The sequence below is a fragment of the Paenibacillus monticola genome, from assembly GCF_009664975.1.
Classification (GTDB): domain Bacteria; phylum Bacillota; class Bacilli; order Paenibacillales; family Paenibacillaceae; genus Paenibacillus_AQ; species Paenibacillus_AQ monticola.
In genome coordinates this window covers 1-230,686 of sequence record NZ_WJXB01000011.1, presented here as the reverse complement: position 1 = coordinate 230,686, position 230,686 = coordinate 1, and the positions used below count along the sequence as shown (strand labels likewise).

Sequence of the window (230,686 nt, the reverse complement as noted above, 5' to 3'; positions counted from 1 at the left end):
TATTCGTGGCGGGATTGCGGTGACTGATGATTTTGAAGAGTTCGAGATTCTCAGCTTATCTTCCCCGGATTTACGGAATATGGTACTGTTCCCGGAGAAAATAAACGGCAATTATATGCGATTGGAACGTCCTTTTACCGTGTACAGCAGAGGTGGGCAGGACCGCTTTGACGCCTGGATTGCCGAGTCACCCGACTTGAAATACTGGGGAAATTCAGATCTGTTGTTTGGAGTGGAGCATGTTCCGTTCGCTAATGACAAGGTGGGACCCGCTGCGCCTCCTGTGAAGACGGACAAGGGCTGGCTGACGACCTTCCATGCAGTGGATCTTGATCCGGCCAGAGGCAAACATGGCTGGGAGCCGACTTGGAAGAAACGATATACAGCAGGCATTATGCTGCTTGATCTCCATAATCCAAAAAAGATTATCGGCATGTCCCAAGAACCGTTGATTGCACCGGAAGTAAGCTACGAGATTGATGGCGGCTTCCGCAATAACGTTATTTTTCCGGGTGGGATGATTCTGGAGGATAACGGAGAGGTCAAAATCTATTATGGCTCCGCGGATACGATCGAATGTCTGGCGACTGCGCATGTGGATGATCTGCTATCCCTCTGCCTGAAAGCTGATGAACCTGATGACAAAGATATGGGATAGCCTGCAGAACCCTCCGGTAGATTACCGCTCCGTTCCCTTATGGTCATGGAATGACCGCTTGGAGAAGGAGGAGCTAGAGCGGCAGATTGAGGAGATGCATGCTGCTGGAATTGGCGGATTCTTCATGCATGCAAGGGGCGGGCTGCTTACGCCTTACATGGGTGAGGAGTGGATGGAAGCCATTTGCCTCTCGATTGCGAAGAGTCAGGAACTGGGCATGAATGCCTGGTTCTATGACGAGAACGGCTGGCCCAGCGGCTTCGCCGACGGAAAGGTTCCCGCCAAAGGAATTGCGTATCAGCAGAAGCAGCTTCATATTGAAGCTGCTCCGTTCCAGTCCGAACCGGAACGGAGTCTTGGCTACTATGCAGCTGAGGCTGACGGGCAAGGCTATCGATTGTTATCCGCAGCTGAAGCAGATGCTGCCGACCTTAGAGTTTACTATGAAGTGAATCCTTATTATACAGATACGCTCAGCGAGCTGGCGGTAGGTGAATTTATTGCTACTGCCTATGAGGCCTACTGGGAACAGTTTGGCGAGGAATATGGTGCGCAGCTGCGTGGTGTGTTCACGGACGAACCGCAGTTTGCGCGCGGCGGGCTTCCCTGGTCCTTCGAGCTGGAAGAGATGTTTACCTCACGCCACGGCTATGATGTGTTGACCGTGCTGCCGTCACTTTTCTTTAATAAAGGAAATTATACTAAGGCGCGGTACGATTATTGGGAGTGCGTAACCTTTATGTTCACGCAGGCGTATGCCAAGCAGATCGGTGATTGGTGCGAGAGTAAAGGCTGGTCGGCTACCGGACATGTGGTAGATGAGCAGGAGCTGATGCATCAGGTAACTTCCGTTGGCGATCCAATGGCCTTCTACGAATATTTGCAGATTCCCGGATGCGATTGGCTGGGACGGTTCGTCGGTGAAGAGCCGATTGTTCCCAAGCAGGTCAGCTCGGTGGCCCGCCAGCTGGGTAAGAAGCGGACGATTACCGAAAGCTTCGGCTGCTCTGGCTGGAATGTCAGCTTCGCGGATTTAAAAAGAATCGGCGAGTGGCAGTTTGTGCATGGCATCAACCTGATGTGCCAGCATTTGCAGGGTGATTTCGCCCAGCAGGGTTTCCCGTTTTTTGCAGGCAGCCTCCATCTGCAGCAGACGCTGGAGCTTAACACAGAGGAGCTTTTACAAGCCAAATGACTCTTTCATTCGCCGCCCGATGCTATCGTCAGCAAGCTGTCCATCAATGGAAACGTGGTGAAGAAGTTCCTCTGGGAGCCGTATGAAGCGGATATTACCCCGTTTCTGCAGAGTGGCAGCAACAGGATTGAACTGGTACTTACCAACAGCTGCCGCAATTTACTAGAACCGCATCATCACCTCAAGGGTGAGGTGTAAAAGATAGGTCCAGACAGCTTTAAAGATAAGCCAGGCTGGACGGATAAGGATCTCGACCCGGATACACATGTGTATCAGGCCAGATACGCTTTTGTACGATTTGGCTTGGCAGCTGCACCAGTGATCCACTTAGGGAACATAGAAACAGAGAACAGGAATTGAAGCTGAGAATGACATTAAGGAGTGTTCACCCGTCGATGGCGGGGAACACTCCTTTTTTGAATAATAATCAACGTTCGGTAGACTGATTCAGCGGTTCTGCTTCCGGTACTGCAAGGGCGAGCGCTTGGCGATTTGTTTAAAGACGCGGCCGAAGTGGGCGATGCTGTCAAAGCCGGTATCCTCGGCAATTTGGGTGACCTTGGCGTTTGACTCGCGCAGTTGCTGCTGTGCTTTCTGGATGCGGATATAGTTCAGATATTCGATAATCGTGAAGCCGGTCGTTTGTTTGAATAGACGGCACAGATAAGTACTGCTGATATAAAAGCTTTCCGATAACTGTGCCAGAGTCAACTTATCGTTATAATGCGTCTGTAAATAATCAATGATTTCATAGACCTTCATTTGTTTTTCATTATTCTCGGGAGCAATAGCTTCCCGCTGCAGCTCCTGGATTCTGCCCATTTCAATGCATAACTGAAGCAGCAGCGACTGGAGATACAAGCTGTGCTGTGTCCGGTGCTCCACTTGTTCCTTGAGCATGGAGTAGAGAATATTTTCTATAATGCCCTGTTCATGGGCATCGGGGCGGAGCAGCAAACATTGAGTAGCCATAAAGGGAAAATGGAGAGCAACTTGTGCCCCGATCTTTTGCAGAAAAACATCATCAAAGTTAATTAAGATTCGTTCATGACGTATTGTGTCTTTGACGGAAGTGCGATGCAGTTCGTTCTTGTTGATAAATAAGAGGTCGCCTTTACGCAGGGCGTATACGAGATTGTTGATGTAATAGTTACGCTCGCCGGCCACTAAATAGTAGATTTCATAGGTATCGTGAACATGGTCGGAGTCCATGGTGTATGGTCGCTCCCGTTTGAGTTGTTCAATGAAAAACTGTGAACGGAGTGCATCGGACATGGGGAGGGCTCCTTTTTATAAAATATAAGAATTTGGACGGCAAAGCCGTTTATTCTTGAAAGAGGATAATATATACATAGTTTAGGTGAAAAATACTAATAAATGCTTAGATTTAGATCTATTTTATACTATACACTATAGAAAGAAAACGCAACCAAATCAATAGCTGATGGAGTGATAATTATGAGTAAGAAGAAATACGTGTTTGTAGGTACCGGCGGCCGCGCTGAGTTCTTCTATGGTGAGATCACCACAAACTACCGGGAAACCTCAGAGATCGTGGGCTTATGTGATGTCAACGGAGCAAGAATGGCGCATGCAAACAAGCTATTGCAGGAGACATATGATTATCATGCTGTGCCTGTATATAAAGCGCATGAATTTGATCGCATGATTACCGAAACGAAGCCGGATACAGTGATTGTGACGAGTATTGACCGTACGCATCATCGTTATATTATTCGGGCCATGGAGCTTGGCTGTGATGTGATTTCCGAGAAACCAATGACTATTGATGAAGAGAAATGCCAGGAGATTCTGGACGCTGTGGAACGGACAGGCAAAAAACTGCGGGTCACGTTTAATTATCGCTATGCCCCACATAATACCAAAATCCGTGAGCTGATCATGGACGGGGCCATTGGCGAGGTACTTTCCGTTAACTTTGAATGGCTGTTAAATACACAGCATGGAGCGGATTACTTCCGCAGATGGCACCGCGATAAACGCAACAGTGGTGGACTATTGGTCCACAAATCAACACATCATTTTGACCTGATGAATTTCTGGCTGGGCTCGCGTCCGGAAACGGTATTTGCGATGGGCGATCTACGATTCTACGGCCGAGAAAATGCGGAGAAACGTGGCGTGAGCGAATTCTATCAACGTGTTCATGGGAGTGCGGCGGCGAAGAATGATCCCTTTGCCCTGCATCTGGAAGACAACGAACAGCTGAAGGCGATGTATCTGGATACCGAGCATGAAGATGGATATTTGCGGGATCAGAGTGTGTTCGGGGATAACATCAGCATTGAAGATACAATGGGCGTTATGGTCAAATACAAAAACAAAGCCATCATGAATTATTCATTGAATGCCTATTTACCTTGGGAGGGCTTTATCGTTGTCTTCAACGGGACAAAGGGCCGGATGGAAGTCAAAGTCGTCGAACAATCTTATGTGAATGCCGGTGGCAGCAAGGCTCAAGAGGGCGCAGTGAAAGATAAAACAATCACCGTCTTTCCGCAGTTTGCCGAACCGTATGAGGTGGAAATCGAGGAAGGTGTCGGCGGTCATGGAGGTGGAGATCCGGTGATGCTGCGTGATATTTTTGAACGGCCGATCGATGACCGCTTTAATCGTGCGGCATCTCATGTGGATGGCGCTTGGTCGATCATGACCGGTATTGCCGCCAATCGATCGATGGCTACCGGTTTGCCAGTGAAGGTGGACACGTTGCTTAAATGGTGAGATAACTAATCCTGTTATAGCGCCCCAAAAAACCAGCCAAACACGAGTTTAAAGTGTTTGCTGGTTTTTGGGTTGTGGAACTGTTGTTCATGATTGAAGGGGATATTTAATGTTTATTTTTATTAAATAGTATAAGGAGTAGCTTCTATCAATTCTGCTTTGGCAACAGCTTCTGCTAAGGATAACTCCGTGAAATTCTGAGCGGGCAGGAATCTTCCGCTTTTCTGATCATCCAAGAAAGCACCTACTGCGATTCCGGGTATTACACTTTCAACGGCACTTGTGGCTTGGGGACCCCCCAAATCCGTGCGGCACCAGCCCGGGTCGGTCAAACTAATCATCACATTCGTTCCATCCAGTCTGGAAGCCAAATCCTTGGTGAACTTATCAAGAGCGGCTTTGCTGGCTGCGTAGCCTGCTTGCTCAGGTTCATTCTTAATCCCGCTCGTTGTATTGATAACACGTCCAAAGCCGCGTTCGATCATCTTGGGGATCAGGCGATTACAAATTGTTGCGATTGAAATAAAGTTAATCCGGAAGCTCATTTCAAAGTCTTCAACCGGAGTGTTCCAATCATCCGTTCTGTAGGCAATCTGCACAGCAAGGAGAATTAACCTATAATCAGGTTTCTTTCCTGTTGTATTTGTAAATAATACAGCAGTGAGGGGGACTTCAGATGCAAGCCTATTTGGATGTTGTGATACGGTCCGTATCTGCTATATTACTGCTGCTGTTGATAGCCAAAATACTCGGAAAACAGACGATCTCCAATATGACCTTTCACGATTTTGTGACGGGGATTACCTTAGGGGCGGTAGCTTCAAACCTGGCGTTTAATAAAAACATAAAATCTTCGTATATGATCTTGGCGCTCATCATCATTGCTGGCACTTCCCTTTTGCTATCAGTTATTGCCCTCAAGAACCACAAAATGAGGAAGTGGATATCAGGTTCACCAACGGTCCTTATTGAAGGCGGGAGAATTCTTGAAGGTAATATGCAAAAGGTAAGATTCTCTATGGATTCCTTGGATCAGGCCTTGCGGGGAAATGGGATTTTTAACATTGAAGAGGTTGAATACGCAGTTCTTGAGGATAACGGAATGGTCTCGGTTCTGAAAAAAGAAAAGTATCAATATGTGACCAAAAAGGATATGAAGCTGCATCTCCAACCCCAAAGCTTTCCCCTTGAATTAATTATGGATGGGACCCCTATGGAGAATAATCTGAAGAATAACGGACTAACTGAGGAGTGGCTTGAAGCGGAGCTGAATCGTAAGGGGAAAAAGATATCTGACGTATTCTACGGCGTCAGGGGAACGCAGCAGCAGTTGGTCTTTGATTTCTATGAGGATGGCATCCAAAAACCTGTTGATCAAGAATAATGAATATGACTCATTGCCTATAGTTTAGGTGATGGGTCTTTTTTTTTAGATTGACGAATGGGATTTCAGACGTCTATAATATTCATATAAGTATTAATTAATTAATATTAAGGTTAACTATGAGAGGCGGCAAGAATAATGACTCAACGGGCTGTACTTAACACGGATATCCGCAAAGGAAAGATTAACAGAAATATTTACGGTCACTTCTCCGAACATCTGGGACGTTGTATTTATGAAGGGCTCTGGGTCGGAGAGGACTCTACAATCCCGAACACCAAGGGTATCCGCAACGATGTTGTGGAAGCGCTTAAAGAAATCAAGATCCCTGTACTGCGCTGGCCTGGCGGCTGTTTCGCCGATGAGTACCACTGGAAAGATGGGATTGGCGAGCGGGAAGGCCGGAAACGTATGATTAACACTCACTGGGGCGGTATGGTTGAGAATAACCATTTTGGGACCCATGAATTTATGGAATTATGCGCTATGCTGGCATGCGAGCCTTATATCAATGGGAATGTGGGTAGTGGCACCGTGCAGGAAATGTCAGAATGGGTGGAGTATTTAACCTTCGGCGGCGTATCCCCGATGTCCGAGTTGCGCCAGTCGAATGGCCGGCAGGAACCGTGGGCTGTGACATACTTCGGCGTGGGCAATGAGAACTGGGGCTGCGGAGGCAATATGCGTCCTGAATATTATGCTGATCTGTATCGTCAATATCAGACCTATGTCCGCAATTATGGCGACAATCATATCCACCGTATTGCTTGTGGACCTAATTCAGATGATTACAATTGGATGGAAGTTCTGATGCGTGAAGCAACCCGCTTTATGGACTCGATCACATTGCATTATTATACGGTTCCTGGCCCAACCTGGGACAAAAAAGGAACGGCTACAGGCTTTGAAGTCGCTGAGTGGTTCACTACTCTGGAGAAATCACTTCATATGGAAGAACTAATTACTAAACATAGTGTAATTATGGATAAATATGATCCAGAGAAGCGCGTGGGCTTGATTGTCGATGAATGGGGTACTTGGTATGATGTCGAGCCTGGCACCAATCCGGGATTTCTCTATCAGCAGAATTCGATCCGTGATGCACTGGTGGCGGGAGTGACCCTGAATATTTTCCACAAACACAGTGACCGGGTGCGGATGGCTAACCTTGCGCAGACGATTAATGTATTGCAGGCGGTGATATTGACTGAAGGGGAGAAAATGCTGCTGACCCCTACGTACCATGTGTTTAACATGTACAAGGTGCATCAGGATGCTGAATTGCTGGATTTGACGCTGGAGAGCGGTACTTACAGCTTCGATGGACATGAGATTCCCGAGATATCGGCTTCGGCATCAATTACTGCTGAGGGAGTGATTCATGTCAGCCTGTGCAACCTGAATCACGAAGCAAGCTCCATCGTTCCCGTGGATTTGCGCGGACTTGCTGGACAGATTGTAGAAATAACGGGCACAACACTAGCAGGTCAAACTATCGATGCTCATAATACGTTCAGCCAACCGGAAGCGGTGGCTCCACAGCCATTTAATGCCTATACGCTGGAGGGTGACCGCCTGACCGTTGAACTGGCTCCAATGTCAGTAACTGTGCTGGAAATTAAGCCAAAAGCATAAGGCGGGATGGCCGATGTCAACATCATCAGCATGCAAGGGGTGCCGTGAGGATTACAAAGTTACGGAGGTACAGATTGCCCGTATCTTGTCTTCCTCCATGTTCAATCCCGAGAATTCTGTTTCTGAAGAGGTATACGCTGAACGGCTAACGCTGTGCGGAACTTGCCCGAAGCTGCAGGAAGGTGTTACCTGCCTAGCCTGCGGCTGTATTATCCCGGTTGTAGCCAAGCTTAAGGAACGGGGTTGTCCGCTGCCTGGCGGAGGCTTGTGGGGACCGCTAAATTAAATAACGCCAAATACAACAAGAGCCGCATTCGACTCCCCTATCCGGGAGAAGAATGCGGCTTTATTTGGCAATTAAGGGGGACAAACGAATGAATTGTTTACAAGGTACTTATACAAACTTACGTTGATCTGTCGCTGCGGACTGTAATTCCGCTATTTCAGTTGTTTGGTGCTGTTTGGGAGTGTTCGCGGACTGAGAATCCGTTATTAGGGTTATAGGGCGTCAGAATCAGTAGTTTAACGAAAATAGCGGAATCTGAGTCCGTAAGAACGGATTATATAGTTATTTTCAGCAAATAGGAGCTTCTCAGTCCGGTCAACGGACATCTGTATAGAACAGCTCCACCACAAGATCTTCATTATAGTTGCCGAAACCTTTGCCAAAAAGCGTTAAGCCGCCAATATGCTCCGCATCCTCATCGACGGAGAGCTTGAAGGTCCATTGCTTATCGCGGATGCCTACTTGATCCAGCGTAATTTCAGACAGCTTCAAGCCGTCCATAAAGGTACCATTCTGGGTTATGCGGAGTTGCTTGAGCAAGCCATATTGGTTGGTGAGCGCCGGCCACCAGGCGGGCGTATATTTGCCGCGTCTGTCGCCATAATCGCCGGGGCTGGTCCAAAAGCCAAGCTCCACTCCGTTCAAGGTGAAGGTAATATCCGAAGGCCAATTATTGTTGACTGACGGTGCCTCAGAGGCAATTTCCATGGTGATGACTAGTTCCTCGGGCTGTTGGCTGGTCAGCAGGAAATTAGGAATTTTATATTCAACATAACCTTTGCCGAACCAGAGAATACCAGCGTTCATCCGCTCCAGATCCCAGAAATAGCGTGGATCATCGAAGCTGCCGATAACCTGCTCGGTAGTTGCGAGTCCGCAAGTGGGTTCGATCAGGAAGTCAGAATAATGACCTACAGGTATATCCTTGCGGTAGCTCTTGCGTTCCACATCCGGATGACCCGGAAAGATGATTTCGGCATGATCGGCATCCAGTGTACAGATCTTTTGCAGGCCACTGCGTCCGGGTGCCATATGAGTCCGGATTAAGCCAGCGGTCTCCAGCTTTCGTACATGCATAGTCATAATGGCGCTGCTGAGCTTTACTGCACCAGCCAATTCTTTGACATTCATCGGGTGTTCAGCAAGCAGACGCAGCATATGCAGACGTACAGAGCTGGATAAGGCTTCATACACGGGAAGGGATTCTTCCGTCAGATCAAGTTTCATGGGTTGCCTCCGGATTTCAATTGCGTTTAAGCCTATATAGTTAATAATTATATTACTCAAATGGGCTTTTTACAACCGGGTTCTACAAAGGCAGATCACTCCGTCTGAACAGCTCCATTAATATGACCAGGAGATGTTTCATTATGTTGAGGAGCTGTATGAGCGGGAAATTATGCCGCTGCTCGTTAAGATGGTGGAAGACGGAAAAGCACGGGGAGAGATCTCTAGTAAGGTTTCGACAAAAGCTATTCTGACATTTATGGGCATGTATATGCGCAACTCGGGGGCATTACTGGAGGAGGCAAGCAACCATAATAACATGGATGCCTTCCTGGAGGAAGCCATCCATCTTTTCTTCTACGGTATCTGCGGACGGGAGCCGGAATAAGTACACTTCGTTATGTGGAAAGTGGGTTTCCCTGCATACCTACCCACAGTTCTGTCTGTTCCAGCTGTGCGGCGAGCTGCAGCAGTAAATCCTCGCGGCCTTTGGAGGCCGTCACCTGAACACCCATTGGAAGTCCTGCTGGGGTCATATGCACGGGTACACTCATGGCGGGCTGACCGGTCAGATTGGCGAGCTGGGTGAAGGGCGTATAGGTTAAACTCGGTTCGAACATGGTATAGATTAGCTGCCTTTGCGCATCTTTGGACATTTCGCTAACCTGCAGCAACTTCTCAATTTCCTCAGGACGTTGGGTAAGCTCGCCAACTTTAGGTGCCGAATCGGCGTTGGTCGGCGTCACATATAGATCGTAGCGATTGAATAATGCCGCCATTTGGGCGGCAGCTATATCCCATTCATTCAAGCTGTGAACGAATTCTGCGGCCGAGACTTTTTTGCCAGCTTCGGCAAGAACCCAGGTCACAATATCAACTTCTCCGGCAGTAATGGCACGGCCCTTCATCCGTTCAAGTGAGAGAAACATCGCGGAGACTTCTCCGGCGTTCATCGTATAGTAGTTTTCCATCAGCCTTACGCCATTCACAGGATTCCGCGTTTCCTCGACTTCATGTCCTGCGGCTGCGAGCCAGTGTACGGTTTTCATTACAGCCTGTGCGGCTTCCTCCGTAACTGGCGTTCCAACTGGCGAAGTGATCGTGTAGGCAATTCGCAGCTTCCGATCTGTCGGCTTGTATAGATCGTCCAGATATACGCCAGGATACAGCGGCGTTTGAAAGGCGGCTTCGGGCTGCACAATTTGCAGCAGATCCAGCAGGGCTGCACTATCGCGTACCGAGCGGGTCAGCGCGAAGTCGATGGATGCGCCTTGCCATTGGCGGCCAACTCCGGGTCCTACGGGTGTACGGCCGCGTGTTGGCTTAAGTCCGAACAGGCCGGTGAACGAGGCCGGAATACGGATCGAACCGCCGCCGTCACTTGCTCCCGCCGCCGGAACGATGCCCGCCGCAACTGCGGCAGCAGAGCCGCCACTTGAACCGCCGGGCGAATACTGAGGATTCCAGGGATTGCGAGCAGGTCCATGCAGGACAGACTCGGTAATATTCTTAAGCCCGAATTCGGGCGTATTGGTGTGCCCAAGCGGAATAAAGCCGCCGCTTCGGATACGGGCTACGAAGTTGGAGTCCCGCTTGGCAACATTGTCCTTCAACAGCATTGCGCCTGAGGTTAGAGGTTCGCCCCCAATCGCTTGGGAGATATCCTTCAGCAGAAAAGGAACCCCTGCAAAAGGCCGGGATGAATCACCGACAGGCATTTCATCCGCTTCCTTGAGCGCAGCGATGCGGCGAGTGCGCACAACCGCATTCAAGAGCGGATTCACCTCATCCAGCCGGGCGAATGCGGCTTCCACAAGCTCGCGCGGAGAGACTTCGCGCGCTTTCACAAGCGCTGCAAGCCCTACAGCATCATAATGAGGATAAGAAAAGGACATTTATCGTCAACCTCTTTCGGTTTGATCTATCATAACTAACAGCTCTTCCAATCAACCTCTATGATTATACAAAAATATAAATGGCTTGACGAATTAGGGATTCAACAAATTCTTTTTTGTCCTTATTTGGGCTATAATTATCTCAAATAAGCTTATGAGGTGTAATGATGATAGACGATAAGTACGAAAATATAGATTCTTTAATCGAAGCATTCCAACAATTTTCCAAGATGAATTGGCGAACAACAACGCTATGGGGTTTGAAGCCTAGTGAAATACGGTTATTAGTCTCTATAAAGCTTGGAGTGGAAAGAGAAGGGAAGAAAGCCCAGACTGTATCTGACCTCAGCAAGCTGCTTAAAGTGACCTCACCTACCATTACGCAGATGGTTAATAGTCTGATCACACAAGGATATGTGGTACGCACGACAGATACCCAAGACCGGAGAATCAGTGATATCACCCTGACGGATAAAGGCGAACATCTGGCTGAGATGGCTGTCACCAGGGGCCGTGATACCTTTAAGGGAATGATAGATCATCTGGGAAAAGAGCAAAGCGATACCTTGATGCAACTTCTGAACGAGGTGTACTCCTATTTTGAAGAGGTGAGCCGCCAGCATAATGACTTCTAATCCGCCAGTCCTTACAAAAAAGAGATGTTCCATAGTATTTTCTCTCCTTAGGACTTTTATTTATGTTGAAACAAGCCTATAATCTAGTTAGGTAACCAAACTAATTAAAATAAGGGCGATTTCATGCCTCTGTCCAAACTACATCGGAGGTGCCTAATGGATAATCTGGGTATTCAAGAGAAGAAGCTAATCGTAGCCTTTGAAAATATAAAGCGGCTAACCACCCGAACCCAATCCACAGACTCTGTTCCGCATGGAGAATTCCTCATGATGTTTGTGATTAATAGCGTAATGAAGCAGACCGATCCGGAAATAAGTGCAACCGCTTGTCCAGGGGTGATGATTTCGAAGTTAAGTGACTTGCTGCAAATTAGCAGACCTACAGCCTCACAAATGATAACCACGTTAGAAGAGAAAGGTTATGTAGATCGAATAGCTGGCGCAACAGACCGCCGAATCGTCTATATCTGTCTGACAGAGAAAGGACAGATGGTATTTAGCACAAAGATGGCTCTCTACTCAGGTTTTCTGACTGAGATCATCGAGAAAGTGGGCAGGGAGGAAATTGATCAATTAATTTCTCTCTGTGAGCGTTTCCATTCGGCAGTTTGTGAAGTAAGAGGTCGATAATGATGATCGGCTTCGGATAGCTGCTCCAATTCTGCTATGGATTAGCTATCATTCCATATATCGTGTATGATATGATTTTGTAAAATATACGAATAAGGTGGATCTGGATGACCAAAAATCAATTGAGCCGATACGTGCTGACGGACGAGCTGTATAAATTGCTTAAGGATCAGATTATTTCGCATATCATGTCTGCAGGCGATAAGATTAACATAGACAAACTGACCAGAGAGCTTGGGGTCAGCAATATCCCGATCCGGGAAGCCTTATTCCGGTTGGCTTCTGAAGGTTTCGTTACAAACGTTCCTTTTAAAGGAATGTTCGTGGCGGAGATGAACCTGAAAGATATCGACGATATCTTTGAAATTCGTAATCACCTCGAGGAATTAGCGATCCGGAAAGCTGCCTTGTTGATCCCAAGAGAACGTTTGGAGCAAATTTTGCTGGAGCTAGGCAACCATGAGCAGGAGGGTGCTGTCTGGAACGGTGAAGAAAATCGTCTGCTGAGTATGAATGAAGGGCTGCATGGCACGATTCTTAGCTACACTAGCAATTCTATTTTACAGCAGATGGTTACTTCTTTAATTGAACGAATATATCGTTATTTGAACCTGTATCATTACCAAATCGATCTCGCAGCAGAACGAATTGAGCATGAATCTATAGTGCAGGCTTTACTGGCAGGAGATACTGAACAAGCTGTGGCTTCCATGCGGGTTCATCTTCAAGAGGCACACCGTAGACTGCGGGCTAATGTGAATTAGCCCTATTTGTCTTCTTTACAGTATAAATCGTGTATGATATATTATAAATTATTAACTGATATTGAAAGCGCTTCACGAGAAGGGATGGTGTTCACATTCATGTTGCTGGCAGGAAAGGTTTGTATTATTACCGGGGGAGCTTCTGGTATAGGAGAAATTATGGCAAAACGTTTTGCTGAGGAAGGGGCAATCATCGTAATAGCTGATATTGATGGGCAGGCAGGGCAGCGGGTGGCGCTAGAAATCGGTAGCGCGCAGGGTTCTCAAGTCGCATATTCCTTCCAGTTGGACGTTTCGTCCGAGAGTGAGGTGCAAGCCTTGGTCACAGATATTATGAACCAACATGGGAGACTGGATGTTCTGGTCAATAACGCGGCGACCATTCTTCCCAAGCCGTTGGAAGAGGTGTCAGAACCTGAATGGACGCGCTTGATGAATATCAATTTGAAGAGTGTCTATTTAATGACCAAGCATACGATCGGACTGCTGCGGCAAACGAAAGGAAATATCGTCAATATGGCTTCCCTGAATGGACTGATTGGCCAAAAGCAGAATGCGGCCTACGCAGCGACCAAAGGAGCAATGATTGCGCTGACCAAATCGCTCGCACTCGATTATGCGGTGGACGGGGTCAGGGTCAACTGCATCTGCCCAGCAGGCGTATCCACGCCGCTGCTGGAGAAGTGGATTCAAGAACAGGATGATCCGGTGCGTGCCCGCACAGCGCTTAACGACATGCATCCCCTGGGAAGACCCGCTTTACCGGAAGAGGTAGCGGATGCTGCTTTGTTCATGGCCAGCGGTTTGGCCAGGTTTGTAACGGGCGTGGCTTTGCCGGTAGATGGTGGAGCTTCGCTCGGGTACTAAATAAGAAATATAGAGCGGAGGACAATGAAGATGAGAATTACGAAGGCTAGCAGTTTTATTCTGCACGTTCCCATTACACCGCCAATTACGGATGCCATTAACGTGGCGACACATTGGGGGGTAACGGGTGTGCGTATAGAGACGGATGAAGGCATTACCGGCTACGGCTATACGGGAACTTGCGCTAAGGGCGACGAGATGATTGCCGAGACGATTGACCGGTATTACGCCCCTGCCTTGATCGGCAAGGACCCTTTTATGGTCAAGCAAATCTGGGAAGAACTTCGCTTCGGACCGATGCATTGGATCGGAAGAGCCGGTGTGACGCATATGGCGCTTGCGGCAGTGGATATCGCGCTGTGGGATATCATGTCCAAATCGGTTGGCAAGCCGCTTTGGCAGTATTTGGGCGGCCATAAGCCAGATAAAATAAAAGCGTATAATACGAACGGCGGCTGGTTGAATTGGAGCCAGGAGCGATTGATTGAGGATATGAAGGCCATTATTGACCAAGGGTTCACCGCTGTGAAGATGAAGGTCGGCAAGCCGGACCCGCGTGAGGACTTCGCCCGGGTGGAGGCTGTGCGCCGAGCGATTGGCAGTGATATCGGCTTGATGATTGACGTGAACCAGCAGTGGAATATCACGACGGCTATGACCTGGGGGAAAAAGCTGGAGCAGTTCGATCTGATCTGGCTGGAAGAACCGCTGAATCCGGACGATATTATGAATCACCGCAAGCTGGCAGATGAATTAAACGTACCGATCGCACTGGGTGAACATGTCTACAACAAGTATGCGTTCCGTGATTATATTGCGCAGGGTGCCGTTGAATATGTTCAGGTCGATGTCACACGGGTTGGAGGCGTGACGGAATGGCTGCAGGTCGCCGGTCTAGCCGCTGCTTATGATTTGCCTGTCTGCCCGCATGTTGGCGATATGGGACAAATTCATCAGCACCTTGTTGCAGCCACGCCGGGGGCAATAATGTTGGAGTATATTCCGTGGATTCGCCATATCTTTGAAGAACCGGCCACGGTCAAGGACGGATTTTATATCCTGCCGCAACAGCCTGGTGCGGCAACAACGATTTTACCGCGTTATTTTGAGGAGTATAGGGTGAAGTAAGTCAACGCTAAATAAACGGTTCCAAACGACGGCTGTGTTGTCTCTCAAGAGGGCACAGCCGTCTTTTTTCAATCTTATGGAACTGGTGGAATATGGGCGATACACGGGGTTTTTACCCTATAAATAGGGTAATTTGTACGTAAAACTGCGCAAGTGTACCTATTCAAGAGAGGTAAAAGCCACTAAGATCATCTCGTGTAGAAAGCGCTCTCACACATCACTAGCTCGAAACAGTAGTCAGCTATTCAAGTCCATCTGGCCTATCGCCGCGGTCGATAGCGCTTAGTGGGACAGAAAACCCAAGTCGAGAGCAAGCTGCCTGGGCAGTAGGATCAAGAGGGGAACGCGAGAGTACGATCTGATCTGTCTATAAGGAATTGGAGAATAGGAACGCTTTATACTAATAGCCAGAGGGGGCAGGATTATTTGAAGCGCATGTGGAAGAAAATCGGTTTGAGTCTATTGTTATTGGTTCTAGTTACAGCTCAGTTTGGGTTTATGGGAACAAAGCATAACGTGGCGGAAGCGGCGGACAACGGGCTCGCCCAGAAGCCTTATATGGGTTGGAGCAGTTATAGTATGCAGGTGTATGATGGCCCGCAAGGAAACTGGATATCAGAGCAGAAGATCAAGGCTATGTCTGATGCCATGCATGAAAAATTGCAATCCCACGGCTATGAATACATCAACATTGATGCGGGTTGGAATGGAAGCATGGACGAATATGCTAGACCGATTCCGAGCACAACTCTATATCCAAGTGGCTTTCAAAGTCTTATTGATTACGTGCATCACAACGGACAGAAGATTGGAATTTACTTAATTCCCGGTATGTCCAAAGATGCCTATGCGCAGAACCTGCCGATTTACGGCACAGAATACCACATGCAGGATATTGCAGCATTGCCCTTACGGCAGTCTGATTATTGGGATATCGGTTATAAAATCGACTTCACGAAACCTGGTGCACAGGAATATGTCAATTCGATCGCTGATCTGATTGCCTCCTGGGGTATTGATTTCGTCAAATTTGATAGTGTAACTCCGGGGTCGGGACATAACGATACTTCAATCGATGCTCGTGGTGACGTAGCTGCATGGTCTGCGGCATTGTCCAAACATCATATTTGGTATGAGCTCTCTTGGGCACTGGACCACAATTACGTGGACTTATGGAAGCAATACGCGAACGGCTGGCGTGTAGATTGGGATGTGGAATCCTATGATAAAAACATCGGGCTGACCCAATGGGCCAATATCGCCAGATTGTTCCCCGACGCCGCACTCTGGTGGAGAGACGCTGGCCCTGGGGGCTGGAACGATTTTGACTCTTTGAATGTTGGAAACGGTTCCATGGATGGTCTGACCAAGGACGAACGACAGACGGCCATGACGCTCTGGGCAATGTCTTCGGCTCAGCTCTATACGGGCAACGATTTAACCAATCTGGACAGCTATGGTCTGCAATTGCTAACCAATGACGAAGTCATTGCCGTCAATCAGGCTGGGCATCCAGCCCATCCGGTGTCTATGGATACCCAGCAGCAGGTCTGGTATGCCAATAATGGCGACGGCACCTACAATGTTGGCCTGTTCAATCTGGGCAACCGAAGCGCGGCTGTTAACGTCAAATGGAGCGATATCGGACTGGATGGTCCGGCTACAGTCCGTGATTTATGGAGTCACACGGAGCTAGGAACCTTTGATACCGGCATCAGTGGGGAAGTGCTTGAACCGCATGCTTCGCGGATGTTCAAGGTGACGGCCAAGAGCGGCACCTCCGCCGTCAATGATGACGATACGGGTATTCATTATACCGGTTCATGGCTTCGCAACGGTGGCAAGGAGCAAGTACCGGGGATGCAGGATCTCAGCATGACCATCGGAGATTCTACGGGGGATGTGACAGAACCGGCGCCTGAGGATGGTGATTCTTCTGGCAATCCACCGGATAACAACCCTTCCGTTACCCATTCGGTGTATATCAATGACAGTGACAGCGGCATTGTCTACAGCGGCTCTTGGAATCATTCGACTGGCAGAAGCGTTGGAGATTATAAGGCAGATGTACATTACACCGAGAATAACGGCGATTATGCGGAATACACTTTTACTGGCACAGGCATTGATCTGTTGACGGAAAAGGATTCTTCACAAGGAGACATGCTTGTCTATCTGGATGGTGCAACGAGTCCACAGACCATAAGTACGTTTACAGCTGGCGTAAAAGAAGCACAGCAAACCGTGTACAGTATCTCGGGATTACCTGCCGGGGAGCACACGATAAAGGTGGTCAAAGATTCAGGCCAATATATGCTGCTCGACGCATTTAAGGTCACAACGGATAGTCTAATTACTCCGGACAGTGGCACCTTTGATAAAATGATCGGCAATCAGGCGGATCTGGTCACATCGCTTGTTCTGGGAAGCGGTTCGCTCGTTGAAGTCAGAAACGGTGTGACTCCCTTGATCAAAGACACTGACTATACCGTTGTCGGCAATACAGTTGTTATCAAGAAGGGCTATCTCTTTAATCGGCCGTCCGGGCAGACCGATCTGACCTTCCTTTTTGATGGGGGAAGCACTCAGCTCTTATCCATACAAGTGGGAAGTTCTTCGACGCAGAACAGTTCAATTGATCCGGTTATGAGCAGCTTTGATAAGGCATCAGCGCATCAACAGGATATCACTATTGGGATGACCTTAAATGGCAATACACTGTCTGGAATTGAGAATAATGGAATCTCACTAAGTGTAGAAGACTACACTGTAGACAGTAGCAACGTAACGATTAAGAAGGAATATCTCGCCAAGCAGCCACTAGGGACAACTCGTCTGTCTTTCGTCTTTAGTACGGGTGATCCGCAGACGCTTGATATCCACATCAGCAACTCCGTTACCGTTCGTTATACTGCTATTAACAATGACGATTCGGCCATAACGTACAACGGCTCATGGTCGCGAAGCAGCGGCAGGGGAATGGGCGATTACAAGGATGATGTGCAGTTCACTGAGAAGAATGGTGATTCTTTCTCCTACAACTTTAGAGGAACAGGAATCCAGTTATTCACGGAAATAGATACTTCGCAGGGTGATATGGATATTTTTATCGATGATCAATTCCAAGAAACTGTAAGTGCATATCACAATGGACGCTTGGCACAACAGAATCTGTATAGCATAACAGGTCTGCCTGAGGGGTTGCATACGCTCAAAGCGGTGAAGAAATCGGGAGACTATATGCTTCTGGATATGTTGAAGGTGGAAATCCCGGATTTAATCAATCCGGTTGAGGCCAGCTTCGACAAGAAGATTACGGCCCAGGCGGATGTCCAAGTCACGCTGCTGCAGCAACCCGGAATGTTTGCCGGGATCAGCAACGGATCGTACCAGCTGGTGTCAGGTACGGACTATACTCTCGAGGGAACCCTAGTTACGCTGAATAAAGCATATCTCGCGGCCCAACCGCTGGGCACACTTCATCTGACCTTCAATTTTAAAGGCGATTATCAGAATGACGTGCATTACACGCTGACTGACGGTGACTATTTGGAGTATTCCTTTAAAGGCACTGGAATCAGCCTGATTTCACCTAAGGGTCCGGCACAAGGCGATATGGATATTTATGTGGATGGCGTGCTGAAACAAAGAGTAAATGCCAACAGCAGCAGTCGTCAAATATTACAGAACTTATACAGCATCACCGGGTTATCCGATGGTGTGCATATCCTTAAGGCTGTAAAGGTATCCGGCGAGCTGATGCTTGCCGATCAGTTGAAATTCACCATAGCCGCAAGCGATAGCGGGTCAACGGTACCGTCTAACCCAAGTGGAACTCCGACGGCCGTTTCGACTCCGGCACCCACGGCCGTTGTTGGCACTGTAGCTACTCCTGCTCCTGCTACAGAGGAGAACACTCCGGAGGTTACACAGCATTCGGCTTATATTAATGGCTACCCGGGTGGATTATTTAAGCCGGATAACAAGATTACCCGTGCAGAGATAGCGGCAGTCCTAGCCAGTACTGCTGCCAAGGAGGCAAATGGAACGCTTGCCGTATTCAGCGATGTAGACCCTGATTTCTGGGCGGCTGAAGCCATAACCAAGGTAGCAAAGATGGGGCTGATGAATGGGTACAAGGATGGAACCTTCAAGCCTAACCAGCCGCTTACTCGCGCGGAGATGGCCAGTCTTGTGGCCGCACTCAGCCCGGAATCCTCTTCTATGGGTCGCGGGTTCACGGACATCGCCGGGAACTGGGCTCAAAAGGCTATAATTAAAGCCCAAGGCGCAGGCATCCTGAACGGTTATGCCGATGGTACCTTCCGTCCAGGCAATCAACTGACAAGAGCCGAAGCTGTAGTGGCAATGAACAGAGTTCTGGGCCGGGGTCCGCTCAACGGCCGCTCTGAGTCGCAATGGGCAGATGTTCCAACTTCACACTGGGCATTCAAGGATATCGAAGAGGCTTCATCGGATCATGCCTACAAACTTGGAGCAGAAGGCACCGAGCAATGGGTTGATGTAACGAAAGAAGATTAATCAAGGATAATTGAAGGTTGGTAGCAGAGGAATCTGGAGCGAATCCAGGTTCCTTTAGCCAGCTTTTCATGTCACATTTACTTCTTGCAGAGGTCGGTCTACAATGAATATCTTAATAACAGGCGCAAGTGGATTTATTGGTAAACAATTGGTCAATCGTCTGGCAGGTGTACATCACGTCATTTGTCTATCGCGGCGTACCTTTGTGGCCGATGTCACTTTTGTGCAGGGTTCTTTCGATTCTGTAGAGGATCTGTCAGGTTTGGACGACTATGAGATCGATGTGGTTATTCATCTGGCTGCCGTTACCGGTGGTTGCACGGAAGAGGAAGGGCTTGCTGTCAATGTATTGGGAACGAGAAGGCTTTACAGATATTTGCTTGATCATGGTTGCAAAAGGTTCTTGACGGCCAGCTCGATTGCTGCCGTAGGTGGCTTGGATGATTACTTTATTCCGCTGGAGCTGCCGATACCAGACGATCATCCTTGTCTGGCAACCGATGCCTATGGTCTTAGCAAAGCGATGGTGGAGCAGTTGACCCATTATTTTCATCGCAAACATACGGACACAGATTTCATTAATTTGCGGCTAGGTGCCGTTGCGAATGAGGATTGGCTTCCACCCGTAGTCGAGTTGGAGAGCGGGATGTCTGTTCCATTTATCGTCTTGGGGCATGTGTATGCAAGCGATGTTGTGGAGGGAATGATCAGCGTCTTGGAGGCTCCATTGAAACCGGGGGTAAGAAATTATAATCTGGTAGGGCCGGATATAAGCAGCAATATCCCTGCAGCGGAGGTACTCGTCTCCCTTCTGGGAGACGCCTATAATCTGGTTTATTATCATTTCCCAGGCAATGAATATAAACCTTTGTATGCTATGGATCGTATCCAAACGGACTATGGCTACGTACCCATACGCTCAACTCGACGGTATCAGCATTGAATGAAAAATAGGCGGAATCGGAGTTATTAATAAAAGGCAGTGATATGCAGTATCTATCACTGTTTTTTATTAAATTCTGGTCAGTTATAAGAGTTTTGAATGAGTCAAGGTTTTAGTGCATGGCAAAAGGTTTCAATCTAGTGTTATGATAGCGCTATCAAGGATGGGGGAGGGTCTACCTGTGTTTAAGAATTCTAGTGTATTTCGCAGATTTCTAATCTCCTATGTGATTATTTTAATCATTCCCAGCATTGGTGGTTTCATATCCTATCGCACCTCGATCTCTGTGACGCAATCACTTTCTATTGAGAATAGTGTGACTCAGCTCCAAAAGAGCCAGGAAATATTGGAACGACGAATGGCTGAGGTGGAGGGCTTCACCAGACAGCTCGCGATTAATCAGGAACTAAACGTTCTGATGAACGAAAGTGATAACGTCACGAATGTATACGGTATTTGGAGAGCGATGCGGAATGTTCTGACCTTTGGCCAGACGAATGATTTCTTACAGAACTATTATATATATCTGGCTAATTATAATCTCATTCTGACACCGGGCTCCTCCTATAGACCCGATCATTATTATGAAGCTTCTCATTACAATGGTATGTCGGTGGATGAATGGACTAAGCAGGTATTGAATAAGAGCCATCGCAGTGAGATCAAACCGCTCAGTTCCTTTGTGAATAAAGGGGTGCAAACCTCGGTTATTACCTACATGCAGTCACTCCCGCTGGACAGCTTTTATGATTCCACGCCGGCCGTTGTTGTCGTCATCATCGACGAGAAAATTATTGCCAGCCTGTTATCGGGTCTAACTGAGCGTTATGGGGGTTGGGTGCATATCAGTGATGCTGATGGAAATACGATTGTGTTGCAGGGGAGCAGCGAACCGGACATTAAGAAACTATCTACTGATCCCGCCTTTGACGGGACCAAGGTTAGTCAATTTTATAAGGATGATCTGGTCATAACCACCCGCTCCAGTACCAATGGCTGGGTATATCAAGCGGGTATCCCGCGGCAGGTCCTGATGGAGAACGCCAATAAAATCAAAAATATGTCGTGGCTGATCACCGGGGTAGCACTTTTTATCGGACTGCTGGTCGGACTTGTATTGGCTTACCGGAATAGCGTCCCGATCAATCGGATGATTGGGGTCATGAAGGAGCAATTCGGTAAGGATGAAACGGTGGAGCGCAACGAATTCGACTTTTTAAGTGGGAATATCGCCAATATGATTACCAAGAATAAGCTCCTGGAAAGTGAACTCAACCGCCAACTGCCCCTGATCAGAGATGCCTTTCTTAAACGGCTGATTGCAGGTGAATTTGAGTCGAGGGATGAGATTGTCTCCGCTGCTATGCAAGCGGACATCAATTTGCTGAGGGGAGTTGGCTATACTGGAATTATCCAGATTAACGGGTACTCCGGAATGGACAGCGTCGAAATTCTCAATGAGTTGAATGCAACCCGGCTGCTGCTGAAGCAGGCTTTATCTGAAATGGAAGGGCCTATTCCCATGACGGATATGGGCTCGGATAAGATTGTTATCCTGTTCTTCTTCAGAGAGGAGGAAGCGATCCAAGCGGATGAAGAAAAGAAGATTACTGAAACCCTGGAGAAGTTGGCCCAATACGTCTTTAATGAGTACCGGATCACGATCCAAGCTAGTTTCGGTGATCTTTTCTCTTCAGTGGTTGAGGTTAGCCACTCCTTTGAACAGGCCAAGCAAACGCTGGAATATGCCGTTTATATGAATAAAAAAGGCATAATGTGGAATCATGAGACACAGGTGGAGAATAACACCTATTACTATCCTATGGATACGGAGCAGCGGTTGATCAGTACGATTCGAGCTGGTGAACTGGATGAAGCCAAGCGGATTATCGACTCGATTACTGCACAGAACCTCAACCAGCGGGACCTATCCATCGAGATGAAGCATCAGCTTGTTGGCGAAATGAAAGGAACCTTCCTCAAACTGCTTGATCAAAAAACGTTTATGGAGGCCCCGCTGTTCGAAAGTGTGAAGCGGCGGATTATCGATATCGGGTTCTCAGAACCGCTGGAAACGATTCAAGGTGAATTCCATACCATTATGGAGGAATTATGCGGGTTCATTACCAATAAAAAGAAAGACACGCATATCCAAATCATTAAACAGATGTATCAATATACCTTGGAAATGTACACTGACCCCGAACTTACTTTGTATCGTGTGGCTGAACAGGTGGAGCGGCCTGAGAAATACATTTCCCAGTTGTTCAAGGAAGTTACCGGAGTTAATTATTCCGACCATTTGGTCAAGATCAGAATGGACCAGGCTGCACTGTTGCTAAAGAATAGTGGGGATACGGTTGATGAAATTGCTGCTCGGGTAGGCTACAATAGCTCGCACTCCTTCCGAAGAGCCTTTAAACGGTTAATGGGTATCTCACCAAGCGCATATAGACAATCATGTGATGAATAAAGAGTATCCAGCAAGCGGCTGCGTTGTCCATTCAGGACAACGCAGCCGTTTCTTCTTGCTACATTAGTGACAACCGAGGGGAAAGTGGCCGTCCTAATGAGTTTTGCCCCCCTGAATTAGGGGTATCTGTACGTTAAACTACGCAAGTGTACCTTTCCCGAGGGTGCAAATATCCACTATGATCAAGGCGTAAAGAAAGCGCTATCAACACACATTGCTGGCAGTCACTTAGGGGGGGATTGTTCTGGAAAAAGAAATTGTTATGAGAAGGAAGTTAGCACCCCATAGCAAGGGTCAGGGCTTTTTGAAAGTTGCCTGGAGAAATATTATGAAGCATTGGCAGTTGCATCTGCTTGTCATTCCGCCTTTGTTGTTCTTCATTTTATTTAAGTATTACCCGATGGCGAATGCGGTCCTGGCCTTTAAAGATTATAACGTCATCAAAGGGATATGGGGTAGTGAATGGGTTGGTTTTCGGAATTTCAGCTTATTTTTTGAGAATCCGCTGTTCTGGACATTGCTTAAGAATACGATTTTCTTAAGTGGGTTCCTATTGATCGTCGGATTTCCAATACCTATTCTGCTTGCGTTAATGATCAATGAGATACGCGGTGGAAAGTTCAAGAAATTCGTGCAACTGGTCTCCTTCGCACCGTATTTTATTTCGACAGTGGTCATGGTTTCGATCATAATGATGTTTCTGGCGCCACGCCTTGGATTCGCCAATGTTGCCTTGAATTATTTTGGGCTGGATTCCATTAACTTTCTCGGAGAACCTGGCATGTTCCGCTCTATCTATGTCTGGTCTGATATTTGGCAGACGGCAGGCTACAGCGCCGTGATTTATCTGGCCGCTCTTGCCGGAATAGATCCAACGCTATATGAAGCGGCAAGGGTGGATGGCGCTTCGCGCTTTCAAAAAATCCGCCACGTCGATCTTCCAGGAATTGTGCCAACCATCGTAATCATCCTGATATTGAACGTGGGTAATGTGATGGCCATCGGCTTTGAGAAGGTCTATCTGCTGCAGAATCCACTCAATATTGCCAATTCTGAGATCATTGCGACATATGTCTACCGGATCGGTTTGCTGAATGCCAACTACAGCTTTGCAACCGCGGTCGGCTTGTTTAATTCCTTGATCAATCTTGTATTATTGGTTACAGTAAATGGCCTGGCCAAACGATTCACTAAGAACAGCATCTGGTAGAAAGGAGTTCTTGTATGGCAGCTACGGCAGCAGTTCCCAAAAAGATTAAAGAATCAGCAGGCGACAAAGTGTTTTTGATAACGATCTATATCGTGCTTACCCTTGTATTAGTCGCTGTGCTCTATCCGCTTATTTATATTCTCAGCAGCTCAATCAGCAGCCCGGCAGCCGTTACATCGGGCCGTGTGTGGCTCTGGCCAGTCGATATCTCCTTCAAGGGTTTTAGAGTCTTGTTCAGCACGAAGGAGATTATTACAGGTTATGCCAACTCCCTTTTTTATACAACGGCAGGCACACTTATCAGTGTGACATTGACGGTTATGATCGCCTATCCATTGTCTCGCAGAGCTTTTTTTGGCCGCAATGTGTTAATGATGGTTATTACGTTTACTATGATCTTCAGCGGTGGGTTGATTCCTACTTACATGGTTGTAAGACAGCTTCATTTGATTGACACCCGCTGGGCTTTGCTTATTCCCAATGCGATTTGGGTGTGGCAGGTGATCATTGCCAGATCCTTCTTTCAATCCTCCATACCCGAGGAGTTGCTGGAGGCCAGTGAAATCGACGGCTGCAGCGATATGAGGTTTATCAGAAGCGTGGTTCTTCCATTATCCAAGCCAATTATTGCCGTGCTGGTTCTTATGTACGCAGTGGGTCAATGGAACTCCTATTTCGATGCTCTAATCTATCTGAAATCCGCAGCTTTGTTTCCTTTGCAGCTTGTACTAAGAAGCATTATTATCCAGAACAACAGTTCCGGCGCAATGGATGCCATGAAGATGGTCGAGCGCCAGCAGATGGCCGAGCTATTGAAATATGCCTTGATCGTCGTGGCCACTTTGCCTGTGCTCGTCATTTATCCGTTTGTGCAGCGCTATTTTGTGCAAGGAATGATGGTTGGTTCTGTCAAGGGTTGACCGGTGGATCCTGCCTAATGAAGGGGGGAATGCCTGAGGTTTACAGCAAAAGTCTACCTGTCTAAACTAGAAAAGGGAGTGATTTAATTTTGAAAAAGAGCCTAATAAGTATGTTGATGGTGGTTATGGTGTTTACTATCGTGATTAGTGGCTGTTCAAAAAATGATACGGCAAACTCGCCAAATGCACAGCCAAGTGACGAGGCAGCGGCGGTGGCAAAACCGGTTGATATCAGTGTCTTCGCTGTTCAGGAAGCGGGTATAGATATCCCGACCAATAAATTCACAAAGCTAGTCGAAGATAAATTCAGCATCAAATTTGACTGGCAGATCAACCCATCCGATGGAGCTAAAGAGAAACGCCAAATCTCCCTCGCGAGCGGTGATTATCCCGATGCTTATCTACTCACAGCTTACATCGACCAATTCTCACAGGCGGATGAATTGAAGTATGGCCAGCAAGGCGTGCTTATTCCGTTGAATGACTTGATTGATAAATATGCGCCTGACATTAAAGCGGCATTCGAAAAACATCCAGAGCTAAAGGCGCTTAACACTGCACCTGATGGCAATATCTACGGACTTGGCGCGTACACAGAATGTTTCCACTGTTCGTATCCGAACAAAATGTGGATCAATACCGAATGGCTGAAAAAGCTGAATTTGGAAATGCCAACAACAACGGAAGAATTCAAGAATGTACTGGAAGCCTTCAAGACAAAAGATCCGAACGGAAATGGCAAGGCGGATGAAGTTCCGCTGAGTGGTTCCACTGAAGATTTCGGGGTGCGGGTTATTCCTTTTCTTATGAATGGCTTTGTCTATGATGATGACCGAAATTATCTGAATTTAACGGCTGATGGCAAGGTTGTATCGGCAGCAATTACACCGGAATGGAAAGAAGGTTTGACTTACATCAAATCTCTGTTTGATGGAGGTCTGATCGATCCAGGTGCATTTACACAAAACGCAGATGCTCTCAAGAAAATCGGAGAAAATGCTGGTGCGGAAATTCTGGGCGCCGGTGCGGGGATGCATCCAGCTATCTTCCTCAACATTGACCCAGGTAACTTACACTCGGCGCATTACAATCCGGTGGCTCCGCTTACCGGCCCTGACGGAGCATCGTTTGCTACCCATGATTCAGGAGGGGTTTCTCCAGGCGCCAAGTTTGTCATTACCAACAAAGCAAGTGAAGACGCACAAATTGCTTTAATTAAAATGGTGAATTACATGTTTACTCCGGAAGGAGAAACCAACGGTGCTTCTGGTATGAAAGGCATCGATTGGACTGATCCGGCAGCAGGCGATGTAGCGCTTGGCGATGGCGTAACACCAGTGGTCAAGACGATTCCTATGAAAGAGGGCGAAGCACCACGCAATGCCGGCTGGAGTGGAATGGCTCATTTCTACATGCCAAAAGAGTATCGGGATACTTGGGTTCAGGGAACCGATATCTACGCATCCGATGGTTATGAACGCAGATTGTACAACGCATCGCTTCTGTACCAAGGACATGAACCCAAAGATCTGTTCCCAATGTGGTCCATCTGGATTGATCCGAAAGTCATTGATGAAGCAAGCATGCTGCAAACGAACCTGAAGAACTACATTGAGCAAAGCGAGCTGCAATTCATTACAGGCAACAAGGATTTGAATAAGGATTGGGATGCTTATGTAAAAGGACTGAAAGATTTGAAACTCGACCGCTACCTGGAAATCCTGCAAACAGCGTATGATGCTTCAGTAAAATAAAGCTTATTGATCAGAATTCCTGCAGAACGGCTGCCGGCCTTCCAAAGGCCGGCAGCCGTTTCTATTTGAAATATAAGAATTTATATGTTTCACGCAATAATTTATCCTTATATTTCTCGAAGAAACGGGTGCCGTCCATATATTAGGACGGCGAAGCCGTTTCATCTTGTTTCACAGAGGATTCTTACGCTGTAATGACGGAGGATAAGAATATGTTGGATAAAAAAAGCAATGCAGATTTATTTATCATTGCACGCCGCGGCTTGCCTGCAATCAAGCACAAGCTATTACACAATGTTCCCCTTAATGATTCCATCACCGTAGCCTTTCTAGGTGGATCAATTACGGAGGGCGCGGGTGCAACTGATGCGGAAACAAGCAGTTGGCGGGCCTTGACCGGTTCCTACTTGCAGGGTCGTTATGTGAACCAGAGCTTTCGCTTTATCAATGCAGGAGTTGGCGGGACCGATTCTACCCTGGGCGCCCACCGGTTGCACGAGCATGTTCTAAGAGCAGGCAGGATAGATTTATTATTTGTTGAATTCAGCGTCAACGATGGCAATGACCGAGATGAATCCATTAGAGGCATGGAGGGAATTGTTCGCCAATGCTGGCGCTTATCGCCGGAGACGGATATATGTTTCCTATACACTGCGGCGGAGAAAAACCTGACGGGCAGCAGGCCTTTTAATATTGCAGTCCATGAAGAGGTTGCTGGGCACTATGGTATTCCTTCTGTTAACTTTGCGGCCAGAATTTATACGCAGATACAGGCAGGGGAGCGGGTATGGAAGGAGCTGGCGCCTGATGGGTATCATCCGAATGATGCGGGGCATGCGTTGTATGCCGGATTCCTACAGAAGTATTTGGAAACAGCGCTTGCCTCCGATAGTATGGTTGCCCATAGGCAGGAAGTAAGTTCTACTGCTCCACTAGATAGCCTGAACTATGAATATGGCATGATGCTGGATGGTCACGGCGCCGATTATTCGGAAGCTTTTGAGAACAGGGAATTAAAGCTGGGAGATCCGCTGATGAATTGGCGATTCTCTACAGAGCATATATATTCGGACGACCCAGAAGCCTCCTTCTCGTTTACAGTTACGGGACAAGGCGCAGGCCTAGTGCTGTTAATCGGTCCCGACACCGGGATCTTTGAGTATTCAGTGAATGGAAGCCCTTATACTGCGGTTAATATGTTCGATGACTGGTGTCTGAACGCCTATCGGCCTCTGCCGGCCATGTTCCCTATCCGAGATCAGCGGGAGAAGCTGCACGTTACCGTCCGCAATACCGGAATGAAGGATGAGCGGAGCTTAGGCTCAGGCCTGCGCATTCTAAAGCTGTTATGTAATTAATTATAGGCTCTAACTAAAAATCAGCGGTTGGCTTTACGTGCGAACCAAGCGAAGGGTCGGAGGGATTCTGGAGAAACGGAAGTGTTCGCCTTTAAAGCCCGATTTCAACCTATAATCTACTTCAAATCAAGAAATCGGGCTTTAACAGCGATCGTAAGAACCCTCCGAACCCGTAGCGGCTTGTTCCACAAACGGTCAACCGTTGATTTTGGATTTGAGCCTGATTATATTGATGAAAGGCGGTGTTGATTATCCACTATGCAGATGATACTGTATCGTCACCGACGGTAATCAGTCTGACCGATTATGGAGCACAACCGGATTCACTGGAGGACACTCAAACAGCGATGCAATTGGCAATTGAGGCCGCCGCACGAATTTCCGGTCCGGTTGTACTGGACTGCCCGCCGGGCTGTTATCATTTCTACCCGGAAGTTGCGGTCCGGGCACCCTATTACATCTCTAATACAGCCAGTGAGGTAGAGAACCCGGATGTGACAAGAACGATTGGTATTTTGCTGAAGGGCATACACAATCTGACTCTGGAGGGGAACGGCTCTCTGTTCGTGTTTCATGGCAAGCAGACCTTGCTCCTGCTGGATAGCTGCACGCATGTGGACATTCGTAATTTGCATATGGATTATGCCCAGCCAACGGTTGTGGAGATGACGATTGTGGAGTGCGGTAACGATTACTTTGATGTCAGCGTGCACCCCGATTCCCGTTACGCACTAAGCAACGGCAAGCTGAACTGGATCGGAGAGAATTGGCGTTTCGAGGAAGGTCCGATGCAGGTATATGATCCCATACGAGATACAACCTGGCGGATTGAGAACTGGGTAGAGCAGACATTACATATCGAGGAAATCAGGCCCATGCTGCTCCGCTTCTATTGTGATGTTCACCCAAGCGTGGTGATCGGTAGCATCCTGCAGACACGGGATGGGGTCCGCGATCAAGTGGGGGTGTTCATTGTGGAAAGCTCCGACATTCGCTTTATAGATGTAGGTATGCATTTTATGCATGGGCTGGGCATGGTAGGCCAGTTCAGTCACAATCTCACCTTTCAGCGAGTCGATTTGTCACCACGTTGCGAAACAGGACGATCCGTAGCAGGCTTTGCGGATTTCATCCATCTATCGGGCTGCCGGGGGAAGGTGAGAATTGAAGGTAGCCGATTTATCGGGGCGCAAGATGATGCGATCAATGTCCATGGCACTTATCTGCGCATTGTCGGGCGACCGGCGGCGAATATACTGAAGGTGCGGTTCATGCATGCGCAAACCTATGGCTTACAAGCCTTTTATCCCGGTGACGAGCTTGATTTCATCCGGGGGGGTTCATTAACCGTTTATGGCAGCAACCGGATAAATTCTGTTGAAATATTGAATCCACGCGAGCTTCTGCTAACTCTCGTACATCCGGTGCCGGAAGGAATAGGTGAGCATGATGTTATAGAGAATGTCACCTGGACACCGGAGGTTGAGATCGTAGATAACTATTTTGCACGAATTCCGACCCGCGGCATACTGGTGACGACTCGGCGCAAGGTGTTGATCGCAGACAATATTTTTGAACGGATGACCATGAGTGCTATTCTTATCGCCGTGGATGCAGAGTCTTGGTATGAATCGGGCCAGGTTGAGGATGTAACAATTACCGGCAACCGGTTTATCGAGTGCGGCAGCAGCGAACATCCGGTCATTCGCATTGCACCGGAAAATTCAGTGGTTGACGAGAAGATGCCTGTTCACCGGAATATTACCATCGAGCACAATAGATTTGAGATATCGAATTTGGATGCCATAATTCTCAGTGCCAAGAGTACACGCACACTGGTCTTTAAGCACAATGAGATCATTGCTGCAGACCGTCGAGGTAGTCTTGCTAGCTTGGATGAATCCATCCAGCTGATCGCCTGTAGTGAAGTAGATATCGCAGATAATTCGTATCTCAGAGGACCTATGGCAGGGAGGAATGAATAGACACTATGGCAAATGTTGAACGCGTACACGTTATTTTCAAAACACATCTGGATATTGGTTTCACACATTTGGCTGCTCATGTAACTACTCAATATATGGAGGAATATATTCCGAAGGCTATTGCCTTAGCTGAACAGTTGGAAGCGGAAGGCGGCAATGAGCGTTTTATCTGGACGACGGGTTCGTGGTTGATCCGCCATTATCTTGACCACGCGCCTCAGGATGCGGTTCAGCGTATGGAACAGGCCATCGTCCGTGGACATATCGCCTGGCACGGACTGCCATTCACGACCCATACGGAGCTGATGGATGCCGGGTTGTTCCGCTATGGACTATCCATTGCTCAAGGGTTGGATCAGCAGTTCGGCAAGCAGACTATAGCCGCCAAAATGACCGATGTGCCGGGCCACACGATAGGTATGGTTCCGCTGATGCAAGAGGCTGGCTTACGCTACCTGCATATCGGCGTCAATCCGGCCTCCACACGACCTGACGTGCCCCGGATATTCCGCTGGCAAGCGGAATCCGGCGCGGAGATTGTGGTCAACTATGCCGGGAATTATGGCGAAGCGCTGGAGATCGAAGGCTTGAAGGATGTCTTGTTGTTTGCCCATACCGGGGATAATTGCGGGCCGCCGGATGCGGAGGAAATTCGCCAGCAGTTCCGGGAGATCCAGCAGCGGTATCCGGGTGCAGAGATCAGAGCCTCTACGATGGATGCTTTCGCCCGCAGGCTGGAGGAAGTCCGGGACCATCTGCCTGTTCTGCGTGAGGAACTCGGGGATACCTGGATTCACGGAGCGGCGACCGATCCGCTTAAGCTGGCCAAGCTGCGCGTACTTGAACGTCTCCGCAGCAACTGGCTTGAGCAGGGCCAAATGGCTGAGCGCGGCGCAGAGAATAAGGGGCTGAGTGAAGCTATGCTCCTGGTGGCAGAGCATACATGGGGACTTGACGTGAAGAAATGGCTGCCCGATTTCCGGAATTACGCCAAAGCAGATTTCCAGGCTGCCCGCCAGCAGGATGAGGTTGACCTGCAAAATATCCCTGCCAAGTTTAGCTATATCAGCGCATTCGCTATGGATGAATTCGATCGTCATTCTAGCAGCATGTTCACGGCTGAAGAGAGCATCCGCTCTTATTCAATGTTGGAAAGCTCATGGGAAGAGCAGCGGCGCTACCTGAATCAAGCGGTTGCTGCACTTGAGCCGGAACACGAGAAGGAGGCACTGGCCGCATTCGACCTGCTGAAGCCGCAGCGTATGAATATGAGCGAAGGTGTGGCATGCCAGGCGAATAGTTCTTACAGCAGCGGGGGCTATGAAGTGATTTTTGCTGCGGACGGCTCCATTTCACGACTGAAGGACACCAACGGCAAGGTCTGGGTAGACGAATCGCATCCTTTCGGATCCTACGCTTACGAGACCTTTGGTACAGATAGCTATGACCACTATTTTCGGACCTATATGCGGAATTTGCCTGTGACCCATGCCTGGGCGGATGCTGATTTCAGCAAGCCTGGTTTTGAATTTGTGCAGCCGTTGCCGTGCCAGCAGATCTATCGTCCTTTCGTGGACGATTTCCGGCGTGTGAGCGAAGCCTCCTGCGACCGTTTCCGCTTGCGGATGCGGATGCCAGCCGAGGCCTATGAACGCTACGGGGCGCCCAGAATCATTGAGCTGGAATATGCTTTTCACCACTTAGAGGGCGTCATTGATGTTACTTTGCAATGGTTCGATAAGGATGCCAACCGGCTGCCCGAGGCGTCTTGGTTTGGCTGTGGATTAAAGGTGGATAATCCTAACCTGTGGAAGATGGATAAGCTGGGTAGCTTAGTCTCTCCTCTACACGTTGTCAGGGATGGTAATCGCAATCTGCATGCGATCGGCAGTGGTGTCCATTACTCAGGGGCCGATGGGGTAGCGAGAATCGAGACGCTGGATGCTGCGCTTGCCGCTCCCGGAGAGGGACGGCTGCTCCAGTTCGACAATACATTTGCTCCACTGGATAAGGGCTGGCACTTTAATCTGCATAATAACATTTGGGGGACCAACTTTCCGATGTGGTATGGCGAGGATGCGAAATTCCGCTTTCGCCTGCGATTGGACTCGTTCCGGAAATGAATATAGATTACGGCTTGGGAGAGAAGGGTGAATATGCATAAGAAGAGGCTGGTCATTTTTCTGGACAGCGGGGATACGATAATTGATGAAGGTTCAGAAATTCGGGATGCTAACGGCATTGTGGTCAGTGCAAAGCTCATTCCAGGCGCAGACGAGATGGTCAAGACGCTGTTTGAACGAGGATATACACTCGTGCTGGTCGCCGATGGAGAAGCCCAGTCCTTCAAAAATGTGTATAACCAAAACGGGCTTTATGATTATTTTACCGCCATGATCTATTCGGAGAACGTGAAGGCTGTTAAGCCAAGTCCAAGAATGTTCAAGGCGGCGGCTGGAGCGCTTGAACTGGGTCCGGCGGACTTTTCCCGGATCATGATGGTAGGCAACAATCTGAGCCGAGATATCAGAGGGGCAAATGCGCTGGGTATGATCAGTGTCTGGTTAAGCTGGAGCTCCCGTTATCCGCTAACTCCTGCGGATGAAGATGAGCTTCCAGATTATACGATCAGCGAACCGCTTGAACTATTGGAGTTGGCAGAACGCCTAAATGCGGCATTGTCTGCTGTTCAGTAGCGTTTGACTGTTAGTGAAACAAGCCGCTACGGGTTCGGAGGGTTCTTGCGATCGCTGTTAAAGCCCGATTTCTTTATTGTAAAGGGATTATAGGTTGAAATCATTCTTTAAAGGCGAACACTATCGTTTCTCCAGAATCCCTCCGACCCTTCGCTTACGTTTGCACATAAAATCAACCTCGTCCTAAATAAATAAAGGCGGATTTTCATTCAACTCTGAATGAGAATTCGCCTTTATTTTATGGGCTTTATACTCTTCGTAGTTAAAACTGCTACATAAATCTATAGCCTTAAGTTAAATTAGGAACTGAAAAGCACTATTTTGGCGATTTTGTCTATTGCATTGGAGAAAACCGCAGTGAAGGGGAATAAATTCAAGATGGAATCTCTCTTTTTGCACATATTCATGACCCTGACATTTCGTTAATCTGTGGAAGAGATGCATCTCACCACATTTCCCAAGCGGAGGTCATGTAATGAAAAGATTGTTAACTTCTGTACTGATCCTTATGATGCTAGGCACATCTTTAACAGCCTGTTCTTCCAAAGAAGACAAGGCAGGCAACAACACGAATACGGGTACGGTAAATGATACTGAAACAAGCACGGAGGCAGTCACCTATCCGATCAAGACGGATAAGAAGCTTACCTATTGGGGCGAAATTAACGGCAACCTGATCGGAACGGTATCAACCCATGATGAAGTTCCGTTTTTCCAGGAGTGGCAAAAGAATACAGGGGTGCCGCTCAAATTCACAGCGCCCCCAACCGGACAAACGAAAGAAGCGCTAAACGTCATGCTGGCTTCCGGTGATTTGCCGGACATGATTGAGTATAATTTCTTGGGTGACTTTCCAGGGGGGCCCGAGAAAGCGATCAATGATGGATACATTCTGAAGCTGAATGATCTGATTGATAAACACGCACCAAATTTGAAAAAGTTCCTGCAGGAAAATCCTGAGATCGACAAGATGGTCAAGACAGACAGCGGTAGCTACTATGCGTTCCCTTTCGTTCGGGGAGATGAGTTCCTGCGTGTGTTCCAAGGTCCGGTAATCCGTAAGGATTGGTTGGATGAACTGGGCTTGCCTGTGCCTGAAACGATTGAGGATTGGACAAAGACGTTGACAGCGTTCAAGGAGAAGAAGGGGGCAACCGCACCTTTCACCGTAGTGAGCAAGCCGCGTTTCTTTAATGAGTCTGGCAACGGGGCATTTATTGGGGCATTTGGCGTTACCCGTGGCTTTTATCAGGAGGATGGCGTGGTTAAGTTCGGCCCGTATGAAAGTGGATTTAAGGAATATCTGCAATTATTCCGCCAGTGGTATGCAGACGGTCTGATGGATAAAAACATAGCTACAGCAGATTCCAAGGCCTTGGACGGGAATATGGCTTCAGGAGCTACTGGCGCATCGGTAGGAAATGCTGGTGGAGGTATCGGCAAATGGCAGCCGCTGGTCGAGGGCAATGACCCGAAAGCTGTATTGGTCGCTACACCTTATCCGGTTCTGACTAAAGGAGATAAACCTAAATTTGGACAAAAGAGCCAGGCTTACGCCTCAGAGGGTACCGTGGCCATATCGACATCGGCTAAGGACCCCGTTCTGGCGGTGGAAATGCTGGATTACGGCTACAGCGAGGAAGGCAGAATGTTTTTTAACTTCGGTACGGAGGGTGTCAGCTATAACTTGAAGGATGGATATCCCACCTATACCGATTTACTGCTAAAGAACCCGGACAAGCTGGCGCCTGCGCAGGCCATTTCAATGTATGCCCGGGGCAGCTATAACGGTCCGTTCATTCAGGACAAACGCTACGCCGAGCAATTCTTTGCCCTGCAAACCCAGCGGGATGCGGTAGGCATCTGGAAGAACACGGACGCGGACAAATACAATCTGCCGCCAATTACACCGACTCCAGAGGAAAGCTCGGAGTACGCGACGATTATGAATGATATCAACACACTGGTGGATGAAATGACACTGAAAATCATTTTGGGCCAGGAGCCGGTGGATCAATATGCAAGCTATGTGGACAAAATGAAGTCGCTGCATGTGGATCGGGCAATAGAAATTGAACAGGCCGCTTTGGATCGCTATAACAAAAGATAAGAAAAAAAGGCCAGAAGGAGAGGGTTCAGGCCCTCTCTCTAATTGGATTGAGGTGAAACAGCCATATGGCACATACGCAAACCGTAACGGGAAAGAAAGCTTTGCGATCTAACAAACCCACCAACCGCTTTATCCGTGATTTCAAGATCAATAAATACCTGTATCTAATGATGGTTCCTGTTATGGCGTATTATCTTATTTTCCACTATGCGCCGATGTACGGGGCACTAATTGCCTTTAAAGAATATTCACCGATGAAAGGGATATTGGGGAGCGACTGGGTCGGCTTAAAGCATTTTCATGACTTTTTCAACAGTTATTACTTTTGGCGAATTCTCAAAAATACCCTGGTGATCAGCCTTTATTCACTGATCTTTGAGTTCCCCGCACCGATTATATTGGCGCTGCTGATCAATGAGATCCGCAGCAAATCGTTCAAGCGTGTGGCGCAGACGATTACGTATATGCCCTATTTTATATCGCTGGTAGTCATTTGCGGGATCATTACCGACTTTACGAATGCGGACGGGGTGATCAACGGAATCTTTACATTCTTTGGTTATGATGGCCAAGCGATGTTGCAGAAGCCGGAATTATTCCGCCCCATTTATATATTGTCTGAAATCTGGCAAAGGATTGGCTGGGAGTCGATCATTTATATTGCCGCTTTAATGAGCATTGATGTGGAGCAATATGAGGCTGCGCGCATGGATGGGGCCAGCCGGATCAAGCAAATGTTCTATATTACGCTGCCGGGTATTCTACCAACAATGTCGATTATGCTTATTCTGCGGATGGGGAACCTCCTGAATGTCGGCTTCGAGAAGATTATTCTGCTGTACAACCCGATTACGTACGAGACTGCAGATGTGATTTCGTCCTTCGTCTATCGCAAAGGGCTGCTTGAATTCGGCTGGAGTTATAGTTCTGCTGTGGGTTTGTTTAACTCCGTAATCAATCTGGTGCTGCTGGTTACCGCTAATTATGTAAGCCGCAGAGTGAACAAAAATAGCTTGTGGTGAGGTGAAACAAATGAAGAAACAAAGCAGTATCTTCGATAAGATTTTCGATGGCGGCATCTACGTCTTTCTGATCTTTCTTATCGTCGTTACGCTGTACCCGTTATTGTATGTGCTCTTTGCATCCTTCAGCGACGCCGGACAGTTGGTTGTTCACAAAGGAGTATTGTGGAAGCCCATGGGCTTCAGCTTTGAAGCTTACAAGAGTGTCCTGGCTAACTCCGGTATTTTGACCGGTTACCGTAATACAATGTTTATCGTCGTGGCCGGCTTGGCGGTCAATCTGGTAATGACGGCACTCGGGGCTTATGTATTATCCCGCAGGAATGTGTTGTGGAATGATGTCTTTATGGTGCTTATTATCTTCACGATGTTTTTTAATGGAGGACTTATTCCGTTGTATCTGGTTGTCAAAGGAGTTGGGCTGCTGGACTCATTGTGGTCAACGATCATTCCTTTTTCAATCAGCACCTTCAATCTGATCATCATGCGTACGGCTTTCAAGGGGGTGCCGGAAAGTCTGGAGGAGTCGGCGAAGATCGACGGGGCGAATCATTTTACGATATTGTTCCGCATTATCATTCCGCTCTCCATGCCGGTGATTGCCGTGATGATTCTTTATTATGCTGTGGATAAATGGAATGGCTGGTTCTATGCATCGGTATTTATCAAGAGCAGGGAGCTTTATCCGCTACAGCTGGTGCTCCGGGAAATCCTGATTGCCAATTCGACGGACAGTATGTCGGCAGGGGCCAGCGCAGGCGACCGCCAGCAGATCGGTGAGACGATTAAATACGCGACGATAATGGTTGCTACTGTACCTATCTTATGTGTCTACCCTTTCGTTCAGCGTTTCTTTGTCAAAGGTGTTATGGTGGGTTCCTTGAAAGGGTGAAGCTATGGAAGCTTGGGAAAATAAATTGAATGTCTCTCTGCTCTGGGAGCAGATTGAACGTAAAGTGGAAGTGATGACCGCCTTGATCGGTGATAAATCTCCTCATGTTGCCAAGGCCGACGGCAAATATGATGACCAGCGGATTGATTGGTGGACATCTGGCTTCTGGCCGGGTATCCTGTGGGTGATGTATGACATGACAGGCAAAGTACAATTTAAGGAGGCGGCCTGGAACTGGGATGAACGGCTGGAGCGGCAGATGCTTGCGCCGAATGCCTTCGATCATGACGTGGGCTTTCAATTCCTGCCTACGGCGGTTATAAAATATGAACTGACACAGGATCAGGACGCTGTTCGGCGCGGCTTGTTCGCTGCGAATTTCCTGGCGGGCCGCTTTAACCTTAACGGCCAGTTCATTCGAGCCTGGAACGGCGATAAGCACGGCTGGTCCATTATCGATACGTCCATGAATCTATCCTTGCTGTTCTGGGCGTCGCGGCAATCCGGCGATCCCCGATATGCCCAGGTGGCCCAGGCGCATGCTGATACCGTACTGAAGCATTTCATTCGTGAGGATGGCTCGGTCAATCATATCGTATGTTTTGATCCGGGGTCCGGCGAATGCCTGGAGGTGCTCGGCGGCCAAGGCCAATCGCCGGAATCGGGCTGGAGCAGGGGCACGGCTTGGGCCTTATATGGCATGGCGAATACCTATCGCCATACGGGTGATAGAACTTACCTGCGTGCCGCCCAGCGTGTTGCCCATTTCTTTATGGCTAATTTGCCGGAGGATTATGTTCCCCACTGGGATTTCCGTGCGGATGCAAGTCTGGCTGGCGAGCCGCGGGATACGTCGGCAGGCGCTTGCGCCGCATCGGGATTATTGGAGCTTGCTGAGAGCCTTCCAGTTATCGAAGGACGAGTGTACCGTCAAGCGGCCGAGCGTATTGTGCAATCTCTATATGAACATTACGGAACCTGGGAGGATGAGGGGCATGAGGCTATTCTTCTTCAGGGTACAGGACATAAACCGGCCAAGGACAACGTAGATGTATCTTTAATCTACGGTGATTATTTCTTTGTGGAAGCGGTAGCGAAGCTGGCTGGCTGGAAGCATCGGATCTTTTAGTTCTTTTAGTTATAGAAATAACCTGAATGGTAGTCTACATTCGGGTTATTTTGTCTTTTTATCAATCGATTTTAACTTTTTGAGCATTCCCTCCTCTAAATTGATCGTTATAATAAGGATACGCTGCATTGAAAACATAATCAGATATGAGGGGTCCGTATTGAATTTCAATTATTTGTGGGAGAAACGAAAAAGCATTATTGTCACTTGGCTTGTATCTTACAGTGCCGTATTATTTGTTCCCATGATCGTTAGTTTACTTGTATACAACCAATCAAGCCAAGCGCTGAAGAGCGAGATTCATCGCGCCAACGACACGATGCTGAGACAGGTCCGCTATACCATAGATACGCAGATTGACTTGATGAAGCGGCTGAATATGGAGATAACCTGGAATACCAAGCTTCAGGATTTAATGTATTCCAGCAAATCAGCGGGCGATGCCCAGTTCACCGCTTATCAATTAGTAAAGGAATTGCGGATGTACCAGACCTCTTATGCATCTATTGACGAGTTCTATGTCACTTGGGATCAGGAGGCGGCTGTAATTCGTCCAGGTAATGTGCGTGATTTAGAAACCGCTTTCAATACGATTCATAATACAGGTGTTATGAGCTATGAGCAGTGGATGGATACGATTCATCATTCGGCTAATAACCGTTTCCTGCTGCTTCCTCACCTGGATTCGGCTAAGCCGCAGACTGGAATTGCCTATCTGATCCATCTGCCCAAGGATCTGAACGGGAAAGAAACGGGGACCGTGGTGGTCATCGCTGATATTGGCAGATTCCAGAAGGCTATTGAGAGCATTTCCGGCTTTAGTGGTGGACAGGTACTCATACTCAATGAAGAGAACGAGGTGCTGCTGTCCAATTTACCGGTGTCGATTAATCAGGATAATCTGCTGAAGCATTTGCCGGATGATGGCGGCAGCGATGTGATGAATATGCCAATTAGAGATGGAGATTCGGAGCTTTTTTATATTCAATCTGCCGTATCGAAATTAAAGTATGTATTGGTGATTCCAAGCAGCATCTACTGGGAGAAAGCGGAGTATGTCCGGAGATTCACGTATATCAGCCTATTTATCAGCCTGCTGGGGGCAGCTGTATTAACCTGGTTTTTTATGCGCCGTAATTATTCGCCGATTCAACAGCTCGTCCAGCTGCTGACGGATAAGAATTCCCATGAAGAGCGGACGGATTGGAACGAATTGAGCTTTATTCAAAGATCAATATCGAACACCAAAAGCGAGAAGGACAAGATCGCCCTGCAATTCCAAATCCATCAGAATGTGCTGCGTTCCAATATGCTCAATCGGCTGTTGAAGGGGAAAATGGACACGCTCATCCCCTATGAAGAAGCGTTCAAATCTTTCGATATGAAGCTGTTGTCCGATGACTTCGCTGTCATCTTATTCGTTGTGGAGAACGGGGAGAGTCTGTCCGCCAATTTACCAGGCATCGACATCAATGAGAAGCACAAGCTGATTCAATTTATTATCAGTAATGTGGTGGAAGAGCTGGCTGACCATTATCATCATGTCGGTTATGCAGCCGAAGTGGACGATATGATGGTGTGTCTGGTCAATGGAGGAGAGTCGGAATCCTCTGATCTAAAAGCAGATTTGGAGGCGATAGCCAGCGAAGCGCAGCGTTTTCTGGGCAGCTACCAAATGGACCTGACCCTATCCATCGGCGGGATACATTCTTCGCTGACAGGGATCGCCGAGGCTTACCGTGAGGCCGTGGATGCCATGGCTTATAAGATGGTGTTGGGTAAACGGGAGATTATTACCTATGATGAGATTCGCAGAGATACAACAGATAACCAGCAATTTGGGTACTATTATCCACTGCAGGTAGAGCAGCAGATCATTAATTTAATTAAGGTAGGAGACATTGAGCAGGCTTCCAAATTCATTAATGATGTGACAGACCGAAACTTTAATCAGCCGATTATATCGCTTACCCTGGCCAGATGCCTTGTTTTTAACCTGGTTGGCACCATGGTGAAGGCTATTAACGAACTGGGAGACGGCGACAGCAGCATTTTGGGAGATAATCCCTTATGGATGGATACAATCATTGCCTGCGACACCCTTCTGGAGATGAAGCATGAGCTGCAGACGCTGCTCAACAAAGTGTGCGCCTTCGCCGCCATCAAGCTGGAGAGTAATGTATCCCATGAACGAGCCGAATCACTGCGTGATTTAGTGACAAAAGTAACCACACATATCGAAGAACAGTACAGCAATTCCAATCTGAGCGTCAATCTGATCGGTGAGCATTTCGACCTGAAGGGCAGTTATTTATCGAAGCTGTTTAAGAATCAGACAGGTGAAGGGGTGCTGGATTATATCAATAAATACCGTATCGAGCAGGCCAAGCGAATGATGGGCTCCAAGCAGGACTCCATTTCCGATATTGCCAAGCTCGTAGGCTACAATGAGGCCGCAACCTTCATCCGTGTATTTAAGAAATATGAGGGGATTACTCCGGGGAAATTCAAGGAAATGAATTGATGGATTATTGAGGAAGGGAATCTGTAGATGAGAAAAAAGGAAACGTCCCGATCCGTACTAGGGTTGCTGCTCCTCGCGGTTCTATGCTCCTCCTGTACGGGTTGGAGCCACTCGAAAGAGCAAGAACCTGCCCAGAGTAAATATGTGGAGACACTGACTTATTGGGCAGAGTTGAATGGCAATGCCGGCAGCATCAAGCCAACCTTTCAAGATATTCCTTTCTTTCAGGAATGGCAGCGCCGTACAGGTGTGAAGCTTGATTTCATTCAGCCGCCAGCGAATCAGGCCAAGGATGCGATTAATGTCCTGTTGGCCTCCGGTGAGTTGCCCGATATGCTTGAATACGATTGGGCCAGCTTCCCTGGTGGCCCTGAGAAAGCAATGAGTGACGGATATATCCTGCGTTTGAATGATGCGATTGACAAGTACGCACCGAATTTGAAGAAATACTTGAGTCAACACCCGGAGATTGACAAACAGATCAAGACAGATGACGGCAGCTACTATGTATTCCCGTTCATCCAGGGAGATGAAATGCTGCTTACCTATCAAGGGCCGATTATCCGCAAGGATTGGCTGGATGAGCTGGGTCTTCAGGTGCCGGTCACGATTGAGGATTGGTACACCACCTTGAAGGCGTTCAAGGTGCAGAAAGGCGTCAAAGCACCGCTGAGCTTCCTGGGTGTACCAAACCCGTTATTCGGAATTGAGAGCGGAGCCTTTGTAGGCGCCTACGGAATCAAAAAGGATTTCTATCTAGACCAAGGCGAGGTTAAATATGGACCGATGGAAGCCGGTTACAAATCATTTCTGGCCTTATTCCGCAAGTGGTACGCCGAAGGATTAATTGATCGAAACATTGCTACAGTGGATACGAAGACACTTGATTCCAACATGCTCTCGGGCCGCAGCGGAGCCAGCATATGGAACGCCGGTGCAGGAATCGGCATGTGGCAGCCTGTGATTAAGGATAAGTGGCCGCAGGCGAAGTTCGTTCCGGCCCCTTATCCGGTATTGCATGCCGGAGAGAAACCCAAATTCGGGCAAAGAGTCCATGCGTACATGGGCAGTGGGGGAGTCGCCATTTCCAGCAAGAGCAAACATGTCGAGGAAGCGGTACGGATGCTTGATTATGGCTACAGTCCTGAGGGGCATTTACTCTTTAACTTTGGTATGGAAGGCGTAAGCTATGTGATGGAAAATGGCTACCCTAAATATACAGATCTGATTATGCATAACCCGGACAAGCTTGCACCATCCCAATCGCTGGCGATGTATACCCGTGCCAGCTATTTTGGCCCATTTGTACAGGATGTCCGTTATGTTGAACAATACTACTACCTGCCGGAGCAGAAGGAAGCGGTCAAGATCTGGTCCAATACTGATGCCAAGCTCAATATCCTGCCACAAATCTCCAAGACAGAGAAGGAAAGTACCGAGTTCTCCGCGATCATGCTGGATGTCACGACGCTAGTGGATGAGATGACGTTGAAAATTATTTTTGGCATTGAGCCGCTGGACAGCTTCGACGATTATGTAGCTCAGATCAAGTCATTGAAGATTGATCGGGCGCTTGAGATTCAGAAAGCAGCCCTCGACCGTTTCAACAAACGTTAAATCACAGTATAGATCGGTAGATCGTTGTATAGTAAGCGCTTTATTACATCTTTTATAATGATAGCAGACGTCAAGATGTAATAAAGAGGAGGCAAACGGATGATAAATGGCAGCGAAACTGCCGTACAGGTCAATGTGGAATCGGGGACCCTTATTCGCGTGAAGAATGACCTGGTGGCGCTTGAAATTGATCTCGAAAAGGGTGAAACCGCCTGCATCAGCGGCAATTCTTCCGAGGTGAGAGGCATACTTAGTGCTTATCGCTGGAACGGCCGTGAAGTTCATACCGGAAGCTACGAGCGTCATTATTTGCAGGAACAGCCTGCTATTATTCAGGACGGGTTCGGAACAGGTATCCATCTGATTGTTCTGCATGAGTCGTCCGGTCTTCCGCAGCTGGAGCAGCATTTGTATATGTATGAGCTGTTGCCGTTTCTGTTGATGAGAAGCGTAATTGTAAGTGATATGGAAATCAAGGCGAACCGCATGGCCGTTATTAAGTCCCAATCAGTGTCATTAGGCGGGGCTTCCGGACCGGATGGGTTTAGTGTACTTCGTGTACCTTTTGACAATGACAAATGGGTGCGGTATACCGTGGAGAATCCGCCGCTGGAGACGGAGAGTTACGAGGTGACGGCATTGTTCCAGCCGCATAGCCGCCAAGGGATTATCCTCGGCTCGATCACTCATGACGTTTGGAAGACCGGAATAAGGGTCAAAGGCGAGCATGAAGGGAAGATTGATGAGCTGGAGTTATATGGGGGAGCGACAAGTGAGATGACCCGCGATTCCCAGCCGCACGGCTATATTAAGGGCAAACGAATTGAATCACCGCTTGTTTTCCTGGGCTTCTATGAGGATTACAGAGAGGGTCTTGAAGCTTACGGCTGGGCCAACACCAAGATGGAGGCTCCACTAAAATGGGAAGGCGGCGTCCCGCTCGGCTGGAACAGCTGGTCTGCTGCGATGAGCACGCTGGATTATGAACTGTATACCTCGACCAGCGATTTTCTAAGGAATGAAGTGCAACCGTCCGGATTTCAGAATGAGGACACCTTATATATCAATTTCGACGCTTTCTGGAACAAATTGACACCAGATGAAATGAAGGATGCCCTGAACAGGGTCCGGCAGAATGGGCACAAGCCCGGAACCTATTGGACCCCTTTTGCTTTTTGGGGAAGCCCGGACCAGTTTGGCAGCGCCGTTGAAGGGACTAATGGAAAATACACATATGGCGACATCCTGCTGAGGGATAGTGAAGGAGAGATCCTCCCGGACATTGCCGGCGGACTTGCGATTGACCCCACCCATCCGGGAACACTGGAGAGGATCGATTGGTTTACGGATCAATGCATCGCGGAAGGCTTCGAATATATCAAGCTGGATTTTATGGCGCATGGGTCGCTGGAAGGTCAGCATCATCATCCAGATCTCACTACGGGAATTGGCGCCTATCATTATGGCCTGTCCTATTTGGCCGACAGACTGTCACCGGAAAAGATTGGCAGACCCTTCTTTATCAATTTGTCCATCGCTCCACTTTTCCCCTATTCGTTCGCACACAGCCGCCGTATCTCTTGCGATGTCTTCGGCAAGATAGAGGATACGGAATATTTGCTGAATTCGCTGACGCACGGATGGTGGATGAACGATACCTTGTACCGCTTCAACGATCCGGACCATACGGTGTTGTACAAAAGCTTCAACCAGGAGCCGACGACCCGGCATGAAGGAAGAAGCCGCTTGACCGCTTCTGTGATTTCCGGCACAGTGCTGCTGCTGGGGGATGATTTCAGACATGCAGAAGCGGCCGCACGGGCCAAGGAATGGCTGCAAAACCGGGAGGTCATGGACCTTGCCCGTCTGGGGAAAAGCTTTGTACCCGTTGAAGGGAACTTGGGCAAGCAGGCCTCCGATGTTTTTGTGCTTCATTCCGGGCCGGAGGCTGCCGTCTATCTAGCTGTATTCAATTTCACTTCCGCACCCGCGCATAAATCCGTTTCTTTGGAACGTGCAGGACTGGACGCAGAGGTGTCATACAGCTTAACGGAACTGTGGGAGGGCACACGTGGGGAAGCAGCCGGGGAGCTCACAGTAGAGCTTGAGCCTGCGGAGTCTAAGATCTTTAAGTTAATCCGTAAGGAAACATAGAATGAACAAAAGAAATTAAGAAACGGGGAGAAGGAACGAAGGGGAATTTTGGAACTGTAGGAGCGTAAGCGACCGCCTTTGTCTCCGGATTTCATCCGCTAAAGCGGAATAAATCAAGAAATTTGGAGACAACAGCGGCCGGAAGTCCAAACATTCACTGTAGTGACGAGCGATACCGTATATGAAAATCTTAAGTTCATTCTATATAACAGTAACTAACAGGGGAGTGAAGCTCTTGAATATCCAGCGAATCAGAAAAAAACACCTTGCTGCGTTCATGTCCGTTCTGCTCGTTATCTTATTGTCAGGTACTTCCTGGGCTGCAGCCGATGAACAAACATCCATGGAAGGTCTGGCTGCTCCAAGTTCAGTTGCGTATGAAGCTGAAGCAACTATCAATACGTTGACGGGGAATGCCAGTGTTGTAGATAGCCTGACCTGCTCCGGCGGCAAAAAAGTAGGCAATATCTACGGCGGATCCACGCTGCTATTTAATGGAGTCCAAGCCGAAACAGCCGGCATCTATACACTGTCTGTGTATTACATCTCGGGTGATCCCCGCTCGACATCTATTTCTGTGAATGATGCGGAGCAAGAAAACTTCAGCTTCCCGAAAACAGCAGACTGGAACACGGTGGGACAATCTGACCTCCAGATCTATTTGCAGCAGGGGAGCAATACGATTCTCTTCAGTGATGTTGACGGTTATTCACCTGACTTCGACAAAATTGAACTGAGCTTTGTTTCGCCTGGCGACGGTGGATCGGGAGGTGACGGCAATATTGGGGACATCGGCAAACCTGTCCATGTCACCAAATATGGCGCGGTCACCTTAACGGAATACACCAAAGGCATCAAGGTGTCCAATCCTTCGTATGAACTGGTGTATAACACGCAGACTGGCTTATCCCAGTATAATTGGGGCGGCAAAACGGTAGCCACAGGGATTTACAGCACTATCCAGCTGGATCGGACGGTGGCAAGCAAGGATTACAAACGCCATTCTTTTAGCCAAAAGGAAGTGGCAGCGTTTCATGACGCGACAGGAAAAGGGATTCGCGTCACCGTTCACAACGAGGAAAAGGGACTGCCAACGCTTGATCAAATCTACTATCTATACAATGACGGCCCCTATTTTCTGACGGAAACGGTAGCAACGGATAAGTCAGTGATCTCCACCCATGAGATAACACCGATTGCTCTCGATGCCAAAGGAGCGGTGGATATAGGCAAGTACGGCGACAACCGGGTGGTGGTCACCCCGTTTGACAATGACGCTTGGTCCAGGTACCAATCCAAAACGATCAATACCGCTCTGAATAACGATAACTATGTGAGTTCGGAGCTGACGGCTATTTTCGATAATACAAGCCGGAACGGCCTGGTGCTCGGCTCGGTGACACATGACACTTGGAAGACGGGGATTTACTGGAGCGGTTCGGACAACAAACTGAACAAGCTGCGCGTATTCGGTGGATTTACTTCGCCAACCTCGACACATGACACTATCGGGCATGGGCTAGTTTCGGGCAAAGAGATTGCTTCTCCCAAAATCTTTGTCGGGTTCTATAAGGACTACCGGGATGGCCTTGAAGGCTACGGAAAAGTTAATGCGGCGATTCAGCCGCCACTTGGTTTTGGCAAAGATATTCCCAAGGGAGTTCCCGTAGGCTGGAATAGTTGGGGAGCCTATGAGAGCACTATTAGCTTCGATAAGGCAGTAGCTGCATCCAATTATTTTAAGGAGAAGCTGCAAAACCAGTCGTTCAATAACAACGGAGACCTATACATCAATTTGGATTCCTATTGGGACAACATGACGGATCAGCAACTGTCTGATCTCGTGGACTTAATTCACAGCAATGGGCAAAAAGCAGGTATTTATTATTCTCCATTTGTCTACTGGGGAGATAATCTTAGTCAGCCGGTAGAAGGAACCGATGGGAAGTACACGTACGGAGATCTTGTTCTCCGGGACGGAAACGGGAACATTTTGCCTAAGCTGGATGGGGCGTATGCGGTTGATCCCACACATCCGGGCGTGAAAGAGCGCATGTCCTATTATATGGACCGTTTTAAGAATGAGGGCTTTGAATATATCAAAGTAGATTTTCTCAGCCATGGCGCTTTGGAGGGCAAACATTTTGATTCCAAGGTCCAAACGGGTATTCAGGCGTACAATCAGGGAATGGCCTATCTGGACAAGGCACTGGGAGGTTCCATGTTTATCAGTGCTTCTATCGCTCCGCTGTTTCCGAGCCAATATGCACATAGTCGGCGGATTTCCTGTGATGTGGATGGCAGCATTAGCAGCACGGAATACCAGCTCAATAATCTTACTTATGGCTGGTGGCAGAACGGTACGATCTATCATTATACAGATCCGGATTATATGAAGCTTGTGAAAGGGGGCTCGTTGGAAGGGGCACAATCACGGGTCAATGCGGCGGCTATTTCGGGAACGGTGTATTTGAACTCAGATGATGTGAACAACGAAACGGCCCAGAAGTATATGGAAGCTCTGCTGACAAATCCACGAATAAATGAACTGGCTGTCAAAGGCAAGGCCTTTAGACCGGTAGAGGGCAATACAGGAACAACAGCGGCGGATACCTTCGTGTTATCTGATAAAGGAACGTATTATTTAGCTGTCTTTAACTACTCCAATGCTCCTGCTGAGCGGAGTTTGGACCTGATCCGTGCGGGAATAGGAAGTGGGACGGGGACCTCTTATACAGTTACTGATATGTGGACTAATGAAGCGAAGGTGACGGATGTTGTTTTTGAGGTCACTTTACAAGCAACGGAATCCAAGCTTTTCAAGATTGAGCCACGAACTGGGAATTAAACCTGTAGTACAGTTGCAAAACGCGCTTCCGGCTTAGATAGCGGATAGCGCGTTTTGTTTGCTTTTTCCTCTAATTTTATTTCATTCTAATCCTGCTCTGCGGGTTCAGGCGATATTGGCTCGGATTAATTCCGTAGCAGGCGCTGAAGTGTCTGGAAAAGGGATGAATCGAAGGATAACCCAATCTTTCGGCGATGGAGGTAATACTCAGTTCCGTCTCCAGCAGGAGATTGGCGGCCCGCCGCATGACTAAATTGTGATGATAAGCCCTGGGAGTAACCCCCGTTTCGCGCAGAAAAAGCTCATGGAAATACGTCCGCTTAAGCCCGCAGAATTGTGACCATGTCTCAATGGATTCGCCACGCTCGGGGTGGGCATGCAAATACTCCAGCAGGCGGACAATGCGGTAGTCACTTGGCTGCTGCAGGTAAAGGGCGTTATACCAAGTCAGTATCCAGGCATAGAGAAAGCTGTTGGCTGCTTCATGGCGATAGAACTGTGCATCATGATAGGCCTTGGCCATCATTACAAATCCATCATATAGCTGAGGATGGGCGGCTAGCGGGAAGACGCTGGGAAGCTGGTTTAATTCATTACACAGCGGTTCAGCGGCTGTTGTGTCAAAAACAAATGGTTCAGGCGCATAGATAAACGAGCGGTTACTGGAAACCGGGAGCTGATTCTCCCACAAATCGCAGTAGACATTATAGGAGGCTAGTGGATGAGCAGGCGAGATGTGAAAGGCATGAGACTGGCCTGGGCGCAGGAAAATAAGCGTTCTCCGTTCAATCGGATAATAGCGGCCGTCTATTTCCATCTCTCCGGGCCCGTCCATAAACAGATGAAACGCATATACATTACCTATGCGCAGCTGTTCGTTGGTGCTGCCATCGTATAAGTATGTCATGATGTCCCCGACAAATGGAGTCAGTTCGGACAGCTTCTTCATGCGGGTACCTTCTCTCTTTCATTGTTGGAAAAGACCGTACAAATCGTCAAATCAATGAATGGGTCAACAAAGACAACTTCTTATCCTAATGATACGATTAATCCAATGAATCCGAAACATTTATTATCGGTTTGGCGGATTAATTAACAACCTATATATCTGGATTATCACCAACAGTAGACAGGAGGAAGTTGCATGAATGATTTTAAACTTTGGTATTCCCGTCCTGCGCTAAGCTGGTCACAAGGGCTGCCTATAGGCAACGGAAGAATAGGTGCTGTTGTGATGGCTGCTCCGCAGCGCGAGGTGTGGAGCATGAACGAGGTAACTTATTGGTCGGGGCAAGTGGAGTCTGTCCCCGGTCATGCTGAAGGCAAGGCCAGACTCGCTGACATGCGGCAGCATTTTTTTGGCGGCGATTATACCGCTGGTGATCGGCTGGCCAAGCAGTATCTGCAGCCACAGAAACAAAACTTCGGAACCCATCTCGGGTTGTGCGAGGTCATTGTCAATTTTACCGGACAAGGTGAGCAGCCGTTAAAAGGGGAAAGCTTCAAGCGGGAGTTGGATTTGAACGATGCTCTCCTGCAAACTACTTATCTGGCTGACAGTCATTGGCTGAAAAGGGAAATGTTCGCTTCCCATGCTGATGATGTAGTGTCATCAAGGGTATGGAGCGGGACGCCGGGAGGCGTTTCATTCACCCTTGAACTTCAAGGGCACAGGGAATCCTTCGTATCCGCGAGGGTGGACGAAGCCACGCTGGAATTCCGCGGGCAAGCGACGGAGGATGTACACAGCAATGGAACTTGTGGGGTGTGGAGCCAAGGAAGGGTCAAGATCGTTGCAGCGGGCGGCTCGATCCGTTGTGAAGCGGGACAATTGGTTGTCAGCGGCGCAGACGAGGCCTGGATTTACTTTTCGGTCAGCACCGATTACCGCAGCAAGTCCAAAGATTGGGCGGTGGAGAGCGAACGTAGGCTGGAGCTAGCTCTAGCTAAAGGCTACGTGGCGCTAAGAGCAGATCATCTGGAGGATTATCACCGGCATTACGATAAAGTGAATATCAATCTAGGCCGTTCCGCACAAGCAGCGCTGCCTACGGACGAACGTATTCGTCTGCTGGGCCAAGGTCAGAATGATGATCCGCAATTGTTCGCTCTGTTCCTACAGTATGGGCGCTATTTGATGATCGCCGGATCGCGGGAGGATTCACCGCTGCCGCTGAATTTGCAAGGGATTTGGAACGACGGCGAAGCCTGCCGGATGGGCTGGAGCTGTGACTACCATTTGGATATCAATACGCAAATGAATTATTACCCGGCGGAGATTACGAACCTGGGGGAAAGTCATCTTCCATTAATGCGTTATATTGAAGGTTTGTCCCGGGCGGGCAAGACGACCGCACAGGACTTCTATGGCTGTGAAGGCTGGGTCGCACATGTATTCTCCAATGTATGGGGCTTCACGGTTCCAGGTTGGGATACGTCATGGGGGCTTAATGTAACAGGAGGATTGTGGCTTGCCACGCATATGATCGAGCATTACAGTTACAGCCAGGATCGTGTCTTTTTGGAACAGCAGGCGTATCCTGTGCTTAGAGAAGCTGCGGCTTTCTTCCTGGACTATATGACGGTACATCCGCAGTACGGCTGGCTGGTTACAGGGCCATCGAATTCACCGGAGAATCATTTTTTTCCAGACGGACGAAACAATAGCGCGCAACAGTTGTCCATGGGAACCACTCTGGATCAGGTGCTGGTAAGGGAGCTCTTCGAGTTCTGTCTGAAGGCAGCGGTGCTATTAGACAAGGATACCCCGCTGCAGCATCAGCTGAAGGAAGCCATCGCGCAGCTGCCACCGCTGCAGATTGGCAAGCAAGGACAACTGCAGGAATGGCTTGAGGATTATGAAGAGGCGCAGCCTGAGCACCGTCATTTGTCCCATATGTTCGCGCTGTATCCAGGTAGCCAAGTGACGCCGGACAGAACGCCGGAATTAAGTGCCGCCGCCAGAGTGACCTTGGAAAATCGTATGGTTCAGGATGAGCTGGAGGACGTTGAGTTTACCGCCGCGCTCTTTGGGCTGGATTTTGCCCGGTTGCATGATGGGGAGAAGGCTTATCATCATATTGCTCATTTGATCAGCGGATTGTGCTTTGATAATTTGTTAACCTACTCCAAGTCAGGCATTGCCGGAGCGGAGACCAACATCTTCGTGATCGACGGAAACTTCGGCGGTACCGCTGCTATTGCCGAAATGCTGCTGCAGAGTCATGAGGGTGAAATTCATCTGTTGCCAGCGCTTCCCAAAGCGTGGCCGACTGGATCGGTAGCGGGACTTCGGACAAAAGGCAATGCGGAAGTAGATCTGGAATGGGAGAACGGCCAATTAATCACAGCGACGATTCGCGCCTTCTCTTCTGGTTCCGTGACTATCCATTACGGGAACCATAAGATGTCGCTTGTTATGGAAGCGGGTGGAATCTACCACATCAACAGACAATTGCAGGTGCGTGAAGCATTCAGCACAGGCGTAAGTTTCCGGTAAAATGAAAATCACAAAGAAACCTCTCTTTAGCTAATGGAAGTACCACACTACCATTAATCCTAAGGAAAGGTTTCTTTTCTGCACCTCTATTAACTCTTAATCGCGCCCATCATGATGCCCTTCACAAAATACTTCTGTACGAAAGGATAGACAAGAATAATCGGCAGAGTTGCCACCATGGTTACGGCCATACGGATGCTTTCGCTGGATACTGGAACTTGCTTGGAGCTGTTGGCTAATTGCTGGGCGTCGGACATCATACTGTCGGTCTGGAATTGATTTAATATTTTCACCAGGACAGCTTGCAGCGTCTTTAAACTCGGTTTGTACGTGTACACATAGGAATCATACCAGGCGTTCCATTGGCCAATAGCTAGAAACAAGCCTATCGTCGCCAGCACAGGAACACAAAGCGGAATGATAATCCGAAAGAAAATTTGCAAATCGTTAGCGCCGTCTATTCTGGAGGATTCTTCGATTTCTCCCGGGATCTGTTCCATAAAGGTTCGGACTAGAATCATCAGGAACACACCGATGAGGCCGGGGAAAATGTAGACCCAAAAGGAATCGATCAGCCCCACGGATTTGATCACCATATAGCTTGGAATCAGCCCACCGCCAAAATACATGGTAAAGACGAAGAAAAAGGAGAAGTATTTCCAACCGAGCAAATGACGTTTGCTGAGTGGATAGGCCAGTAGGGAGATGAAAAACAGGGAGAATGAGGTCCCGATCACGGTTCGTAGCACGGTCACTCTGATGGCACTCCAGATTTCCGGATTTTTGAAGATCGTAATATAGCTTTCAAAGGTCAGCGATCTGGGCCAAAAGTAGAGATTCCCACGCAGAGTGTCCGTTGCATTGTTTAAAGAAATAACTAGGATATTCCAAAATGGATAAAACGTAACCAGAAAGATACCGGTTAGAAAAAGGTATAACACGGCATCAAATAAATGCTCGGCACTGAGTTTTTTGCTTGTCATATTGTGTCCCTCCGGGGCTTTAGAATAAAGAATGTCCGTTCAGTTTTTTGGCGAAGGAGTTTACGATAACTACGATGATGAAGGCTACAACCGAACTGAACATACCGACGGCGGAAGCATAAGAGAACATGCCATTCTGAATGCCGTAACGGAAGGAATAGGTGGACAGCACATCTGAATATTCCCGGGTAAGATCATTGCCAAGCAGGAAATGCTGGTCAAATCCGGCATTAAGAATACCACCAAGCGCCAGAATCAGCAGGATCACAATGGTTGGTTTTAGATGAGGCATCGTAATATAGCGGATTTGTTTAAAACGGTTGGCACCGTCAACCTTGGCCGCTTCGTACAGCTCCTGATTGATGGAGGAGATCGCCGCTAGATACATAATGGAGCTGTAACCCATATCCTTCCAGGTATTACCGAAGGCTACGATCCACCAGAAGTATTTTCCATGTTGGAGGAATAGAACACTCTCATTGGTAAGATGTAGAAGCTTTAGAACCCCATTAATGGCCCCATCCGAGGACAGCAGGGTTACAATAATGTTGGCCGCAATTACCCAGGAGATAAAGTAGGGCAGGTAGGATGCAGTTTGCACTGTTTTCTTGAACTTGACACTTTTGACCTCGTTGACAGCCAGGGCGATCAGGATAGGCATTGGGAAGGAGAAGAACAGTGTAATGAGCGTAGAAGCAAGCGTATTGCGCATAATGATCAGAAAATCGCCGTTATCAAAGAAATACCGGAACCATTTCAAGCCTACAAATTCACTGTTGAATAAGGTATGCCAGAACCCGCCCAGTGTCGGCTGATAATTAACGAAGGACATGTACAATCCGACCATAGGTGTATAAGCGAACACGACGGCCCATAGTAACGCAGGCAGCATCATCAGGAACAAGTATTTTTGCTGCTTAACAATCGCCCACAGCTTTTTTTTCGGAATAATCAGTTCTCTTCTCTCCGGCAATACGGTAATGGTTTTCATAGTAGGGCACCTCGCATCTCAAGTTAACTAAAATTATAGGGCCCGCAAAAACGAGGGTCGATAAGACAATGTAACGAACGATGCTTGAAAATAACTTTCATTTGGCTAGAGGATAGTTAGTATTTTAGATAAAGAATATAATAGAACAAGCAACGAATAAGGAGGGGACTTGATGTATAGTATTTTTCTGGTGGATGATGAAGAGCTGGAACTGGAGATGATGAGAGATTATATCCATTGGGAAGAGATGGGCATCTATGTCGCCGGAACGTCTACGAATGGCAGAGATGCCTTGGAGAAAATAGAAGTGATTCAGCCCGATATTGTACTAACTGACGTGCAGATGCCGATGATGAATGGAATCGATTTGGCTCAAAAAATACGTGAGCGTTTCGATTGGATTCAGTTGATCTTCCTGACCGGGCATGATGAATTCAATTACGTGAAATCCGCCCTGAATGTAGGAGCTGTCGGGTATTTGTTGAAACCGCTTGATTTGAGCGAAATTGAAAGCGTTATCGAAAAGGTAAAACTCAGATGCGAAGAGGTGCAGATGAAGAACCGCTCTATTCAAATGACCAAATCTAATATTCTGAAAGAATTGATTTACGAAAAAGATGAAGAGCGTATCGCCGTCTTGACCAGCAGTTTTTGCAAGTTGGCACGCTGCCCGGGATCAAGCCATTATGCACTTGCGTTGTTCAGTATTGATCATAAGGATCTTATGGATAAGATCCTGGAGGATTGTATGACTCAGCTGTCGTCCTTTCTCGACCGGTTTTTTCTGGGGAAGAAACTGGAGGCGACTTTCGTTACGTATAAAGAAGGGGAGCTCGGGGTGTTTATGGATGCCACTCAGCAGCCGGGCCACTATGCCTGGGAAGACATGGCGCAAGCCATGCGTGATTCGCTGGATTTTACTGTGACGGTTGCCATTGGCGGACAGGCTGGAAAGTTGTCTAAGGTACAAGCCTTGTACGAACAGACCAAACATATTTTGAATGAGTACTTCTATATGGGAACGGGCAGGGTCATCTATGCGGAAGACGTCCGGGGGCAGTTTTACAGTGAACAGACCCCTCCCTTCGAGAAGAAGGAATGGTTTGAAGCCATTAACCAACTGGACTTTGAACAGACGGCCCGGCTGCTCCACGAATATTGTGCCAAGCTGATCACGCTCCGCATCAACAAAAAGCAGATTTGCGACTGGGCCATTGACTTGATCGGCGAATTGCTGGAACAGCTGCATGAACCGGTTCCCGACAGCTCGAAGCGGGCAGAACTCTACCATTCGATTTATAATTCTCTGACTGTACAAGAGATTGAAGCCTACATTCTGGGTGCGGCAGCCGAGGCGATAAGCCTGCTAAGTGAACGTTTTATGGACAAGAACTCCAAGCTGGCCCATCGGGTTCGCACGATTATTGATCAAACCTTTCATCAACCCATCACCATCAACAGCTTGTCTGACCAGGTATATCTGTCTCCCAATTATTTGCGTTCTATTTTCAAAGACAAGACGGGGATGACAATCCATGATTACCTAACGAAAATTCGGCTGGACAAGTCGAAGGAATTGCTTGGGGACGGATCACTTAAAGTGCAGGATATCGCCCAGAGAGTCGGCTATGAGAGCACATCTTATTTTATTTCCCTATTCCTGAAGAACCAAGGAGTTACCCCTAATGAGTACCGAAAAAATATTTGAGCGTTCAGGGGTTTGGACCCGACTCTATCACAAGCTGCCTTTTGTCCCGAAGGGAGCCCTTACAAACCTGCGGCTGCGGCATAAATTCTTTTTCATTTTTTTGATAGTTATTATTATTCCGTTCTCCATGTTGATTTACTATTCCTATTCTTCTACCCGAACCACGATTACCGAGCAGACCTATACCAGCTTAGAGGGTACGCTTGCCCAGATTAATACCAATGTGGAAAACCGTTTGGACTATTACAATCAGCTGTCGAACATTCTGTATATGGATGCCCAGCTGCGCAACTATTTGTCCAATGATTATGAACAGGCCTTTTATTATTTGGATGCTTTTGAATATATAAACCGTACTTTGCAAGCTATGATGATCCTCAATTCCAAGATTCAGGGCATTACGATTTATTCGAATAATCAAACCCTGTACACCGATGGAGAGTTCGTGAAGGCTATGGGGGATTTACCGGATTCCATTAAAAGTAAAACGTTGCAAGCTGCGGGCAATACGGTGTATACCCATACGGATGACTACGCGGCAGCCAAGGATTCGCATATCACGATTTCTCGCTCTTTGAGTTATTTCAGCCTACAGCAGCCTTATGGCATCTTAACTTTGGACATTAACGATAGTGAACTATATTCTATGATCCAAATGGAAAATAACAATAAAAGTGTGTATATCATCGATTCTGAGGGTAGGGTCATCAGCTCGGGTGATGAACACTTAAATTCAAAACAACTGTTTGACGTGTTTCCGATTAAAGCTCGAATGGATGCGAATTCAGGCAAGTTCGATGCTCAGATTGGCGGACAGGAACGATTTTTTACGTACAAGAAGCTTAGCAACGGATGGTCAATCGTGATCACGGTCCCATACAACGAGCTGCTCTCCAATACCAACAAAGCGACCAAACAGATCATCTGGGTATCCGGGATTGCCATTGCTGTGGCCATTCTGCTGCTCTATGTGACAACCAAAATATTGACGAAACGGATCGAGCTGCTGCTCCAGCAAATCCGTAGAATGGAGCGGGGAGAATTCTCACCGTCCATCACGTTTATGGGACACGATGAAATCGGACAGCTGTCCTTTGCTTTTAATAAAATGGCGGCCAAAATTCAGTCCTTGATCCATGACGTCTACGTCAAGGGAATCGCGATGAAGGAGTCGGAGCTAAACACACTCCAGGCGCAGATCAATCCTCATTTTTTGTATAATACATTGTCTTCGATCTCTTCACTGGCATTGAAGGAAAGCGCGATGCAGGTCTATCAGATGGTCAACTATTTAGCGAAGTATTACAGGGTATCCTTGAACAAGGGCAAGCGGGTGATCCTGATTGAACAGGAAATCAACTTGGTGAAGAACTATATTGCGATCCAGGAAATACGGTTTCGGAACAAGCTGCGGATGCATTATGACCTCGATCAGGAGCTGTTCGGAAGGACAACAATCAAACTGATTCTCCAGCCCTTTATAGAGAACTGCATCAATCATGCCATTTGGGACGAATCGGGGATCAATATCATCGTCAAGCTGCAGCAGGTCGGTGATGATATTTTGCTGCAGGTCATTGACGATGGGATCGGTATGACCCCCCTGCAATTGGCGCAAGCGCTCAACAAAACCGACAATCTGTCCGGTTACGGCATACACAATGTAGATGAGCGGATCAGGCTGACTTATGGTGAGCGATATGGGATAGAAATGTTCAGCAGACCTGGCATCGGCACATCCGTGTCGATTCGGATACCGCTTCAAGCCTCGTATAGCGATGAATGAAAGACGTTTTCCTTTATGAATAGTAAGATTGCGATATGGATAATTAAACCCCGGCTTTCTACAATTAGACATGTGCTCACAACATAAGAGAAGAGAGGGGTTCAAATTATGAAGGCAATAAAAGGAATGCTGGCAATCGCTTTAGTGGCAACAGTGCTTTCGGGATGCGGGGGAAACCAAAATGCGGCTTCTTCCACCAATGGCAAAGATACGAATACAGACACCACGGCTCCAATTACACTGACATGGTTCGATAAAAATACTGGGGATGCCTTTGATAATCCGGTTGCGAAAGCGATTACGGAAAAAACGGGAGTTAAGGTAGAAGTGCAACAGCCGACAGGCAACCCGATTGAAAAGTTGAATCTGATGCTGGCAAGCAATGATCTGCCCGATGTGGTCATGCTGGATCGTGGAAGCGATATCATGAACAAATATATCGCTTCCGGTGCCGTGGTCCCGCTGAATGATTTGATTGACCAGTATGGTCCGCATATTAAAGAGATGTATGGCGATACGCTTAAAAAGACGAAAAGCGATGACGGGAAAAATTACTATCTGGCCAATTGGTACGGCCTTGAGAAGTATCCTGTGTTTGGATTTTTTATGCGGATGGATATCATGAAGGAGCTTGGCGCAGGAGATAAAGTGAGCAATGGCGAACCGTTCACAGCGGAGGAATTCGAGAATTTACTCGTCAAATTCAAGGAGAAGTACCCAACTATTGATGGCAAAGATAGCATCCCGATGACGCTGAATGGTGAGAATATCGGCAGTGTAACCGGCACGCTCAAGGGCATGTTCGGTATGATGCCTTACTATGAAGTCGGCGGTGAACTGAAAAAGGATATTCGTGATCCTAAATACCTGGAAATGGTCAAGTTCCTGAATTCCTTGTACCGCAAGGGATTGCTGGATAAAGAATGGGCTACGCTGAAAACCAAGCAGTTCGAACAAAAGTTGTCGACCGGCAATGTATTCGCAACGGCAGAAGCACTCTGGAATGTGGGCAATGCCAATACCGTGCTGAGATCGGCAGAGAAGGACCCGGCTAAACAGGAAGAGCACCAATTCTACCAATATAAAGTGCTTGCCCCCGGGGTTGCGGCTGACCAGACTACCTACGGTCCTAAGAGCTCCTTGGGCTGGGACGGCGTAGCGATTACAAGATCGAATAAAGATCCGATTAGAACTATTAAAATGATGGACTATCTGGCTAGTGAGGAAGGGCAATATTTACTGATGTGGGGCATTGAAGGCAAGGATTGGGATATGAAAGATGGCAAGCATGTACCGAAACAGGAAGTGCTGGATGCCTTTAAGAAAAACTGGGATGAAGCAGCCAGAACGACGGGTATCCGCAAATGGACCTGGATGATTAAGAATGGCCCAGGGACGGACGGAACGCCATATGATTTGATTGGCCGCTTTTCAACAGATGCTGTAACCGACCTGGCTATCAAAAACTTGGCGGATACCTCTTATGACACCGCGCCGTATGACAGCTTGGGAACTGCCGGAGGCACGACGGAGGCGATTATGGAAACCAAGGTTAATGACACCGCCAATAAGTATTTTCTGAAGATGGCCCTGGCTCCTTCTGAAGAGCAGGTCACCGAACTGTACAATCAGATGATGAAGGAAGCCGAGTCAGCAGGGCTGTCAAAGATTGAGACCATCTACACCGACAACTATAAGAAACGTCTGGAATTGTGGAACAATTAATTATTCACTGAAGGGATGATCGGCGTGGCAATACAGTACCAGGAGCAGCAGCGTATATTTGCGATTCAGACTGGGGGCAGTTCCTATATCTTTGGAATCAATGAAAAAGACAGGCTGCAGCATCTATACTGGGGCGTACCCGTAAGCATAGAGGATTGTGCCCCATTGCTCCGGGCGGAAGCCCACAGCTCCTTTGATGCGGAAGTAGAAGGCGAAGCGGAAGAGTACAGCTTCTGGGGAGGTGTTTCTTATACGGAACCGTCGCTAAAGGTTCGTATGCCGGATGGCGTCCGCGATCTGTCCGTACGTTATGCCGGACACCGGATTTTTGAGCAGGATGGTAAAGAAACGCTTGTCATTACGCTCAAGGATGAGGTTTATCCGCTAGAGGCTCATTTGTATTATCAGGTCATTCCGGAATACGATTTGGTGGAACGGTTCGTCAAGATTGTGAATACCGGCGAGTCAGAGATCGTTCTGGAAAGTACACAATCTGCCGCCTGGACCCTTCCCTATTTACCAGATTATCGCTTAACTTATGTGACCGGGAAGTGGTCAGGCGAATTTCAGCTGCGGAACACCTTGCTGACCGAAGGCAAAAAGGTATTGGAGTCGAGAAGGGGCTTCACGGACAGCCACGCCAATCCGTGGGTTGCCATCGATGACGGAACCGCAACCGAATCTGGGGGACGTGTATGGTTCGGAGCGCTGGGCTGGAGCGGGAACTGGAAAATTACAGCGGAAAAAACCGCGTTCAATCATGTGAAGGTAACGGGTGGAATCAATGATTTTGACAGCGAGTGGGTACTTGGTGGCGGCGAAACTTTTGAAACGCCCGTGTTTGTCGGCGGGTTCAGCGAAGGTGGCTTTGGAGAGATGAGCCGTCATTTGCACCACTATCAATATGATTATATTCTGCCCAGCAAGAAAACAAGAAAGGTACTCTATAACTCTTGGGAAGCGACCTATTTCAACGTCAATGTCCAAGATCAAATGGCATTGGCCGCAAGAGCTGCCAAGCTGGGCGTCGAGCTGTTTGTGGTGGACGATGGCTGGTTCGGACAACGGACATCAGACCGGGCCGGGCTTGGTGACTGGTCGGTGAATAAGGAGAAATTCCCGCAGGGGCTGGGGGAATTGATCGATAAAGTTCAAGGGCTGGGCATGGAATTCGGAATTTGGGTAGAGCCGGAAGCCGTAAACCCGGATAGCGATCTGTACCGGCAGCATCCGGATTGGGTATACCATTTCCCGACCCGCAAGCGGACGGAGCTGCGCAATCAATTGCTGCTGAACATCTCGAAGCCGGAAGTCAAACAATACATCCTTGATTTCATGACCGATCTTCTTCGTGATCATCCCATCAAATTTATTAAATGGGATATGAACCGGACCGTTACAGAGCCCGGGATGAAGGATCATCCGTTAAACCGCCAAAAGGAGATCTGGATTCGTCATGTTCAGAGTCTGTACGTGATCTGGTCTGAGCTGCGGAGCCGATTTCCACAGGTCGAATTCGAGACCTGTGCGGGCGGAGGCGCAAGAATCGATCTGGGTATTTTCCGGTATGCCGACCAAGCCTGGCCCAGTGACAATACCGATGCTTTTGACCGTCTAAGTATCCAAGAAGGCTTCTCTTATACCTATGCGCCAAGAATGATGACCTGCTGGGTCACGGAATCACCGACAGGTATGAACAAGCGCAATGTTTCACTGAAGTATCGCTTTCACAGTGCGATGCTGGGGACGCTTGGGATTGGTTCGAATCTGAATGAGTGGAGTGACGAGCTTATTGCCCAGTCGGCTGAATATATCCGGCAGTATAAGCAGATTCGCCATCTCGTGCAATTTGGCAGCCAGTACCGCTTATCGGCACTCCGGGACAAGGGAGTCACGGCGGTACAGTATACAGATGCGGAGGGAAGCGACAACGTACTGTTTGCCTTCCTTCATTCGCAACGGCTGGGCGAGCCGCTTCCGCGGCTTCGCTTGCAGGGATTGCAGGCCGACACGCTCTATGGGATAGATGAACTACCGGGAGTTTGGAGCGGCCGGGCCTTGATGAATATTGGCATCGAGCTGCCTCTGCGGGGCGATTTTGACAGCTTGATCTACCGCATTCGGGAACAAGCCTAACGCGGCTTGTGGATAGGATAAGACTATAAAAGCTGTCTCCTAAGTAGAATTTTCTACGAAAGAGACAGCTCTTTTATTACCGCCAAAAACTTGAACAGTCTGCCTTATCCAAAATATTAAACTCGATCAATTGCTCAAGTAAGGAGAAATCAACCGGACTATCCCACTTGATACGTATCAACTGCTTAGTGTGATCATAGCCAGCCAACACAATTTCAGCAGAAAAATGATCAATGCCTGCCTTTTCAGGGGCAACAGCTAAATGAGGTTTGGCTATGCTAAAGCCAATAATATAGGTGCCATGATCGGTAAACATAGGCTGATTCCAAGCGATTTTTGGCATTAAATTTGGGAATTTGTTAGTTACCCACGTCAGAACTTCTTCCGTTCGGGCCCGCTGTTGCGGGTTATCAATCTGCGCTAAATATTCTGCAAAAACGTCCATGTTATTCCCTCCTATAATAAAAATCATTTTAACTTCTTCTTTCATATGAGCATTGCTACTCATTGGAGAAAGCGATTGACATGCGAATTTTTGCGCAGATCAAGGGGAGCCTGATGATAGAACTTTTTGAATTGATGATAGAAATGACTGACATTCTCGAAGCCGGATTCCAAAGCGATTTCAATGACACGCAGCTCGGTGGTAAGCAGCAGATTGCGGGCCGTATTCAGCTTAAGCCGGTTGATATATTCAGTAGGTGTCTGCTGCAGATATTGCCGGAATGCCCGGTTTACGTGTCCGACGCTTCTTCCGGACAGCTTGTATAAGACTGGCAGCCCCCCGTTCAAGTTCTCCTTCGACTGCATTTTGGAGACGGCATACTCCAGCCACAAAGGGATTTCAGGCTGTCGTGCAGTTTCTGAAGTAGAAAAATATTGGGTGAGTATATCGATAAGAATGCCTTTGAGATAAATTCTGGCCCTGGCCCTGTTGGTGCTGGACAGCATTCTGAAGCGATCAAAATGGCGGATGAGCCCATCCATCTCCAACTGGGACAGCATGGCGATCGGAGGAATGGGAGCATTCAATAGTCCATCCGTGTAATCTACTTCATTCAGATAGGCGAAGGCTTCCGTAATGAGGCTGATCCGGCAGGGAATGTTCAGAAAGCAGCAGTCTCCGTCCTCATTCCGCTCATATTTATGAGTATCCTGGGGTCTGATAAATACGAGACAGCCAGGTCCCAGCAACTGGGTCTGCCCGTTCACGATATGCTTGCAGCTGCCCTCGCTTACGATGAAGAACTCATAGAAATCATGGGTGTGTTCCGGAGATACCTTACTTAAGGAATCGATCCAAAAAGGGTCTGCTAGCAATTCAGAATCAATATGGCTGACTTCACTATATTTAATCATGTCCTTGAATCCTCCAAATGACTAGGCTGATGTTAAAATAGCACACTACTCTAGTGAACACAACACAAGAAGTGAAACGCTTTCTTTAGTACAATGGAGTGGAGGCAAAAGGAAATAACTACACTCAGGAGGCACAGAATATGCTGCTTATCGATCTAAACGGACAATGGCAAATGAAACGACTGGATGGTACGGAATGGCTGGAGGCTAGCGTACCGGGCTCTGTCTATAATGATTTATTAAATGCGGGTCAAATGCCGGACCCGTTCTACCGGGAACAGGAATATGACGTTCTGGAATTGTCCAACTATGATTATGAATATGAGCGTACGTTCCAGGTGGATGCCGGGACGCTCGCGCATGAGCGAGTTATTCTCCGCTGCGAAGGGCTTGATACGTTATGCGAGCTGTTCCTGAACGGAGATAACATTCTGAACAGCAGCAATATGCACCGGACGTATGAGGTTGACATCAAGTCACTGTTGACGATTGGTGAGAACAGAATACAGGCGATTTTGCGTTCTCCGGTAGAATACTCCTTGCGTAAACAGAAGGAACTGCCGCTGACGAACTGCGCCGATGCCGTGGAAGGGATCTCCCACTTGCGCAAAGCACACTCCATGTTTGGCTGGGACTGGGGCCCAAAGCTGCCCGATTTGGGCATTTGGCGCAATATTTCCATACAGGGCTACGGACAATCCCGGCTTGACGATGTTTATATTACCCAAATCCATGAACAGAACAAGGTCACTTTGGATATCCGGGTGAGAACGGATGGCTGGCAGGAGGCTGAAAGAGAGCTTAGAGTCAAAATTCTGACTCCGGGCCAAGAGACACTAGAGAGCTGCGTGTCCGAGAAAGCGGGGACCGATCATCATATCTTGGTTGAAATCCTGGAGCCGGAGCTCTGGTGGCCGAACAACCTCGGGGAACAACCTCTGTATACGGTAGAGGTTTCCTTGACCCGGCAGCAGAACGAGCTTGACCGCAAGGAGCTGCGGATCGGACTGCGAACGATTACGGTCAAACAGGAAGCGGATCAGTGGGGAGAGTCCTTTGCGTTTGAGGTGAATGGAACGGCTATCTTCTCCATGGGTGCCGACTATATTTTGGAAGACAATATTCTGGCACGCTGCAACAGAGAGCGCACAGAGTGTCTGCTCCAAAGCTGCGTTGCCGCCAACTTTAATACGATACGCGTCTGGGGAGGCGGCTATTATCCGGAGGATTACTTCTATGATCTTTGTGACGAGTATGGCCTCATTGTCTGGCAGGATCATCTGTATGCCTGCGGCATCTATGCGCTGACCGAAGAGTTCCAGGATAACATTACTCATGAGACGGTTGATAATATGAAACGGCTGCGGCATCATGCTTCCTTGGGGTTATGGTGTGGAAATAATGAGCAGGAATTGGCCTGGGTCGAATGGGACTGGGAACATCTCACTTCCCTACAGCTTAAGGCGGATTATATCAAGCAGTATGAAGTATTGCTGCCTGCACTAGCCAAAGAAATTGACCCGAATACGTTCTATTGGCTAGCCTCGCCGTCCTCCAAGGGCAGCTTCGACAAGCCCAATGATGAGAACTATGGGGATATGCATTATTGGGGTGTATGGCATGGCAAAGAGCCCTTTACGGATTACCGGAAGCTTTATCCACGCTTTATGTCGGAATTCGGCCTCCAGTCCTTCCCGGCTCTGAAGACGATTGAAAGCTTTACTTTGCCGGAGGACCGCAATATTTTCTCCTATGTCATGGAATCCCATCAGAAGAATAACACAGGGAATGAGAAGATTCTCTATTACATCGGTGAGACTTATCAATATCCCAAGGATTTCGCCGCCATTCTATACGCCTCACAGCTTATTCAGGCGGAGGGCTTACGCTGTGGGGTGGAGCATTGGCGCCGGAACAGAGGACGCTGCATGGGAGCCCTGTATTGGCAGCTGAATGATTGCTGGCCTGTAGCCTCTTGGTCCAGTATCGATTATTACGGCAGATGGAAAGCGCTGCACTATGCAGCCAAGCACTTTTTTGCACCAATTCTAGTGTCGGCTCTGGAAGAAGGCACACAGGTTGCCCTTCATGTATCCAATGAGAGCAAGGAGGCCGTTCAGGGAGAACTAAGCTGGAGACTGCTGACCCCAACATCAGAAGTATTGCTTCAAGGTGCCAAACTAGTTGAAATTGCGGCATTCAGCTCTGCAGAGCTTGAACAGCTTGATTTCGAACAAGTGCTGGATACAAAAGCCAAGAAACGGGAGGCCTATCTTGAGTATTCTTTTGTGGCAGGGGAGACGAAGAGTGAAGGAACTGTATTGTTTGTGAAGCCGAAACATTTCAACTTTGCCGATCCCCAACTTGAAGTGAACTTCAAGGAAGAAGCTGACCAATTTAGCGTCACAGTGAAGTCTAGAGCCTTCGCCCGGTTTGTCGAGCTTGACTTCAAGGAGCTGGACGCTGTCTTCAGCGACAACTATTTTGATCTAGCAGCGGGAGTGGAGAGAGTCGTCACCATCACCAAAAAGGATCTTGGCACAGCGTACACCGCTGAAGAATTGCGCGAGCAGCTTACAGTTCGCTCCGTATTTGATATCTGAGTAGGAAGGACGATAAGAGAGCAGAAAGCCGATAGATAGGCACTCTTCAAGAATACCGGAATTACCATCATATGGCCGATGATGAATCGGATGCACAATAACAAAGCGCCACTGATCCTAGCATAGGATCGGAGGCGCTTTTACTGTAGCTTATTCATGTATATCTCGTAGAACCAGCAGAGGCCCTTTCTTACTGCGAAGTGTTTCTAACGATGTAAATAGTTTCTCCTGCAGCTGTCGGCATCACACCGACTTTACCAATGAGCAGCAGCGGTTGTCCGGAAGAGCCAGTGCAGATAGCGCCTTCTGCCCAAGGGATATAAAAAGATAAGCGGGAGCCAGCTTCGCTGACAATCTCCACCCATTGGACCTCCCCCGCCTCTAACGCCGCGCTGACCAGAAATCCACCTGCGGCGCGCAGCGTATGAAACTCTGCCAGTTTGTCTGCGGGCCAGTTCGGAAAGAAACGTAAAGATCCGTTATAGCTCTGTAACAGGCATTCGTTAATGACAGCAGGCAGCGAGAAATTCTCAAACCAGACGCCCATTCGGGACATGAAATCGAAATCTGCTGTGTCTGGGTAACGGCCCCCACTCATCAAGGCTCTGTCGGTGCAGGTGCCGTTCGGCAGGAGGCAATAAGCAATTTGCCGCTTGAACCGCTCCAAATCGAGAATGCCCAGCCGTGCTCCGGCCATATTGTAGAAGACCAGCTCATTCCCACCTTCGTTGCGGTGATTAAGGTAAGAATTAACCGCGATTTGGTAATCTTCCGGGGAGGAGTGAAGCCCATGCTCTTCTCCTGGAAAGACGGTTGTAACCGGAATCGGAACGTTATAGACTACTTCGGGGTCTTCACCCAACACCGATGTAAATACACGTCCATGCGAAGATTCAGCTGTTGGATACAGTGGAAATCTCTGTAGGATATCGTCCACCTCGCCTAGTAATGCTGATTCGGCATCCTCTGTTCCAAGAATAGTACAAGCCTGGATAAAAGCGTGGAAGATGAATTTAGTCAAAGTTAAATCGATCAGACAGTCGCTGTTTTTGGCAAAACCCGGGGCAATCTCGTACAACTCCGGTACGACCGTCGGGAAGATATGATAGCGGTCATCTTCCCAGCGTTCGCCCGAAGCTTCCGGACGTTTCATGTAATCAACCATGAACAGGACCGCTTCTTTAATGGGCTGAAAGGCGCGTTCCCGAAGGAAGACTTCGTTCATGGAGTACAGATAATGCCACCAGAGGCTCTGTACAGTCCATGGCGTTTCACATACTTCCCAGCCCCAGTGCGGGACAGGATAGGGCATCATGGTCATTTCAACGGGATAAGCAGAGTGGGGGAAATAGGCGCCCCGCAGACCATAATAGTCCCGCGCCCACTTGCGGCTAACCGGAAGTACATGTTCAACCATGTCTACATAAGGCAGATGTTTATCCAGATGGTTGCTGGAGAACGCCAGCCAGAAGGGCTGCTGTGTATTGTAATTCATATGATAGTCCCCGTGCCAGTCTGAGCCGATATTGCGGTAGCTCCAATTGGCGAACAGACCCGGACAGGTAACATCAGCCTTTACGGCGCAGTTAAAGAAATACAGGTTCCGGTACCAGGTTCTTTCTAAGAATTCGTCCTCCAGAGCAACGGCTGAACAACTCCAATAGGATCTCCACAATTCTTCTGAATGGGTGCGAGCCAAGCTGTAGCCGGACAGTTCAGGAGGCGCAATTTCAGCTTCCGTCTCTAGGACCGCGGCTGCAGAACCTTCCCATAATTCCACACAGGCGGAGCAACCCTGCATATTAACTTGTTTGTTCTTAGGATCAGATCCACCTGTTGCGGAAACTCTGACCGCTAACCGAAATGCCTTGTCCTGCGCATGTGCCATATATGGTGAAACCGGAGCCTCCAAGTACGGCAGAATTTGCGTGAAGGATTGTACCCCCGTTCCGGCATCACTTCCAACAATAGCTGCGGGAAATTCCTGCGGTGTTTCAGGATCAGGAATTAGCTTTACCTCCGAGAACAGGGGAAGCTCTTCTCCGCTGACAACATCCGTCATGCGCATCCAGAGCCGGTCTTGGTCGGCTTCTACGAAGATTTCGAACAACGCGGGTTTGCCGCCAATAAGGAAATCTACCGTGCAGCGTCCATTGGCAATATGGAGCGTATGTCCCAACACCTCTGCTTCGCGGCGATCAAAGCGGAGCAGCACTGAACCGCAGGGCATCGGTCTAGGATAGGTTTTGCGGTAATTATCCCCCGTCATTTCACAATACTCTTGATACCATGGATTATCGGTCATCTGTGGAAGGCTTGCCGGAAGTGCAGCAAATCTGGCGAATACCTCCTGAAAGGTCATGATTTCATCCGCGTGTTCCTCGGCAATTCGGATATCCCATACATTATTGTGTCCGAAATGGAGCATAACCGCATCGGGCCGGGTAGTGACAACAACGCCCAAGCCCCCATTGCCCAGCAGTGCTCCTTCAAAAAAATCCGTTGCCGGCCCTTTAAAATGGATATCGTGCCGGCTGGCTTGTTCATGGGCATTCACCTGTCGGTTCAATGATATAGAATGTAATTTCTGCACGATTGTTTCCTCCCTCATTAATTGACGTTTACTCTTCTAAATGTATCTAAACAACCAGCGGATGTATTTAGCGAAGGGTCTTATTTTTGCACGATTGTCGGATGAAATGTACCTTTGAAGCAGTGACGTAAGGAGATCACAGGGAGAAACGTACGCTAAACACTCCAAATGTACCTTTACGCTGTACCTGATAGACGCTAACATTTGAATTAGAAAGCGCTACCATTTAGAAACGTACAGAGAATTCTATGAAGCATGGAGGAATGAATGACAATGGCTAATCAGAAAAAGGTGAAATCGGAGTACATCTATGTCTTTTCAGTTATTTTGATCAGTGTGCTGGTGCTTGTAATCTCGCTGGTGTTACTAAAAGATTCTAAAGCATCCTCCGGTTTGAACGGGCTGCCCAATTATACGGAGATCCGCGGAGATTATAATGCAGAAGGCTTGAAATATGAGAAACAACCACATCTAGGGAGCAATACGGCTAAGGTCAAGGTGATTGAATTTTCCGACTTCAAATGCCCATCCTGCAAGCAGTGGGAGCAAACCTATTTTGAACGCTTCAAAAAGGAGTTTGTCGATACCGGCAAGGTGGAGCTTTTCTTTACGAATTTCGCCTTTATTGACCGTGATTCGATCATGGCAGCCAGTGCTGGCGAGGCAATCGCCGCCCAGAATAACGATAAATTCTGGGAATTCATGAGCAAATTATATGATCACCAAGGTGACGAGACGACGATTTGGGCGACTCCACAGTTTATGCTGGATTTCGTCAAGGACAATATCAGCGGGATTGATTATGACCGGTTTGCCAAAGACCTGCAGGATCACACCTACATGCTGCCGGTGAAGGAAGATTTCAAAACGGCCGCCAACTATGGGGTCAACGGGACTCCGTCGTTTATGGTCAATGGCACATTAGTATCAGACGACTCCTATGAGGCATTGGCTGCCGCCATTGAGGCCCAGTTAGCTTCCGCGGACTAATGAATTTCTCTTCCTTGCATCCTTATGTGTATCTCGCCACCCGCTATCCCTTTGCCAAAGGACAGTCCAGTTCAGAGCGGATTTGCTATATGAGCTCTATCTATTTGGTTAGCGAAGGATATGGAACGCTCATCACAGATGGAAGAACCTGCAGCGTGGGTCCCGGCACACTTGCCTATCTTCCAGCAGGCCAAATCCACGAATGGATAGCAGACCCACTTGAGCCTATGGTGCATTTATGCTGCTATTTTGACTGGCAGTTTGTCGAGAGAGAAGCGAACTTTGCGTGGGCCTGCCCCATCTGTTATGAGCCGGAGCAGTTGCAGCAGGCCTTGGTCGGTCCGGCATTCCCCTACCCGATCCCGGAAACGGCTAAGGTGGATTCGCTAAGTGTCTGGACTGATCTCTTTCAGAACTTCTACAAATCCGGAGAATACATCAATGAGCAGACCTTTATGCGGAATCTAACCATTCAGCGGAATTTCCAGACCTTTATGGACTATTTCCTGCATAACATGCTGAAGGATCAACCTATCCCGGACCGCCGGATCATCCAGCTGCTTGAACGCATGGAGCAGGATTTGCTTCACGATACACCCAAGCCCCTGGAAGTTTATTATGAGAGTCTGAATCTGAGTCGGGGACATTTCTTCGATATTTTCAGAAAATCTACCGGCTGTTCCCCCATCCAATACATGAACCGCTTCCGGCTAGGCCGGGCGAAGGAGGATTTGCTCCATACCCATCTAAGCATCACGGAGATTTCTGAAAAATATCATTTCAGTTCGGTGCACTACTTTTCCCGTTTATTCCACCGCCAGATCGGCCAGACTCCACGGGAGTTTCGGTTGCGTTGAACTTTTTATCTTTTTTCAAATATCCATAATCCCAACATCTCTGTTGGGATTATTTTTCGATAGAAGGCAATGAAAAACACCGTGTAACTATTATGCTCTATCTCAAGATCAGGGGTTGACCTAGTCAACCGGACTGAGGTGACCCTATTTGTTCGAAATCAGGTTATTTAAGAATTTGACGGACACTTGAGACGTTATTGACCCAATTTCTTCCCCCAAGGATCGTTTTTTGCTTCAATAGCGTCTTCTGAGTCCGCTTCCTGTTCTCACCCCCCCCAATATGTGAAATAGAGGCTCTACAGTCCGGCAAGTTTGATCTGTAACTATGCATGTTTTGTATTTTTGTCTCGTTGTTCATTCACTCGAATTCGTCAACCGCTGAGCCATTATCATAGGCAAGATAGATAGCGAAAGTAACCATCCTGGAAAGGTGACTGCTGCGAGCTTACTAATTATTTATTGTGTAAACGTTTGTATTTGCGTAAATAGATAGCTGAAAATTTAGAATGATAGCCGAAAAGATGCATTGACCAAAAAAAATTCAGAGCCTATAATCATAAACAAGGAAAATTCATTAGTTATGGAACTATATGGAACTGAATTGTTTCTTTCGGGTTCAATTGTAAACGCATACAATGAATTTTTTTATGTGAAATATGGATGGAGGCGGTTCATAAATCAACTTTCTTGTTATTCGTCTTTTTTTATCATTAATTGCAAACGTTTGCACTACGCAACTCCATTAAAATTTGATCAGGAGGTTGTTTATTTGTTACGGAAAAAAACTAGGAGTTTAGTTTCTTGGGTGATTATTTTTGCGTTATGCTTTAGCTTGTTCGGCTTATCGGGCGGGGCTTCGGCCAGTAATACTGATTATACAGTCACCTATACAAATTCTACTGCGGCAGCTGTGACACTGCATTGGTCCACGAATAATTGGACGAATACTACAGACACGGCTATGTCCAAGAACGGGACCACGTATACGGCGAACATCAACGTCCAGGAAGGTGCCACACTAATTTATTGTTTTCATATTACTTCTCCAACGGATAGCTGGGATAGCAATGGTGGGAAGAACTGGACGGTCATTATTCCTGTTGCCGGGAAATACGAAGCCGAGAGCGCAGCCTTATCAGGCGGTGCAAAAATAAGTTCGAACCACACTGGATATTCGGGAACCGGTTTTGTTGATGGATTCACAGCTACCGGAGCAACAACAACTTTCACCGTTCAGTCTTCCTCCTCAGCTGCGTATAATGCTACTCTCCATTACGCGAATACGACTGGCAGTGCCAAGAAAATTTCCATTTACGTCAATGGAGCAAAGGTAAAACAGATAGCTCTGGCGAACTTGGCAAATTGGGATACATGGGGGGACCAAACAGAAACACTCTCCTTACTGGCGGGGAATAATACAATTGCATACAAATACGACGCGGATGACAGTGGGAATATCAATTTCGACTATGTGACCGTCTTGGCTGGGTCCACTCCAACGGCTACCGCAACACCAAGTGCGACACCTACACCAACAGCTATTGTAACGCCCACTCCAACACCAACACCAACACCAACACCAACACCAACACCAACACCAACACCAACACCAACACCAACACCAACACCAACACCAACACCAACACCAACACCAACACCTATTGTAACGCCCACTCCAACACCAATTTCGGCTGGCTTAACGGTGCACTTTAAGAAACCCGCAAGCTGGAGTTCATCGATCCGAATCCATTACTGGAATCTGAGTCCGACAACTGTTCCTACAAGTGGCACGTGGCCGGGAATTCTAATGAATTCCGACGGAAACGAATGGTACAGCTATACTATTGCCACAGCTACGGGTGCAAGTATTATCTTTAATGACGGAAGTGGCAAACAGACGGCCGACTTGTCCCGCAGTGTGAAAGAAGGCTGGTACTACGCAGATAACGTATGGTATGATGCCAATCCGGACATTCCCAAGCTTCCGGTAATTTCAGTATCACCTGTGCCCAAAACTTACGATTCATCCCAAACAGTGACGCTTTCCAGTACCAACAGCGGCGATAAAATTTACTATACGACTGACGGATCGGCGCCTTCGGTATCATCGACCTTGTATACCTCCCCATTCCAGGTTGCTTCCTCATTGACCGTCAAAGCCTTTGGTATTAACTCCATCGGTCAAACGGGCAGTGTAGCCTCTTTCGCTTATGTGATTGACCTGAATGCGGATCTGCAAGCTCCAACAATCACAGCGAATTTGCCTGTTGGGAATTCTGCATCTTCGGTTACCGTATCTTTCAATCTGAAAGATAACAAGGCGGCAACGACTACTGCTTACTATACGGAAGATGGTAAGGAACCATCCACAAGCTCTAAAGTCTACATCTCTGGCAATGCATTGATTGGCTTGACCGGACCCTCCATTCTTGTCTCCAAGACTACGACTTTGAAATTTCTTGTTATAGACGGCGCCGGCAATCAAACTGCACAGAGCTTTGTCTACAACATTGGAAACTCGGGTGATTTCCGAGAAGACAGCATTTACTTCGTGATCACATCCCGGTTCTATGATGGCGATTCTAGCAACAACGTGCATGCATGGGATGATGCCAAGGCGGGGAATCCGGACTCGGACCCAGCTTGGAGAGGGGACTTTAAGGGGCTGATTCAAAAGCTCGATTACATCAAGGCCCTCGGATTCAGTGCCATCTGGATTACACCTGTTGTGCAGAATGCGAGCGGTTATGATTATCATGGTTACCACGCTATTAATTTTGCCAAAGTAGATCCAAGGTATGAATCGACCGGAGCTTCCTATCAGGAGTTAATCAACGCGGCACATGCCAAAGGGCTGAAGATTATTCAGGATATCGTCGTCAATCATACCGGTAATTTCGGTGAAGAGAATCTGTTTCCTATGTTCAAAAAAGATGCGACTAAGGCAGACACAGTTAGCAACTTGATCAAAATATCAACTCAACTGCCGTCGAACTATAATTCCATGACCCCTGATCAGCAATATCAGGCAAGGCTGACTTTAATGAAGACCGCAGAAACTAATAATAATATCTACCATACCGAAAAGAGCCTTTCCTGGGAGTCTTATACCGTACAGACAGGACAGATTGCCGGAGACTGCGTGGACTTAAACACGGAAAATCCTGTAGTTGATCAATATTTGATTGACACCTATAACCAATACATTGACATGGGTGTGGATGCTTTCCGTGTCGATACGGTGAAGCATGTGAGTCGATATATTTTCAACAAATACTTTGTTCCTGCCTGGAAGACAAGAGGCGGCTCAGACTTCTATGTCTTTGGTGAGGTGGCTACCCGTTACAGAGATGTCTGGAACAGCGGGATTCCGGCGATTTCAACGCCATTCTATACGTGGAAAGATTCGAAATCATATCCGGGTGACGGGAAAAATGATTACGCTTCCAATAAGTTATCCGTTGAACAAGAATGGGCAGATAATGCTACCACAGCAGGACAGCCAACTTCGAACAATGCTTTTTTAAATGGCAATACCTATCATGCACCGGATTATTCGATGAAATCGGGTATGGATGTAATTGACTTTCCAATGCATTGGGCATTCAAGACCGCTCAGGAAGCATTCAGTATGAGAAGTGGTGACCAATATTATAACGATGCTACTTGGAATGTAACCTATGTCGACTCTCATGACTATGCACCCGATCAAGCTCCGGAAAATCAAAGATTTGCAGGTACACAGGATACTTGGGCAGAGAATCTCGATCTGATGTTCACCTTCCGCGGAATACCCGCTATCTTCTATGGAACTGAAATTGAATTCAAAAAAGGGGCGGTCATCGATCCGGGTCCAAACGCACCGCTCAGCTCAACAGGTCGTGCTTACTACGGTGACCACATGGAGGGCAGTGTTACAGTTCAAGATTATGGGAAATATACCAATGCCAGTGGGACACTGGCGGAATCATTGAATTATCCGCTGGCGAAACATATCAGACAACTCAATTTAATCAGAAGAGCGGTTCCGGCTTTGCAAAAAGGCCAGTATTCAACAGAGAATGTAACGGGCAACTTGGCGTTTAAAAGAAGATATACCGACAGTGCCAAAGGCATTGACAGCTTTGCATTGGTTACGATTTCGGGAAACGCTACGTTTACCGGAATTCCTAATGGGACTTACGTGGATGTAGTGACTGGTGATGTCAAAACTGTTACAAACGGCACTATTACACTGACTTGCTCCGGCAAAGGAAACGCAAGGGTATATGTATTGAATGGAAGCGGTGGAATTGGAGAGACGGGAACCTACCTGAAGTAGGCTGTAGTATGTCTTAATTGAAAGAAGCAATCCTATTCCGGTATTCTACTGGACTGAGATTGCTTCTTCATATTACAGTTATAGATGAACGGATGGTTTGGACATGATCTATCCATTTGAAGACCTGTTATTTATTGAAAAGAAGAGCTAGAAAGGAAGGTGTAACAAGTGAAGGTCTACGAATTAAATGTTAGTCTAGAAACTATAAGATTAGCTGCTGTGAAAAGTGAAGTGATGTCAATTCATCCTATAGGATCTGATTTTAATGGAGAATCGAAGATTAAGGGATGGTGGCCCATCCAAGTTGAGACTCTTCACAAAAATACTTATAGCGATTTTCCGTACTATTTAACAGAGATACCGCTGGTATCAGAAAAAGTTAAACGGATTCTTGAGCCATATATAGCAGATGAAGTAGAGTTTTTACCGTTAATCCATGAAGGAAAGAATATATATATGGTAAATGTAATAAATATTTTAGATTGCATAGATTGGCAAAGTTCGGAGGTTGACTGGTTCAAAGAAAAGTATTTTATGGGTTTTATTAAACTGAGATTTAATTTCTCAAAAATACCCAACAATATCTATTTGTTCAAGATAAAGGAAACATCTGGAACGAGAGTATATATCACAGATGCATTCAAAGAATTAATTGAACGCAATCATCTCCAAGGATTGGATTTGTCTGTAGTATACGATTCAGATTTTACAGAAGAAAAGGAACAGGAACAGCAACAAAATTATGAAGCAGCGTTGCAGGCTATTGAGAATAGCAAGGGTCCGGAGTTTTCCTATGAAGAAGCCGAGCTAAGAGTAGATCAGAATAAAGCCGTTGCCAGTGGGAAATGGAGAATGCAGCTGGATGACAAAGGAAACTTTTGGTTAGGGGATTTGACACTTGAGCTAACTTACAGCTGGGTGAGACCGGTATATATTCCGCCAATTCTGTTAGGGTACCAGTGGCATGAGACTGAAAGGTCCAAATTCTAATTCAATCATCCATGGAAGATTGACAGAAATAAGGCCGCTGGCTATACTTGAAATGTTAAAATGAAAATCGGACAAAACGTTGATGAAATGAAGTACGCCAAGATAATGGCTTCCTCAGAGAACAGGTTCCTTTACGAAAGAGTTCGTAATGGCTGCGAGAACCTTGAAGACTGGCTGGCGGAAAGCTGATTTCGGAGTGTGAGGACAAGCTCACCGGGGGTTCCCGTTAACAGCCGCGACAAGGCGATCGTCTGCAATTGTCTCGTAATAATATACGGGTCAAGGCGATAACCAGGGTGGTACCGCGATATTAATCGTCCCTGAATTCTCAGGGGCGTTTTTTTTGTTTTTCGGCGTATGTGCCGCATTAAATATGTAGACGGGGGCTGTACATTATGAAAGCAAGTGAAATCCGTTCTAAATGGCTGCAATTTTTTGAAAGTAAAGGTCACAAGATTGAACCCAGCGCGTCGCTCGTTCCCCATAACGATCCTTCGCTGCTCTGGATTAACGCAGGTATGGCACCGCTGAAGGCCTACTTTGATGGCCGGGAGGTTCCAGAGAATCCGCGGCTGGCCAACTCGCAGAAATGTATTCGTACCAATGATATCGAGAACGTCGGCAAGACGCGCCGCCACCATACTTTTTTTGAAATGTTGGGCAACTTCTCCATCGGCGATTACTTCAAGGAAGAAGCGATTACCTGGGCTTGGGAATTCCTGACGGGCAAAGAGTGGATTGGCTTCGATCCGGAGCGCATTTCTGTGACCGTGTTTCATGAGGATGAAGAAGCCTTTAAGCTGTGGAACGAAAAAGTGGGACTGCCTGCTGAACGTATCATAAAACTGACAGATGATAATTTCTGGGATATCGGTGAAGGCCCTTGCGGGCCCTGCTCGGAAATCTTCTATGACCGTGGCGTTGCCTACGGCAGCGACATGTCGGACCCGGAAATGTACCCTGGTGGAGAAAATGAACGTTGGCTCGAAGTTTGGAACCTAGTATTTTCACAGTTTAACCATAACAAGGACGGCAGCTATACACCGCTTCCTAATAAGAATATTGATACGGGTGCTGGTCTGGAACGCTTTGCTTCCATTTTGCAGGATGTGGATTCCAACTTCGACACGGATCTGTTCCAACCTATTATTCAAAAAACCGCTCAGCTCGCTGGCATAACCTATAAAGACAATCTGGAACAGGATATCGCGCTTAAAGTCATCGCTGACCATGTGCGTACGGTTACTTTTGCTGTCGGTGATGGTGTACTTCCTTCTAATGAAGGACGCGGTTATATCATCCGCCGTTTGCTGCGCCGTGCTGTCCGTTACGGCAAGACGTTGGGACTCGATCGTCCTTTCCTGCATGTGCTTACTGAAACTGTTGGTGAAGTTATGGGCGTTTACTATCCATCTGTAGTGGAGAACCGTGAATATATCGCGAAGATTATCCGTACGGAAGAGGAACGTTTCCATGAGACCTTGTCTGACGGACTGGCTATTCTGGGCGAGATTAGTGCCAAAGCCAAAGCGGATGGACTTCCCACAATCGCGGGTGCCGATGCGTTCAAGCTGTATGATACGTATGGCTTCCCGTTCGATCTGACGGAAGACTTTGCGGCTGAGCAAGGCCTTACGGTAGACCGCGAAGGTTTTGATTCAGCCATGCAGGAGCAACGCGAACGTGCGAGAGCCGCACGCCATGATGGCGGAAGCATGAAGATACAGGGCGGAGTTCTGGGTGAATTGACGGTTAAAAGCGAATTTGTTGGTTATAATGACTCGGTAACAGAGTCGGAAATTATGGCAATCGTGCTTGATGGTGTATTGGTGGATGTGGCTGGCGAAGGTGCAGAGTGCCAAGTTATATTGGGCACAACACCATTCTACGCGGAAAGCGGCGGACAAGTGAGCGATACCGGCGTGCTGACTGGCGGTTCTGTGACCGCTAAGGTGAAAGGGCTGTTCAAAGCTCCACACGGACAGCATGTTCACCTAGTAACCGTGGAAGCTGGAGAGTTAAGAGTGGGTGATACTGTCCGCGCTGAGGTAAATCGTGCACAGCGTGAGGATATCGTGAAGAATCATACCGCGACTCATCTGCTACACAAAGCTTTGAAGGAAGTACTTGGCGGTCATGTGAATCAGGCCGGTTCTTTAGTAGAAGGCGCACGTTTGCGCTTCGACTTCTCGCATTTCGGGGCCATTACCCCAGAAGAATTGAGCGACATTGAGCAGCGTGTGAATGCGCAGATCTGGCGCGGTTTAGATGTAGTTATTGAGAGCAAACCGATTGATGAAGCCAAGGAAATGGGTGCAATGGCGCTCTTCGGCGAAAAATATGGCAACATCGTCCGTGTCGTTCAGGTTGGCGATTACAGCTTGGAATTATGCGGTGGCTGCCATGTCGCAAATACTGCACAGATTGGCATCTTCAAGCTGCTTAGCGAGAGCGGGATCGGCTCCGGTGTGCGCCGGATCGAGGCAGTAACCGGACGTTACGCTTATCAGTTTACAGAAAGCCAGCTTGATCTGCTCAAGCAGTCGGCAGGACTATTGAAATCGTCGCTGAATGATGTTCCGAAACGGATTGAAGCTTTGCACGCTCAAGTTCGTGAGCTTTCGCGTGAGAATGAATCGCTGCAGGCCAAGCTGAGTGTTACCTTTGCAGCTGAACTGACAGGAAGCGTGAAGACTGTAGGCGAGGGGACACAACTACTAGCTGTTTCCGTTCAAGCTGGAAATATGGACGCGCTGCGGACTACCGTGGATGAACTGAAATCCAAGTTGCCTGATGCCGTGCTGGTGATAGGCGCAGCTATGGACGATAAAGTGAATTTTGTCGTAGTTGTACCGCAAGAGCTGGTGAAAAAAGGCTTCCATGCTGGCAAACTGGTGAAGGAAATTGCTGCAGTCTGTGGTGGCGGTGGCGGTGGACGCCCGGATATGGCACAGGCTGGTGGCAAGGATGCTTCCAAGCTGGCTGAGGCACTGACTAAAGCTGAAGAACTTGTGGCCGCGCTGGCGTAGCAGCTTGTCGTATTTTCACGGAAATACGCGGTTGACAATAGCTTGAAAACCAAAAAAATCATTATTTTTGTGGACAAAATGCCAAAAAAAGCGTTATTTTCGGGCAGGATTTCCTCGTTGGACCCTGAATATGTTATGATGAAGGCAGCAAGTAAGCTGTACAGCAGCAACTTTGCGAAGGCGCCTATAAGGGTGATTTTGCAGAAGGAAGGTGTCACAAATGGACTCCATGGACAAAACAGTCAAATTCAATGTGAAGGGCGATGAAAAGGAAGCTTCTCCCCAGGAAATACTGCTCGCCGTATACGATGCACTGGTGGAGAAAGAGTACCATCCGATCAATCAGATCGTGGGGTATCTTCTTTCCGGAGATCCGGCTTACATTCCGCGCCACAACAATGCGAGAAGTTTGGTCCGGAGAAAAGAACGTGATGAGCTGATTGAAGAATTGGTCCGTTTCTATCTTGCCAATCATCGGGTGGATAACACCAAATGATGAAGAAGTTAGGTTTGGATTACGGCGACCGTAGAATCGGAGTCGCCACAAGCGATATTTTCGGTTGGACTGCGCAATCGCTTGAAGTTATTGAGCGGCGTGGTAACGGCAATGAATTTGTACGTATCCGTGAACTCGTCAAGGAGCACGAAATCGGAGAGATTGTAGTGGGTCTGCCGAAGAATATGAACGGTTCTATAGGCTTCCGTGGTGAGATCTGCATAGAGTTTGCTGACAAGCTGCGGGAGGAATTACAATTGCCCGTACACCTTTGGGATGAGCGTCTGACGACGGTATCCGCACAACGGGTACTGATTGAAGGGGACGTCAGCCGGAAGAAACGCAAAGGGCTTGTAGATAAAATGGCTGCAGCCCTGATTTTGCAAAATTTTTTGGATGCTAATAGTAAAAGGTGAGGGGTGCGCGGATATGACAAACGAGCAGATTGGCCAAGAGGAAGAACCAGAGATCATCTATATTCCTGATGAGGAAGGTAATGAAGAGGAATTCGAAGTCATCATGAAATTTGAGGTTGATGGTTCGGATGCCAAATATATGATGGTGGTTCCGCTGGATTCCGAGGACGAGGAAACGGACGAGGTTTACGCGTTCCGTTATGAGGAAGAAGGCGACGATCTGCAGCTGTTTATGATCGATAACGACGAGGAGTGGGCGATCGTCGAAGAGACGTTCAATACACTGGTAGACGAGCTGGATGGAGAAGAGGATAATGACTGATTTTTCTGCTGATCAAGTGGTATGGTCGTCCAAGCTCAAAGAAACTTATGGAGAAACAGTAGAACTGGAAGATGAGCAGGGCGAGTCTTCCGTTTACAATATTATCGCAGAATTTGAGATAGGTGATCGTGGTTATGCGGTACTGGGAAGCCCCGGAAAAGATATAGAAGATGAGATCATGCATATTGTGTTCTCTCCTGATGGTTTGCCGGAGCTCGAAAGTATCGAGGACGATGAAGAGTGGGAAGACATCTCGGAGCTGTACGATGAGCTGACTTTTCCCGGCGATGATGCGTAAATAAGACCACATGTATCTTACATTTAGGGGTAACGCGGAAGAGAGCGGAGATTTCCGCTCTCTTTTTGCTGGGAATATAAGAGCTTATTGGCTTCATTAGAGCCTTCCCATGAAATATATGTTGAATTTAAGACAATTCAATTTTATACTTTAGTTTCGGAAAGTGAGGAGACACACTTGAAATCCGTTATTCGCACTGTGCTAATTCTTATTCTTTTGCTGGTAGCAGCAGGAGGGGGTGGGGCATGGTACATTTGGAATGGAATGCAGCCGGTCGAGCCTGCAGGGCCAGCCGTTACATTTACGATAGAAAAGGGCATGGGAAGCGCGGAAATTGCGGACCTGCTTGAGCATAATGGCATCATTCGTAAGAGTCTTTTTTTTAAAGGTTATTTAAAATGGAGTAAGGAAGGTTCGTTGTTCAAGGCAGGTACTTATACGGCCAGTCCAGGTGACACCTATGACGATCTCATTACCAGGCTGAATCAGGGCGATGTAGTGAAGACGGAAATGGTCAACTTCACGATTCCTGAAGGATTTACGGCTGATCAGGTTGCAGCCAAGCTTGCTACTGCCTGGAATCAGGATGCTACTGTTTTTCTGGGACTCCTCAATTCAGGTGCGGGATTAACAGAAGCTGATGTTCTGGGTATACCGCAGGATCAGAAGCTTCGGCACCGCCTTGAAGGATACTTGTTCCCGGAAACCTATGAATTGGCTAAGGACAGTACTCCGCAGGAGATTGTGGAGGCTATGCTTGAGCAGCTAACGAAGAAGCTGGATACGATTCCAGACTGGCGCCAGAAGCTGAAGGAGCGGGGAATATCTCTGCATAAGCTTTTGACAGTGGCTTCGCTTGTGGAGCGGGAGGTAGTTGTGGACTCGGAGCGCCCGCTTGTAGCAGGTATTATCTATAACAGGCTGGATGAGGGGCAGAAGCTGGAGATTGATGCGACCGTACAGTATTTGTTGGAGAAGCAGAAAGCGAGATTGTACAACAAGGATTTGAAAGTCGACAGCCCTTATAATACGTATAAGTATGCTGGTCTTCCTCCGGGACCTATCAGCAATCCAGGGTTAGCGTCTATACAGGCGGCGTTGGAGCCTAAAGCTTCTGACTATTTCTACTATGTTACTAAAAAGGACGGCACTCAGGGCCATTTGTTCGCCAAGACTTACAAGGAACATTTAGCCAATATTGAAAAAAGCAAACAATCCGCGCAATAAACTATTAAAATAAAGAGTGGTGCTTACAAATGATTAAGAAACCGGAGCTGTTGGCAACGGCAGCTTCCTTGGAAGAAGCGGCTATATTGCTGAATGCTGGAGCGGATGCGCTGCTGATCGGGGATGACCGTTTCGGGATGAGATTAGCTGGACATTTCTCGCTGGACGATACAGCAGCAGTGATAGACATGGCACATGCACGAGGCTGCAAAGTATACTCCAGTCTGGGAGGACTGATGCCTAATCGTCTGCTGGACGAGCTTCCTATCTATGTATTGGCAATTGGAGCTCTTGGGATCGATGGTGCTGAATTCGGTGATCCCGCCGTGCTGGCAGCCGTGAAGCAGGAAGCACCAAGCCTGAAGCTGCATTGGAATGCTGAAATGACCTCCACTAATTATGCCACGGCGAATTATTGGGGCCGTAAGGGAGCTTCGCGGGTCGTACTGGCCCGTGAGCTGAACATGGAGGAAATGACGGAAATGGTGCCATTGCTGGAAGTGGAGGCACAGGTTCAGGTCCACGGCATGACGAATATTTATCATTCCAAGCGCAAGCTTGTACAGAGCTATATGTCTCATCAAGGTCGCCCTAGTGATGGGGGGAGCCTTGGCAAGGAACGTGGTCTCTTTCTGATTGAGGCGGAACGCCAGGATGAGAAATTCCCGATCTATGAGGATGAGAATGGTACACATATTATGAGCTCAGACGATATTTGTATCTTGGAGGATCTTCATATTCTGATGGAGGCTGGTGTACAGAGTCTCAAAATAGAAGGTCTATTGAAGCCGATTGCCTATAATGCGGCGGTTGTAAAGGCGTACCGCAAGGCTATTGACCTTTATGCTGCTGATCCGGAAGGGTATGCTTTCCAGGAGGAGTGGCTTGACGGAATCAAAGGTCTGCAGGACCCGGAGCGGGAGCTTTCGTTCGGATTCTTTTATAAAGAACAAGTATTTTAATTGGAAGGGGAGAACAGGAATGGGAACCATGACAAAGCCGCAGCATAAGGGCAAACGTTACCGTCTGGACAAACCGGAGCTCCTCGCTCCGGCAGGTAATTTGGAGAAGTTGAAATTCGCCGTGCATTATGGCGCGGATGCAGTTTATATCGGGGGGCAGAAATACGGCCTGCGTTCAGGAGCAGATAATTTCAGCTTCGAGGAAATGCGTGAAGGTGTGGAATTTGCCAAGAAATATGGTGCTAAGGTATTTGTCGCAACGAATATTTATGCTCACAATGAAGATATCGCCGGAATTGAAGAATACCTGCGTAACTTATATGAAGTCGGCATCGCTGCTATTATTGTTGCAGACCCTGTTATTGTGGATACAGCGCGTCGCTTGGTACCGGGCTTAGAGGTGCATCTCAGCACCCAACAGTCCACTTTGAACTGGCAGGCTGTGGCCTTCTGGAAGGAAGAAGGTCTGCCACGTGTTGTATTGGGTCGGGAGACCAGCCTGGAAGAAATCGCCGAGATTAAAAAGCATGTCGATATCGAAATCGAAAGCTTTATTCATGGCGCGATGTGTTCCTCTTATTCTGGACGCTGCACGCTGTCCAATCACTTCACAGACCGCGATTCCAATCGCGGTGGCTGCTGTCAATCCTGCCGCTGGAAATATGACCTGTTCGAGGATGCGCGTCCTGAAGGTCCTTGGGTGTCAGAGGAAGAGCAGGCCGAGGCGCAAGAATCTCCAGAGCCTTTGCTGCCGGGTGTGACTCAGCTCCCACTGCATCAACCGGAGGATAATCCTTTTTCGATGGGATCTAAGGATCTGTGTATGCTCGAAAGCATCCCTGAGCTGATTGAAGCAGGTATTGACAGCTTTAAGATTGAGGGCAGAATGAAGTCCATCCACTATGTGGCTACGGTCGTCAATGCCTATCGTAAGGCTATTGATGCCTACATGGCAGACCCTGAGGGCTATGAACTGAAGCAGGAATGGCTGGATGAGCTGAACAAGGCGGCGAACCGTCCGCTGAATACAGGATTTTTCTATGATACACCGGATCATGAGGATCATATTTATGAGCCTGAGGAAAAGGCGACTCCTTTTGATTTTGCAGGATTGGTCTTGGAGTATGATGCAGACAACGGTACAGCACTGATTCAGCAGCGCAATAATTTCAAGCCTGGACAGCAGGTGGAGTTCTTTGGTCCGAATAATACACTGTTCAAACAGACTGTGGGAGAACTGTGGGATGAGGAAGGCAATGTGCTCGATGCTGCCCGCCATCCGTTGCAGCGTGTACGACTGAAAGTGGATCAGCCAGTAGCCTATTTTGATATGATGCGGAAGAGAAAGTCTTCCTGATTATCTTCAGAGAGGTTCCCTATTATTAAGAGAACCTCTCTATTTTCTTGGGGAATTATTAAAAAAAAGCTAAAAGATATAAAAAATCACATAAAATTCTTCGAAAATCTAAGATATAAGAGCTGAGAAGCCGATATATATTCTAGTTAACGCTTACATACATCCTCAAAACTAACTGGCAGGTGATCTTAATGGCGACTCCTAGACAGGAGAGTAAGAAGGAAGATAAGAAAGAAAGAAGGATTAGAGTGGTTAAGAAAAATGAGAAGTCGGCGATAGTACAGGAAGCAGAGACTAACTCTATGGGCGAAGCGCCTACAACAAACAGTGGTAAGTTGAAAAAGGGGTTTCGAAAGATATCACAGCTAGACTATAAGAGTACACTACGGGGCTCGGTAGGGCAGATGAAGAAAGTCAATCCAGTGAAGTCGGTTGGAGTGAAGCTCTTTTTGATCTTTTTATGCTCAATCGTTATTGTAGTGCTGGCGCTTGGCATCTTGTCCTATACCAAAGCAAAGAATACGATCAAGAATAATGTATCAGAGGCTAACCGCCAGACCATTATTCAGACCTCAGAGAAGCTGGACATTATGCTTAAGCAGTATGAGAATCTAGCGCTTCAGATGTTTTTCGATCCACAGACTCAGACTCAACTGTCTGAGTTGAAGGCTGCAGCAAGCAATTACGATAAATTTGTAGCTACGGACGCAATCAGCAAGAAGCTTACCAGCCAGACAACAGCGGACACTAATATAGTTAGCATTACATTAGTACCCGACAACGCTGACATGGATATTATTACAAGTGGCAGCTCAGGCCTTAAACTAGATGGCATAAGAGAGCAGGCCTGGTTTAAACAGGCAGTGGCCAATACGAAAGATTATCAACCTTATTATTCAACGGAATCGAAAAGTGCCCTGAACTACTGGTTCTCGACATCCGTCCAAGGCAATGGCGAGAAAAACGTTGCTATGGCACGCTCGCTCAAGAATCTTGGCGAAAACACAGGTTATGTAGTACTGCTTGAGATGAAGAATAAAGTACTGGAAGACGCCTTCACAAGCGTCAAACTGGGAGATGGATCCCATATTCAACTTGTCACAGCAGAGGGAACTGTAGTAGCCTCTAATTCTCCAGAAGCAGATGGAAAACCATCGGTATATGGTTTTATTAAGGATAGCAAGACCAACAGCAACAGCCAGGAAACAACGGATGCAGATGGGGAAGATCTACTGGCCGTGTTTAATCCGATGCAGAAAGCCGATTGGAAGCTGGCAGGTGTAGTTCCAACGGGTGAACTTGTGAAGGAAGCCCGTCCGATTCTGATGACCACCTTTATTGCCGCTGGTGCAGCGGCGCTGTTGGCTGTTCTGATCGGATTTTGGATGGTTCGCATGATTGCTCGCCCATTGGCCCATCTTAAGGATCTGATGGTTCAGGGTGCAAAGGGTGATCTAAGCGTACGTACGGAATATACATCATCTGATGAAATAGGCCAACTATCCACTTCATTTAACATTATGATGGGACGTATTACAGAGCTTGTATCGCAGACGACAGAAACGGCCCGCGATGTGCTTGAAACCGCAGGCGAACTTGGCGATGCTTCACGCAAAACAGCGATATCTGCGCGGGAAATTGCTTCAGCAACAGAAGAGATTGCCAATGGAGCAGGCAGTTTGGCACTTGAGGCCGAACGTGGCAGCGATCTGACAGATCTGATCGGAACGCAAATGCAAACTGTGATTTCTGCTAACGCAGAGATGGACGAAGCGGCACGCAGTGTTGGAGAAGCCAGTGGACAGGGAGCATCTCAGCTGGAAGTGCTGCTGGATCAGACAGGCCGTACCGGAGAAATGACTGGTGCTCTTGTAGAGCGGGTTAACAATCTGAAAGAAACGGTCTTCTCAGTAATCAAGGTGCTGGATGTTATGAAGAACATCACGCAGCAGACCAATATTTTATCTCTGAATGCGACGATAGAAGCTGCACGAGCAGGCGAAGCAGGACGGGGCTTTATGGTTGTTGCAGGCGAAGTCCGGCAGCTGGCTGATCAGTCCAAGCAATCTATTGCGCTTGTTGCTGGTATTACAGATAAGATAATGGAAGAAATGAATCTTACCGTAGCAGCGTTGTCAGAGGTTGCGCCGCTCTTTAAACAGCAGATGAGCTCTGTGAAGAGTACGAGTGATATCTTTATATCCGTCAAAGGGCAGATGAATGACTTCATTACGAGTCTGGAGTCAGTGACAACAGCGATTAGCAGTCTGAATCATTCGCAGGGTGTATTATCTGAAGCAATGGGCAATGTCAGTGCGGTAGCGCAGCAATCATCGGCGACATCGGAAGAAGTGGCCTCACTCAGCAACGAGCAACAAAGTGTGAGTGATCATCTTGTATCATTGTCCGGCAAGCTGGAGAGTGCTTCTGGCCAATTGAAGGACAAGCTGTCACTGTTCACCATTTAATAAAGCTAACAGGAATTACTGTTAGCTAGTTGTTCCCAATAAACCGCTTCTTCCTCGTGAAGAAGCGGTTTATTGTTGTGTAATGAAGCACTTCCCCGTATAATAATTTTGTTAGGTATTTGTTATGATTTGATAAAAAGTTAGGTAAATTGCCTTGAGGAGAAAGACCCAATGAAAGTTAAACGTAATTTCAGCTGGTGGTCCATTATTGCGGACATGAGCATGGAACGCAAGCTACTCCTCGTGTTTTTAATTATTATTACACTCCCGCTCTCCTTCATCAGTGTAATCACCTACAAGAGTTATTCGGGGTCCATCCAAGGAAACACCATTGCTTATTCGGAGAAATTAATCGATCAAATGATGGATGGAATAGATGATTATATTGAGGATATGAAGCGTATTTCATCAATGCCAGCCTATGTAAATGATATTAAGCAGAATCTGATCCGTTCGAACCGCTATTATGAACAAAAAAATATAATGGGTGGTAGTAGCGGCAGCGCCTCGTTGTCTCCTGGTGATTTCGATTTACTGCTGTCCATCCAGCGAGGGATCGAAGGGAATATCTCCTTTATTAACAATATCAAGAGTGGTGCGAACTCGGTTTACATTTTTGATGGGTATGGCAATGGATATTATTCGGCCAAGGATGGGGGTGTACGCCTTGATCTGAAAGAGAGCTATAAGTTTTGGAGCGAGCAAACCAAAGATTCCAATGGAGAAGCATTGTTGTTCGGTACTCAGGCGTATACGAGTAATCTACAGAGTACACGTTATGCATTTACCGTAGTTCGTAAAATTGTTGATGGACTGTGGAATCCAATTGGGCTGATCGCAGTGGAAGCCAACATTAGCAACATGGAGAACCAGGTTACTGAGCTGGATAATGTAACCCACGGCAAGTCGCTGATTGTTGATGAGAAAGGTACAGTGGTCTATGACAGTGATAAATCGCTGCTCACTACCGATATTTCTCATTCTGAGCTATTTCAGAAGGCCGCAGGCATTGCCGGAAGCTTCTACGATACTGTAGACAACGAAGAACGGCTAAATATATATTCTAGTTCGACCAAAACCAACTGGAAGGTGATCATCTCCATTCCGGTTGATGAACTGACCCGAGATGTGAAGGTAACCCGCAATGTAACGCTTGCTGCTACGTTAAGTATTATTGTATTGGCCCTTATGATCTCGATTATTCTATCCTTTGCCTTGACCAAACCGCTCACGCAAATGATTCAGCTGATGAAAAAAGTGCAGGGTGGCGACCTCGATGTGACGTTTAGAGTGCAACGGCGGGACGAAATCGGCCTGCTAGGGCATCAGTTCAATCGAATGCTGGCCCGCATCAGGCAGCTGATTCAGGATATTTACCAGATTGAAGAGCAGAAGAAGGAAGCGGAGCTGCAGGCGCTGCAGAGTCAGATCAATCCACATTTTATCTATAACACGCTTGAATCGATCCGGATGACTGCTGAACTTAATGATGATATCGAAGCCGCTGATATGATCTCCATCCTAGGCAAGCTGCTCCGATATAGTACAAGCGATGTGACTAGCAGAACAACGATGAAGCAGGAGCTTGGCTATGTACGCAATTATGTGGAACTGCTTAACTGCCGTTACCCTAACCGGTTCCTGCTGCAGATCGATGTTCCGCCGGAGCTCGACAATTACTCTATTATTAAGCTAGTCTTTCAACCCATTATTGAGAATGCCGCATACCATGGTCTGGATGATAGCAAGTCGCAGATGCATCTAAGCATCAAATGTGAGTATACGGAGAACATGTTGCTTTTTCATATCCGAGACGATGGCTGCGGTATGGATGAGGCTACCTTGGACAAGCTTAATACCGCTATGGAGAAGGAAAGCCCACCGAAGAAAAGTATCATCGGGGGTATCGGTATGAAAAATGTGCATCAGCGTGTACGGCTTCATTATGGAGCAGCATACGGCATTAAGGTATACAGTGAGCCTGGAAACGGTACCGATGTTATCCTATCTCTACCACTGTTGGAAGCAGAACCTATGTTGGGATGAAAGAGTCAGTGAATGAGAGGAGATTGTCCGCTTGAAGGGGATGAGAATACGTTGGACTACAGTGCTGCTGCTCTTTCTGCTGGCGACAGGTTGTGAGAGCCAGAACAACAAACAGATAGCATCTACACCGTCTCCAACCGGAGACCAGGGAATATCCAGACTGTCAGGCAATATAGTCATGCTGACGAACCGGATCGATCTGATTGAGAATGGAGCTTTTCAAGGCTATGTGGACCAGTTCAAACAAAAATATCCGCAAGCCAACGTGGAATTTGAAGGCCTCTCCAATTACGCAACGGATATTCTGGTGCGCCTGTCTACAAGGGATGCTGGTGATGTACTGTTGCTTCCCGTTAATCTGCCAGCAAAGGAATTGGATTATTTCTTCGAGCCGTTGGATGAAGCTACATCTGCACATGAACGTTTCACTACATTTGCTACATACGGCGGTAAAAGATACGGACTATCGACAGGAACCACTACTAGTGGCATTGTCTACAACAAACGGGCGTTTGAACAAGCGGGTATTCTCGAAATCCCTAGAACGCTTGATGAATTCTATGCAGCTTGCGCCAAGCTGAAGGAGGCCGGAATAACGCCGCTTTATATGAATTATGGAGCCGTCTGGCCGCTGCGAGAATGGGGCAATAATCTGGTCAACTATATGACCGGGAACGCTGAGTATCTAAATAATATGGTGAGCGAGGATAGTCCATGGCAGCTAAACAATGAATGGGGCAAGTCGTTGTCCATTGCCAGAACAATGATTGCGAAAGGTTATGTGGAGGATCAGCTGTTCTCGAACAATTGGGAAATATCCAAGACCAAGCTGGCCAAGGGCGAGGTGGGTATGTATCTGCTCGGGAACTGGACGATCCGCCAGGAGTTTGACGCGGGGGCTTCACCGGACGATATTGGATTCTTCCCTTTTCCTTATGATAATAGCAGTACACATTATGTCTCACTCAATCCGGATTGGTTCGTCGGTGTCAGCAAGTTCAGTAAGAACAAGGAGCTTTCCATGGCTTGGCTGAATTTTTTTGTGAAAGAGACCTCATATACAGCAGATTGGGGTTTTCTACCCGCAGACAGTTCAGCAGAGCCTTCTTTGCCGCAATATCGTGAGTTCATGTCCTATAAGCCTAAGCTTGTTGAGGCTACTGTGCAGAGTGATGCTTTCATCGAAATGGCAAACCGGGCGAAGCTGTCCTTTTGGTCCGGAGACTATATTCAGGAGCTTATTGCCGCACCGGATTTGCAGAAGTCTTTTGACGAATTGAACGCAAAATGGAAGGAAGCGCGGGCGGAGCTGCAGTAATTATCAATGTCCTGAAATATAGCAATTCAAGAGAATATTGGAGGTAATTACCTATGGCTAAAAAGGTTACGATGCAAAAAATAGCCGATCATCTCGGCGTATCCAAGTTTGTTGTATCCAAATCGCTGTCCGGCAAAGGCGGAGTTAACGAAACTACCAGAGAGCGGGTTATTCAGGCGGCTTCACAGCTAGGTTATTTCACGCAAAAGAACGCGTACGTCCAAAGTATAAAACGTACCGCGCAGGGAGTTGGCAGTGACCGGAACAAGCAATCAGTACTTGTTCTTATGCCTAATATCCGTTCCCAGACCCAGGATTCTCTCTATTGGGGGAAGATTGTGGATGGCATCGCGCTTGCACTGGATAATGAAGGACTCGGCATGGTTATTGTGTCAGAGCACCGTGCGGACAATTTTGTGAATATACTGAATCCAAATGGGATTCTTGGGTTGGTGGGAGTAGGTCAAATTTCTACTTCCTTACTGCTGGAGGTACACCGCATCGGTCTGCCGATGGTACTGATCGATCACGAGGACCCGTTAATCCCGAGCGATACCGTATTTGCTAATAACGTGGATTCCATGTCCAGACTCAGCAATCATCTGATGGGTACCGGCCATACACTGCTGCATTTTATCGGCAATATCCGCTATTCACGCAGCTTCCGTGACCGCTGGATCGGCTTCCGCAGTGCACTTGAGGAGAGCGGGATGAGGCTGCCGATGGAAGATGATGAGATGCTGTTCCTGGAGGGTATGGACGACGGATCATTCCGTGATGAATTTAGGAATTGGATTAATAAAAGAAAAAAAGCAAAGACATTGCCGACAGCTCTAATCTGTGCCAATGATTTCATTGCGCTTACAGTTAGCGAGGTATTAAAGGAAGATGGATTCACACTTCCAGACGATATTTCTGTCACGGGTTTTGATAATATTGAGGATGCCTCACGTGGGGTGCCCCCACTCACAACGGTTCATGTACCCAAAGAAGCGATGGGCCGTGCGGCGGTAGAGAAGCTATTAAGCCGAATCCATAATCCCTCTGCACCTCTGGAAAAGATCCTCATCTCTGCTGATATCGTACACCGTGAATCTGTGATTGAGCCGCGGGGCTAATCATGAAAAAGCTGTACCGTATTAATAATCTGATTTCTGGGTGGGAGATAAACGTGAAGCATGAATTTTCGTTAAAAGAACATTTGCATGAGCTGGAAGAAAGGCTATTGAAGCCAGAAATTCGTACTTCTGTAGAAGAAATTTCAAAATTATTGGCAGACGATTTTTTTGAATATGGAAGTTCTGGTCACGTATGGTACAAAAGCGAGGGGATTGGTGAAGAGGGGATAGGCGTGGTCAGAATGACATTAAGCCATTTTGAGATCCATCCGTTGTCCGAAGAGGCAGTATTAACGACCTACCGAATATTCAATGAGAAATCGTTGCAGCATACTTTGCGAAGTTCAATATGGAAATACAGTCAGAATGGCTGGCAGATGTTCTTCCATCAGGGGACACCTACACGAGCCTGATGTGGTTTCCTAGCTAAGAATATGGTAGATAGAGAGAACAAGGAAAAAGGCGTTCCTCCAGCAGATCGCAGCTGGAGGAATGCCTTTTTATTAAGCAGAATGGAAGGTTAAGTTTGAAATTGAAAGTAGTTTAAAGTGAATGACTTCAGCCTACAGCTGCAAATTCCGGTCAATCAAAGATATCCGCTGCTGCACACAAGCATAAGAACGAAGTGGATCTTCAGGTGTGTTCAGCACATAATCGAGCATTTGGTCAACAGTAGTAGTAGCCACATGAATACGGGTATCAGAGGAAGCGTAGTACACATAGATATCACCGTTGTCACGGGCAATTACACCGTTGCAGAATACAACGTTCGATACGTCGCCGACACGTTCTTCACCATCAGGAGCGATGAAATGTCCACCTGGGGAGTGTGTTATCTTGTTAGGCTCCAATAGATCAGAGAGGAAGGCATAGAGGACATAGCGCAAGCCAGCAGCTGTATTCCGCACGCCATGAGCGATGTGCAGCCAGCCTTGTGCGGTTTTGATTGGAGCAGGTCCTTGACCATTCTTCACTTCTTTGATGGTGTGGTAGTGACGCTCATCCATAATGCTTTCACTTGTAATTAAAGCATCTTCAATGGTGTCAGAAAGTCCCCAGCCGATACCACCGCCTGAACCCGCGTCGATAAAACCGTCCTGTGGGCGGGTGTAGAAGGCATATTTCCCTTCAACAAATTCAGGGTGCAGTACAACATTGCGCTGCTGTGCGGAGCCGGTCTTCAGGTCGGCCAGACGTTCCCAAGTCTTCAAGTCCTTCGTGCGGGTAATTCCGCACTGGGCTACTGCACTGGAGAGATCTCCGTGCGCCGCTACCGGATCTTTGCGCTCTGTGCAGAACAAGCCATAGATCCAGCCATCCTCATGGCTGACCAACCGCATGTCGTAGACGTTAACATCAGGCACATCAGTCTCAGGCAGCACGACTGGGTGATCCCAGAAACGGAAGCCGTCTACACCACTGTCGCTTTCAGCGACTGCGAAGAAGGATTTACGGTCATTACCTTCTACGCGGGCCACGATATAGAATTTGCCGTTTAACTCGATGGCTCCCGGATTAAAGATGCCGTTCACACCGATTCTTTCGGCAAAATACGGATTGCTGTCCGGATTGAAGTCGTAACGCCAGATCAGTGGTGCATGTTCTGCTGTGAGCAGTGGATGCTGGTAACGGTCATAAGTGCCATTGCCGTAAGGTACTTTCTCATTTTTAAGTTCGATCAAAGCCTCATACTTTTCGGTTAATTGCTGTTTGCGCGCTTGAAATACGGAAGTCATTGTCAGTTCCCCTTTGTAATTAATGATAATCGATGAATCATTTCGAAGCAGGCTCGGCTGTTATGGTAAGGACATTTCCAAGCGCTTACTTTGGGCTCGTGCGCCATCGGACGCAGATGCTCGTCCACACCCCAGTTCCATTCACCTAACTTGTGGTCAACCATATAGGTATCAATAAAAGACCAGGCAGCTTTAGCTGCATCTGCGAACTTTGTTTCACCTGTTAGCTGATAGGCATTATAGAAGCCAACAACGGCTTCAGCCTGCGGCCACCAATCCTTCTCCTTGTTGATTAGGCCGTTGTGATCAGCCTCATTCCATATTCCGCCGTCATTAGCTACGCCGTCAGCAAGAACCGCCTCTGCCATCGAGATCGCCACTGTGCGCACCCGCTTAAGCAATTCCTTGTCTCCAAGCGTTTCAGCAGCTTCTACCAACAGCCAGCTACCCTCGATATCATGACCGTAAGAGATGCGGTCAGACTTGATATTCCATTCCTCGTCCAGGAATAGATGAAAGTGTTGTCCTCGTTCATCGATGATATGCTCAAGCATCGTATCAATCAGCTCACCTAGCTTGTCTCGCAATTCTGTGGATTTCCAGACCCGGTAGAGTCCGGTGTAGGCCTCTAGCACATGAAGATGTGTATTCATCGACTTCTTCTCATTCATATCCTTGGTGCTAAGACTGAGGTCGTCCGTCATTTGCCAATCCCGTGAGAGGGCTTCAATATAACCTTTATAAATAGGATCATAGCCGTATTTCTCAATAATATGGAACAGTTGAATCGCTTCTTCCAGAACCTCCGGGCGCTCGGTTGCATGATAGAACTCCGCTAGTGCATATACGGCAAAAGCTTGGCCATAGATCTGCTTCTTAGGTTGGGAAGGTGAACCTGTAGCATCAACCATCCAGAACAACCCGCCGTATTCTTTATCCGCGAAATGCTTCAGCAAATAGGCGTAGGCGCGTTCCGCTATAGTTAGATATTCTGGGAGCTGATATAAACGGTAAGCGCTCGCAAATGTCCACAGAATACGAGCATTAAGGACGAGGCTTTTCTCGGCTCCGGCAATAATGTTCAGCTTGTTATCAATCTCACCGATAAAGCCGCCATGTTCTTCATCTATCGTATGTTTCATCCAGAAGCCAAGAATATTATCCTGCAGTTCCTTCTCTAGCTGGGACAACCATAGTACAGAGGGATTAGTCATTGTGGTTAAGTTCACTCCTTTAGCTTACTTATGGGTCTTGGTGGTAAAGTATTCTTTAATGAGGGTAGCGGCTTGCTTGCCATACATGCAGTAATCGTCATTGTGTGTGGCTTCCTCAATGGGATAGAGACGAGCAGGCCAATCCCAGAGCATAAAGCCCTGAACCCATTCTCTAGCTTCACAACTGCTGAACATTACCTCATAGAAACGATTCTGCTCCTCTTCACTCGGTTCGCCCTTTAAACCCCAGTCATTAGGAATGGCTGCGCTGCCAATGCGGCTCGGACATCCTGCTTCCATGAAAAAGAAAGGTTTATCATGTGATTTCACCACTGCCTCAATGCGGTCAAGCTGGGCTTCCCAGTCTTGTTCCGGATAATAACCGCTAGAGGAAATAACATCGAGTGCATCCCACCATGTTACATTGTCCTCTTGATACTTGTCACAATTGTAGGTAATTGTACCAGAGTAGATTTTGCGGACTTCGGCGATCAACGTGCGCCATTCCTCTGCCCGTCTGTCTGCTTGCACCAGCTCACAGCCGATGCAGAACATCTCGCAGCCGGTTTCTTCTGCGATAGCAGCAAAGTGTAAGATAAAATTAGTATAAGAGCTGAACCACTGGGACCATTTAGGTTCGCAGGGAACATCCTTATCGAAAAAGTTGATATGGGCGCGCCAAGTGCCGTCTGCACAATTTACAATCGGCTTCAGGCATACCTTAAGCTGAAGTGCTTTGGCCTTGCCGATGGCCCACTTTACCTCATCATCGCTAACCGTTGGTTCTTCCCAATAAGGAATTTCCGTAGCTTGCGGAGTAGCCTGAAGGGCACTAAAGGCGATTGCCGTCCAGTTAGCTCCGGTGACCGAGGACATTAACTCCATCGAGCGTTCAGCCTCGTCAGTACTCCATGTTCCACGTCTGCCCATGAAGCCCCAGGTTATGCCGCCGATATATTCATTCTGCAATGACATTGGGAACCCTCACTTTTGATAGATTATTAAAAGACTAATGAAAGATATTTTGTTATATTGTTATTATAATTTTGTTATTTAATAATAACAATACACCTTAGTTATATACTTTTTCGAGTATGATTTCAAGGGGGAAATGCTTAAAGTAAATACAAGACTATAAAAGAGCAATACAGCACATTTGCTAATGAAAGTTTGAAGCCTATAATTAGGGCAATAGCGTATTCATTGGGCGGAATACTACAACTGGGGGTGATTCTCTAATGATCAAAGTCATGATTGCGGACGATGAAGAAGTCATTCGTAGAGGCCTTGCGAAGATTACTTCCAGAATGGATTTGGAAGTTGAAGTCATCGGATCGTATGGAAACGGTCAAGAGGCTTGGGAGCATCTGGCGAAATTAGGTCCAGAAGATATTGATCTGCTGATCACTGACATCAAAATGCCCAGAATGGATGGCTTCAAGCTCATTGAGCAAGTTAGAGGGAGCATGAAGAATGTTTCTATCGCAGTACTTAGCGGTTTTAGCGAATTCGAATATGCGCGGCGGGCGATACGGCATGGTGTGCTTGATTATCTGCTTAAACCGATTGATAAGACTCAATTATACGAACTGCTTAAGAGAGTAGACGAGGAGAAGAAGAAGCCACCGGAGCCAGAGCGTGAACAAATAGTGATCCAGGCTGCAGAAGGCGGAGAACATTATGTTGTCGAGCAGACCAAGATTATATTGGAGAAGGAATACGGGCAGAATTTTGAACTGGAGCGCTTGGCAGACACGGTTGGCATGAACGCGAGCTACATCAGCCGACTATTCAAATTCAAAACCGGCCAGACGATAACGGATTATCTGATTGGAATTCGTATTGCCAAGGCCAAAGAGCTGCTGACAGAGCAGCCTGACTTGAAGAATTATGAAATTGCTGAGAAGGTCGGATATAGTGATCCCGTTTATTTTAACAAGCTATTCAAGAAAATGTGCGGCATGACTCCCAAAGATTATAAGAGCGGTTACAGACTAGCCAAAAATGAAATGAATAGATAGTTTGAATAAAGGCTTAATAATAGGAAGCAGTTTTTAGTAGGAGGGCGGAGAGCTCTCTTTTTTTGTTCTGTCAAATACATATAATAACAAGTATTAAATATAACAAAACAAAAATAACAAATTGAAGACCAGAAAAAACAATTGAAACCATCGTTTTACCTTTAAAATAGATTTATAATGTATTTGTAAGCGATATCATCATACAATTTCAAAATAGTTATACGATTTCAGAAACGCTGAATTATTTTATTTTTGGAGTATGGTGATAACAGTTATTATATTTGTTATTATCTGAACAGGATTTGAACTGATGAGAGGGGTCGTACAAGAAATGAAGAAAAGCAAAACAGCAATGGGATTAATGACACTGACGCTCATGGCTAGTCTGTTTGCAGGTTGTTCCTCGAATAACAATGCAAACAATGAGCCGGCAGCAACTACGGGGAATGCAGGAACATCAACGGAGGCAACTACCGCTCCAGCTGATGCAGCCAAGGATATTAAAGGAGATATTACGGTCATCACCCAAAGAACTGATATTGTTGATACCGTATTCAAAGATTATGCCACGAAGTTCAATGAGAAATACCCGGATGTTAAAGTGAACTTTGAAGCACTTGCCACCTACGAAGATCAAATCAAAATCCGGATGAGCACTAACGATTATGGCGATGTTCTGCTATTGCCTACAAGTGTAGCGATTAAAGACCTGCCAGACTTTTTTGAGCCCCTGGGCAAAATGTCCGATCTAGAGCAGCAATATACGGGTCTTGAAGAACGTACTGTAGACGGTATTTCCTACGGAATTCCGATCACAGTGAACTTCTCTGGTGTTATTTATAACAAACAAGTATTTAAAGATGCTGGTATTACAGAAGTTCCAAGAACCATTGATCAATACATGACTGCACTGCAATCTATTAAAGATAAGACTGAAGCCGTGCCATTGTATACAAACTACGCAGCTGGTTGGACATTGACTCAGTGGGAAGCCGATCTGGCGACTGTAGCTGGCGACCGTGATTATGTGAACATTGGTCAAGTGGCCTCCGATGATAACTTTGTTAAGGGACAACCGCATTATGATCTTTACAAAGTCTTGTTCGATGCCGCACAAAAAGGCCTGATTGAAGAAGATCCTACAACAACAGATTGGGAATCCTCCAAAGCAGACCTGGCTAACGGGAAAATTGGTACTATGATGCTCGGATCTTGGGCTATTGGCCAAATCAAAGCGCTTGCAACGAATCCCGATGACATTGGATTTATGCCGTTCCCAACCAATGCAAGCAAAGTTCTTGTGCCTCTTTCCGATGATTATAACCTGGGTGTAAGTATTCACAGTAAAAATAAAGAAGCGGCAAGAGCATGGGTTGACTGGTTCGTTAATGAATCCGGATATCCAACAACTGAAGGCGGCGGTATGAGCCCGGTTAAGGGTGCTGAGCTTCCAGAAATTCTGAAACAGTTTGACGGAACAGAAGTAACTTTCGATACTCTTGCTCCTGCAAAAGCTGGCGAAGAAGGCTGGGTTGACGCTATTGATAAGGATGCTGAAGTTGGCTTATGGCAGCCTGACTTCAAGAAGGTCATTATTGAAGCAGCCATCGGCAACAGAAAAGAATCCTATGATGATATCATGAAAGACCTGAACGACAAATGGAAGGCCTCAAGTGTGAAGATTAAAGCTCAATAATATTCAATAGAGTACAACCTGAGTTTAAGAAAGGGAAGATGCCAGATGGCATTTTCCCCCTTCATTTTTCAATGAGGTTAATGGAATTATAGGTATGCGTTCTTAGGAGGTTGGAGAGTGTTCAAATTATCCGATATGAGCTATAAAAATCAACGGATTCTTATTATACTGTTATTTTCTTTGGTGCCAATAGTGCTGCTATTCACCTTTGCTTATCTTCCCGTAATCAAGATGTTCCAGTACAGCTTTACGAGTTGGAACGGGCTTAGCAAGACGATGGAGTACGTAGGTTTTGATAACTATAAGACGATCTTTACGAAACCAGAGTATTTTGCTGTTTTTAAAGTCAGCTTGTACTATTTCTTTGCAACCTTTGTCCAAATGGCACTCGCTTTGTATTTTGCCACGATTCTCAGCTTTAATGTTCGTATGAAAAACCTGTTCAAAGGTATTCTCTTCTTTCCCACGCTGCTGAATGGTGTAGCCATTGGCTTTATCTTCCTGTTCTTCTTCAAACCAGATGGAACATTAGATACCATCCTGCAGATGATTGGACTGGAAAGCCTGCAGCAGAAATGGCTGCTGAACCCCAAGCTAATCAACATCTCACTCGCGGGAGCTTCCCTTTGGAGATACATGGGGATGAATTTCATCATTTTTCTCGGAGCCATCTCTTCCATAGGCAAGGATATTTATGAAGCCTCCGATATCGACGGTGCCAACAGATGGCATCAGTTCAAACATATTATTCTACCAAGCATCAGACGCATTCTGCAGCTTAATCTGATCCTCGCGGTTAGTGGTGCGATTGGTGTGTTTGAAATTCCGTATGTGATGACAGGTGGTTCCAACGGAAGCGGTACGTTTGTTATTCAGACCGTAGATTTGGCCTTTAAGTACAGTAAGCTTGGCCTTGCTTCGGCAATGGCTGTAGTTCTGCTGGGTATCGTTCTTATCGTGACCATTCTGCAGCGTGTTCTGATTAAGGAGGAGGCATAAGAATATGCATAATGTAAAATATACCACAGCCAGTGTATTCAAATACCTCACCTTGATTTTGGGAGCGCTAGCGGCTTTGATTCCGATTGTGGTGGTGCTGTTTGCTTCGCTTAAGACTAATGCCGAGTATGCTTCAACAGGACCGTTGACACTGCCGGATAACTGGTTGAACTTCTCGAATTATACCAAGGCATTTGTCGATGGCAAGATGCTGCTTGGCTTTAAGAATACGCTCATTATTCTCGTTATTTCTATCGTGGGTGCGACGCTTACAGGTTCTATGATGGCCTATATCTTGTCCCGTTTTAAATTCAGAGGCAGTGCGTTGTTAATGGGTGCCTTTTTGGTAGCTACACTTATTCCGGCGGTTACTACCCAGGTGGCTACGTTTCAGATTATCAACTCTTTGGATTTGTTTAATACACGCTGGGCGCCCATATTGATGTATCTGGGAACAGATATTATCGCTGTCTATATATTCATGCAATTTCTGGATACCATTTCCGAATCGCTGGATGAATCAGCAATGCTCGATGGGGCCTCGTATTGGACGATTTATTGGAGAATTATTTTGCCGCTGCTGAAGCCGGCTATTGTGACGGTCATCATTGTAAAAGGCGTAAATATCTATAATGATTTCTATACCCCGTTTTTGTACATGCCGAAGAGTGATTTGCAGGTAATCTCCACTGCGCTGTTCAAGTTCAAAGGCCCGTACGGATCACAGTGGGAAGTTATTTGTGCCGCCATTATGATTGCGATTATCCCGACATTGGTTATCTTCACAGCACTGCAAAAGTATATTTATAACGGCTTTTCGCAAGGTTCAGTGAAATAGAGTACTCAACAAACTGCAATAACACTTGGAGGGAGTCTTAACTATGAAAGAAGTACAGTTGATTGGAAATAACTTGCCGAATATGCCTTGGCAGAAGAAACCGGTAGGATACACGAATCCGCTCTGGAGACACAGTGATAACCCGGTTATTAAGAGAAATCCGGCAAAAGGCGTTGCCCGTATATTCAACAGCGCGGTTGCCGCGTATGAAGGAAGCTTTCTCGGAGTATTCCGTGTTGAGGATAATACTACCCGTCCCCATCTGCGAATGGGATATAGTGCAGACGGCCTCGATTGGAAAATTGATGATGAGCCGATTCAATTTGTAGACGAAGAAGGCAATCCTTATATGCCGCGGTATGCTTACGACCCACGGCTGGTTAAGGTGGAAGATACCTTTTATATTATCTGGTGTACAGATTTCTACGGTGCCGCTATCGGCGTAGCCAAAACTCAGGACTTCAAAACATTTGTCAGTCTCGAAAATCCATTCCTGCCGTTTAACCGCAACGGTGTGCTGTTTCCCAAGAAAATCAACGGTAATTTTGTTATGTTGTCCCGTCCGAGCGACAGCGGTCACACTCCCTTCGGTGATGTGTTCTTGAGCGAAAGTCCTGATTTTGTCTACTGGGGCAAACACCGCCATGTAATGACCAAAGGCGGCCAAGGCTGGTGGCAAAGTGTCAAAATCGGTGGTGGACCGGCTCCAATCGAAACCTCCGAAGGCTGGCTGATGTTCTATCATGGCGTTACAGGAACCTGCAACGGCCTCGTCTACAGTATGGGTGCTGTAATTCTAGATATTAATGAGCCTTCCAAAGTGAAATACCGTTCCAAGAACTTTGTGCTGACACCGGAAGAATGGTATGAAGAGAGAGGTTTTGTGAACAACGTTCTCTTCCCGTGCGCAACCCTGCATGATGCTGAAACCGGTCGGATCGCCATCTATTATGGCGCTGCCGACACTTATGTAGGTGTTGCTTACACAACCATCCAAGAAATTGTCAACTACGTCATCGACACCCATGAAGAGGTTGGGGACGATGCTGGCTTGGGTAAAATCTAAGTTGGATCTACTCGCTAATGTTTAATTCAGTGTAAACCTACAGAAACGGAAAACCATGCACGCTGGTTTTCCGTTTCTGCTCTTTCTGCTAAATCCGAGTTATTGGATTTAGTTCATCTTTGCGAAATAAACGGTGCTGTAGTAACGGAGAGGAATTTTGGAGCTGGAGAAGCGTTAGCGTTCGCCTTTGTCCTCAGATTTCAACCGCTGGAGCGGGTATGAATCAAAGAAATCTGAGGACAACAGCGATCGTAAGCCCAACATTCCTCGTAGTTACGCTAATAGCACCAAGCATTTTTTTGCGTGAATTGAACTACCCCCAACCCTAAGGAGGATAAATATTTTGGCCAACGATATGACCTTGCCACAATTAAAAGAGTACAAAGGGAGCAGTGTGAGACCAGAGGGTTTTGACTTGTTCTGGGAGCGGGCTCTGCAGGAACTGGACGCCCAGACACTAGATTACGAGCTGGTGCCAGCTGAATTTGTCAGTGAACTTGCAGAATGTTTTCATCTGTATTTTACAGGCGTAGGTGGTGCGAGAATACACTGTAAATATGTAAGACCAAAGAAGACGGTGACTGAAAAAGGAACCGGCGTAGTCATGTTCCACGGATACTCCTGCGACAGCGGCGACTGGATGGAGAAGGTAACCTATGCAGCGCATGGCATCAGTGTGCTGGCGATGGATTGCCGCGGTCAGGGCGGCTTGTCTGAGGATAATCTTATTGTAAAGGGAACGACCATTCGTGGTCATATTATTCGCGGCATCGATGATCCTAATCCGGACAATCTGTATTATCGCAATGTGTTTCTGGATACAGCGCAGACAGCCAGAATACTAATGTCGATGGAAGAGGTAGATCCGTCACGAGTAGGTGCCTATGGCTTGTCTCAAGGTGGGGCATTGACGGTTGCTTGTGCAGCTCTTGAACCGCGCATAGCGTTAGCTGTGCCAGTCTATCCCTTTCTCTCCGATTACAAGCGGGCTTGGGATCTAGATATTACAACCTCGGCTTATGAGGAAATAAACTATTACTTCCGTTTTTTTGATCCGCATCATTTGCGTGAGGATGAGATTTTTAACCGACTTGGACTTATTGATATTCAGAATCTAGCTGAGCGAATCCAGGCTAAGGTCTTATGGGTAACCGGTTTAGCCGACTCGATCTGCCCACCCTCAACTCAATTTGCAGTATACAACAAAATCACAGCGTCAAAGGAACTTATGGTTTATTATGAATACGGTCATGAGTATCTTCCATATCTTGGTGATAGAGCCCTCCAAGCATTCATGACTTTGTAAACTTGTAACGTTTTAGACAATTACAAGAATAACTGTAGATGATGGCGGGTGGATAATTTGTTGAAGACAAAAGCAAAAAGAGTAAGTGTTCTAAATCGGCTGAACCCCTCCAAATCGTTGGGGTTACGGCTTTTTCTCGTATTTTTTATCGCGACAATGGTGCTTGTGCTTTCACTTGGGTATACGTCTTATTCTGTTGCCAAGCAGACGATCGAGCGCAATGCATTATCCTCGAGTCAGCAGACTGTTGTTCAGACTGCCGAGAAGATTAATGTTGTGATGCAGAGGTTTGAGGATAACTTGGTGCAGGTATTTCATAACAGGGAAATTCAGGCTGCGTTCAATAAAGTTAATCTTGAAGGTGCCAGCAGCCAAGAAATTGCGATAGAGTCCAGCCAGATTGTTATTGAACTAAACGAGGGGCTCTCTGGGGTCAAAGGTGTACAAGCTGTCTATCTTATACCTATGAAGGCGAATTTGCCGATATCTGCTGCCGGAACAAAAGATAAAGCTTTTATTGAAGGCGCAAGGGCTGCGTCTTGGTTCAAACAGATGCAGGACAAGCCGCAAAGTCAATGGCTTACTCAATCCGTGCAAAAAGGAGATACATCTGGAGTAATTCATTATGCAAAATCGATTGAGGGCAGTACCAAAGATACAGGGTACATAGCTGTCAGTGATATCAAGGTCAGTGAACTGGAGAATCAGCTTAGTAAAGTGAATTTGGGAGTGGATTCCTATATTCAGTTGCTAACTAGCAAGGATGAACTTATTGCCTCTTCCCAGCATCAGGGGAGTGACTCCTATCTGAGTTTAGGTGGAACCCTTCTAAAGGGAGTGGGACAGACTTCGGGTTCCATGCCGACAGTTGATGAGCAGGGCAAATCTATACTGGCGGTTTATAGTACATTAGCCAGTTCTGGATGGAGACTTCTGGGCGTAATACCCTCTGAGAATCTATTCAAAGACGCGAATCGCATCCTGCAGACAACTTATATAGCTGTAGCTGCTGCTGCGGTAGTTGCCATTCTGATTGGGCTGTGGATGGTTCGTATGGTCTCTCGACCTTTGACTCGTTTGAAGGATCTGATGTTTGAGGGGGCAGAAGGAAATCTTCGTGTGCGTACTACCGTTACATCTCGCGATGAAATTGGGCAGCTGTCCTCTTCCTTCAATATGATGATGGAGCGTATTACAGAGCTAGTAACGCACACGAACGAGACAGCGCACGAGGTCCTAGTGACGGCAGATGCGCTTAGCCTTGCTTCGCATAAGACTGCTGATTCAGCCAAAGACATTGCTGCTGCAACCGAAGAAATTGCCGGCGGTGCTGGCAGTCTAGCCTTGGAAGCAGATCGGGGCAATGGACTAACAGGGCAGATTTCCGAGCAGATGAATACAGTCCTCACAGCTACCCATGAAATGGATAACATGGCACATAACGTGGGTCAATCTAGTGAGGAAGGCGTCAACAAGCTGCAAGAGTTACTGGTCAGAACGAATCTCACTGGAGATATGACGAATACACTGGTTAGAAAAGTGAATGAACTGAAAGACACTACGTCCTCTGTCATAAGAGTTCTCGATGTAATGAAAAGTATTACACAGCAAACCAATATTTTGTCATTAAACGCTAGCATCGAAGCATCCCGTGCGGGTGAGGCGGGACATGGCTTTAGGGTCGTAGCTAGTGAAATACGCCAGCTTGCGGATCAATCTAAACGCAATATTGCTATTGTGGGGGACATAACAGACCGAATTATGATAGAAATGAATGATACCGTGGCTGCACTGTCGGAGGTAGCACCGCTCTTTAAAGATCAGGTAATCTCGGTGCAGGATACGAGTAATATTTTCGAATCCGTACAGGAGCAGATGAATCACTTCATTGCTCGTCTGGAGTCAGTGACAATGTCGATAGATAGTCTAAACCAATCACAAGGTGTACTGTCGGAAACAATGAGCAATGTAAGTGCAGTAGCTGAACAGTCATCGGCATCTTCCCAGGAAGTAGCCTCGCTCAGTGGAGAGCAGCAAGGCGTAAGCGCCCACCTGGTAGAGCTTTCCGTCAGTCTGGAGAATGCATCGCATAAGCTGAGAGAAGGATTATCGAAGTTCAGGGTCTAAATAGATATTTTTTAAGAGTCATTGATTTTTATTTTTTTGAAAAGCTAGCAAGTTTCCGATTATTGGAGACTTGCTAGCTTTTTTTGGCCTATTGCGGCTTAGAGAATATAGAAACGGTCGCCCAGAACACCTACCTATCCTATTTCGAGGCCAAGAAGTCCTAATATTCCAATGATACAAGGACCGTCTGAGAAATGTGGAGTGGGACATAATAAGGACAATAAAACTCTGGTCAGGAGGCAAGGCGTTGCGCAACTTCAGCCGAAAGCGTATCATCGGCGGATTCTTTATTTTATCTGCCGTACTAGCAGTGTTGATCCTGAGATTGGCTTGGCTCCAATTGGTGATGAAGGATCAGACAGTTCCGGGAGCCAGATATTCGCTGGCTAAAATGGCAGAGATTCAGAGTGAGCGGGAGACCATACTGGATAGCGGGCGGGGGCGCCTCTATGACCGGAATGGTGAGCCATTAGCCGGTGAAACGGTTTGGACTGCGGCCTTTTTTCCGCAGGAGGAAGTTAAGAAGGCGTCGGTTCAGGAGGGGAGTCAGTCCGGTCCGCTGCACCGTCTTGCTGTGATCTTGGGCGTTAGCTACAAGGAATTGCAAGACAGGCGTTCTGCTCTGAAGGAACCTTTGTTATGGCCTTCACAATCTGCAGAGACTCCTATGGCGCTTACACCAGCGCAAGCTGAAGAAGTGACTGCACTAAGAATTGATGGTGTAAGTGTGCTGCCTTTTGCCCGCAGATATGATGGCAAGTCAACGGGGCGGCAATGGCTTGGATATTTATCTGAGGCGGTTGCCCCATCGGGGAGTAAAGCTTCACCTTCAGGCCTTAGAATTCCATTGACAGGCACTGATGGATTGGAGAAAACACTGGAGCCGCTGCTCCGGGGTGTGGGTCATACTGAGGCGTATGCCCAGGTAGATGCGCGTGGCAATCGACTGCCGGGAAGCCCGATTAAGGTAAGGGTACCAGGCAATCCTTATTATCCATTGTCTCTATACACAACGATTGATAAGAAGCTGCAAGAGGGAATTGAGAAACTGGCGGTCAAGTCGGGTATGAAGGAGGGAGCAGTAGTGGTGCTGGATACTCAAACCGGGGACATTGAGGCTATGGTATCTTTGCCCTTCTATAATCCGGAGCAAATCTCTCCGCAGAGTGGCGAGTGGAATAATCGAGCCCTTCAGGCTGCAATACCTGGATCAATCTTCAAAATTGTAACGGCTGCAGCCGCCCTGGAAGCTGGAGTAACAGATCCCGAAGAGAAATTTTATTGCTCGGGTCAGTATGAGAAATATGGCTTGACTTGTCTCAAAGGAATAGGACACGGGCCCCTTACCCTTGCCCAAGGGTTCGCCGTATCCTGTAATACTGTATTTGCTGAGCTGGCGGAACGCCTGAGCGGAGTCCAGCTGCAATCGGCTGCGCTGGCGCTTGGCCTGGGACGAGATATCAGCTGGCAGGCGGAGCAGACGCTGGGCCTGCCGCTACTGAAACCGCTGGCTGGCGAACAGCCGGGAACCATCTTTATGTCTCTGCTTCCCGATGACAGCGGAGCTAGAGTGCAAACGGCGATTGGCCAGCGAGATGTAAAGGTGACACCGCTTCAGGCAGCCAATCTGATCGTGACGCTGCTGCACGGCGGGGAAGTAAGGGCACCGCGTATTCTGCAGAAAGTGAGCTTTGCCAATGGGCAGATTCTGAAGCAGCTGCCAGGTCATCTGGCGCCCTCTTTGGCAGGGAGAATATCGGCGGCTACTGCGCATCAGCTTCTTACATGGATGCGCAAGGTGGTGACCGAAGGAACTGGGAGCCGTCTGCAGCACACCCACTGGCCGGTTGCCGGCAAGTCGGGGACAGCCCAGACCCTGGTTAAGGGAGTGCCACGCAACAACCAGTGGTTTATTGGCTACGGCCCAGTGGATCATCCAAGGTACGCGGTGTCGGTAGCTGTGGAGAATGTGGTTCCAGGAAGTCCTCATACGGCGACGAAGCTGTTCGGTCAGGTACTGGATCTGCTATCCGAGTCCTCCGGTGCATGAGCTTCTTCATGTCCGCGCTCTCTTGCTGAATCAGGTTCGTGAGCCGCGAATGGTGAGACGATAAACTCCTCTTGCGGCAGAAAGATCCAGCGCTGGAGATAACCCTGCTGCAGCAGCTCTTTGATCAGGATAAGCAGAATGGGCGACAGGATTAATCCAGCTACACCAAAAGCCGATGTGGACAAAATGACGAATGAGAGCATGAGAAAAGCTGAGGAGACGCCGATGGAATTGCCGGTAATTTTCGGCTCAAGCAGTTGACGTACAACCAGTACAATTACGAGCAGGATGATCAAGCCGATCGCAAGGGAGGTATTGCCAACGATAAACAGATAGACAATCCAGGGAATTAGAATAGTTGATACTCCCAACAGCGGCAGCACGTCGAAGATGGCACATACCAAAGCCATTGTAATTTCATTACCGCTTCGCAGAATAAACAAGCCGACTAGAACAATGACAAAAGTAATGCTGATTAGAATCAGCTGTGCTTTTAAATAAGAGCCGATCGCCTTAAATACGTTACCTTGCAAAAAGGCAAAGGCGGTCTTGAAGGTCTTTGGCATCTGGTCATGGGCGATTTTCCGCCAGTCCTTAATCTCCATACTGAGAAAAAAGGCCAAAATAATAGCGATTCCGAAATTAGCCATAAAGGAAGAGAACGAGCCGAGAACACCGATCATATATTTGAAGAAAACGATAAGCCAGGCAGAAAGAATATCGGTAGCATCCTTGAAATATCCGTTGACCTTAACGGTGAGATCCGGGGGCAAGGTGTCGATCTTTTGCTGAAGATAGGTTGTGAACTCCATAAAATGCTGTTGGACCACATATGTATACTTTGGAAGATTATCCTGAAAGTGAAGGACCTGTGAAACAATAAGAAGGCCGGCGCCAAACAGCGTTCCGAGCAGCACTATGAGAAAGAGCAGGACGGATATGGCAGAAGCAAAAGGTTTCGCCAGTCCCCTTCGGTTCAATACACGGGCCAGTGGTTCGATGAGCATGAATACAAAGAAGGACAAGAACACGGGGGCGGCTAATTGATACAGCTTGCTGAAGGCGAACATGACCAGATATACAGTGAGCACAATTAGGCCAATATCGAAGAAGGTGCGCCAATATTTTTTGTAGAGAGGCAGCATGAATATAAACGACTCCTTTTCAAATAAGTTGATAGGTAATTAACTTGAATTCATTGTACACGATTTTGCTTGAAAATCGTCTATTTCTTTGATAGCTGTGCTAAAATAGGGGGTAACGTTTTTTTGTGATACACTACATATCCGCAAAAAAGCGGAGTACTATACTCTACTTGGCCGTATAACAGGATCTGCTTGCAGATGTAAGGCGAGCCAAAGTCAACTCTTCGAAAAGCGGGGAATTTCACATGCAGACTTTGTTGCTCTGGTTATTTTATATCTCGTCATTTTATGCTTTTATCCCTGGTCTTATCAGTCGGATTTTTGGTTATCGCGTTTTTCGTAAAGGAACTGGAAGTAAGGAATTCGCGTTGACCTTTGATGACGGGCCGGACCCCAGGTTTACGCCTCAATTGCTCGATTTGCTTCTGCGTTATGAGGCCAAGGCTACCTTTTTTGTGGTTGGTGCCAATGCGGAGCGCTATCCGGATCTAATTCGGCGCATGCATGCTGAGGGACATCTCATCGGGATTCATAACTATGTTCACAAGACGAACTGGCTGATGCGTCCTGCTACTGTGCGGAGACAGATTGAACGGACTGCGGATATTATCTATAATATTACCGGCGAGCGCAGCACCTATTACCGTCCACCCTGGGGAATTGTCAATTTGTTCGATATCTCTAAGCGCCGTCAGGTACAAATCGTACTCTGGTCGGCGATGTTCGGTGATTGGCGTGAGAAGCTTGGTGCAGATCGGCTCACCGAGAAGATGTTAGTCAGATTGAATCCAGGCGAGGTTATGCTTCTGCATGATAGTGGAACGACGCTGGGTGCTGATCAGGATGCACCGGAGCACATGCTTGTTGCTTTGGAGCGAACGCTGGAAGTGGCCCAAAACCGGGCGCTGCGCAGTATTCGAATCGATGAAATGATTAAGATGGCGGAGAATTCACCGGTTCAGAAGCTTTCCTATGGAAAACGTCTGATCGTAGGACTCTGGCTAGCTTGGGAGCAGGTATTTCAATTCCTTTTTCAACTCAGAACCATCTCTCCGGAAGACCCGTTTCTGCACTATCGGTTACGAAAGTATCAAGGCGGGCCCATAAAGATGCAGGGTGGCAGTGTACTGAACAAAGGCGATAAGGTTATTGAGCTGCATATTGATAACCGCCAGCTGTTCGAGCTGGGCATTCATTCCCGTTCTTCTGCGCAGCTAGCGATTCGGATGATCCGGCGGATGGAGAAGGATCTGCCAGTACTCGCGGAGAGAATAGCCAGTGACGAAGGGCTTGCAGAGGCGAAGGCACTTTACGGTGTGAGCATGATTAATCGGGGGCCGGAGAAATTTGGCTTTACGGTACTTGATCTGCCGGACGGCTTGTTCGCTCGATCTACCAAGTTCTATCTAAGTATATTGTTAAGTGTCATTCATCCAGCAGGTGGAGCACGGCTTAAGGAGCGGAGCGAACTGCTTGTGCCGAAGATGATTCTGATGCCGGTCTCGCAACTGCTGGATCAGATGAATCAGCGGGCTTCACATGAGAAGACAGTGAAAAAACGTGAGCGCAAGCAAGAAGAAGAACTGGCACTCAAGGAATCTGTAGTGGAAGCTGAACTGCCGGGTGTTACAGTTGGGCATTGATCTACTGTTAAATAACCGAAAGATAGGCACTTTATAATTAAGTATCGCACAACAAAAAGAGCAGTCTCACCGCTATGAAATCATTGCGGGGAACTGCTCTTTTTATTACGTATTCATCAACTCTTGATTTTAGTGTGTACTAGATCTTCAGGACCGCACCATTACTTGCATTGGTAACCAGCTTGGAATAACGAGCCAGATAGCCAGTAGTAACCTTAGGCTCAAAGCCTTTCCAGTTCGCACGGCGAACAGCCAATATTTCCTCGTCCACAAGCAGTTCGATTGTGCGGTTATTCAGATCCAACTCAATGATATCTCCATCTTCGACAAAAGCGATCGGTCCGCCTTCAGCTGCTTCAGGTGAGATGTGACCGATACTGATTCCGCGGGAAGCACCAGAGAAACGGCCGTCGGTGATTAAGCCGACTTTGGCACCAAGACCCATGCCGACAATTAGCGAGGTAGGAGACAACATTTCTGGCATACCAGGTCCGCCTTTTGGACCTTCATAGCGGATAACGACAACATGTCCTTCTTTGACCTTGCCATTGGCTATACCTTCAAGTGAGCTCTCTTGGGAATCGAAGCAGATCGCTGGACCTTTATGGTAGCCGCCTACGGAAGCATCAACAGCACCGACTTTGATGATAGAACCTTGTGGAGCCAGATTGCCATAAAGAACAGACAAACCGCCAACCTCGGAATAAGGGTTGTCCAGGGTATGGATGACGTTGGTATCCAGAATTTCATGGCCCATTACATTCTCGGCAAGTGTCTTCCCAGTTACGGTCATGCAATCACCAAAGAGGGCACCTGGTTTCTTCAACAGCTCATTCAGTACGGCACTGACGCCGCCTGCACGCTGCACATCTTCGATAAAGTAGTCGGAAGCTGGAGCCAGCTTGGACAGGTACGGTACACGGTTTGCTACTTCATTAATACGTGTAAGTGGATACTCGATACCTGCCTCCTGAGCCAAAGCCAAGGTGTGCAATACGGTATTGGTAGAGCCGCCCATCGCCATGTCCAGTGCAAAAGCGTTATCCAGCGATTCTCTGGTTACAATATCACGTGGTTTAAGATCCAGCTTGATCAGTTCCATCAGTTGTGTTGCGGAATCGCGTACGAATTGCTTACGTTCTTCAGCTACAGCAAGGATTGTACCGTTACCTGGCAATGCCAAACCCAATGCTTCAGCGAGACAGTTCATAGAATTGGCTGTGAACATACCTGAACAAGAACCACAGGTTGGACAACCGAATTGTTCTAATTCCAGCAGCTCAGCATCGTTGATTTTGCCAACAGAATGAGCACCTACGCCTTCGAATACGGAAGTTAGGGATAACTTCTTGCCTTTGCTGTCTACACCGGCTTTCATCGGTCCACCACTTACAAAGATGGTCGGGATGTTGACACGCAGTGCACCCATCATCATACCTGGGGTGATCTTATCGCAGTTAGGGATACAGACCATACCGTCGAACCAATGTGCGGCAACCACAGTTTCTACCGAGTCAGCGATGATATCCCGGCTTGGTAAAGAATAACGCATGCCGATATGTCCCATTGCAATACCATCATCTACGCCGATTGTATTGAATTCAAAAGGTACGCCGCCAGCTTCGCGGATCGCTTCCTTGACAATTTTGCCGAACTCTTGCAGATGCACATGCCCTGGCACAATATCAATATAGGAATTGCAGACCGCAATAAATGGTTTGCCGAAATCTTCCTCTTTAACGCCGGCCGCCCGCAGGAGACTACGGTGTGGAGCTCGGTCGAAGCCTTTTTTAATCATGTCTGAACGCATTTTCTTCACTGCCATGGTAATAATTCCTCCCCAAATAAATTGAAAATAAAATGATAAAATATAGTGTCGCATTAACGCATTACATTGTAAGTAGCTACGGATATGCGGTTTATAGAAATAACGGGGTCCAGCTTCTTAAGGCAGAAGGAGGTCGAAGCCGTTTCTATAAAAAATGAGCTAAAATAAGCATAAATTAGAACAAACGGAAGCCGCCTCAATAAGCGAACCAGCCATTGTTAATAGTGAGTCTATCACAAAAAGCAGCTTTTTTCTACCGGACAATGTGAAGTTTATCCCTCGGCATAGGTTGCTTGCGGCCGAAAAAAAAGCCTGTCCCCATAGGGGAAAGGCTTTGTTGAAAGTGATTTATAATGAACGCCGCAAGGCTGCGCGCTGCAGGGTAACCATCCAACTCACTGACGGCTCTACCAATGGATGGAGCAGGCGTTTGACTGTCGGCTGGGCCAGCAGCACAGTCAGGCTGATCGAAGCGAGCAGAAGCAGAATGGCACCGACGCTGTTACCGATATAAGCGTACAATCCGGATATGGCTGCTAAGCGGACAACAAACCCATGGAGCAAGAAGACATACAAGGTGCGGCGTCCCCAATCGGTCATTCGGCTCACACCGTAGGGAACCCAGCCTAGGAAGGCTAGAGAGGCAGCAAGCTGCAAGCCGTAGATTCCGAGACGATATAACCCTGCGTACCATTCCTGATGTCCAAGCTGCATATAGGTCATACTTCCATATAACCAGCCGAGAGGAAGGTTAGTGCCCCATATCATAAGAATGATAAACAGAAGTATGGAAACAGTGGCAGCGGCGATTTTGGTCCATTGCTGATATATACGGACAAGAGCTGGGAAAGAAAAATGATAGCCAATGACAAAGTAAGGTAAATATATAAAAGTACGACTAATGCTGAACCAGACTCCGTCAAGCTGCAAATAACCGACCAGCACGCCTGCGAATAATGCGAAAGCTATCTGTCCTGCAGGTGCCCATTTGCCCATGCCGAGCATAAGCAAACGCCAGAAAGCGTGACTGGCCAGGAACCAGAGGAGTAGATAAGGAGCAAAGAAGGAATGATGAATACCGTTCACATGAAACAGAGAAGCATCCAACATGGAATATAGGCTTTGAAAAATAATATACTGCAATCCGATCTGCATGAGCATTCTGCGTCCGGCAGCACCAGTCATGCTCTTTCTGGCGAAATAGCCGGTAACAAGTACGAAGAGAGGCATATGAAAGCTGAAAATCCACATATACAGACTATGCAATCCGCTCGATGTTCCAATCAGCGGTTCAATTGCATTGCCGGTAAAAACAGTGACTATAAGCAGAAAGCGCAGATTCAGAAAAAACGTTTCTCCGCGCGCCTCCAGTGAGTTTTCTCCTAACATGTTGGCCCCTCCTTACTGCAAATACTTTAATTTTAAAATACAATTTTATCTGCATAATAATTGTGAATAAAGTCACATTAGAAAGCGCTATCATACTAGCTAAATGTGGCGATGTGTTGAAGGTTGTTTGAATTCGCTGATTCCTCTATAATTTTCTATATGCAATACCCTCCGGGAGTGGACGCTATTGAAGAAAAGAATAACCAGATGGCATATCGCACTACTCATAGTGATCGTACTTGTTACAGCAGGCCTGCTATTGTGGAAATATCTAATTCCTTACGCTCCAGAACAGCATGCTGAGACTGCTTTGATTTCCGGTGGAGGGGTTACGGTCGAGCAGAATGACAATTGGATATCTTTTGAACCTTCGGTCATAGTAGGCGCAGCAGTCATCTTTTATCCAGGCGCATTGGTAAAAGCAGAAGCCTACGCACCTCTGGGCAGAAGCCTTGCTGCAGCGGGACATCCATTCTATATTGCCAAGATGCCACTAAACTTGGCAGTTACGAAAGCGGATGCTGCGGCGGAGATTATCCGCGTGCACCCCAAGCTTAATTTTGTGCTGGGCGGACACTCTCTGGGAGGTGTGATGGCATCGCGGTATGCAGCAGATCATCCAGATCAGGTGGAAGGCGTATTTTTCCTAGCCTCTTATCCGGATGAGCAAGGGAGTCTGAAGGTAACTACTTTATCCGTATTGTCAGTCTTGGGCACCAAAGATCAGGTTATTGACAAGGATAGCTATCGCAAAGGGCGATTTCTTCTGCCAGATAATACGCTATACTATTCAGTTGAAGGTGGAAATCATGCCCAGTTTGGCAGCTATGGTCCGCAGAAGGGTGATGGAGAAGCGACAATTTCTGAGGCAGAGCAGCAGAGCCGCACAGTGCGCGTCATGCTGGATTGGCTCGGAAATCTGCGATAAGGCTGCATAGATAAGGCTGCATAATAGGAGGTGAGGAGCATGCCATGGTTACATGTCAATCATGAGCGTATTCCCTGCAAAGGAATTCTGTTCGACAAGGATGGTACGCTGTTGGATTTGCTAGCTACATGGGGGACCTGGGCGGAACTGGTGCTGCGCGGTATGGAAGACCAGCTGACCTTGCTGGGTGCTGATTTTGTTGGCGATTTCACCCGTCTGCTCGGCACGCAGCATGATGCTGCGGGGAGGTTAACCAGGTATGATCCTGCAGGGCCGCTATCGATGGCTACTATGGATGAGACTTATGGAATTCTTGCTTGGCAGCTGTACGCCGCGGGTATGCCCTGGAACGAAGCTTTGAGCCGTGTAATAAATATTTCCAAGGAAGCGATGAGTGAGTTGCGTATCCGCCGCACGGCGGAACCTCTACCGGGACTGCTCCCTTTCCTGAAGCAGTGTGCAGGCGCATCATTGAAGCTGGGTGTCGTGACTTCGGACGGAGCCAAGACAACCCACGAGCAGCTGGAGTGGCTAGGAATTGCTAATTATTTTGGAGCAGTCGTTACGAGAGACAGAGTGAATAACGGCAAGCCCGCTCCCGAAATGGCAGAATTAGCTTGCCGGGAGCTGGGACTTGCGCCGGAAGAAACTATTATTATTGGAGATAGCAATGCAGATATGCAACTGGGCAAAGGTGCAGGCCTACGTCTGGCAGTCGGAATTGCTGCCGAGGGCGGCGGGTTAGGCCATCTAGTGGATGCAGATATCGTTATTGCCAACTTTAATGAGCTTCGCATCACATTCTAAAATCAAGACCATAGAAAGGATGCGCTACATATTATGAATCAAATAGAGAAATTGGCCTCGTGGATATCAGACAGTGATAATATCGTTTTTTTTGGTGGAGCAGGAACGTCGACGGAGAGCGGAATTCCTGATTTTCGTTCGGCTGCGGGATTATATCAGACTCAGCACCATTCCCCGTTTCCACCTGAAGTGATGCTGAGCCGCACCTTTTTTATGTCCTCACCGGACATTTTTTTTGATTTTTACCGCAGCAAAATGATTCATCCTGAAGCTCGCCCGAATGGTGCTCATCTGCTGCTTGCAGAGCTGGAGCGGCGACAGGGAAAGCTGAAGGCCGTGATTACGCAAAATATTGATGGCCTGCACCAGCTGGCCGGCAGTCACCAAGTACTTGAACTGCATGGTTCCATCCACCGCAACCATTGTATGAATTGCTCACACTATTACGGACTGGAGCAGGTGGTTAATAGTGCTGAGATTGTGCCCCATTGTCCAAAATGCGGAGGCATCATCAAGCCGGATGTGGTCCTCTATGAGGAAGAATTGGATCATACAGTGCTTATGGAGGCAGTGGAAGCGATAGCAGCTGCAGATTTGCTCATCATCGGTGGGACTTCACTTACCGTTCAACCTGCGGCCAGTCTGATCACCTATTTCCAAGGACGGCATACTGTACTGCTGAACGGGGACCCTACTCCTTATGACCATCAGGCCGATCTTATTATTACCGACCGGATCGGTGAAGTAATGAACGGTGTACAGAAGATTTTGAAGCTATAGTTGTGCAGGAATAATGGCTGTTTAGATTACAATGGCTGTCACTGGTTTAAAATAGGGTAAGCAGGATACAGAGTAACGAGAGGCAGTGATGTCAACGATGGTATATGTGGCAAGTGACGAACGGTATGAAGTGATGCGTTATAACCGTTGCGGCAAGTCCGGCCTTAAGCTTCCAGCGATTTCATTGGGTCTATGGCATAACTTCGGTGGAATTGACACTTATGAAAATGGCCGGGACATGATTACCCGCGCATTTGATCTGGGTATTACCCACTTTGATCTCGCCAATAATTATGGCCCGCCTGCCGGTTCGGCAGAAGAACTGTTCGGCAAAATACTTGCCAGAGATCTGACCCCTTACCGTGATGAGATGGTTATTTCAACGAAGGCGGGATATTATATGTGGCCCGGCCCCTATGGGGAATGGGGTTCACGGAAATATGTACTATCAAGCCTAGATCAGAGTCTCAAACGGCTGGGTCTGGAATATGTCGACATTTTCTACTCTCATCGGCCTGACCCCGAAACCCCGCTTGAAGAAACGATGCTGGCACTAGATCATACAGTCCGTTCTGGTAAAGCACTCTATATAGGATTGTCCAGCTATAGTGCCGAGCAGACCACTGAAGCAGTTGCTATATTAAAGGAACTGGGTACACCGCTCTTGATCCATCAGCCAAGTTACTCCATGCTCGACCGCTGGATTGAGGGCGGCCTGCAGGATGTATTGGAAGAGAATGGTATCGGCAGTATTGCTTTTATGCCACTGGCGCAGGGGATGCTGACCAATAAATATTTGAATGGTATTCCCGAGGGTTCAAGAGCAGCCAAACCTGCTACAGCACTTAGTGAGAGCCGGATAACACCGGAGGTGCAGCGCAAGATCAGAGCGCTTAATCAACTCGCGGCTTCACGCGGCCAAAGTCTAGCCCAGCTTTCGCTGGCTTGGACCCTGCGAGGTGGCAAAATCACTTCAGCATTGATTGGGGCCAGTCGAGTTAGCCAGATTGAAGAGAATATAGCTGCACTGACTCATACGGAATTTACACAAGAAGAGCTGGAGCGGATTGAGACAATTCTCAAGACGGAGAATATAGACTAATTTTCTGTTATAGCATATAAGTACAATATGGCAGGCTAAACAGCCCGGTTCCTCAGGTATAGGAAACGGGCTGTTGTTGTACAGTTGTACAGTCGAACAGAAGTAATTCACTAAGTCGCCAATTACTGCACAGTTTTATCCCCATGCCGGGCCGTTGTAATACGGTAAGCTGTTGGTGTTTGGTCACAAAATCGTTTGAACTGGCGTGAGAAATACAAAGCGTCCGTCAGGCCAACGGATGCTGCGACCTGCTCTACAGACAGTTCAGGCCGTTCCCGCAGCAGCTGGCGGGATTTCTCGATACGCAGTTTCAATAGATAGGTTACAGGTGATATGCCGGTCTCCTGCTTGAATATACGGGAGAGGTACGCTCGATTATATCCGAGGCTGCCGCACATTTGTTCAATAGAGACCGGATGGGCATACTGGGCGGCCATATAATGGACCATTTGCTTCACGGTCCGCTTGACCTGCGATTCCGCTCCGGGAAGTCGGGAGAGGGAGGAGAGATGTTCTGCAGCTTCACCGACAATAAGGTACAGATACCCGAGAGAGGTCAGGTCGGAGCTCTCTTTGTGAGCATAGAAGGTTTGCATCATGCCGAAAAGGGCTCCGGGAATGATACTATTCTCTGCAGTGGTCAGGACGGGTTTCTTGGGTGTGAAGCCAGTCTGCAGCACAAGATTGTCAGCATCACTGCCGGTAAATGCTGCCCAGCGATAACGCCAGGGTTCCTTCTTGTCTGAGATATAACTGACCAGCTGGCCTGGATGGATCAGGAAGCAATCTCCTGCACCTAGCTCATACTTACGCTGCTCTGTGCGGAAGATTCCAGACCCGGATTCAATAAAGTGCAGCAAATAATAATCGTAAATTTTGGGCCCAGCCTGATGCACCGGCAGCGTCTGGCTCTCGCCGGCAAATAATACATGCAGATTTTGCTTATCATAATACACAGGATTTGATCCTACGGAATAGGTATGTTCCATCGTTGGACAGCCTTTCTGGAAATATCGATTTCTATATTATACAAAGGAAAGTCACATTTATCCATACATTACACACATGATTGCATTATCAGAGCAAGTCTGATTTTATTATAATGTAATCAAGAAGGCAGCAATACTTAATCCCCCAACAGTGAAAGGATGAAGTGGCATTAATGAGCATACAGGAACTTAACCGTAAATTTATCGAGAAGTATGGAGAAAGCGAACAAGAGGCACAGGTATTTTATGCACCCGGTCGGGTTAATCTCATCGGAGAACATTTGGATTATAACGGAGGGTATGTGCTGCCAGCAGCGCTGGAGTTCGGCACAACGCTGATCGTGCGTCCACGCAGTGACACTAAAATAATTTTTGCAACTACGAATTTCCCTTATGAAGCCACCCTCGATTACAGTGAAATTGGTCAGGCTAAAACGGGGGAGTGGATTGACTATCCAGTGGGTGTAATGGTGGAATTGAAAAAAACGGATCATCCCGTATCAAAGGGCTATGATCTATTATTCCATGGTGATATTCCGAATGGCTCAGGACTTTCCTCCTCTGCTTCGCTTGAGGTTGTTACGGCCTTCGCTTTGTTGACCATGGAAGGCGGAGATACAGATACAGTAGAAATTGCTCTTCTATCTCAGCGTGCAGAGAACCATTATGTGGGTGTGAATTCGGGAATTATGGATCAGTTCGCGGTAGCCAACGGCAAGCGGGATCATGCGATTCTGCTGATGTGCGATACGCTGGAATATGAGCTGGTACCTTTCGTGACTGGTGCCTACAAGCTGGTTATCGGCAACACAAACAAGAAGAGAGGTCTTGTAGACTCCAAGTATAATGAACGCCGCCAGCAGTGTGATGAGGCACTATCTATTCTGCAACAAGAGATTCCTTCACTCTCCTTCCTGGCAGAGCTCAAGCGTGATCAATTTGAAGCGCATCAAGGCAAAATTACGGACGAGACGGTTCGCAACCGCGCGCGTCATGTCGTGGAAGAAAATCAGCGGGTGCTTGATTCTGTAGAAGTGCTGAAGAAGAATGACCTGGTGCAGTTCGGGAAATACATGAACGATTCACATGCTTCACTACGCGATCTGTACGAGGTTAGCTGTGTTGAATTGGATATCATGGTAGAAGAAGCCCAGCGCATTCCGGGAACACTTGGTTCGCGTATGACGGGTGCGGGCTTTGGCGGCTGCACAGTGTCGCTGGTGCATGAGGATGATGTAGAGCGGTTTATCCGCGAAGTAGGAGAGGCTTACACGACAAGATCCGGTCTCGCTGGCGAGTTCTATGTATGCGGCATCGGCAATGGTGTCGAACAACTGAAGGGAGTGAAATAAGATGGCGATTCTAGTAACGGGTGGAGCAGGGTATATTGGTTCCCATACAGTAGCAGAGCTGCTGAAACGGGGCGAGGAAGTGGTGGTCATCGACAATCTGTTGACCGGTCATCGTGAAGCGCTGCTGGGCGGCAAGCTGTACGAAGGCGATCTGCGCGACAAGGAACTGCTGGCCAAGCTGTTCTCCGAGAATGAGATTGATGCAGTGATCCATTTTGCAGCTAGTTCTCTGGTTGGTGAGAGTATGACGGACCCTGTAAAATATTATGACAACAACGTATATGGCACCTTGTGTCTTCTAGAGGCGATTCAAAAGGCTGGTGTAACCAAGATTGTATTCTCCTCCACGGCTGCAACCTACGGCGAACCGGAAAAGGTGCCCATCGAGGAAACAGACCGCACTGAACCTGCGAATGTGTATGGAGAAACCAAGCTGACCATGGAACGCATGATGGCCTGGTTCGATAAAGTACTGGGCATCAAATACGTAGCCCTACGTTACTTTAATGCTGCAGGCGCACATGAAAGCGGCAAAATCGGCGAAGACCACCGTCCCGAGAGTCATCTCATTCCATTAGTGCTGCAAACCGCGCTGAAGCAGCGCACTAACATCGCTATCTTCGGAGAGGACTATCCGACAGAAGACGGAACCTGTGTGCGCGACTACATCCATGTCAGCGATCTGGCTGACGCCCATGTCCGTGCTGTAACCTACCTGCGCAGCGGCAGTGCCAGCAATATTTTCAACCTCGGTAACGGACTTGGCTTCTCGGTTAAACAAGTGATTGAAACGGCCAAGAAGGTAACCGGTCTGGAGATTCCGGTAGTCATTCAGGAGCGCCGCGCTGGAGATCCGGCCGTACTGGTAGCTTCCTCCGACAAAGCCCGTACTATCCTGGGCTGGAACCCGCAGCATGCGGATATTGAGGATATCATTCAAAGCGCCTGGAACTGGCATTCTGCCAATCCACAGGGGTATGGGGAGAATTAAGATGCCTAAAGAGAACGAAACTACGCCCGCCACACAGAAGGCACTATATGCGATTGAACAGCTGGTGTTATTCGCTCTGCATCAGAGTCTTATTGCTCCGGCGGACCTTGACTACAGCCGCAATGAATTGCTGGATCAGTTCGGCTTTAGTGAGCCGTATGCCGAGGTCTTTGATCAAGCGCCACTGGACAGCCCTCAAGCACCCTTGGATGCCTTGATTGATTATGGTTATGAAATCGGACTGATTCCTGAGAACAGTGACACTTACCGTGATCTGCTGGATGCCAAAATTATGGGCTTACTGCTGGCCCGCCCTTCTGAAGTGAATGCTGAATTCTACAGACTGGCGGCTGAGCAGGGGATCTCTGCGGCGACCGACCGCTTTTATAAACTAAGCATAGATTCGAACTATATCCGTATGGACCGCATCTCTAAGAATGTCTACTGGCTGCAGGATTCTCCCTATGGGGACATCGAGATGACGATCAATCTGTCCAAGCCTGAGAAGAGCTCTAAGGAAATCGCCATGGCCCGCCTGCTTCCGCCACCGGTCTATCCGAAATGTCTGCTCTGCCGTGAGAACGTCGGTTATGCCGGAAGGGTTAATCACCCGCCACGCCAGAATTTGCGTATCATTCCGTTGGAGCTGAATCAGGAAAAGTGGTTTTTTCAGTACTCACCTTATGTGTACTACAATGAGCACTGTATCGTGTTCCACCATGATCATGTGCCGATGAAGCTAACTAAGGATTCTCTAAAGCGCCTGCTTGGCTTTGTGGAGTCATTCCCGCATTATTTTATAGGCTCCAATGCTGATTTGCCGATTGTGGGCGGCTCCATTCTGACTCATGATCACTTTCAGGGCGGGCGCCACACGTTCCCGATCCAGAAGGCGCCAAAGGAAGCTACGTTCACTCATGCGGCTTATCCGGGTGTTAGCCTGAGTATAGTGAAATGGCCAATGTCCGTATTGCGCCTGAACGGAGAAGATCCAGCCGTTCTGTTAGAGTGCGGAAATGCGATTTATGAGGCATGGAAGGTTTACAGTGATCCGGAGGCTGAAGTGCTTGCCTTTAGTGAAGTTGATGGTGAGACACAGCCGCATAATACCGTTACGCCTATTGTGCGACGGGGTGATGATGGCAGCTTTGAGATGGATCTTGTGCTGCGCAATAACCGGACCAGCGAGTTATATCCCGAAGGGATTTTTCACCCGCATCGGAAGATGCATCATATCAAGAAAGAAAATATCGGCCTGATTGAGGTCATGGGACTGGCCATCCTGCCGGGACGTCTTAAGGAAGAGCTTGATGCCATTGCCGGTATTCTTGCCGGAGATACTGCTGTGTATGAGGCCGTGAAGAACGAGACGAACCATCCTCTTGCGCAACATGCAGCTTGGGCTCAAGAACTGGTAGAACGGTTTGGTACAGCACTAGCCCGTGAGGAAGCCATCAAAATTGTACAGAATGAGGTAGGCATTAAATTCACACATATCCTTGAACACGCTGGCGTTTATAAGCGGACACCGGAAGGCCAAGCAGCTTTCCGCCGTTTTGTGAAGAGCTTCGGCGTTAATAGCCTATAACCATAGGCTCTATCTCTGATCAAGACCTAGAAATCGCCCTTGTTGAAACGGTGCTTTCCTATGACCCTTTCATTTAGGAGCGGTTTCTTTGTTGTTTGCCTGATGACTATCGTATTTGAAAGCTGCAATCGAGAAGTCTATAATATGAAAGGCATCACATTAATGATTTAACGGAGGCTGCACATATGCGTAAATTTGAATTTTATAATCCGACCAAGCTGATATTCGGACAAGGTACACTGGAAGCATTAAAGCTTGAAGTGCCGAAATTCGGAAAAAATGTACTTCTGATGTACGGCGGCGGCAGTATCAAACGCAGTGGCTTGTACGATAAAGTAATTGCTCAATTAAATGCCATTGGTGCAGTAGTTACCGAGTTGGCCGGAGTAGAACCGAATCCTCGTCTGTCTACCGTACATACCGGTGTAGCGCTGTGTCATGAACATAACATCGATCTTATTCTTGCCGTTGGCGGCGGAAGTGTGCTGGATTGTGCCAAGGCAGTTGCGGTTGGAGCGAAATACGAGGGCGACATGTGGGACTTTGTAGAGCGTAAGGCGGCTCCAAAGGGCGCGTTGCCACTGGGTACAGTGCTTACAATGGCAGCTACCGGTTCTGAAATGAACAATGGCTCTGTGATCACGAACGAAGTCACTCAGGAGAAGATGGGCTGGGGAAGCGTTCATGCGTTCCCGGCATTCTCAATCCTAGATCCCGAGAATACCTTCTCGTTGCCACGTGATCAGACTGTCTATGGAATGGTTGATATCATGTCGCATGTTCTAGAGCATTATTTCCATACCGATGGCAATACTACGGTACAGGATGGCTTCTGCGAGACATTGCTGCGCACAGTCATCGACACTGCACCGAAGTTGATCGAAGATCTGAATAACTACGAGCTGCGCGAGACGATCATGTATTGTGGAACGATGGCGCTTAATGGCATGGTTAGTATGGGTTTTGCCGGAGATTGGGCTACCCACAATATTGAGCATGCAGTATCGGCTGTATACGATATTCCGCATGGTGGAGGTTTGGCTATCCTGTTCCCGCAGTGGATGAAATATAACCTCAACACGAATCCGTCCCGTTTCCGCCAGCTTGCGGTAAATGTGTTCGGTGTTGATCCTTCCGGCAAAACCGACGAAGTGATCGGTCTTGAAGGTATTGAAGCTCTGCGTAGCTTCTGGGATTCAATTGGTGCTCCCAAGGTGTTGGGGGATTACGATATTGATGATAGCGAGATTGGCAATATGGCGGACAAGGCCGTTCGTTTCGGACCGTTCGGTAATTTCCGCAAGCTTGAGCGCGAAGATGTAGTAGAAATTTACAAACTGGCTTTGTAAAGCAAAGAAACTTTAGAAATAAGGAAGCCGCTCCCACATGGAGCGGCTTTTTTTGTTGATTTCCAAAATTTTCTATGGAATAAAACCCAAAGATTGTGAAACCAGGGACGCACTCCAAACGTTTACAGTAGTATGACAGTCCGGAATTAAGACAGGAGGAGAGATTTATGCTAACGCTGTATTTGGGCTGCTTGGCGCTGGGCGTCATTTTTGCTATTGTCAGCGTTTTGGTGGGGGATCTGATCGGAAATGCACTGGGCGGGATTTTTGATCTGCTGTCCTTTGATTTTCTCAATTCTACTGTTCTAGCAGGGGGAGTGACCGTGTTTGGCGGAGTGGGTGTTCTGCTTACCCGCTATAGTGGACTAGAGGCTGGGTCAATCGTTGCCCTTTCCCTGCTGAGTGCCGCCTTTATAGGGGTGCTCCTATACTTTGGAGTTGTGAAGACGATGGACAAAAGCGAGGTGTCTAACGGTTTCTCCATGCAAGATCTGCCCGGTAAGATTGGGGAAATTACGGTTCCTATTCCCTCCAAGGGTTATGGCGAGATTATGGTAAAGTTCGGCGCAGGCAACACTCTGCATACGGCGGCAAGCTTCGAGCATCAATCCATTCCGGTCGGGATGAAGATTGTTGTAGTGGAAGTGCGCGAAGGTGTAGCCCTTGTAACAGAATTCGAAGATAGAAGAGGAGAGGGTTCTTAATGTATTTTGGCATACCTGATTATATGTTTATTCCTGCAGTAGTAGTTGCTGTTCTGTTTGTGCTGGGGTTGGCCTTCTGGGCCCGCTTCAAAACCGTAGGACCGGATGAAGGAATGATTGTTACAGGGGCCTTTTTAGGAAAAAATCATCTTTCAGATGATGGATCAGGCCGTAAAATCAAAATTGTACGCGGCGGTGGGACGTTTATTTTACCCATATTTCAGAAAGCGGAATTTATGTCGCTGCTATCGCACAAACTGGAAATCACTACACCAGAGGTATATACCGAGCAGGGCGTTCCAGTTCTCGCTGACGGCGTCGCTATTATCAAAGTTGGGAGCTCTACTGAGGATATAGCTACGGCGGCGGAACAATTTATGGGTAAGCCTATCGAGTCACTAAAGAGCTCGGCTCAGGAAGTGTTGGAAGGACATCTCAGGGCTATTCTGGGTACGATGACTGTAGAGGAAGTTTATAGTAATCGTGACCGATTCGCACAAGAGGTACAGGGTGTGGCGGCACGGGATCTCAAAAAAATGGGTTTGCAGATTGTTTCTTTTACGATCAAGGATATTCGTGACAAGCATGGTTATCTTGAAGCGCTGGGCAAGCCGCGTATAGCGGCAGTGAAACGGGATGCAGAGATCGCTGAAGCGCAGGCAGTACGTGATTCGCGGATTCAGAAGGCTGCGGCCGAAGAGGAAGGCCAGAAGGCTGAGTTGTTGCGCGATACGAACATTGCCGAAGCCTCCAAGGAGAATCAACTGAAGGTTGCTGCCTTTAAGAGAGATCAGGATACGGCCAAGGCGGAAGCGGATCAGGCCTATTTTATTCAGGAAGCACGCGGTAAGCAGACCGTTGTCGAAGAGCAAATGAAGGTCGAGTTGGTTCGTAAGATGCGGGAAATCGATCTGCAGGATAAGGAGATTTTGATTCGCGAGAAGCAATATGACGCTGAGGTGAAAAAGAAGTCTGAGGCTGACCGTTACGCAGTAGAGCAGGCAGCAGAAGCCGATAAGTCGAAGAGAATGCGTGAAGCAGATGCGCTTCAGTACAGTATTGAGACGCAGGCAAAAGCAACGTCAGCACAGAAACGTCTGGAGGGTCAGGCTGCAGCTGACGCTGAGCTTGCAAAAGGTACGGCGGATGCCGAGGTTATCCGGTTGCGTGGATCAGCGGAAGCAGAAGCAAAGCAAAAGTTGGCCGAGGCGTTCCAGAAATTCGGGGAGGCTGCAATTCTCGATATCGTCTTAAAAATGCTGCCTGAGCTGGCAGGTCAGATTGCCAAACCATTGGCATCCATCGATAAGTTGACTGTAGTCGATACTGGTAATGGTGCAGGCGCAGCAAGGGTAAGCAACTATGTTACTGAATTGATGTCAACCGCACCTGAAATGTTGAAAAGCGTATCCGGTATTGATGTGGAGGAATTAATTCGAAGTCTGACACATAAATCCGCAGGAGTGCTGGCAGGGTCGGCAGCTCTTGCTGTACCAGCAGTACTGGCTAAGCAGGAGATACCAGTATCATCTGCACCACAAGCCGTGACTTCTGTAGCGAAAGAGTTGGAAGAATAGTTGTTTAGATAAAGTGACTCAAGATCTGTCCGGCGAATGATGCCGGGCAGATCTTATTATTAGGCCAAATAAGGATGATCGGACGGTAAAATGCATGGAGCTGATATTAGACAATATCCATAAAGATTTTGATGGGAAGAAGGTTCTTAAGGGGATAGACTTCACCTTTGAAAAAGGGAAAATTTAAGGTCTCTTGGGACGTAATGGTGCTGGCAAAACCTCTCTCTTCAACTGCTTGAGCGGGGAGATCAAGATGGACAGTGGCGCAGCCTTTTTACGCAAAGAGGAGCTAAGCCAGCCGCTTGGCGATGAGGATGTCGGCTATATATTTTCACTTCCTATCTTGCCGGAATTTCTGACCGGGTATGAGTTTTTGAAATTTTATATGGATATCAACCTGGATAAGATTGACCCGACCAAGACTATTGACGACTATTTTGCCATTATTAAGTTCGGTCAGGAAGATCGTCATCGGCTGATTAAAGGCTATTCTCATGGCATGAAGAATAAGATCCAAATGCTCTGTTTTATCATTACCCGACCACCAGTGATCTTGCTTGATGAGCCCTTAACCTCTTTTGATGTTATCGTTGCACTTGAGATTAAGAAGCTGCTGCGCGAGATGAAACAGGATCATATCATTATCTTCTCCACGCATATATTACAGCTTGCTGCCGATCTCTGTGATGAGCTTGTCATCCTGAATCATGGACTGCTTCAGGCAATACCAGCCGACACCTTGCATAGTCCAGCATTTGAAGAGCAGATTATAGGCTTATTAAGTGATGGCAGTGATGATTAGAACATTAAGCAGTATATTGGATATTAGAAGCGCGTCCGGTACTAATCGCTTTATATATTACTTCAAGAGAATTCCTATGCTTGGGAAGTTGTTGAAGGATGATATTTATGCCAATGCTGTGCTCAAACGTACTTTTTCCGTAATTGTATTCATATTGAAGGTACTGTGGGGATTTATGTCCAAATTCGCCTATATAGGAATTCTAATCTATGGGCCTGTTATTCTTACTAGCAGTGAACTTCCCATTAAAGAACAGTATCAGTTGTATCTACATATCGTGCTGTTCTTAAGTTTTATTGTTGCTGCAGTTTCGAATGTTTTTATTATGGAACCAAAGCGGGATAAATACATCTGCGTGAAGCTGATGAGGTTGCCTGCATCTGACTATATGCGTGCTACGTTGACGCTTCAGGGTCTGACTTTTCTGCTGTATTTTCTACCCCCAATGATGGTGTTTGCTTCACTACTGGGTGCTCCAGTCTGGCAGGGAGCCATGCTGGCGTTGTTATTAACGGCTTGGCGTACCATAACCGAGGCCCTTAATCTCTGGCTTTTTGCCAAAAAAGGAATCGTGCTGGCTAAGAAATTGAATTGGGTTTGGTCGGTGATCGGTGTAGGCTTTCTGCTGGCATACCTGCCTCTTTATCTAGAAGAAGCATTAATCAGTACTACCCAATTGTTTAGTGTGCCCTTGACTCTTGTAATTCTGGTGTTAGGAATTGCAGCGGGTATTTATATTGCGCGGTATCCAGACTATCGTGAGGCTGTTGATGCGGTGACGAAGCGAGACGAACCTCTGCTTGATGTGGGACGCATGATGAAAGAATCAAGGGTGAAGAATGTACAGACCATAGAACAGGACTATACTGCAGAACATTTGCGATCAAGTCAATGGGAGGGAAAGAAAGGGTACGCGTACCTGAACGCTATCTTTTTCTCAAGGCATAAACGTTTGATAATACAGCCCATGCAAAGGCGACTAGTAATCGTCCTGGTGTTCTTTCTGATTGGGATCATCACTATTTTGGTATCTCCGGAGACTTCTTCCAAGGGAGTTCCTTATTTAATGAGTAACCTACCGATATTCCTAATCATAATGAATTACACTTCTATAGGGGAGCGGCTCTGCAGGGGATTGTTTAATAATTGTGACCTTAGTCTGCTGCGTTATGGATTTTACCGTAAACGTGCGGCTATCCTGCACAATTTTACAATTCGCCTCTTCAAATTAATCAGACTTAATCTTCTTCTAGCCGCCGCCATAAGCGTAGCAGGAACTTCACTGATACTGCTATCCGGTGCAGATTGGGCCTTAGCAGATGTTATCATCATCTGGATCACCATTCTTTGTTTGTCACTGTTCTTTTCGGTACATCATCTATTTATGTATTATATCTTTCAGCCTTATAGCACAGAACTGGGAGTAAAGAACCCACTCTTCACGATTGTTAACAGCATTGTGTTAGCAATAGGTTTTGTTAGTATCCAATTTCAAAGTACACCAGTCTATTTTGTACTAATTGTGCTGCTGGCCACTTTGGTATATATGATCATTGCATTATTCCTTATCTACAAGTTCTCGGCTACAACGTTCCGGGTGAAATAAATCAGCTGCGCGGGTCGATGTTTGCAATTGAAAATCTCTTTTTAACAGACTCCTTGAAGTTATGGCATTAGCACATGTATAATCTACTCGTGCCGCTTCATTAATTCGGGCTACTGCCGGAAGTCGGGTATTCAGAAATAAAAGAGGTGTCCAAAGTGAGCAGCATAACAGTGGCCAAGGTATTGAATAACAATGTTATTATTGCTGAACATCCCCAATATGCAGAAGTAGTCGTTATCGGTAAGGGCATTGGCTTTAACCGCAAAACGCGCGATCGTATAAACCTGTCCTCCGTGGAGAAGATGTTTATTCTCCGCAGTCAGGAAGAGCAGGAGCAATATAAGCAGCTCGTTCCCCAAGTGGATGAGAAACTGATTGAGGTTGTTCAGGAAATCATTCTTTATATTATGCAAAATAGCAATCAGCAGCTGAATGAGCATATCCATATTGCCCTTACTGATCATATTGCATTTGCCATCCGGCGCCATGGGCAACATATTGATATCCATAACCCCTTTCTCTATGAGACAAAGGAGATTTATCCGGATGAATATAATATGGCGGAATTTGCGATCCGACGCATTAATGAGACTATGGATGTGAATTTGCCTGCTGATGAGATTGGTTTTGTAGCGCTGCATATTGTCAGCGCAATCAGCAATAGACATATCTCTGAGGTGAAGCAGCATTCTTTGCTGATTGGAGATCTCGTTGGATTAGTTGAGAATAATCTGGAATACCATGTCCCACGCGAATCGCTTGATTATTCGCGGCTGGTTACCCATTTGCGATTCGTTCTGGAGAGGTTGCGCCGAGGAGAGACCGTTCGAGAGACCTCCTCTCTGGACGGCCTCATGAAACGTGAATATCCTGAAATGTACATGTTGGCCTGGAAATTGACGAAGGTTATCGAACAACGGGTACATATGCCAGTGTATCCGGCAGAGGTAAGTTATCTAACAATTCACCTCCAGCGACTGGCCCAGAAGAAAGAGGATGAAGTTGATTTAGGGACAAGCGGCGGCGCATAATAAAAATTTATAAAGGTATTGCAACTTCAAATAATCGGTGCTACAATGATCCCTGTTATTAATAAAACAGAATACCAACGTGTAACTGATTCGATCAGGCATGAGTGATTTACAGTATTTTGGTTGTTGTGCCCCATCTCGGGGTAATCTAACTTAGTGTTAGACAACACCAGTGTATACTGTATTGCTCATGCCTTTTTTGGCTTCTGTTTTGAAGAAATTGAATAATATGATTAAGGAAGTGACCTCAATGTTTAAGAAGATGTTCGGCGTTTTGCAAAGAGTGGGTAAAGCGCTAATGCTTCCGGTTGCCATCCTGCCTGCGGCAGGTTTGCTGCTCGGAATAGGTAACATGCTCATTAACCCCGATTTCCTTCAATATGTACCGGTACTGGAGAACGATGTTGTTCAGGCGATTGCCAACGTATTGATGAACTCGGGACAAATCGTATTTAATAATTTGTCACTATTGTTCGCCGTAGGGGTAGCCATCGGGCTGGCCGGCGGAGAAGGCGTTGCTGGACTGGCAGCCATCATCGGTTTCCTCGTAATGAACGTTACGATGGGTACGGTTGTAGGCGTCAATGCATATGTACTTAGTCAAGGGGACTTTGCATACTCCAGTGTATTGGGTATCCCTACTCTGCAGACAGGTGTTTTCGGCGGTATATTAGTCGGGATCTTGGCTGCGGCCATGTACAAACGGTTCTTCCGAATTGAGCTGCCGTCCTATTTGGGCTTCTTCGCAGGTAAACGTTTTGTTCCAATTATGACTGCTGTAACTTCCCTGGTACTCGGTCTTGCTCTGACATTGATCTGGCCACCGATTCAACACGGTCTGAACTATGTATCACAAAGTATGATCGATACGAATTTGACACTTTCTGCTTTTATTTTTGGGATCATTGAACGCTCCCTGATTCCATTCGGTCTGCATCATATCTTCTATTCACCGTTCTGGTATGAATTTGGAAGTTATGTCGACAAAGCAGGCGATCTGGTCCGTGGTGACCAACGGATCTTTATGCAACAGCTTCGTGACGGTGTGCCATTTACAGCGGGTACATTTACTACAGGTAAATATCCGTTCATGATGTTCGGTCTTCCGGCAGCAGCGCTGGCTATCTATCATGAAGCCAGACCTGAGAACAAAAGGGTTGTCGGCAGTTTGATGGTTTCGGCAGCACTGACCTCATTCCTGACAGGGATCACGGAGCCGCTGGAATTCTCATTCTTGTTCGTAGCTCCTCTGTTGTTCGCTGTGCACGCCGTGTTTGCAGGTTTGTCATTTATGACTATGCAAATTCTAAATGTTAAGATCGGGATGACGTTCTCCGGTGGGTTCATAGACTTTGTACTCTTCGGCGTTATTCCGAACCGTACAGATTGGTGGCTTGTCATACCGGTAGGTCTTGTCCTTGCAGTAATTTACTACTTCGGATTCCGTTATGTTATTCGCAAATTCAACCTGAGAACTCCAGGTCGTGAAGATGAGAGTGATGATGATACTGAAGTAAATGCTGAAGCTATATCTACTGCAGGTTATGATCTGCCGCGCAACATTCTGTCCGCTCTGGGTGGCAAGGAGAACATCACGCATCTAGATGCTTGTATTACCCGACTTCGTGTTGAAGTTAAGGACAAGGCTGGCGTAGATAAGAGCCGTCTGAAGAAGCTTGGTGCATCCGGCGTTCTCGAAGTTGGTAATAATGTGCAAGCGATTTTTGGAACACGTTCCGATACGATCAAATCACAAATACAAGATGTTATGAATGGCAAGACACCGGTATCCGCTCCAGTAACGATCGCACCTCAGCCTGATCTGGAGAAGAAGGCTGGAGAAGAAGCTGCTGCGATCATTCCGGAAGATATCGTTTCTCCAGTAAACGGCGAGTTGATGGATATAACCTTGGTTCCAGACCAAGTGTTCTCGCAAAAAATGACAGGTGATGGTTTCGCCTTTCTGTCAGATGATGGTAAGATTGCTTCGCCGGTCTATGGTAAAATCTTTAATGTATTCCCAAGTAAACATGCTATTGGCATCATGTCCGATGGAGGCAAGGAAGTGCTTGTTCATATCGGTGTGAATACGGTTAAGCTTAAAGGTCAAGGCTTTACTATTCTTGTTGAAGAGGGTGACCTTGTAGCAGCAGGCCAGCCAATTATGGAGGTTGATCTGGAGTACGTGAAGGCACATGCGCCTTCTGTGATATCTCCGGTCATTTTCTCCAATCTGCCAGAAGGTTCTACAGTAACCTTGAAGAAGCCGGGCAAAGTAGCCATCGGTGACAAGGATATCATCACCATTCAGTAAAAAGTGCAATGGAGTTGCGCTTCCTTTATAATTGGGGGGAGCGCAGCATTTATCACTATAAAACATCCCATCAATAGAAAGTGAGTTGGATAATATTATGCAAACAACATTCAGAATTATCGACGAAGACGGAATTCATGCACGCCCGGCAACAGCGCTGGTAAATACAGCTACAAAATTTAAGGATACTGAGGCTTATGCCGAAGCTAAAGGCAAAAAAGTAACCTTGAAATCCATTCTTGGCGTATTGTCTCTCGGTCTTGAAGCTGGTGATACCTTGTCTTTGATTACTGAAGGAACTGAAGAAGCTGAAGCTATGAAGGCACTTCAAGAAATTATGATCAAAGAAGGGCTGGGCGAGCTTCATGAGTAAAATTTCAGGAATCGCGGCTTCAGCAGGGATTGCCGTAGCCCGTGCCTTTATCCTGGAACACCCGGATTATACGATTACGAAGACTGCTATCAGTGATATTGATGCAGAAGTCGCTAAACTGAATGATGCGCTCGCCAAATCAAAAGCCGAGTTGCAAGTCATTAAAGAGCGTACTTTGGCGGAGCTTGGAGAGAAGAAAGCAGAGATTTTCGAATCTCATCTGCTCATACTCGAAGATCCTGAACTGATCAGCCCCGTAACTGACAAAATCCGTGAGGAATCGGTTAACGCGGACTATGCATTAAATGTAATAGCCACTCAATTTATTGAAATGTTCGAAAATATGAAAAGCGCATATCTTCAGGAACGCGCTGCTGATATGCGGGACGTGACCAAGCGGGTATTGAACCACTTGCTGGGCATCCATTATGTTAGCCCTGCTGAAATTAGCGAAGAGGTTATTGTCATCGCTCAGGATTTAACTCCATCCGATACAGCACAGCTAAACCGCAAATTCGTTAAAGGGTTTACAACGAATATCGGTGGACGCACGTCCCATTCGGCCATTATGGCCCGTTCTCTGGAGATTCCGGCGGTTGTTGGGACTAAGGATGTTCTTTCCAAAGTGAAAACCGGTGATCTGGTTATCGTGGACGGTCTTAACGGAGATGTTCTGATTAATCCTAGCGAAGCTGAAGTTGCAGAATACATCAGCAAACAGAAGGCCTATGACTTGCAGATCGCAGAGTGGAAGAAACTTCGCGATGAGCCGACAGTTTCGGCTGATGGCAAACATGTAGAACTGGCTGCCAATATTGGTACACCTAATGATGTGAATGGTGTTATTGAAAATGGCGGGGAAGGTGTGGGTCTGTATCGTACAGAATTTCTGTACATGGGCCGCGACAAGCTGCCTTCCGAAGAAATTCAATACAATGCTTATCGCACCGTGCTGGAGAATATGAAGGGCAAACCAGTAGTAGTGCGTACTCTTGATATCGGTGGGGACAAAGAGCTGCCTTATCTTGAGTTGCCAAAGGAAATGAACCCTTTCTTAGGATTCCGCGCTATACGATTGTGTCTGGATCGTCAGGACATCTTCCGCACACAGCTGCGGGCCTTGCTTAGAGCGAGTGTTCACGGAGACCTTCGTATTATGTTCCCGATGATCGCTGTACTTAGCGAGTTCCGGGCAGCGCGTGATTTGCTGTTGGAAGAAAAAGCTAAGCTGAAAGAAGAAGGTATTGAAGTCTCGGACAACATTCAACTGGGCATCATGGTGGAGATTCCATCCACCGCTGTTCTGGCAGACCAGTTTGCCAAGGAAGTTGACTTCTTCAGTATCGGTACAAATGACCTTATCCAGTATACGATGGCTGCTGACCGTATGAATGAACGGGTATCTTACCTGTATCAGCCTTACAATCCAGCTATCCTGCGTTTGGTCAAAATGGTTATAGACGCAGCACATGCGGAGGGCAAGTGGACAGGAATGTGTGGCGAAATGGCTGGAGATACAACAGCTATTCCGTTGCTTCTGGGACTTGGTCTTGATGAATTCAGCATGAGCGCGACTTCAATCCTGCCAGCACGCAGCCAAATTTCCAAATTGTCGGCCGCCGACATGAAGGATTTGGCCGCCAAAGCGCTGCAGTTGGGCACTGCTGAGGAAGTTGCTGTGCTTGTGCAGAGCATCGGCAATTAATTTTTTCCAGGCATTAATCCGTTTGTAGTACACTTTTCCAACTACTATTGCCAGCTTCCACTTGGAGGCTGGCTTTTTTATTTTTTTTGTTCCATAAATCGTCACTGGTCTAGGCTTAAAGGAGAGAGGTATACTTTACTTAGAATAGTTGCTTTCAAATTACAAGCTTATATATGTAAGAGTAAATACCGATAGTATTAATAAGTCGGTAACAAAAAGAGCATATGGAACCCAAACCTGTGAACATACTGTTACATATTATAGTATGAATCAAGAGAGTGAATGTACTACAGCTGCTTGACTTGCAGAGCTGTGCAAGTATTTATTTTATATAATTTGGGAATATATGGACTTAAAAGCAACCTGGTAATTCCAACAGGGAGCAATAGGATGGTGAATCTAATGAGCAGCAATTATATAAATGCAGAGTCTGTGATAGAGACATATGAGGGTAAGGATTTAGGCTTGACATACTCCAAGAACTGCAGTGTATTCAAAGTCTGGGTACCTACAGCCCTAACTGTATCTCTAGTGTTATATGAAACTGGCGGCAACGATGCTGCCGGAATCAAAGATAGCGGACGTATCGTAAATATGCAACTTGAGAATGGCGGAGTGTGGCGGGTTAAGCTGGCAGGTGATTTGAAAGGAAAATATTATATGTACCGTGCTGTATTCGCCGATGGAAAGTTAGTTGAAATAGCTGATCCATATGCGATTGCGGTATCTGCCAACGGCGTTCGGACAGCGATTGTAGATTTGAAGGATACCGATCCACAGCATTGGCAAGAGGATAGTTCACCTCCATTGCTACACCCTTCCGATGCTGTGATATATGAGCTACATGTGCGCGACTTCTCAGCAGACGAGAGTTCAGGAATGCTTTATAAGGGCAAATTCAAAGCTTTTACCGAATCGGGATTATGCGATCCTGAAGGTGGTCCACTCGGTATCGATCATTTGGTCCAACTGGGAATAACACATGTTCATTTATTGCCGGTATTCGATTTTCAAACTGTAGATGAACTAGGCAATACTGATGAAGGTTCTTCGACCTCATATTTTACAGAGTACAACTGGGGCTATGACCCACAGCATTATAATGTGCCGGAAGGCTCTTACAGTACTAATCCTGCTGATCCAGTGGCGCGAATCCGTGAATTTAAGGAAATGGTGCAGGCCTTGCACAGTCATGGTATTTCCGTGATTATGGATGTCGTATATAACCATACGTATTCTGTTGAGAAAGGACCCTTTGAGCCTTTAGTTCCAGATTATTTCTACCGTCGTGACTTTACCGGGCGGTTGTCTAACGGCTCAGGCGTGGGTAACGAGATTGCTACAGAACGTCCAATGGTACGTAAATATATCAAGGAATCTTTATCTTACTGGGCATCGGAGTATCACATTGATGGTTTCCGATTTGATCTCATGGGTTTGATGGATAGTATTACTATGCGTGAGATTACTGAAGAGCTGCGCTTGGAAGTGAATCCTAACCTGCTTCTTTATGGAGAACCATGGACAGGAGGAGATTCTCCGTTGATGACTAAGACTCTGAAGGGTGTACAGCGTGGTAAAGGCTATGCAGTCTTTAATGATAATTTCCGTTCTGCGATTAAAGGCGATAGTGACGGATGGGGAAGAGGTTTCGTTACTGGCGAGTATGATAAGGAAGGTGCCATTGCTGCGGGGATTAAGGGAGCCATTCATGATTTCAGCGAATCACCTGTGGAATCGGTCAACTATGTGAGCGCCCATGACAATTTGAATCTCTGGGATAAGCTACTTACTGCACAGGGACTTCGTCAAGAAGCTAACTTGCCTGATATGGAGAACGGTAAGCTGAAGAATGGCGGGAGTGTGGAAGAGGCTGTTGCACAGGCTGCTCCTTATGTGAGCATCGATATGCATGACATTCTGGGGAATGAAACGGTGCGGCGTTCCCTGCTGGCTAACGGAATTATATTAACCTCACAAGGCATTCCTTTTCTGCAAGCCGGAGATGAACTCTTGCGCACCAAATATGGAGATCATAACAGCTACCGCAGCAGTGACGCCATCAATGCCATACGCTGGGACAACAAGAGTATATTTATGCCTGTGTTCAAGTACTATCAAGGTCTGATTGAGCTGCGGCGCAATCATCCGGCATTCCGCTTGCACGGTCGGCAAGAAATTGAGCGTTCTCTGGAGTTTCTCCGCTGCGAGGGAGGCGTTGTGTCTTATATACTCCGCAATAATGCCGGTAGTGACCCATGGAATAACATAGTAGTGCTATTTAACGCTAATAATGAACAGATCTCCACGCTGCTTCCAAATGTGTCTGATAGTTGGAATGTAGTAGTGGACCACACTGGAGCAGGCACAGAAACGATCCGTAAAGTGGAGGGCAATGAAGTACAGCTTGAAGGTCTATCGATGATGGTGCTCTATGATGCATGTGGTGAGCCAAGCCCTCGAGCCAAAGTCATTGAGATTCACTATGAACGTTCAGATGGTGATTACCGGGGCTGGAATCTTTGGGTCTGGGGAACGGGTATTCAGGATGGACAGGGCGATTTTCGACAAATGGAAAATGGACGCGCGATAGCACGAATTGAAGTTCTGCCGGATACGACTTCTATTGGTTATATTTTACGACTGAATGATTGGGAAGAGAAAGATGGGAACGGAGACCATTTTATCGATTGTTCGAGCAACGAAGCAGTTATTAAAGTGCTGATCCGGGACCGCGAGCAGGAAAGTAGCGAAGCTGCGGATGATGATCTGAAGTTAACTAGCTAATGAGGAATAAATAGGGGGATGTCCAACAACCATGTTAAATGGCTGCTGGACATCCCCTCTTCTGTGATACCAGACTTGATTGGATGAATAGTTGATTTATCGCTTGTTGTTGTTTTACTAGGGTTTCTAATTTCTTCCGCTCGTCTGGTCGGGAACTTCCTCATCCATACGTTTATCATAAAGATTAGCTTCATTGCCACCGTTTTTTTTGGAACGGTACATAGCCAGATCAGCGGCACGCAGTAGCTCATTAATACTGCTACCATGCTGCGGGAACAGAGCCACACCGATACTTGCTGAAGTAATAAAGCTGGAGCCGTTGTTAATGGGCCATGACTTGCTGAAGAGCTGCAGTAGACGACTCAGAATTTCATCCAGAATGCCTGGATTGTTGAAGCGGTGTATGACGACTGCGAACTCGTCACCACCAATTCGAAAGGCTTGTCCTGCACCTTTGACTGTCTGTTGCAGTTCGCGTGAGAGAATTTGCAGGAATTCGTCTCCGGCCAGATGTCCCAGTGTATCGTTTAGCTGCTTAAACCTGTCACAATCCAGTAACGCCAGGGCAATTTCTTGCTGATGTTCCTCTGGCTGGGAAATGAGATTCTCCATATACATTTTGAAATGGGCACGATTGGGAATAGCGGTCAAATGATCATAAAAGGCTAGCTTATGCAGCCGCTCCTCGTATTGCTTCCGCTGTGTGATTTCACGGGATACAAGCATAAATTGCGCCGCGAACGAACGGCTGCCTGTAATCGGGGTTACTTTGGTTTCCAGCCACACCCAATGCCCCTCAGCCCCACGCATGCGCAGCTCAGACATACGTGGAGTTCCCTGGACCACACTCTTCAATTTAGCCCAGGAAATCTCAGGCTCACGAATGTAATTGGAGAGCGGGGTGCCCTTTTTAGGGACATACCCGAGAATGCTCAGGTGTGAAGGGGAGGCATATATAATCAGTCCATTCGGGTCAGTTAAAATAATATAGTCGGACATCGTCTCACCGATCAGCTGATACATGGTTTGCTCTTCCAGCATTTCGCTTTGGAGCTTAATAATTTTGCGTCCCAGATAGATAATTACCAGAATCAGCAAAAACAAAAGCAAGGAATATAGCGCAAAAAGAGAGCTTTTTTTATCCTGAAATACGGTTGTTACTTCTTGTGCGTAGCGGTCGATTAAATCTTCGGAGTTATCCAGTCTGCTACGGATGTCATTCAGCTGTGTATTGGTGAGAACCGCGGAAAAAGAGGCTGGGTCCCAACCCTCTTGAGACCGACGGATAATCAGCGAGCTACCCGTATCTTTCCATTCCCCGAAGGAAGCTTCGAAGGAAGAAAGCTCCCGCTTAAGCTCAGTGAGTTGAAGTTCACCTTTGTGCATTACGTTATAAGGTTTCTCGATAGAGTTGATATTGTATCTAGCTGTATTCACGCGTTCCTCAATCTGGGTATTATTATCTTCAAATAGCTGTGTTAGCTCTTTTAGTTCTGACTCTGTAGTATTTGGATTCATTGCGGTATGAAGTGCGACAGCAGCTTGATAAAGATCACGATCGGCGTTTAGGATGAGCTCAGAGTTCTGGTAGACATCATCGTATAAGGATTCAGATAATTTATTGATCGTATAGTTCAGGTACAATAAGGAGGCAACGCTGATGCCAACCAGCAGAATTGAGATAGCAGCGAACAAAAGGATTAATCTGCGTGTTACTTTGACCTCTGCGAAACCAGTCACTGTTATCCTCTCCCCGCATAAGACGTATGACAATCTCATCGCATATAACTATGAGCATTTGGAATCCATTTATCTGTGGCATTCAAATAGATGGGGAATCCGTACTAAAGTGAGTCATTCCAAGCAGGGATAAGGCAAGGGAGACTACATCAATCATATGTGAGTCTGTGGTTTCTTATTATCAAGTATATAGGACGTCCCATATCTAGAGCAATTACCTGACATATAATAATAATGATATCGTAAAAGGACTAGAAAATGCCACTTTAATCTGGAAAATATGGATATTCGGATGCATTTTTGAACAACTATGTATGTCCTATTGCCTCTATCATATTCAAACCCTTGAGTCCTATTACCCAGTCTTGCCGCAAACGATACACTCTTAGATATATAAAAAAGCTGTCCGTAGTCATAAAGATGACCGGGGACAGCTTTTTGGATTACTGCTGGCTTTTGTTACTTATATTTGCAGGGATTATTCGTTGCGCAAGGCATGAATTGGACGTAACCGCGCGGCTTTGTTAGCTGGCATCATACCGAAGATCACACCGATTAACAAGGAAAAGATGAAAGAGATAACTACCATATTCCAGGCAATGGATACCGTAAGTGGAGAGTACTTTCCGAGTAGCCAACTGCCGCCAACGCCGATCCCGACTCCAATGAATCCGCCTAAGCCGCTGAGCACGATGGACTCGATCATGAACTGGGCGAGAATATCGAATTTTTTGGCGCCGATGGCTTTGCGGATACCGATTTCCCGGGTTCTTTCATTGACGGATACAATCATGATATTCATGATTCCGATGCCGCCAACGAACAAGGAAATGCCTGCGATACCAGCCAAGGCCATAGAAAGTGTGTCCGTAGTGGAATTCACCGTTTCCAACATTTCCTGAGAGTCAAATACGGTAAAGGCATTATCCGCATTATTGAATTTGACATTCAGTAACCTTTCCAGCTTATCCTTGACTGTAGTTACAGTATCCGCAGTAGTTGTAGCAACCGTGATGGAGCGAACTCCTTTGCTCTGTAACTGACGTTCCGCTGTGGAGATAGGGATTAGAATCTTATCATCGTTCGAACCGCCAAGACTGGAACCTTTCGTTTCGAGCAGACCTACTATTTTGTAGCTGATTCCGTTCAACTGCATCTTTTGTCCTACAGGACTATCCGTGCCGAATAAATCTTCCGCCGTGCCTGATCCGATCAGAGCAACCTTCTGCCGGTATTCTGTATCAATATCAAGCAGAAAGCGTCCAGCTTGCACGTGAAAATCCTTAACATCTTCATAAGAGGGAGTAATTCCCTCGACAGAGACACTTACATTATCAGTATCATGCTTGGCTGTAACGTTGCCGGTGATCACAGGGGCTACATTCTCTACACCTTCAATATCCCCGAGCGCTAATGCCTCCTTATAGGTAAGAGAGGTTGTTGCACCACGACCCGTAATGTTCACGGTTAGCTGATTCGTGCCGAGTCCGTTTAACTGCTCTGTGATCTGTGAAGTAGTACCCTGGCCTACAGAAACGAGTATGATGACAGACGACACACCGATAATAATTCCCAGCATCGTTAGAAAAGCTCTTACTTTACTACTGCTGATGCTCTTTAACGCCATCCTCATACTTTGATACAATTTCACCTAGCATTCCTCCGATCCTCAACGAGGTTGCCGTCCTGTATACGAATAATTCGCTTCGCTTGGTTGGCAATTTCTAGGTCATGTGTTATCAGGATGATGGTGTGACCCTGTTTGTTCAATTCTTGAATCATTTGCATGACTTCATGTCCGGTCCGCGTATCGAGTGCCCCAGTAGGTTCATCGGCAAGCAGAATGGGTGGAGAACCCGCCATCGCCCTTGCTATTGCCACACGCTGCTGCTGTCCACCTGAAAGCTCGGAAGGTCGATGGTGCATTCTATCCTCCAGACCTACTTTAACTAGAGCTTCATGTGCCAGTTGTTTTCGCTCCCGGTGGGAAAGACCGCGATAAATGAGCGGTAGCTCCACATTCTCGGCAGCAGATAGCTTGGGCAGCAGGTTAAAGCTTTGGAAGATAAATCCAATTTTCTCATTGCGGATCGCTGCGAGCTTATTGTCGGACAACTTCCGGACCTCTTGTCCGTCCAGAAGATAACTTCCTTCATCAGAAATATCGAGGCAGCCGAGCATGTTCATCAGAGTTGATTTACCGGAACCTGAAGGGCCTATGATAGCTACGAACTCGCCAAAATCAATCGTAAAGCTCAAATCCTTCAGTACCGTCATCGACTCGCCAGCCATTTTGTAACCGTGGGTCATGTTGTTAACTTGGATAAGCGGTTCTGAAGCACTCATCTACCGCCACCTCCGCTAAAACCACCGCCACCGCCGGTACCTCCACTAAAGCCACCGCCGGTACCACCGCTAAACCCGCCGCCAGTACCACCGCTAAACCCGCCGCCAGTACCACCGCTAAACCCGCCCATACCTCCTGGGGTTTGCACTTCAGTGGGTGCTGTGCCAGTGTTGGTAGAGATTACGGTTGGAATAATGACTGAGTCCCCTTCACTGAGTCCACTGACAATTTCAATGCTGCTCTCATCATGAATGCCCACTTCTACAGTGACCATCTGCTGATTAGGAGTGCCACGAGTTCCTCCTGACTGTGAGCTGCTGCCCCCTGCCCATTGGCTCTTGTTGTCTGTGGATGAAGCTGTTCCGCCAGCAGCACCAGGTTCACCGCTAGGAAATGCGCCGCCTGTACCTCGCGTACGTGTCCCACCATAACCTGTTCCACTACCAGTCCCGCGTGTACCTGTTCCACCAGCAGCGCCAGGCGCACCGCTAGGCATTACCCCGCCAGGCGCACCACTAGGCATAACCCCGCCTTCAGCAGCGCCAGGTGCGCCGCTAGGCATAGGTGCCTGACCTTCACCGGTTGCAGCTCCTGCGGCTCCAGTTGTTCCGGTAGCTGCTCCTGCTGCTACTGGTATGGCTACAATGTGTTTGCCGTTTCTTTCTAGAACAGCTTCAATAGGTACGAGCAATACATCTTTTTTCTCAGCTGTTGTGATGGAAACTTCAGCGGACATCCCTACACGGGCACTTTCAGATGTCGTTAAACCCACTGTAACATCGAAAAGGGATACACCGTTTGTGGTGACACCTTCCTCAGCAATATCGGTGACAGTCCCCTTAAATTCATTATCTGGAAGGGCATCCAATGTAATGGTGGCTGGCATACCTTCCTTTACTGTAGGAATGTCCAACTCATCAACCTGCACAATGACGCTAAGGTTGGCGTAATCGGTAATGTCGATCAGCTCAGAGCCATCCATGGCTTTTTCGCCGCTGGCGATATTAACTACAGTTACAGTTCCATCGATCGGAGCGGTCAGCGCATCGGGAGGGACCATATCTTCCTCTACAGAGGCTATTTTTTCGATTTGGGTTGTGATATCTGTTTTTGCTTTTTCAATCGAACGTTTGGCTGTAGATAGATCATCCTCAGAAGCTCCGGCCTGTGCCAGCTTCTTGTAGGAATCCTGCTTATCCTCTAGATCAGTCTGCAGTGATTGAAGGGAGGTTTTCTCTTGTGTAAGATTGTCGCTTAGGTCATCACCTTTGAAGGTGATTAGAGTCTGACCTTTCTTGACGACATCGCCTTGTTCAACAAGAACCTCTGCTACTTTTCCGGAATCCTTCGTTTTAACTTTGCTAGTCTCGATAGCCGTTACGGATCCGGCTCCAGATACACTGACAACAATATCACCTTTCGTAACTGTAGCCGTATTAACGGGTACTTCAGCAGCCTGACTATTTTTATCCGGAAGAAACGTATACACCAGCAGTCCAGCCGTTACAACAGCTACTACCCCAATCGTCCAGAGCAACACTTTTTTCTTCTTCATTTCTATCCTCCACATATCTATCAGATTTCTTGATTATTTTAACAGGGCCTTTTAATTCGTATCGGTATCCGTGCTGGTGTCTGTATCCGTATCTGTGTTGCTGACTGTTGTCTTAGTGGCTGCTTCGTGTGTGAGTACATAAGTTTGGGTGCCCAGCAGAATTCTTTCCCCCTGGAACTCGTCGTACAGATTCAGACGGATAGTACCTCCACCCAGTGTTTTGTAAAGATTGCTGTTAAAAGTTGTTGAATAGGACTTGTAGTTTCCGACAGCCAAATTCGTTCCAAGTACGAGTGTTGTCTCCATGGATTGTCCGAGTGGGTCTAGGAGTTCCATAACAAGCTTGTGCTCGTAAGTGCCGGCTTCGTAAGTATCGTTTTTAGACAGATTGTAGGTGATGACTGTGTTCAAAGTATCTTTGCCTGCAGTGACGGTGGCTACTGCGCTTGTAAAAGAGAGGGTGTAAGGATACAATACTACGCTTAACAGGTTGGTCTGTGGAGTAACCGCTACATTGTTCAATGCCAAGCTTACAGTATTGATATAGCCGGTCGATGTGCCGCCAAGAGCTGTTAATTTGCCTTCGGATACGCCTTCGCCGATATAAAGTACCAGTTGGGAGGTATCCACACCAAGCGGTAGCTTGCTCCAGACGGTCACCAGATTTTTCCCGTTCGGGCTTGTGGATAGAGCCGATTGATTGACCTCAGCCTCATAATACTGATTGTCCGGAGTTTTGTAGTAGGCGACAAGCTGTGCCTGATCCGATTTGCGTGACTCTTCGCTGTCCATTTCCAGTTCTGTATACATGAGATTCGAGCTTGTGCCGTTATAGACTGTCGTCCGGTGTTCCAGAACTACGGCTTTTTTGCCAGCAACATTAATATGGAAGCTGCCACCTACCTCTATTGGCTCAACTCTGTTCTCCAGCTGGGTGGTGCTTAAAGATAAGAAGTCGGTGGTGGCATCATTGGTAGTTTCCTGCAAAACAACCTTTAGTTGATTGAAATCAAAGTCATAAGGGAGATTGGCTTTAACGTACACATCAGTGCTCTCATTCGGACCCAGAATAGTCTGAGTGCCTGCGGTGACGACTTGGGTGGTGCTGCTGAGATTGCTTTCTCCCGCCTTAATAACACCGGTAAGCGCCGGAAGCTGTTCAGTAGTGGAATTCATATTGCGAATGCTGAGTTTGGCCACAATCTGATCTTCGTCTGACCAGGGCAAACGCTGCATCGAATCAAAGGTTACGCCAAATGTTCCATGACTGTTTTCCACGGTGTATTCCGTCGCCAACAAATTGTTCGTCTGCAGTGAGTAAGGAATTTGGTAGTAAGCCGTCGGAAAAATAATCTTGTCGGTAACTGCGGGTTCGGTCAGCTGCAATTGCAGTGTTCCCTGATTCAGCTTTAAGGGGATATCAACACTCAGATTAACGACCTTCTCTTCAAGCGGTTTGAGCGTCAGGCTGGCCAAAGCTTTGGCATCCACCGGAAAGCTGTATCCTTCAACGGCCTTGACCGCAAGTTCATAGGCGGGTAGGGTTACGGATTTATTACCACTGTTTTTTACTCGGAATTGCAGGGTCCATTTGGCCGTATCGCCGTTCGAATATACCTTGGCGCTCTTTAACTGCGTATCAACCGTATTGCTACTGATTGTAAGCTTCTTGATTACATTAGCGGCTACAACGAGGTTAGGACTGGCCGCTGCAGGCAGTTTATAGGTAACGACAGGCAGATCTATTTTTAAGGTGGAATCTTCTTGGGCAAAAAGCAATACCATATTGTCAGTCTTCATATAGGAAGGTATTTCCGTTATATAATAAAGGGTCTTTTTCTCTTGCGGCTGTATTTTGTAACCGCTGCTGGAATCGTCAAGAGTCAGATTAAATACAGAACCCCCAGAAGAAGCAAGATATCCCTTGAGACCGGTATCGTTGAGTACTTTGGTGCCGAGATTTGCGAGACTGACGCCTATTTTGGCGTATACCTTACCGTTAAATTTATAGATTTGCAGACTTTCCGCTTTGGTTGTTATAGGCAGATTGCTCAGGGTTACCTTCTTGCTCTGTCCTCTGGCAACAGCTGATGAATAGGTAGCCGGGACTGCGAAAGTCCCCAGTTTTCTTTGATAATCTGCACTGCTGAAATCCCAGCCGTATAAAGAAATCTTCACTCCGTTCACTTTGGTTGCTTTGCCGACATTTACGTAATAGGTCACAGACTGACTGCTATTTGCTGCTATTATCTTGATGGCCGAACTGGCCGTAATAGGACTTCCTTGAATGACAGTACCGCCTGTTGTAGTCACTTTGGAGAAGAAGTCAATCAGATTTACACTGCTGCTATTGCCGTTGTAATAGGTGAGTGTGTATGTAAGTATGTTGCCGCTATCCTGAGCAAACAGACTCACATCGGTCAGCTTAGTGCTGACGTTGCTCTTAAGTGAAATAGAGCCCAATTTGTCCAGAGTGGATACTGTTGTTGTCGTTGCTGCTTTGACGGCCGAAGTGCCCGCGGTTGCTGCATATGCTCCGTATGATACAGTTTGGCTAAGGACTGCGGTGCTTAGCAGGACTATGGCATACGTCTTTCTTCGTTTATGCATGAATTTCCCTCCCTGTATAAAAACCTTTACTATCCCAAACTGCCTTGTGGGGCATGGATAGTCAGGCCCTCTTAGAAAGGAAAAATATCAAATCTGGCTGAAAGTTTGCTGAAAATTCGTCCAATAAATGGCACTGAACCTTAAAAGAAGCTTAAATAAAGATAAAGATTTGCCCAAATCTGCTTTGCTTGTCAAAACGTTGATTTTTGCATATAATAAATAGACATATCTCCTTAAGCCAAGGAGAGGCCTGAACATTAGAATAAACTACAAAATGCAGTGATGGAGAAGAGTACGCAGTGCCTGCCTTACAGGGAGGAAACGCCAATGACTGAGAGCGTTTCTACGTAACAGAGCTGCAGAATTTCACTCCGGAGCAGTTCCCTTAAATTCCAGACAAGGATTTCTTGTTGGGAGAAGAGTAGGGGAGATCGGCCGCAGACCGTTATTCCTGTGTAAAGTAAGATGGGGTTTTGTTGCCTGTCTAACAAGGGTGGTACCACGGTCTTTTCGTCCCTTACCGGGAGGAAAGGCCTTTTTTTGTTGAACCAGACAATGATTATAAGGGGGCTGTACACAGCCATGAAAGAGAAATTGGAAGCATTGAAGAATGAGGCGTTGGCTAAGCTGCAGGAGGTTACAGATCCGCAGATATTGAATGATCTACGAGTGAAATACCTAGGTAAAAAGGGTGAGCTGACAGAGGTTTTGCGTGGTATGGGAAGTCTTAGTGCCGAGGAACGTCCGGTTATTGGACAAGTAGCGAATCTGGTGCGAAGTGCGATTGAGGAGATTATTGGCGCGAAGCAGGAGGTTTTTCAACAACAGGAGACCTTGAACCGCTTGCAGGCTGAGAAAGTGGATGTTACCCTACCTGGCCGCCAATTGCAGCAAGGTGGGATTCATCCCCTAACCAGAGTCGTGCAGGAGATCGAGGATATCTTTATTGGTATGGGCTATCGAGTTGCTGAAGGTCCTGAGGTGGAGACGGATTATTATAACTTTGAAGCACTGAATCTGCCCAAAAACCATCCGGCCCGTGATATGCAGGATTCCTTTTATTTGACGGAAGATCTGCTCATGCGCACTCAAACCTCTCCTGTACAGATTCGTACCATGCAGGCGATGAATGGGGAAGCACCAGTCAAAATCATCTGCCCGGGTAAAGTATTCCGTCGTGATGATGACGATGCTACCCACTCCTTCCAATTTCATCAAATTGAAGGACTGGTCATCGGCCGTAATATTCGGATGAGTGATCTGAAGGGAACGCTGCTTCAATTCGTTAAGGAGATGTTCGGAGCCAATACGGGCATCCGTCTTCGTCCCAGCTTTTTCCCGTTCACCGAACCAAGCGTTGAAGTGGATGTAAGCTGCTTTAAATGCGGCGGTGACGGCTGCAGACTTTGTAAACAAAGCGGTTGGCTGGAAATCCTCGGCGCCGGTATGGTTCATCCCAATGTACTGGAAATGGGCGGCTATGATCCTGCCGAGTTCAGCGGCTTCGCTTTCGGAATGGGCGTTGAGCGGATCGCGATGCTTAAATACGGCATAGACGACATCCGCCATTTCTATAGTAACGACATGAGTTTTGTAAAGCAGTTCAAGGGCGTTTAGATTTTTGGTGGGTGTGCAAGGCTGGGGGAAAGTTGTGAGGAACATATAATTGGGTTACTGAATCTTTGATTATTTGAAGAACTGTTAAGGAAGGAAAGGAGAGGAATTTTGGAACTGGAGAAACGCCAGTGGTCGCCTGAAAGCTTTCCATAGGAAAGCTCGCTTCGAAAGCATACGCTATCCTCAGATTTCTACCGCGATGAGCGGTTTCAATCAGGAAATCTGAGGATAACAGCGATCGGAAGTCCAAATATTCCTTGTAGTGACCTCTGGACAGGAACTTTTTTAATCAGGGATTGGGAGCCTTGAATGTTCTGATCTTTTTCCGACAGCTACGCAAGACCGGCAAGTAGATAAATACATCTGAAACATAAAGGAAGTGCGGACATGAAAGTATCAACCAGATGGTTGGCTGATTATATATCGCTAGAAGGAGTAACCGCTGAGGAGCTGGCCGAGAAAATTACCACGGCCGGCATCGAGATTGATGGTGTGGAACGCCGTAACAAAGGTATTTCCGGCATCGTAACCGGTTATGTGAAGTCGAAGGAAAAACACCCTGATGCGGACAAGCTGAATATTTGCATCGTTGACGCAGGCCAAGGCGAGGATCTGCAAATCGTCTGCGGTGCCAAGAATGTCGAAGCTGGCCAAATGGTTCCTGTAGCCATCGTAGGCGCCAAGCTGCCAGGTCTGGATATCAAAAAGGCGAAGCTGCGTGGTGTGCTGTCGCAAGGGATGATTTGTTCAGCCAAAGAACTAGGATTGAACGACAAGCTGCTACCCAAAGAATTGCAGGAGGGTATTCTTGTCCTTCCTGAGGGAACAGAAATCGGTCTGGATATTACGAAGGTGCTGGATTTGAACGATGAGGTGCTGGAATTCGACCTCACACCGAACCGTTCCGATTGTCTGAGCATGATCGGTGCTGCCTATGAGGTGAGTGCCATTCTAGCCCGCGATCTTAAACTGCCAAAGCCTGAAACAGAAATAGTTGAAGTAAGCAAAGCTGCTGTTGATTCCATTTCCGTTACAATAGAGAATGAAGAATACTGCGGTCATTATGCAGTGCGTTATATTTCCGGTGTTAAATCTGCGGCTTCACCGCTGTGGATGCAGAACCGCTTGATGGCTGCGGGTGTTCGTCCCATCAACAATATCGTAGATATCACTAATTACGTTATGCTTGAATACGGACAGCCACTGCATGCCTTTGATGCAGATAAAGTCGAAGGTGGTGTGCTTGGCGTTCGTCTTGCACACGCTGGTGAAGTACTGACTACACTAGATGGTCAGGAGCGGAAGCTTGCGCCACAGATGTTAGTAATCGCTGATGGAGTGAAGGCTGTGGGATTGGCCGGTGTCATGGGCGGCTTGGCTACAGAAGTTACGAGTGAGACCGTGAATATCGTGCTGGAGTCTGCCAGATTTGACGGAGGAACGGTCCGCAAGGCATCGCGTCAACTGGGACTTCGCTCTGAAGCATCCTTGCGCTTCGAGAAGGAAGTAGATCCACATGCGGTTATCGCAGCACTGAACCGTGCCGCTGCGCTTATTGCCCGCTATGCCAGCGGTTCTGTGCATGCAGGAATTGTGCAAGCGGGAACTGACGCTGTGAAGGAGAAGGTTCTTACCTTGTCACTGGATAAGCTTAACCGATACCTGGGAACAGAACTGTCTCTGCTCGAAGTGAAGGTATTGTTCAATCGTCTTCATTTCAAATGTGGTGATGCAGGAGAAGGTCTGGTTGAAGTACAGATACCTACCAGACGTGGCGACATCAGCTATGATGTTGATCTCATCGAAGAAATTGCCCGCCTGTATGGGTATGATAATATTCCGACAACTCTTATTGAGGGACCGACAACGCCAGGAGCGCTCACACGTCCGCAAGCGCTACGCCGCGAACTGCGCCGTTTGTTGTCCCATGGAGGATACCAAGAGGTTATGGGTTACTCCTTCATCCAGCCGGAACAAAGCAAGCTGTTCCCCGCACTTTCAAACGGTGGAGTTGCGGTTAAGCTGGCTATGCCAATGAGTGAGGAACGCAGTGTGCTGCGTACGAGTGTTCTGCCACAGCTGCTGGAGATTGCCAGTTATAATACAAACCGCCGGCAAAGTGATCTGGCGTTGTTCGAAATCGGCAATGTGTTCTTCACGGAAGAAGAGCAGCTAACCCGTCAGCCACGTGAACTGCCAATCCTTGGTCTGCTGCTGAGTGGAAGCCGTGCGGTTAAGCAATGGAACGTTGCGCCTGAACAAGTGGATTTCTTCGATTTAAAAGGTGTACTTGAATCTGTACTCGCCCATCTTGGTCTCACTGGCAAAGTAATCTTCGAAGGCGACAGCCCAGAGGGTTATCATCCGGGACGTTCGGCCTCCTTATATTTGCTTCTGGAGGAAGGTCGTGTGTTAATCGGAACAATGGGCCAGATTCATCCCGAGCTGCAGCGTCAGCTTGATCTGGAGGATACTTATACTGCTGAGATTGCCTTGCAGCCTCTGTACGATGCAGCTCAGAACCGCCTGCAATACAGCGAGCTTCCACGTTTCCCTGGAATGGAACGCGATATCGCAGTCGTTGTGGATGCTATTATACCGGCCGGGAAACTGTTGGATTCGATCACTCAAAGTGGAGGAAGTCTGTTGCAGTCGGTTCAGGTATTTGATGTATACACTGGCGGCAAGCTGGACAGTGGGAAGAAGAGTATCGCCATTTCGCTGCTATACCGTCATAGTGATCATACGTTGACTGACGAAGAGGTTGGAGAAGTGCATAACACGGTTATATCTGCACTTCAGCAAACTTTTGGTGCAGAATTAAGAAAGTAGCAGGAATTGTGTAAAGCCGCAGCGAATCCATTTAGAAACCGTGATTCGCAGCGGCTTTTTCTCATAGGGTAGAAGTGCGGAGATTAGCGGTTAAACCTATTGAATTAAGCAGCTTCTTTGCCAAACGTTTACGATTAAAGTTACAATAGAAGCAGGGAAACCAGCTTAGAATCCGCACACACACAAAGGAGGGCACAACTGTGGCTATGGACCGGACACGTGTCGCCGTGGAAATATACGGAACTTCCTATAATCTTGTAGGAAGCAGTACTGAATATATGAAACAAGTTGCCCGTCATGTTGACGATCATATGCGCACGATTTCCAAAGCTCATTCTAGACTAGATACACCGCGTATTGCGGTGCTTACAGCAGTACATATGGCCGAGCAGGCCATTCAGGTTCAGGATATTAAGAATGAGCTTAATATGCTGACAGGAGAACGAAGTGAGCAACGCGTAGAAATATCGCGTCTGTTGGAAGTTCAGGAGGAGCGCCAGGAGGAATACGAGCGCTTCAAAGCTGCAGCCAAAGAAGAAGCAGCCCGGCTGATCGCTGTTGTTGAAGAAGAACGAGCACGGAACCTGGAAACCCGCGAGCAGGAACTGAAGATACATGCCCAGCAGCTTCAGGAGGCTGAACAGGTAGCTGAGGCTGCTCGGCAGCAGTTGGAGGCAGACCTGCTTGCACGCGAGCAGGAGCTAACGGCACTGCGGACAAGTTATACAGAGGAACAGGAAGCTGCTCGGCAGCAGTTGGAGGCAGAGCTGCTGGAACGTGAGCAGGAGTTAGCAGCTCTGCAGGCAAGCTACGAAGAGGAGCAGGCTGCTGACCGGGAGACTCATCGTCAGGAACTGGCGAACGCCGAAGCTGTTCATCTTCAGCAGTTGGAAGAGCTGAAGGCAGCGCATCTGCAGGAGCTGGAGAGTATTCGCGAGTCACTGACCAATGAGCTGGTAGAGACCCGGACTTTATTGAGTCAGGAGCTTGAGAACACCCAGTTGACGCTTAGCAAAGAGCTGAGTGAAGAGCGGGAGGCACTGCAGCGAGAGCTGGCCAAGACGAAAGAGCTACGGCAATCACAGGGTACGCAGGAGCATAGACATAAACAGAATGTTCAAGAACTGGAGAAACAGCTAAGTGAGCTACGCGGAGGAACTGGACAGCTTCAAGCGAGACTGCGTGCCGCAGAAGCCGGACTTAAAGGTGAACGAGATGCCCGGCTGACGCTGCTGACGCAATATGAATTGGTCAGCAAACGCGAGGAACAACTTGGGGAGGAACTCCGTTCTACCACTGAACTGGGAGCATTGCTGAGCGATGAGCTGGAAGGACTGCGCCAACGCTACGAGCTGTCACAAGATGAGGCATCCATGCTGCGGAAGTCGCTGCAGGAAACCAGCGACAGTCTACGCCACGTACAAGCGGAACTTGCCCGAGCGACGGCTGAGGTTTCTACTTGGCAAGAGCTTGCGGATAAACGCATGGAGGATATCAGCGAGCTGGAGATGAAACTTCTGGAGGCAGAAGAGAAAACATTGCAGCTTGAGAATGAGATACAAGCTCTTCATGGTCAAGCAGACGGCTTAGTGCAGAAGCTGGATGATGAAGGTAGACTTCGTACAGAAGCAGAGAACGAGAGCAAAATGCTGCGTGAGCAGGGTAAGCAAGCCCAGAGTGATCTGTCAGCACTTCGTACCCGTTATGAAGAGCTAATCTCCCAATATGATGAGGTTCTGCAGGACGGGGAACAGCTTCAGGAAAGATATCGTTTGCTTGAGGAAGAAGGCGAGCAAGCGGCTCTGCGGCTGGAAGAACTCTCTGAAGCTAGCCGCGAAGCTGCGGCTACAGCAGCGGAACAGCAGGCTGTGTTAAAGGAAGCTAGATCTTACGGAACTTCTTGGAAGCAAAAGTATGAGGAACTTGTAAAGCAGCAGCAGCAGTGGACGGACACTGAAGTGCAGTTGCGCGAGGAAATTGATATTTGGCAACGGGAAGCCAGTGAGGCTGAAGTACAGCGGGAGTCTATGGACCATGAACGCAGTGATGTCCTGGATCAGCTGGGTGAGGTTGGCGAGAATTATGAAATTGTCCAGGGGCAGTTGCGTTTGTTGCAGGCACAGTTTGAGATCCGCCAGAGCGAGCTGGATAAGCTGACAGATGAGCATCGTAAGCTGCAAGCGGAATATGCCAAGTTGCAAACGGAATATAATGAATGGATTCAACTGATCGAACAGGATAGTTGAATGATGTCGGAGTAAGACTAAGGGGCTGTTCCCGGTGGAGTAATCCGCCTTGGGGGCAGCCCCTTTATGTTGATTGGATAATAATCTATATTGCAAACGTTTTCAATGAAAGGTAGGATTAGGTTTGAGGTGGATAAGATGGATAAAAAGTGGCTGGCTGGTATAGCTATTCTATTTGTGTTGCTGAGTTATCTATTTATTGCGTTTGCTCATCATTCCAGCAAAATGGGCAGTATTGTTAAGGAATTGCACGGTCGACCCGCCAGTCCAGGCCACCGTTATCATATCGTACTGATCGAGCAGGAGCGATATCACCCCTATTGGGAAATGGTTGAGAAGGGTGCAGGGAAAGCCGCAAAGGAATATGGAATGAATATTGAATTTACCGGCCCGGTTCGCAACAATATGGAGGAGCAGATTAATCTGCTGGAGAAAGCGATTGCTGCAAGGGTAGATGCGATTATTGTTCAAGGGCTGAACGAGGAGAAATTCACTCCGGTTATCAATAAAGCTGTGAAGCAGGGAATTCCTGTGATAACCATTGATACAGATGCACCCTCGAGTAAGCGTCTGACCTATGTGGGGACTGACAATGTGGCTGCCGGTGAACGCTTGGGTAGGCTTGTAGTACAAACTGCTGGGGAAACGGGAAAAATCGGAGTCATTATCGGCAGCGAAGTGGCCCAGAATCAACTGCAGCGTCTTTATGGGCTAAGAAGCATTGTGAATCAACACAGCGGACTGGAGATTGTAGATGTACGTAGTTCCAATATTTCGCATATGGAAGCGATCCAACAGGCAGCGGACATGCTGCGGCTGCATCCGGAGATTACGATCATGGTTGGCACCAGTTCTACGGACGCATTAGGCGTTCTACAAGCAGCCAAAAGCCTGAAGCGGGATTCGCTTAAGATTATTGGCTTCGATAATCAGGAGGATACGCTTGCCGCTATTGGCCGGGGAGAAATCAAGGCCACCGTAGCCCAACAGCCCTTTTTTATGGGGGAGATGGCAGTAAAGTTATTGAACGAGCATTTTCAGGGGAGAACACTACAGCCTGCCTATTATACAGAGGTAAAAGTACTGGATAAGAGCAACGCTCAGGAAGGGGAGAGCTTGTGAGCATCCGCAAGAAGTTATTGATTTGTATTCCGTTGCTTGTACTGCTAATGAGCTCCGTCTCCTTTTTCTTGTTTGAGAGTGGGAAGAATGTCCAGGAAAGCTATCATTTAATGATGAATCGAATGTTGTTATATAAGGAAGTGTCCTTTGAAGTTGGGGAGAACATGCGGTCCATGAATCGCTTTATCATGCAGGTTGATGCAGACAGTTTTCCAGAAGTGGAGAAACATCTGAACGCTGTGCAGAAGCTGCGGCTGGAACTTGATGGATTGGAGACGATTGGCGGGAACGATCTGCCGCTTGTGAATTACCGCAATATTATCGATACGTTTCTGGATCAGGTGGAGAAGATGATTGCCGAGATTGATTATCAGGATTCCAACACGATGGCCGGAGCTTATATAGAGGCGGAGCAAACTGAACGTTTCATACGGGAGGAAGCCCAGGAACTGGTTGATATTGAACTGGAACAGTATAAGCCGATTTATCAGGAAATCATGTCTACGACGAGCAAATTGAACAAGCTAGGTATACTGCTCGTTGTTACAGTTGCCGGGTTAAGCATTATTATGGCAATATGGCTCTCCAGCAGCATCACTGGGCCGATTCGTCGTCTGGTCGTTACCGCTAAGCTAATCTCGAAGGGGAGAATGGATACGAAGGCACCTGAGAGTGTGAATAATGACGAGATCAGTATCCTGTGCCGCGCCTTTAATGGAATGATCGATAATATCCAGAGTCTAATGGCTGAGAATATCCGTAGTTTGGAGAAGGACCGACTCGTTAAAGAGCTGGAGCTGAAGATGCTGCAGAGTCAGATTAACCCGCATTTTCTGTACAATACACTGAATACGATCGCCAAGCTGGCCTACATTGAAGGAGCAGTTAAGACTAGCGATCTCACCGTTTCGGTTTCACGGCTACTGCGGTATAACCTGCAGAAGTTGGATCAGGCAGTACCGCTGCGCGAAGAAGTTGAACATGTCACGGAATATATTAATATCCAGAAGGCGCGCTTTCGTGACCGGATTTCTTTTGAAATGGAAATAGATGATAGAGCATTGAATGGTTTGATACCCTGTCTGACCCTGCAGCCCATCCTGGAGAATGCGTTCGTCCATGGTGTAGAGCAAATGGAGGAGGGGGCAGTATTAAAGCTCTCAATCAGGTATCGTGATGAAGGTATCGACATTGTAATTAGTGATAACGGTGTAGGAATGAGCAGGGAGACCGTGAAGCGGCTGCTGGAATCCTTTCAGGAGGAAACCTCACGTTATGGCGGGAAGGGTCAATCGACAGGACTTGGCACACATAATGTGTTCAAAAGACTGCATTTGTTCTTCAACGGACAGCAGCGTATCGAGATTGACAGCACGGAGGGGATTGGTACAGCTGTGTTGTTCACTTTGCCTCATCGTTCAGGGGCGCTAATACAGGAATAAGAATGGAGGATACAGATGTTTAGTTTGCTTATCGCAGATGATGAAGCACTGGAGCGGGAAGGGTTGGAGCTTATGATTAGACACCTGCTTCCGGATACCTTCACTTTTTTGCATGCAGAGAATGGACGGAGGGCCATTCAGCTTACGGAGGAGGAGCGGCCGGATATTATTTTTATGGATATTAAGATGCCGGGAATTCAAGGCTTGGAGGCCGTCCGCCAGATTAAAGCCACAAATCCTTTGACTAAAATTGTAATGATAACCGCTCATGATTATTTCTCGTATGCGAAGGAGGGTCTGGTGCTGGGGGTTCGGAATTACCTGCTCAAGCCAGCTAGACGCGAGGAAGTCATGGATGTACTGCAACTGCTGATTGCTGAGAAAGAAGAGGAGCGACGTTTGCGGAATGATCAGCTTGAGCTGCAGGAGAGGCTGTCGCAGTTGCTGCCCCTGGCTGAGAACGAGTTGGCGCTCTTGCTGATGCTGGAATCTGTGCAGGAGGTGGAGCTTGAACAGCTGGCAGGGCTGCTGAACTTGCAGTGGAATAGGGGTTATGCGATGGTGCTGTCCTTCTCCAAGCATTCCCGAAAAGAGTGGGAGGAGTTTCAACTGGCCAAGCGGGGGGTGTATGAGGCCGTTAAACAGTTCGCCAAGCCGAATCTAGCCTGTATTACCGGTCCGATGATCGGATACCAGATGGCGCTGTTTATCCCTTTTTTCCCGGAAAGGTCTGGTTATTCCCAGCGTGTGATCTCACTGGATTGGGGGGAACGTCTGCGGAGTTTTGTAGAAGAACGCTTTAAGCTCTCCCTTTCTGTTGGCATCGGTTCGATTCGTGAGGGCTGGGATGGTATAAGCCGCTCATACCGGGAAGCCGTTCGTGTCTGCGCAGATGATAATGATATCATCTGTGTTCGGCACTATGAAGATATCACACAAAGCTCAGGCCAGAAGATTATTTCGCTGGATGACGAAAAGAAGCTGATGGATGCTTTGCTGCGGCATGATAAGCAAGAAACCGCGGAACGTTTCGGCATGCTGTATGAGCTGCTGGAGCAAAGTGAACCCCGTCCGTTTGCTACCTTGCGCGGCGAGGTGATTGGTTTGCTGCTGTTCCTGTGTCGGGGGATACAATCCGGGGAGGGGGGCGAGCTGGTATCATCGTTGAACGCCTTGGAGGATAGCGTTTCTTTTCGCAGAGGGGCACAAGCCTGGCTCGACTCCCTTATCGATGGGTTGCAGGAAAAACGGGAACGAAGCCGATCACATGTACTGCAGCGGGCGCTTCTCTATATTGGCCAGAACTATAAAGAGGAAATTTCCATGGAACAGACTGCGGAATATGTGAATCTCAGCCCCCACTATTTCAGTAAATTGTTCAAGCAGCACGCAGATGAGAACTTTATTGACTATGTTACCCGGCTGCGCATGAATGAGGCGAAGCTGCTGATTATGGAAGAGCGTCTGAGTCTGAAGGAGATTTGCTACGAAGTCGGCTACAAGGACCCGAATTACTTCAGTCGTGTCTTCAAAAAAGCAACAGGAATTACGCCGAGCGAGTATAGGCAGCAGATGGATAAGCAAAGTCCTTGTTAACCGACAAGGACTTTTTTGTGTTTTATAACCAATTTATCCTGTGAAAGAGGTCTGAATGAGTTTCTTTTCAGGAGGCAGCATTCAAATACAGGGCAGGAGTAAGGAAGTGCAGGCAATGGGCAGACCACGGCGCTTGTACACATGCTAAGATTCATTTGTAAGCGCAATCAATTATTTCAACTGTTGAAAAGGGGCGAAGAAATAGTGAGAAAATACGGAAATGTCTTACGTTCAAGTTTAGTAGCTTTATTGTTGGTTTCCTCACTTGCAGGTTGTGGAGTGGTCTCGAACGGAGATGACAAGAATACGGAGAAAGCAGTGAATGCGAAGGCCGGAGACAAAATTGTTATTGGGATGTCTATGGATACCTTGAAAGAGGAACGCTGGCAAAAAGACCGTGATATTTTCACCGCTAAAATTGAGGAACTTGGAGGCGAAGTGAAGGTACTTGCCGCCAACGGAGATGATGCGACACAGCTGAGCCAAGCGGAGCAATTAATTTCTCAAGGCGTAGATGTACTCGTAGTTATCGCTCACAATGCCGAAGCCACCGCGACGATAGTGGAGAAAGCTCACAAGGAAGGCATTAAGGTCATTGCTTACGACCGTATGATCAATAACGCTGAAGTGGATTATTATATTTCCTTCGATAATGTTCGTGTTGGAGAATTACAGGCCCAGGCCGTGATCGATCAGGCGCCAAAAGGCAATATTGCCTATATCGGCGGGGCTGACACGGATAACAACGCTCATATGTTTAAGGAAGGCGCCATGAATATTCTGAAGCCGCTTGAAGAAAAAGGAGATATCAAGATTGTATATGATCAATTCTCCAAGGACTGGAAACCGGAAGAAGCACTTAAGAATATGGAAAATGCCCTTACTGCAAACAACAATGATATTCAGGGTGTTGTAGCAGCTAATGATGGAACGGCCGGAGGTTCAATTCAGGCGCTAACAGCACAGGGCATGGCCGGTAAAATACCAGTATCGGGACAGGATGCGGATCTGGCTGCTGTACAGCGGATTGCCGAAGGAACGCAGCTGATGACCGTGTATAAACCGATTAATGCGATTGCAACAAAAGCTGCTGAGATGTCGATGGCCGCAGCCAAAGGTGAAGCGATTGCTACTGAGAAAACTGTAAATAATGGGAAAATTGATGTTCCATCCATTCTGCTCGACCCGATTCCCGTAAACAAGGACAATCTGGATGTTTTGTTTAAGGATAATTTCCACAAGCTGGAGGATGTATACAAGAACGTTCCAAAGGACCAATGGCCTAAACAATAAGCCATCCTGTAAAGACAAGTGCGGGACCAAAAGGTCCCGCACTACTGTCCATAAAGGTCAGAAGGGGAGCGGGAAAGATGCATGTATTGGAAATGGTAGACATCAGTAAGGAGTTTCCAGGTGTTAAGGCACTGGATCATGTTAGCTTCAAGGTGCGGCAAGGAGAGATTCACGCGCTGTGCGGTGAGAATGGAGCCGGCAAATCCACTCTGATGAAGGTATTGAGCGGTCTGTATCCTGCAGGTACGCACAGTGGGGATATTGTGATTGGCGGTGAGAAGAAAGAGTTTCATAGAATCACGGACGCTGAGCAAGCAGGTATCGCTATTATTCATCAGGAGCTGGCGCTCGTCAAAGAGATGACGGTGGGCGAGAATATTTTTCTAGGTACTGAACCCTGTAAGCATAAGGTCATTCAGTGGGATGAGCTGTATCACAATGCGTCCCTCTGGCTGAAGAAGGTAGGATTGAACATCTCACCAGAGGTCAAAATCGGCAATCTTGGGATTGGCCAGCAACAACTGGTCGAGATAGCCAAGGCGCTCTCCAAGCATACGAAAATTCTGATTCTGGATGAGCCAACGGCTGCGTTGACTGAAAGTGAAGTGTCCATTCTTATGGGGATTCTGAATCAGTTGCGCAGTGAGGGAGTCTCCTGTGTATACATTTCACATAAGATGCCGGAGGTGTTTGCACTTGCAGATTCAATTACAATATTGCGCGACGGCCGTACGGTAGCCACGCTGGATCGCAAGGATACGAATGATGATGAGGTTGTGTCCCTTATGGTTGGCCGTGAATTGACGGAGCGCTATCCCCGGGTAGAGCATACACCGGGAGACATTGTGCTGAAGGTTAGCAATTATAATGTATGGCATCCGGAACAACGCCAGCAGAGGGTAATCAAGGATATTAATTTTACGCTGCAGAAGGGTGAAATCCTCGGAATTGCCGGACTGATGGGCGCAGGACGAACTGAACTGGTCAGCAGCCTGTTCGGAGCGTATGGAGGCAAAGCGGAAGGTCTTGTGCAAATTGATGGTGAAACGGTGAGGATTCGATCCGTTGCTGAAGCCATTAAGGCAGGAATGGCCCTGGTTAGCGAGGACCGTAAACGCCAGGGACTGGTTATGGGGATGGATGTCAAAAGAAACACAACACTGGCCACTTTGGGCAAGGTCTCGAAGCTGGGTATCATTAACGAGAATGAAGAGATCAAATGGGGACGCCGGTATGTGCAGGATCTTATGACGAAAACAGCTTCGCTGGAAACGTTGGTGGGTACACTTTCAGGAGGAAATCAGCAGAAGGTCGTTATAGGCAAATGGCTGATGTCCGACCCGAAAATCCTGATCATGGACGAACCTACCCGAGGGATCGACGTTGGTGCGAAATATGAAATATATAATCTGATGAATCGGCTGGTGGAGCAGGGTGTGGCCATTATTATGATTTCCTCTGAACTGCCGGAGGTGCTCGGAATGAGTGACAGAATTCTGGTGATGTGTGAAGGGGAGTTCGTCAGAGAATTGGACTGGCGCGAGGCGACACAGGAAAATATTATGGTAGCCGCAACGGGAGGGAAATAAAGATGCAGCTTCAAAAGGAACTTCAAGATAATGGGGACATCCCGGCAGCCCGAGCATCGCTCTGGAGCAGTCTGTTTGGCAAAATGGATGTCCGTGCGTATACAATGGTAGGTGCATTAATTCTAATATGGGTGCTGTTCGGAGTTCTGAGTCCGACCTTTCTGACATCACGCAATTTATCCAATCTATTTACGCAAATGTCTGTCACTTCTATTCTAGCGATTGGCATGGTGCTCGTAATTGTAGCGGGACATATCGATCTTTCGGTAGGCTCTATTGTGGGACTGACCGGAGGGATAGCGGCAATTCTTAGCAACTGGCTGGAGCTGCCAGCGATAGTTGTCATTGTTGGCACATTGGCTGCCGGAGCGGTGCTGGGATTGCTTCAGGGGTGGCTAGTCGCCTATAAAATGATTCCGGCCTTTATCGTCACACTAGGTGGGATGATGGTATTTCGCGGGGTGTTAATGGGTGTAACCGAGTCGAAGACAATTCCAGTATCCGATCCGTTTCTTGCTTTGCTGGGCAATGCCTATTTCGCTCAGGGGTTTGGAATTGTGCTTGGGATATTGGCGGTTGGAATGCTGTTATGGACAGCGTTTAGTAAACGGCGTTCCCGGCAGAAATATGGCTTCGAAGTAGCACCGCTTGGTGTGGATGTGATAAAAGTAGCTGCGCTGTCTCTGTTGGTGGGATCGTTCATAGCGGTTATGAATAATTACAAAGGCATACCTTTTCCAATTATTTTTGTAATTGTTTTGGCAGTAATCTTTTATTTTCTGTCTACGAAGACGACGTTTGGACGTCATGTTTATGCGATTGGTGGGAACATCGAGGCGGCCCGTCTCTCTGGTATTAATATTAAGAAGAAGACCATGTTCATCTTTCTACTCAGTGGATTGCTGGCCTCTATAGCATCCATCGTATTGACTTCCCGTTTGGCATCTGCCACAATCACCGCTGGCAACATGGCGGAAATGGATGCTATTGCTGCCTGCGTGATCGGCGGAACCTCGCTGATGGGCGGTGCCGGAACCGTAATAGGTGCAATAATCGGGGCGCTCGTTATGACTTCACTTGATAACGGCATGTCGCTGATGGGACTGGAATCATTTTGGCAATACGTGGTTAAAGGCTCTATTCTAGTTATCGCCGTCTGGTTGGACATTTCGAACCGCAAGAAGGGTGTAAAATAACACCCGAGAAATAGTAATCAAACCTATAAAAAAGCAAGTCTCCGCACGATTGGAGACTTGCTTTTTTGGCGTTTATCTACTCAACGATCACAGTGGCAATCATCTCGCTATGACCAGAGCCACACATTACAGCGCAGGTCATTTTGTATGTGCCCGCTTCTTCAGGTATGATTACCTCTGAGGAATGCTCACCGTTTAATTGGAGATTGAGCTCGGGCACAAGTATGCCATGACTGCCGCTTTCGTTCTCAAAAATGATTTTGACAGGAACGCCCTTCTTCAAGTGGTATTCCTTCTGGTCGAAGCTGTAATTCGTTGCTTTAATTGTGATTTCTTCCTCTGGAGCAATACTGGTGTTGGACACTCCACCATTGCTGTTTGCAGCCGTTTTATTATTGTTTCCACTGCTACAAGCGGCTAGCAAGAGAACCAATACAATAGACAAAAGAAGTGCAGCCCTCTTGATCATTCTTTATCCTCCTCAAAAAAGTATGGGAAAAGCAGGTTTACCAATTCTGTAGATAGTATAACTTAAGATTAAAGAGAACGCTTTAATAAGCTATTATTAAGTTAGTAAAAGGAGGTTGTCTCCGAACTTTGTCGAAAAATGCAAAAAAATGATGCAAAAATAATTTTAATTAATTATAATGAAAGCTATTATATCACCGCTTAGAAGTAGGGGATTCACATTAATGTAGATGACGATAAGTTGAACACAGAAATATGGCATCGGAGAATATTGAACTGGTATTGGATTGTTGTGATTTTTTTACTGGTTTCGCAAGTTTTTTATGTGTTGGGCGTTGATAGTCTTGCAGTAAAGACAATAGTGTATCTTAAGCAAGGGCATTTATTTGTAACTTCCAATATATTAATTCTAATCTGTATGGTAGCTGCCGAGACCTGGTTGCGCTTAAACCACAATTACCACAAACAGGCTGTCGTTAGCTGTGGATTTATAGTTTCCTATCTTTTGTATTTTGTCATAGAGCCGTTTGTTGATGGTGCGCAGATGACCTTGATGATGCCGATTATGGTAGCCCTCGTATATTTTGACCGTAAACTGCTTCATAGCCTGGGAATATTCAGCATGATTTTCTATGCCGCAGTTTATTTTGGAATGGAACGTATATTTCTACACAAGCCATTGCTTGAATTCTTAATGGTAGAGGGCGTATTTATTGTATTTGTCGTAATGGCCCAGGGTGTAATTATCCGCGCTCACGATGCACGCGATAGCTTGGAGCAATTAGCCAAATCGGAGCAGGGGCTCATGGTGGAGCGGGCGATTTCGGATAAGCTGCTGAAGATGGATGCACTCACCGGTCTGTATAACCATAAAACTTTTCATGAATATCTCGATTCTTTGCTGGAGCAATGTGAAAGTAATGGACTCCGGTTGCAGCTGGCTCTTTTTGATATTGATAATTTCAAACGCGTCAACGATATGTATGGGCATTGGGTAGGAGATCTTGTACTGAAGGAAGTTGCAGCCAAACTTGGCGGAATGATTGGTTTGAACGATTTTGCAGCCAGGTATGGCGGGGAAGAGTTCGCTGTTATTTTCACGGATCAAAGCTTCCCTGAAGCCTATGGCACTGTGGAGGAGATGCGGATCAACATTGCGGGTATGGAGCATACCTATGCGGGGGGCAGACCGATTACGGTTAGCATCGGTTTGTGCGATTACCAACTGGGTGACGGTAAGGAGCTGCTGTTCCGTAAGACAGATCATGCTCTGTATGCTGCCAAAAGAAGCGGGAAGAATGCTGTAGTCACCGCTGTAGTGACAACGGGAGATGACCACTTTTTGTCCTATGCGTAAAGGAATAGACGAACCCCCCTGTACCGGAAGAACCGGAAACAGGGGGGTTCGCTTGCGTACGATGTGCGGCTGAAAAAAACTATTTCGCGGCTTCAAATGGAGTGGATACAGGCAGGAACAAGTCGATGATCCCAATGACCAGCGCGGCCAGAAGTGCGCCGAGTATGGATACACTAACACCGCTTACTACAAACTGCGCGATCCAGATGACCAGAGCGCTGACCAGAAAACCGACGATGCCGCGTCCGAAGGGTGTTGTTTTTTTGCCAAAGATGCCTTCGACAACCCAGCCAAGCAGAGCAATAACCAGCGCGAGGATAAGCGCGCTCCAGAAACCGCCAATCGTAAACTGTGGGACGATCCAGCCAACAACTAACAGTACAATCGCTGCTACGATAAAACGGACTACATGACCTAAAAATCTCACTGAACTAACCTCCTTTGGCTATCGCTTAAGGATATGTGCAGTTGTTATTGTGACCTGGAATTGTTTTTTTTATGCTTTGAAGCAATACCCAAATAGCGAAAATGACCCGTATTCTGTATAATAGAAAGATCTATGAAGGGAGCTGTGACTGTAATTGGACGACAAAATTTTGCATACGCTTGAATATCGCAAGATTTTAAATAAATTAATGCAATATACACAAACCCCGATGGGAAAGCTAACTGCCGAGCAGTTAAAGCCTTCCGGTGATTTTGAAGGGGTGAAGTTGTTGCTGCAAGCGACGGACGAGGCGGCTAATGTCGATCGTCTGAAGGGCATCCCTTCTTTCAGCGGTATTAGCGATATTAAACCGGCATTGAAGCGTGCATCTATAGGAGGAATGCTGGGAACGAGTGAACTGCTCGCCGTAGGCAATACGATTGGTGGCGCACGCAGAGTCAAACGTTTCTTAGCTGCAATGCATGAGGAAGAGAAAATTGTCTCCTTATTTGCCCAAAGCGAGCTGTTGTCGGAGCAGAAACATGTTGAGGATGATATCCGTTCCTGTATTGACGAGAATGCGGATGTGCTCGATACGGCTAGTACGGAGCTAGCCTCGATCCGCCGGGAGCTACGGGTTGGGGAGACAAGAATCCGCGAGAAGCTGGATTCTATGATTCGTTCTTCTTCGGTCGCCAAAATGCTGCAGGATCAGTTGGTGACGATTCGTGGGGATCGGTTCGTCATTCCGGTTAAGGCGGAATACCGTGCTCACTTTGGTGGTATCGTACACGATCAGTCCGGATCAGGAGCAACCTTGTTTATTGAGCCGGAATCCATTGTGGCGATGAACAACAAGCTGCGCGAGACACGACTGCGTGAAGAGCGTGAAATCGAGATTATTCTTTACAGACTGACAGCACTAGTAGGCGATATTGCCGAAGAGATGAGCTATGATGTCGACATTCTGGGCGAGCTTGATTTCATCTTCGCCAAAGCGCGTCTTGCCCGTGACATGAAGGCTACCCAGCCGCGCATGAATGACAGGGGATACCTTAAGCTGCGTAAAGGACGCCATCCGCTGATCGCTGCGGACCATGTAGTTCCACTGGATGTGGAGATCGGGAACCAATATAGTTCGATTATTGTGACCGGCCCGAATACTGGTGGTAAGACGGTTACCCTGAAGACGATCGGTCTGCTGAGTCTGATGTCGATGTCGGGCTTGTTCATTCCTGCGGAGGAAGGCAGCCAGATGTGTGTATTTGATGCTATCTATGCCGATATTGGCGATGAGCAGAGCATTGAACAAAGTCTCAGTACATTCTCCAGCCATATGACCAATATTGTAAATATTCTGCACAAAATGACACCGAAGAGCTTGATACTGCTGGATGAAGTGGGAGCTGGTACAGACCCGGCAGAAGGCTCAGCGCTTGCGATTGCGATTCTGGAGCATATCCATCGTACTGAATGCCGGATGGTGGCAACCACGCATTATAGTGAACTTAAAGCCTATGCTTACGAACGCAAAGGGGTCATCAATGCCAGTATGGAATTTGATGTCCAGAGTCTCAGTCCAACCTATCGTCTGCTGGTCGGTATTCCAGGACGAAGCAATGCCTTTGCTATTGCGGAGCGACTGGGTGTGCCAGGTCCAATTCTCGATCATGCGCGTGGTGAAGTGAAGGAAGAGGATATGCGCGTGGAGCATATGATTGCTTCGCTCGAAGAGAATCGTCTCGCAGCCGAGAAGGAGCATGAAAGAGCAGAGAGCATTCGCCGTGAGGTCGAGGAACTGCGGGAACGGCATCAGCTTGAGCTTGCGAAGCTGGAAAGTCAACGCGATAAACGGCTGGAGAAGGCGGAGAATGACGCCAGCGCGATTCTCGCCAAAGCCCGCAAGGAAGCGGAAGACATCATCACGGATCTGCGCCTTCTGGCCATGGAGGAAGGGGCATCTGTCAAGGAGCATAAGCTGATTGAAGCGCGGCGCCGTCTCGATGATGCAGAGCCAGCGCCGCGCAAGAAGGCAGTCTCCCGTACTGTGGTCAAGTCCCCACGGCAGATTCAGGCTGGAGATGAAGTGAAGATGAGCAGTCTGAATCAAAAGGGCCATGTGGTGGAACTGAGCGGTTCTAAGGAAGCCTTCGTGCAGTTCGGTGTAATGAAGATGAAGGTGCGTCTTGATGATCTGGAGCTGTTATCTGCTCCAAAGGGCGGAACTCCCGCACTCCGCCAAGCAACCATAGTGAAACGAACGCGTGATGAGAATATCCGCAGTGAGCTGGATTTGCGTGGGTCTAATCTGGAGGAAGCGATTATGGAGACAGATCGTTTTATCGATGAGGCCTTTCTGGGTAATCTAGGCCAGATTTCGATTATTCACGGCAAGGGAACCGGAGTCCTGCGAACAGGTATTCAAGAATATTTGCGTAAACATAGATATGTCAAAAGCTACCGGCTCGGGAACTATAATGAAGGCGGTGCAGGTGTGACCGTGGCAGAACTGCAATAGCAGCTGTAGCATGGCGGAAAGAAGGGGAAAGAATGCAAGAAAATGTTGATCTTTTGCTGGATCATCCGCTAGGTGCGCTGCTTGGCTATTTCACTGTAGCCATTTTGGGACTGGTGGTGTTCTTGTCCTTTTTTGAAATGGTGACTAAATATAACTGCTGGGAAGAGATCCGCAAAGGGAATGTCGCAGTAGCGATGGCAACCGGCGGCAAAATATTCGGCATCTGTAACATCCTGCGATTCAGCATCCAAGCGGAAGTGTCAATTTATGAGACGATGAAGTGGTCGGTTGTTGGTTTTTTACTGCTGTTGCTGGCGTATTTCCTCTTTGAATTTCTTACACCCGTGTTCTCGATCGATGATGAAATCGCCGCCGATAACCGTGCAGTTGGACTTATAGCAATGATTATTTCAGTTTCCTTGTCTTATGTTATTGGTGCTTCTATTTTCTAAATACGCTTCTAAGCAAAGCCGTTTCTTCTTGGGAGGGAATTATGAAGATTTTGACCCGGGTATTGTTTGTGGCTGCCATTGCTTTTATAGCGGCCGGTATTATTTACTTAATGATTAATTAAATTTAAAAAGATGCTAGAAGGAGATCATATATATGGAAACGACTGTTTGCCCTTGGTGTCATACGGAGATTGTATGGGATGAAGAATTTGGACCTGAAGAAACCTGTCCTCACTGCAACAATGAACTCAGCGGTTACCGCACGGTCAGTCTGGGTAGAGATGATCTCGAAGATGACCTTGAGGATGATCTGGAAGTGGAAGAAGATACGCAACAACAGGCTAACAACGCTGAGGATTTATGGGGGCCGACGGATGAGGACAGCTCCGTACCCATTATCAACAATTTGGAGCAATTTCGCGACGACTATGACTTGCGGGGTTATGAAAAGAGCACTTCCGACATTTTGGCAACACAGGATGAAGCTCCAGAATGCCCACAGTGCCATGAACTGATGCTTCTTACCGGCACTCAGGTAGTGACGAGTTTCCAGCCGGCAGTACCGTCTACACTCGGTGTACCTATGCTAACGCCTCCCTTCTCCTTGAATCTATATATATGTCCTGCATGTTTCCATGCACAGCACAGCTTGGCTCATGTGGACCGAATTCAGCTCATACGTAATCTTACGATCCAACATAAATAAATTGGTTGATGTTTTTCCCGCTTCTGGACATGTTAAAGAAGATCATGTTCAGAAGGCAGGGAGGTACACCATGAAGGTCTCATCGCAAAATCAGGCGGTACTGCTGCTGGCAGTCAACGGATTATTTCTGCTGGCAAGTGCGCTGTCTGGTACTTTTTTGAACGTATATTTATGGAAAAGCCGTCCGGACTTTCGGATGATCGCCTGGTTCACAGTGGCTCAGCAGCTCGCGGTAGGACTCAGCTTCTGGCTCGCTGGGAAATGGGTAAAAGAACACAACAAGATGAATGCCCTGCGGCTTGGTATCGCCGTTTCGGGCCTTTTTTATCTGTTGGTATTGGGATTAGGCACTACATCAGTATCTTATTTATGGCCGCTTGGGTTGGTGCTGGGGATTGCAACTGGCTTGTTCTGGTTGGCCTATAATATTGTCTATTTCGAAATTACAGATGCCGGGAATCGAGATTTCTTTACGGGCTGGATGGGACTGCTGGGCTCCTTAACGGGTATGACGGCTCCCTGGCTGGCAGGCTGGTTGATCTCCTCCATGCGTAGGGAACGCGGCTATCACCTCATATTTATTCTGTCCCTCTCCATTTACGGTGCAGCAGCAATCTTGAGCTTTTTTCTTAAAAAGCGCAAGAACGAAGGGGAGTATGATTGGAAGAGGCCATGGAATGAGCTGCACCGTGTGGGGAGTCACTGGCGACTGGCTGCGGCCAGCCTGCTTTTTCAAGGCTTAAGGGAGGGTGTGTTCTCATTCCTAATCGGACTGCTGGTGTACATAGCTGCTAAGGAAGAGAGTAAACTGGGGCAATTTACGCTGATCACTTCAGCGGTGTCATTAGTTAGCTACTGGGCGGCGGGCAAATGGTTTAAGCCCAAATTCCGCTCGGCAGGGATGTTCTGCGGTAGTATTTTGCTCGTTGCGGTAATCACACCACTGCTCTGGAAGGTTAGTTACGGGACTTTACTGCTGATGGGGATCGGTACCGCTCTATTTATCCCTCTCTACATGCTGCCGATGATTTCGACTAGCTTTGACCTTATGGGTGAGAGTGCAGAAAGCGCCGAGAACAGGGTGGAGCTTGTTGTGCTGCGCGAGCTAAGTTTGATGACCGGCAGACTGCTCGGAATGTTTGTGTTCATCAGCGTGTTGTCGATAAGTGGAACTCCGCGCATCATCACGCTGCTAATGCTAATTCTTGGAGCAGCGCCGCTTGGAAGCTGGTGGATGCTGCGGCGTTTGCTGCCCAGTAGACAACAGGGAGATTCTGCATAACTTATAAAGTATGAACATGGGAGAGGCCTGTAGTGTTCAAAAGAAAACGGATTTACGGCTTGCGAACTACCGTAACGATTATGGTGTGTGGAGTTATTACGCTTGTATTGCTGGTGTTATATATCATCTTCAGCAACCTGATTATTCCGCAGAAAAGGCAGGCTCTGGAAGACAAGGCGATTACCATTGCCCGTACGATTGCTCTAATCCCGCTGGTAGCTGAGGGCTTGAATGAAGGCAAAAGTAAGGATATTCAGGCCTATACTGCCAAGATCACCCGCCGCAATGATATTTTGTTTGTAGTTGTCACTGATATGAATAGCAAACGTTACTCGCATCCGAATCCCTCATTAATCGGCCTACCCTTTGAAGGTGGCGGGCTGGATCGATCGCTCCGTGGAGAGGAAAGCGTCTCTGAAGGCGAGGGGCAGCTTGGAAAATCGCTTCGAGCATTTGTTCCTGTATATAATGGGCGGGGTCAACAGGTAGGTGTAGTTGTCGTCGGGCTATCTCTGGAGAGAGTCAGAGGAATTGTCCGCCAAAATGAATGGATCATTATTGTGATACTGCTATCAGGTGCTGTGCTAGGGGCGGTAGGAGCCAGTATTTCGGCCAGGAAAATCAAGAAAATGATCTTCGGGATGGAGCCTTCAGAAATATCTAAGCTGCTGGAGGAGCGCAGCGCCATGCTGCAATCCATCCGCGAGGGAATCATAGCCGTTGATGACGAGGCCCGGATTACGCTTATTAATCTGGAAGCAGAGCGGTTGCTTAAGGGAGCGGGTCTTACCGGAGCAGCGCTGGGACAGCCTATTAGCGACTATTGGCCGACTCTACGTTTGGAAGCTGTATTGAAGTCAGGGGAAGTAAAGCCTGATAAAGAAATTGAACTGAATGGTACAACGCTGGTGGCCAACAGCCTGCCTATTTGGGTGAGTGGAACGATTGCCGGGGCGATTGTTACCTTTCGGGACAAGACGGAAATCACCCAACTTGCGCAACAGTTATCCGGTGTCTCTCTGTATGCGGATGCACTGCGGGCGGGTGCTCATGAATTTATGAACAAGCTGCATGTTATTATGGGAATGACTCATATGGGATTATATGACGAGCTGCAACAATATGTCTCAGGTACGGTCATTAACTATCAGAATGAGATCGGTTCGATCACGAGGCAGATCAAGGACCCGGTTATGGCCGGATTTTTGCTGGGTAAGTTAAGCAGAACTCGGGAGGCTGGCATCAATCTGATTCTGGCAGAGGATTGTTATCTACCGGAGTCGGCAGGACCTCATATTACCCATGAATTAATTACAATTGTCGGTAATCTGCTGGATAATGCTATGGATGCGCTGAATGGAATGGAGAATAAAGAAATTCACCTTGCTTTTCGGTACCAGCAGAGCCGATTAATCTGTACAGTGCAAGATAATGGTCCAGGCATTCCGGAACCGATTCGGGAGTTGATGTTTACCCAAGGATTCTCTACCAAGGGTGAGAATCGGGGACTGGGACTATATCTCGTCTTGCGGAGTGTGGATAAACTGAATGGTCGTCTTGAAGTGCTATCCGAGGGAGAGCAGGGGACAACATTTATCGCAGATGTCCTCTACAAAGTAAAGGGTGATGATAACGAATGACGATTAAAGTGCTTATCGTGGAAGATGACCCCATGGTAGCCAAGTTTAACAGGCACTATCTGGAGTCAATTGAGGGCTTTCAATGTGTGGGCTGGGCGGCATCAGGCGATGAAGCCAAAAAACTGCTTGCTGAGCAGGAAGTTGATCTGATTCTGCTGGATATCTATATGTCGCAGACTAACGGGCTGCAGCTGTTGACCCAACTCCGCGAACAGGGAAATACAATGGATGTCATTGTAATTTCAGCGGCAAGTGATAATGTCAGTATTCGTCAAGCGCTGCAATACGGGGCTGTCGATTATCTAATCAAGCCCTTTGAGTTCACCCGCTTTCAAGCAGCACTTACAGGATATCAAAAAGATCATCAATTAATGAAGCGTGTTGAGCATCTCAGTCAAGAACAGCTGGATAAGCTGATGCGCCACCGCCAGGCAAACTCAAAACAGCGTTCTGAAGAGTTGCCTAAGGGGTTGACCGATGCGACTCTTAGCATCATTTGGAATATTATCAATGAATTGAATCAAAGTACATTTTCCACGGAGGATATCACGTCCCATGCAGCTATTTCACGTATCTCGGTACGAAAATATTTAGCTTTTCTGGAAGAGATCGGCGTATTGTCTATGGAGAGCAGTTATGGTTCTATAGGCCGACCTGTATATATGTATACAGTGATGTCCGAGGGACATGAGATCTTAGCTCAATATCTATAATTGAAGATGTAGCATTAATAGTTACTTAAGGGATGTCCTAGCCATGTTGGTTTTGGGCATCCCTTATTGTAATTTATTATTAATGGCTGGGAGTTGAAGGTTTGGGGGTCCTTGTTAGCGAGAACAGATCAAGCTCCGGCCGAGCTTTACCGGCAATCGTATCTGTTAACAGCTCGGCTGCGATCATGCTATAGACGGTGCCGTTCCCACCGTAGCCTTCAATGAAGTAGCAATGCGGAAATTTGGGGTGTGGCCCGATATAGGGCAAGCCGTCTCGTGTGGAGCCAAACACAGCACCCCAAGCATACTCGACTTCCACTCCCTTGATTTCCGGGAACAGTGCTTCAAGCTCCTCCAGCAGCCGTTGGCTCTGGGAAAGCACCCTTACCTCGCGGCGCTCGGGATCGGTCAGCTGTTCATCCTTGCCTCCCGCAATAATGCGGCCATCCCGAGTGGTCCGGAAATACAAATAGGGCCGGGCCGTTTCCCAGATCAGGCTTCGCTCATGCCATTTGGGGAATTCTTGTAATGGACGAGTCATGATAGCATAGGTATTAATCAGCTCGGCACCCCGGTCTTTTTTCATCTCTTGAGTCTCGTAACCCATCGCAAATATAACATTCTTGGCAAAAATTCGCCCGTTCGGCGTATGGCAAATAACTCCGTCAGCTGTGAACTCGTAATTCTGCGCCTCTGTTTGCTCGTATACGCGAACGCCACCCGCAGCAGCCTTGGCAATCAGGCTGTGTACGGTACGGAAAGGGTTGGTCTCCGCATCACCGTGCGAATAAAGAGCCGCTGGCTTGGAGAAGGAATAGACGGAAGCAATTTGGTCAGCTTCCCAGAATTCCGAGTCAAAGCCATGGGCTATCAGGTTCTCATATTCCTGCCGAAGTGCAGGGACATCCTCTGGAACGCTAGCGTATAGTAGACTATCGCGAGGAATAATTTGTGGATCAATGTCCAATCGGCCTGGCAGTTCCAGGATAGAACGGACACCAGCCTGGCACAGCTTATAGAACAGAAGACCCTGCTCCTCGCCAAATGTATGCATACAGGAGGTTAAACTCTTATCGTTGGATATTTGCAGCAGACCTGTGTTAGCACAGGAACTTCCGCTTCCCACCCTTCTTTTATCAATCAGTACTGCATTCGCGCCGCTTACAGATAAGCGGTAAGAAGCCATAGCTCCGCCCATACCGGCCCCAATAACCAGACAATCGCAGTGAATATCCTCTAGTAGTGCCGGATAAATCGGAGGTGTCGGTAAAGTGCTCCTCCAGGGCAGTTGCCCGCTGTTCAAGTGCATAATCTACTCTCTCCTTTTATCATTCCGGTATAGTATTATTAGCAGAATTTAAGCATCTCATTCTCAGACTACAGCAACTGATTGTCTATTTTGGGCTTGCGCAATTTGGCACATAAACGGAGTATCAATGGTCCATACTACATACTGTTTGAAACATCTATTCAAGGAGGGAACACCATTCATGCAATCCATGCAAATGCAGGCTCTCAGCGGAAAAGAACTGGAATACATCGCGGACTCCATTTCCAACGAGGATTTACTCATTAAGCAGCTGGCTGCAACAGCGGGAACTACACAGAACTCGACAGTACACCAAATTTGTATGCAGCATCTACAAAGCCATACCCAACATATGAACTCGCTGACACAGCTGCTTCAGCATCATCAACAATACGCGCCTACACAACCCCAATAATTGCAATTCAATTTAAAAGGAGGTTATTTTGTGAATGCTCAGAATGGATCAGCATTTATGCCGGATGAAGATTTAATGAATACGATTTTGGCTGACTTGAAACGGACGGTACGCGAATATACAACCGCTGCAACGGAGTCGGCTTGTCCAACCGTTCGTCAAACCTTTAACGAGTTGACGATGGATACGTTGCGTCTGCAAGGAGATCTGTATACACATATGTCGCAGATGAATATGTATACAGCACCTTCCAAGGCGCTGCGCCAGGAAGTGGATAAGCAGATTCAGTGCGCCCTGCAAACACAGCAAAAAAGTCAGCAGTTTGTTCAGCAAAAAACAGGTGGCAATGGCTCTTATGGCCAGGCCCACTATCCGCAGCATCAGCCCAATCAGAACCAAAACTCTTATTATATGTAACCCTGCTGTAACTGCGTGAAGCAAGGGCAACAATAGCTAGCACTTTATTGCAGTCTGCTCAACAATTGTTGTTGAATGGCCCGTCCATACCGGATTGATCCGGTGGGCGGGCTTTATTTTTATCTGGAGTGAAAGAAACAAGAAATGATCCATGATGTACATAGCGTGGGGTTATTTAGTTTGCAGAGATATCCTTTTCATGTCATATTAGTATTAAACATTAAACTCTTTTCGCGGGCGACGCGCTAACAGCGTAAAGTCATGGGCGAACAATTCCGGAGGGAAGGCATGAAGGAAATGAATGAACTGAAGAGGAAAGTGCTGGAACTGCTTAAGGAAGACGCGAGAAGCTCCACAGCGTTAATGGCAACACTGCTTGGAGCAGAGGAAGACGACGTGAAGACGGTGATTGAACAAATGGAGAAAGACCATGTCATCGTTAAATATGCTACAGTTGTCAATTGGGATAAGGTGGATGACGAGCGAGTAACCGCACTGATTGAAGTCCAGATTACACCCGAACGGGGACGTGGTTTCGAAGGGATAGCGGAGCGAATCTATCTGTATCCACAAGTGAAATCTGTGTATTTGATGTCCGGTGCTTATGATCTTCTAGTCGAAGTAGAAGGCCGCAATCTGCGGGAAGTCGCCAATTTTGTATCCGAGAAACTATCTCCAATCGACGCAGTACTCTCAACCAAAACGAATTTTACACTTAAAAAATACAAACAGGACGGGATCATCTTCGAGGAGCATGAAGAAGACAATCGTCTAATGATCTCTCCATAAAGGAAGAAACCATATGATTACGAACAAAACGCAGCTAGACGGAGATACTAGCAAGTCGATGAATTCCTATTTGGCTCCACTGGTGCAGCAAATACAGCCATCGGGCATCCGCAAGTTTTTTGATCTGGCGGCAGGCAGCAAGGATATCATTTCTCTGGGAGTTGGGGAGCCAGATTTCAAGACTCCCTGGCATGTCAGAGAAGCTTGCGTTTATTCGCTGGAAAGAGGATTTACTGGATATACCTCCAACGCGGGAATGCCTGAGTTGCGCGAAGGCATTGCCAATTATCTGCACACCCGCTTTGCCGTGGAATATGATCCTGCGAATCAGATTATAGCCACTGTGGGTGGTAGTGAGGCGATTGATCTGGCGTTGCGCGCACTGATCGCGCCGGGCGACGAAATACTCATCCCCGAGCCTTGTTATATATCCTATTCGCCGATTACGGCTATCGGCGGTGGTATTCCTGTGGGCGTGGAGACTTTTGGTGAGAACAACTTTAAGATTACTGCGGAGGCACTCGAGGCCAAGATTACACCCCGCTCCAAAATTCTGATTCTATGTTATCCAAGCAATCCGACCGGTGCCATAATGAGTCGGGAGGACTGGGAACCGATCGCTAAGGTCGTAGTGAAACATGATCTCATCGTAATATCGGATGAAATTTATGCGGAGCTGACTTATGGCAGCAACCATGTAAGCTTTGCATCGCTGCCTGGCATGATTGACCGCACCATTCTGGTCAGTGGGTTCTCCAAGGCTTTTGCGATGACCGGATGGCGGATGGGTTATGCCTGTGGTCACCCGGATCTGATCGCCGCGATGCTCAAGATTCATCAATATACCGTAATGTGTGCTCCTTCCATGGGTCAGGTGGCTGCACTAGAGGCACTGACTAACGGAATGGAAGAGAAGGACCGGATGGCGGATTCCTATAATCAACGGCGGCGATTGATCGTCAAGGGCTTACGTGATGCCGGGCTGGAATGCCATGAGCCGCAGGGCGCATTTTATGCTTTCCCGAGCGTACAGCGTACCGGGTTAACCTCCGACCAATTCGCTCAGCGGCTACTGCTTGAATACAAGGTGGCTGCAGTTCCGGGCAGTGTATTTGGATTAGGTGGCGAAGGCTACTTGCGCTGCTCGTATGCTACCTCAGTTTCCCAATTGAACGAAGCGGTTGATCGTATTGGCACTTTTGTCGCACAATTGGAGCGGGAAAGACTGGAATAGAGAAGTTTGGACTATAGCGAATCTATCAAGCCTATGGTATTATTTTACTTTAGGAGTAACGATCTCCTTTAATTACATTAACAGGACTCGTAACGATGCAGTTTTGAACGAAGTTATTCAAGAAGCTATGCTCACAAAACTTAAGGGTATGCTTACGATGTAGTTTTGAACGAAGTTAACCAAGAAGCTATGCTCACAAAACTTAAGGGTATGCTTACGATGCATTTTTGAACGAAGTTAACCAAAGAAGCTATGCTCACAAAACTTAAGGGTATGCTTACGATGTAGTTTTGAACGAAGTTAACCAAGAAGCTATGCTCACAAAACTTTTAGGAGGGATGATTGTGCTTATTGCCGATTATTACTTACCTTTCTATGGTGGGGAGTGTTTCTCGGGAAACGGGAAACGGCCCTCCAAGAGTGATGCTTCTGAACGCAGGCTCTCTCTGGAAGATGAAATTTGCGAACTCCGCAGCAGAATGGAACAGCTTTTTGTGCAGGAGAAATCCTTTACCTGTGATAATGTCATTGAAATCAGCAGTTTGCTAGATCTAAAGATCAATGAATATATGAGAAGGCGTCCACGCAGGAAGTAACTGCTGAATGCTATTAAGGGGGCTCTCCATGGGGGCCCCCTTCTTCCATTTATGAAGATTCATCCATAATGTGGCTGTAAACTATTTTACATAATTCCTGTCTATACTTTACGTAAGCTGTGATAATCTACATTTTATGTATGATATACTGTCGCGGGATGTAGATATATTTGATAGGGAGGACTAATAATTATATGAGATTTAAGACACGATGGAACAAGCCGATCGCTTCCGTGCTGGCTACTGCAGTACTCTCAGTGCAGGTGTTGAGTGGAGTCGCTCTGGGTACATTTTGGAGTACAGATAAGGCGTCTGCTGAAGCAGTTGCTCCAGCCAAGGTAGATCTGCGATTAATGAGCACGACGGATGTACACACGAACGTCTACGGTTGGGATTACTTCAAGAATGCAGCATCGGTGACTGTTGGACTTGACCGGACGGCAACATTGGTGAAAGATGCCCGAACCGAAGAACCAAATAATCTTTTGCTCGACAACGGGGACCTGATTCAAGGTACTCCACTGGGTACCTACATGGCGAACAAATCCGATCTGGAGAATTCGTCAACCAAAGTTCATCCGATGATTGCAGCCTTGAATGTTATGGGCTACGATGCGGCGACTTTTGGAAATCATGAATTTAACTATGGGCTGGAATTTTTAAAGCGGACAGTAAAAGGAAGCGCAGGTAATGAAGAAGCTACTGATGCGAATTTTCCTTATGTAAATGCAAATATATATAAAGCTGATGGTGAGACCAATGCTTTTACCCCTTATGTCATTCTCGATAAGCAGGTAACAGACAGCAATGGTCAAATACAGACTATTAAAGTCGGTCTGCTGGGTCTCGTAACCCCCCAGATCATGGAGTGGGATAAAGTGAATCTGGAAGGTCAGGTCATGACCAAAGATATCGCTGAAACCGCTGAGAAATTCGTTCCCCTCATGAAAGCTGCTGGTGCGCAGGTTATAGTAGCTATGGCGCACACTGGTTTTGATATAAACGCAGTTAAAGGAGATGGCTCCGAGAATGATATTAATGCCCTAAGTAAGGTTGAGGGGATTGATGCTATTACGTTCTCGCACACGCATAAGGTGTTCCCAACTGGGAATAACGCTACTCTGGATGCTTCCTTTATCGATCCGGGAACAAAGCTGCCTTATGCAAACGATAAAGCAGTTATCGATAATGTGAAAGGTCATATTAATGGGGTTCCAGCTGTACAAGCTGGTTTCGGCGGTGCCAATTTGGGACTGATTGACCTTGTTCTTACACAGGTAAATGGAGTATGGAGTGTGCAGAAGGAAACATCAATAGCATCAACCCGCTCCATTTATAAGACAGAGAACAAACTCAACACTTCCACCGTTGCTCCTGATCCGGCTGTAGATGCTGCTGTCGCAGCGGATCATGAAGCTACCATTGCCTACACCGGCCAGAAGCTGGGGGAAACAACGGCTCCGATGAACAGCTATTTCGCTATGGTCCAGGATGATCCGACTGTCCAGATTGTTACGTATGCCCAGAAGCGGTACGTGCAGAATTACATTGATGCCAATCTTCCGGAATACAAGGATTTGGCCATTCTCAGCGTGGGCGCCCCCTTCAAGGCAGGTCGCAACGGCCCTTCCGAGTATACAAATATTGCTGTTGGGGATCTGACAATTCGTAGCGCCAGTGACTTGTATCTGTATGACAATACGCTGAAAGCCATCAAGATTAAAGGTTCTGTCGTAAAAGAATGGCTGGAAATGAGCGCAGGCGCTTTTAATCGTATCAAGCCGGCCATCTCGACTCCGCAAGCCCTGCTGAACCCAGCATTTGCCGTGTATAACTTCGATGTGATCGACGGCATCCAGTATAAAATCGATGTGACGAAAAATGCGAAGTACAAGCCTGACGGCACGATTAACGACGCTTCAGCAAGCCGTGTTACGGATGTGACGTACAATGATCAGCCTCTGGATTTGAACCAGGATTTCATCGTTGTTACGAATAACTACCGCGCCAGCGGCGGCGGCAACTTCCCGGGTGTTAAAGGCTCCGAGATGGTGATTGATTCCCTGGAAGAAAACCGTCAGGTTCTGATGGACTACATTAGCGAAGCTGGAACGATCGATCCGACCGCTGATGGCAACTGGTCCCTCGCTCCTATTAAGGGGAATGTGAATGTAACATTCACATCATCACCTGAGGCAGCAAAGGTTCTGCCCACGAATATTACTGATACCGGTGAATTCAATAATCTGGGCTTCGGAATCTACAAAATGAATCTCCGTCCGCAAGAAGCTGCTCCTACCCAAGACGTCGAGGTGCATCTCCTCGGTATCAATGATCTCCATGGCCAGCTGGATACGGTCTCTATCTTAAATAACAAGAATGTAGGTACGGTTCCTATTCTCGCGACTTACCTGAAAGACGCCCGTGCAAAATATACCAATTCACTGCTGTTCCATAACGGTGATTCTGTGGGTGCATCAGCTCCTGTATCGTCACTTGAGCGCGATGAACCGACGCATGAATGGATGAACCTGATGAAATTTGACATTGGTTCCTTGGGCAACCATGAGTTTGACCAAGGCGTGGATGCGCTGAAGACACAGCTATATGGTGGAGTTGATCCAAAGAATCAAAATATAATCCATAAGGGTGCAGATTTTGATTACATCAACGCTAATGCTGTAGACAAAGACAGCGCTACGAACAAGCCGATTATCAACCCTTATGTCATCAAAGAAATAGGCGGCGTAAAGATCGGATTTATTGGTCTTGTCACCAAAGCCACACCGAGCAAGGTTTCCCCAGCAGGTACAGCGGGTGTCCGTTTCCTGACTCCTGAAGAAGAAGTTCAGGCTGTTGAGAAGTATGCCTTAGAGCTTCAGGGTAAAGGTGTAGAAGCAATCGTAGTACTCGCACATGATCCGGCAACGACTAAAGCTGATGTGACCACCGGCGAAGCAGCCGATCTGGCTAAGGCGCTTCCCGCGAACTCCCCGGTTGATGTTATTGTTGCCGGTGACAACCATGCCCTGGCTAACGGCCTTGTAAACGGCAAGCTGATTGTCCAAGCCTACTCCTATGGAATGGCATTTGAGGATATCAAGCTGGTGATTAGTCATACAACGGGCGATGTATTGAGCAAATCTGCCGTGGTGACCAACACTGTACAAGATGGAGTTACACCGGATGCAGAATCGGCTGCTCTTGTTAACTACTACTTGAATAAGCATCCGGAACTGACTAAGCCTGTAGGTACAACTGACGGAACCGTTACCCGGACAGATGTATACATTAAAGAGGCTGCCCTGGGCAATCTGATCGCGGATGCTATGCGCGGTGCAGATTTCGGCGACGGTAAAGGTGCTGCGGACTTCTCCTTCATGAATCCGGGCGGCATTCGCGCCGATCTTCCGAAAGGGAATGTCACCTTCGGCGATCTGGCCAAAATCCAGCCGTTTGGCAATACGCTTGTGAAGTTGACGTTGACTGGAGCGCAGATCAAAACCTTGCTTCAGCAGCAATGGTATCTGAAATCCGACGGAACTTATGACATCAAAACTTTGCAGATTTCCGGTCTGAAATACACGGCCAACATGAATCTGCCGGTAGCAGATCGTATCTCCAGCCTCACGACGGCTAACGGAACACCAATTAATCCGACCCAAAACTATACAGCTGTGGTCAACAATTTCATGGCAGCAGGTGGGGATAATTACACCATTCTGACCCAAGCCAGTGCATCTTTAGCGGGACCTATTGATCTGGATGTGTTCTATGATTACATCGTTAAGACATTCAAGGGTGGAGCCATCACAGCCGCCATTGAAGGGCGAATTGATAACAATCCGACTCCGGCAACGAGTTCGCCTTCGGGATCATTCCCGACAGCAACACCAAAACCTAGTCCGACGGCAACACCTAGCGCAACGCCTGCGGTAACAGCATCTGCTACCCCTGTCCCAACCCCAACCCCTTCAGCAGCTCCGGTGTCCGGATTTAAGGATCTGGGTAAAGTGGCCTGGGCTCAGGAAGCCATTGATTTCTTGGCGGCAAAAGGGATCATAAAAGGTCTAAATGGAAATACCTTCGCACCCGTCAAAAACGTATCCCGTGCGGAATTCGTTACTATGCTGGTTCGTGCCTTGAATCTGAGTGATTCTGGAACGGGCACTACATTCACAGACGTCAAACAAGGTGTCTGGTACACGGACACTATCACCATGGCAGTGAATGCCGGTCTTGTAAAAGGTTCCGGGAACGGGAAATTTGAACCGGGTCGTGAAATTACCCGTGAAGAAATGGCAATTATGGTCGCCAACGCCTTGAGAGAACAGCTGCAGCCAATTGACAACAATGCTGCACTCAAACCATTTGCGGACAAGTCACAAATTGCTTCTTACGCCCAGGAATCTATCGCACAGCTGACCCATTTGGGAATTATCAATGGTGTAGGTTCTGAGAAATTCCTGCCGAAGGGCATAGCTAATCGTGCGCAAGCGGCAGTAATTATCTACCGCATGCTGCAGCAGCAAGCGTCTTAATCTTCTAGTAAAACTAATTAGGTATTCCGTTTGTCCCTCTTTGGGGCAAAGGAATACCTTTTTTTATGCAACTGGAACATATTAGACTCACACTAAATTTGCCTTATTTACACTAGAAAGCTTAAACTATTATTATGCGATTTCATGCACCGAGGAGGAAGTACGTTGAGAGGAAAGTGGAAAGGTAGTATTGTCGTGGCGCTGCTGGTAATGATGACCTTAATTTCAGGTTGTGGTGGGGACGACAGCAAGAATTCGGTGACAATCTTCATGATGCCTAATGGGTTGACTCCGGACAGCAAATTTCAAGAGACTGTAAAAGACAAGCTGCAGGATAAGCTGGGTGAAGAGACGAAGGTGGAGTTCAATTCGTCGCCTATCTATAATATCCAAAAGCTGATGGTTGAATATGCGGCTGGGATGAATGACCTTGTCATTTTGTCTAAAGCGGATGTGGAGAATTACGGTAAGAATGGTGCCAATCTGCCGCTGGATGACTATTTCAAGTCTGAGGATTATCCGGAAGGTGTGTTCGAAGGTGGAGTGATGCGGGGTGAGGAAGATGAGCTTGTTCAGGAGAAACACTTATATGCGATTCCCTTGTCGAAGCTGAAAATGTTACAGGATGCTGGATTTGCACCCGACGATGTGTTCGTGACGCTCGCTGTTTCTGCTGATAGTGTGGATAAGAGCATTGCTGCGATTAAGGCGATGATGGAATAAAGGAGGAACAATTGATGGCGATCTATACACGTACGGGAGATCAAGGAGAAACTTCAGTTATCGGCGGCCGCGTGGGCAAGGATGATGTCCGCGTGGAAGCCTATGGAACTATAGATGAACTGAACTGTTTTGTAGGGCAGGCCCGCAGTCTGATGGTAGATGAGAAATTCGCGGATGTGCGCGAGCAACTGCTGGAGATTCAACACGAGCTGTTCGATTGTGGTTCCGATCTGGCTTTTGTGAAGCTCAGCGAGGGGAAGTATAAGGTGAAAAGCGAGATGGCGGAGCGGCTGGAAGGCTGGATTGATACCCTGCAAGCAGAGAATCCGCAGCTGGAACGCTTTATTCTGCCAGGAGGCAGCGAGCTCTCGTCAGTAGTACACGTCTGCCGTACCGTCTGCCGACGGGCCGAACGGCGGGCGGTTACACTAGGACGAAGTGCAGATATAAACCCGCAAGCGGTTATTTATCTGAACCGGCTGTCAGACTACTTCTTTGCATTGGCGCGGACGGCAAATACACGGTCAGGAATTGCTGATGTAGAATATGTCCGCAGTAAAAAGGTGTTCCGTAACTAACATGACTAGCTATTATTCACCCATTACCTATATAATACCGCCCGCTGAGGACGGTATGCTGCTCAAGACCATCCTGCAGAAGCGGATGGATGTATCGCGCAAGCTGCTCTCCCGCATCAAGCTGACAGAGCAGGGCATCACGCTGAACGGAGAACGCGTCTACATTAGCGTTCGTGTGCAGGCAGGAGATACTGTACAGATTCGTATGGCGACGGAGACGTCTGAGGATATCTTGCCGCAGCCGATTCCCTTTGATATTCTTTACGAGGATGAACACCTGCTTATTGTCAACAAGGCAGCAGGCATTATTGTACATCCGACGCATGGACATTATACGGATACACTAGCGAATGGAATCGTCTATTATTGGGCGCAAAAGAACGAGCGCTTCCGCTTCCGTCCGGTCCACCGACTCGATCAGGAAACCTCCGGTGTGCTCGTGATCGCGAAGAATCCTTACAGTCATCAGCATATTTCCGAGCAGATGATTGCTGGAACGGTAGACAAACGCTACGCCGCGTTTGTGCATGGCACTCCAGAGGAGCCGTACGGTGATATCGACGGTCCGATCGACCGTGATCCGGAGGAGCCGCACCGTCGCATAGTGACGCCGGATGGTTATCCTTCCTTGACCCGGTACGAGGTCAAGGCGGTTTACCCCAGCGGCACAAGCGTCGAGCTGAAGCTGGAGAGCGGGCGCACCCACCAGATTCGGGTGCATATGACCTCTATCGGCTGCCCCTTAATCGGTGACGGTATGTACCGTCACGAGCTATATGGCATACCGGAACTCACCGCTGCCCAGGCTGAGCAGCTCGAGGCGGTGGCAGCGCTCGACGTTGCGATGACGCGCCAGGCGCTGCATGCCGTACGGTTGACCTTCCGGCATCCGATACTGCTGCAGGAAATGACCTTCGAAGCCCCAATGCCGCCCGACATGGCGGCATTGGAGGCGCAGTTGCAGCAAGCTGCAGCTGCGAATTGTGATTTATAAATCCGGCGATGAAGTAACGGAGGGGAAGTTTGGAACTGTAGGAGCGACAGCGACCGCCTTTGTCCCCGGATGTTATCCGCAGAAGGCGATAAAATTAAGAACATCTGGGGACAACAGCGGCCGGAAGTCCAAACATTCCCCGCAGTTACGAAATAATCAGCCGGATATGAGGGAGCACACCATGAGTCAATTAAAAGTATATCAATACCCCAAATGCAGCACCTGCCGCAGTGCGGTGAAATGGTTGCAAGGCCAAGGGCATGAACTGGAGCTTCAGCATATCGCAGAGCAGCCGCCGACGGTGGAGGAACTGCGTGAGCTGGTGGCGAACAGCGGCCTGGAACTGAAGAAGTTTTTTAATACAAGCGGTGAGGTTTATAAAGCACAAGGGCTGAAGGATAAGCTGCCCCAGCTTAGTGAGCAAGAGCAACTGGAGCTGCTGGCGGCTAACGGGATGTTGATCAAACGTCCTATCGTCAGCGATGGAAGCAAGGTTACAGTTGGATTCAAGGAAGAACAATATGCGGACGCCTGGACTAACACCTGACTGACAAGATTATAAAAGGAGAGGTTACACATGAGCGCAGAAACAACGGGCCGGGTAATGCTGGTAGATGGAATGGCGCTGCTGTTCCGGGCTTTTTATGCGACCTCTTATGGAGGATATATTCGCAAGACGAAGGCAGGATTACCGACGAATGCGGTATACGGTTTTTTACAGTATTTTTTCGATGCGGTCAGCACCTTTGAGCCTTCGCATGTCGTATGCTGCTGGGATATGGGTAAGGGGACGTTCCGGACGGAGAAATATTCAGGCTATAAATCAAACCGGATCGAGGCACCTCTAGAGTTGATTCCACAATTTGAACTGGTCAAGGAAGTTGTAGCAGAGCTTGGTGTGCCGAATATTGGTCTCGTGGGTTTTGAAGCAGACGATTGCATTGGTACATTAGCTTCTTATTTTAGTGAGGAGTCTGAGGTCTATGTTCTGACCGGAGACCATGATATGCTGCAGCTGGTGAATGATAGCGTGAAGGTAGTTATTATGAAAAAAGGCCGTTCGAACTATAAAGTGTATGACCTTGCCGAGCTGCTGGAGGACAAAGGGCTAACCCCTCTGCAGGTCATCGACCTGAAGGGTTTCATGGGCGATACAAGCGACAATTATCCTGGCGTAAAGGGGATTGGAGAGAAAACTGCACTGAAGCTGCTGACTGAATACAGGACAGTTGAAGGGGTGATCGAGAACCTGCATCTGCTGCCCAAGGGTGTGCGGGCCAAGATCGAAGCCGACCTTGAGATGTTGCATTTGTCGCGGGATCTGGCACAGATCCGCTGCGATGTGCCCATTGCCTGTACACTGGCTGAATGTCTGTGGGAATTGCAGCGGGAGACGGCGGCACGTAAGTTCGAGGAGCTGGAATTCGGTAGCCTGATGCATCTGATTGCCGGAGTAAAGGACGAACGGGGCATTGTGCAGATCGAGCTGGGGGATCTGGGTTAATCCTCTGATTGGATAAGCTATATGAAAAGGGATAAGCAGTGAGTTTGAGCTGCTTATCCCTTTTTTGCATTCTGCTAAGGTATCTTTGAGCGTACCAAGACCATTTGACATTGGTTTGATATCAAACTATAATGTGGTCATGGAAAAAAGAGATGCTATTTCATTAATTTCTAAAATTAAGAATAAAGTCAATCGGTTTATCGTGGCAGAAATGATGAAGCATGGGATAGACGGTATTATCACTTCGCATGGGGATATCATCTATGCGTTATTTAAGAAGCCCAGACTCACTATGGCGGACATTTCTAAAACGATTGGGAAGGATAAATCTACAGTCACAGCACTTGTCGACAAGTTGGTCCGGCTCGGATATGTGACAAAGGAAAGGGACAGAGAGGACACAAGGGTTGTATATGTTACTTTGACTCCTAAGGGGAGTGAACTGGAACCAATCTTTGAAACGATATCTAAAGAAATGTTAGATGTGTTTTACTTAAACATCTCTGAAAAAGAAAAAGAAGACCTGCTTAACATTTTAAAAAAGGTTTATGACAACTTTTAATTTTTCTCAAATAGTTTTATATCAAACTAAATGATGATGAGGAGGAAATAAATCATGAAAGATTTTACGAAACAATTACCCTATCACACGGAGAAATATATTGGGGGGGATGATTTATTTCTAGAGATATTCGAGGGGGAGTATAGCACAGAAGAAACTAAAAAAAGGGCTCCTTTACTGTTTGTACACGGTGCCTACACAGGAAGTTGGATGTGGAGTAAATACATACCTCATTTTATCAGTGAGGGGTGGAAATGCTACGTTATGAATTTGAGGAGTCACTATAAGAGCAGGCTCATGGATATGACTAAGATTACTTTTGAGGATTATTTGGAGGATATTAAAAAAGTTATCGCTGAATGTGATGTTCCACCGATCCTTATCGGATTTAGTATGGGAGGGATTTTGAGCCAGAAGTTGGCTGAAACCGCCGAGATCGAAGGTTTGGTCTTGATCGATTCAAGTATAAGCAAAGAAGTATATGAAGCAATGCCATACAAAGATATAGTCCAGACGACACCTGGTATCATATTGCCTGCCCCAGCCCGTGAAGAGGATTCAAGTTTAGATGAAACGTCAGATGACATTGAATTTCAAAGAAAGTATCTGACAATGGAGTCATCAAAAGCATTTAGCGTTTTTTCTTTTCATTTCGGGGCAAAGGGTATATCCATAGACAGCAGTTCAATATCTTGCCCGTGCTTGGTTATCAGTGCAGTAAACAGTGAGGACGATGACATTCGGGGTAGCTTGTCAGCTGAGCACCTCCATGCTGACTATACAGGACTTTGGGGCACAACTCATACCGGATTGCTCGTAGGGCAGAGATATATGGAATCAGTAGATAGAATCTTGAGTTGGTTAAAAACAATTTAAAATAGATGCCAAAGTAAGATATCATGTTGGGGGATCTGGGTTCAGAGCACAGGAGAAGGGATAAGCAGCGAGTTTGAGCTGCTTATCCCTTTTTCATTCCAACTCATAACTATTCTTGATCTTGAAATCATAATATCGTCCATCATCAACCGCATTTCGTCAATTGGTTCATCCAAGGTTGGGCGTTAGTATAAGGATATGTGATGATCGAAATAGGTGATCTATAATTTGGACGGAGGGGAATTATGATGATATGGCGGAAGGCAGAAATTGAGGGGTATGCCGCTTGGATCGGCGAGACAGATCTGGTGTCCATAGGAATTATTCCGGAGCTCGGCAGTAAGATGATTACACTGCGCAACCGCAAGACAGACCGAGAATGGTTATGGCGTAGCGGGAAACCGTTAGGGAACGGAGGGTATGGTTCCTCCTTCGCAGCGGGGGACGAGAGTGGGTGGGATGAGATGTTTCCTTGTATTGATGCCTGCATGTATCCGCAGCAGCCTTGGCAGGACAGAGCTATTCCTGACCACGGTGAGGTCTGGTCCCTTGGCTGGGAGCATCATTGTACAGGGTCAGCTTTGCATTGCCGTGTGGAAGGGGTACAACTTCCTTATTTGTTGGAGAAGGTGTATTCCTGTGCTACAGAAGGTACAATTCGTATCGACTATACACTGACGAATAAGTCGGATTCTCCATTCTCCTTTCTATGGGCAGCGCATCCATTATTGCAAATCCATGAAGGGATGCAACTGCACATGCCTAGCGAATTAAAGGAAATAGAGGTAGCGTATTCAGAGGGCGGACGTTTAGGAGTATCTCAGGACACACGCTCTTGGCCTTTTGTCCAAACTGCTGCCGGAATAGTTGACCTGAGTACCATGGAGCCAGCGGCAGGCAACTTCGCCGAGAAATACTATTTCACTGGCAAGCTTGGTGATGGTTTCGTCGGGATTAGTGACCCCGTGACTGGTGAAGCCTTATGGTTCACTTTTCCGGCGGAGCAGGTTCCCTATCTGGCAGTATGGGCCAATTATGCCGGCTATGGCGGAAACTATCATGTTGCACTTGAACCGGCAACCGGCAGAATGGACAGTCTCCAGCAGGCTATTCCGCGAAACGAAGCAGCCGTCGTCGAGGGCCAGGGTATATACCGCTGGTTTCTTGAGATAAATATAACCTAGATAGGATTAACTAAAGAATGTAACAAAAGGCAGAAGTAACGGAGGGGGATTTTGGAACTGTAGGAGCGATAGCGACCGCCCGAAAGCTTTCCGTAGGAAAGCTCGCATCGAAAGCATAAGCTGTCTCCGGATTTCATCCGCAAACAGCGGCCGGAAGTCCAAATATTCACCGCAGTTACGATGATGCCGCTTTTACAACAAGGGGGGAACTGGGAATGATCAATTGGCTATTCATGAATCGCAGCATCCGTACCAAAATCGTATGGAGCAACATCCTGATTTCCCTGGTCCCTTTACTTATTTTGTCCTATCTATTTTACCAGTCGAGCACCCGTTCTTTGGAGCAAGCGATGGTCCGCAGTTCTGATCAGAATGCTGAATATTTATCGGATTATCTGGATCAATATTTCCGCAATATTTCAACATCGGCGCTACAGGTATACGGATTTAAGAGTGTGCTCGATTTAATGGAGAATGGCACGAATTATAATGATGCCAATATTATTGACATCAGAGAGTCCTTGGCCAGCTATTATCGGCTGGTGGTGAGCAAGAATACCGATGTCATCAAAATTGTAGTGCTTGGGACGAATAATACGGTTCAGGACACCTGGTCTAGAGCTGACAGTTATAATGCGATTACGCTTAATGAGCAAGTGCCTCACTACAAGGAAATTGCGGATCTGCCGTTTCAGCATTCCCTGATGTTTACCTACAAGGACCCCGCCTTACAGCAGGATCTGTTCGTATATGCCATGACCATTTATGATCCTTTCTACAAAAAGAAATTTGGTTCATTGATTTTTTATGTAAAAGGCAAGGATTTCTCCAAGATGATGGAGACGTATAACCGGACACCCAATGTGATTGTATTGCAGAATGAACATGGCGAAAGATTTTATCAGACGAACGAAACCTATGCCCAGGAAATAGAACCTTTTACGCGTCCTGCCACGTTGATTGATAGTGATGAGCATGAATTACATTTTTCAGAGGGGCGCAATTTGCTCGCCAGTACTTCATTCCTCGACCATTCCAATATTGGACTTAGTATTATTTATCCGAGTACCGAGCTGGCACATAACCGCAAGAACACGTTACGGATCACAATTATGGTGTTTGTGCTTGTGATGCTGGTTATTGCTATCTTCTCTCTACTAGCCCAGCAGTATATCACGAGACCGATACAGTTTCTTGGAAAAGCGATGAGATCTGTCCGCAATGGCAATTTCAATGTCACTTTGAAGCCTAACCGCTGGCATGATGATTTGTCGGAGCTAACGGCTAACTTCAATTTCATGACCGAGAAAATTCAGGATTTGATTGAAAAAGAATACAAAATGCAGCTGCGGAACAAGGAAGCGCAGTTTCTGGCGCTCCAGATGCAGATTAATCCGCATTTCCTATACAACACGCTACAGACCATTGGCGGCAAAGCTGTGCTCATTGGCGATTACGAAATTCATGAAATGTGCCGTGCCTTGGGGGATATGTTCCGCTACAGCTTCTATGAAGGAAATATGGAATCCACGCTTGGCTTGGAGCTGGCCCATCTGAATAATTACTTATACATTCAACAGCTCCGGTTCGAGGATTCGCTGCAGATGGAATTTAATGTCCAATCACAATTAATGGACTGCTCCGTTATCCGGTTTGTGCTGCAGCCGGTGATGGAGAATACGATTGTGCATGCTATGGGTAAAGAGGAGCAGCACAGGCTTCAGGTGTGGGTAGCTGCGGTGAGGTCTGGGGACGATGTGCTGATCACGATTCAAGATAATGGACCCGGCATGGAAGAAGGAAAGCTGACTGCGCTGCAATCTGCACTGGAGTATCCCTCCTCTGAAGTGTTCTCTGGTGTGTCGATTGGACTGCGGAATGTCCATGAGCGGATCAGATTGTTCTATGGACCCTCGTATGGTCTCCGACTGGACAGCAAGTCTGGCGCGGGTATGACCGTAGAAATCAGAATTCCGTATAAGCAATCAGGAGGTCAATAATGTATAAAGTGATGGTTGTGGATGATGAATCTTGGGGACGGAAATCCATCAGCAAAATGATCAGCGAGCTCTCACTGGATGTTGAGGTGATAGCCGAAGCCAAACATGGCGAAGAAGCGCTGAAGTTAATTCAGCTTAACAAGCCTCATATTATCGTAACCGATATGAATATGCCGGTCATGAATGGCCAACTGTTCTTGGAGACCCTGCATGCTATGCATAGCGATATTAAGGTGATCGTGATCAGCGGGTACTCCCAGTTTGAATATTTGAAGGCAGCGATCAGGTACCAAGCCTGTGAATATTTGCTTAAACCGGTATCCATGGTAGATTTGCAGAGTTCGATGGTGAAGGCGACAGAATCCATTCGCAGCTATATGAGCTTGCAACAGCAGCAGAAGGAGACTAGAGATCTCTGGAAGCTGAAGAGAAGCGTATTTTTGCAAAATGTGACCAGTCGGCGGATTACTAATAAATCGGATATCGATCAGCAAACGGAAGAGCTGCGAATTGCTAACACCGTGGGAAGCTATCGGCTGGTTGTCATCATGTTCCGCCAGTTTCATGAAACTGCACGCACCAATTTTCATGGGAATGCGGATTTGCTGATGTATAGTATTGAGAATATTTTACAAGAGCTTATGCCGGACGAGTTGGCTCTTGTATATAAATCGGATGACCGGATGAGAATTTGCCTCATTCTGGATGAAACCTTATCCAATGATGAGACTATCGGCTGGTTAACTGAATTTAATCACGCGGTTCATCGGATGCTGAAGCTGGATATTCTCGTGGGGATCAGTCCGGTGTACGAATCTTTGCTGGAGCTTCCGGAGGCCTTTCGTGCTGCTAATCAGGCTATTGAACAGCAGGGGCTGCATGCTACAGATCTGTTGATTTCCCTGGCAGAAGTTACGGGTGAAGGTAAGGGGGAGCAGATCTTGACCTCCTTTGACAGGCAAGCCATCCGGCAAGCGTTGGCCGCGGGGAATGTGAAGGATAGCCGTACACTGTTGAATGATTATAGACAGAGAGTAAGCGCTAGCACCAACATAACGCTCAGTCAGGTTCATCAGGAGTTGGCCATGATTATGGAGATCGCTAGTTCAGAGCTGAAAGGAATGGCGGTGGCCCTTCCCTCGCTCTTCAATTCGGATGCCCTTACAGGCGTTCTGGATGACCGTGCGCTCAGTTTACTGCTAAATCAGTGGATAGAAGCGATTGATAGATATGGCGCCCATCGTAAAGAGTCGGAATCCGTACAATTGATTCAGGACATTGTGGTTTTTTTAGATAATCATTATTTTGAAGATGTGAGTCTGATTGATGTAGCTACGCGCTTTCATATGGACCCCAGCTATTTGAGCAAGCTCTTCAAAACGGTTACCCAGGAGAACTTCATCGAATATGTGACTCGCAAAAGAATCGAAAAGGCTTGTGAGCTGCTGCATTCGTTCGATCGAAAGATCAGTGATATCTCCGAATTGGTCGGCTATGAGAACCAGCGTTACTTCAGTCAGGTATTCAAAAAAAACACCGGCCAGACCCCCTCCGAATACCGCGAATCGCAGCTGAACCCACAGTGAATACAAAATATTGAACATGAGACTGACCATTTATTACATTACTAGTTCTCCTTGAAATCGGTACGATAGAAGCAGGACGAAGCACAAATCGTTCCTTGCTAAAAAAGATGAAGGGGGAAAAAATTTGAAGAAGCTGATGCCGTTAGGCCTCTGTGTTCTACTATTCAGTCTCGTATTGTCCGCATGTGGAGGCAACAATGAGAAGCCGGCTGCTAACGGGAATACCAATGCAGCAGTTACCAATGCACCTGCCAACACTGCAACTGAAGAACCAGTGACCATTAAGTTTATGCATTTCAAAAGTGACTTTACTGATCAGATCGCTAAAATTGTTGAACAGTTTGAAACTGAAAACCCAAATATCAAGGTAGAGGTACAGCCTGTCAAATATGATGATTATTACACGCTGCTGAAGACCAAATTGGCAGGCGGAGACGTTATTGATGTCTTTACTCTGAATGCCGGATTTAACACTCAATTATTTGCGGACGGCGGTTATTTGGCCGATTTGACCGGCCAGCCCTTTTTGAACAATTTCGATGACAATGTGGTGAAGGGTCAAGCCACCAACGGGAAAAATTACATTATGCCGTTGAATGCAAACCCGATTGCCGTGTTCTACAACAAGAAGATATTCAAGGATCTGGGGCTTGAGGTTCCAAGAACCTATGATGCAATGATTGCAGCCGCAGAAAAGATTAAGGCAGCTGGTAAAACACCATTCGCCTTGGGCTGGAAAGATGGTTGGACACTCACTATGTGGAATACCCGTGATATGCCAAGTATCTCTGCTCTGGTTGATGGCCAACCCGACTTCTTCGAGAAGATCGAGACGGGAGCAGCGAAATTTGCCGATAACCCTGCTGTAAGAACGACAATAGAGCATGCTCAACAAATGTTTGAACTTGGCAATAAGGATCAACTCGGCGTGGATTATAACGGTGTAGTAGACCTGTTCGCCAAGGGCAATGTCGGGATGATGTACATGGGAACCTGGCCGTTGCCAGATATCGAGAAGAAGAATCCTGACTTGTACAATAATGACTTAGGTTACTTCCCGTACCCTTTCAGCAACGATGAGAGTCTGAATAATTTGGACTTTAATGCCGATGCTTCGCTGGCGATTGGCAGCAATACCAAACACAAGGAAGCAGCTATTAAATTTCTGGATTATATGTCTAGCAAAGAGGGCGGAGACGCCTGGGTTGAGAATATCAAATCTTTGAGCTACGTAAAAGGCACTTCAACCGATATCGCTCCGGCCATCAAAGACCTCCAGCCGTATTTCGATAACGGACAAACGTATGATTCCCAGCTTTATTTAGCCAAAACAACGATTGATTGGAGAGCACAATTCGATCAGAACCTGCAAAATCTGTTCTTCAAGAAAACAACACCAGATAAAATCATTGCCGATATGGATGCTTGGTTAAGCAAAAACCATAAATAAGGCTTACTAGATAGAAGGCATGGGTATAGCCTGTGCCTTTTGTCTGTTTGGGAGAGGATGGACCTATGGGAAACTTAAAACAAGCCATGCGGAAAGAAATGTGGTATTTACTCTTTATTTTGCCAGGAATCTGTTTATTTGTAATGGCAGTTGTCATTCCTTTGATTATGGGAGCCAGATATTCGTTCACGAATTGGGATGGAGTTTCGAATACCTTTGCTTCGATTGGTTGGGATAATTACGTGCAGGCGTTTCAAGATCCCGGTTTTTGGGAAGCGTTATGGAACACGTTCAAATATGCATTGATTCTGACGATTCTCGTAAATGTGATCTCGCTGCTGCTAGCCTTGGTATTGGATTCTTTCTTGCCATTTAGAAATATCTTTCGGACGATCTTTTTCCTGCCAAGTGTTATTTCTATTGTGCTGTCGGGATTTATTTGGAGCTACAACTACAGCACGGGTATTCCTACGCTGCTTAGTCATTTAGGGCTTGATGTCACCAGTCCACTGGGCAATCCTGACTATGCCTTATTTGGTCTGATTCTTGTCGCTCTGTGGCAGGGTGTGGGAGCGCCTATGATTATCTATATAGCGGGTCTGCAAGGGATTCCGAATGAATTGCACGAAAGTGCAAAGATCGACGGTGCAGGTTCCGGCAAGGCGTTCTGGTATATTACACTGCCCCTGCTCGCCCCTTCGGTCACTATTAATCTGCTGCTTGTGCTGACAGGCTCGTTAAAGGTATTTGACCTGGTATATGTAACAACAAAAGGAGGACCTGGCTTCTCCACAGAGGTAGTGTCCACCTACATTTACAGAACTTCATTTTCATCCTTTAAGGGTGGTTACGGGATGGCGTTATCCATGATGTTTTTCTTAATTCTAGTAGTTGTAACTGTTGTTCAGATGTCCATCTCCAGAAGACGGGAAGTGGAGATGTAATGAAAAAGAATCAAGTTGCTGTATTCATTGTTGTATTGCTCTTAGCAGTGGTCTTTCTATTTCCTATTTATCTGGCTGTGCTGATGTCAGTTAAGACGGCCAAACAAACCTTTGATTCCTTTTATGCGTTGCCGTCCAGCTTTGATCTCTCCAATTACTGGCATGCCTGGGAAACCTCGAAATTTCCTATAGCCATTACCAATAGTCTGATCATCACCTCACTTTCTGTGATATTGATTGTCCTTGTATCCGCGCTTGCGGGTTATTCGATCGCCAGAAGGAACAAACCTTTTTACAATATCATATTTCTGCTCTTTCTATCAGGGATGATGATTCCTTTTCAGGTTACGATGCTTCCGCTCTACAAACTGGGTAAAAACCTTCATATGCTCGACACCCATTGGGGAATTATTTTAATTTACGGAGGGTTTGGTGTTCAGACAGGTGTGCTCTTTTATACGGCCTTTATCCGCCAGATTTCCAAGGAAATTGAAGAGGCTGCCAAAATAGACGGCTGTTCTACTCCCGGTATTTTTATGCGGATTATTATTCCCTTATTGAAGCCGGTCACGGCAACGGTAGTCGTATTAAACGCCTTATATATTTGGAACGATTTCTTGCTGCCGCTGCTATATTTACAGGATAATTCATATCGGACTATTCCTTTACAGCAGTATTTCTTCTTCGGGCAGTACAGCAGCGATCTGAATCTGGCGTTCGCGTATGCTGTGATGGGGATGATTCCGGTCATCGCGTTCTTCCTGGTCATGCAGAAATTTATTATCAAAGGGATCGCAGCCGGTGCAGTTAAAGGTTAACGAAGAATAGGGGGAGCACACTTGCCAATCTCATATTTGGAAGAGAGTCAAATATTTGAAATCCAGATGAATCATAGCTCTTATATATTTGGAATTAATGAGAAGGGAGCGGTTCAGCACCTGTATTGGGGGAAGCCGGTAGTAGCAGAATGTGCTGATTTATTAAAGATCCGGCACCATAGCTCCTTCGATGCAGATTTGAACCGTACGCTTGGGGAGTATGGCGGATGGGGAGGCAGTCATTACGCTGAGCCTTGCCTGAAGGTGAAATTTAACGACGGCGTCCGCGATCTGAAATTACAATATTCAGGTTATGAGTTGGTCCAGGACAATCAGTTAGTCCTACGGCTGACGGATGTTTATTACCGTCTGCGTGTTGAAGTGTGTTATACCTCCATCGATGCAGATGATTTGCTGGAAAGAGGGGTCAAGATCTATAACGATGAGGCTGCTCCCCTGCAGATCGATCAGGTCATGGCGGCAGCTTGGTCCATTCCAGCTATGCCGTCCTCACGGTTGACGCATGTAGCGGGCCGCTGGGCGGGTGAATATCAACTGAGAACCCAACTGTTGACCGAAGGCAAGAAGGTGCTCGAATCCCGTAGCGGATTCACGGGACCCCATGCCAATCCGTGGTTTGCGATGGATAACGGGAAGGCGGACGAGACTTCGGGTCAGGTCTGGTTCGGTGCACTGGGCTGGAGCGGGAACTGGAAAATAGTCGCGGAGAAGTCGAACTTTGGCCATGTTCATATTGTTGGAGGCATTAACGACTTCGATAGTGCCTTCACGTTGGCCCCAGGCGAGAGTTATACCTCGCCCGTATTTACGGGCGGGTTCGTCTCCGGCGGTTTCGGCGAGATGAGCAGAAATCTGCATCACTATCAAAGCACGGCTATTCTTCCGAGCTCTCGGGTTAAGAAAGTACTTTATAATTCATGGGAAGCGACTGAATTTGCCGTTGAAGTGCAAGGACAGAAGGCTTTGGCTGCGCAGGCAGCCCGACTCGGTGTTGAACGATTTGTAGTCGATGACGGTTGGTTTGGCAGCCGCAGCAGTGATCGGGCCGGTCTCGGTGATTGGCAGGTGAATCCAGAGAAGTTCCCCCAGGGGCTTCAGGAGCTTATCGATGAAGTCAAACGGCTGGGCATGGATTTCGGACTATGGGTAGAACCTGAATCCGTTAATCCGGACAGCGATTTGTACCGCCTACATCCGGATTGGGTCTACCAGTTCCCCACACGCGAAGGCACATTGCTCCGTAATCAATTGCTGCTCAATTTGGGCAAACCTGAGGTTAAGGAATTTGTGCTGGATTTTATGACCGAGCTGCTCAGCACGTATGATATCTCCTTTATTAAATGGGATATGAACAGAACGGTTACGGAACCCGGTGCAGTACCACTGCTTGAGTATGCCGGACAATCCGTATGGATCAAGCATGTAGACCATTTGTACGAGATATGGGCTGAGCTCAGAAGCAGGTTCCCGTATGTGGAGTTCGAGACCTGTGCAGGCGGGGGAGCCAGAATTGATCTGGGCATTCTACGCTTCGCAGATCAAGCCTGGATCAGTGACAATACCGATGCCCGGGATCGTCTGACCATTCAGGAAGGTTTCTCTTATGTATATAATCCTTCCGTCATGATGTGCTGGGTGACAGAATCACCTCATAATATGAACGGCAGGAGTTTGCCGTTATCCTTTCGCTTTCACAGCGCGATGATGGGGGGCTTAGGCATCGGAGCGAATATCGGCCATTGGTCGGATGAAGCAATGGCCGAAGCGCTACGGTATGTCGAGCAGTATAAACAGATCAGGCATGTAATTGCCGAAGGCAGCATGTATCGGCTGGCTTCTTTTCGGGACGGCGATCTGGCAGCCTATCAATATATAAGCCCCGACCAGCAGGAGATTGTGATATTCGCCTTCCAGCAGGCACAGTATTTCGGATACGCTGAGAAAAGATTGGTTCTGCAGGGCTTAGCACATGATGCTCAATATCAGCTGGAACAGCAAAATAACGAGCCAGACGTAGTTTGGCATGGTTCGAATCTGCTGAATATCGGCCTTCCACTGACCTTGTCAGGAGATTATGCCAGCCAGCTTATTCGTTTGAAGCGCGTTCCGTGAACTATGTAAGATGAACTTAAGATTTACCTAAATCGGCTTTAATCGTAACTGCGGTGAATGTTTGGACTTCCGGCCGCTGTTGTCTCCAGATTTCTTGATTTATTCCGCTGTTTGCGGATGAAATCCGGAGACAACCTATGCTTTCGATGCGAGCTTTCCTACGGAAAGCTTTCAGGCGGTCGCTATCGCTCCTACAGTTCCAAAATTCCCCTCCATTACTTTTGCCATTTGCAAAGTTTTCTAGTTCATCTTATATAGTATGGAATTTAAGTAGTTACCATTTTTCCGCCGTTGACATGAATGGTCTGGCCTGTAATGTAAGATCCATCATCGGAAGCAAGCAGCACGTACACGGGAGCAAGCTCATAAGGCTGTCCGGCACGTTTCATCGGGACATCCGTCCCGAAGGTTCGGATAGCCTCCGGCGACTGCGTTGCCGCATTAAGCGGTGTCCAGATGGGTCCGGGAGCGACCGCATTCACCCGTATTCCCTGATCGACAAGATTATTGGCAAGGGCCCGGGTAAAACTCACTACTGCTCCTTTGGTAGCAGTGTAATCGATCTGCTTAGGCGCGCCTACATATGCAGTGACGGAGGTTGTATTCACGATACTGCCACCTGAGCACATATGAGGCAAAGCCGCTGTCGTCATGTGGAAGAAGGAGATGATGTTGGTATCGAACGTATCTCGCAGCTGCGCTTCGCTAATGTCCAGATAGTGCTCCCGAACGAATTGAATTCCGCTATTATTGACCAGAACGTCTATCCGCCCGAAACACTCCATCGTCGATTTTACCGCATGGCAACAGGCCTCTTTACTCCGTAAGTCCCCCGGAATTAACAGACAGCATCGACCTAAACGGTTAATCACGTCTTTGGTCTCCAGCGCATCCCGATGTTCATCCAGGTAAGCAATGGCAACATCAGCACCTTCCTTAGCGAAGGCCACGGCAACAGCCCGGCCGATTCCGCTGTCTCCACCACTTATAATAGCCACCTTGTTCCGTAGCTTGCCGCTGCCGATGTAATTCGGATTATCAAATATAGGACGGGGATTCATTAAGTATTCAAGCCCTGGCTGTCTCGTTTGATTTTGAGGGGGGAAGGCGATAGGCACCTCTTCACATTGAACTTCTTTGCCGATGTATGGATATAGTGGATTCATGGATTTCCTTTCCTAAAGCTGATTTTGGAATTAGTATATTCTGCGCAGATGAAGGGGTGCCCAGAGAATTCATAACGTCCGCTTCCACTTTTATCACAGACACCGTATCCCAAGTCCGCTATGCTGTACAGGATAAATTAGCGATGAAGCAAGGTGCCCTTGGTTTAGTCAAGGGATAATAGGGAATCGGGTGCAACTCCCGAGCGGTCCCGCCACTGTATAGGTTAGTCACTTTTCAACAGGTCACTCGGAGATTACCGGGGAAGACGAAGAGTTGACGTTATCAGCCGAAGCCAGGAGACCTACCTTGTTTCCGCACACCACGACTCTACGCGGATAGGAGCGGTGTACGAATTAGTGAATGAGACATGAGCAGACTTTAGTGACTCCTGCAAAAGACTGAACCTTTCAGCTCTGCTGCTTATGAGGCGACAGGTCTGCTGCTGCGCGTGTGATGGCGTTCTCTTTCATATCTGATGACGTACATACTACTCCCTCCCCCACGGGCGGGAGTTTTTTGCTTTCTGTTTTGCAAAATAAGGAATCAGGGAGGCAAATGTATGAAACCACGCAGCCTATGGAAATTCTCGGCAATGGTGGCTGGATTCACTTTTTATTTACTGTTCAATGAACCGGGAACAGCGCAGGCGATGCACATTATGGAAGGATTTCTGCCTGTAGGTTGGGCCGTATTCTGGTGGCTGGCCTTTGTACCTTTCTTTGTATTCGGTATCCTGAAGCTCAAAAAAATGACCAAGGACAACCCGGAGCTGAAGCTGCTGCTGGGTCTGGCGGGGGCATTTACCTTTGTATTGTCAGCTATGAAGCTGCCCTCTGTAACCGGGAGCAGTTCTCATCCCACAGGGACGGGGCTGGGCGCCGTGATGCTTGGACCCCTGCCCATGAGTGTGATTGGCTCGATTGTATTGCTGTTTCAAGCCCTGTTGCTGGCACACGGCGGGATTACGACACTTGGAGCCAATGCCTTCTCGATGGCAGTGGCAGGTCCTTTTGCCGGATATGCAGTGTATAAGCTGGTGATGAAGCTGACGCCCCGTGAGAAGCTGGCGGTATTTGCTGCGGCCTTCATCGCTGATCTTATGACTTATGTCGTGACTTCCTTTCAGCTTGCGGTGGCTTTTCCAGCAGCAGAGGGCGGGGTGCTTGCGTCTTTTCTGAAGTTTGGCAGTATTTTTGCGGTGACCCAGATTCCGCTGGCGATTAGTGAAGGACTGCTGACCGTGCTGCTCTGGAATTGGCTAAGATCCTATAGTCCTAACGAGCTGTCACTACTCAAACGTGAAACGAAAGGGGTGGAGTCTAAATGACTGCCAGATGGAGAAACGGATTAATGTTGCTGGTTGTTATCCTACTGGTCGTGCTTCCACTGCTGTTTGTGAACGGGGATTTCGGTGGGGCTGATGATGCCGCAGAAGGAGCGATCAGCGAGATTGATCCTGGATATAAGCCTTGGTTCAAGCCGCTGACCGAGTTGCCTGCAGAAACGGAAAGCATGCTGTTCGCCCTGCAGGCTGCTATAGGTGCCGGAGTCATCGGCTATACGATTGGTCTGTTGAAAGGCAGACAAGAGCGGCAAAAGCCTCATGATCAGAAGAATTGATGCCATATCCTATACGAACGCTTTCCGGCACCTGTCACCGATGTGGAAAAGCGCATTCGCGGCAGTAATGTTCATTCTGTCCTATATGCTACATCCGGTTTTACAGCTGGCAATCTCGCTCTGGATGATTCTGTGGTGTATCGGCTATGCCAGAATTCCGCTACGTGCGTATGGGCTGCTGCTTGGCTCGGCGCTGCTGTTTTACTGCATAAGTCTGCCGGCATTATTAATTGAGATTGGCCAACAGGCAGCTCCAGAAGCCGTGATGTCCGTCCATCTTCCGCTATCTTCACTTTCACTCTATATTACGACTGCGGGAATACTGCGTGGAAGCTTGCTGCTCGCGCGGGTAGCGGCCTGCATGACCTGCTTCTTGTTTATCATCTTCACCACGCCATTTGCCGAATTGCTGCAGGTACTTCGTAAGTTGCGTATGCCGCAAATTGTGCTGGAGCTCATGCTTATTATGTATCGCTTTCTGTTTCTGCTGGGGGATACAGCACATGGAATGCTGCTGGCCCGGCGGCTGCGCGGCGGTAGAAGGGGGTTCATGGCCCGGTTAAAAGAGTTCGCAGGGATGGCGGGTGGACTGCTTGCCAAAACCATACATCGCTATCACGGGCTCTCACAAGGACTCTTGACCCGAGGGTTTACCGGCGAAATTTCTTTGCCGCCTTATGTAGCGCGTCCGGTTCCACGCAGGTATATTATCGAGGCCTATGCCGGAATAACAGCGCTGCTGCTGGCCCAGCTGTGGATGATGTGGAGTTCATGACATTTTTAATAAATGAATGAGGAGATTTGGATGCATAAGGAATACGAGGAACATAAGGAACATTGTCTGGTTTTCGAAGAAGTTGTTTATAGATATCCCGATACGGTATTGCCTGCGCTGCAGGGCTTGAGTGTGGCTATTCCTAAAGGCTACCGAACGGCTGTACTTGGCCATAACGGTTCCGGTAAATCGACGATGTTTCTGCAAGCTGTTGGCATCTTGCGTCCACAGAGTGGCGAGGTGATCAGAGCTGGAGCGGAATTATCTTACGCTAAAAAAGACCTAGCCGACCTGCGCCGCAGTGTCGGACTGGTCTTTCAGGACCCAGAGCAGCAACTGATTCTGAATACGCCGCTGGAGGATGTATCATTCGGGCTTCGCAACGCCGGAATGGATGAACAGACGATTAAACAGCGCTGTCATGAGGTATTGGAACAGCTGGATCTGACCTCCTTCAGTGACAAGCCCATCCATCAGCTCAGCTTGGGCCAGAAGAAACGCACGGCACTCGCAGGTGTTATGGCGATGAAGCCAGAGCTTCTTTTGCTGGATGAACCAACCTCCTATCTGGACCCATTATCCGAGACCTTGCTGCTGGAGGGACTTGAGACCATTTATCAGCAAGGCACAACCATCGTGATGGCTACACATGATATGAATTTGGCCTACCGCTGGGCGGACTGGGTGATTGTGCTGGAGGCAGGAAGGTGCTTTGCTGCGGGAACACCCGCTGACATCTTCGCCGAGCGGGAGGCCCTGCAGGCCATAGGGTTGGAGCTGCCGCTGCTGGCTGATTTATGGCAGAGCCTGCCGCCGCGTCTGACCGCAGGCCAGACGGCGCCGCGTAATGCCGGGGATTTCAAAGATATGCTGAGTCTGCTGCTAAAAGAGGATATGAGCTGATCCATTCATCAGCTAATGCTAAGAGTGCCAGAATTTCGGCTCTAAATGCTGGATGAAATCCAGGATTCTTATTCCAATACACTCTACATTACTGAGATGTTGGATCAAATCCAACTTTCAAGCGTCGCAGTGTTCCTAGCGAAAGGCAATCCTGTATTTCATACAACAATCTGACTTTTGCAGGCTATTTATAAAGAATAAGCTGTAAAAAATACATGATTTCACAAGTGGGTTGAACGTTATAGTCTGCACAAAATTGAAATATAAAGTGAACGGGGGAAGCGACATGAAGAAACGAGGCAAGCTGCTTATTATCGGCTTTGGCCCTGGTGCGCTGGAGCATATTACGGGTCGCGCACTGGCTGCGCTTGACGAAAGTGAGGCCGTAATCGGTTATAACACCTATGTGGATCTTATTAAACCGCTGCTTCACCAGCAGGAGATTGTCGGAACGGGCATGACCGAAGAGGTCAGCCGAGCACAGGAGGCAGTGCGCAGAGCAGAAGCTGGGCAGATTATTGCTGTGATTTCCAGCGGAGATGCTGGCGTATATGGCATGGCTGGTTTGGTGTACGAGGTGTTGATCGAGCGAGGCTGGAATCGCGCAGAGGGTGTAGAGGTTGAAGTGATTCCCGGTATTTCGGCGATTCAATCTTGTTCTTCGCTGCTCGGTGCACCGATTATGCATGATGCCTGTACCATTAGTCTAAGTGATCATCTTACGCCTTGGGAGACGATAGCCACACGTGTTGATGCGGCGGGCGCAGCTGATTTTGTAATTGCCTTCTACAATCCACGCAGCGGAAAACGGACGCGCCAGATCGAGGAAGCTCGCAATATTTTGCTGCGTTATCGTGATCCGGCTACACCAGTGGGGATTGTCAAAAGTGCCTACCGGGACAAGCAGCAGTCCATAGTAACGACTCTTCAGGATATGTTGGAGCATGAGATCGGAATGCTGTCCACCGTGGTGGTTGGAAACTCAGCCACGATGGTTTATGAGGGGTTAATGGTGACGCCGCGTGGCTATGAGCGCAAGTACAGCCTGGGAGCGGACACCCAAGACCTGAAGCCGCATGAGCGGCTGCGGACAGCGGCGGAGCCTTGGAGTTTGGCTGCTTCTGCCAAGAGCAGTGTGGATATGAAGGCGAGCTTGGTTGCAGAGAACGCAGTCACAGGCAGCACGGAACGAGAGCAACAACCAAAGACAGTATTACTAGTGGGACATGGCAGCAGAGTCGCGGAGGGTAACGTTGAGCTGAGGGAATTCGCAGATTTGCTTGCAGCCCGGAAGCCCGAGCTAACCTTCGAGACCTGTTTTATAGAATTGGCGCAGCCTTCGATTGCAGAAGGCATTGATAATTGTATCCGAGGCGGGGCCACCACGGTTTATGTGGTGCCGATTATTTTGTTCGCGGCCGGACATTCCAAGCTGGATATTCCAATGGCTATCGACCAGGCCAAACTCAAGTATCCTGCTGTGCAATTTGTGTATGGCCGTCCAATAGGCGTGCAGGACAAAGCGGTGGATATTTTGCTGGACCGGATCAAGGAGGCTCTACCCGTTGTGCAGCCGGAACAAGTGGAGATACATCCGGCAAAGGTTGAGGATAAAGATACGATTATACTCGTAATGGGCCGTGGGGGCAGCGACCCGGATGCGAATAGCGATTTCTACAAAATGACGCGCCTGCTATGGGAAAAAACTAACTATAAGAGTGTCGAGAGCTGCTTCATTGCTATTGCGAAACCTTCCTTGCCGGAGGGTCTGGAGCGTTGTTTGGCTCTGGGCGCGCGTAAAATTGTTGTGTTGCCGTATCTGCTGTTTAGCGGAGTGCTGATGCAGCAATTTACGGAGATGGTGGCCTTATTTGCGGTAGCTCACCCGGAACTTGAAGTTGAAATCGGCAGCTATTTGGGTCTTCATCCTCTGCTTGCCGACTTGATGACCGAGCGGATTGAGGAAACATTAATAGGCCAATCCTTTGCCAACTGTGATAACTGCAGATACCGTGATGAAGCAGCCGAACACCACGATCACAACCACGACCACCACGACCACCACGACCACCACGACCACCACCATCATTATGGCGAAGAGGGACATGGAGAACATGGGGGGTATGAAGAACATTATGATCATACGCACGAACAGGAACTTCAGCACGGACATGGACAAGGCCATGAACATGCTGGGCATACGCATGAATATGAAGTGACAACTCAAGCAACTCCAGTAACCGACTCCGTGGGAAGGTAACCGTTATGATATTTATGTTATGTGGCACTAGTGATGCCAGGGAATTAGCGCTGACTTTGGAGCGTAACGGGCTCTCACTACTGGCATCGGTCGTAACGCAAAGTGCAGCAGATCGGCTGGGCAATACCTCTTTTAAGACTCGGGTTGGCAGGCTGGATAAAGACAGTATGATCACGCTGCTGCAAGAAGGTAATTACCGCGCTGTAGTAGATGCGAGTCATCCCTTTGCGCTTGAGGCTCACGCTAATGCTATAGCGGCCGCGGCTGCAGTTGGTCTGCCCTACCTTCGGTATGAGCGGCGTAGTCTTTCCTATGACAGCCATCCACGGCTGATTATGACCTCTTCCTACGAGGAAGCCGCTCGTCAGGCTAAAGAGCTGAAAGGCGCGGTTATGCTGACAACGGGCGGCAAGACGCTGGAGATTTTTGCGGAGCAACTGCTGGGTGACCCTAATATTCGAATGATAGTCAGGCTGCTGCCCTGCCTGGAGAATATGGAGAAATGTGTGACTCTGGGCATCGAACAGCGGAATATTATAGCGATGCAGGGTCCTTTTTCACGGGAGCTGAACGAGGCGTTATATCGGCAGTACGGTATTCAAGTGATGATTACCAAGGAGAGCGGTGCGCAGGGATCTGTTGATGAGAAGCTGTATGCGGCACTCGAAATGGGTCTTTACGTTATTTTGATAACCCGACCAGTGGCACAGTTAAGCGTGGTCTATGACTCTATTGACGATATTATAGCTGCTTTAGATAGTGTAGGCGGAGAAAGCTTTTACAAGAAATGAGGAGCTTATATGGATTTTGGAACAGAATTTAAGCCGTTGACGGTGCAGCCGCAAGAAATAGAGGGTCTGAGCTTTCAGATGATTACTGCAGAGCTTGGGGTGCATGATTTCACTGCGCAGCAGTATCCGGTGGTGCAACGGATCATTCATGCTTCGGCTGATTTTGAGCTGGGACGCGGTCTCGTGTTTCATCCTCAGGCCATCGAAGCGGGTATTGCAGCTATTTTGGCGGGTAAGCCGATTGTTGCGGATGTGCGCATGATTGAAGCAGGGATCGCCAAGGCGCGCATTCACCAATACGGCGGAGATGTGAGAGTACATATTTCCGATCCGGATGTTATGGAGGAAGCTAAGGCACTTGGGGTTACACGCGCAATTATCGCTATGCGCAAAGCCTGCGCTGAAGCACCGGGTGGAATTTTTGTCATTGGAAATGCGCCTACTGCGCTGTTGGAACTGATCCGTCTGGTAAAAGAAGGCGCCGCCCAGCCCGGGCTCGTGATCGGCATGCCGGTTGGCTTCGTGTCTGCTGCGGAATCGAAGGATGAGCTGCGCAAGCTGGATATTCCCTATATCAGTAATATCGGTCGCAAAGGTGGCAGCACGGTTGTAGTTGCCGCCGTCAATGCCCTCAGCTTGCTCGCCGTCCGCCATGCCGCAGAACAACAATGATAAGTGGTTAGCCAAGCTGTCGGACCCAAAGACCAATTAGCAAAGGGGGATTGCGATGAGTAAGGAACCACTGGAACCTGAGAAGACAGATGTGCCACTACGCCGCGGCTACACCACTGGCGCTTGCGCTACCGCAGCCGCCAAAGGTGCGGCCATCCTGCTGCTCACAGGCAAGGCTCCGGAGACGACAGATGTGTATCTGCCCGCAGGCTTCAGCCATATCTTTCAGTTGGAAGGGTGGCAGTGCAACGGAGGGATTTCGGCAACGTGTGCTACGGTGAAGGATGCCGGAGACGACCCGGATGCAACGCATCAGGCTTGGATAGAAGCCACTGTTAGTTGGCGAGATGAACCTGGCATCGAGATTGACGGAGGCCGAGGGGTCGGACGGGTGACGAAGCCGGGGCTTCCGATACCGGTGGGGGAAGCGGCCATTAATCCTGTGCCGAGACGGATGATTGAAGAGGCCGTGTCTGAGGTGCTGGAGGAGCACGGCTCAGCAAGGGGAGTACGTGTAGTCATCAGCGTGCCGGAAGGTGAAGTCATTGCGCTCAAGACACTTAACGCCAGGCTTGGAATCCTGGGCGGCATCTCTATTCTGGGCACACGCGGCGTAGTGACTCCCTTCTCAACGGAGGCTTACAAAGCAAGTGTTAAGCAGGCGATCTCGGTCGCAGCCGCCTCCGGGAACAAGCAAATTATATTGACGACCGGCGGCAGCAGCGAAAAATATGCGATTGCGATGTACCCAGAGCTTCCGGAGGAAGCTTTTGTGCAGATGGGGGAATATGTTGGCTTCTCACTGGAACATGCCAAAGCCTATGGAATCACCAAGGTTACGCTCGTCGGCATGGCAGGCAAATACTCCAAAGTAGCACAGGGAGCCATGCTGATTCACTCCAAAAACGCTCCGGTCGATTTCAATTTTCTCGCACAGCTGGCCGTAGAGGCAGGAGCAGAGGAAGCAATGGTAGGAGAGGTTGCTGCTGCGAACACTGCTTCGCAGGTAGTTGATCTGATGACAGAGGCTGGAAACAGTGTTTTTTTTGAGCGGATCTGTCACCATGCCTGCAATCATTGCCTGAAGCATATTGGCGGACAAATGATCGTAGAGATGGTATTGATCACAATGAAGGGCCGAGTGCTGGGGAGGGCGGAGATCCGTGGGTAACGTAATTTATATCATCGGTATCGGTGAGGATGGAGCAGGCGGGCTGACACCACAAAGTCTGCGCAAGGTGCTGGAGAGCGAGGTACTGCTTGGCGGCGAGAGGCAGCTGGATTATTTCGGCCAATATGGCGGGGAAAAGATTGCTCTAAAAGGTGGCCTAAATCTCTTCGCGGACAGGCTGGCGGGACTGTGGAAAGAGCGGAAGACCGTTGTGCTGGCGTCTGGAGATCCGTTGTTTTACGGCATAGCCGGATATCTGGTCCGGAAATTCGGGGCGGAGCATGTCGAGGTTATTCCACATTACAGCAGCGTACAGCTGGCTTTTGCCCGGCTGGGGGACAGCTGGCAGGATGCCGAGTTAATAAGCCTGCATGGACGCCCGATGACCGGATTGGCGCAAAAAATTGACGGCAAGCACAAGGTTGCTCTGCTGACCGATGAAGAGAATAGTCCGGCACGTATAGCCGCTTATCTGATTGAGTTCGGGATGACGGAGTACGAGGCTTTTGTCTGTGAACGGCTAGGCGGGCCGGAGGAACGATGCCAGCTCTGGGAGCTGGAGCAACTGGAGCAGGCCGAGTTTGCAGCGCTTAATGTGGTTATTTTGCGGTGGAAGCCGGATGGTGGTCCAGGTTCAGGTTTAGTGAGTTCAAGATTAGGTTTGAGTTCACGGCGAGGGTTCGCCTATCCGGACGAAACATTTCAACAGCGGCGACCGGAAAAAGGCCTCATTACGAAGCGCGAAGTACGCGCCTTCGTATTGTCAGAGCTGAATCTGGCGGAGGACGCAGTCGTCTGGGATATCGGCTCCGGTTCAGGTGCAGTGGCGGCGGAATGTGCGCGGATCGCGCGTCGGGGCAGAGTCTATGCCCTTGAAAAAGGGGCGGAGAACCTGCCCAATATAGAAGCCAACCGGCGCAAATTCCGCGCCGATTTTACAATTATTCATGATAAGGCTCCGCAGGGCTTAGCGGTGTTGCCGGACCCGGACGCCGTATTTATTGGCGGCAGCGGCGGCGAACTGGCGGCGATTATAGCGCTGTGCGCAGCCCGCCTGCGTCCGGAGGGACGAATTGTGGTGGGAGCGATTACCATTGAGACCTTGCATGGAAGTATGGAGGCATTGCGCAACGCAGGGCTTAAGGTAGAAGTGACGATGCTGCAGGCTTCGCGCGGCAAGCCGATCCTGGGGATGACCCGGTTTGAGGGAATGAACCCGGTCTATGTGGTCAGCGGCCGGCGGGAGTAATGCTCTATCTTAGACGCTGCTAAGCTCAGCTGTACTTTGGACAATTTGAGCTTTACCATGGCCCAGGTGACTCCCTGACTCCCGGCATTAACAGGAAAAAATGCCGTTAAATCATATGATTATAGGAGTAATTCCTGTTTAACTATAATTACTGCTGTTATTTTTCTATATTTTCCGGAAATTAGCTTCCAAGAGCCGAATTAGAGGCAGCAAATGATGTTAATTAGTCTCCAAGTGAATTGTAGATCATATTAGCAGCAGTAACTGCCGTTAATTTTTTCTACTTCGACTAGACTTCTATATTACTTTTTTCTACTGTACATTCAGCAATGAGTGAGTATCGCTCCTGTTCGAGAGAATCATTATTTGGCTTTTATATAGATAGTTAATAGTTACTATGAGAATGGGAACGAGAGGGGCGAACTAACGATGAGAGGCAATGAACAGGAACTAGAAACACAATCCATAAACGAAGCAAGCGCTGCCCGAGGGGAGCTGAACGAAGTGGCAGTTCAAGCAGTGAACAGCCTCTATGCTGTTGAAGGAGGACTGCTGCTGGCGGAGGAAGTGCTTGAGCCAACGGTTTACGGTACGTTGTACGGAGTAGGCGTTGGTCCTGGTGATCCGGAACTGATCACGATTAAGGCTTGCCGTCTGCTGCGGGAATGTCCGGTGATTGCCTACCCTGCCACCAAAAAAGGGGGCAAATCCTACGCGCAGGAAATCGTGGACGTTTACGTGAATGCTGAAGAAAAGATTATGCTGGGACTCGTGTTCCCGATGACCAAAGACCCGGTGTTACTGGAGAACAGCTGGAATCGCACGGCAGAACTGTGCTGGAATGAATTGAAGCAGGGTAAGGATGTTGCTTTTGTAACGGAGGGTGATCCTAATCTGTACAGCACCTTTATTCATTTGGCCCGCTTGATGCAGGAGCTGCATCCAGGAGTGCCGATTGTGTCTATTCCCGGGATTTCTTCGGTATTAGGCGCTGCCGCCGCGCTGGAGCAGCCACTTGCGGATGGCAATCAGCGGGTGGGTATTATTCCGGCAACAGACGACCGCGAGGCGCTGAAGGAGGCGCTCTTGCATCACGATACTGTCGTGTTTCTGAAGGTGGCCAAGGTGCTGGATTTGGTGCTGGATGTGCTGGATGAACTGGGTCTCAGTGGAAAAGCGTCCGTCGTCACTAAAGTGACTTCTCCTTACGAAGCCGTTTGGCATGACGCGCGCGAGCTGCGCGGCAAGGAGCTGGAGTATTTGAGCTTGATGGTGGTGAGCAAATGACAAATGAACAAATGATCACTGAGCAACTGAGAACATTGGAATCGAAGGTGTATATTGTCGGTGCGGGTCCAGGTGATCCTGAGCTGATTACGGTAAAAGGCAGCCGCATCTTGCGCTCGGCAGATCTGGTGCTTTATGCGGATTCACTGGTCAGCGAGGAGCTGATCCGCAGTGCGAAACCGGGAGCTGAGGTGCTGCAAAGCTCAGGGTTGGATCTGGAGCGCCAAGTAGAGCTGATGGTAGCGGCAGTGCAAGCTGGCAAAAGCGTAGCCCGTGTCCATACTGGGGACCCCTCCATGTTCGGAGCCATTCTGGAGCAGATGTCACTGCTCAAGCTATGCGGCGTCAGCTACGAGATCGTGCCGGGGGTCAGCTCTGTTTTTGCCGCAGCGGCTGCGCTGGGTGCAGAACTGACCGTGCCGGACCTTACACAGACCGTCATTCTGACGCGTGCGGAAGGTCGTACGCCCGTGCCGGAGCGCGAGCAGCTGCGCCAGCTGGCCGCGCATCATTGCACAGTGGCGCTGTTTCTCAGCGCGTCACTGGCAGGTCACGTGACCGAAGAATTCCTCGCCGCAGGCTGGAATCCTGAGACGCCAGTGGCTGTGGTGAAGCGGGCCACATGGCCGGATCAGCAGATTCTGCGGACAACCGTGCAGAATCTGGAAGCTGACTTGCATCTTGCTGGTATCACGATGCATGCGATGATTCTCGCGGGCTGGGCACTTGATCCGCAGCTGGTTGATCGTGACCAGCATCGTTCGAAGCTCTACGATAAGAGCTTTACCCATGGCTGCAGGGAAGGAGTCGCTCCCCTTGACTAAGAGGTATGCGGCTGTAGCTATTACGAGAAACGGGATACAGCTGGCACGGCAACTGGGTGAGCGACTGGCTGGTACAGACGTATATGGCTACGCCAAATATAGCGAAGGTTTGGTCGAGAGTGAAGGCCAATATTTATTTGCGGAGCCGGTAAAAGAGCTGCTGCCGTCTTTGTTCAGCCGTTACGAGGGTGTAATTCTGTTCTTTTCGCTCGGTGCAGTCGTCCGCTTAATTGCCCCCTTGTTGCAGGATAAAAAAACCGATCCCGCCGTAATCGCCATCGACGAGCGTGGCGAGCATGTGATCAGCGTGTTGTCCGGTCATTTGGGCGGGGCCAATGCGCTATGTTTAACCATTGCCAAGCTACTCTGCAGCCATCCAGTGATTACAACGGCCTCTGATGTGCAAGGAACCTTTGCAGTGGATCTGCTTGGCCAAGCTTTTGCCTGGAGGGCGGACAGCTTTGACAATATGAAAAGCGTCAGCGCCGCTCTGGTGAACGGAGAACCTGTCGCCGTGCTGCAGGAGTGCGGCGAGCGTGGCTGGCTGCCCGTCGGAGCAACATTGCCGGAGCATGTGTGCCTCTGCAGCAGCGTTGCTGAACTGCTAGAGTCGCCTTTCAGCGCGGCGATCATCGTGACCGATCGCTTGCTGGAAGCGCCGGAAGAGTCGACGCTTCTGAGCCGGAGTGTCCTGTACCGCCCGCGCAGTCTGGTGCTCGGTCTAGGTTGCAACCGCGGCACTTCAGAGGCAGAGCTTGAAGCAGTGGTGAGAGACACGCTTAATGAGCTCAAGCTGTCATTGGCAAGTGTACGGAACATCGCTACGGCCCAGATCAAAGGCGATGAAGCCGGATTGCTGACCTTGTGCAGCAAGTACGGTTGGGAGCTTGCCTTGTATACACCTGAGCAGTTGAACACTATCCCCATCGCGAATCCCTCGGACACGGTATTCAGAGCTACTGGAGCCTATGGTGTATGCGAACCTGCGGCCTTGTTGTCCTCGGGAGCGGCAGACTGGTTGCTTCGTAAGAAGAAAAGCGGCAATGTGACGATCGCCGTTGCAAGAGTTCTTTTTGACGGAGTGGAGGAATCACTATGAATGAAGAACAGAAGGTTGAGCCAACCATGAAGCGGCGCAGCCGCTTTGTTGTAGCTGGTACAGGCAGCGGCTCGGGCAAAACTACAGTAACGCTCGGCCTGATGAGAGCTTTTGCACAGCGTGGGCTGAAGGTACAGGGCTTTAAATGCGGACCGGATTATATCGACCCGACCTATCATGCGGCTGTTACGGGATGTCCCTCCCATAACCTGGATTCGTGGATGACTTCCAATGATTATCTGATGGACCACTTTGTGCAGGCGTCAGAGGCGGCGGATTTATCAATTATTGAAGGGGTCATGGGGCTATATGATGGTAAAGAACCGCTGGGGCTTACAGGCTCAACCGCAGAAATCGCGATTCTGACAGATAGCCCTGTGCTGCTGGTCGTAGATGTGCGCAGTATGGGACGCAGCGCGGCGGCGATAGTGCTCGGCTTCCAGCAATTGGAGCCGAGAGTGCGAATTGCCGCAGTGATTGTTAACCGCTGCGGCAGTGCCAGCCACTACGAAACAGTGAAGGCGGCCATTGAGGAATCCTGCGGTATTCCGGTCATTGGCTGGCTACTACGGGATAACAGTCTTAGCATTCCGGAGCGGCATTTGGGCCTGCTACCTGCTATAGAACGGGGGGAGTTGGAGCCTTTATTTAACTACGCTGCTGAACGGGTAGCAGAGGGTACAGATCTGGATAGGCTGATGGCTATCGCTCAAGCTGCGACTCCACTCCAAAACCCGCCGGTAGAGCTAGGTCTGCTAGGTCAATCCATTCCAATCGACACCTCCCCAGTTATAGCCGTAGCCCGTGATGCTGCTTTTAATTTCTACTACACCGACAATCTGGAACTGCTGGTTCGGGCAGGCGCCCGCCTGATTGAGTTCAGCCCGCTTCGCGGCGAAGGTGTGCCGGAGCAAGCGGATGGGCTCTATCTGGGTGGGGGATTTCCAGAGGAATTCGCCTCCGTGATTTCCCGTAATTTGGCCTTTATGGAGGACTTGCGCGCGGCGGCGGACAATGGCATGCCACTTTATGCAGAATGTGGTGGCTACATGGTGCTGGCCCGTTCGCTTACCGATCGTGCTGGAAGGCAGCATGAGATGGCTGGAATCATACCCGCTCATACTGTTATGCTGGAACGCAGAGCGGCTCTAGGGTATAGAGAGGTTACTGCGCGTGAAGATAACCTTTTGCTGAAGCAGGGAGAAGGTTTACGGGGACATGAATTTCATTATTCGGTGATGAATTACGATAATACACAGCGCTCCTATGCTTACGACAGCAAAGGCCGGGGCGGAAGCCAGCCGGAGGGATATGTACGGGGGAACATTATGGCAGCGTATGCTCATATCCATCTCGCTTCTTATTTGCCGGCAGCCTCCCGGTTGGTAGAAGCCTGTCGATTATACCGCGAGCAGAGATTGCAGTGAGCGTCGAAAGACAGCTGCCGGAGCTTTCCGGTCGGGTGTTATATTTTACGGTGGTCTATCCACCCAAAAAATGATATCGTAAAGTAATGATTAAATAGCTTAATTGTCACTACAAAGCATGAATTTGGGAGGGATTGGCGCAATATGAAGCTTCTTGGAGCAATTGAAGCAGGAGGAACAAAGTTTGTCTGTGGTATTGGGAATGAGGACGGTACGATTATCGAGCGGATCAGCTTTCCGACGACGACCCCGGAAGAAACGATGGGGCAGGTACTTGACTATTTTTCCACCAAAAATGTTGAGGCAATTGGCCTAGGCGCCTTCGGACCGATTGATCCGGTTCTCGGCAGTCCTACTTATGGTTATATAACTACCACTCCGAAGCCGCATTGGGGTCAATATAACTTGGTGGGAACCGTTGCGGAGCATTTCAATGTTCCGATCGGGTTTGATACGGATGTCAACGGAGCAGCACTAGGCGAATATAAATGGGGAGCTGCCCAAGGTTTGGACAGCTGTCTGTATATAACGGTTGGCACGGGTATCGGAGCAGGTGCGGTGGTTGGTGGCAAGCTTGTCCATGGACTGTCCCATCCCGAGATGGGACATATTCTTGTGCGCCGTCATCCGGAAGATACATATGAAGGCTTTTGCCCTTATCATGGCGACTGTCTGGAAGGTCTTGCTGCAGGTCCGGCTATCGGCAAACGCTGGGGCACACCAGCCGGGGATCTTCCAATCGATCATCCGGCATGGGAGATGGAAGCGCACTATCTTGCGCACGCGCTGATGAATTATGTCTTAATTCTATCCCCGCAGAAGATCGTCATGGGTGGCGGTGTCATGAAGCAAAGCCAACTGTTTCCACTGATCCGCACCAAGCTGCAGGAGCTGCTTCAAGGCTATGTCCAGCACCCAGCGCTGAACAAAGACATTGATAGCTATGTTGTTCCACCACAGCTTGGAGATAATGCAGGGCTCACCGGAGCACTGGGTCTGGCTAAGCTGGCACTGGATAGAGAGTAGTCCAAAAAGAGATTGACTGTTACGCAATATATGGTATCCTAGGATTTAACAGTATAGCATTTTATGAGGAAGCACCTCTTTCACGTTAAGCGTGAGAGAGGTGCTTTTTTTGCGTTTTGGGTCTTGTCCAGCAATGAAATTCCCGAAGCGAGAGTCTCCCAGCCAAGCTGGCTATTGTGCTCACTGTACGTTGAGAAAGGTAGGGATTAATATGCAAATCGTATTTATGAACCGTTTGTCCAGAATGTCAGGGATAGATCAGGAGGTGTATGCCCAGCTTTGGATTGGTGAAGAAGAGGGGGTATGGAACCTGGGCTGGCGAGAATTCTCAGCAAATGGAGATAGTCCAGACAGTATATGGTATGAAGGCAGTTCATGGAATGAAATGCTCTGTGTATATAGGCATGAACTAGCCGTGAAGATGGGTGACGGCTACCGTCCCTTAATAGAGGGTGTATTTCATGAGGAAGAGAGCCTAACGAATCGTAATCAGGAGCAGCTAAAGCTCCAATATTACAGTGAACAGTATAGGAATGAGGCTGTTTATGAGGAACTGTGTGCCTGGCGTCGGGGGAAAGCTTCCAGTGAGCGCAAAGCACCTTATATTCTCGCGAGCAATCGATTACTGCGCTTGTTAAGCGCTTTTCTTCCGCATACACCGGAGGAACTGCTGCAAATTCCCGGTGTAGGTGAAGCAAAGGCTACACAGTTTGGAATGGATTGGCTGGCTATCCTATCCGCCGCACCGCGTGAACGGAATTTTCCGCTGAATTGGGTACAGGAAGTGATCCAGGAGGACTTATTCTCCTCTTGGCTGTATAAGCAGAAGGAGATTAAATATAAGAAGCAGCTGGAGCGACTGCGGCTGCATCGACTTCTGCTGCAGGGGATTGAAAGTGGATTGGGACTGGAGCAACTTAAAGGGGAGACTCAAGTGGGCCGCCGCGAATTGCTGGAAGCGGTGGAGGAGCTGGAGAAGGATGGTTATTCCGTTGATAAGCTCATTCGGCTTGAGCTGGAAGCCATGCCGCAACCTGAACAGGATGCGGTCTGGAAAGCTTATGGAGAGCTGGGAGATGTATTCCTGAAACCGGTACTGTATAAGGTTTATGGTGAGAATTTCACTGCTGCTGAAGGGCTTGATGGATACTATGAGCGTCTGCGGTTGATTCGCATCCGTTTCCGGCGCGAGCAAATTGCCAAACTAGGTCATGTCACTAATTTTTAACGGCCAATTATCAAGTGTATATTGCTGTCTTTAAGTCGGGGTTAACCTTGTGGCGGTTTAGGAGAAATTGGAACTTTGCGGTAATATATATAATGAGTATTGGATTATATAATCGTTCCAATGACCGCCATACAAAGGAGAGGTAAACATGATTGTAACTCTGACTGTTAATCCTAGTGTTGATGCAAGTACAAGCATTAATCAGGTTGTCCCAGACCATAAATTACGCTGTCGTGAAGCGTCCTATAAGCCGGGCGGAGGTGGAGTTAATGTATCTCGGGCGATCCATCGTTTAGGTGGGGATTCCTTAGCTCTATATACATCGGGGGGATTACATGGACAGCTGCTTCATCATATGCTTGAACAAGAGGGTGTAAATCATCAGTCTATCCCGATTGATGGGCAGACCCGGGAGAATCTGATCGTGCTTGAGGAATCAACTGGCCAGCAGTTCAGGTTTGATATGCCAGGACCGCTCTTTCTAGAGGGGGATTGGATACGTTGTATTGAACAATTAAAGGCGCTGACTTTTACGCCTACATATATCGTGGCAAGCGGCAGTCTGCCTACGGGCTGTCCAACAGATTTCTATGCCCGCGTAGTTGCTGTTGCCAAGCAATGGAATGCCCGGGTGATTGTTGATACTTCAGGGGAGGCGCTGCAGCTGGCTGCAGATGCAGGTGTATATTTATTGAAGCCTAATGCGCGTGAACTTGAAGAACTGAGCGGCCAAGCCATAACCAATGATGAAGAATTGAAAGCGGCGGCATTGAAGCTTATTGATGAAGGACGGACCGAAGTGGTTGTCGTGTCTTTAGGTGGTGAAGGAGCCATGCTGATTTCTAAAGAGGGCTGCGAGCACCTGAAGGCCCCTGATATTTCCGTTGTAAGCGTGGTCGGTGCAGGTGACAGCTTGGTGGGTGGAGTTGTCTATAGTTTGGAATTAGGCAAACCTTTGCGCGAAGCGGTGCAGTTTGGAATCGCCGCCGGAGCTGCGGCAGTCATGAACCCGGAGCGGGAGCTGTGCAAACGGGAAGACACGGAGAGATTATTCAAGAGTATGGTGACTGAAATTAGTAAAGGATAAACCAAAAAGACGAAGGCTTCCTATACCTTGGGGTATCGGGGGCCTTCGTCTTTCTTAAAATATAAGAATTTATATGCTTCACGCAATAATTTATCCTTATATTTCTCGAAGAAACGGGGCCGTCCATATAAAGGACGGCGAAGCCGTTTCATCTTGTTCGTCCGTTATCCTTCATAGCCATTCTTTCTTGCGGAAGACAACAAGCATTCCACAGCCTAACGTCACCATGGCACCAATAACGCCGTAGTAACCATATCTTGTATGAATCTCGGGAATATTTTCAAAGTTCATGCCGTAGATTCCGGTAATCACAGTCAGCGGCATAAATATTGTTGTAATCGCCGTAAATACTCTCATAATTTCATTGGCGCGGTTGGCGATACTGGATTGATAGGCCTCACGTAAGTTGCCCATGAGATCGCGGTAGGTCTCAAAAGTTTCAGATATTTTAACTGCATTCTCATAAATATCGCTGAAATACTTCTGCAACTGGTCATCGATCAGGCGGAGGTCTTTTTTGTTGAGGGTGTTGATAACCTCTTTCTGCGGACCCAGCATCTTCTTCAGCCATAGAATCTCACTTCGTAGGCCGATAATTTCGCTGAGATGCGATTTCTTGGTATGCATGAGAATATCTTCTTCAAGTTTCTCTATCCGGACTTCAATCCGGTCGCCAACAGTGAAATAATTATCAACAACAAGGTCGATCAGCAGATACATGAACCGATCCGGCTCGCTGACCTCCTGTTCCCATAGGATAGGCTTTAGGACGCGCAATTCATTGATTTTTTGTTTGGTCACGGTGATGATGAAATGTCTGCCGAGAAAGATGTTGAGCGCCCGCAGGAAGATTTCTTCATCATCAAAACGGATGCTGTTCACTACAATGAAATAGTGACTTTCATAAATTTCGATCTTCGGACGTTGATCCTCTTCACTGAGGCAATCCTCAACGGCAAGATCATGCAGATTGAATAAGGGCTGAATCAGCATTAAATCCTCTTCGTCTGCATCAATCCAATAGAATCCTTCTGTAGGGGGAGTAATAGTCTGTGTAATATCGTCAATATTCGTAAAAACCCCTGCATTTACCAGCCGGATTTTCATCTGATTCCACTCCTTCTATCCCTGATCTTCTTCAGGGAAATGCTAATTACAGCACAGAGAAAAAATCAGCTTGGCCGGGGTCATTATCTATGCACAAGGCCAAATGACGGTTCGAGAGCATGAAGAAGAGATGCTCCCGCCGCGGGCAAGCTGATCATAATCCTGTCTGGTTGCTCATTCTGTACACTTAACTGCGAACCTGGGTCGCCATCCATCCTTCTTCTCACCTCTTCTTTTCGTCATTTAGGGGATGAAACACTTGTCTAGTATAACGCCGAGGTATGCCTCTTTCAAGGAAAATTCTTGTCATTTTCAGCACCCTTAAGCATTGTATGGACTTGACGAAAAGGAGGTTCATGATTTAAAGTGAATTTTAAGAAATTAATTGAATACAGCTTAATCTTATCAAGAGCAGGTGGAGGGACTAGCCCGATGAAACCCGGCAACCGGCGTGTAAACGCACGGTGCTAATTCTTGCGGAAGCTTTGCTGGCGTTTTCTTCGCCAAAGCAGAGGTTATCTGGCAGATGAGAGAGGCGCATATGACTGTAGCTATATGACCTTTCTCGTCCCGAGAAGGGTCTTTTTTGTATTGTTTTATCCTCAAGCCGCCTAGCGGTAACCAAAAATTCAGCCAAGGAGTGAAACGTCAATGCCGATCAAAATTCCTGACAGCTTACCGGCAAAAGAAATATTATCCGGAGAAAATATTTTTGTGATGGATGAAAGCCTGGCTTATCATCAGGATATACGTCCATTAAGGATTGCCATATTAAATTTAATGCCCACCAAGGAAACTACGGAAACCCAATTGCTGCGCTTAATCGGGAACTCACCGCTTCAGGTGGATGTTATACTGCTGCATCCCAGCTCCCATACCTCGAAGAATACATCGGCAGAGCATCTGAAGAGCTTTTATAAAACCTTTGACGAAATCAGCCATCGCCGCTTGGATGGACTCATCGTTACGGGCGCTCCGGTGGAACAGATGGAGTTCGAGGATGTTACGTATTGGGAAGAACTGAAAGAGATTTTTGAGTGGAGCAAACAGAATGTTACTTCGACCATGCATATCTGTTGGGCTGCACAGGCAGGATTATACCATCACTTTGGAGTGCGCAAGGAAATCCTGCCCGAGAAGTGCTTCGGCGTGTTTCCGCATACCTTGGGTGATAACAACTTTAAGCTGCTCCGCGGCTTTGATGAAGTGTTCCATGTTCCTCATTCAAGACATACCGATGTCTGCCGTGCAGATATTGAAGCAAATCCGAACCTGCAGATTCTGGCCGAGTCGGAGGAAGCTGGTGTTTATCTGGTGGCAACTGCGGATGGAAAGCAAATTTTTGCTACCGGTCACTCCGAGTATGATCCCTTCTCCCTGAAGTGGGAATATGACCGGGACATCGCCAAAGGACTAGAAGTGCCATTACCGAAGCATTACTACCCTAAGGATGATCCAGCCCGAACTCCCCCTGCCATCTGGCGCGCGCATGCTAACTTATTGTTCTCTAATTGGCTGAATTACTATGTATATCAGGAGACCCCTTACGATATTGGTCCGATTATTTGAATTTATTATAGGAGGCTTACAGAATGGACGACAAACTCAGGATTGAAAGCAGACTGGCGCAAATCGGTTCACAGGAAGACCCGGCAACAGGAGCCGTTAATTTCCCCATTTATCAGTCAACGGCATTTCGGCATCCGCGGTTAGGACAAAGTACAGGGTTCGACTATATTCGCACCAAAAATCCAACCCGTTCCGTGCTGGAGAATGCCGCAGCTGAGCTGGAATCTGGCGACGTTGGCTTTGCCTGCAGCTCCGGTATGGCTGCGTTATCGACAGTCTTTTCTTTATTCGGACAAGGCGACCATTTGGTTGTTTCCCTTGATCTGTATGGGGGTACCTACCGGATGCTGGAACGGATATTGTCCAAGTACGGAATCACTGCCTCCTACGTGGATACCAATGATCTGGAGGCGTTAGAAGCTACACGCCGCCCCAATACCAAAGCAGTATTTATCGAAACACCGACGAACCCGTTGATGATGATTACGGATATTCAGGCTGTGTGTACATGGGCCCGCCAGCATCATATGCTCACGATTGTCGACAATACGCTGCTCACTCCATTCTTTCAACGGCCGTTAGAGTTGGGTGCGGACATTGTTGTCCATAGTGCGACTAAATATTTGGGCGGACATAACGATGTGCTGGCAGGGCTTATCGTAACCAAAGGGAGCGAATTATCAACGGAAATGGCAATGCTGCACAATTCCATTGGCGCTGTACTGGGACCTACTGACTGCTATCAGCTCATGAGAGGCATGAAGACACTGGCGCTGCGGATGGAGCGGCATGAGAGCAATGCGCTGGCATTAGCTGACTATCTGCTCCATCACGAGGCAATAGCAGAAGTATTCCATCCGGGACTGCCGGATCACCCCGGCTACGAGATTCAGAATCGCCAGTCTTCGGGCAACACCGGTATTTTCTCCTTTAAGGTAAAAGATGCCAAATACGTTGAGCCGCTGCTTCGCCATATCCGTCTGATTGCCTTCGCCGAGAGCCTTGGCGGTGTGGAATCGCTTATGACCTATCCGGCCGTGCAGACTCATGCTGATATTCCCGTGGAAATTCGCGATGCGGTCGGTGTGGATGATCGCCTGCTGCGCTTCTCCGTCGGCATTGAACATGCCAGCGATTTGATCGCTGATCTTGGAAATGCACTGGAAGCAGCCCGGATCGAGCTTGAGGAAGGTATAACTCTAGGAGGTCAGCAAGGATCTGATCGCTGATCTGGAGCAAGCCTTGGTGGGAGCTTGCGTCAAGTTGTAAATTATTTTTCAAGCCGCCCAGATTGTGATACGATGAAGAACGAACTTGTTCATAAGTTGTACAAATTTAATCAATCTGCCATACAGTTATGGGCTTAGAGGGAGGCTGCAAACGATGAGTGCGATAGACCTTATTCTGGAGAAGACGCTGAAGGGTGAACGTCTGCAATTGGAAGACACTGTCAGACTATTCGAGAGCAATGAAATTGAGAAGATGGGCGCAGCTGCGAATACAATTATGGAGCGCTGGCATCCGGACCCAGTGACTACGTTTGTAATCGGCCGCAATATTAACTATACGAATGTTTGCGATGTGTATTGTCGCTTTTGTGCGTTCTACCGCGCACCAGGATCGGCTGAGGGGTATGTACTTCCGGATGAGACCATTTTTCAGAAAATCTCTGATACGATTGCTGTCAATGGTACGGAAATCCTGATGCAGGGCGGCACCAATCCGAATCTGCCATTTAGCTACTATACGGATTTGCTGCGTGGAATTAAGCAGCGGTTCCCTGAGATTACAATGCATTCCTTCTCTCCTGCCGAGATTATGAAGATGAAGGAAGTATCCGGATTAAGCCTTGAAGAGGTAGTACGGGAGATTCATGCTGCCGGTCTGGATTCTCTGCCGGGAGGTGGTGCGGAAATTCTTGATGACCGGACCCGCCGCAAGATCAGTCGTCTCAAGGGCACTTGGCGTGAGTGGATGGATGTCATGCAAACGGCGCATAAAATAGGGATGAATACGACGGCAACAATGGTAATTGGTTTAGGTGAGAGCATGGAGGAACGAGCGCTGCATTTACTGCGTGTACGCGAGGCGCAGGATGAGTGTATTGCCAATAAATATGACTCCGAAGGCTTTCTGGCCTTCATTTCGTGGACGTTCCAGCCAGATAATACTAACCTGAAACTGGACAGACAAACGCCTGAAGAGTATTTGAAGACCGTTGCGATTAGTCGGCTGGTGTTGGATAACATTAAGAACTTCCAGTCCTCTTGGGTAACGATGGGCCCAGATGTCGGCAAGCTCTCCCTTCAATACGGCTGCAACGATTTCGGCAGCACGATGATTGAAGAGAATGTAGTCTCTTCAGCGGGTGCCGTTTATAAAGTTAACATCGAATCCATTACTCAGTTGATCCGTGAAGCTGGCAAAATCCCGGCACAGCGCAACACGCGCTACGATATTCTGCGGGTATTCGATGATGCCAACGCCAAGATTGATAATGATTTTGTGATGCAGAACTAACTTAGGCATAAATATAACCTTCATAACGGTTGGGAAACCAGTTAATCACATTCTTTTTCGTGTGATTAACTGTTTTTTTTGTTTTCTGTAGATTTAAATGGTTTACATTTTAATCCATAAGTGATATCATAATCATATCAAAACTATATCTTCTTGGGGGAGTATTTTATGAAGGAGAAAACGCTGCATCCGGTTAGTGGTTTCTGGGTCATTGCTTTAATTGCTGTCTGTTTGGCGGGAGGGATTTACGGTGCTGTTCAGGAGTATATTACGGTTCCTGTCATCCTATTCGTATTAGCTGCAGTGCTGTTAACCAGCATAACTGTTGTGCAGCCCAATAAGTCAGTCGTGGTGACTTTTTTTGGCCAATATGTGGGGACGATCGTGAGAAGCGGGCTATTTGCAGTTATTCCATTTAGTATTCGTAAAACAGTCTCACTTAGAGTACGTAACTTTAACAGCGCCATGCTGAAGGTCAACGATGTTGAAGGTAATCCGGTTGAAATTGCTGCAGTTATCGTATTTAAAGTCATTAATTCAGCTAAAGCATTGTTCGATGTAGATAAATATATGGCTTTTGTAGAGATCCAGAGTGAGACAGCACTTCGCCATGTAGCTAGTAAGTATCCATACGATAACTTCAATGAAACAGGTATGTCTCTGCGGGCCAATGCCGATGAAATTGCTAAAGAACTGGCAGGAGAGTTGCAGGAACGGTTGTCGTTATCCGGTGTAGAAGTTATTGAAGCACGGCTCACACATCTGGCCTATGCGACTGAAATCGCCAGCACTATGCTGCAGCGCCAACAGGCATCTGCCATTCTGGCTGCTCGGCAGATTATCGTGGAGGGTGCTGTTGGGATGGTGGATATGGCCATCAAGAAGCTCAAATCAGATGGCATAGTAGAGTTGGACGAAGAACGCAAAGCGGCGATGATCAACAATCTGATGGTAGCTATTGTGTCGGAACGCGGAGCGAGTCCGGTGATCAACGCCGGATCGTTGTACTAAAGGAGGTGCATCATGGCGGCCAAAAAAAGCTTTCCGTTGCGGATCGATCCCGAGCTGCACGAAGCGCTGGAGCGTTGGGCAGGAGATGAATTACGCAGCGTAAACGGACATATTGAGTATTTGCTGCGTGAATCTTTGAAGCGCGCAGGCCGCTTGCCTGAAAGAAAACGTCAGGAAGAGTAGCTTATATCTATAATTTCGACATTTCGGGCTACCTTCCGACTTGACTAAGCAGAGAGTACAGACTTATAATTACCGTAATTCACGTTAATAGCTTCGACAAAGAAATGAGTCGATCGTTCAGGACCGTTCAGAGAGAGGAAACGCAGGCTGTAATTTCCTCCGGTACCGGCTTTTGATTTACCCCTTTGTAGCTGCGGTTATGAAATCCTCAAGTGGGATAGTAAGAACCGCCGGTTCATGGCCGTTATTCCCATGCTTAAGAAGGATTTATCTCTGGTGTTGCTTTTTAGCGGAGCAGAGAGAATCGAATTTGGGTGGAACCACGGGTGCAATCACTCGTCCCTTTGCGGGACGGGTGTTTTTTGTATGTGTGGATATTTCCGTTCCGCAAGCAGTAAGCGGCCGATTGGTATAGGCTAACCAAACTTTGAGGAGTGAAACATAATGACAGTTAGTATTAAGCTTCCGGACGGCTCAGTCCGGGAATACGCAGATGGCAGCAGCATTGATGATGTAGCCGCTTCTATCAGCAGTGGACTCCGCAAGAATGCAGCGGCAGGCAAATTAAACGGGATCGTCGTGGATTTGTCAACTCCACTAGAAGAGGGCGCACTGGTAGAAATCGTGATTTTGGATTCGCCAGAAGGTCTGGAAGTTATGCGTCACAGTACAGCTCATTTGATGGCCCAGGCGGTTAGACGGCTGTTCGGGACCAAAGAGGTTAAGCTCGGCGTGGGTCCGGTGATAGAAGATGGCTTCTTCTACGATATGGATCTGGAGCATCCGCTGAATCCGGAAGATCTGCTGAAGATCGAGAAGGAAATGGAACGTATTGTATCCGAGAATCTACCGATCGTACGTAAAGAAGTTAGCCGCAAGGAAGCTTTGGACATTTTCGGCGAACTGGGAGATCCCTATAAGCTGGAACTAATCGAGGGACTGTCTGAGGAGAGCGTGATCACTATTTATGAGCAGGGTGAGTTCTTTGACCTGTGCCGTGGTCCGCATCTGCCTTCTACTTCCAAGATCAAAGTGTTCAAGCTGATGAGTGTAGCGGGTGCTTACTGGCGCGGCGACAGCAAGAACAAGATGATGCAACGGATATACGGCACTGCCTGGTTCAAAAAAGCACAGTTGGAGGAGCATCTTCGTCTGCTTGAAGAAGCGAAGAAACGCGATCACCGCAAGCTGGGCAAAGAACTGGAAATCTTTACTTTTAATAATCTGGTCGGACAAGGGCTTCCGATTTGGCTGCCAAAGGGTGCTAAAGTGCGTAGTATTCTGGAGCGCTATATCGTCGATCTCGAAGCCAGCCTGGGTTATCAACATGTCTATACTCCGGTGCTTGGAAACGTAGAACTCTATAAGACTTCAGGACACTGGGAGCATTACCAAGAGGATATGTTTCCAAAGATGACCATTGATAATGAGGAGTTTGTGCTTCGTCCGATGAACTGCCCTCATCATATGATGATTTATAAGAGCTCCATGCACAGCTACCGTGATCTGCCGATCCGGATTGCCGAGCTTGGTATTCAACACCGTTATGAAATGTCCGGAGCCTTGACTGGCCTGCACCGTGTCCGCTCCATGACATTGAACGATGCACATATTTTCTGTCGACTGGATCAAATCAAGGGCGAATTCACCCGTGTAATTGAGTTGATCAAGCAGGTCTACAGTGACTTTGGTATTCATGATTACCGCTTCCGTTTATCGTACCGTGATCCTAAGGATACCGAAAAATACTACCAGAACGATGAGATGTGGGAGACTGCACAACGGATGCTGCGTGAGGTTGTAGAGGAAGCCGGTTTACCATTCTATGAGGCTGAAGGCGAAGCAGCCTTCTACGGACCGAAGCTGGATGTACAGATCAAGACTGTACTGGGCAAGGAAGAAACTTTATCTACTGCGCAGATTGACTTCCTGCTGCCAGAACGCTTTGATCTTGAATATGTAGGTGATGACGGTCAAAAACATCGTCCGGTCGTGCTGCATCGCGGTATTCTGGGAACTATGGAACGTTTCGTAGCCTTTTTGCTGGAGAACTTTGCCGGCGCATTACCGCTTTGGTTGTCTCCACAACAGGTCAAGGTTATTCCGGTCTCTACAGCTTTTGATGATTATGCGAATGAAGTTACCGACAAGCTGCGCCGCCGCGGAATTTCTGCTGAAGCGGATCTGCGCAATGAGAAGCTGGGCTACAAGATTCGTGAAGCACAGCTGGAGAAGCTGCCTTACATGTTCGTAATCGGTGAGAACGAGCAAAATGCCGGAACGGTGTCTATCCGCAAGCGCGGTGAAGGTGATCTTGGAGCTAAACCGCTTGATGAAGTCATTGAGTCACTAGCTCTGGAAATTGCCAATCGCGTAATCTCTTAAACTATTTTTAACAGCCTCTGTCTTATACCCATGAAGATTTTTTACTAGTCTTCATGTATAAAATTTTGTGAAATGGGAAACCTTCGCTAGTAGGGGGAGGATTATCACATGAACAAAATGGGTATAAGCCAGAGGTTTTGGTGTCTTATCGTAACATTTGCACTTCTGCTGTCGGTAGCCGGTGTATATCCGGATTCTGAACACAAAGCAGCTGAGGCCAATGGAGCGGGAGACACTTCCAAGCAACTGAGCAATAACATAACGCAATCGGAGTCTTTGCAATATAAACAGGCATTCACAGCTACAGCTTCATTTGGGAATTCTGCACAGAGCAGCGTTCTAGCGACCGGCAAAGTTATTTTACAGTCTCAGCAGTCTCAGCAAACTGCCAAGGGGCAGGAATTTCGCTCAAGGGCAGTGGAGTCAAAGCCCGTGACAACGAAATCGCCACAAGTTACGAAGAAGCCGTCCGTAAGACCCACTGCTACACCTGCACCAGCTTCCGTACCTGTAGCGGCACCAGCACCGGAGCAGATTATCACATCACTGAAGGTAACAGCAACTGGTTACACTGCTGGTTATGAATCTACAGGCAAAACAGCAAAGCATCCACAATACGGAATCACATACTCAGGGGTCAAGGTGCGGAGAGATAAAAATACAGTCTCGACGATAGCCGCAGATCCGAAAATATTACCGCTGGGCAGCGTTCTTTATATACCTGGTTACGGTTACGCTGTTGTAGCAGATACAGGCTCGGCTATTAAGGGCCGAAAGATTGATTTGTATTTTTCCACCACGAAGCAGGTTTATAAGGAATGGGGCAAAAAGACAGTTGTGGTTCAGCTCATCAAGCGTGGCAAAGGTAAGTGTACGGAGGTCATGCTGAAGAGTCTCAGCCAAGCCATTGCAACCTATAACACCGTGCCGCAATCCCTGTTGGAGGAAGTAATTTGAACAGCAGGCAAGCAGGGAATTCAGTAGCTTGAAATTTTTTTCACTAAGGAATGTATAATAGTTGCTTCCGCATCCCATAATACGGACTGGGGCAAAGCAGTAGCCTCTTTCAAGATGTTCTCAGAGTCAGTAGAAGTGTATGCTGCACGAGAGAAAAGGGAGGTGAATTTCCGTGGCCAATACTAAAAAATCAAAGGTTCAAGAAAACTATAAAACACCTAATGAAAAATACAATGCTGAATTTGCTGTTGAGAATGACGGCGCAGCTAAGCAGAGTGGAAATAATGTTGCTAAACCGGTCCAAAAACCGCAGCAGTAGCACTTGTAACACCCATGCAGGCAACTATTAAAAAAAGGATTGTCCGTACATCAGCTGAGTAAGCTGTAATGGACAGTCCTTTTGCTGTTTATACATGCATACATAGGAAGTATAATAGTAAAATAATCCAACCCCCTCCGTCTGGAGACTGAGGAGAGAATCCTTCTCACGCCGCTGTTCCTCGCTGCTTCATTCCTGTAGACTAGGGTCATAAGGTTAAAGAAGAGCGTTCTCAATAACATAAAGGGGAAATGAGATATGAAAAGACGGTTCACAAGCCAGATGCTTGGTGGTTTGATCCTGATCGGTCTTGGTGCGATGTTCCTGCTCAGACAGCTGGGTTACACTGATTTCAGCATAGGTTATCTGGCCTCTAACTACTGGCCGGTCATACTGATCATAATGGGCGTACAGCGTTTGTTGGCAACAGGTGATTACAACAACTCCAAGGGTTCTTCAACAATCGGCGGGTTTTTCTTTTTGGCGATCGGTGTTTTTTTCCTTGGTCGCAATTTGGACTGGTTCGATCTTTCGGCTGGTGAATTCTTCAAAATGTTCATTCCGGTGATGCTGATTGGCGGCGGACTATATGTGATCTTTAAACCACGTAGAACTCCGCCCCCAATACCACCAGCTCCACCAGCTCCTCCAAGCTATTATCCTCCTGGAAAAGGCGCGGCTCCATTAGATGCTGAGCCTCCGAAGCCGCTGGAGTCCACCTTGGACGAACAGTTCGAGCAGAAGTTCGGCAAGCCTTCCGGAGAGCGGGATTGGAATAAATATCTTCATAAGGATGAAGATGAAGAAGACCAGGAGCCGGATTCCTACAAATCCGAAGCCGGCTCCCGCTGGCAGGAGAAGCAGGACCGTCATGAACGCAGACGTCAGGAGCGGCATGAACGGCATGCCCGCAGACATGGGGAGTGGCATGAAGATTCCAATGAGGCAGATGAAGGCAAGGAAACGACACACCGTTCGGCTTTTATCGGAGATGTCCATATGGGCCGCGAGCATTTTCAGCTGAAAAATACGAATATCTCCCAGTTCATAGGTGACACGGTATTGGATCTCACAAACGCGCAAATCGCTTACGGCGAGACGAAGATTAATATTTCTGCTTTTATCGGTGACATCAAAGTATACATCCCGAATGATATGGACTTGGGCATCTCGGTTAACAGCAGCTCTTTTATCGGGGATATGCAAGTACTAGAGCAATCGCGCAGCGGGTTTATGAGCAGTGTTCAATGCAAGACACCGTACTATAAGGAAGCGGGTAAAAAAGTCCGGATCAACGTAAGTGCTTTTATTGGTGATATTAAAGTTAAAACGGTGGGTTGAGATGGGGACAATCTTCAGCAATACCAAATGGATGTTGTCTATCTATTTCCTCCTCAGCGGTGGTGTGACCGCCGGACTGATGTATGCAGGTAGCTGTCTGGGCTATATCGAGGTTGTAGATTACCGGATGTGGGTTTACCTGTGTATCGGGATTGTGTTGTTTTCAGTGATTATCGGTTATATGGCAGGCCAGCGGATTCAACGCCGGATCGATCATCTCGACCTGAACATGCTGCAGGTAGCGAAGGGTAATCTTTCTGTGCGAATGCCGGATAGCGATGACCAATCTTTTGCCAGAGTGTACCACGAGTTCAACAGTATGATGGATACGGTGGAGAACAAAATGCAACTGCTACAGCGATTGGGTGAGCAGGAGGTTATCGAGAAGGAACAGGCAGCGGAGAGCGCGGTACTTGAGGAGCGGAGGCGGATGGCCCGTGATCTACATGATACGGTGAGCCAGCAGCTTTTTGCTATCCACATGTCCGCCTCTTCGCTGCCTAAAGTGCTGGAACGTAATGTTGAGCAAGGCCAAACCGTGATGAATCAGTTAATTACGATGTCCCAAATGGCGCAAAAGCAGATGAGAGCCCTAATTGCGCAGTTGCGTCCGGTAGAGCTGGAAGGTCGAACACTGTTCGAGGCGCTGGAGAAATGGTTTCCGGACTATTGCCGCCAGAATGGTCTGAAAGGCATGAAGGAGCTTGAATTGCAGGGCGAGCTGTCCGAGGCGATTGAGCATCAGTTATTTCTGATTATACAAGAGGCCATGGCGAATATTGTCAAACATGCTATTGCACGGATTGTCAGTTTATCACTTCGTGAAACGCCGAGACAGGTCGTGATGAGCATTAGCGATGACGGGCAAGGTTTCGAGAATGTGCAGCATAAGCAAGGTTCCTATGGACTTACAACGATGCGTGAGCGTGCCGAGAAGCTAGGTGGACAAGTAGAGATTATTAGCCGCCGAGGAGCGGGAACGACGATCCGTGTACATATCCCTAAATTTTTGCAAGAGAGTCATGAACCGGAAGTAACTGGAACGCTTGGTACGGAAGTATAGTTTAAGCGAATAGCTAGGTTCCATAAAACTAGGCATATGCTTACGAAGTAGTTTTGTACGCAGTAATTCAAGGAAGTCTAAGCTCACAAAACTTTTAGGAGGACTAACATGAGTGTCATTAAAGTGTTGATTGTTGATGATCATGACATGGTGAGGATGGGCCTCAAGACTTATCTGATGCTGGAGCCCAAATTCGAAGTTACCGGTGAGGCGGCAAACGGACTGGAAGCACTGGAGATGCTCCGTGCGGGGGGACAGGAAGCTCTGCCAGACCTCGTGCTGATGGATCTAATGATGCCAGTGATGAACGGAGCGGAGACTACCAAGGCGGTGATGTCCGAATTCCCTGGTCTCAAAATAGTGATCCTGACCAGCTTCCTCGAGGATGATCTGGTCGTGGATGCCATTGAAGCGGGAGCTATCAGCTATGTGCTCAAAACCGTGTCGGCAGAGGAACTCATCTATGCGTTGCAGGGAGCCTATCGCGGTATGCCCGTGATGACTGGTGATGTATCGCAGGCGCTGACCCGTGGTATCCGTCAGCGTACAGTGCAGGGCGATTCCTCCGGTTTAACGGAACGTGAGAAGGAAGTCCTGCTGCTCATTGCTGAGGGCAAGAACAACAAGGATATTGGCGAGGAGCTGCATATCAGCATCAAAACAGTGAAGACCCATGTCAGCAACCTATTGATGAAATGCGAGCTGGACGACCGCACCCAACTGGCAATTTACGCCCACCGTAAGGGCTGGGCGCAAGGGTAAAAGGTAGTGTACAGACGTTTATGTTCCGATTCACTCTCCACTGCGATGCTGAAAGAAAGATAGTTGCACTTCATACAGCTAAAGGGAGCCATAAAGACTTCCGGTGGATTTTAATTGTACTTGCTACAACTAAAATTCAGCGAAATGTGGTTTGTTAGCTCATTCTGGAGATTTACCTGCAAGAATACAATTAAACCGCTTTGTGCGGCGAATTAAGCTTTTTTAGTTGTACGAAGTACACTTAACTCTTATATTTGCTCTTTATCTTTATCTTTATCTTTATCTTTATCTTTATCTTAATCTTAATCTAAATCTTTATCTTTATCTTTATCTTGGTTGTGATCTCAGCCCGGCGCGAGGTAGTTAGCGCTCGGGCTTTTTTGTGCTTCTCTGCACAGGGAAGGGGTATCAGAGCGGAAAGTTTACGGCCGCCTTTGAAATCGTGTTCCACCCGCAGGGTAAATTCAGGGAACACGATTTCAACAGCGGTGTAGCCTGATACCCCTTCCCCCCAGCGGTGTAGCCTGATTTCCCCAATTCCCCCCAAATCTTTTATCTCCGCTTAAATTGTTTTTAATGTGACCTTAAGGTTCACAGTACAAAATAAGAACAAGAAAACAAATATACTCCTTGTCAGACAGACAGGGTGCGGGAGGAAAGAAAACATGGACGATAACAAAAATGAGTTTAATCGTGACAATGAGCCGGCACCGGATCGGGAATGGGATAATAATAATGAAAGCAACAAAAACCAGTCTACCGAATCAGGATCATCATACTACTATTCTTACGGACCTTTTAAATCTTTGAATAAAGATGAACTGAATACAGAGGGTGCAGAGCATTACAATCGGCGGGAGCCAGAGCGTGTGGAAATTACACCATCTCAATCGGTTAATCCTCTTCCCTATAGTACTTCACTTCGCACAACAGGATATGACAGCAATGGCGGCGGACGTAACGGAAATGGTGGGAATGGATCGGACGGAGGGGGAGGCTGGCAATACAAAGGCAAACCCAAAAGCTCGGTAAAAACAGTGCTGATTTCTTTTCTGGCTGGCATGATCGTTCTATCCGGTTCTATGTTTATGGCGGACCGAGGGAATTGGTTTACGGATAATTCAGCAACAGCAGTTGCAGTAACGAGTGCATCAGCTAAAGTGACTAACGAGAGTGCAAGTGTTACACCGTCAACTACTACCACTTCGCTGGTTACTGGATCAGGTGATGTATCAAGCGTAGTAGATGGAGTAGGGCCTGCAGTAGTTAAGATTGAGACGCTTGTTAACTCCAGCACCCGTAGCGGTAGTCAAAGCAGTCCGAATTCGACAGATCCATTCTCGCAATTTTTCTTCGGAGATCAGTTCGGTGGAAGCGATTCTCAACAATCTGAACCGGATGCAGGTTCTCAGTCAGAATCGGGCTCAGGCTCGGCCTCGCAACTCGTTCCTTATGGAATTGGCACAGGCTTTATTTATGATAAAGCCGGCTATATTTTGACTAACCAGCACGTCATTGATAAAGCAGATGTGATTCAAGTTACGCTGGAAGGCAACAGCAAACCTTATGAAGCTAAACTGCTTGGCTCCAGTAAAGATCTGGATCTGGCCGTCCTGAAGATTGAAGGAGACAATAACTTCCCTGTAGTGGCACTGGGTAATTCCGAAACGTTAAAGGTTGGCTCGGAAGTAGTAGCTATTGGTAATCCTCAAGGGTTTGATCATACGGTTACAGCCGGTGTGCTCAGCGCCAAAGGACGCAGCATTGATATTAATGAAGAAGATGGTAGCGGAACACGCAATTATAAAGATTTGCTGCAAACCGATGCTTCTATTAACCCTGGTAATTCCGGTGGACCTTTGCTCAATATGAAAGGTGAAGTCATTGGAATGAACGTAGCTGTAAGTACAGATTCTCAAGGAATAGGCTTCGCTATCGCGGTCAATACCATTAAAGAGGTTGTCGACAAGCTGGAAGCGAACCAAGCCATTCCGAAAGAACCCATTCCCTTCATTGGAGCCTCACTAATGACGATTACAGATGAAGTTGCCAAACAGATGGGTACTGAGATTAAAGAAGGCTCTGTGGTAGCCGAGATTATTTATAAATCCCCTGCTTATACTGCAGACTTACGCCCATACGATATTATTACAGGCATAAATGGAACGAAATATGCAACGAGTCAAGATCTGATCACCTTTATTCAAACGTTAAAAGTTGGTGATAAAGCTACATTGAATGTGGTGCGTGATGCAAAAACACTGGATCTACCAGTTACAATCGGCAACAAAAATGATTTTGATACTACCCAAACTAAGCAGCAGTAAATGTTGTAGTGGTGAATTGAAAAGCGGGAGGGGCAACCCTTCCGCTTTTGATGCTAATCCATTCATTCACTGATACAATATAAATAAAAAGAGAATAATGGGGGCTGCTTGATGCGACCGAGTATTTTAATTATTGATGATGACGAGAAGATTATTTCCATGCTGCGCCGGGGCCTGGCCTTTGAAGGATACGATGTAAAGTCAGCAGTAAATGGGGCTGACGGACTGCGTGCCGTACTGGCCAGTGATCCCGATGTAGTTATTCTGGATGTAATGATGCCGCAAGTGGACGGCTTTGAAGTCGTTAGGCGTCTGCGGGAGGGTGGCAGCAGTGTTCCTGTCCTTATGCTTACGGCTAAAGACGAGATAGAACATCGTGTGAAGGGGCTTGATCTGGGTGCAGATGACTATTTGGTAAAGCCGTTTGCACTTGAAGAGTTGCTGGCACGCGTACGCGCACTGCTTCGACGCAAGAGCGAGCAGGGTGGAGGCGGTGAACAGGCAGTCTCCTACGAAGATATTACGCTTGACGTAGATTCACGGGAAGTGATCAGGAACGGCAAACGTCTGGAGTTAACAGCAAAGGAATTTGAGTTGCTGCATCTGTTTATGCAGAATCCGAAGCGGGTACTGTCCCGTGACCTGATTATGGATAAGATTTGGGGCTATGATTATAGTGGTGAATCCAATGTGTTGGAGGTTTATATCGCCATGTTGCGCCAGAAGACGGAAGAGCATGGTGGCAAACGCTTGATTCAGACGATCCGGGGAGCCGGGTACATTCTAAGAGGTGACAATTAATATGTCCATAAGGTTGCGGCTGGCTGCTTGGTATTCAGGGATTCTAGCCGTTATGCTGCTGGCCTTATCAGCCGCAATTTACGGTTTTGTATACATTAATACTTATGGAGATTTAAAGGATCGTGTGCAAAGCCAGGCAGAACAATTGCAGCGTGGTTTCAGCTTCACCATTAATATCAGCGGTGAACTGGATATGAATGCGTACAGCCGGCCGGAGGACTCCAACCTGTATATGCAGATTTTTATTTATGATAGTAACCTATTGAAACAATCGCTTAACATGGCGAATATTGGTATTAAGTTTGATTTTCCAGCGCGAGATAAAATCACGCAGGGATTTCGTAATATTTTTATCGATGGGAATCATTTTCTAATCTTTGAAAGACCTATTTCTTTGGAGAATTATAATAATAATCCTGCTGCCGTTCTGCAAGTTGCTGCCTATGTGGGAGAGCAGGACAAGCTCATGGAACGACTGAAAAACATTCTGCTTGTTGGTTCTTTCGCGACCTTAATCGCGGCCTTTACCTTCGGTCTATTCTTGGCCCGTAAGGCAATGAGTCCGATTGGTAAGGTTATTGATGCCGCTAACGGTATTCAGACAGGTACGGATCTTAGCTCCCGTATTGAATACGATGGACCACCTGATGAGATCGGACGTCTTATTGCAACTGTGAACAGTATGCTCGGGCGGATGGAGGGCTTTTATAAGGAGCTTGAGGATTCTTATGCCGCACAGCGTCGCTTTGTTTCGGATGCGTCACATGAACTGCGTACTCCTCTAACCACGATCCGTGGCAATATTGATCTGCTGCAAAAGGTATGGGCGCTGGAACCGGGGGAAAACCCGGATCTGGACGATGCTTCCATCCGGCAGATGTCTATGGAATCCGTCAGTGATATTGCCGATGAGGCCAAAAGAATGAGCAGACTCGTTGCAGATATGCTCTCTCTGGCCCGTGCCGATACTGGGCGCACCTTCGAAATTGAGCCGGTAGCACTGGAACCGATGATGACTGAGGTGGCCCGCAGAGCCTCTTTCTTGCCCCGCCAAGCGGAGTGGATTACAGGAGACATGTCAGCACTGAATGGAAAATATATTGTCGGCAACAAAGATTACTTGCAGCAAATGCTGTTCATCTTCATTGATAATGCTTTCAAATACACACCTTCTGGCGAGGTTTCGCTGGATACCGTATTCTACCAGAGTCAAGTGGGTATCCGCATCGTTGATACGGGCATTGGGATGGATAAAGATGAGGTGCCGCATATTTTTGATCGTTTTTACCGTGCAGATGAATCTCGTGGGATTACTGAGGGGATTGGTCTCGGTCTGTCGATCGCGAAATGGATCATCGATGAACATGGCGGATCTGTTGAAGTGGTTACTCGTCAGGGTGAGGGGACAACCTTTGTGATCTGGCTGCCGCTTCTCTTTGCTCCACCGCTGGAATAGGGTATAATTAGACCGATCTATTACAGCAGTTAACGATGAGCAGAAAGCTGGTGAAGTTATGGAAGTTATCAAAATTTCTCCCCGGGGCTATTGCTACGGTGTGGTCGATGCCATGGTAATGGCACGACAGGCCGCGCAAAATCTTGATCTTCCCCGGCCGATTTATATATTGGGCATGATTGTTCATAATAGTCATGTTACCAACTCGTTCGAGGACGACGGCATCATCACACTGGATGGACATAATCGTCTTGATATACTGGACAAGGTAGATAGCGGCACCATTATATTCACAGCACATGGGGTCTCTCCTGAGGTTCGCAAGATGGCTCGAGCTAAAGGGCTGACGACTGTAGATGCTACCTGTCCTGATGTAACAAAGACGCATGATCTTATTCAGGAAAAGGTTGATGATGGTTATGAGGTCATCTATATCGGCAAGAAGGGACATCCGGAGCCGGAGGGTGCTGTTGGCATCTCGCCGGAGCATGTGCATCTGATTGAGAAGGAAGAAGAGATCGCAACGTTATCGATTCCTTCCTCCCGAATTGTAATTACGAATCAGACTACAATGAGCCAGTGGGATATTAAGCATATTATGAAGAAACTGCTCGTGACCTTTCCTGGTGCAGAAGTGCATAATGAGATTTGCATGGCTACCCAGGTGCGTCAGGAGGCCGTGGCTGAGCAGGCGGGTCAGACGGATCTGGTTATAGTAGTGGGCGATCCGCGCAGCAACAACTCAAATCGGCTTGCCCAGGTGTCAGAAGAGATTGCCGGCGTGACGGCTTACCGTATATCAGACTTGTCGGAACTTAAGACAGAGTGGCTGCAGGGTGTCAACATCGTGGGAGTAACCTCAGGTGCGTCTACGCCTACACCAATTACGAAGGAAGTCATCAATTATCTGGAGCAGTACGATCCTGCCGTTCCAGAGACGTGGGAAATTAAGCGTACCGTGAATATGGCGAAGCTGCTGCCGCAGGTAAAGACTAAGAGCGCAAGCACGACATAACGCTTATTTCTGACAATGGACTTATACAATTACAATTTGAAAAGAGTACACAAATTCCGCTAGGACGGAGATTGTGTACTCTTTTACTAATGTATGCGCTCGCTACAATAAAGTGTGAAATCTGTGACGTTTAGTGAAAACAGATTGACGAATACTCTTTTTTGAGGTAAAATTACTTTAGCGATTAAAAGCATGAAAGCTTAAAAGCATAAACGCAACATCACAAATGGTTAACTATGAAATTAATCACACAAAAGTACAGTATAGAAGAGGAGCTAATCATTATGATCGTCATTACATCTAATCTAACACCAGAGGAACAGGTTCAGGATATTATTGCTGTGATTGAAAGAGAAGGCTTGCAGGTTCATCTGTCCCGCGGCGCAGATCATACAGTTATTGGTTTGGTAGGAGGCGTTACTCCCAAGCTGGCTGAGCATCTACGGCAAATGAAGGGCGTACAGAATGTTGTCAAGATCTCCAAATCCTATAAACTGGCTAGCCGGGATTTCCATCCGGAGGATACAGTCATTGATATTCGTGGCGTGAAGATCGGCGGGGAGAACCTCGTTATTATGGGTGGCCCTTGTGCCGTTGAATCCCCAGAACAAATTAATGAAATTGCCCGGCTTGTCAAAGCTTCTGGCGCTCAAGTATTGCGTGGAGGAGCCTTTAAACCCCGGACAGGTCCTTATAGCTTCCAAGGAGTCGGTGTTGAAGGTCTGACTATGATGGCAGAAGCCGGAAAACGTCATGGCCTATTGACCATAACTGAAGTTATGACACCGGAGTACGTTGATATCTGCGCTGAGCATGCTGATATTCTGCAAGTGGGTACACGCAATATGCAGAACTTCGATTTGTTGCGCAAGTTGGGAACGTGCGGACGTCCCGTGCTGCTAAAACGCGGCTTCAGTGCAACTTATGATGAGCTGTTGAATGCAGCTGAGTACATTCTTGCAGGAGGAAACCGTGATGTTATGCTCTGCGAGCGTGGTATCCGCACCTTTGAGACCTACACCCGTAATACGCTGGATCTTACTGCGATTCCGGTACTGCAGAGTCTGAGTCACCTGCCTGTTATTTCCGACCCAAGCCATGGTACCGGACGCCGTGAACTGGTTGCTCCGATGTCCAAAGCATCGGTAGCAGCTGGCGCAAATGGTCTCATTATTGAGATTCACACAGATCCTGATAATTCCATGACAGGCGATGGTGTTCAATCCTTATTCCCAGACCAGTTCGACGCTCTGCTGAGAGATCTGGAGAAGATTGCTCCACTCGTTGGACGTAAGTTCTCCAATTCGCCAGAGGCCGTCTCAGTAGTCTAATTCCTGACACCAGTTATGCTTACTAGGTCCCCTTTTCCCGCTCTAGGGCAGGGAAAGGGGGCCTTTTGTGTTATTGTACGAATAAAGGATGATCTAGGGACAATCTAATGAAATAAATTTCACTAAAGCGTCAGAATAACTTACATTGGAATAAGAAATACCTGACATAAGCATTGACGATGTTAGGTTTGAGATTTATAATGACGACAGCAAAAAAATTAAAACAAGAACATTTGCATACTGTGAACGGCCTAATGTTCGGAATTCGGGGAGGAAAAATTCATGTCGGTTGAAAAAGTGTTGCAAACGATTAAAGAGAACAATATCGAGTGGGTTGATTTTCGTTTTGTAGATTTAGGTGGACGTGCTCACCACATTTCCTTGCCTGCTACTGAAGTAGAAGAAGAGACATTTGTAAATGGTGTAGCTTTTGACGGATCTTCCATTACAGGTTTTCGTGGGATTGAAGAATCCGACATGGTTATGATGCCGGATCCAAGTACTACATACATCGATCCTTTTACAGCTCACCCAACACTCAACATCATGTGCGACATTTTCACTCCTGATGGCGAACGTTACGAGCGCGATCCTCGCGGTATCGCAGTAAAAGCCGAAGAGTTCCTGCAAGCTAGCGGAGTGGGAACAGCAGCATTCTTCGCACCTGAGTCTGAGTTCTTTATCTTTGATGATGTGCGTTACGAGAGCGGAATGAATAGTTCTTCATATTTCGTGGATTCTGAAGAAGCTGTATGGAACACTAATCGTAAAGACGAAGGCGGCAACCTGGCATTCAAAGTTGGCGTTAAGGGTGGCTATGTACCTGTAGCACCGGTGGATTCCCAACAGGATATCCGCAGTGAAATGTGCCGTTTGCTTGCTGAAGCGGGACTGCGCATTGAACGTCATCATCATGAAGTCGCAACTGCTGGTCAAGCAGAAATCAACTTCCGGTTTGATACCCTGAAGAAAACAGCAGATAATCTTCTTACTTACAAATACATTGTACAAAACACTGCACGCCAGTACGGCAAAGTAGCAACATTCATGCCAAAACCACTGTTCGGCGATAACGGTAGTGGAATGCATGTGCATCAATCGATCTTTAATGGTGATGAGCCTTTGTTCTATGAAAAAGGCGCTTATGCTAACCTGAGTGAGATGGCTTTGCATTACATCGGCGGTATTCTATATCATGCACCAGCATTGATTGCCTTGACTAACCCAAGTACCAACTCATTCAAACGTTTGGTTCCTGGTTATGAAGCACCGGTTAACTTGGTTTACTCCAAAGGTAACCGTTCCGCTGCAGTTCGTATCCCGGTTGCAGCTGTGACACCTAAAGGTTGTCGTATCGAATTCCGTACACCTGACTCCACAGCTAACCCTTACCTGGCATTCTCAGCAATGCTGATGGCTGGCCTGGATGGTATCAAGAACAAGATGAACCCTGAAGCATTGGGTTATGGTCCTTATGACAAGAACATTTATGAATTGTCTGATGCAGACAAAGAGAAGATCCGCAGCGTTCCAGGAACTTTGGACGAAGCTCTTGACTCTTTGGAAGCTGACCACGGTTTCCTATTAGAAGGCGGCGTGTTCACTGAAGACTTTATCGCTAACTATGTTGCGCTGAAACGTTCCGAAGCCCAAGAGGTTGCCATTCGTGTTCATCCACATGAATACTCCCTGTATTTTGATGTATAAGATTGCTGCCTAAATAAATTTATCTTAATATGTAGCCCTCGGGATTAATCCGAGGCCACTGAAAAACATGGCCTTCTCGGAAGATTGGAAACAAACATATCCAAAAGACGACATTCATTCGGACCTAGCGAATGAATGTCGTCTTTTTAAGGTGTATTGTTGCCTGGGCTAAGCCCTT

General features: G+C 47.7%; 176 protein-coding genes, 1 pseudogene, 2 riboswitches and 1 other annotated feature (1 of these 180 cut by a window edge). Of the genes and pseudogenes, 149 read left to right on the top strand and 28 right to left on the bottom strand.

All coding sequences use genetic code 11. The annotated features are described in order from the left end of the window. The 3 genes in view from GJB61_RS23810 to GJB61_RS23800 are tightly spaced (at most 54 nt apart) and all read left to right on the top strand, a layout consistent with a single transcriptional unit that may run on beyond the window. Window positions 1-658 carry the 3' portion of a glycoside hydrolase family 130 protein gene (locus tag GJB61_RS23810; RefSeq protein WP_154121517.1) on the top strand. The gene continues 371 nt to the left of window position 1, outside the view, so only the last 658 of its 1,029 coding nucleotides appear in the window; its start codon lies beyond the left edge, outside the window; the stop codon is at window positions 656-658. Further along, on the top strand, window positions 639-1,853 hold the full coding sequence (locus GJB61_RS23805) for a glycosyl hydrolase (protein WP_195724449.1): 1,215 nt from the start codon (window positions 639-641) through the stop codon (window positions 1,851-1,853). Before GJB61_RS23810 ends, GJB61_RS23805 begins: the two co-directional genes overlap by 20 nt. Before the next feature lie 54 nt (window positions 1,854-1,907). Then, complete coding sequence (locus GJB61_RS23800; RefSeq protein WP_195724448.1) at window positions 1,908-2,051, top strand: hypothetical protein; 144 nt, start codon at window positions 1,908-1,910, stop codon at window positions 2,049-2,051. 249 nt (window positions 2,052-2,300) lie between these two features. Here GJB61_RS23800 and GJB61_RS23795 read toward each other — a convergent pair whose 3' ends face one another. Beyond that, window positions 2,301-3,128 carry a helix-turn-helix transcriptional regulator gene (locus tag GJB61_RS23795; RefSeq protein WP_154121514.1) on the bottom strand — a complete coding sequence of 276 codons (828 nt, stop codon included), beginning with the start codon at window positions 3,126-3,128 and terminating at the stop codon, window positions 2,301-2,303. A 183-nt stretch (window positions 3,129-3,311) separates the two neighbouring features. Here GJB61_RS23795 and GJB61_RS23790 point away from each other — a divergent pair, with 183 nt between their 5' ends. Then, on the top strand, window positions 3,312-4,598 hold the full coding sequence (locus GJB61_RS23790) for a Gfo/Idh/MocA family protein (protein WP_154121513.1): 1,287 nt from the start codon (window positions 3,312-3,314) through the stop codon (window positions 4,596-4,598). A 122-nt stretch (window positions 4,599-4,720) separates the two neighbouring features. Here the strand turns inward: GJB61_RS23790 and GJB61_RS23785 are convergent, their stop codons facing one another. Next, window positions 4,721-5,197, bottom strand: coding sequence for an SDR family NAD(P)-dependent oxidoreductase (locus tag GJB61_RS23785; protein ID WP_338116071.1), 477 nt, complete (start codon window positions 5,195-5,197; stop codon window positions 4,721-4,723). A gap of 77 nt (window positions 5,198-5,274) precedes the next feature. Here GJB61_RS23785 and GJB61_RS23780 point away from each other — a divergent pair, with 77 nt between their 5' ends. The 3 genes from GJB61_RS23780 (at window position 5,275) to GJB61_RS23770 (ending at window position 7,903) form a co-directional block, all read left to right on the top strand. Further along, complete coding sequence (locus GJB61_RS23780) at window positions 5,275-5,982, top strand: DUF421 domain-containing protein (protein WP_154121512.1); 708 nt, start codon at window positions 5,275-5,277, stop codon at window positions 5,980-5,982. 138 nt (window positions 5,983-6,120) lie between these two features. Beyond that, complete coding sequence (locus tag GJB61_RS23775) at window positions 6,121-7,617, top strand: alpha-N-arabinofuranosidase (protein WP_154121511.1); 1,497 nt, start codon at window positions 6,121-6,123, stop codon at window positions 7,615-7,617. A 13-nt stretch (window positions 7,618-7,630) separates the two neighbouring features. Further along, entirely contained in the window at window positions 7,631-7,903 is a 273-nt protein-coding gene (locus GJB61_RS23770) for a DUF6171 family protein (protein ID WP_154121510.1), read from the top strand. A gap of 315 nt (window positions 7,904-8,218) precedes the next feature. Here GJB61_RS23770 and GJB61_RS23765 read toward each other — a convergent pair whose 3' ends face one another. Then, the gene (locus tag GJB61_RS23765) at window positions 8,219-9,130 is read right to left on the bottom strand and encodes an ArsR/SmtB family transcription factor (RefSeq protein WP_154121509.1); all 912 of its coding nucleotides are present in this window, start codon (window positions 9,128-9,130) and stop codon (window positions 8,219-8,221) included. A gap of 133 nt (window positions 9,131-9,263) precedes the next feature. Between GJB61_RS23765 and GJB61_RS23760 the strand changes: the two genes are divergently transcribed. Further along, window positions 9,264-9,518, top strand: a complete 255-nt coding sequence (locus GJB61_RS23760) for a hypothetical protein (RefSeq protein ID WP_154121508.1) — start codon at window positions 9,264-9,266, stop codon at window positions 9,516-9,518. Window positions 9,519-9,528: 10 nt separating this feature from the next. On the opposite strand, the gene GJB61_RS23755 is transcribed toward GJB61_RS23760, so the two are convergent. Further along, on the bottom strand, window positions 9,529-11,025 hold the full coding sequence (locus GJB61_RS23755) for an amidase (protein WP_154121507.1): 1,497 nt from the start codon (window positions 11,023-11,025) through the stop codon (window positions 9,529-9,531). 164 nt (window positions 11,026-11,189) lie between these two features. Between GJB61_RS23755 and GJB61_RS23750 the strand changes: the two genes are divergently transcribed. The 23 genes from GJB61_RS23750 to GJB61_RS23640 all read left to right on the top strand — a co-directional run bounded on the left by GJB61_RS23750 (window position 11,190) and on the right by GJB61_RS23640 (window position 47,226). Next, window positions 11,190-11,660 carry a MarR family winged helix-turn-helix transcriptional regulator gene (locus GJB61_RS23750; protein ID WP_154121506.1) on the top strand — a complete coding sequence of 157 codons (471 nt, stop codon included), beginning with the start codon at window positions 11,190-11,192 and terminating at the stop codon, window positions 11,658-11,660. Between the two features lie 156 nt (window positions 11,661-11,816). Next, window positions 11,817-12,290, top strand: coding sequence for a MarR family winged helix-turn-helix transcriptional regulator (locus GJB61_RS23745; RefSeq protein WP_195724447.1), 474 nt, complete (start codon window positions 11,817-11,819; stop codon window positions 12,288-12,290). A gap of 107 nt (window positions 12,291-12,397) precedes the next feature. Beyond that, complete coding sequence (locus GJB61_RS23740) at window positions 12,398-13,054, top strand: GntR family transcriptional regulator (RefSeq protein ID WP_154121504.1); 657 nt, start codon at window positions 12,398-12,400, stop codon at window positions 13,052-13,054. Window positions 13,055-13,138: 84 nt separating this feature from the next. Continuing rightward, the gene (locus GJB61_RS23735; RefSeq protein WP_338116077.1) at window positions 13,139-13,921 is read left to right on the top strand and encodes an SDR family NAD(P)-dependent oxidoreductase; all 783 of its coding nucleotides are present in this window, start codon (window positions 13,139-13,141) and stop codon (window positions 13,919-13,921) included. Window positions 13,922-13,951: 30 nt separating this feature from the next. Further along, complete coding sequence (locus GJB61_RS23730) at window positions 13,952-15,049, top strand: mandelate racemase/muconate lactonizing enzyme family protein (protein WP_154121502.1); 1,098 nt, start codon at window positions 13,952-13,954, stop codon at window positions 15,047-15,049. Window positions 15,050-15,484: 435 nt separating this feature from the next. Then, entirely contained in the window at window positions 15,485-19,591 is a 4,107-nt protein-coding gene (locus tag GJB61_RS23725; RefSeq protein ID WP_229522413.1) for a X2-like carbohydrate binding domain-containing protein, read from the top strand. A 103-nt stretch (window positions 19,592-19,694) separates the two neighbouring features. Beyond that, window positions 19,695-20,534: an NAD-dependent epimerase/dehydratase family protein gene (locus GJB61_RS23720; protein ID WP_154121500.1), complete on the top strand. Its 840-nt coding sequence runs from the start codon at window positions 19,695-19,697 to the stop codon at window positions 20,532-20,534. A 181-nt stretch (window positions 20,535-20,715) separates the two neighbouring features. Then, on the top strand, window positions 20,716-23,007 hold the full coding sequence (locus GJB61_RS23715; protein ID WP_338116069.1) for a helix-turn-helix domain-containing protein: 2,292 nt from the start codon (window positions 20,716-20,718) through the stop codon (window positions 23,005-23,007). A gap of 328 nt (window positions 23,008-23,335) precedes the next feature. After that, window positions 23,336-24,217, top strand: coding sequence for an ABC transporter permease (locus GJB61_RS23710; RefSeq protein ID WP_420819767.1), 882 nt, complete (start codon window positions 23,336-23,338; stop codon window positions 24,215-24,217). A 14-nt stretch (window positions 24,218-24,231) separates the two neighbouring features. Further along, the gene (locus GJB61_RS23705; RefSeq protein WP_154121498.1) at window positions 24,232-25,137 is read left to right on the top strand and encodes a carbohydrate ABC transporter permease; all 906 of its coding nucleotides are present in this window, start codon (window positions 24,232-24,234) and stop codon (window positions 25,135-25,137) included. Window positions 25,138-25,226: 89 nt separating this feature from the next. Further along, complete coding sequence (locus GJB61_RS23700; protein ID WP_154121497.1) at window positions 25,227-26,891, top strand: type 2 periplasmic-binding domain-containing protein; 1,665 nt, start codon at window positions 25,227-25,229, stop codon at window positions 26,889-26,891. 212 nt (window positions 26,892-27,103) lie between these two features. Further along, entirely contained in the window at window positions 27,104-28,249 is a 1,146-nt protein-coding gene (locus GJB61_RS23695; RefSeq protein WP_195724446.1) for an SGNH/GDSL hydrolase family protein, read from the top strand. 245 nt (window positions 28,250-28,494) lie between these two features. Beyond that, window positions 28,495-30,234 carry an alpha-1,3-galactosidase-related protein gene (locus GJB61_RS23690; protein ID WP_154121495.1) on the top strand — a complete coding sequence of 580 codons (1,740 nt, stop codon included), beginning with the start codon at window positions 28,495-28,497 and terminating at the stop codon, window positions 30,232-30,234. Window positions 30,235-30,239: 5 nt separating this feature from the next. Then, a complete protein-coding gene (locus tag GJB61_RS23685; RefSeq protein ID WP_154121494.1) occupies window positions 30,240-32,357 on the top strand; it encodes a DUF5054 domain-containing protein in 2,118 nt (705 codons plus the stop codon). Between the two features lie 33 nt (window positions 32,358-32,390). Then, complete coding sequence (locus tag GJB61_RS23680) at window positions 32,391-32,930, top strand: HAD family hydrolase (protein ID WP_154121493.1); 540 nt, start codon at window positions 32,391-32,393, stop codon at window positions 32,928-32,930. A gap of 475 nt (window positions 32,931-33,405) precedes the next feature. After that, window positions 33,406-35,040, top strand: coding sequence for a type 2 periplasmic-binding domain-containing protein (locus GJB61_RS23675; RefSeq protein WP_154121492.1), 1,635 nt, complete (start codon window positions 33,406-33,408; stop codon window positions 35,038-35,040). Between the two features lie 65 nt (window positions 35,041-35,105). Next, window positions 35,106-36,062, top strand: coding sequence for an ABC transporter permease (locus tag GJB61_RS23670; RefSeq protein ID WP_154121491.1), 957 nt, complete (start codon window positions 35,106-35,108; stop codon window positions 36,060-36,062). Window positions 36,063-36,072: 10 nt separating this feature from the next. Then, window positions 36,073-36,954 (top strand): carbohydrate ABC transporter permease, encoded by an 882-nt coding sequence (locus GJB61_RS23665; RefSeq protein ID WP_154121490.1) that lies wholly within the window; start codon window positions 36,073-36,075, stop codon window positions 36,952-36,954. A gap of 4 nt (window positions 36,955-36,958) precedes the next feature. Next, the gene (locus GJB61_RS23660) at window positions 36,959-38,083 is read left to right on the top strand and encodes a glycoside hydrolase family 88 protein (protein ID WP_154121489.1); all 1,125 of its coding nucleotides are present in this window, start codon (window positions 36,959-36,961) and stop codon (window positions 38,081-38,083) included. 160 nt (window positions 38,084-38,243) lie between these two features. Further along, window positions 38,244-40,607: a helix-turn-helix domain-containing protein gene (locus GJB61_RS23655; RefSeq protein ID WP_229522402.1), complete on the top strand. Its 2,364-nt coding sequence runs from the start codon at window positions 38,244-38,246 to the stop codon at window positions 40,605-40,607. Between the two features lie 27 nt (window positions 40,608-40,634). Further along, entirely contained in the window at window positions 40,635-42,224 is a 1,590-nt protein-coding gene (locus GJB61_RS23650) for an extracellular solute-binding protein (RefSeq protein WP_154121488.1), read from the top strand. A 99-nt stretch (window positions 42,225-42,323) separates the two neighbouring features. Further along, window positions 42,324-44,378 (top strand): alpha-galactosidase, encoded by a 2,055-nt coding sequence (locus tag GJB61_RS23645; RefSeq protein ID WP_154121487.1) that lies wholly within the window; start codon window positions 42,324-42,326, stop codon window positions 44,376-44,378. 226 nt (window positions 44,379-44,604) lie between these two features. Beyond that, window positions 44,605-47,226, top strand: coding sequence for a carbohydrate-binding protein (locus GJB61_RS23640; protein WP_420819766.1), 2,622 nt, complete (start codon window positions 44,605-44,607; stop codon window positions 47,224-47,226). 76 nt (window positions 47,227-47,302) lie between these two features. On the opposite strand, the gene GJB61_RS23635 is transcribed toward GJB61_RS23640, so the two are convergent. After that, entirely contained in the window at window positions 47,303-48,175 is an 873-nt protein-coding gene (locus GJB61_RS23635) for a helix-turn-helix domain-containing protein (RefSeq protein ID WP_154121485.1), read from the bottom strand. Window positions 48,176-48,370: 195 nt separating this feature from the next. On the opposite strand from GJB61_RS23635, the gene GJB61_RS23630 reads away from it, so the two are divergent. Further along, window positions 48,371-50,725 (top strand): glycoside hydrolase family 95 protein, encoded by a 2,355-nt coding sequence (locus GJB61_RS23630; RefSeq protein ID WP_154121484.1) that lies wholly within the window; start codon window positions 48,371-48,373, stop codon window positions 50,723-50,725. Between the two features lie 89 nt (window positions 50,726-50,814). Here GJB61_RS23630 and GJB61_RS23625 read toward each other — a convergent pair whose 3' ends face one another. Continuing rightward, window positions 50,815-51,708 carry a carbohydrate ABC transporter permease gene (locus GJB61_RS23625; protein WP_154121483.1) on the bottom strand — a complete coding sequence of 298 codons (894 nt, stop codon included), beginning with the start codon at window positions 51,706-51,708 and terminating at the stop codon, window positions 50,815-50,817. A 19-nt stretch (window positions 51,709-51,727) separates the two neighbouring features. Next, window positions 51,728-52,699, bottom strand: a complete 972-nt coding sequence (locus GJB61_RS23620) for an ABC transporter permease (protein WP_154121482.1) — start codon at window positions 52,697-52,699, stop codon at window positions 51,728-51,730. A gap of 172 nt (window positions 52,700-52,871) precedes the next feature. On the opposite strand from GJB61_RS23620, the gene GJB61_RS23615 reads away from it, so the two are divergent. The 4 genes from GJB61_RS23615 (at window position 52,872) to GJB61_RS23600 (ending at window position 60,054) form a co-directional block, all read left to right on the top strand. Continuing rightward, the gene (locus GJB61_RS23615) at window positions 52,872-54,407 is read left to right on the top strand and encodes a response regulator (RefSeq protein WP_154121481.1); all 1,536 of its coding nucleotides are present in this window, start codon (window positions 52,872-52,874) and stop codon (window positions 54,405-54,407) included. Next, complete coding sequence (locus GJB61_RS23610) at window positions 54,385-56,193, top strand: cache domain-containing sensor histidine kinase (protein WP_154121480.1); 1,809 nt, start codon at window positions 54,385-54,387, stop codon at window positions 56,191-56,193. The genes GJB61_RS23615 and GJB61_RS23610 overlap by 23 nt, the downstream gene beginning before the upstream one ends. A 108-nt stretch (window positions 56,194-56,301) precedes the next feature. Further along, entirely contained in the window at window positions 56,302-57,918 is a 1,617-nt protein-coding gene (locus tag GJB61_RS23605; RefSeq protein ID WP_154121479.1) for an ABC transporter substrate-binding protein, read from the top strand. Between the two features lie 15 nt (window positions 57,919-57,933). Continuing rightward, window positions 57,934-60,054: an alpha-galactosidase gene (locus tag GJB61_RS23600; protein WP_154121478.1), complete on the top strand. Its 2,121-nt coding sequence runs from the start codon at window positions 57,934-57,936 to the stop codon at window positions 60,052-60,054. 76 nt (window positions 60,055-60,130) lie between these two features. Here GJB61_RS23600 and GJB61_RS23595 read toward each other — a convergent pair whose 3' ends face one another. Both GJB61_RS23595 and GJB61_RS23590 read right to left on the bottom strand, forming a co-directional pair. Further along, complete coding sequence (locus GJB61_RS23595) at window positions 60,131-60,499, bottom strand: iron chaperone (RefSeq protein WP_154121477.1); 369 nt, start codon at window positions 60,497-60,499, stop codon at window positions 60,131-60,133. A 59-nt stretch (window positions 60,500-60,558) separates the two neighbouring features. Beyond that, window positions 60,559-61,413, bottom strand: coding sequence for a helix-turn-helix domain-containing protein (locus GJB61_RS23590; protein ID WP_154121476.1), 855 nt, complete (start codon window positions 61,411-61,413; stop codon window positions 60,559-60,561). 140 nt (window positions 61,414-61,553) lie between these two features. Here GJB61_RS23590 and GJB61_RS23585 point away from each other — a divergent pair, with 140 nt between their 5' ends. Continuing rightward, window positions 61,554-64,016: a beta-mannosidase gene (locus GJB61_RS23585; protein WP_154121475.1), complete on the top strand. Its 2,463-nt coding sequence runs from the start codon at window positions 61,554-61,556 to the stop codon at window positions 64,014-64,016. Window positions 64,017-64,206: 190 nt separating this feature from the next. Here the strand turns inward: GJB61_RS23585 and GJB61_RS23580 are convergent, their stop codons facing one another. Further along, window positions 64,207-66,609, bottom strand: coding sequence for a glycosyl hydrolase family 95 catalytic domain-containing protein (locus GJB61_RS23580; protein WP_195724445.1), 2,403 nt, complete (start codon window positions 66,607-66,609; stop codon window positions 64,207-64,209). A 273-nt stretch (window positions 66,610-66,882) separates the two neighbouring features. Here GJB61_RS23580 and GJB61_RS23575 point away from each other — a divergent pair, with 273 nt between their 5' ends. The 17 genes from GJB61_RS23575 to GJB61_RS23495 all read left to right on the top strand — a co-directional run bounded on the left by GJB61_RS23575 (window position 66,883) and on the right by GJB61_RS23495 (window position 89,237). Continuing rightward, window positions 66,883-67,599: a DsbA family protein gene (locus GJB61_RS23575; RefSeq protein ID WP_229522401.1), complete on the top strand. Its 717-nt coding sequence runs from the start codon at window positions 66,883-66,885 to the stop codon at window positions 67,597-67,599. Further along, complete coding sequence (locus GJB61_RS23570) at window positions 67,599-68,456, top strand: AraC family transcriptional regulator (protein WP_154121472.1); 858 nt, start codon at window positions 67,599-67,601, stop codon at window positions 68,454-68,456. The genes GJB61_RS23575 and GJB61_RS23570 overlap by 1 nt, the downstream gene beginning before the upstream one ends. A 769-nt stretch (window positions 68,457-69,225) precedes the next feature. After that, a complete protein-coding gene (locus GJB61_RS23565) occupies window positions 69,226-72,777 on the top strand; it encodes an alpha-amylase family glycosyl hydrolase (RefSeq protein ID WP_154121471.1) in 3,552 nt (1,183 codons plus the stop codon). A 168-nt stretch (window positions 72,778-72,945) separates the two neighbouring features. Next, complete coding sequence (locus GJB61_RS23560; RefSeq protein ID WP_154121470.1) at window positions 72,946-73,767, top strand: imm11 family protein; 822 nt, start codon at window positions 72,946-72,948, stop codon at window positions 73,765-73,767. Between the two features lie 395 nt (window positions 73,768-74,162). Then, window positions 74,163-76,796, top strand: coding sequence for an alanine--tRNA ligase (gene alaS / locus GJB61_RS23555; protein WP_154121469.1), 2,634 nt, complete (start codon window positions 74,163-74,165; stop codon window positions 76,794-76,796). Window positions 76,797-77,016: 220 nt separating this feature from the next. Then, the gene (locus GJB61_RS23550; protein ID WP_154121468.1) at window positions 77,017-77,292 is read left to right on the top strand and encodes an IreB family regulatory phosphoprotein; all 276 of its coding nucleotides are present in this window, start codon (window positions 77,017-77,019) and stop codon (window positions 77,290-77,292) included. Continuing rightward, on the top strand, window positions 77,292-77,708 hold the full coding sequence (gene ruvX, locus GJB61_RS23545; protein WP_195724452.1) for a Holliday junction resolvase RuvX: 417 nt from the start codon (window positions 77,292-77,294) through the stop codon (window positions 77,706-77,708). The genes GJB61_RS23550 and ruvX overlap by 1 nt, the downstream gene beginning before the upstream one ends. 13 nt (window positions 77,709-77,721) lie before the next feature. Beyond that, window positions 77,722-78,030, top strand: a complete 309-nt coding sequence (locus GJB61_RS23540) for a DUF1292 domain-containing protein (RefSeq protein WP_154121466.1) — start codon at window positions 77,722-77,724, stop codon at window positions 78,028-78,030. Continuing rightward, a complete protein-coding gene (locus GJB61_RS23535) occupies window positions 78,023-78,328 on the top strand; it encodes a DUF1292 domain-containing protein (protein ID WP_154121465.1) in 306 nt (101 codons plus the stop codon). Before GJB61_RS23540 ends, GJB61_RS23535 begins: the two co-directional genes overlap by 8 nt. 177 nt (window positions 78,329-78,505) lie before the next feature. Continuing rightward, complete coding sequence (gene mltG / locus GJB61_RS23530; RefSeq protein ID WP_154121464.1) at window positions 78,506-79,555, top strand: endolytic transglycosylase MltG; 1,050 nt, start codon at window positions 78,506-78,508, stop codon at window positions 79,553-79,555. A gap of 29 nt (window positions 79,556-79,584) precedes the next feature. After that, window positions 79,585-80,517 carry a peptidase U32 family protein gene (locus GJB61_RS23525; RefSeq protein ID WP_154121463.1) on the top strand — a complete coding sequence of 311 codons (933 nt, stop codon included), beginning with the start codon at window positions 79,585-79,587 and terminating at the stop codon, window positions 80,515-80,517. A gap of 19 nt (window positions 80,518-80,536) precedes the next feature. Further along, complete coding sequence (locus GJB61_RS23520) at window positions 80,537-81,874, top strand: peptidase U32 family protein (RefSeq protein WP_154121462.1); 1,338 nt, start codon at window positions 80,537-80,539, stop codon at window positions 81,872-81,874. A 191-nt stretch (window positions 81,875-82,065) separates the two neighbouring features. Then, window positions 82,066-84,342, top strand: coding sequence for a methyl-accepting chemotaxis protein (locus GJB61_RS23515; RefSeq protein WP_154121461.1), 2,277 nt, complete (start codon window positions 82,066-82,068; stop codon window positions 84,340-84,342). A 171-nt stretch (window positions 84,343-84,513) separates the two neighbouring features. Next, window positions 84,514-86,388: a cache domain-containing sensor histidine kinase gene (locus tag GJB61_RS23510; protein ID WP_154121460.1), complete on the top strand. Its 1,875-nt coding sequence runs from the start codon at window positions 84,514-84,516 to the stop codon at window positions 86,386-86,388. Between the two features lie 40 nt (window positions 86,389-86,428). Continuing rightward, window positions 86,429-87,706 carry an ABC transporter substrate-binding protein gene (locus GJB61_RS23505; RefSeq protein WP_229522410.1) on the top strand — a complete coding sequence of 426 codons (1,278 nt, stop codon included), beginning with the start codon at window positions 86,429-86,431 and terminating at the stop codon, window positions 87,704-87,706. Window positions 87,707-87,759: 53 nt separating this feature from the next. Continuing rightward, window positions 87,760-88,824 (top strand): LacI family DNA-binding transcriptional regulator, encoded by a 1,065-nt coding sequence (locus GJB61_RS23500; RefSeq protein ID WP_154121458.1) that lies wholly within the window; start codon window positions 87,760-87,762, stop codon window positions 88,822-88,824. A gap of 53 nt (window positions 88,825-88,877) precedes the next feature. Then, window positions 88,878-89,237 carry a nuclear transport factor 2 family protein gene (locus GJB61_RS23495; RefSeq protein WP_338116065.1) on the top strand — a complete coding sequence of 120 codons (360 nt, stop codon included), beginning with the start codon at window positions 88,878-88,880 and terminating at the stop codon, window positions 89,235-89,237. Between the two features lie 150 nt (window positions 89,238-89,387). On the opposite strand, the gene GJB61_RS23490 is transcribed toward GJB61_RS23495, so the two are convergent. Genes GJB61_RS23490 through GJB61_RS23480 form a run of 3 tightly spaced genes read right to left on the bottom strand, consistent with a single transcriptional unit; the run spans window position 89,388 to window position 92,749 of the window. After that, entirely contained in the window at window positions 89,388-90,560 is a 1,173-nt protein-coding gene (locus GJB61_RS23490; RefSeq protein WP_154121456.1) for a glycoside hydrolase family 130 protein, read from the bottom strand. 2 nt (window positions 90,561-90,562) lie between these two features. After that, window positions 90,563-91,774 carry an AGE family epimerase/isomerase gene (locus tag GJB61_RS23485; RefSeq protein ID WP_154121455.1) on the bottom strand — a complete coding sequence of 404 codons (1,212 nt, stop codon included), beginning with the start codon at window positions 91,772-91,774 and terminating at the stop codon, window positions 90,563-90,565. A gap of 24 nt (window positions 91,775-91,798) precedes the next feature. Further along, a complete protein-coding gene (locus GJB61_RS23480; RefSeq protein WP_154121454.1) occupies window positions 91,799-92,749 on the bottom strand; it encodes a glycoside hydrolase family 113 in 951 nt (316 codons plus the stop codon). Between the two features lie 263 nt (window positions 92,750-93,012). On the opposite strand from GJB61_RS23480, the gene GJB61_RS23475 reads away from it, so the two are divergent. The 8 genes from GJB61_RS23475 (at window position 93,013) to GJB61_RS23440 (ending at window position 103,877) form a co-directional block, all read left to right on the top strand. Next, window positions 93,013-93,795 carry a response regulator transcription factor gene (locus tag GJB61_RS23475; protein WP_154121453.1) on the top strand — a complete coding sequence of 261 codons (783 nt, stop codon included), beginning with the start codon at window positions 93,013-93,015 and terminating at the stop codon, window positions 93,793-93,795. Between the two features lie 331 nt (window positions 93,796-94,126). Then, window positions 94,127-95,491 carry an ABC transporter substrate-binding protein gene (locus tag GJB61_RS23470; RefSeq protein ID WP_154121452.1) on the top strand — a complete coding sequence of 455 codons (1,365 nt, stop codon included), beginning with the start codon at window positions 94,127-94,129 and terminating at the stop codon, window positions 95,489-95,491. 117 nt (window positions 95,492-95,608) lie between these two features. Further along, window positions 95,609-96,490, top strand: a complete 882-nt coding sequence (locus GJB61_RS23465; protein ID WP_338116063.1) for a carbohydrate ABC transporter permease — start codon at window positions 95,609-95,611, stop codon at window positions 96,488-96,490. A 4-nt stretch (window positions 96,491-96,494) separates the two neighbouring features. Further along, complete coding sequence (locus tag GJB61_RS23460) at window positions 96,495-97,328, top strand: carbohydrate ABC transporter permease (protein ID WP_154121451.1); 834 nt, start codon at window positions 96,495-96,497, stop codon at window positions 97,326-97,328. A 43-nt stretch (window positions 97,329-97,371) separates the two neighbouring features. After that, a complete protein-coding gene (locus tag GJB61_RS23455) occupies window positions 97,372-98,394 on the top strand; it encodes a glycoside hydrolase family 130 protein (RefSeq protein WP_154121450.1) in 1,023 nt (340 codons plus the stop codon). Window positions 98,395-98,737: 343 nt separating this feature from the next. Then, window positions 98,738-99,700, top strand: coding sequence for an acetylxylan esterase (locus tag GJB61_RS23450; protein ID WP_154121449.1), 963 nt, complete (start codon window positions 98,738-98,740; stop codon window positions 99,698-99,700). A 60-nt stretch (window positions 99,701-99,760) separates the two neighbouring features. Next, on the top strand, window positions 99,761-101,827 hold the full coding sequence (locus GJB61_RS23445) for a methyl-accepting chemotaxis protein (protein WP_154121448.1): 2,067 nt from the start codon (window positions 99,761-99,763) through the stop codon (window positions 101,825-101,827). A 247-nt stretch (window positions 101,828-102,074) separates the two neighbouring features. Continuing rightward, a complete protein-coding gene (locus GJB61_RS23440; protein WP_229522400.1) occupies window positions 102,075-103,877 on the top strand; it encodes a peptidoglycan D,D-transpeptidase FtsI family protein in 1,803 nt (600 codons plus the stop codon). Here the strand turns inward: GJB61_RS23440 and GJB61_RS23435 are convergent. Beyond that, complete coding sequence (locus tag GJB61_RS23435; RefSeq protein ID WP_154121447.1) at window positions 103,838-105,022, bottom strand: AI-2E family transporter; 1,185 nt, start codon at window positions 105,020-105,022, stop codon at window positions 103,838-103,840. The genes GJB61_RS23440 and GJB61_RS23435 overlap by 40 nt on opposite strands. Window positions 105,023-105,267: 245 nt before the next feature. Between GJB61_RS23435 and GJB61_RS23430 the strand changes: the two genes are divergently transcribed. Beyond that, window positions 105,268-106,665, top strand: a complete 1,398-nt coding sequence (locus GJB61_RS23430; RefSeq protein WP_154121446.1) for a polysaccharide deacetylase family protein — start codon at window positions 105,268-105,270, stop codon at window positions 106,663-106,665. Window positions 106,666-106,804: 139 nt separating this feature from the next. Here the strand turns inward: GJB61_RS23430 and ilvD are convergent, their stop codons facing one another. Together ilvD and GJB61_RS23420 are read right to left on the bottom strand one after the other, a co-directional pair. After that, complete coding sequence (gene ilvD / locus GJB61_RS23425; RefSeq protein WP_154121445.1) at window positions 106,805-108,490, bottom strand: dihydroxy-acid dehydratase; 1,686 nt, start codon at window positions 108,488-108,490, stop codon at window positions 106,805-106,807. Window positions 108,491-108,841: 351 nt separating this feature from the next. Next, the gene (locus tag GJB61_RS23420; RefSeq protein ID WP_154121444.1) at window positions 108,842-109,882 is read right to left on the bottom strand and encodes an acyltransferase family protein; all 1,041 of its coding nucleotides are present in this window, start codon (window positions 109,880-109,882) and stop codon (window positions 108,842-108,844) included. 187 nt (window positions 109,883-110,069) lie between these two features. Here GJB61_RS23420 and GJB61_RS23415 point away from each other — a divergent pair, with 187 nt between their 5' ends. The 4 genes from GJB61_RS23415 (at window position 110,070) to mgrA (ending at window position 113,499) form a co-directional block, all read left to right on the top strand. Beyond that, on the top strand, window positions 110,070-110,810 hold the full coding sequence (locus GJB61_RS23415) for an alpha/beta fold hydrolase (protein WP_154121443.1): 741 nt from the start codon (window positions 110,070-110,072) through the stop codon (window positions 110,808-110,810). 39 nt (window positions 110,811-110,849) lie between these two features. After that, complete coding sequence (locus GJB61_RS23410) at window positions 110,850-111,617, top strand: HAD family hydrolase (RefSeq protein WP_154121442.1); 768 nt, start codon at window positions 110,850-110,852, stop codon at window positions 111,615-111,617. A gap of 33 nt (window positions 111,618-111,650) precedes the next feature. Next, on the top strand, window positions 111,651-112,397 hold the full coding sequence (locus GJB61_RS23405) for an NAD-dependent protein deacylase (protein ID WP_154121441.1): 747 nt from the start codon (window positions 111,651-111,653) through the stop codon (window positions 112,395-112,397). 97 nt (window positions 112,398-112,494) lie between these two features. Next, complete coding sequence (gene mgrA, locus GJB61_RS23400; protein WP_154121549.1) at window positions 112,495-113,499, top strand: L-glyceraldehyde 3-phosphate reductase; 1,005 nt, start codon at window positions 112,495-112,497, stop codon at window positions 113,497-113,499. 122 nt (window positions 113,500-113,621) lie between these two features. Here mgrA and GJB61_RS23395 read toward each other — a convergent pair whose 3' ends face one another. Next, complete coding sequence (locus tag GJB61_RS23395; protein ID WP_154121440.1) at window positions 113,622-114,488, bottom strand: AraC family transcriptional regulator; 867 nt, start codon at window positions 114,486-114,488, stop codon at window positions 113,622-113,624. Window positions 114,489-114,661: 173 nt separating this feature from the next. Here GJB61_RS23395 and GJB61_RS23390 point away from each other — a divergent pair, with 173 nt between their 5' ends. The 13 genes from GJB61_RS23390 to pulA all read left to right on the top strand — a co-directional run bounded on the left by GJB61_RS23390 (window position 114,662) and on the right by pulA (window position 132,667). Further along, window positions 114,662-115,840, top strand: coding sequence for a galactokinase (locus tag GJB61_RS23390; protein WP_154121439.1), 1,179 nt, complete (start codon window positions 114,662-114,664; stop codon window positions 115,838-115,840). Between the two features lies 1 nt (window position 115,841). After that, complete coding sequence (gene galE, locus GJB61_RS23385; protein ID WP_154121438.1) at window positions 115,842-116,831, top strand: UDP-glucose 4-epimerase GalE; 990 nt, start codon at window positions 115,842-115,844, stop codon at window positions 116,829-116,831. A gap of 1 nt (window position 116,832) precedes the next feature. Further along, window positions 116,833-118,419 carry a UDP-glucose--hexose-1-phosphate uridylyltransferase gene (locus GJB61_RS23380; RefSeq protein WP_229522399.1) on the top strand — a complete coding sequence of 529 codons (1,587 nt, stop codon included), beginning with the start codon at window positions 116,833-116,835 and terminating at the stop codon, window positions 118,417-118,419. A 185-nt stretch (window positions 118,420-118,604) separates the two neighbouring features. Beyond that, on the top strand, window positions 118,605-119,768 hold the full coding sequence (locus GJB61_RS23375) for an iron-containing alcohol dehydrogenase (RefSeq protein ID WP_154121436.1): 1,164 nt from the start codon (window positions 118,605-118,607) through the stop codon (window positions 119,766-119,768). 167 nt (window positions 119,769-119,935) lie between these two features. Beyond that, on the top strand, window positions 119,936-120,472 hold the full coding sequence (locus GJB61_RS23370; RefSeq protein WP_154121435.1) for an NfeD family membrane protein: 537 nt from the start codon (window positions 119,936-119,938) through the stop codon (window positions 120,470-120,472). After that, window positions 120,472-122,049 carry a flotillin family protein gene (locus GJB61_RS23365; RefSeq protein WP_154121434.1) on the top strand — a complete coding sequence of 526 codons (1,578 nt, stop codon included), beginning with the start codon at window positions 120,472-120,474 and terminating at the stop codon, window positions 122,047-122,049. The genes GJB61_RS23370 and GJB61_RS23365 overlap by 1 nt, the downstream gene beginning before the upstream one ends. Window positions 122,050-122,242: 193 nt before the next feature. Then, window positions 122,243-122,851 carry an ATP-binding cassette domain-containing protein gene (locus GJB61_RS23360; protein ID WP_229522398.1) on the top strand — a complete coding sequence of 203 codons (609 nt, stop codon included), beginning with the start codon at window positions 122,243-122,245 and terminating at the stop codon, window positions 122,849-122,851. After that, window positions 122,844-124,457, top strand: coding sequence for a hypothetical protein (locus GJB61_RS23355; RefSeq protein WP_229522397.1), 1,614 nt, complete (start codon window positions 122,844-122,846; stop codon window positions 124,455-124,457). Before GJB61_RS23360 ends, GJB61_RS23355 begins: the two co-directional genes overlap by 8 nt. 155 nt (window positions 124,458-124,612) lie before the next feature. Then, a complete protein-coding gene (gene glcT, locus GJB61_RS23350) occupies window positions 124,613-125,488 on the top strand; it encodes a glucose PTS transporter transcription antiterminator GlcT (RefSeq protein ID WP_338116062.1) in 876 nt (291 codons plus the stop codon). A 250-nt stretch (window positions 125,489-125,738) separates the two neighbouring features. Next, complete coding sequence (gene ptsG, locus GJB61_RS23345) at window positions 125,739-127,802, top strand: glucose-specific PTS transporter subunit IIBC (protein WP_154121431.1); 2,064 nt, start codon at window positions 125,739-125,741, stop codon at window positions 127,800-127,802. A gap of 97 nt (window positions 127,803-127,899) precedes the next feature. After that, entirely contained in the window at window positions 127,900-128,175 is a 276-nt protein-coding gene (locus GJB61_RS23340; protein WP_154121430.1) for an HPr family phosphocarrier protein, read from the top strand. After that, window positions 128,168-129,880 carry a phosphoenolpyruvate--protein phosphotransferase gene (ptsP, locus tag GJB61_RS23335; protein WP_154121429.1) on the top strand — a complete coding sequence of 571 codons (1,713 nt, stop codon included), beginning with the start codon at window positions 128,168-128,170 and terminating at the stop codon, window positions 129,878-129,880. The genes GJB61_RS23340 and ptsP overlap by 8 nt, the downstream gene beginning before the upstream one ends. Before the next feature lie 402 nt (window positions 129,881-130,282). Next, complete coding sequence (pulA, locus tag GJB61_RS23330; RefSeq protein ID WP_154121428.1) at window positions 130,283-132,667, top strand: type I pullulanase; 2,385 nt, start codon at window positions 130,283-130,285, stop codon at window positions 132,665-132,667. Window positions 132,668-132,793: 126 nt separating this feature from the next. Here the strand turns inward: pulA and GJB61_RS23325 are convergent, their stop codons facing one another. From GJB61_RS23325 to GJB61_RS23305, 5 genes are all read right to left on the bottom strand, one after another. Further along, a complete protein-coding gene (locus GJB61_RS23325) occupies window positions 132,794-134,407 on the bottom strand; it encodes a diguanylate cyclase domain-containing protein (RefSeq protein WP_195724444.1) in 1,614 nt (537 codons plus the stop codon). Between the two features lie 478 nt (window positions 134,408-134,885). Next, entirely contained in the window at window positions 134,886-136,058 is a 1,173-nt protein-coding gene (locus tag GJB61_RS23320; protein WP_338116061.1) for an ABC transporter permease, read from the bottom strand. Beyond that, a complete protein-coding gene (locus GJB61_RS23315; RefSeq protein WP_154121426.1) occupies window positions 136,055-136,753 on the bottom strand; it encodes an ABC transporter ATP-binding protein in 699 nt (232 codons plus the stop codon). The genes GJB61_RS23320 and GJB61_RS23315 overlap by 4 nt, the downstream gene beginning before the upstream one ends. Further along, window positions 136,750-138,309 (bottom strand): efflux RND transporter periplasmic adaptor subunit, encoded by a 1,560-nt coding sequence (locus GJB61_RS23310; protein WP_195724443.1) that lies wholly within the window; start codon window positions 138,307-138,309, stop codon window positions 136,750-136,752. The genes GJB61_RS23315 and GJB61_RS23310 overlap by 4 nt, the downstream gene beginning before the upstream one ends. Window positions 138,310-138,360: 51 nt before the next feature. Continuing rightward, entirely contained in the window at window positions 138,361-140,919 is a 2,559-nt protein-coding gene (locus GJB61_RS23305) for a hypothetical protein (RefSeq protein ID WP_195724442.1), read from the bottom strand. A 270-nt stretch (window positions 140,920-141,189) separates the two neighbouring features. Continuing rightward, window positions 141,190-141,440: a binding site (T-box leader), on the top strand. A 61-nt stretch (window positions 141,441-141,501) separates the two neighbouring features. Between GJB61_RS23305 and pheS the strand changes: the two genes are divergently transcribed. The 9 genes from pheS to GJB61_RS23260 all read left to right on the top strand — a co-directional run bounded on the left by pheS (window position 141,502) and on the right by GJB61_RS23260 (window position 155,852). Further along, a complete protein-coding gene (gene pheS / locus GJB61_RS23300) occupies window positions 141,502-142,536 on the top strand; it encodes a phenylalanine--tRNA ligase subunit alpha (protein WP_154121424.1) in 1,035 nt (344 codons plus the stop codon). Between the two features lie 387 nt (window positions 142,537-142,923). Then, window positions 142,924-145,368 carry a phenylalanine--tRNA ligase subunit beta gene (gene pheT / locus GJB61_RS23295; RefSeq protein ID WP_154121423.1) on the top strand — a complete coding sequence of 815 codons (2,445 nt, stop codon included), beginning with the start codon at window positions 142,924-142,926 and terminating at the stop codon, window positions 145,366-145,368. A gap of 206 nt (window positions 145,369-145,574) precedes the next feature. Continuing rightward, entirely contained in the window at window positions 145,575-147,614 is a 2,040-nt protein-coding gene (locus tag GJB61_RS23290) for a hypothetical protein (RefSeq protein WP_476703955.1), read from the top strand. Between the two features lie 138 nt (window positions 147,615-147,752). Continuing rightward, the gene (locus GJB61_RS23285) at window positions 147,753-148,736 is read left to right on the top strand and encodes a sugar-binding protein (RefSeq protein WP_154121421.1); all 984 of its coding nucleotides are present in this window, start codon (window positions 147,753-147,755) and stop codon (window positions 148,734-148,736) included. Continuing rightward, complete coding sequence (locus tag GJB61_RS23280) at window positions 148,733-150,178, top strand: sensor histidine kinase (protein WP_338116060.1); 1,446 nt, start codon at window positions 148,733-148,735, stop codon at window positions 150,176-150,178. The genes GJB61_RS23285 and GJB61_RS23280 overlap by 4 nt, the downstream gene beginning before the upstream one ends. A 15-nt stretch (window positions 150,179-150,193) precedes the next feature. Beyond that, window positions 150,194-151,774 (top strand): response regulator, encoded by a 1,581-nt coding sequence (locus GJB61_RS23275; protein ID WP_154121420.1) that lies wholly within the window; start codon window positions 150,194-150,196, stop codon window positions 151,772-151,774. A 204-nt stretch (window positions 151,775-151,978) separates the two neighbouring features. Next, on the top strand, window positions 151,979-153,067 hold the full coding sequence (xylF, locus tag GJB61_RS23270; protein WP_338116059.1) for a D-xylose ABC transporter substrate-binding protein: 1,089 nt from the start codon (window positions 151,979-151,981) through the stop codon (window positions 153,065-153,067). A 77-nt stretch (window positions 153,068-153,144) separates the two neighbouring features. Next, on the top strand, window positions 153,145-154,656 hold the full coding sequence (locus GJB61_RS23265) for a xylose ABC transporter ATP-binding protein (RefSeq protein ID WP_154121418.1): 1,512 nt from the start codon (window positions 153,145-153,147) through the stop codon (window positions 154,654-154,656). A 2-nt stretch (window positions 154,657-154,658) separates the two neighbouring features. Then, on the top strand, window positions 154,659-155,852 hold the full coding sequence (locus GJB61_RS23260; RefSeq protein WP_154121417.1) for a sugar ABC transporter permease: 1,194 nt from the start codon (window positions 154,659-154,661) through the stop codon (window positions 155,850-155,852). A 76-nt stretch (window positions 155,853-155,928) separates the two neighbouring features. Here the strand turns inward: GJB61_RS23260 and GJB61_RS23255 are convergent, their stop codons facing one another. Continuing rightward, on the bottom strand, window positions 155,929-156,321 hold the full coding sequence (locus GJB61_RS23255) for a cupredoxin domain-containing protein (protein WP_154121416.1): 393 nt from the start codon (window positions 156,319-156,321) through the stop codon (window positions 155,929-155,931). A gap of 240 nt (window positions 156,322-156,561) precedes the next feature. Between GJB61_RS23255 and GJB61_RS23250 the strand changes: the two genes are divergently transcribed. Next, the gene (locus GJB61_RS23250; protein ID WP_195724441.1) at window positions 156,562-157,677 is read left to right on the top strand and encodes a GGDEF domain-containing protein; all 1,116 of its coding nucleotides are present in this window, start codon (window positions 156,562-156,564) and stop codon (window positions 157,675-157,677) included. A 79-nt stretch (window positions 157,678-157,756) separates the two neighbouring features. Here the strand turns inward: GJB61_RS23250 and GJB61_RS23245 are convergent, their stop codons facing one another. Beyond that, complete coding sequence (locus GJB61_RS23245; RefSeq protein WP_239712349.1) at window positions 157,757-158,104, bottom strand: phage holin family protein; 348 nt, start codon at window positions 158,102-158,104, stop codon at window positions 157,757-157,759. A 154-nt stretch (window positions 158,105-158,258) separates the two neighbouring features. Between GJB61_RS23245 and GJB61_RS23240 the strand changes: the two genes are divergently transcribed. The 6 genes from GJB61_RS23240 (at window position 158,259) to dcuR (ending at window position 165,415) form a co-directional block, all read left to right on the top strand. After that, window positions 158,259-160,622: an endonuclease MutS2 gene (locus tag GJB61_RS23240; RefSeq protein ID WP_154121414.1), complete on the top strand. Its 2,364-nt coding sequence runs from the start codon at window positions 158,259-158,261 to the stop codon at window positions 160,620-160,622. 32 nt (window positions 160,623-160,654) lie between these two features. Next, the gene (locus tag GJB61_RS23235) at window positions 160,655-161,074 is read left to right on the top strand and encodes a DUF350 domain-containing protein (RefSeq protein WP_154121413.1); all 420 of its coding nucleotides are present in this window, start codon (window positions 160,655-160,657) and stop codon (window positions 161,072-161,074) included. 154 nt (window positions 161,075-161,228) lie between these two features. Continuing rightward, window positions 161,229-161,780 (top strand): hypothetical protein, encoded by a 552-nt coding sequence (locus GJB61_RS23230; protein ID WP_154121412.1) that lies wholly within the window; start codon window positions 161,229-161,231, stop codon window positions 161,778-161,780. Between the two features lie 70 nt (window positions 161,781-161,850). Then, window positions 161,851-163,062: an MFS transporter gene (locus GJB61_RS23225; protein ID WP_154121411.1), complete on the top strand. Its 1,212-nt coding sequence runs from the start codon at window positions 161,851-161,853 to the stop codon at window positions 163,060-163,062. 32 nt (window positions 163,063-163,094) lie between these two features. Beyond that, window positions 163,095-164,702: a DcuS/MalK family sensor histidine kinase gene (dcuS, locus tag GJB61_RS23220; RefSeq protein WP_338116058.1), complete on the top strand. Its 1,608-nt coding sequence runs from the start codon at window positions 163,095-163,097 to the stop codon at window positions 164,700-164,702. After that, a complete protein-coding gene (gene dcuR, locus GJB61_RS23215) occupies window positions 164,699-165,415 on the top strand; it encodes a two-component system response regulator DcuR (protein ID WP_154121410.1) in 717 nt (238 codons plus the stop codon). Before dcuS ends, dcuR begins: the two co-directional genes overlap by 4 nt. Window positions 165,416-165,494: 79 nt before the next feature. Here dcuR and GJB61_RS23210 read toward each other — a convergent pair whose 3' ends face one another. Continuing rightward, complete coding sequence (locus GJB61_RS23210) at window positions 165,495-166,724, bottom strand: NAD(P)/FAD-dependent oxidoreductase (RefSeq protein ID WP_154121409.1); 1,230 nt, start codon at window positions 166,722-166,724, stop codon at window positions 165,495-165,497. 181 nt (window positions 166,725-166,905) lie between these two features. On the opposite strand from GJB61_RS23210, the gene GJB61_RS23205 reads away from it, so the two are divergent. The 20 genes from GJB61_RS23205 (at window position 166,906) to GJB61_RS23110 (ending at window position 190,068) form a co-directional block, all read left to right on the top strand. Continuing rightward, window positions 166,906-167,139: a hypothetical protein gene (locus GJB61_RS23205; RefSeq protein WP_154121408.1), complete on the top strand. Its 234-nt coding sequence runs from the start codon at window positions 166,906-166,908 to the stop codon at window positions 167,137-167,139. A 30-nt stretch (window positions 167,140-167,169) separates the two neighbouring features. After that, a complete protein-coding gene (locus GJB61_RS23200) occupies window positions 167,170-167,556 on the top strand; it encodes a spore coat protein (protein WP_338116057.1) in 387 nt (128 codons plus the stop codon). A gap of 288 nt (window positions 167,557-167,844) precedes the next feature. Next, window positions 167,845-168,345, top strand: a complete 501-nt coding sequence (locus GJB61_RS23195; RefSeq protein WP_154121407.1) for an Lrp/AsnC family transcriptional regulator — start codon at window positions 167,845-167,847, stop codon at window positions 168,343-168,345. A gap of 13 nt (window positions 168,346-168,358) precedes the next feature. Then, entirely contained in the window at window positions 168,359-169,579 is a 1,221-nt protein-coding gene (locus GJB61_RS23190; RefSeq protein ID WP_154121406.1) for an aminotransferase class I/II-fold pyridoxal phosphate-dependent enzyme, read from the top strand. Window positions 169,580-169,923: 344 nt separating this feature from the next. Continuing rightward, the gene (locus GJB61_RS32430) at window positions 169,924-170,175 is read left to right on the top strand and encodes an aspartyl-phosphate phosphatase Spo0E family protein (protein WP_338116056.1); all 252 of its coding nucleotides are present in this window, start codon (window positions 169,924-169,926) and stop codon (window positions 170,173-170,175) included. A gap of 194 nt (window positions 170,176-170,369) precedes the next feature. Next, window positions 170,370-174,716 carry a bifunctional 2',3'-cyclic-nucleotide 2'-phosphodiesterase/3'-nucleotidase gene (locus tag GJB61_RS23180; RefSeq protein WP_154121404.1) on the top strand — a complete coding sequence of 1,449 codons (4,347 nt, stop codon included), beginning with the start codon at window positions 170,370-170,372 and terminating at the stop codon, window positions 174,714-174,716. A 165-nt stretch (window positions 174,717-174,881) separates the two neighbouring features. Beyond that, window positions 174,882-175,439: a type 2 periplasmic-binding domain-containing protein gene (locus GJB61_RS23175; protein ID WP_154121403.1), complete on the top strand. Its 558-nt coding sequence runs from the start codon at window positions 174,882-174,884 to the stop codon at window positions 175,437-175,439. Between the two features lie 14 nt (window positions 175,440-175,453). Next, complete coding sequence (locus tag GJB61_RS23170; RefSeq protein ID WP_154121402.1) at window positions 175,454-176,017, top strand: cob(I)yrinic acid a,c-diamide adenosyltransferase; 564 nt, start codon at window positions 175,454-175,456, stop codon at window positions 176,015-176,017. 1 nt (window position 176,018) lies between these two features. Beyond that, the gene (locus GJB61_RS23165; protein WP_154121401.1) at window positions 176,019-177,011 is read left to right on the top strand and encodes an RluA family pseudouridine synthase; all 993 of its coding nucleotides are present in this window, start codon (window positions 176,019-176,021) and stop codon (window positions 177,009-177,011) included. A 181-nt stretch (window positions 177,012-177,192) separates the two neighbouring features. Beyond that, window positions 177,193-177,558: an arsenate reductase family protein gene (locus GJB61_RS23160; RefSeq protein WP_154121543.1), complete on the top strand. Its 366-nt coding sequence runs from the start codon at window positions 177,193-177,195 to the stop codon at window positions 177,556-177,558. Window positions 177,559-177,588: 30 nt separating this feature from the next. After that, window positions 177,589-178,515: a 5'-3' exonuclease gene (locus GJB61_RS23155; protein WP_154121400.1), complete on the top strand. Its 927-nt coding sequence runs from the start codon at window positions 177,589-177,591 to the stop codon at window positions 178,513-178,515. Between the two features lie 64 nt (window positions 178,516-178,579). Beyond that, a complete protein-coding gene (locus GJB61_RS23150) occupies window positions 178,580-179,077 on the top strand; it encodes a MarR family winged helix-turn-helix transcriptional regulator (RefSeq protein WP_229522395.1) in 498 nt (165 codons plus the stop codon). A 54-nt stretch (window positions 179,078-179,131) separates the two neighbouring features. Beyond that, complete coding sequence (locus tag GJB61_RS23145) at window positions 179,132-179,953, top strand: alpha/beta hydrolase (RefSeq protein WP_154121398.1); 822 nt, start codon at window positions 179,132-179,134, stop codon at window positions 179,951-179,953. A gap of 245 nt (window positions 179,954-180,198) precedes the next feature. Beyond that, window positions 180,199-181,137, top strand: a complete 939-nt coding sequence (locus GJB61_RS23140; RefSeq protein WP_154121397.1) for an aldose epimerase family protein — start codon at window positions 180,199-180,201, stop codon at window positions 181,135-181,137. Window positions 181,138-181,352: 215 nt separating this feature from the next. Continuing rightward, window positions 181,353-183,137 carry a sensor histidine kinase gene (locus GJB61_RS23135; protein WP_154121396.1) on the top strand — a complete coding sequence of 595 codons (1,785 nt, stop codon included), beginning with the start codon at window positions 181,353-181,355 and terminating at the stop codon, window positions 183,135-183,137. Continuing rightward, the gene (locus GJB61_RS23130; RefSeq protein WP_154121395.1) at window positions 183,137-184,723 is read left to right on the top strand and encodes a response regulator transcription factor; all 1,587 of its coding nucleotides are present in this window, start codon (window positions 183,137-183,139) and stop codon (window positions 184,721-184,723) included. Before GJB61_RS23135 ends, GJB61_RS23130 begins: the two co-directional genes overlap by 1 nt. A gap of 124 nt (window positions 184,724-184,847) precedes the next feature. After that, window positions 184,848-186,173, top strand: coding sequence for an ABC transporter substrate-binding protein (locus GJB61_RS23125; RefSeq protein ID WP_154121394.1), 1,326 nt, complete (start codon window positions 184,848-184,850; stop codon window positions 186,171-186,173). Between the two features lie 65 nt (window positions 186,174-186,238). After that, the gene (locus GJB61_RS23120; protein ID WP_154121393.1) at window positions 186,239-187,117 is read left to right on the top strand and encodes a carbohydrate ABC transporter permease; all 879 of its coding nucleotides are present in this window, start codon (window positions 186,239-186,241) and stop codon (window positions 187,115-187,117) included. After that, on the top strand, window positions 187,117-187,935 hold the full coding sequence (locus tag GJB61_RS23115) for a carbohydrate ABC transporter permease (RefSeq protein ID WP_229522394.1): 819 nt from the start codon (window positions 187,117-187,119) through the stop codon (window positions 187,933-187,935). The genes GJB61_RS23120 and GJB61_RS23115 overlap by 1 nt, the downstream gene beginning before the upstream one ends. A 21-nt stretch (window positions 187,936-187,956) precedes the next feature. After that, window positions 187,957-190,068 (top strand): alpha-galactosidase, encoded by a 2,112-nt coding sequence (locus GJB61_RS23110; RefSeq protein ID WP_338116054.1) that lies wholly within the window; start codon window positions 187,957-187,959, stop codon window positions 190,066-190,068. Between the two features lie 266 nt (window positions 190,069-190,334). On the opposite strand, the gene GJB61_RS23105 is transcribed toward GJB61_RS23110, so the two are convergent. After that, window positions 190,335-191,234: an SDR family oxidoreductase gene (locus GJB61_RS23105; RefSeq protein ID WP_154121392.1), complete on the bottom strand. Its 900-nt coding sequence runs from the start codon at window positions 191,232-191,234 to the stop codon at window positions 190,335-190,337. A gap of 134 nt (window positions 191,235-191,368) precedes the next feature. After that, window positions 191,369-191,558, top strand: a riboswitch (cobalamin riboswitch). A 236-nt stretch (window positions 191,559-191,794) separates the two neighbouring features. On the opposite strand from GJB61_RS23105, the gene GJB61_RS23100 reads away from it, so the two are divergent. From GJB61_RS23100 to GJB61_RS23020, 16 genes are all read left to right on the top strand, one after another. Then, on the top strand, window positions 191,795-192,562 hold the full coding sequence (locus GJB61_RS23100; RefSeq protein WP_154121391.1) for an energy-coupling factor ABC transporter permease: 768 nt from the start codon (window positions 191,795-191,797) through the stop codon (window positions 192,560-192,562). Next, entirely contained in the window at window positions 192,559-192,855 is a 297-nt protein-coding gene (locus tag GJB61_RS23095) for an energy-coupling factor ABC transporter substrate-binding protein (RefSeq protein WP_154121390.1), read from the top strand. Before GJB61_RS23100 ends, GJB61_RS23095 begins: the two co-directional genes overlap by 4 nt. Then, on the top strand, window positions 192,839-193,630 hold the full coding sequence (cbiQ, locus tag GJB61_RS23090; RefSeq protein WP_154121389.1) for a cobalt ECF transporter T component CbiQ: 792 nt from the start codon (window positions 192,839-192,841) through the stop codon (window positions 193,628-193,630). The genes GJB61_RS23095 and cbiQ overlap by 17 nt, the downstream gene beginning before the upstream one ends. Before the next feature lie 12 nt (window positions 193,631-193,642). Next, a complete protein-coding gene (locus GJB61_RS23085; protein ID WP_229522390.1) occupies window positions 193,643-194,533 on the top strand; it encodes an energy-coupling factor ABC transporter ATP-binding protein in 891 nt (296 codons plus the stop codon). 286 nt (window positions 194,534-194,819) lie between these two features. Further along, the gene (cobJ, locus tag GJB61_RS31875; RefSeq protein WP_229522379.1) at window positions 194,820-196,793 is read left to right on the top strand and encodes a precorrin-3B C(17)-methyltransferase; all 1,974 of its coding nucleotides are present in this window, start codon (window positions 194,820-194,822) and stop codon (window positions 196,791-196,793) included. A 5-nt stretch (window positions 196,794-196,798) separates the two neighbouring features. Then, window positions 196,799-197,584, top strand: a complete 786-nt coding sequence (gene cobK / locus GJB61_RS23070) for a precorrin-6A reductase (RefSeq protein WP_154121387.1) — start codon at window positions 196,799-196,801, stop codon at window positions 197,582-197,584. Window positions 197,585-197,593: 9 nt separating this feature from the next. Beyond that, a complete protein-coding gene (locus GJB61_RS23065) occupies window positions 197,594-198,256 on the top strand; it encodes a precorrin-8X methylmutase (RefSeq protein ID WP_154121386.1) in 663 nt (220 codons plus the stop codon). 55 nt (window positions 198,257-198,311) lie between these two features. Beyond that, window positions 198,312-199,427, top strand: a complete 1,116-nt coding sequence (locus tag GJB61_RS23060) for a cobalt-precorrin-5B (C(1))-methyltransferase (protein WP_154121385.1) — start codon at window positions 198,312-198,314, stop codon at window positions 199,425-199,427. Continuing rightward, complete coding sequence (cbiE, locus tag GJB61_RS23055; protein ID WP_338116053.1) at window positions 199,420-200,676, top strand: precorrin-6y C5,15-methyltransferase (decarboxylating) subunit CbiE; 1,257 nt, start codon at window positions 199,420-199,422, stop codon at window positions 200,674-200,676. Before GJB61_RS23060 ends, cbiE begins: the two co-directional genes overlap by 8 nt. A 429-nt stretch (window positions 200,677-201,105) precedes the next feature. Next, window positions 201,106-201,963, top strand: a complete 858-nt coding sequence (cobI, locus tag GJB61_RS23050; protein WP_229522370.1) for a precorrin-2 C(20)-methyltransferase — start codon at window positions 201,106-201,108, stop codon at window positions 201,961-201,963. Further along, window positions 201,960-202,787 carry a precorrin-4 C(11)-methyltransferase gene (gene cobM / locus GJB61_RS23045; RefSeq protein WP_229522368.1) on the top strand — a complete coding sequence of 276 codons (828 nt, stop codon included), beginning with the start codon at window positions 201,960-201,962 and terminating at the stop codon, window positions 202,785-202,787. The genes cobI and cobM overlap by 4 nt, the downstream gene beginning before the upstream one ends. Next, on the top strand, window positions 202,780-203,886 hold the full coding sequence (locus GJB61_RS23040; protein ID WP_154121384.1) for a cobalt-precorrin 5A hydrolase: 1,107 nt from the start codon (window positions 202,780-202,782) through the stop codon (window positions 203,884-203,886). Before cobM ends, GJB61_RS23040 begins: the two co-directional genes overlap by 8 nt. Next, a complete protein-coding gene (locus GJB61_RS23035) occupies window positions 203,883-205,313 on the top strand; it encodes a cobyrinic acid a,c-diamide synthase CobB (RefSeq protein WP_154121383.1) in 1,431 nt (476 codons plus the stop codon). Before GJB61_RS23040 ends, GJB61_RS23035 begins: the two co-directional genes overlap by 4 nt. A gap of 144 nt (window positions 205,314-205,457) precedes the next feature. After that, window positions 205,458-206,339: an ROK family protein gene (locus tag GJB61_RS23030; protein WP_154121382.1), complete on the top strand. Its 882-nt coding sequence runs from the start codon at window positions 205,458-205,460 to the stop codon at window positions 206,337-206,339. Window positions 206,340-206,550: 211 nt separating this feature from the next. Beyond that, complete coding sequence (locus tag GJB61_RS23025; RefSeq protein ID WP_154121381.1) at window positions 206,551-207,567, top strand: HRDC domain-containing protein; 1,017 nt, start codon at window positions 206,551-206,553, stop codon at window positions 207,565-207,567. 148 nt (window positions 207,568-207,715) lie between these two features. After that, entirely contained in the window at window positions 207,716-208,654 is a 939-nt protein-coding gene (locus GJB61_RS23020; protein ID WP_154121380.1) for a 1-phosphofructokinase family hexose kinase, read from the top strand. A 171-nt stretch (window positions 208,655-208,825) separates the two neighbouring features. On the opposite strand, the gene corA is transcribed toward GJB61_RS23020, so the two are convergent. Then, on the bottom strand, window positions 208,826-209,761 hold the full coding sequence (gene corA, locus GJB61_RS23015) for a magnesium/cobalt transporter CorA (protein ID WP_154121379.1): 936 nt from the start codon (window positions 209,759-209,761) through the stop codon (window positions 208,826-208,828). Window positions 209,762-210,160: 399 nt separating this feature from the next. Next, a riboswitch (SAM riboswitch) is annotated at window positions 210,161-210,294 on the top strand. Window positions 210,295-210,412: 118 nt separating this feature from the next. Here corA and metA point away from each other — a divergent pair. From metA to GJB61_RS22960, 11 genes and pseudogenes are all read left to right on the top strand, one after another. Beyond that, entirely contained in the window at window positions 210,413-211,330 is a 918-nt protein-coding gene (gene metA, locus GJB61_RS23010) for a homoserine O-acetyltransferase MetA (protein ID WP_154121378.1), read from the top strand. A gap of 23 nt (window positions 211,331-211,353) precedes the next feature. Beyond that, a complete protein-coding gene (locus GJB61_RS23005) occupies window positions 211,354-212,559 on the top strand; it encodes an aminotransferase class I/II-fold pyridoxal phosphate-dependent enzyme (protein ID WP_154121377.1) in 1,206 nt (401 codons plus the stop codon). Window positions 212,560-212,713: 154 nt separating this feature from the next. Further along, a complete protein-coding gene (gene mqnC / locus GJB61_RS23000; protein ID WP_154121376.1) occupies window positions 212,714-213,850 on the top strand; it encodes a cyclic dehypoxanthinyl futalosine synthase in 1,137 nt (378 codons plus the stop codon). A 168-nt stretch (window positions 213,851-214,018) separates the two neighbouring features. Then, window positions 214,019-214,861: an SPFH domain-containing protein gene (locus GJB61_RS22995; protein ID WP_154121375.1), complete on the top strand. Its 843-nt coding sequence runs from the start codon at window positions 214,019-214,021 to the stop codon at window positions 214,859-214,861. 12 nt (window positions 214,862-214,873) lie between these two features. Next, window positions 214,874-215,044 (top strand): type II toxin-antitoxin system antitoxin, encoded by a 171-nt coding sequence (locus tag GJB61_RS22990; RefSeq protein WP_154121374.1) that lies wholly within the window; start codon window positions 214,874-214,876, stop codon window positions 215,042-215,044. 444 nt (window positions 215,045-215,488) lie between these two features. Next, window positions 215,489-217,429, top strand: a complete 1,941-nt coding sequence (gene thrS / locus GJB61_RS22985) for a threonine--tRNA ligase (RefSeq protein ID WP_154121373.1) — start codon at window positions 215,489-215,491, stop codon at window positions 217,427-217,429. Window positions 217,430-217,930: 501 nt separating this feature from the next. Next, window positions 217,931-218,386, top strand: a pseudogene (locus GJB61_RS32425) (3D domain-containing protein); the annotation flags it as partial. A gap of 172 nt (window positions 218,387-218,558) precedes the next feature. Further along, entirely contained in the window at window positions 218,559-218,705 is a 147-nt protein-coding gene (locus tag GJB61_RS22975; protein ID WP_154121372.1) for a hypothetical protein, read from the top strand. A 258-nt stretch (window positions 218,706-218,963) separates the two neighbouring features. Continuing rightward, window positions 218,964-220,046, top strand: coding sequence for a cell wall-active antibiotics response protein LiaF (liaF, locus tag GJB61_RS22970; RefSeq protein WP_154121371.1), 1,083 nt, complete (start codon window positions 218,964-218,966; stop codon window positions 220,044-220,046). Between the two features lies 1 nt (window position 220,047). Then, window positions 220,048-221,109 (top strand): HAMP domain-containing sensor histidine kinase, encoded by a 1,062-nt coding sequence (locus GJB61_RS22965; protein ID WP_154121370.1) that lies wholly within the window; start codon window positions 220,048-220,050, stop codon window positions 221,107-221,109. Between the two features lie 108 nt (window positions 221,110-221,217). Then, a complete protein-coding gene (locus GJB61_RS22960) occupies window positions 221,218-221,871 on the top strand; it encodes a response regulator (protein WP_154121369.1) in 654 nt (217 codons plus the stop codon). A 307-nt stretch (window positions 221,872-222,178) separates the two neighbouring features. Here the strand turns inward: GJB61_RS22960 and GJB61_RS31335 are convergent, their stop codons facing one another. Beyond that, complete coding sequence (locus tag GJB61_RS31335; RefSeq protein ID WP_195724440.1) at window positions 222,179-222,418, bottom strand: hypothetical protein; 240 nt, start codon at window positions 222,416-222,418, stop codon at window positions 222,179-222,181. A gap of 118 nt (window positions 222,419-222,536) precedes the next feature. Between GJB61_RS31335 and GJB61_RS22955 the strand changes: the two genes are divergently transcribed. From GJB61_RS22955 to glnA, 6 genes are all read left to right on the top strand, one after another. Continuing rightward, window positions 222,537-224,198, top strand: coding sequence for a S1C family serine protease (locus tag GJB61_RS22955; RefSeq protein ID WP_154121368.1), 1,662 nt, complete (start codon window positions 222,537-222,539; stop codon window positions 224,196-224,198). A 111-nt stretch (window positions 224,199-224,309) separates the two neighbouring features. Continuing rightward, on the top strand, window positions 224,310-224,999 hold the full coding sequence (locus GJB61_RS22950) for a response regulator transcription factor (RefSeq protein WP_154121367.1): 690 nt from the start codon (window positions 224,310-224,312) through the stop codon (window positions 224,997-224,999). Window position 225,000: 1 nt separating this feature from the next. Then, the gene (locus GJB61_RS22945) at window positions 225,001-226,455 is read left to right on the top strand and encodes a sensor histidine kinase (RefSeq protein WP_154121366.1); all 1,455 of its coding nucleotides are present in this window, start codon (window positions 225,001-225,003) and stop codon (window positions 226,453-226,455) included. A gap of 58 nt (window positions 226,456-226,513) precedes the next feature. Further along, a complete protein-coding gene (locus GJB61_RS22940) occupies window positions 226,514-227,470 on the top strand; it encodes a 4-hydroxy-3-methylbut-2-enyl diphosphate reductase (protein WP_154121365.1) in 957 nt (318 codons plus the stop codon). A 284-nt stretch (window positions 227,471-227,754) separates the two neighbouring features. Beyond that, window positions 227,755-228,801 (top strand): 3-deoxy-7-phosphoheptulonate synthase, encoded by a 1,047-nt coding sequence (gene aroF, locus GJB61_RS22935; RefSeq protein ID WP_154121364.1) that lies wholly within the window; start codon window positions 227,755-227,757, stop codon window positions 228,799-228,801. A gap of 282 nt (window positions 228,802-229,083) precedes the next feature. After that, entirely contained in the window at window positions 229,084-230,508 is a 1,425-nt protein-coding gene (glnA, locus tag GJB61_RS22930; protein WP_154121363.1) for a type I glutamate--ammonia ligase, read from the top strand. Window positions 230,509-230,686: the final 178 nt, after the last annotated feature.

Excerpts from the sequence above, each read along its gene's own strand:
- GJB61_RS23120 (WP_154121393.1), top strand. The coding sequence starts at position 186,239 with ATGGGAAACTTAAAACAAGCCATGCGGAAAGAAATGTGGTATTTACTC.
- cbiQ (WP_154121389.1), top strand. The coding sequence starts at position 192,839 with ATGATCAGAAGAATTGATGCCATATCCTATACGAACGCTTTCCGGCAC.
- metA (WP_154121378.1), top strand. The coding sequence starts at position 210,413 with ATGCCGATCAAAATTCCTGACAGCTTACCGGCAAAAGAAATATTATCC.
- GJB61_RS23625 (WP_154121483.1), bottom strand. The coding sequence starts at position 51,708 with ATGACAAGCAAAAAACTCAGTGCCGAGCATTTATTTGATGCCGTGTTA.
- GJB61_RS23275 (WP_154121420.1), top strand. The coding sequence starts at position 150,194 with ATGTTTAGTTTGCTTATCGCAGATGATGAAGCACTGGAGCGGGAAGGG.
- GJB61_RS22950 (WP_154121367.1), top strand. The coding sequence starts at position 224,310 with ATGCGACCGAGTATTTTAATTATTGATGATGACGAGAAGATTATTTCC.
- GJB61_RS22965 (WP_154121370.1), top strand. The coding sequence starts at position 220,048 with ATGGGGACAATCTTCAGCAATACCAAATGGATGTTGTCTATCTATTTC.
- GJB61_RS23100 (WP_154121391.1), top strand. The coding sequence starts at position 191,795 with ATGAAACCACGCAGCCTATGGAAATTCTCGGCAATGGTGGCTGGATTC.
- GJB61_RS23085 (WP_229522390.1), top strand. The coding sequence starts at position 193,643 with ATGAATGAGGAGATTTGGATGCATAAGGAATACGAGGAACATAAGGAA.
- cobI (WP_229522370.1), top strand. The coding sequence starts at position 201,106 with ATGAGAGGCAATGAACAGGAACTAGAAACACAATCCATAAACGAAGCA.
- ilvD (WP_154121445.1), bottom strand. The coding sequence starts at position 108,490 with ATGGCAGTGAAGAAAATGCGTTCAGACATGATTAAAAAAGGCTTCGAC.
- ptsG (WP_154121431.1), top strand. The coding sequence starts at position 125,739 with ATGTTTAAGAAGATGTTCGGCGTTTTGCAAAGAGTGGGTAAAGCGCTA.
- GJB61_RS23490 (WP_154121456.1), bottom strand. The coding sequence starts at position 90,560 with ATGACTTCCGTATTTCAAGCGCGCAAACAGCAATTAACCGAAAAGTAT.
- GJB61_RS23615 (WP_154121481.1), top strand. The coding sequence starts at position 52,872 with ATGTATAGTATTTTTCTGGTGGATGATGAAGAGCTGGAACTGGAGATG.
- GJB61_RS23525 (WP_154121463.1), top strand. The coding sequence starts at position 79,585 with ATGATTAAGAAACCGGAGCTGTTGGCAACGGCAGCTTCCTTGGAAGAA.
- GJB61_RS23285 (WP_154121421.1), top strand. The coding sequence starts at position 147,753 with ATGGATAAAAAGTGGCTGGCTGGTATAGCTATTCTATTTGTGTTGCTG.
- aroF (WP_154121364.1), top strand. The coding sequence starts at position 227,755 with ATGATCGTCATTACATCTAATCTAACACCAGAGGAACAGGTTCAGGAT.
- GJB61_RS23695 (WP_195724446.1), top strand. The coding sequence starts at position 27,104 with ATGTTGGATAAAAAAAGCAATGCAGATTTATTTATCATTGCACGCCGC.
- GJB61_RS23095 (WP_154121390.1), top strand. The coding sequence starts at position 192,559 with ATGACTGCCAGATGGAGAAACGGATTAATGTTGCTGGTTGTTATCCTA.
- GJB61_RS23420 (WP_154121444.1), bottom strand. The coding sequence starts at position 109,882 with ATGTTAGGAGAAAACTCACTGGAGGCGCGCGGAGAAACGTTTTTTCTG.
- GJB61_RS23395 (WP_154121440.1), bottom strand. The coding sequence starts at position 114,488 with ATGGAACATACCTATTCCGTAGGATCAAATCCTGTGTATTATGATAAG.
- GJB61_RS22955 (WP_154121368.1), top strand. The coding sequence starts at position 222,537 with ATGGACGATAACAAAAATGAGTTTAATCGTGACAATGAGCCGGCACCG.
- dcuR (WP_154121410.1), top strand. The coding sequence starts at position 164,699 with ATGACGATTAAAGTGCTTATCGTGGAAGATGACCCCATGGTAGCCAAG.
- liaF (WP_154121371.1), top strand. The coding sequence starts at position 218,964 with ATGAAAAGACGGTTCACAAGCCAGATGCTTGGTGGTTTGATCCTGATC.
- GJB61_RS23710 (WP_420819767.1), top strand. The coding sequence starts at position 23,336 with ATGAAGCATTGGCAGTTGCATCTGCTTGTCATTCCGCCTTTGTTGTTC.
- GJB61_RS23600 (WP_154121478.1), top strand. The coding sequence starts at position 57,934 with ATGATCGGCGTGGCAATACAGTACCAGGAGCAGCAGCGTATATTTGCG.
- GJB61_RS23500 (WP_154121458.1), top strand. The coding sequence starts at position 87,760 with ATGGCTAAAAAGGTTACGATGCAAAAAATAGCCGATCATCTCGGCGTA.
- GJB61_RS23790 (WP_154121513.1), top strand. The coding sequence starts at position 3,312 with ATGAGTAAGAAGAAATACGTGTTTGTAGGTACCGGCGGCCGCGCTGAG.
- GJB61_RS23065 (WP_154121386.1), top strand. The coding sequence starts at position 197,594 with ATGGATTTTGGAACAGAATTTAAGCCGTTGACGGTGCAGCCGCAAGAA.
- cobM (WP_229522368.1), top strand. The coding sequence starts at position 201,960 with ATGACAAATGAACAAATGATCACTGAGCAACTGAGAACATTGGAATCG.
- glnA (WP_154121363.1), top strand. The coding sequence starts at position 229,084 with ATGTCGGTTGAAAAAGTGTTGCAAACGATTAAAGAGAACAATATCGAG.
- GJB61_RS23180 (WP_154121404.1), top strand. The coding sequence starts at position 170,370 with ATGAGATTTAAGACACGATGGAACAAGCCGATCGCTTCCGTGCTGGCT.
- GJB61_RS23310 (WP_195724443.1), bottom strand. The coding sequence starts at position 138,309 with ATGAAGAAGAAAAAAGTGTTGCTCTGGACGATTGGGGTAGTAGCTGTT.
- GJB61_RS23130 (WP_154121395.1), top strand. The coding sequence starts at position 183,137 with ATGTATAAAGTGATGGTTGTGGATGATGAATCTTGGGGACGGAAATCC.
- GJB61_RS23025 (WP_154121381.1), top strand. The coding sequence starts at position 206,551 with ATGCAAATCGTATTTATGAACCGTTTGTCCAGAATGTCAGGGATAGAT.
- GJB61_RS23340 (WP_154121430.1), top strand. The coding sequence starts at position 127,900 with ATGCAAACAACATTCAGAATTATCGACGAAGACGGAATTCATGCACGC.
- ruvX (WP_195724452.1), top strand. The coding sequence starts at position 77,292 with ATGAAGAAGTTAGGTTTGGATTACGGCGACCGTAGAATCGGAGTCGCC.
- pheS (WP_154121424.1), top strand. The coding sequence starts at position 141,502 with ATGAAAGAGAAATTGGAAGCATTGAAGAATGAGGCGTTGGCTAAGCTG.
- GJB61_RS23255 (WP_154121416.1), bottom strand. The coding sequence starts at position 156,321 with ATGATCAAGAGGGCTGCACTTCTTTTGTCTATTGTATTGGTTCTCTTG.
- GJB61_RS23590 (WP_154121476.1), bottom strand. The coding sequence starts at position 61,413 with ATGATTAAATATAGTGAAGTCAGCCATATTGATTCTGAATTGCTAGCA.
- GJB61_RS23315 (WP_154121426.1), bottom strand. The coding sequence starts at position 136,753 with ATGAGTGCTTCAGAACCGCTTATCCAAGTTAACAACATGACCCACGGT.
- GJB61_RS23570 (WP_154121472.1), top strand. The coding sequence starts at position 67,599 with ATGAATTTCTCTTCCTTGCATCCTTATGTGTATCTCGCCACCCGCTAT.
- GJB61_RS23390 (WP_154121439.1), top strand. The coding sequence starts at position 114,662 with ATGAGCATACAGGAACTTAACCGTAAATTTATCGAGAAGTATGGAGAA.
- GJB61_RS23195 (WP_154121407.1), top strand. The coding sequence starts at position 167,845 with ATGAAGGAAATGAATGAACTGAAGAGGAAAGTGCTGGAACTGCTTAAG.
- GJB61_RS23230 (WP_154121412.1), top strand. The coding sequence starts at position 161,229 with ATGGAAACGACTGTTTGCCCTTGGTGTCATACGGAGATTGTATGGGAT.
- GJB61_RS23795 (WP_154121514.1), bottom strand. The coding sequence starts at position 3,128 with ATGTCCGATGCACTCCGTTCACAGTTTTTCATTGAACAACTCAAACGG.
- GJB61_RS23115 (WP_229522394.1), top strand. The coding sequence starts at position 187,117 with ATGAAAAAGAATCAAGTTGCTGTATTCATTGTTGTATTGCTCTTAGCA.
- GJB61_RS23720 (WP_154121500.1), top strand. The coding sequence starts at position 19,695 with ATGAATATCTTAATAACAGGCGCAAGTGGATTTATTGGTAAACAATTG.
- GJB61_RS23510 (WP_154121460.1), top strand. The coding sequence starts at position 84,514 with ATGAAAGTTAAACGTAATTTCAGCTGGTGGTCCATTATTGCGGACATG.
- mqnC (WP_154121376.1), top strand. The coding sequence starts at position 212,714 with ATGAGTGCGATAGACCTTATTCTGGAGAAGACGCTGAAGGGTGAACGT.
- galE (WP_154121438.1), top strand. The coding sequence starts at position 115,842 with ATGGCGATTCTAGTAACGGGTGGAGCAGGGTATATTGGTTCCCATACA.
- GJB61_RS23760 (WP_154121508.1), top strand. The coding sequence starts at position 9,264 with ATGTTTCATTATGTTGAGGAGCTGTATGAGCGGGAAATTATGCCGCTG.
- GJB61_RS23410 (WP_154121442.1), top strand. The coding sequence starts at position 110,850 with ATGCCATGGTTACATGTCAATCATGAGCGTATTCCCTGCAAAGGAATT.
- GJB61_RS23460 (WP_154121451.1), top strand. The coding sequence starts at position 96,495 with ATGCATAATGTAAAATATACCACAGCCAGTGTATTCAAATACCTCACC.
- GJB61_RS23480 (WP_154121454.1), bottom strand. The coding sequence starts at position 92,749 with ATGTCATTGCAGAATGAATATATCGGCGGCATAACCTGGGGCTTCATG.
- GJB61_RS23740 (WP_154121504.1), top strand. The coding sequence starts at position 12,398 with ATGACCAAAAATCAATTGAGCCGATACGTGCTGACGGACGAGCTGTAT.
- GJB61_RS23365 (WP_154121434.1), top strand. The coding sequence starts at position 120,472 with ATGTATTTTGGCATACCTGATTATATGTTTATTCCTGCAGTAGTAGTT.
- GJB61_RS23680 (WP_154121493.1), top strand. The coding sequence starts at position 32,391 with ATGCATAAGAAGAGGCTGGTCATTTTTCTGGACAGCGGGGATACGATA.
- GJB61_RS22945 (WP_154121366.1), top strand. The coding sequence starts at position 225,001 with ATGTCCATAAGGTTGCGGCTGGCTGCTTGGTATTCAGGGATTCTAGCC.
- GJB61_RS23435 (WP_154121447.1), bottom strand. The coding sequence starts at position 105,022 with ATGCTGCCTCTCTACAAAAAATATTGGCGCACCTTCTTCGATATTGGC.
- GJB61_RS23620 (WP_154121482.1), bottom strand. The coding sequence starts at position 52,699 with ATGAAAACCATTACCGTATTGCCGGAGAGAAGAGAACTGATTATTCCG.
- GJB61_RS23160 (WP_154121543.1), top strand. The coding sequence starts at position 177,193 with ATGAGTCAATTAAAAGTATATCAATACCCCAAATGCAGCACCTGCCGC.
- GJB61_RS23610 (WP_154121480.1), top strand. The coding sequence starts at position 54,385 with ATGAGTACCGAAAAAATATTTGAGCGTTCAGGGGTTTGGACCCGACTC.
- GJB61_RS23540 (WP_154121466.1), top strand. The coding sequence starts at position 77,722 with ATGACAAACGAGCAGATTGGCCAAGAGGAAGAACCAGAGATCATCTAT.
- GJB61_RS23290 (WP_476703955.1), top strand. The coding sequence starts at position 145,575 with ATGGACCGGACACGTGTCGCCGTGGAAATATACGGAACTTCCTATAAT.
- GJB61_RS23035 (WP_154121383.1), top strand. The coding sequence starts at position 203,883 with ATGAATGAAGAACAGAAGGTTGAGCCAACCATGAAGCGGCGCAGCCGC.
- GJB61_RS23455 (WP_154121450.1), top strand. The coding sequence starts at position 97,372 with ATGAAAGAAGTACAGTTGATTGGAAATAACTTGCCGAATATGCCTTGG.
- GJB61_RS23775 (WP_154121511.1), top strand. The coding sequence starts at position 6,121 with ATGACTCAACGGGCTGTACTTAACACGGATATCCGCAAAGGAAAGATT.
- GJB61_RS23190 (WP_154121406.1), top strand. The coding sequence starts at position 168,359 with ATGATTACGAACAAAACGCAGCTAGACGGAGATACTAGCAAGTCGATG.
- GJB61_RS23550 (WP_154121468.1), top strand. The coding sequence starts at position 77,017 with ATGGACTCCATGGACAAAACAGTCAAATTCAATGTGAAGGGCGATGAA.
- GJB61_RS22960 (WP_154121369.1), top strand. The coding sequence starts at position 221,218 with ATGAGTGTCATTAAAGTGTTGATTGTTGATGATCATGACATGGTGAGG.
- alaS (WP_154121469.1), top strand. The coding sequence starts at position 74,163 with ATGAAAGCAAGTGAAATCCGTTCTAAATGGCTGCAATTTTTTGAAAGT.
- GJB61_RS23765 (WP_154121509.1), bottom strand. The coding sequence starts at position 9,130 with ATGAAACTTGATCTGACGGAAGAATCCCTTCCCGTGTATGAAGCCTTA.
- GJB61_RS23165 (WP_154121401.1), top strand. The coding sequence starts at position 176,019 with ATGACTAGCTATTATTCACCCATTACCTATATAATACCGCCCGCTGAG.
- mgrA (WP_154121549.1), top strand. The coding sequence starts at position 112,495 with ATGGTATATGTGGCAAGTGACGAACGGTATGAAGTGATGCGTTATAAC.
- GJB61_RS23675 (WP_154121492.1), top strand. The coding sequence starts at position 33,406 with ATGAAAAGATTGTTAACTTCTGTACTGATCCTTATGATGCTAGGCACA.
- GJB61_RS23505 (WP_229522410.1), top strand. The coding sequence starts at position 86,429 with ATGAGAATACGTTGGACTACAGTGCTGCTGCTCTTTCTGCTGGCGACA.
- GJB61_RS23170 (WP_154121402.1), top strand. The coding sequence starts at position 175,454 with ATGGCGATCTATACACGTACGGGAGATCAAGGAGAAACTTCAGTTATC.
- GJB61_RS23730 (WP_154121502.1), top strand. The coding sequence starts at position 13,952 with ATGAGAATTACGAAGGCTAGCAGTTTTATTCTGCACGTTCCCATTACA.
- GJB61_RS23020 (WP_154121380.1), top strand. The coding sequence starts at position 207,716 with ATGATTGTAACTCTGACTGTTAATCCTAGTGTTGATGCAAGTACAAGC.
- GJB61_RS23745 (WP_195724447.1), top strand. The coding sequence starts at position 11,817 with ATGGATAATCTGGGTATTCAAGAGAAGAAGCTAATCGTAGCCTTTGAA.
- pheT (WP_154121423.1), top strand. The coding sequence starts at position 142,924 with ATGAAAGTATCAACCAGATGGTTGGCTGATTATATATCGCTAGAAGGA.
- GJB61_RS23605 (WP_154121479.1), top strand. The coding sequence starts at position 56,302 with ATGAAGGCAATAAAAGGAATGCTGGCAATCGCTTTAGTGGCAACAGTG.
- GJB61_RS23305 (WP_195724442.1), bottom strand. The coding sequence starts at position 140,919 with ATGCATAAACGAAGAAAGACGTATGCCATAGTCCTGCTAAGCACCGCA.
- GJB61_RS23105 (WP_154121392.1), bottom strand. The coding sequence starts at position 191,234 with ATGAATCCACTATATCCATACATCGGCAAAGAAGTTCAATGTGAAGAG.
- GJB61_RS23375 (WP_154121436.1), top strand. The coding sequence starts at position 118,605 with ATGCGTAAATTTGAATTTTATAATCCGACCAAGCTGATATTCGGACAA.
- GJB61_RS23515 (WP_154121461.1), top strand. The coding sequence starts at position 82,066 with ATGGCGACTCCTAGACAGGAGAGTAAGAAGGAAGATAAGAAAGAAAGA.
- GJB61_RS23005 (WP_154121377.1), top strand. The coding sequence starts at position 211,354 with ATGGACGACAAACTCAGGATTGAAAGCAGACTGGCGCAAATCGGTTCA.
- GJB61_RS23140 (WP_154121397.1), top strand. The coding sequence starts at position 180,199 with ATGATGATATGGCGGAAGGCAGAAATTGAGGGGTATGCCGCTTGGATC.
- GJB61_RS23225 (WP_154121411.1), top strand. The coding sequence starts at position 161,851 with ATGAAGGTCTCATCGCAAAATCAGGCGGTACTGCTGCTGGCAGTCAAC.
- GJB61_RS23705 (WP_154121498.1), top strand. The coding sequence starts at position 24,232 with ATGGCAGCTACGGCAGCAGTTCCCAAAAAGATTAAAGAATCAGCAGGC.
- GJB61_RS23535 (WP_154121465.1), top strand. The coding sequence starts at position 78,023 with ATGACTGATTTTTCTGCTGATCAAGTGGTATGGTCGTCCAAGCTCAAA.
- GJB61_RS23575 (WP_229522401.1), top strand. The coding sequence starts at position 66,883 with ATGGCTAATCAGAAAAAGGTGAAATCGGAGTACATCTATGTCTTTTCA.
- GJB61_RS23670 (WP_154121491.1), top strand. The coding sequence starts at position 35,106 with ATGGCACATACGCAAACCGTAACGGGAAAGAAAGCTTTGCGATCTAAC.
- GJB61_RS23665 (WP_154121490.1), top strand. The coding sequence starts at position 36,073 with ATGAAGAAACAAAGCAGTATCTTCGATAAGATTTTCGATGGCGGCATC.
- GJB61_RS23355 (WP_229522397.1), top strand. The coding sequence starts at position 122,844 with ATGATTAGAACATTAAGCAGTATATTGGATATTAGAAGCGCGTCCGGT.
- GJB61_RS23475 (WP_154121453.1), top strand. The coding sequence starts at position 93,013 with ATGATCAAAGTCATGATTGCGGACGATGAAGAAGTCATTCGTAGAGGC.
- GJB61_RS23485 (WP_154121455.1), bottom strand. The coding sequence starts at position 91,774 with ATGACTAATCCCTCTGTACTATGGTTGTCCCAGCTAGAGAAGGAACTG.
- GJB61_RS23265 (WP_154121418.1), top strand. The coding sequence starts at position 153,145 with ATGCATGTATTGGAAATGGTAGACATCAGTAAGGAGTTTCCAGGTGTT.
- GJB61_RS22995 (WP_154121375.1), top strand. The coding sequence starts at position 214,019 with ATGAAGGAGAAAACGCTGCATCCGGTTAGTGGTTTCTGGGTCATTGCT.
- GJB61_RS23635 (WP_154121485.1), bottom strand. The coding sequence starts at position 48,175 with ATGAAGAAGCTGTCCGAACTGACTCCATTTGTCGGGGACATCATGACA.
- GJB61_RS23135 (WP_154121396.1), top strand. The coding sequence starts at position 181,353 with ATGATCAATTGGCTATTCATGAATCGCAGCATCCGTACCAAAATCGTA.
- GJB61_RS23585 (WP_154121475.1), top strand. The coding sequence starts at position 61,554 with ATGCTGCTTATCGATCTAAACGGACAATGGCAAATGAAACGACTGGAT.
- GJB61_RS23370 (WP_154121435.1), top strand. The coding sequence starts at position 119,936 with ATGCTAACGCTGTATTTGGGCTGCTTGGCGCTGGGCGTCATTTTTGCT.
- GJB61_RS23520 (WP_154121462.1), top strand. The coding sequence starts at position 80,537 with ATGGGAACCATGACAAAGCCGCAGCATAAGGGCAAACGTTACCGTCTG.
- GJB61_RS23235 (WP_154121413.1), top strand. The coding sequence starts at position 160,655 with ATGCAAGAAAATGTTGATCTTTTGCTGGATCATCCGCTAGGTGCGCTG.
- GJB61_RS23030 (WP_154121382.1), top strand. The coding sequence starts at position 205,458 with ATGAAGCTTCTTGGAGCAATTGAAGCAGGAGGAACAAAGTTTGTCTGT.
- cobK (WP_154121387.1), top strand. The coding sequence starts at position 196,799 with ATGATATTTATGTTATGTGGCACTAGTGATGCCAGGGAATTAGCGCTG.
- GJB61_RS23735 (WP_338116077.1), top strand. The coding sequence starts at position 13,139 with ATGGTGTTCACATTCATGTTGCTGGCAGGAAAGGTTTGTATTATTACC.
- corA (WP_154121379.1), bottom strand. The coding sequence starts at position 209,761 with ATGAAAATCCGGCTGGTAAATGCAGGGGTTTTTACGAATATTGACGAT.
- GJB61_RS23780 (WP_154121512.1), top strand. The coding sequence starts at position 5,275 with ATGCAAGCCTATTTGGATGTTGTGATACGGTCCGTATCTGCTATATTA.
- GJB61_RS23060 (WP_154121385.1), top strand. The coding sequence starts at position 198,312 with ATGAGTAAGGAACCACTGGAACCTGAGAAGACAGATGTGCCACTACGC.
- GJB61_RS23405 (WP_154121441.1), top strand. The coding sequence starts at position 111,651 with ATGAATCAAATAGAGAAATTGGCCTCGTGGATATCAGACAGTGATAAT.
- GJB61_RS22990 (WP_154121374.1), top strand. The coding sequence starts at position 214,874 with ATGGCGGCCAAAAAAAGCTTTCCGTTGCGGATCGATCCCGAGCTGCAC.
- thrS (WP_154121373.1), top strand. The coding sequence starts at position 215,489 with ATGACAGTTAGTATTAAGCTTCCGGACGGCTCAGTCCGGGAATACGCA.
- GJB61_RS23650 (WP_154121488.1), top strand. The coding sequence starts at position 40,635 with ATGAGAAAAAAGGAAACGTCCCGATCCGTACTAGGGTTGCTGCTCCTC.
- pulA (WP_154121428.1), top strand. The coding sequence starts at position 130,283 with ATGAGCAGCAATTATATAAATGCAGAGTCTGTGATAGAGACATATGAG.
- GJB61_RS23155 (WP_154121400.1), top strand. The coding sequence starts at position 177,589 with ATGAGCGCAGAAACAACGGGCCGGGTAATGCTGGTAGATGGAATGGCG.
- GJB61_RS23205 (WP_154121408.1), top strand. The coding sequence starts at position 166,906 with ATGCAATCCATGCAAATGCAGGCTCTCAGCGGAAAAGAACTGGAATAC.
- GJB61_RS23750 (WP_154121506.1), top strand. The coding sequence starts at position 11,190 with ATGATGATAGACGATAAGTACGAAAATATAGATTCTTTAATCGAAGCA.
- GJB61_RS23805 (WP_195724449.1), top strand. The coding sequence starts at position 639 with ATGACAAAGATATGGGATAGCCTGCAGAACCCTCCGGTAGATTACCGC.
- GJB61_RS23755 (WP_154121507.1), bottom strand. The coding sequence starts at position 11,025 with ATGTCCTTTTCTTATCCTCATTATGATGCTGTAGGGCTTGCAGCGCTT.
- GJB61_RS23770 (WP_154121510.1), top strand. The coding sequence starts at position 7,631 with ATGTCAACATCATCAGCATGCAAGGGGTGCCGTGAGGATTACAAAGTT.
- GJB61_RS23380 (WP_229522399.1), top strand. The coding sequence starts at position 116,833 with ATGCCTAAAGAGAACGAAACTACGCCCGCCACACAGAAGGCACTATAT.
- GJB61_RS22940 (WP_154121365.1), top strand. The coding sequence starts at position 226,514 with ATGGAAGTTATCAAAATTTCTCCCCGGGGCTATTGCTACGGTGTGGTC.
- GJB61_RS23645 (WP_154121487.1), top strand. The coding sequence starts at position 42,324 with ATGATAAATGGCAGCGAAACTGCCGTACAGGTCAATGTGGAATCGGGG.
- cobJ (WP_229522379.1), top strand. The coding sequence starts at position 194,820 with ATGAAGAAACGAGGCAAGCTGCTTATTATCGGCTTTGGCCCTGGTGCG.
- GJB61_RS23595 (WP_154121477.1), bottom strand. The coding sequence starts at position 60,499 with ATGGACGTTTTTGCAGAATATTTAGCGCAGATTGATAACCCGCAACAG.
- ptsP (WP_154121429.1), top strand. The coding sequence starts at position 128,168 with ATGAGTAAAATTTCAGGAATCGCGGCTTCAGCAGGGATTGCCGTAGCC.
- GJB61_RS23260 (WP_154121417.1), top strand. The coding sequence starts at position 154,659 with ATGCAGCTTCAAAAGGAACTTCAAGATAATGGGGACATCCCGGCAGCC.
- GJB61_RS23145 (WP_154121398.1), top strand. The coding sequence starts at position 179,132 with ATGAAAGATTTTACGAAACAATTACCCTATCACACGGAGAAATATATT.
- GJB61_RS23430 (WP_154121446.1), top strand. The coding sequence starts at position 105,268 with ATGCAGACTTTGTTGCTCTGGTTATTTTATATCTCGTCATTTTATGCT.
- GJB61_RS23725 (WP_229522413.1), top strand. The coding sequence starts at position 15,485 with ATGTGGAAGAAAATCGGTTTGAGTCTATTGTTATTGGTTCTAGTTACA.
- GJB61_RS23210 (WP_154121409.1), bottom strand. The coding sequence starts at position 166,724 with ATGCACTTGAACAGCGGGCAACTGCCCTGGAGGAGCACTTTACCGACA.
- GJB61_RS23685 (WP_154121494.1), top strand. The coding sequence starts at position 30,240 with ATGGCAAATGTTGAACGCGTACACGTTATTTTCAAAACACATCTGGAT.
- GJB61_RS23470 (WP_154121452.1), top strand. The coding sequence starts at position 94,127 with ATGAAGAAAAGCAAAACAGCAATGGGATTAATGACACTGACGCTCATG.
- GJB61_RS23660 (WP_154121489.1), top strand. The coding sequence starts at position 36,959 with ATGGAAGCTTGGGAAAATAAATTGAATGTCTCTCTGCTCTGGGAGCAG.
- GJB61_RS23630 (WP_154121484.1), top strand. The coding sequence starts at position 48,371 with ATGAATGATTTTAAACTTTGGTATTCCCGTCCTGCGCTAAGCTGGTCA.